This window comes from Candidatus Poriferisodalis sp. (genome assembly GCF_965204195.1).
In the GTDB taxonomy this organism is placed as follows: domain Bacteria; phylum Actinomycetota; class Acidimicrobiia; order Acidimicrobiales; family Poriferisodalaceae; genus Poriferisodalis.
The window spans coordinates 744,471-975,156 of the sequence record NZ_OZ241975.1 but is presented as its reverse complement, the minus strand read 5'-3'; the positions used below and the strand labels follow the sequence as shown (position 1 = coordinate 975,156).

Sequence of the window (230,686 nt, the reverse complement as noted above, 5' to 3'; positions counted from 1 at the left end):
CCTCCGCAATGCCCATCATGCTCGCACGAACGCCCGGGCACGATGCACTGAATTCCTAGGCGGCTTCGTCCAAGGCGTACGGCTCCGCGACATTGCCCGGCGTGGAACGCCCGCTCTCTGATGCTGCTGCGCGTGGCCCTTTGGGGCGGGCGGTAGGAGCGGCGGCATCGTGGCTGCCCTCGATCTCGCGCCACAGCTCATCTCTCACCGCAGCCGCTGCTGAGGCATCCAACTGGTTGCACACCACAATGCCCTCGATGGCGTCGGCCACGACCGCTGCGAAGGGGCGGCCGCGCACGCGCACTGCGACCACGCAATCACCGTGAACGCTGCGCTGGATGGAACGATCGAGCTGATCCGATCGCGGCGGGCTCTGGAAGCTGGGCACATTGAGGCCCATCTCGCGTGAGGCCGCGGCCAAGGCGCGCGCCGTCAGCACGAAGCGGCCCGACGGGTCGGCGCTCGAATCGCTGAGCACGCCGGCGGCTGCCGCCGATGAGCTGCCGGCTCGGTGCGATCGCCCGCGAGCCGGCGAGGCATCAACCAGCCGGAGCGCTGCGGGAGGGTGGGTGCGAGGTGTTGCTGGCATGTGCCCATCATCGCCAGGGGGTGTGACACCAAAGGGCGGGTGCCGCAGCGGGTGCGGGGACGGCAACAATGAGCACGCATGGCTGAGACCGCTCCGGGATTGCTGCCGGCCCAGCAGGCCACGCTGGACGCAATCCGCACGCCCGCAGAGCACCGTCCCACCTACCCGGCCGGCTTCGCCAACGAGTTGCGCAGCGAAGCCGAAGCAGCGCTGAACGGGCTCGTCGATGCGGCTCGCGACATCGACAGCCGTGGGCTGTGGGTCGCCAAGCGGGACCTCGCCGGCGTGTTCGGCTGCGAAGCGCGATACCTCGCCGATGCCGACACCCCGTTCGCATGGTCCGTGCCGACTGCACGCGGCACGGTGCTGCACAAGGCCGTCGAACTGTCCACCCATCGGCGCTTCGAACCTGAAGGCGCGGTCGATGCTGCGCTCGAACGTCTCGTCGCCGACGACGACAACCTCGGCAGCTTCCTGGCCGAGGCATCGGACGGCGAGCGCGCCGATCTGACGGCTAACTGCGTTGCGCTGCTCGCCCGCTTCGGCGAGACGTTCCCGCCGATGCAGCGTGCTTGGCGACCCGCTGCCGAAGTCCGGGCCCGCGCACGGCTCTGCGACGGTGCGTTCGTGCTCAACGGCAAGTACGACCTCACGCTCGGATCACCTACACCGCTGGGCGGACCTGACGGCCTCCAGCGCGCCGGCAAGGTCATCATCGACCTCAAGACAGGCTCACGCACACCGACCGACCCGGAAGACCTGCGGTTCTACGCGCTCGTGGAGACGCTCTCGGTGGGCGTGCCGCCGCTGGGCGTCGGCTCGTTCTACGTCGCCGAAGGACGCATAGAGCACGAGGCAGTGACTGCCGACGTGCTCGACAGCGCGCTGCGTCGAACCGTGGACGGCACCGGTCGACTCATCAGCTTGCGAACGGACAGGCGTGAGCCGCGGCGCGTGCCCGGACCGCCGTGCCGTTGGTGCCCGATCTCGGCCGATTGCGAGCCGGGTCAGGCCTGGCTGTCAGACCCCGACGACTGAGCCGTGCTGCCAAGAGGCTGAGCCGGTAGGCGAAGCCGTGGCCCGAGCGGCCCGTGAGCGACAGCGAACAAGAGCGGGAAACAACAGGTGCAACAGCGAGGAGGTTGGTCTCTCGGCTCGACCCCTGTGGCCGCTACCGGCAGGCTGTATCGCGGCTTCCGCCTACCCGTCCGTAGGCATCGGAGTGCGACCCAGCCGCGCGGCCCGCAGTCGTGCCGCCATCTCTTCTCGGCTGGCCCGCCATTCCTCCAGCGTCAGCCCGAAGCGCTCGTGGTCTTCCCACACGCCGGCGATCTGGATGTAGCCCTGCGCGATTCCCTCCGAGCGCAATCCCAGCTTCTCAACTACCCGCAGGCTGGCAGCGTTGCGCGGCATGATCGACACCTGCACCCGGTGCAAGCCGACCTGATCGAAGGCGAACCCGAACACCGCCAGCAGCCCTTCGGCGACCAGTCCCTTGCCGGCCAGCCGTTCGTCGATCCAGTAGCCCACGTGGGCGCTCTGGAATGCCCCACGTGCCACATGTGAGACATTGATCTCGCCGCAGAACCAGCCTTCGTGCCACAGGCCGAAGTCGAACGCCGTGCCCAATGAGCGCTCGCGTTCACGGACGCGGCAGCGATTGGCGAATGCTTGCGGGTCGCGCGACGGATCGGGCGCGCTCGCGGGCGGGCGAGGCTCCCACTTTGCCAGCCAGTCGCGGCACCGCTCCCGGACTTCGTTCCATTGGGCGAAGTCTGACGGCACGAGCGGGCGAAGCTCGAGCCGCTCGGTGCGCAGACGACTCACGCTGCGAACAGTACTGGCGCGCCGTCGGCGCTCACCGAGCGGCATCGGTGCCTTCGCTGAGCTCAGCCGCTGGACCGGCCTGCGCTTCGCGGAGCTCCGCCGCTGGGCTTGCCTGCGCCTCACGCAGTTCGGCCGCTGGGCTTGCCTGCGCCTCACGCAGTTCGGCCGCTATGCCGTCGAGGAGATCGCGCTCGCGCACGATGCACTCGTCGATGTTCCAATGGCGCATGACCGCAACGAGGATGCAGCAACCGCCCACGATCACGGGCGCCCGATCGACGTGCAAGCCCGGATTGTGGATGCGGTCGGCCAGCCGCTCGGTAGCCAGCGTGCGGAAGACATCCTCGGCAGCGGCCCGACTGAGCACGAACCCGTCAATGACCTCGGGCTCGTAGGGATCGAGGCCGATCTCGACCGCGGCCACAGTCGTGACCGTCCCGGCGACACCCACAAGCCGTGCCGCCGCGGCACCCCGAGCGATGACGGGATGATCACGGTCGATGTCGTCGAGATGCAGGCGCGCGACCGAGATCGCCGAACTCAACTCCTCGGGCCGGGGAGGATCCGATGCCAGGAACCTCTCCGTCCACCGCACCGAACCCATGTCGACGGAGATTGCCGCATCCGGTCGGCCGCCAGCCGATGGCGTGCCGTAGGCGAACTCCGTCGATCCCCCGCCGATGTCGAGCACCAGCGCAGCACGACCCTCCGCAAGAGCAGAAGCTGTGGGCGTGTCGGGACCGGAAGACGTGCCGGTGCCGGAAACACCGGCCAAGCCGGCGGTAGCCCCGGCAAATCCGTACGCAGCCTCGGCATCGCCATCCAGCAGCTCGACGTCGGTGCCGAGCGCGTCGCTCGCCCGCTGCAGGAACTCAGCTCCGTTCGCGGCATCGCGCGCAGCACTGGTCGCGACGGCCCGCACCGCAGTCGCCTGGCGGTCGTCGATGATCTGGCGGTACTCCCCCAGCACGTCGACGACGCGGCCGATGGCGTCGTCTCGAAGCCGACCTCCGGCATCGACGCCCCGTCCGAGCCCGGTGATGCGCAGCAGCCGCTGCCCCAGCCCGGTGCCGTCGTCGATGAGCAGGCGCGTGGTGTTCGTGCCGCAGTCCACGACCGCAACCGGACCCGGCGACGGCTCAGCGCTCATCAAGAACCGGCCGCTAGTTCTGGCCGGACGGATGCGCGTGCCGGTTCGCCGAACGCAGGCGCTGGTTCACCGGACCCCGTCGCGAGCGCATGTTCGTCGGGCGCAGGCGCGGCAGCAGTGCTCTCGACGGCCGATGACACGCCGATGTCGCCAAGCCGTGCCATTACCCAACCGCCGACGGGGTCATCGCCGCCCGCCAGCCGGTACGCCAGATGCGCGTGCAGGCACTTCACGCCTCGCGCCGTCCCCCCGACGCCGCCCGTCGGGCGCGGTCCGCGGTGATCGGGGGGCACCAGCGCATCTCGTTCGGAGGCGTAGCGATCATGCGCCGCGGCAAGCGCCTCGGGATCGACGGCCGCCTCAGCCGCCCGCACCCCGCCGTCGCCCTCGAGCTGGGACACTCGCCGACGCAGGTCGACGTCGACCAGCCAGTAGCGGGTGGGCATCGGGCGCCCGTCATCGAGCAGCGGAGCATTGGCGATCACCACGGGCCGCCCGTCGTCGTGCGCGACGGCCACCTCGAAAGCGCACTGGGGCGGGCGGCCGAGCAAGCCAGCTACTGCTTCGGCTTGAGCGGGCGTCAGGGGCGCGCCGGGGGCGCAACGAACGAGCAACGCCCTAGGGAGTCGCTGCAGCGAGCCCTCAGCCTTGGCGACGCTTGCGCCTGCGGCGACGGTTGAACAGGAAGAAGACCACCACCGCGAGCGGCGCCAAGATGCGCTTGAGCATGGGCCGGCCCGCTGTCTCGAGCAGGTCGACCGGTTCAGGCTCGGCCATCTCGATCTGGCGTGGGCCCGACGAAGCTGGCGCCTCGCCTGTCTCGTCGGACGCCTCGGCGTCATCCGCCGCAGCATCGTCCGCAGCGGCGTCGGCATCACCTTGGTCGCCGAGCTCGGACAGCTTCTGTTCGAGCGAGTCCACGAACTGACCGATGAGCTTCTCGGTGACGTCGGCCATCACGCCACGTCCGAACTGCGCCACCTTGCCGGTGACCTTCAGGTCGGTGGCGATCGACACGACCGTGCCGTCGCCGTCGGGGGTCATCTCGGCGGTCACCTCTGCGGCTGCGTTGCCCGCGCCGCGTGAGTCACGGCCGGACGCCTCGAGCACGATCCGGCGGTTGGCCTCGTCGAGCTCGACAAACTTCGCAGAGCCCTTGTACTGCGCCGTGATCGGACCCACCTTGATCTTCACACCGCCCTTGAATTCGTCGCCGTCGACCTCGGTGAGCTGCGCGCCCGGCATGCACGGCGCGATGAACTCGACATCGGTCAGCGTGCTCCACGCCTGCTCGACGGGTATGCCGACACGGAATTCACTCTTCAGCTCCATCGGCGCAGATCCTCCACGGTGTCGATGTCGTTGGGTGACCCTTCGCAGGCTACCGGCACCACGATTTCCGGAAATCGCCGCATCACCGTCCGGCCGCCGTCGTCGCCGCCGTACGGCAACAGCGGCCAGACCTCGCGTGCCAGCCGGACCGGGTTGCGCCGCCGGGCGCCGTAGGTGCCAACGGCGATGGGCGCCGCGCAGTCGGCGACGGCCTGCCACGACGCCGCCGTCACGAACGGCTGGTCGGCGAGGCCCACCACGATCGCGTCGTGGCCCTGCCGGGCCGCCCACGACGCAGCGCAGCGAACCGATGACGCAATGCCCGATTCCCAGCGATCATTGTCGATTACGGCAATGTCGCCGCCGGTCGCTGCAAGCACCTCCGAGACATCCACCGCGCCGGTGACCACCGCGACGGCATCGAGCGACGCCCCCAGCAGCGACTCCAGAGCCCGGCTCACCACGCTGTGGCCGTCCATGACCGCCAGCAGCTTGTGCTGCGGGCCTGCGAACCGGGTCCCGGCCCCCGCTGCCAGCAGCACTCCCGCCGTGGACACTGGCAAATGACCTCCGTGGCGGCAGTCGGCTAGTACGAGCGGGGCAGGCCGAGCACCTTCGACGACACGAAGTTCATGACCATCTCCTGGCTGACCGGCGCAATCTTCATCAGCCTGGCCTCGCGCCAGTAGCGCTCCACGTCGTATTCCTTGGCGTAGCCGAAGCCGCCGTGGGTCTGCATGGCCCGGTCGGCGCACTCGAACGCTGCCTCCGACGCCAGATACTTGGCCAGATTGGCCTGCTCGCCGCAGCTCAGGCCGTTGTCGTAGCGCCACGACGCATCGCGCACCACCAATTCGGCCGCGTGCAGGCGGGCATGGCTGTCGGCCAAGGGGAAGGCGATGCCCTGGTTCTGGCCGATCGGGCGGCCGAAGATCACCCGGCTCTTCGCATACTCGGCAGCGCGTCGCAGCGCGACCCGGCCGATCCCCAGAGCCTCAGCAGAGATCAGGATCCGCTCGGGATTGAGGCCGTCGAGGATGTAGCGGAACCCCTCGCCCTCCTCGCCGACGCGACGGTCCACCGGCACGCGCAGGCCGTCGTATCGCACCTCGCACGAGACCACCGCGTTACGGCCCACCTTGGGGATCGGGGTGATGTCGACCGCCGGATCCTGCAGGTCGACCAGCAGCAGGGTCATGCCCTGTGTCGGCCCGTCGCACAGCTCCTTGGGCGTCGTGCGCACGAGCAGCAGGCAGACGTCGCAGTAGGGCGCCTTGGTGGTCCACACCTTGGCGCCCGTGATCACGTATTCGTCACCGTCACGCTCGGCCCGGGTACGGATCGACGTGGTGTCGGTGCCGGCATCGGGCTCGGTGACGCCGAACGCGGCATGAATCGAGCCATCGGCGACGCCGGGCAGGATCTCCTTGGCCAGTGCTTCCGAGCCGTACTTGCGCACCGGCTCCATGCCGAAGATCGACAGGTGCAGGGCTGAGCAGCCGTTCATGGCGGCCCCGCTGGCGGCCACCTCCTCCAGCACGATCGATGCTTCGGTGATGCCTTGGCCGCCGCCGCCGTACTCGGTTGGAATGGCGATGCCGACCCAGCCGCCCTCGGCCATGGCGTTGTAGAAGTCCCAGGGGAACTCGTGTTTCTCGTCGCGCTCTCGCCAGTACTCGTCGGGGAAGTCTGCACAGACGCGCCGCACGCCCTCGCGGATCGCCTCGTGGTCCTCGTTTTGGGTGAAGTCCATCGCGCCGACGCTACCGGGCGACCGCTGCCGGGTTCAGTGGATGCGGCCTTCGCCGTCCTTGAGACGGGGGGCTTGGCGGCCGGTGTGCGAGGCGATGATCTCGGCCACGATCGACACGGCCGTTTCCTCGGGGGTACGTCCGCCAATGTCGAGGCCGATCGGGGCCATGACCCGTTCGAGATCTTCGTCGGTGACGCCAGCCTCGCGAAGGCGCTCGGTTCGCTTCTCGTGGGTTGTGCGGGAACCCATCGCCCCGAGGTAGCCGACCCGAGTGGGCAGGGCGCCGACGATGGCGGGCACGTCGAACTTGTGGTCGTGGGTGAGCACGCATACCGCATCGCGGGGACCCAGCTCGTCGCCGATGCGGTCGAGCAGGCGATTGGGCCAGTCGACCACGACATCGTCGGCCATCGGGAAGCGGCGCTTCGTCGCGAAGACCTCTCTTGCGTCGCACACCGTGACGCGGTAGCCGAGCAGCTTGGCCTGGGAGGCGAGCGCCCGGGTGAAGTCGACGGCGCCGAAGATGACCATGTGCGGGCGCCGGGCGTGGCACTCCACGAACACGCTGAGGTCCATCTGGCGGGCTTCGCCGTGCTGGCCGTAGTGGCGCACCTCGCTGATGCCCGCATCCAGCATTCCGAGGGCATCGCGTGCAACCACGCGGTCGAGATCGGGGTCGCCCAGCGTGCCGAGGGCCGCCTCGCCAGGCTGGACGAGCAGTTTCGCGCCAGCGTCAGGGCCGTCAATGATCGTGGCCAGCGCGACTGGCTCCTCGGCCCGGATGGCGTCCCGGAATGCCTCGTAGATGCCGGCACTGCCGCGATTGGACTCGGCACTCACCAGTCGAGTTCCTCCACGAACAGGTGGATCGTGCCACCGCAGGTCAGCCCGACGGCAAATGCCTCATCGTCGCTGTAGCCGAAGGTGGTGATCCCCGGGCCCCGCCGCCCACCGAGCAGCTCGAGAGCCTCGCCGACCACAGCGCCCTCGACACAACCGCCCGAGACCGAGCCGGCGACTTCGCCCTCTTCGTTCACGGCCATCGCGGCGCCTGGGTCGCGTGGCCCCGAACCTTCGATGTCCACCACCCGCGCCACGGCCACTCGTTGGCCAGCTGCCTGCCACCGGTCGATGTCATCCAAGATCTCGTCCATATCCCCAGTCTCCCTATTGACATTGTTGCGGTATCGGAAGGTCGTGCGTCGGGTGATGTCGCGATGCTGCGAGCGTCAAGCCGCGATGGCTGCAGCCAGGTGTTCGAGTGAATCGAAGGAATGGCCTTCGATGAACTCGTCGACGTGCGGCAAGGCAGCAGCCATGCCACGAGCCAGCGGCGCGTAGCCGGGAGTGTGCTTCAGCGGGTTGACCCAGACAAGCCGGTGGGTCACCAAGTGCAGACGGGCCATCTGCTCGGCCAGCTCGTCAGGTGCGCCACGGTCCCAGCCGTCCGAGCAAATCACCACGATGGCCCCCCGCGCATGGCCCCGCACTCCCCATCGATCGTTGAACTCGTGCAGCGTGGCGCCCAGCCGAGTGCCGCCCGACCAGTCCTGTACCGAGTCGGCAGCGGCCGCCAAGCCGGCGTCGGGATCGCGGGATGACAGCTCGCGGGTGACCCGGGTGAGCCGCGTGCCGATCGTGAATGCCTCCACCCGGGTGCGGCCGATCACCGCGGCGTGAGCGAACCGCACCAGCGCCCGGGCGTAGGGCTCCATGGATCCCGACACGTCGAGCAGCAGCACCAAACGGCGCGTCTTGCGATCGCCGACCAAGAACTCGCGCCGTATCGCCTCACCACCCGTGCGCAAGGCGCGGCGGATGGTGCGACGCAGGTCGGGACGCCGGGAGATGCGTTTGGCCCGCACGGCACGCCGCGAGCGGCGGGTGACTGCCTGGAAGCGCAGCTCGCCCATCAGCGAGTGCAGCTCAGACAGCTCGCCGTCGCTGCAATCGGCGAAATCCTTGTGGCGCAGCGTCTCGACATCGCTGTAGCGGACCCGCAGCGTCGGGCCGGCATCGGGTTCATCGCTGTCTCCCGGCGGCGGCGCGCCGCTGTCGTCGTCTGTGTCGGTGGCCAGGGTCACCGAGATCGGCGGCAGCTCCACGACGATCCCGCTGGGCGCACGGCCCTCCCAGAACACCGCGAAGGCCCGGTCGTAGATGCTGATATCGGCAGGACTGCCCACCAGCGTCGCTCGGCCCGCCCAGTACACGTCCTCACGGCCCCCAACCCCCAGCAGTCGCAGCGCTTCGGTGAACGCCATGACACGGCGGATGGTGACGACCAGCCCCGCGCCACGCAGGATCGACGAGAAGGCCGAGGCCAAGCGCTCAGGTTCGTTGACGTGGCCGTCAGGCGTCGGCGTGGGAGCACCGAGGTCCGTGCCGGTGGCGCCACTCATGGCGTCCCGCTCTTGTTCCCTGTGCTGATGCGATTGGGCTCACGGGCCGCTCGGGCCCGGGGCTCAGCCACGCGGCTCTCAGGCCTCGGCGACGGCGGCCATGATCATCTCCATCCCGACCGACGTAACACGTTGCTGGTCCTCGCGATACTTCAGCACCGTTCCCAACGTGGCCTCAAGCATCGGGGTGTCGAGCTCGGCTGCGCCGAGACGCCCCAGCGCCGTGGCCCAGTCGATGGTCTCAGCGACGCCAGGGGGCTTGTACAGCCGCATCTCGCGCATCACCGACACCGCGGACGCCACCTGCCGTGCGAGCGCGCCGTCCACGTCGGGCAGCTTGAGCTTGACGATCTCGACCTCACGGTCGACCGACGGGTGCGAGACCCAGTGGTACAGGCACCGACGCTTGAGCGCGTCATGCACGTCGCGGGTCCGATTGGAGGTGACCACCACGAGCGGCGGCCGGGCCGCAGTGATCGTGCCCAGCTCGGGCACGGTGACCGTGAAGTCGGACAGCACCTCGAGCAGGAAAGCCTCGAACTCGTCGTCGGCCCGATCCACTTCGTCGATCAGCAGCACTGCGGGCGTGGCGTCGTCGTGGTCGATGGCCCGCAGCAGCGGCCGGCGGATCAGGAAGCGTTCCGAGTACAGCTCGTCCTCGATGGCCTCCGCGTCGGCCGCAGCGCGTCCCGCAGCCTCAGCCGTGCGCAGGTGAAGGAGCTGGCGGGTGTAGTCCCATTCGTAGAGCGCCTGAGCGGCGTCGATGCCCTCGTAGCACTGCAGGCGGATGAACTCCCCGCCGATCCAGGCCGCCAGCACCTTGGCCAGCTCGGTCTTGCCCACGCCCGCATCCCCCTCAAGGAACAACGGCCGACCCATCGTGACCGAGAGGTACACCACCGTCGACAGCCCCTCGTCGGGCAGGTAGCCGTGCTCGGTCAGCGCCGCCGAGACATCAGCAGTGGTACTGGGCGCTGTGAACACAGCGATCAAGGCTACGGCTTCGCACGCCGTGCTATGAGGTCGTCTCCAGCCGGCAGAAGCAGGACGCGGTGATGGGCACGTCTGCCCGTGCGATGGCGAGATCGAGGCGCTGGCGGATCAGCGGTTCCTCCACCGTTTCTCCTCGCCGTACGAGGCACTCGTGCAGCCCGTGAAGGCTCCAGACGTTGTCGGGGTGCTGGCAGGGCCGGCGCAGCTGGTCGTCCAAGCCCAAGTCGGACCGGTACAGCGCCTCAGCCTCGTCGAACTGGCCTTGTTCCGACAGCAACGCGGCCAGCGCATGGCGTGTCGGCTGCATCCAGCCCCAGGGCTCGTCGTAGGGCAGGTTGTCGTCGAGCTCCACCGCGTGGCGAAGATGATCGAAGGCGACGTCGAAGTTGCCGCATCGGTACTCCACCTCGCCGTTCAGCATGGCCTCGGCCACGGTCAGGATGTCGAGACCGGTGTTGTTGAACAGCGTGCGGCTGGGCAGCACCTGGGCCTTGGCGGCGAGGAATTCCTCACGTTCGGCCAGCGCATCGTCGACTTGGCTCAGCGAGGCGTAGGCGACCGTGCGGGCGTAGCGCATCATGGCAGTGGTGACGCAATAGAACTGCTGGTCGAAGGGCAGGTGCTGGTCGAGGATCTCGTGCCACTTGCCGAAGCGCACGAACACGTGCTGCTTGATCGCCACGAACCCTTCCAGCCAGTCGGCCATGGGCGGCGAGCCAGTTCGCAGCAGTTCCTCCGGCAGCGTGCGGTTCATCTCTTCGGCCGCCTCGAGGGCTGGGGCGTACTGGCCGGCCAGCAACGCCCCGTACACCTTGAAGTGATAGTCGTGGCAGCGGTAGGCGGAATAGAAGTTCATCGGACCCTTGAGGTCCAGGTACTTCCGATCAGCCACGATCGCGGCCGAGTTGCGGGTGACGACGTTGTGGTAGTGGCCGCACAGCACGTCGATATGGGTCGGCATGTGGACTAGGTGCCCTGCGTCGGGCGCCAGATCGACGAGCCGGTCGCCGGCGGCCAGGGCCCGCTCCGGATGCGGCGACATCTCCATGAGATGGATGTACATGTGCAGCAAGCCGAGGTGGCTGTTGGCGCCCTCGGCATCAAGCGTCTCGAAGGCAGTCTCCAGCACATCGACTGCTTCGAGCGTGCCCGCGCCCTCCGCCGGATGGCCAGTGACCAAGTCCCACAGTTCCCAGGGCGTGCGGTTCATGATCGCCTCGGCGAACAGGGAGCAGACATCCAGGTCGTCGCGGTAGGACTGGTAGACCTCGCGCATCGCGTCTGCGTAGGCGTCGTTCCACCGCCCGAAGTCGCCTTCGTCGGGTACCTCGGGGTGCGAGGAGTAGCGGTACGCCAGCGCCCCAATCAGCGCTCGTTCGAGATCGCCGGTGCCTGTTGAGGCAGACGCGGCTGCCGCAACCTCGGTCCGGGCCCGGTCCAGCGAGGTGCGCAGATCGTCCTCGTCGAACTCTTCCCACGGCTTGTTGTAGTTCGGCCCGATGGCGTACGCGATGCCCCAGTGCGCCATGGCGAAGTTGACGTCGTGCAGCAGCGCTCGTTCGAAGCAGGCGATCGCCTCTTCGTGATGGAAGCCGTAGCACCACGCCATGCCGCGGTCGAACCAGAGCTGGGCCTCAGCGTCGGATGTCGTGACCGGCCACCGGTACGAGCCCAGATCGAAGTACGCCATCGCCGCTTCCCGAGCCCTCCTGGCCGTCTGCCTGCTCCCCAATTGCACAGTATCTCTCACGAAACCGGCGAAAGCCATGAAAGCTGTTCAATTCTGAAATGTGGGCAAGTTCAGGACTCGACCAACCGTTGCGCTCAGCCCACAGCGATCATCGACGTGCCGGCCGCCGTCGTGAATCGCCCGACCTCCTTCGGTCTCAACTGGTGCCGAGCGAGAGCAGGTTCTCGACGGGCTGGTAGAGCTCTTCCAGATAGGCCGTGTCGTCGGCGCTGAGCTCGATGGTCGTGGCCTCGACGAGCTGATCGAGCTGGCTGATCTTGGACACGCCGACCACGGGCGCGGTGATCTCGGGCTTGTTGGTGAGCCATGCCAAGGCGATCTGGGCGGGGCGCACATCGAGTCGCTCGGCCACCTCGGACACCCGCGCAGCGATGTCGAAGTCGCGCTCACCCAAATAAAGACTCTCAGTGCGGGCACGGTCCTGGCCCTTGGAGCGGTCGGTTGTGCCGGCGTCGAGACTGCCCTGGTAGGACCCGGTGAGAATGCCCCGCGCCAGCGGCGACCACGGCGTGAGCGCCACGCCGGTGGCTGCGCAGTACGGGTTCATCTCGCGCTCTTCCTCTCGGTAGATGAGGTTGTAGTGGTTCTGCATCGACACGAACTTGGTGAAGCCACGCATCTCGGCGGTGAGCTGCAGCTCGGCGAATTGCCAGGCGAACATCGACGAACCGCCGAGGTACAGCGCCTTGCCCGCCTTCACGACATCGTGCAGCGCTTCCAACGACTCGGCGATGGGCGTCTGTGCGCTGCCGGGGATGCCGTGCGGGTGGCGGTGGATGATCAGCTGGTCCACGTAGTCGACGCCGAGACGGCGCAGCGAATTGTCGACCCCCTCCATGATGTGCTTGCGGCTCAGGCCGCCCTCGTTGGGGTTGCGCCCCATGGGCATCGAGACCTTGGTGGTCAGCACGTACTTCTCGCGCGGCAGCAGCTCACGCAAGATCTGCCCCACCACCTCTTCGGACGCACCCACCCCGTAGATATCGGCACAGTCGAAGTAGTACAGGCCGCGCTCGATAGCGGCCTCAAAGATGGGACGGGCCTCGGTGACGCCCAGGGTCCAGTCGCCCTGGTGGCCCCGTCCGGGCACGCCGAAGTTCATGGTTCCCAAGCAGAGCTCCGACACCAACAGACCGCAGTTCGAACCGAGCTGGGCGGATTTCAGTCGCGACATGGCCCCGAAACGTATTCGACGACGGCCCCGGCCCGTCGGCCCGTCCCCGCCGACGCCCTAGGACTGCTGCGAAGCGGGCTCGGGTGACCCAGCGGCGAGCGCACGCCAGAGCGAGCGGTAGGTCGGCCACGAGGCGTCGGCTGGCAGGTAACCGTCTTCGATCAGTGCACTGTTCAACCGGCGTAGGTTGCGGGCCGGCACGCCGGAGTCAACATGGTGTGCCAGGTGGTAACCGACGTGATACGGCACGAACAGCACCCGAGCCAGCCAGCTCTGGCGGATGTGGTGGGTGGTGTTGCGACGGTCGGAGGTACGGGTCATGCCCCCATGCTCGGCGATGGCCCGCAGCCGGTTGATGATCTGATACCAGGTGAAGAAAGGCACCGCCCACAAGAACAGGTACAGCCACGGGTGCCCTGCGAGCCAGAACGCTGCGAACACGATCGCCTGACCGGCGAAGAACCGCAGGCTGAGCGGCAGGAACTTGAGCTTGGCCAAGCCGGTGAACCGGGGCTTGACGATGCGCCATGCCGACACGCCCACCACGTCGCGCATGAACTTGCGTCGGAGCGACGGCCACGGCACCGGATAGAACGAATACAGCAGGAAATCTGGCTCGCGGGGGCCGAACTCGTCGCGGTGATGGTGGACGTGGCCCCGCCGGTAGTGGTGGGAGCCAGTGCCGAATGGGAACCAGCCCACCAGATTGATGCCGATCCGGTCGTTCCACCAACGGCTCGAGAACAGCAGCCGGTGCGCCGCCTCGTGGTGCAGCACGAACATGCGCAGCTGCAGCGTGCCGATGATCGGCACAGCAACAACGACAGCCAGCGGATGGCCGATGGCAACCACTGCAGCGATCACCGCCACCGGCGCCGCCAGCGTGGCCATGACCTCGATCGCATTGATGAAGTCGGGAATGCGCCGCAGCTCGGCCCGGAAAGCGGGCTTCGGCCGGCCGTCGGGACGCAGGCGGTCCGACCCCTCGAACCGAGGCAGATCGGGGCGCGTCATGCCACCGGTCATCTTCGCCACAAGCTCGTCGTGCGTCGGCATCACCGCAGTCGCGCTCACGCCATGGATGCTACGACGCTGCGAAGGGAACAGAGGGTCCCCACTCCACGAATCCGATCTTGTCCAAAAAATCGTATCGCGCAAGATACATTTGCAGGATACGTTCGCCCGATGGATATCGAGGTCGGCCAAACCGATGTCTACGCCCGATGGTTCTCCAAACTCAGAGACCGGCAGGCGCGCCTGCGTATCGTCGCTCGCATCAGGCGCTTGGCCTTGGGGCACATCGGCGACGCGAGATCAGTGGGCAAGGGAGTGTCCGAGATCCGCATCGATTACGGACCCGGCTACCGGGTGTACTTCACTCGGCGAGAGCAAACGCTCGTGGTTCTGCTTGCAGGCGGCGACAAAGACAGCCAGAAACGAGACATCGCCGCGGCACAGGCGCTGGCGGCCCGCATCCCGGCAAGGATCGAGGTAGTGGAATGAATGAGGTACAGATCCGTCGATGGGACCCTGTCGAACATGTGGAATCCACAGCGGATGCGATCACCTACCTTGACGCGGCTTTGGAGGACGGCGATCCGCAGTTGGTTGCCGCCGTGCTCGGTGATATCGCGAGGGCTGCTGGTATGACCAAGATCGCCGCTGCGGCTGGACTTGGTCGCGAGAGCCTGTACAAGTCGCTCTCTCCGAATGGCAATCCGGAACTCGCGACTGTGCTCAAGGTGATGCGAGCAGCAGGACTGCGGCTACACGCGTCACTTGCAGACGACGCTGCCGCCGCCTAGCCGTCCGCTCCGATACCCGTTGCGTTTGGCTGCCCACTCCGCCTCTCGGGCATACACACCCCATGAATGCCCCGCCCAAGTGTTGGCCTCAGCACCAGCCTGACAGCGAGATCATGCGATTTCTTGCACCTTGGACTGCACGGCCGCCGAGTCGATTCCACCATTCTCATCGTCCTCGGTGACGATCAACGTCGCCGCGTCACCGCCGCGTTCTACAACCCCGCTGTGTGCGTACCACTCCAGCTTGCGTTCCCAAGCTTGGGCGTATCTCGGGTCGGAGAGCATGCCGAGGTGCTCCCAAATGAAAGTCTCGCCGGTGGCAGCATCTTCAATTGTGAAGTCCGGATACCGAAATGTGCCGTCGTGGCCCCGGAACCGCTTCTCGTAGGCGAATTCAATGCCAGCAGCAGACATCTCGTTCGCAACGATCACCTCACTCTTTGAGCGGACAAGCGTGCCATTGGTCGTTCTGTGAATCAGATGCGCTTCGAGAAAGCGGCCTTCGCCCACGTCCTGCGGCCGTGGGTCGCGGAACAAATTCGTGAGACGCCGGGCAGTTTCCGAGTGGCCATCCGATCCGTAGGCAAGTAGTTCCTCGAGCGGACCCTGATGCAGCACGACGACCTGCTGCGTCTGGCGAGTCAGCGCCGTGTACAGCAACTCTCGTGAGAGCAGTGCACACGGACTCGGAATGACCACGAATGTGGTGCCGAATTCAGAGCCTTGCGACTTGTGAACCGTTATGGCGTACGCAAGCTCCAGAATCGACTCACCGTCTCTCGGCAGCCACTTGCCACTGAACCCGTACTCGAAACCGGGCTGCGTCGAGAATTCAACCTGCAGCTTTCTGGGCTTGAACTTCTGGCCACGCTTCTTGAGCTGGCCAACCACCATGCCGATCTCACCGTTGGCCACGAATCTGGGGGCGCTGATGTGCTCGTTCTCTTGAAGAGACTCGTCCGGCCAAACATCGTCGTGGGGGTGATTGCGGTTGTTCATCACCTTGTCGCCGTAGACGATGCCTTCTGGGCCCATCGGCTTGGGTACTTTTCGACCGAAGCGTGGCACTTCACGAGCCGACCTGATCAGATCGGCTCGAAAGTGCCGATGAACGGATCGATTGATCTCGGCGACACCCGCACCGGTTGCATGGATCGGGCTGAGAATCTGCCAGCTCTCGCAAGCCTTGCCCGCGCCCTCCCTCTCGCGGTAGCTGCTGTTGAAGTACACGTAGTCGCCGCTGACGACGCCGCCCAGTGATTCCCCGAATCCGACTTGGTCGTCGGCGTCTTTGATCGCAGTGATCTCTTGCGTGAGCAGGCCACGGATCCGGTCGAACACTTCCGTCGGCGAGCCCCACTCCTCGAAGCGCACCGTGTCGCTGTCGCTGCCGCTCAATAGCTCGCCCCAGGCCTCCTCTGCCAGCGGACCTGGCGACCCGCCGCCGAACCACTGTCCGAGTGCGAGATCGTGGCGAAATTGCCGACGATTCGACCCCTCGCGCTGGCGCATCTGGATCATGAGTTCGGCGTAGGACGGGCCGACTCTGGGCCACTTCCCGTCGGCTCCGCTCTTGAGGTGCTCGACGATGTCGACGAACGGGCGTCCGGGCCCGATGGGTGGCAGCTGACGCGGATCGCCGACGAGAATGATGCGCTCCAATTGGCGGACATTGTCGAGGACTGCGTCGAGTTGCTCCTCGGTGACCATGGACGCTTCGTCGATGACCAATGTGCCGCCAGTGAGCCTTGGCGGCTCACTCGACCGGCCGTAGCGACCCGTTCGAGGGTCAAATCGGCGCTGTCGGACCAAGAACTGAGCGATCGTGTGCGCGTGTACTCCCGGTATCCCGCGCAATCCTCGCTCCAACTGCACTCTTGCCTTGCCGGTAGGCGCCAGCAGCGTCACCCCGGCACCGCGCTCAGCCAGGTGCGTGCACAACGCTGCCAACAGCGTCGTCTTGCCAGTACCGGCAGGGCCGACGAGCACTGCGAATCGGGCAGCAGCGAGTTCCCGCAGTGCGGCGACCTTCTCTTCGCGTGCGCGGCCCTCCACTTCGTCTGCGGGAATCGCTCCGCCCTGCTGGAGTCCCGCCAACTGCTCATCGAGTAGGTCCGACCAGTTGGCCTCGACCGTGTGTCGCCTCGTCGCTCTCGAACGCCTGAGCACTTCACTTCGAATGTTGTCGCGCGCCATGCGAAGTCGATCAAGCTGGAATCCCGGCGCGCCGTCGTCCAGTTGCGCTTGCTGCACGACTAGCTCGAGATCGTCGCCGATAACGCTGAGCAGATCGCCGTCGATGGGACATGGCGGCGTCACGGCCATCTCGCGAACGGCGCGCACCAAGTCGTCCTGTGGCACCACCGTGTGCCCACCAGCAGCCGCTTCCTCCAAAACGGCAACGGACAGGGCACGTACCCGCCGGGGATCTTGAGGCTCGCTCATTGCGGATGGCTCAGGCAGAGCCAAGCTCGGATTCCCTGACGACGAGAACAAGCCACGGTCCACAGAACTCACCGAAATCGGATTCACGCTCGCACGATCTGCTTCGTAGAGCAGATACGGGTTGCGCAACAAATCGGCATCGTCGATGTCTATTCCGGCCTTGCTGCGCGACTCACGCACGAAGAACCGCTCGGTTTGTTCCGAAGAAACGTCAAGACGAGCGATCAAATGCAGCAGCGCCCTTCGCTCAACGGGGAGATCGGCAAGCTTGCGGGCGATAGTCGGCCCAACGCGGCGGACCCACTCGGGGCCGAGTGACGCCGGATTGTCCAGCGCCGCCTGCACGGCCGGCCACGGATCCTGCGCTGCGGGAAGGCTCTCAGTGATGCGGTAAGCGAGGAGGTCGGAATGGTCGACGCCGAGTGCCGCCAGCGCAGAACCCAGCCCGGGGAACGGACCCCGGAGCTTCCACAGCTCCCCGAGACGTGCTTGCGCCCAACGAATCTGCTCGTCGAAATTGTCTCCCAATGCGGCCCCGGCGCGCTGCAGTCCCTCCACCATGGCGAGCAGCGATGCGATCGCCTGATCGTGCGTGAGATGTTCGGAGGCATAAGAGAACTGTTCGAACGCTTCGTCCTGGGCGAAGACGACGACATCTTCGGGATTGAAGTCGGGATCCTCGGCCGCTCGTTCGAGATCTGCGTGGTACGGAAGCAGGAACCCGCCCCCATAGCTGGTTGGGCGTATCGAATGGCTGACGATCCGTTCCCAGATCATCGACCGCGTCGGGCGCTCTGCGTTTGGCTCGTACTCGTACTCGACTCCGTGGCCGCAGCCAGTCACCCAGCCCACGCCGACGAGCACGCGACCACGCCGCTCAGTGTGCGGAACTTCCTTCGCATAGAAGAATGCGAGCGAGCGTTCTGGTTCGACAGCTGAGAAGAACGCGTCAAGCAGATTGGACTGGTTCTCGCGATCCTGCACCCATGCGGACTCGAAGCCCATCGCCTGCCGAGCCTCCTCCTCGGCCTCGTCGCGATAGACGATGTCGAAGTCGTCGGCCAATGACGCTGCGTCCTCGCGCCGCATCCAGCGAAACGGCACAGCCTCGGCGCTGAACGGCGGGATCTCAACAAGTGTCGGGCGATAGTGCCGGTGCGCGTCAGAGGTCGCTTGGTAGGGGTGCCGGACGTGACGGGTGATCGGAAAGCTCGCCATGAACGATCCTCGTTCTGCGATGCACGGCGGCAGCTGAGCCGACTGGAGTTCGTCAAGACGGCGGCCTCGAAGCTCAATTTCGACGGCGTTCTCGCGCCGGTCGTGGATATTCGGAAGTCGCAGACACGACGCGTTGTTGGCAGGGTCAGTACAGATCGTGCCGTTCCAGCCAGCGTCGTGCCAAGGAACCCGAACCGAGAGGTGGCGCAATGGCAGGTTTGTCGGCATCAGCGACTCCATAGCCAGTCGACATCGGCGAATGCGAGTTGTTCGCCGTAGTTCTCGATGTTGTCCTGGACGTTCAGTATGAGGCAGCGTTCGTCGCCGCCGTTGAGCGGGCCTCTCAGGCCGCGGCCGACCATCTGAAAGTAGAGATTCGGGCTGTACACGGGGCGAGCCACGATGATCGCTCGCGTCTTGGGTGCGTCGAACCCCTCGCGGAACACGCCGTAGTTGACGAGCACGTTGATCTCACCCGAGCGGAAGCCGTCTACGACTCGGCGGCGAGTTGCTGCATCAGTTGACCCGCTCACCGCACGGGCCGTAACTCCACGGAGGGTCAAGAGCGCAGCCAGCGTCTTTGAGTGGTCCACCGAGGTGGCAAAGATCAACGCCGGCCAGTCGCCCCTGACATGGCGCCCGTACGCGTCGAGTATGCGCTCTGTGCGCTCCGCATCCTCGGCGATCCGTTCCTCCACGCTCGTAGGGAGGAAGCCAGGGCGCGGGGCTGCGGCCTCGCCGCCGAACTTTGCGAGTTCATCTTGCTCATCCTGAGTGAGTTGATAGGTGCCGCCGGGGATTAGTTCGTGATCGGCCTTCGCGAGCACGGCGGTGTCCTGCAGGTGCGCGATCACACTGTGCGGATCGTTGCTTTCGAAGGCACCGGTATCGAGGCGGTTCTGGCCGTACCGATTTGCCAGCCAGAGCGTTTCCGCCTCGTTGTGCCCACGGTATGGCGTGGCCGTAAGGCCGAGCAGCGCGGGCTCTTCCTCCGTTTGGCGGGACGTGAGGCCGATCTCAGCCATTGCGGAGGTGTATGTGGGTGCGATTGACCGGTGGGCCTCGTCGAAGACCACTAGCTCCACGCTGTCCAATAGCTCCGGCTGGAGTCGTTGATTGCTCAACCTCGCGTGGAGTGTCTGGATCGATGCCACGATGACGTGCCAGTCGTCTGTCGCTGTGGGCGCGGCATTGCCGCCCCACAACCGCGAAACGCGCAGTCGAGCGTCTTCGATCCCTTCGCTGCGCCACACTTGCCTCCACGCTTGGACGGCCTGCTCGCACAGCTCTCTGCGGTCGGCCACCCACAGCACGTTGCCTCGGAATGACTGATCTCTGCGGGCCTCGACGATGGCTTGCACAGCCACTCGGGTCTTGCCGGCGCCAGTCGGGAGACTGATGAGTCCTCGACGGCCCTGGTCGCCGTGGACGCTGCTGCCCAGTAGCTGCTTGAGGCGATCGGCGATTGCCCTCTGGTAGCGGTGCAGTTCGCCCAGCTTCAGCGGCCCGTCTACCTGCTCGAAGGGGTCATCTGCGTGGCCGGGCTCGCCGGCCCACTCTTCGCTAAAGCCGAGGGCGCGAACGAACTCGACCGCACGTCGAGAGCCAGCCCATTGCTTCGGAGGATCGAGTGGTTTGAGTGCAGCACGAAATTCGCGAAGTGTCCCGGTGTGATAGGTCGCTATGGCCGATTCAGCGATTGCAATTGGCAGCACCGCCGGATCGGCGTGCCCCTGCTCAACGATGCTCACAAGCGAAACCGGCAGGCGAGCGCGCAGAGCGTCAACGCCGACTGCGGCGAGCAGGCGTTCAGCATCGCTGGGGCAGCTCCTGATCGCCTGGCGGCGTTGCTCCACTTCCACCGCAGTCGTGCCGTCAACGATGTCCATGATCTGTCGCCCTGACAGCGGAAGATCGATGGCGCGGCTCACAAGCTGGAGTTCTGAGTATTCGTCATCCCCCTCGCTGCTCGCGAGGAGGACATCGGGGGCTCGATAGGCACATGGGCGCTGTTTGCCCGCCACAAGTATCTGGTCGCACCGGATGAGCTGGATATCCGCGTGGCCAGCGGCTAGGTGGGTGACGATCCCGGGCCACTCATCGATGAGCGGAACCGGCACCTGTTCGCCGAGTGTCCTCGGCACCGGATCAGCGAGATCAAGAGATCCCTTGATCTCGGCTAAGTTCGGATGACGGTACAGCGCTTCAAGCGCTTCGGGGTCCTCGGGGCTTGCTCCGAGCGCCGCCCTCAGCGGCACGCTTCCTGCGGTCGTAGCGATACGCCCCCAACGGCGGATTTCGTTCAGCGCGGGCGATTCGTAGCGGTTGCGTGGATACTCGTGGCCGTTCGTGCCTTGGTGGCCGTACTCGTAACGATCGAAAGTCGAGCCCACGTCCATGAGGCTCGCCGTGTAGAGCGCGCGGCCTTCGTCTGACAGGCCCCGAAGTACCGACAACGGACCAGACCCGTCTGAGCGAGAAAATCTGAGCATTCCGCTTTGTGGGTTGCGGGGAAGCCGTTGTTGACGGTATTGGTCCTCGCAGTCTCTCTCATACCCCCGGAATGCCGGATCGGCGCTGAGATCGTCGACATGCTGGGCCTTATCGCCCACGCCGAGCCACTCGAACAGCGCTGTGTCGGCACGATGAAACTCCATGTCAACGGCTACGTCGCCGTCACGACTTCCGTCATCGGGCACGATGGCACCGGGAACGAGCACGTCGTGGACGGGCCGCCATGATCCCGAGCGGGTCCGAATTCGCACAGTTCGCCTGAAGTCCCTGTAGCCCGAGATGACATCACGAGCACCGTCATTGGAGACTTGGCGCGACAAGGCCCAGAATCTGACCCAGAGTCGCTCGTACACCGAGGCAGCTGACTCTGGAACCTGTCGCGAGCCCAGTACGGACTCTGCCACCAGATTGAATTCCGACTCCGCGGATGGCGGCGCAAAGCCCAAGTGCTTCAGCGCCGTCGCGGTCGCCTCGTCGTGCAACAACTCGGCATGGACACTTGTACGCGGGTCTAGCCTGGTTCCAACAGCGGGGGCAGGATCATGCAGAAACACGCGCTCCGGGTCGAGCGGCAGCCACGCCTCCGCCATGCTGTACACGATCTGGGCATCCGCGATTTCTTGACGGACATCTGCGGGCAGGAGCGCAGCGGTCTGTATGGCGGCCGCAGATGCCGAAACAGCAAAGTCTGCCTCGACGTCTTGAACCAACGCTTCGAGCCAGCCAACCAGTCGCTGCCGGTCCACGAATTCTGAGGCGGCCTCAAACAATCGCCCGACGGCTGAGAATCGCTCGCCTCGATAGACGCTGTGGTGCAGCCAATCATTCGGCCTACTGGCACTGGTTGCCCACTTCTGCAGTGCAGCGCGACTCTGGTTTGTGCTGCGCTCAAGGTCCTGCGGCAGGTAGTAGACCGCGTCAATATTGCGGAGCACACCGGCTTGGTCGGGAACCACAGGCCGGGCGCATAGCTCTCCGTTGACCTCACTGCGCAGCAGATCAGCGTGCTGGTTGTCGCCCCGCTCATGTCGTCGCGGCAGCAAGTCAAGATGGCGGGCCGGATCATCGATGTCGTTCAACGACGGGAGCTCGTCGGCCACCAGCGCAGCAGCCGCTCGTACAAGCTCGTCGTTGTAGCAACCTGGGAGCAGGTTCTGCCTGTCTTCGTTGGTTTTCCACGGTGCATTCAGGATCCCGCTGACGAGACATGAGGTTTCGGTGGGGAAGTGGGCCCAAAACCGGTCGTGACGCTGGACGTGATCGACCGGGGCGGCCCACCAGATTGGGACTTCGTCGGCGTCATCTCCAGGACGGCGGTCGGCGCGAGCTTCCACAGACAGATGGTGCGACCACTGAAACACACGCCAATGGCCCGAAGTGGTTCCATCGTCAAGAACGAGATCATCCCGATCGCGTGTCAGCCTCACGTCACGCTGTTGTGACCCATGGCGAGCCCCACCGTCAATCGCGAGCGTCAGCAACGTGACGTGTGGCACGAAGAGAAGGAACTCGGCGGGAAAATCGACTATCTGCTGCCTGAGGTCCCAAAAGGCCCTCCGCTTGAGCGGCAACCGGACGATGTTCGATGCCCATTCCATCAGGTCGCCCAGGATCGGATCGCTATCGCTCCCGTCCAGCGGGTGGATCGGTTGAGGCAGACGCAGCACGGGGAAGTCGGTCACTACTTCGTCTCTGGGCACGTTGGCCCGTATCTGTTCCGACGATCGCGAACGCTGGAAGCGGAACGAGCCGGATCGACTGAAGAATTCAGGGTCATCGCTGACACCGAGGACCGCTTTGAATCCCAAGCCAAAGGTTCCGATCTGGCCGGTTGCACGCTTGGGTGACATGTGCGAAAACATGAGCGCCGTCATGCCCGGCTGATCGATGGGATCTCCGTCGTCGGCGCAGTAGAGGCAGCGCTCTGTCAACCTGACTTCGATGCGACCTCGATGAGGATCTTGCCCGGCATGCAACCCATCGAAGGGTGCCGACGCTTGCTCGACCCATAGCGCGTCTGCGGCGTTCTGCACCAGTTCGTACATCTGCCGGTGCTGGTACCCGCCGTGAGCGGTGTCTCGCTCCAAGTTGGCGTGCTCAACGACCAGCTTCGGCTGAGCGATGTATGAGTCGAGAGTCCTCTGAGCCTCACGAGAGACGAATTGTCCCAAGTCTCCATCTGGTCCGCACCATCTCTCCGTTGACACGAGCGGCCTCCCTAATGTGGCCCCGTCATGGCGCACCCGCTTGATGGCGGGCCGGCTCGCGTCGACCGGCGTGGCCTGTGGTCCTGCTCTGTTGGGGGCCGGAGCGTATCCGACCGGCCAAACGTGATCTTGGCCGTCACCTACCCGCAACGACTGCGGCCAGCCATTTTCTTTCCACCGCTGTTTCGGCGCAACAGCGGCCGGCTGTTGGCTACGGTTCCGGGCGACCACAAACCAGTCGGGAATTGCCGCGACCAGTTGAGACAGGGGAATCGACGATGGACTTGGGTATTTCAGGACGGACCGCGGCAGTAGCCGCTGGCTCAGCAGGGCTAGGACTCGGATCGGCCAAGGCGCTTGCGGCTGAGGGGGTGCGGGTGGCCATCTGTGGCCGGGACCCAGAGCGGTTGGCGACAGCCGCCGCGCAAATCGACGGCGAGGTGCTCTCCATCACTGCCGATCTGGGCAACCCCGATGAGGGTCGCAGCTTCGTAGAACAGGCCATTGACGGGCTGGGTTCAGTCGACATCCTCGTGACCAACGCGGGCGGCCCGCCACCCGGCATGTTCGAGAGCACCGAGATCGACGCCTACCAGATGGCCTTCGACATGAACTGCAAGGCCATGATCGAGATGTGCCGGGTGGCCGTCCCACCGATGCGCGAGCGCGGCTGGGGCCGGGTGTGCGCCATCACCAGCGTCGGCGTCAAGCAGCCGATCCCGTTCCTGCTCGCCAGCTCCGTTGCACGGGCCGGTCTCACCAGCTTCCTCAAGATCACGGCCCGCGAGGTCGCCGGCGATGGCGTGACCGTGAACTCCGCCCAGCCGGGCACCCATTGGACCGACCGGGTCGCGAAGATGATGGACCGCGAGCAGGCAGGCCAGAGCAACCCGATGGGCATCTGCGGCGAATCCGACGACTTCGGCGCTGCAGTGGCATTCCTCTGCAGCGAGCAAGCCAAGTTCATCACCGGCACTGGTTTGCTCATCGACGGTGGCCAAGCCACCGGCCTGCTGGACTGATCGCTTTTGCCGAGCCGCGTTCGGGCAGCTGCCCGACGGGTTCCCGCCTGAGCGCGGCCTCTTAGGAGACGCCGGCTGCTTCGAGTGCTCGGCGGGTGAGCACCCGGGCGAGGTGGTTGCGGTAGTCAGGCGTGGCGTTCAGATCCGTGGGGGCGTCCGTGCCCTCGGCAGCCTGTTCAGCGGCATCAGCCGCTGACGCCCCGCCTGCCAGCGCCGCCTCGACCGCACTGGCCCGCAGCGGCACTGAGCCCATGTTCACGAGCGCCACGTTCGTGCCGCCGTTGACGGTCACCGCAGCAGCGCCGACGATCGCCCAGTCCTGGGCCCGCCGGTTGAACTTCTGGTAGTTCCAGCCAGCGCCGGGGGCCTTCGGGACCCGGATCTCAGTCAGCATCTCGTCGTCGGCCAGCGCCGATTCGAAGTAGCCGGTGAAGAAATCGCCGGCAGCTATCTCGCGGCTCCCGTTCGGGCCCTGGGCGACGAGTGTGCCGCCCAGCGCCAGTACTGCCGCCGGCAGGTCAGACGCTGGGTCGGAGTGGGCCAGCGAGCCGCCGAGGGTGCCACGATGACGCACCTGCGGGTCGCCCACCTCGCCTGCCACATGGCCCAGCAGCGGGCACTCGGCAGCCAGCAGCTCGCTGGTCTCCAGCGCACGGTGGCGGGTGAGCGCGCCGACAGCGATGTGATCGCCGCCGTCAGTGATGTAGCTGAGATCGCTGACGCGGCCGATGTCCACGAGCACGCTCGGCACGGCCAAGCGGAGCTTCATCATCGGCAGCAGCGAATGGCCGCCGGCCAGCAGCTTGGCCTCGTCGCCATGCTCGCCGAGCAGCGCTATGGCCTCCTCCGCGGAGCCGGCCCGTACGTAGTCGAATGCTGCAGGAATCATTGCTGCGCTCCCCTCAGGCCGCTGTCTCGCCGGCCGCGCAGGCCAGCACCGACTTGACGATGTTGTGGTACCCCGTGCAGCGGCACAGGTTCCCTTCCAATCCCAAGCGGACATCTCGCTCGGACGGGTCGGGGTTCTCCTCGAGCAGCGATACCGCCGCCATGACCATGCCGGGAGTGCAGTAGCCGCACTGCAGGCCGTGGTTCTGGCGGAAGGCCTCCTGCATCGGGTGCAGCTCGTCTTCCGACGGCGCCAAGCCCTCGATGGTCAGGATGTCCTCGCCGTCAGCCTGCACCGCCAGCATCGTGCACGACTTCACCGATTCGCCGTTCACATGCACTGTGCAGGCGCCGCACGAGGACGTATCGCAGCCGATGTTCGTGCCTGTCAGCCGCAGGTCGTCCCGCAGCCAATACACGAGCAGCGTGCGCGGTTCGACATCGCCGGTACGAGTCTCGCCGTTCACCGTGACGCTGATCTCCACTATGACCTCTCCCGTCTCGTCGGCCTCGGGGCCGAGCATATTGTTCCGCGGCCGTGAGGCCGGGCGGCGTTGCACGCGGCCGCGAGGGCCGAGCGCGCACCATCATGCACCATGCGACGGTCACGCGCAGACACGAGGACAAGCGCCCCGCAAGCGCAGCAGTAGTTTGGCGATGTGGCCGGCGAAGGGGCCAGAGCGGGTACTGGCGACACGCCGGAACGCGCAAGCGAACCGGCACCGCCGGACACGCATGACTCGATTCTGCGGCGGGCTCGTGACCTGTTCGCCCGGCAGGGCTACCGCGGTACGTCGATCCGGCAGCTCACCTCGGGACTCGGCCTCACGCCGGCAGCGCTCTACTACCACTTCACCGGGAAAGAAGACGTGCTTGCGGGGGTCTTGGCCCCGATGGAACGCGACGGCGAGACGATCATCGCCAGGATGGCCCAACTGGAGCCGACGCCGAAAGCCCTGCGGGAGGTGCTCGATCGCTACTTCGACCTGTTGGCCCGCGACATCGTGGCGTTCCGGCTCGTTGCCGACGACGTCGATGTGCAGCAGAGCGCGGTCGGTCAACGGTTGCGAGCCCAAGCCAGAGACCTCTTTGCCTGGCTCACCGGACCGTCTCCCGAAGTCGAAGACCGGATCCGTGCGGCAGCCGCTGTAGGCACGATTCGCCTGTCGCTCGAGCAGAGCGGTGTGGAGCCCGACACTCACCGTGATGCGATCATCGGACGGGCCCTGCAGATCATGACCGACTAGCTGCTCACCTCAACCGTCGCCGTCGCCGTCGCCGAGCAGGTGGGCCACGCCGGGCAACGGCCACGACGACGGCAGCGTGATCACGTCGGCAGGATTCACATTGAGGCGGTACAGGGTGTCGCCCTCGCGCACCAGCGAGAGCTGCTCACGCGCGATCCGCTCCACCACGACGGGATCCTTGGCCTCGGCCACTTGGACAGCCAAGTGCGAGGTCTCTGCCTGCAGCCGCTCAAGCGTGTCAGCGGCGTGGTCGATACTGCGCCGCTGAGTCGTCAGCGATTGCCATGGGAACAGCAGCACTGCGAGCAGGCCGACTGCGCTCACCACGATTGCCAAGCTGATGAGCACCGCGAGGGGTCGGGGTCGACCCTCCCGACGGCGGGTCTTCGTCGGCGGATCCGCCGGCGTCGTACTCATGGGCTCGGGAGGTTCATGGGCGCTGTGCCTGTGGGCAACGGGGTCTACGGGTCACGGGCAAGCGAGCTGCCGCCCCGGTACGCGGCAGCTTCGCCGAGCTCTTCCTCGATGCGCAGCAGCCGGTTGTACTTGGCGACCCGATCGGATCGTGCCGGCGCACCGGTCTTGATCTGGCCGCAGTTGGTGGCAACGGCCAGGTCGGCGATGGTGGTGTCCTCGGACTCGCCTGAGCGGTGCGACATGACCGCGGTGTAGCCGGAACGTCCTGCCAACTCGACGGCGTCGAGCGTCTCGGTGAGCGTGCCGATCTGGTTCACCTTCACCAGCACGCTGTTGGCGACGCCGGCAGCAATGCCGCGCCCCAGCCGCTCGATATTGGTGACGAAGAGGTCATCGCCGACGAGCTGGACTCGCTCGCCGACCATGTCGCCGAGCGTCGACCAACCGTCCCAGTCGTCCTCGGCCATGCCGTCCTCGACCGAGAGGATCGGGTAACGCTCGCACAGGTCGGCCAGATATCCCGCAAATGCGGCGGCGTCGAGCCGGCGACCCTCGCCAGCCAGGGTGTACATGCCGTCGGCGTAGAACTCGGTGGATGCCACGTCGAGTGCGAGCGCCATGTCGGCGCCAGGCTCGAAGCCGGCTTCGCTGATCGCTTCGATCAGCAGCGCCAGCGCCGCCTCGTTGGACTCCAGGTCGGGGGCGAACCCGCCCTCGTCGCCCACGGCTGTTGAGAGCCCGCGCGAGCGCAGAACGCCACTCAGCACGTGATAGGTCTCGGTACCCCAACGCAGCGCCTCGGAATATGACGCCGCACCGACCGGGACGATCATGAACTCCTGCAGATCCACGTTGTTGTCCGCGTGCTCACCGCCGTTGATGACATTCATCATCGGCGTGGGCAGCACATGTGCATTGGCACCGCCCACGTGGCGGTAGAGCGGCAGCCCCAGCGTCGCTGCCGCCGCATGTGCGGTGGCCAGAGAGGCGGCCAGCACGGCGTTCGCGCCCAGGCGGGCCTTGTTCATCGTCGCATCGAGCTCGATCAGCGTGTGATCGACCGACCGCTGATCGACGGCATCGAGACCTACCAGCGCCTCGGCGATCTGGCCGTTCACATGCCCCACGGCGACGGCCACCCCTTTGCCGCCATATCGCTGGCCGCCATCCCGCAACTCGACGGCCTCGAATTGTCCCGTCGAGGCACCTGAGGGCACGATGGCGCGGCCCACGGCGCCGCCTGCGGTCCGCACCTCGGCTTCGGTCGTGGGATTGCCACGGGAATCGAGGACTTGGCGGCCGGTCACCTGGACGATCTGCGTGGACGCGCGCGCTGTCACGCATAGCGAGAGTACCGAAGGGCAGCGCCCGCTCAGCCTCTAGCTGGTGCGCGCTTCGCGCTGGCTAGCTCGTGCGCGCTTCGCGGGCGGCAATGCGCTGTGCGCGGGCCTCACGCTCAGCGGCCTTGATCGCCTCCCATTGCGCCGACAGCTCGTCATCAGTGGGCTCGGGCGCGTTCGGGTCGCGCTCGAACACATGGGGATGGCGGCGCAGCATCTTGGCCTCGACGGTCTCGAGCACCTCAGCCAAGGTGAACGTTCCCGCCTGCTCGCCGATCGCGGCATTCATCAGCACCTGCAGCAGCACATCGCCCAATTCTTCGACGAGATCTTCGATCGCCGTGGCCGATTCGGCTGTGTCGCCGGTCAGCGCGTCTTCGGCTGTCTGCAGGGCCTCAGCCAGCTCCGAGGCTTCGTCGAGCGCGTAGGGAGCGAGCGTGGCGTGCGTCTGCACCCGGTCCCAAGGGCACTCCCGGCGCAGCCTGGTGATGACCTGATGAAGCGAGACGAGCCGGCGCCCGAGATCCACAGGGTTGCGCTCAGTGGTCACGATGGCCCCGCACGAGCCTCGACTCACGGCAGGATCGGCAACGACACCCGCAGGTTGTCGGCGTTCCACGCGCCGAGCGCCGGGGCGACGTTCACCTCGTAGGTCGACATGGCCTCCGTCAGCACGTGGCCGGCAAACGGCCCGATCGACGAGAGATCGGTGGCATCGGCGCGCAGCGAGTCCACACGCAGCACCACCCACAGCTCACCAGTCGGGCTTGCTGCAGACGGCAGAAGCAGCGGCGCTGTCAGTTCACCGGGCTCCAGTTCGAGCAGCGCCAGCGCGAGCTCGCCGCCGCCGAACAGATCGAAGGGCTGGCCGCAGCCGATGGTGCCATCGGTCTCGGTGAGGCCCGGCAGATTGACCGCGGCAGCGACATCGCCAAGGGGCTCACCAGCCTGTACGCGGTCGGAAGCTGCGACGGCATCGGCCTCGGATGTCACGGCCAGCGCACTCACACAGTGAGGCGTCGCCAGCCGCTCGATGCTCGGATCGTCTTCGATGGCGCGCTGCTGCGCGAACTCCTCGAAGGGGCCCTCAAGGTGAGCCTGCACCTGCGCATTGATCTCTGCGTCAGGGAGGCTGATGTCGACTGGGAAGCCCAATTCGTCCAGTGCGACGCCGGCGAGGCGCAGCTGGATCATCGACGTGAGCCGGGACACGAATTCCTCGTGCGTCGGGTTCTCCGGGTCGTCCATGAGAGTGACAGGTGACTCGACGATATTGGCTCGCACATCACCGATGAGGAGCTGGCCTCCCGGGAAGCTCGCTGCAACAGCGGCAGCGTCGGCGAGCAGCGCTCGGTATGCGGCATCCTGAGCTGTGCGCGCCGCGTCACGCTCGGCGCGCTCGGCCTCCAGTTGGGCTTCCCGCTCAGCCTCCTCGGCGGCAGCCTGTGCCGCTTCTCGTGACACGACGCCGTCGCCATCGGTGTCGAGCTCGGCAATGAGCTCGGCATCAGGCTCAGGATCGAGCCCGGTGTGGATGGTGACGACGTTGCCATCGTCCGCACATGCAAACGTCAGCAGTGCCACCAGCGCCAGCGGAGCCAGCAGCGCAGCTCGTCGAGACATGGAACTCCCCTTGGCACGCACTGCGGGCAGGCTAGGTGCTGGCCGCGCCGGCGGTGCTTCACCCCGATGCAGCGGGAGGCCGCAACTGCTGGCAGAAGGCGAACAGGTGCCCGACCGTCGCCGGCTTCAGCGCACGGACTGACAGCTGCACCTCCCGGTCATCAGCCTTGTACCGCGCCGCGCTGAACGGCGTGCCAGCACAGATGCGCCGCATGCGCAGCTCCTCGCTCGCCGTGAGCGCTAGCGGCCCAAAGCGCACCCTGCCGCCGTCGTGGCCGGCAGCGAACGCCACGGCTCGCATGCCGAGCCGGTGACACTCGGTGCGCAGCAGCGCGATGTGCAGCAGCGTCTGCGCTGCGTCGGGGACAGGTCCGTAACGGTCGATCCATTCGGCTTCGATGTCTGCCACCTCGACCAGCTCGGTCACGGCCCCGAGACGGCGATACGCCTCGAGGCGGCCCGTAGCGTCAGCCACGTAGTCGTCGGGCAGGTGTGCCGCTAGGGGCAAGTCGATCACGATCTCCGCAGGCTGGGCAGGTGTCTCGCCGTTCAAGGAGGCGACCGCCTCGCTGACCAGCTCGCAGTACAGGTCGTAGCCCACGGCTGCGATGTGCCCCGACTGCACACCGCTGAGCAGGTTGCCCGCGCCGCGCAGCTGGAGGTCGCGCATCGCGATCCGGTATCCCGAGCCCAACTCGGTGGACTCGCCGATCGTGCGGAGGCGCTCATAGGCCTCTTCGGACAGCGAACGGCCCTCGGGGTGGAACAGGTAGGCATACGCACGCTGGCCAGACCGGCCCACACGCCCGCGGATCTGGTGCAGCTGCCCGAGCCCCAGCAGGTCCGCTCGATCCACGACCAGCGTATTGACGCTGGGCATGTCGATGCCCGATTCGATGATGGTCGTACAGACCAGCACGTCGTATGCGCCGGCCCAGAAATCCATGACGATCTGCTCCAGCGTGCCTTCATCCATCTGGCCGTGCGCTACGGCGATGCGCGCCTCTGGCACCAGCTCTGCCAAGCCCGCCGCCACCACAGCGATGTCGGCAACCCGGTTGTGCACGAAGAACACTTGGCCCTCGCGCAGCAGCTCACGGCGGATGGCCTCGCTGACGGCGCGCTCGTCGTACGGGCCGACGTGGGTGAGGATGGGCTGGCGCTCGGCTGGCGGCGTCTGCAGCAGCGACAGGTCCCGGATGCCGGTGAGTGCCATCTCCAACGTGCGCGGGATGGGCGTGGCCGTCAGCGTCAGCACATCCACCTCGGCTCGCAGGTGCTTGATGGACTCCTTGTGGCTCACGCCAAAGCGCTGCTCCTCGTCGACCACCAGCAGACCCAGGTTCTTGAACTTCACGTCATCGGACAGCAGCCGGTGCGTGCCGATCACCACATCGACGGTGCCGTCGGCGACCCCGGCGACCACTGCCCGCTGTTCGATGGGCGTGAGAAAGCGGCTGAGCACCTCGACCCGAACGGGATGGTCGGCATATCGCTCGGCGAATGTCTGGTGGTGCTGCTGGGCCAGCAGAGTGGTTGGCACCAGCACCGCCGCCTGCTTCCCGGCGCTCACCGCGCAGAACGCGGCCCGTACCGCCACCTCCGTCTTGCCGAAGCCGACGTCGCCGCACACCAGTCGATCCATCGGCACTGGCTCGGCCATGTCCGCCAGCACGTCGTCGATCGTGCGGCGCTGATCAGGCGTGGGCGTGTAGAGGAAGCTGTCGGCCAGCTCTGCCATGCCCAAGCCGTGCGGATCGAATGCGTTGCCCGATGTGGTGATGCGTCGCTGGTACAGCACCACCAGCTCCTGGGCGATCTCGGCCACCGCGGCACGCACCTTGGCCTTCTGGCGCTGGAAATCGCTGCCACCCATGCGGCTGAGTCGGGGCGTCTCCCCGCCGATATACGGGCGGATGAAGTCGATCTGCTCGGTGGGCAGGTAGAGACGGTCGGTTCCCCGGAACTCCAGCTCGAGGTAGTCGCGCTCGTCGTCGCCGAAGGCTCGCCGGACGAGCCCTGCATAACGGGCGATGCCGTGATGGTGATGCACGACAAAATCACCGACGCTCAGATCCTCGAACGACGGCACCACGCCGGTCCGACGTCGGGCTGCGCGATGGGCACGGCGGCGTCCGGTGAACTCCGCCTCCGGCAGCACCGCCACTCCGGCTGCAGACGCAATGAAGCCGCCTTCGACGGGCGCCACCACAACATGAGCGCCGGGCGTCGGGGCGAAGCTGCCTGGTTCACGGTGCAGGCGCAGCGGCACCTCCTCCGCGCTCAGCGCATCAGCGAGACGGGCCGCCGAGCTGTCGCCCTCGGCCGCCACGACGACAATGGGTCGCGCCGTACCGCCGCCCTCGTGATGCTGCGCACTGCCGGTCTCGTGGTGCTGCGCTCCGGTCACGAGCCGGCGGAGCTGCCCCACGAGGCGCGTCGGATCGCCCGCGGCGGGCAGCCACGGCTCCGTGGCGATATGCGGCCCGGGCAGGCCGTCCGCCGTGGGTGCCGCCGTGGAGTCGACCGACCACACCGCTGCGGGGCAGTGCGCCAGCAACCGATCGAATGCAACATGCAGCGGCGGGAACGGAGCCGGCGCATCGTCGGGGGCAATATCGCAGCCCTCATGGCCACGGCCAGGACTCCGCAGACCCCACGTCACTGCCAGCGACTGCGTGAGGTCATCGGTCTCTGCCTTGATGTCGGCGGCACGGTCAGCGAGCCGCCGCGGCTCGCAGAGCAACACCAGCGAGTCGGGTCCCAGCAGGTCTGGCAGCACGATCTCATCTGCGGCGAGCCACGGCAGCCACGATTCCATCCCGTCGAAGAGCTCGCCCCTGCTGAGACGCTCCATGTGCTCTCTGCACCACGGTTCGCTGACAGCCAGCGCTGCGGCCCGTTCGCGCATGGCGGCGTCGGGCCGCATTTCTCGTGCCGGGTAGATCTGCGTCTGCGCAAGCTCCGCCACCGAACGCTGATCGGCGACCGAGAACTGGGTGAGACGGTCTACCTCATCGCCCCACAGATCGATGCGCACGGGCGCGTCGGCCGTGGGGCAGAAGACGTCCACGATCCCGCCTCGCACCGCAACCTCGCCGCGATGCTCCACCTGATGCTCCCGCCGGTAGCCCCACGCCACCAGCTGCGACACCACCTCGGTGACGTCGCACCGGTCGCCTCGTGCCACGCGTAGCAGCGACATCGCTGGGGCGCACGCGTCGGGACTGAGCCGCTGCAACAGCGCCCGAATCGGCGCGACTATCACCTCGGGCACCCCGAATTCGGCCACTAGCTCACCAGGGCCGCTGCCCGGCTTCAGCGCCTCCAGCACCGCCAGCCGCCGACCCATCGTCTCGGTTGCGGGGCTCACGCGCTCGAACGGCAGCGTCTCCCACGCCGCAAACAGCGCTACCTGTCCCTCCCCCAGCCAGGTGCGGAGATCGGTGGCATAGCGCTCGGCTTCGTTGGCGGTAGCGGTGACGACAAGGATCGGGATGCGCGATCCCAATGTCGCCAAGCCGGCGACGACAAACGGGCGAGCTCCCTCGGCAACGGCAATCGAGCCGGATGCCCGACCCAGCATCGACACGAAGCCGTGGTCGCGGCCGAGACGTTCGGCCAGCCCCCGCAGCGGTGCGTCGCTCACTGAACTTGCTGCGCTCACTGGGCTTGCCGGGCTCACTGGGCTTGAGGATCCTGTCGCCGCCGGCGAGCATTCGTGACAGTCATCGCCGCCTCCATGCCCTCGCGCACCAGCACCTCAAGCCCCGCTACTGCAAGGTCCACGGCTGTGTCGATCAATGGCTCTTCGTGACCCCTCGGCCGCTGCAGCACCCACTTCTTGCCAGCTTCGGGCCGGGGCGGCTTGCCGATGCCGATGCGCATCCGTGCGAAATCCCGGGTGCCGAGCTGGTTGGCGATCGACGCCAAGCCATTGTGACCGGCGGTCCCGCCGCCCGACTTGAACCGCACCTGGCCGGGCTCGAGGTCGAGCTCATCATGGACGACGACGAGGCGTGACGGCTCGACGATGCCGTGGCGCTTCACCAGCACGCCCACACTGCGGCCGCTCTCGTTCATGAACGTGGTCGGGCATGCGAGCGTGATGCGACGCTCGCCCACCGTGGCCTGTGCCACTCGAGCGTGCTCGCGCCGCTGCACCGCGAAGTCGCACCGGAGCTTCGAGGCCCAGCGTTCGGTGGCCTCGGCTCCCACGTTGTGACGGCTTCCGGCATAGCGCTCGCCAGGATTGCCGAGACCCACCACCAGCCAGTCTGCGGCTGTTCCCCGCCGCGCGGCCGCCCGGCGGAACACGGACACCGGGGCGTTCAGTCCTCGTCGTCGGCTTCGTCAGCGTCGTCGAGGGCGTCAGCGTCGGCCGGCTCGCCTTCCTCGTCGACCTGCTCGGCGGCGACGGCAGCGCGCGTCCGCTGTGCGATCGCTACCAGCGTTTCGTCGTCGAGCAAGCTCTCCATGCCCTCCGGCAGGGTGAGATCGCTGACACGGATCGGGTTGTCCAGCGAGAGCGTCTCCACGTCGACATCGAAGGCCGGGGGGATCACCCCCGCGGGCGATTCGACGTGCAGCGACATGAGCTGCTGCTGCACCACTGCGCCCTCACGGCCCGCCTGCGCCGCCTCGCCGACCAGCCGGATTGGCACATCCACCACCAGGCGCTCGTCGAGCGAGATCAGCAGGAAATCGACATGCGTAACGCGGTTGGCGATCGTGTCGCGTTGCATGTCCTTGACGATCGTGAGATGGTTCTTGCCCTCCACCTCGAGCGTGATGATCGCGTTCGGGCCCGCTGCGTTCAGCGCAGCCCGAAACCGCAGCCGGTCCAGCGTGATCGACACGGGTTCGCTGCCGTGGCCGTACATCACTGCCGGGATCTTGTCTTCGGCGCGCAGACGCCGCGATGGACCCGAGCCGGTGGCATGACGGGTCTCGGCGATGAGCTTCAGCTGTTCCATGCTGGCCCTTTCGAGCACTGGGCGCCTAGTCGATAGCGACGAGACAGCCTACGAGTCTCAGAACAGGTTCTGGCCGTCGAAGATCTCCGACACCGATGCGTCCTCGAACACCGACTCCAGGGCATCGGCGAACACGCCGGCGACGCTCAGCACCACCAGCTTGTCGAACTGCTTTGAGCTGGGGATCGGCACTGTGTTGGTGACGATGACCTGGCTCAGCGAGGAGTTCTTCAAGCGGTCCACCGCCGGCTCGGAGAACAGGCCGTGCGTGCTCGCGCACATCACGTCGGCGGCACCGTTGGCGACCAGCGTCTCGGTGGCCGAGCAGATGGTGCCAGCCGTGTCGATCATGTCGTCGATGATCACGCAGGTGCGGCCCGCCACCTCGCCCATGATGCCGAGCGCCTCCGACTCATTGGCGTTGTCGGTGGCACGACGCTTATAGATCGACGCGACATCACAGCCCAGCCGGGTCGCGTAGCGCTCCGCCACCTTCACACGGCCGGTGTCAGGCGACACGATCACCGAGTCGGGCCCCATGACGCCGGACAAGTAGTCGATGAGCACCGGCGCGGCCGTCAGATGATCCACCGGACCGTCGAAGAAACCCTGGATCTGGCCGCTGTGCAGGTCGATCGACACGAGACGCTCAGCCCCGGCGACGGTGAACAGGTCAGCCAGCAAGCGTGCGGTGATCGGCTCACGGCCGGCTGCCTTGCGATCCTGGCGGGCATACCCATACAAGGGTGCCACGGCGGTGATGCGCTTGGCCGAGGCGCGCCGGGCGGCGTCGACCATGATGAGCTGCTCCATGATCGCGTCGTTGGGGCTCATGGTCTCGCAGGCGGCATGGCTCTGGATGATGAACACGTCGCCGCCGCGGATCGACTCGGCGAACTTGCACTTGATCTCGCCGTTGGCGAAGTCGATGAGCCCGGGGTCGCCGAGTTCCACGCCGAGCTGCTCCGCGATCTCGGTGGCCAACTCCGGATTCGCCCGTCCGCTGAACAGGTGCAGGCGCTTCTTGGTGACCAGCTCCATTGCGTGTTCCTTTCGCAGCAGTCCCCTGAGCGCCGTGCTTGACGCAGACGCGCTCGAAGCAGCACTAGCTGAGGGCTGGGCGGAACGCTCGGCAATGGGTTTTGGCGGCATGTTCAGCAGTCCGGCGACAATTCGAGACTACCCCAACGCACTCTCAGAACCCCAGAGTTTCCGCCGGTAGAGGGGTATGCCGGCGCTTGCACATCCCTGTGCGTCACGCTCGGGCGGCCAGCGCGGCTTCGCAGGCCGCCAGCTGATCGGCATCGTTCACGCCCATCGCCTCGGACACATCGTCGAGGGCCACTGCGGTGATCGGCTCGCCGCTGCGGCCGAGCAGGCCGATGACGTCGGGGAGGTAGTACTCCGAGGCGGCGTTCGCTTGGCGCACCTGCGGCAGCACCCGGCGCAGCTTGGCCACGTCGAAGCAATACACGCCGGCATTGATCTCGTTGATCTGCGCTACCGATGGCGTCGCATCGCGTTGCTCCACCACGGTGAGACCGGTCGCAGTGCGCACGATGCGGCCGTAGCCGGTGGGGTCGCCGACCTGAGCCGTCAGCAAACTGACGGCAGCGTCGACGCGGCGTCGCTCAGCGACCACGTGTCGCAGCGTCCCCGCTCGCAGCAACGGCGTGTCGCCCGGCAACACCAGGACGTCGCTGGCCTCTGGGTGCGGGTCCAGTGCCAATAGACCGACGCGTGCTGCGTCGCCGGTGCCGAGCTGCTCGGGCTGGGTCACGAACACCAGCCGGTCACCTTGGGGGGCCGCCGCCCCAACCGCTTGACGGACTTGGGCCGCGCCGTGCCCAACCACCACCACCACCGGCTCCGCGTCAACGCCGGCCAGCGCGTCCAGCACTCGCAGCACCATGGCGCGGCCACCGATCGGGTGGAGCGGCTTTGGCAGCTCCGAGTCCATGCGGGTGCCGGCCCCGGCCGCCAGCACGATGGCCGCGCACGGCCGCTTCATCGAGCCAGGCGTCATGGCGTCTGGCGCCATCGTGCGATTTCGATATGCGAATGGCGGGGTTCGGGGAGGAGGACTCGAACCTCCATTGCCGGGACCAAAACCCGATGTCCTACCAATTGAACGATCCCCGATAGCGCCTGTCTCTGCAGGCGGGCTGTCTGTGGATCGAGGGTAGCGACCCGCTCCGGCGCCATCGTCACGAATTTCGCTCGTGGCAGAGCGAGCCGGAGACGCTAGGTTCGTGCCTCCATGGGATCGCTGGTCAAGAAGCGCCGCAAGCGGATGCGCAAGAAGAAGCACCGCAAGATGCTGCGGCGGACGCGCTACCAGCGTCGCAACCGCTGACCTCTAGCCATCGGGGCAGCCGCCAGCTAGTGGAGCCGCCCGATGGCCCGGGCCTCGGCGGCGCGCACGCCGTCGCCGGCCATCCGCGGCACGCGTACGCCGAACGGTGCAGGGATGAACCAAGTGCCGCCGCTGCCGGCTAGCTGCGGCCGGCGCCCGAAGATCCGAGCCAACTCATCGCGCCACGCGGCGAGCTCAGGGTGAAGGGCCACTGCGGCTGGCTCTAGGTCGTTGGAACGATCGCCAGCCGGGCCGCCGAGCTCGTCCCATGTCCCGTACACCGCCGCTGTGTCGACCTGAAGCGGCGGCATCCACAACAGGAACGACTGGTCCCGGAACGGGAGCGGCTCGATGTGCTCACCGACGCCGGTGACGCGGGCACGGCCGCCGACGAGGCAGAACGCCACGTCCGCACCCAGCGACGCCGCCTGTTGCGGTGTGACGATGGCGCGCGTCTGGGGACGAGACGTCGAGCCCGTGGCCGCTGCCTCAGCGGTCTCGATGGCAGTCATCCGATTGGCCCAGCGGAGCACTGCGGCTGCGTCGGCCGATCCCCCGCCCAGGCCCGCGCCGGGCGGGATGCGCTTGCGGACCTCGACGTGGGCGGTCCTGCCAGCAAGCTCCAGCGCCCGGATCACCAGATTCGACCTGTCAGCAGGGATGCCCCATTCGGTCGTTGCGCCAGCGGGTCCATTCGCTGCGGGAGCCGGAACAATCTCGACCGACTGCTGCGAGCTGCGGTGCACGATGACCTCGTCGCACAGATCGAGCGTCACCATCTCGGCATCGATGAAGTGATAACCGTCCGCCCGGGTGCCGGTGATGCGCAGCGACAGCGTCAGTTTGGCCGGCGCCAGCATCCGGACCGGAGCGGTGTGTGCAGCCTCCCCGGTCACCAAAGCGGATTCAGCCCCTCGTCCGAGCTGCGAGAGAGACCTCGGCAAGCCTGATCCACTGGTCGAGTCCGAGCCGTTCGGGTCGGTCGGTCGGATCCACGCCGGCTGCTGCGAGCGTGCGGTCGGCGTCATCGACGGCACCTCGCAACGTGCGGCGCAGCATCTGGCGGCGGCGCGCGAACGCGGTCGTGACCAAGCGGTCGATCTCGTTTCGCACGACTGATTCGATGAGCGGTGTCCGCCGTGTGATCCGCACCAGCGCGGATTCCACATCGGGTCGGGGATAGAACACCATGGCCGGCACCGCGCCGGCCAGTTCGGCGTCAGCGTGGATCGCGACCCGAACGGAGACGGCGCCGTACGCACCGCTGCCGGGCGCCGCCGCCAATCGCTCGGCGGCTTCGCGCTGGCACATCACCAGCAGCCGGGTGACGGCCGGCACCTCATCGAGCACGGTCAGCACCAGCGAGGTCGCGATGTTGTACGGCAGGTTCGCGACGACGTGCCACCCGCTGCCCGACAGGAGCGCACTCCAGTCCATGTGCCGCGCATCGGCGTGCACAATCTGCACCGGATGCGGCTTCGAGGCACCAGGTTCCGTGGCGCTCAGCTCGCAGCCCGTCGGGAATGCACTCACCACCTCGCGCAGGAGCGGCACGAGGCGACCGTCAGTCTCGACCGCGACCACCTCGGCACCCGTCTCAGCCAAGGCCAGCGTCAGCGAGCCCAGACCAGCACCGATCTCCACCACGCGGTCGTCCGGGCCGACATCTGCAAGACGTGCGATGCGGCGGACGGTATTCGGATCGACCACAAAGTTCTGACCGAGGCTGCGGCGGGGTGCGATGCCGGCTCGTTCCAGCAGTTCCTTGGTGGCAGGCAGGGTCAGCAGCCGGCCGGTCATGAAGCCGCGGGCTCACCCAGTCCGAAGATGCGCTGAGCGTTGGCCGTAGTTTCAGCAGCGACCTGGGCGGTGGATAGGCCACGGGCGGCCGCGACGGCTTCGCCCACGAAACGCACCCAACTCGGCCGGTTCTGCTTCCCCCGCTTGGGCACCGGCGCCAGGTAGGGCGCGTCGGTTTCGACCAGGTAGCGGTCGGCGGGAACGAGCGCTGCGGCGTCGCGGATCTCGGCCGCGTTGCGGAATGACACGATCCCGCTGAACGACACCGAAGCGCCCCGGTCAAGTGCCGCACGCGCCTCGTCGGGTCCGCCGGTGAAGCAGTGGAACACCGTGCCGGGGGGCACACCTTCAGCGTCGAGCACGTCGAAGGTGTCTTCCCAGGCATCGCGGCTGTGGATTACCAGCGCCAACTCGTAGCGGTGCGCCATCGCGATCTGGGCGGCGAATGCCTCGCGCTGGCTGGCCCGATCCGAGTGCTCGTAGTAGTAGTCGAGTCCGCACTCGCCGACGGCGACGAGCCCTGTGCCGCCCGCGCCAGCCGCTCCTGCGTCGGCGATGAGCTGTTCGAGCACGTCGAGCGCTGCGGGGCCGTCGTCGGCGTCGTGGGGGTGCAGGCCGACGGTGGCTGCGACGCCCGGCAGCGTGCGGGAGCGATCCAACGCCGCGAGGCTGCGCTCGACATCGGTGCCGATGTCGACCACCCAGGCCACGCCGTCCCGATGCGCCTCGGCCACCAGTTCGGCACTGTCTTCCCACAGATGACAGTGACTGTCGACCCACACTTCGGGCTGCGTGTCGCTCATCGCCTGCCCATTCTCGGATCGTCACGAGACAGCAAGGCATTCCCAGCAGTCATGTGCGCAGCCGGTTCATTCCTCGAACGCATAGCCGGTCAGCGAATCCGGGGGTACAGGGGCTCGCCGGTCGACACCGGCAGGCCGCCGGGGTAACCCCCCCAGGCCGCAGCTTCGGGCAGCCGCTGACCGGCAACCGAGCCCTCCATGCCGATGCGCCGCCACACCTCGTCACAGCCCCTCGGCGTCGCCACAGATGCGAGTACCGCCACGATGCGCAGTGCCTCCAGTGCATCGCCCAGCACGGCGTCAGTCTCGGGACCCGGATCGGCCTTCCACGGCTCGGCATCCTCGAGCATCGCGTTGGTCTCGCGGATGATGCGCCAGGTGGCGTCGAGGGCTTCCGACGGCGCCAAGCGCTCCCAAGCGTCGGCCGTCTCGGCTACGCACTCGACTACCGCGCCCGCCAGCGGGCTGTCGGCACGAGGCGCCGGCCCGACGCCGCCGCACTTGCGGCCGACCACGGTGGCCACCCGGCTCATCAGGTTGCCCAGGTTGTTCGCCAGGTCGGCGTTGTAGCGGGCAACCATCCCTTCGTAGGAGAAATCGCCATCGGGGCCGAAGGGCTGATCGTGCAGGAAGTGGTGCCGCACGCCGTCGCTGCCGAAATCGTCCACCAGGTCGCCCGGGGCGATCTGGTTGAGCGCCGACTTCGCCATCTTCTCGCCGCCGACGAGCAGGAAGCCGTGCACATGTACCCGCTCCGGCGGCAGCACGCCAGCGCTCATCAGCATCGCCGGCCAGTACACGCAATGGAAGCGGAGGATGTCCTTGCCGATCAGGTGCACACCCGGCCAGCGATGCGCGAACTGTGCATCGTCGCTGGCGTACCCAGCGGCGGTGATGTAGTTGGTCAGCGCGTCGAACCAGACGTAGGTGACATGGCTCGGATCCCACGGAATCGGGATGCCCCAGTCCAGCGACGTGCGGCTGATGGAGAAGTCCTGCAACCCGCTGCGGATGAACCCCAATGCCTCGTTGCGCTTGGTCGTCGGCACGACGAAGTCGGGATGCGCTTCGTACCAGTCAAGCAGGGGCTTTTCGTAGCGGCTGAGCGAGAAGAAGTAGTTCTCCTCCGAGACGTGCTCGACCGGCCGGCGGTGGATGGGGCACATGCCGTTGTCGAGGTCGTCCTCGGTGTAGTAGGCCTCGCAGCTCACGCAGTACAGGCCTTCATACGTCTGCAGCGTGATGTCGCCGTTGTCGTAGCAGGCCTGCAGCAGCTGCTGGACCGAGTGGTGATGGCGGGGCTCGCTGGTGCGGATGAAGTCGTCGTTGGCGATGTCGAGCTGCTGCCACGCCTCCTGGAAGCGCACCACGGTGCGATCGGCCCATTCGATGGGAGTGCAGCCGTTCTGCTCGGCAGCTCGCTGCACCTTGAGGCCGTGCTCATCGGTGCCGGTCAGGAACATGACGTCGCAACCGCACAGCCGATTCCAGCGAGCGATCGCGTCAGCGGTGATCGTCGTGTACGCGTGCCCGATGTGGGGCGCGTCGTTCACGTAGTAGATCGGCGTCGTGACGTAGTAGGAGGTCACCGGTTCAGGGTACTGACGAGCACCAATGCCGCTCGCAGGAATTCACCGTCCGCCCGCCGCTACGGCATCCGGGGATCGAGGGAGCGGGCTAACTCGGTGGACAAGCGATAGGTGCGATTGCGGGCCACGCCGAGACGCTCTGCGACGATTGCCGCGGCGTCGCGGGCGCTGGAACCGGCTTCCAGCTCAGCAGCCAGTTCGGCGGTTATCTGCTCGTCGGACGGGGGTCGCGAGGTCGCTGGGCCGAGAACCACGACGATCTCACCCTTGGGCGGTTCGGCGAACTGGGCTGCCAGCTCGGCGACAGTGCCGCGCGCCACTTCTTCATGGAGCTTGGTGAGTTCGCGGACGACGACTGCCCGACGGTCCGCGCCGCAGACCGCAGCCAGGTCTTCGAGTGTGGTGCCGAGCCGCCTGGGTGACTCCAGCAGGACCACTGTTCGCTGCTCGGCGGCGATCCCTTCAAGTCGTTGATTGCGGACTGTCCCCTTGCGGGGCAGGAATCCTTCCATGACCCAGCGATCTGTCGGCAGGCCCGAGATGGCCAACGCCGCCACCGGCGCCGACGGCCCCGGGACGGCGCTGACGCCGATGCCTGCCGCCGATGCCGCCGCGACCAGTCGCTGTCCCGGATCGGACACCGTGGGCATGCCAGCATCGGTGACGTACGCCGCTGTCTCCCCCGCCGCCAAACGCTGCACGATCTCTGCGGCGACGGTGGCTTCGTTGTGTTCATGCATTGCCACCAGCCGCCGTCCGGCGATGCCCAGCCGCTGCAGCAGCAGGCCGCTGCGGCGGATGTCCTCGCAGGCCACGAATGACACCGACGACAGCACCTCGACTGCCCGCGGGGCGATGTCATCAAGGTTGCCGATGGGTGTGGCAACCAGCCACAGCCGGGGCTCGTTCTCGCTCATGCGTCGAGCCGGACGTCGAGCGTGTCTCCCACGGCCAGGCCCCAGCGTTCGCTCGCGCCCGCCCGGGCTTCGATGACCGATCGGGCGCTCAGCCTCGGCCGCCCGATGCGTCCCGGCGGCATTCGCACCACGTCCACCACTCGCCGCTGCCGGTCCAAGAACAACACCTCAATGTCGAAGCTCATCCCGATGGTGTGCACACATCGGCACCGCTCGATCAGCAGCGCCCCGGTCACGTCGTCGCGCCCCAGCAGGCCACGCCGGCGTTCAGAACGGGTGCGAGCAACCTCGAGGCTTGCCACCACTCGGTCCCCGCACGCCAGCCAAGGCATGGCTACACGTTGAAGCGGAACTCCACGACGTCGCCATCGCGCATCGGATAGTCCTTCCCCTCGACTCGCAGGCGACCGGCGTCCCGGGCGGCAGACCACGAGCCTAAATCCAGCAGTTCGGCCCAGTCGATCACCTCGGCCCGGATGAAGCCGCGCTCGAAGTCGGTGTGGATCCGCCCGGCGCATTGCGGTGCTCGCCAGCCGGCCCGGAAGGTCCAAGCCCGCGATTCCTTCTCGCCCGTCGTGAGGAACGTGCGCAAACCCAACAGGCCGTGCGCTGCCGCGACGAAGCGCTCCAGCGCGCCCTCGCCCAGACCGAGTCCTTCGAGCAGCTCGGTTCGCTCGGCTCCGGCGAGCTGCGCAGCTTCCGCTTCGAGTTGCACACACAACGGAAGCACGGTCGCACCCGGCAGCTCGGCCTCAATGGGTGCTGCCAGCTCCGTCGCTGCATCGAGCTGATCCTCGCCGAGATTCAGCACTGCCATGACCGGCTTGTCGGTCAGCAGGAAGTGGCTCCGCAGCGCCGCTCGATGCGGGTATTCCTGGGAAGAACGCTGCGGGTGCTGGTCGGCGCAATCGCGTTTGTCGCCAAGCGGCCATGCCCGGTACAGCGGCGTACCAGCCGCCAGGTGTTCAAGCGCGGCGTCGAGCGCTGCAACCTCCTCGGCCAGCGCGGTGTCGGACGGCTGGCTGCGTGCTGCTTTGCGGCGGCGGCCGATCCGCGAGTCCACCGACTCCAGGTCCGCCAGCGTCAGCTCGGTCTCGACGATGCGAAGGTGCTCAAGCGGGTCGGCGGGGCCGGGCACGTCGGGATCACCGAAAGCGCGGAGCACGAAGACGATCGCGTCCACCTCGCGGATCCCCGCCAGGAAACGGTTGCCGAGACCCTCGCCCTTGCTGGCGCCCTCCACGAGCCCGCCGATATCGATGAACTCCGTGGTGGTGGGCACCACCTTGCGGCTGGCACTCATTTCGGCGAGCGCATCGAGCCGGGGGTCTGGCACCCGGGCCACACCGACGTTCGGATCGGTGGTGGCAAAGGCGTACGGCGCCGACAGTGCCCCGCCGCCGGCAAGCGAATTGAACAACGACGACTTCCCCGCATTGGGCAGACCCACGAACCCAAAGCGCTCCATCGCCGGGCGAGGCTAGTGAGTGCACCGACCGTGCCCGTTTTGGGTGCAGAAATGCCGCCTGGAGCGGCAAAAGCACACGCAAAAGCGGCGCATGGAAGGCCAGCGCACGGATCGCCGCGAACGCGCAGTCGCCAGGCCGGGCGGTGCGGAGCGCTGCGTGCAAGACTTCGCCGGGTCGGGTGCGCGCCCGAGACATCCATAGACGGGGAGGAACCCATGGGACCGTTGCAGGGACTCAAGGTGATCGAGCTGGCCGGCATCGGCCCTGGACCGTTCTGCGCCATGCTGCTCGCTGACCTGGGCGCGGACGTGATCCGCATCGACCGCATGACGCCTGAAGACCTCGGCATCGATCGGGGGCGCAGGTTCAACGTGCTCAACAGGGGCCGGCGTTCGGTGGCGGTCGACCTCAAGTCGCCTGACGGTGTCGAGACGATCCTCAAGCTGGTGGAGCAGGCCGATGCGCTCATCGAAGGCTTCCGCCCCGGTGTGACCGAGCGACTGGGTCTCGGACCAGACGAGTGCTTCGCTCGCAACCCGAAACTGGTCTACGGGCGCATGACCGGGTGGGGCCAGGAGGGGCCGATGTCGCACGCCGCGGGCCACGACATCAACTACATCGCCCTGACCGGAGCGCTGCATGCCATCGGTCCGGCTGAGGCACCGAGCCCGCCGCTCAACCTGGTGGGCGACTTCGGCGGCGGCGGCATGTACCTGGCCTTCGGCGTATGCGCTGCACTGCTCGAAGCGCGTGACTCCGGGGAGGGCCAAGTGGTGGATGCCGCCATGACCGAGGGCGCGGCATCGCTGATGGCGGCCATCTACGGCATCTACGGCTCGGGCGGCTGGGCCGACGAGCGGGAGTCCAACTTCCTCGACGGCGGCGCCTACTACTACGGCGTGTACGAGACCTCTGACGGCAAGTTCGTCTCGGTCGGTTCGATCGAGGGCAAGTTCCACGACGAGCTGCTCGAGAAGACCGGCCTGGCCGACGCCCCGACGGTCGACCGCAACGACCGTGATGGGTGGGCCGACAAGCGGGCTCGCCTGGCGGAGGTCATCAAGACCAAGACCCGCGACGAGTGGGACGAGATCATGGCCGGCTCCGATGTCTGTTATGCGCCGGTACTCGACCTGTCGGAAGCTCCGCACCACCCGCACAACGTGGCCCGCGAGAGCTTCGTGGAGGTTGAAGGCGTGATGCAGCCCGCGCCGGCACCTCGCTTCAGCCGCACCCCGGGAGCCGTCGCCCGACCGCCGGCGTCGCCGGGCGAGAACACCGATGAGGTACTGGCCGACTGGGGCTTCGACGCCGACGACATCGAGAAGCTCCACGAGGTCGGTGCCGTCGGCTGAGCCCCAGGGCCCGTGAGCCCAATTGCATGAGCATGGGGAACAAGAGCGGGAAGCAATGGCGATGCGACCGGATACCAGCACGCTGTCGATAGCCTGAAACGCCTATGTCGAAGCGCACCAACAAGCGAAAGCTCCGGGCGCGCCGCAGCAAAGCCAATCACGGCAAGCGCCCCAACTGCGGCCGCGGCTAGGCGGCTGGCATTGGCCGCGACTGCGGCCAGTGTGACTGAGTTGGGCTGCCGCTGCTCGCCTCTCTAGACCGGCCATCATCAAAGGGTGCGCGGACATGGCATCCCTAGCCTGGTCAGGTTGCTGATCTTGACTGCCGTGCTGAGCGGCGCATGCCAGGTTCAACAGGGCCCCAACGCGGCGCCGGCCACAAGTGAACTGGGTGTTGCCGAGCGGCCTGACGCTTCGAGTGACGCGACGTCGGCGGCAGTTCCCTTGCCGACCCTTCCCCCGCCCGCACCCAGCACTCCCGACGAACCGACCTCAAGCGAGCCGGCGTCAGGCGAGCCATCCGGCGATCCCGGGCTGCCGGATGATCCCGAAGCGTCCGGCGAAGGCATCGACGATCAACCCGCCGCTCAGCAGGATCACGAGCCGGACGTCGTGGAATCCGACACGGTCGAGCCAGAGCCATTGCCTGCGGATCTCGATGCCGCGCTGCGCACATCGTTCCCAGACTCCGCGTTTGTGCTTCATCCCGAAGTGGCCCGGGGCGATCTGAACGGCGATGGCGTCGAGGACGTCGTCGTGTACGTCGAGGCCCGATTCGCTGACTTGCCGGAGGGAAATCTGCTGGTACCCGTTGTGGATACCGGAGAGGCATTCGAAGTGCAGCCGCCCGTGGAATTGGGCCGTCACATCATCATCGACACCATCGACATCCGGCACGGCGCGATCGAGGTATCACTCTTCGACCGACCGCCCGGCGAGCCGCTGACCGTGGTCACACGACGCACCACCCTGTCCATCAGCCCCGACAGCGCGGGTGCAGCAGAACCGGCGGCAGCGTGGATCGCCACTGCCACCCGCATCGAGCCGATCAACAATGTGCCCGCGCTGCAGATCACCAGGCCGGCGACGCCGCTGGCGTTCGAGCTCGATGGCATAGGCACCGTCATGTCGGATCGGATCGAGCTGCGTGAGCGGCACCGGTATGTCGTTCACGCCGCCGAACATGACGTCATGGTGGCGACGCTCACCGCGCCGGCCGGAGTCTGGCTGGAGGCCCGTCTCGGCGACGGCGCAGCGCTCGTGCCCATCGCCGAGCAGACCCAGAGATTCGCAACCCACGTGCCGGCGAGCGGAGCCTGGACGGTCAGGGTCGCGTCGTCGCTCCCCGAGCCGGTCGACTACCGGCTTTCCATCGACGTATTCCCAGCTGCACTCGGCGAGGGCATAGCTACCCGCGACCCCACCGGCTTCTGGTCGAGCACGCACGTCTCCCCGCCAGCCTTGCCCGACGACGGGCCAGTCGTCTACCTGACATTCGACGACGGACCGCACCCGACCTACACACCGCAAGTGCTCGACGTGCTGGCACGCCACGGGGCTCGAGCGACCTTCTTCGTCGTCGGCTACCTCGCAGAGCGATATCCACTGCTCATCCAGCGCATCGCGCACGAGGGCCACACGCTCGCCAACCACTCCTGGCAACACGAGTCGCTCGCACGTGTCTCGAAGACGGCCTTCGACCGTTCCGTCGGGCGCACCCAGGAGATCCTGGGGCCGCTCGCCACCCCGTGCCTCAGACCTCCCTACTACGCCATCGGCAAATCCACAGAGGAATGGTCCAACGAGCTGGGCCTGAGACTGGTCGGCTGGAGCTACTCCCCGCGCGATTGGGAACAGCGCCCGGCCCAGGCGATTGCCAACGGCCTCGTCGCCCGGTCCTATCCCGGTGCCATCATTCTGCTGCACGACGGTGGCGGCCCTCGTTCGGCGACGGTGCGAGGACTCGACATGGCGCTCGAACGACTCTCAGACCGCGGATTCGAATTCAAACCGCTGTGCCGCTAATGCGATGCGCCGCGGCTGCGTGCTCTGTGATGTCGCTGCGGCGGGCGGCGCTTCACGACTGAGCGCCAGACGACAGGTCGACGAAGAGTCCAAGTTCGTCCAGCAGCACCTGCGACAGCCAGCGTCCGCCGACGGTGCTGAGATGGACGCCGTCTGTGAGCCGCACATCGGCGAGCTGCCCATCTGCGTCGGCCACATAGCGACTGAAGCCGCCATTGGGCCCCCGGAACAGGTTCCGAGTATCCACGTAGTGCACCCGGTCACGCTTGGCGGCTTCGGCCTCGAAGATCTCGCTGACCCGCTGCATGCGCGAGTCGTACTCCGGATCCTCCATGATCGGCTGACCGACCCAGATCAGCTCCCGGTCGGGATCGGTCGTCACCAGGTCCATGGCATGGCCGACCCGGGCCGAGTACTCCTGCACCCAGGCCTCCGAGAAGGGGCGCTCGATCTGATCGTCCACAACGATTGCCTGCGCGTCATTGCCGCCGAACATCAGCACCACCGCGTCGGGGTTCTCGGCTGCCAGGACTTCCACGATGCGGGTCGGCCAGTCGTAGAAATCGGGTCGGCTCAGGCCGCTAGAAAGCTGATGCTCCGTGGAGGCCTCGATGACGCCCGTGTCGTTGGCCAGGCCCACCATGACGTGGCCGAAGAACTGCACCATCGAATCGCCCATGATGTGCAGCCGCAGCGGATCGGCCGCAGTCGGGAACCACGGCATCGTGGTGGCGGGCGCTCCTGTTGCCACGTCGTCATCGGAACTTCCGGCACCCGCGATCGCCGGAATCGCCGGATCGGCAACCACGACACCAGCACGTGTCGGATCTTCAGCCACGGCGCCGCCGACTTCGTCGACCGCCTCGTCGGCAGCGACGGAACTCAAGGGATCAGTCATCGCGCCGGGATCGAGTACGTCCCGGCCCAGCGCCTCGTCGGCCCACAAGCGCGGCAGGTGCGCACCGACGGCGCTGGCGACGCCCTCGATTGGTTCCCACACTGCCATCGAAGCATCGCGCCCATAGCCGAACGGCTGCTGCTGGGCCTCGCGCAGCAGCTGCTGCGAGTTGAGCACGATCGCCAGCGCTAGCCCGAGCGCTCCTGCCAGCAACACCTTGCCGGCAGGCATGCCGTTGCGGCGGTCAGTGGCATGCAGGCGCGGCTGGGTTCCGGCTGGGGCGGTCGAAGGGTCAGGTGTGGGGGGCATGTCTCAGAACTGGAAGTAGATGAAGGGGGCGACGCCCGTGGGACCGAGAACGTCGATGGCCACCAGCGACACGCCCACCACGGCGCCTTGAGCCACCCAACCGAGGCTGGCAAAGCCATCCCGCAGCGCCTCGAACCAGTCGGCCGGCATGAACTGGAATGCAAGAGCGCCGAACGTCACCGCGATCACCAACGGCGTAGCGGTGCCGGCGTAGTTGTCGAAGTTGGCCATCGCACCGAGCATCTCGACCGCAGCAGACAGCGACTCGGAGCGGAAGAACACCCACGCCAGGCACACCACATGGAAGGTGACGAGCCAGCGCACGACCTCGCCCCAGCTCCCCGGCAGGATCGGCGGTGCACCGCTGCGTTCCCGCTGCTCACGCACCAGCCGCTCCACCGCCAGCACCACACCGTGGATCCCTCCCCAGATGACGAAGTTCCAGGTGCTGCCGTGCCACAGCCCGCCCAGCAGCATGACGATCATGAGGTTGCGGTAGGTGTTGGCGCGGCCCTTTCTGTTGCCGCCTAACGGCACGTACAGGTAGTCGCGCAGCCAGCGCGACAGGGTCATGTGCCAGCGCCGCCAGAAGTCCTGCAGCGTGAGCGCCCGGTAGGGATTGTCGAAGTTCTGTGGGAAGCGGAACCCGAGCAGGAGCGCCACGCCGATGGCGATGTCGGTGTAGCCGGAGAAGTCCGCATAGATCTGGACCGCGTAGGCGTACACCGCCAGCACGACTTCCGGCCCGCTGTGCGCCCCCGGATCGGCGAACACGCCATCCACGATCTCGCTCGCCAGGAAGCTGGAAATGACGACCTTCTTGAACAGGCCGTTCAAGATCAACCCGAACGCCTCGGCGGCCGGCACATGCCGGGGGTCGGGCCGGGCAGCGAGCTGCGGCGCCATCTCCGATGCCCGCACGATCGGTCCGGCCACGAGCTGCGGGAAGAACGACAGGTACACCGCAAAGTCGAGCGGTGCCATCTCGCGGACGTGCCCCCTGCCGATGTCGATGATGTAGCTCATCGCCTGGAACGTGTAGAACGAGATGCCCACCGGCAGCGTGTACTCGAGCACCGGCAAGGCGTTCGAGATGCCGAAGCGCTCCAGCAGGTTGGACATCTCGACGGCGAAGAAATCCCAGTACTTGAAGATGCCGAGGATGGTGAGATTGGCGGCTACGCCGAGCCCCACCCACCAGCGCCTCCCCTGGTCGGAGCCCATGACTGCGTAGTGCCCGACGACCCAGTTGATGACGATGGTGGCGAGCAGCAGGAAGACGAACCGCCAGCTCCACCAGCCGTAGAAGACGATGCTGGCCGCCAGCATGAGTGGCTTCCACAGGGCCGGATGCGGTCGCGTGAGCCAGTTCACGACGAAAACGACGACGAAGAATGCTCCGAAGACGAACGTCGGGAACAACATGCCGGGCCGAACATACTTGCGCGCGCACGGCCACGGGCTGAGCCGTGGTGCCCGGGCGGCCCACGAGTCCGCATCAGATTGGGCATGGGAACCGGAGCGGAAGGCGACATGCTGAGCCAGATGCCGAGCCAGCAGGCGAGACCATGACGACTCCCGCAGAGCTGCTCGATTCCTGGTTGGAGATCGACCCCGATCCGGCAACGCGCCAAGCAATCGAAGCCGAGCGCCATCGCTCCGAGTGGGTGCAGGCGCAGTTCGGCAGCGTGCTTCGCTTCGGCACCGCAGGCATGCGTGCCCCCACGGGGCCGGGACCAGCGCGGATGAACCGCGTCGTGGTCCGCATCGCCGCACGAGCCGTCGGCGCCGAGCTGATCGCAGCCGACTTCGGCAGCAGAGGCGCCGTGGTGGGGTTCGATGCCCGGCCAGGCTCGGCAGACATGGCATTCGACGCCGCCCGGCTGCTCGCCGCCATGGGCATCCCCACCGCGATCATCGACGGCCCTGCACCGACACCGTTGCTGGCCCGCCAACTGCTCGCTCGCTCAGCGGGAGCCGCGTTGATGGTCACGGCAAGCCACAACCCCAGCGACGACAACGGCCTGAAGGTGTACTGGGCCGACGGCACGCAGATCCGGCCGCCTCTCGACCAGCGCATCGAAGCACGCATGGACCTGTCGTCGCTTCCCGCTGACGGTGATCTGGCGGCCCGGCACGAGGTGGAGAGCCTCGACGTGCGGTCGGTGATCGCTGAGTACGTCGGCGCAGCCGTCCGGCGTCCGGTCTTCGACGCACAGGGTCAACCGGTCGATCCGAACGATGTGCCGCCGATCGTCTACACCGCCATGTGCGGGGTCGGCTCGCAGACCTTGGGCCATGCGTTTGCCACGGCTGGTCTGCCGCCGCCGATCTATGTGGAGCACCAGCGGCAACCCGACGGCACGTTTCCGGGTCTGCCGTTCCCGAATCCCGAAGAGCCGGGCACCCTCGACGATGCGATGGCCCTCGCCACCGATCACGATGTCGATCTCGTCCTCGCGAATGATCCCGACGCCGACCGGCTGGCGGTGGCAGTTCGTGATCGGGACGGCGCCTGGCACCGGCTGAGCGGCGATGAACTGGGTGTTCTGCTGTGCGACTGGCTGATCGGTCTGCATGACCGCGGTCGAGCCGGGAAAACGCTCATCTCGGCGTCGTCGGTGGTGTCGGGACGAATGGTCGAAGCCCTGTGCGCCGCCCGCGGTGTGGCCCACCACCGCACCCTCACCGGCTTCAAGTGGATCATGGAGCCCCGGTTGACGCACCCCGGCGCCCGGTGGGTGTTCGGCTACGAAGAAGCGCTCGGCTACTCGGTCACCGACGCCGTGCTGGACAAAGACGGCATCGCGGCAGCAGTGGAGTTCGCGCGCTTGGCGGGGGCGTTAGCGGCTCGCGGCATCGGGCCGCTTGAACGTCTCGACGAGCTGGCCACCGAAGTCGGACTGCACGTCACCGGCGCAGCGTCGATACGCGCCGATACTGAAGACATCGCGGCCGCCATGGCCTCACTGCGGGCCGATCCGCCCCGCACCATCGCCGAATATCCGGTCACGAGGATCACCGACTGGCTGGATCCGGGTGCGCCGCTCCCCGCTGACCTCGTGGAATTGGAGCTGGCTCGGGCCACAGCGGGCAACTCAAGCCACGATCCCGAAACGCAGGTGCGCATCTGCATCCGCCCGAGCGGCACCGAGCCCAAGGCGAAGATCTACCTCGAAGCCGTCAGTCCGAACCCCGATGACATCCGCGCCGAACGACTTCGCCTGCAGACGCTGCTGGACACCATCGCCGGGGAGGTCAGCGTGTTGTTCGAGCCCGCCTAGAGCAGTTCGGCGGCCAACTCGTCGAGCGGCACGAGCGGCCGGGTGCCCACGTGGGAGATGACCTCGGCGGCGGCCACCGAACCCAGGCGGCCGCACATTTCCAAGTCGTAGCCGCGGGCAAGTCCGTAGAGCACGCCGGCTGCATACAGGTCGCCGGCGCCGGTGCGGTCGACCACTTCGTCGACCGGCTCGACAGGTACCTGCACCATTTCATCAGGCGTCACGAGAACAGCGCCTGCGGCCGAGAGCGTCACCGATGCAATGTCCACTTGGCCCTGCACCGCCGCAAGCGCCTCATCGAGATCCTCGGTCTGGTACAGGGCCTTCAGCTCGGCGGCATTCGCGAACAGCACGTCGGTACACCTGTCGACCATCTCGATGAACTCGCTGCGGTGGCGTTCCACGCAGAATGAGTCCGAGAGGCTGAGCGCGACCTGGCAGTCGTTGCCGGGCGTGGCGCAGTGTTCCGCCACCTCGCGCAGTGCAGCCCGGGCGGCCGTGGGATCCCACAGATAGCCCTCCAGCAGCACGGTTCGGGCCCGGCCCACCATGTCCCAGTCGACATCTGCGGGGGCGAAGCCAGCGGACGCGCCCAAGTAGGTGCTCATGGTTCGCTCGCCGTCGGGCGTGATCACCACCGTGCAGCGTCCGGTCGGGTCATCACGCGGCGCCCTCGCAGTTGCCTGAGTGACCCCATGTGCCGCCATGTCGGCCACGAACAGGTCGCCGAGCCCGTCAGCGCAGACACGTCCCATGTACCCGGCACGAGCGCCGAGCGCAGCTATGCCGAGCATGGTGTTGGCGACCGAGCCGCCGGGAGTCATCTCGTCGGCGCCGCCGAGCAGTTCCACCATCGCGGCAAGTTCAGTCGCCCGCTGGGTGTCCACCAGCGTCATCGCCCCTTTCACAATGCCGAGGCCATCCACGACGGCGTCATCGGCGCGCAGCAGCACATCCACCATGGCATTGCCGATGCCAACCACATCCAACTGCTCCCCGGAACTCACGCACGCGGGCTTAGCACCTCAACTCGACCACTCGCATGTTCTGCCGCCTCCGCAGCGGGCGCACCCATCTGTCGCGTCTCGCAGGGCATCGGTAGTGTGCGCGCCGTGACGCTCCTGACAGACGACTCACCGAATGCCAACCCGTACCGGCTGCCACGCGACATACGGCCCGATCGGTATGACATCGTCATCGAGCCTGACCTTGACGCTGCACGATTCGTGGGCGAGGTCCGCATCGAAGCAACCGTGCACGCCCCGATCGACAGCGTCACTCTGAACGCCGCCGAACTCGACTGCTCAAACGCCGTGCTCAGCCAAGGCGGCGCGACGTCGGACGCCGACATCTCCTTTGACCCCGAGACCGAGCGGATGACGCTGCGGCCCGCCGACGGCCGCCGGCTCGAACCCGGCGACCTCCAGATCAGCTGCGCGTTCGCCGGCGAGCTGAACGACCAGCTCCGCGGCTTCTACCGATCCACGTTCGTCGACGAGGCCGGCGAGGCGCACACCATTGCGACAACCCAGTTCGAATCGACGAACGCCCGGCGGGCATTCCCGTGCTTCGACGAGCCCGACTTCAAGGCAGTCTTCGGCGTCACGATGATCGTGCCTGCCGACCTCATGGCCGTCAGTTGCGGCGAGGTGGTGTCGTCGGAGATCGTGGCCGACGGCCGCCGCCGCGACACGTTCGCCGACACCATGCAGATGTCGACCTACCTGATGGCGTTCATCGTCGGCGATCTCGAAGCCACCGAGCCGATCGATGTCGGCGGCGTACCGCTGCGGATCGTTCACGTGCGGGGCAAATCGGCACTGACCGAGTTCGGCTTGGAAGCCGGGGCGTTCGCGCTGGCGTGGCTGGTCGACTACTACGGCGTTCCCTACCCGGGCACCAAGGTGGACCTCATTGCCGTTCCCGACTTCGCGTTCGGCGCGATGGAGAACATGGGTGCCATCACCTTCCGGGAAACGCTGCTGCTGGCCGACACCCAGAAGGCCACCACTGCGGAGCTGCTGCGCATCGTCGACGTGGTAGCGCACGAGCTGGCACACATGTGGTTCGGCAATCTCGTGACGATGGACTGGTGGAACGGCATCTGGCTGAAGGAGGCCTTCGCCACCTTCATGCAAGTGGCCACCACCGATGCCTTCCGACCTGAATGGAAGCGCTGGGACGAGTTCTCGATCGAGCGAGGAGCCGCGTTCGACGTGGACGCGCTGAGCACTACCCGACCCATCGAGTACGAGGTGGTCTCCCCTGATGACGCCGAGGGCATGTACGACGTGCTGACCTACGAGAAGGGCGCAGCGGTCGTGCGCATGCTCGAGCGGTACCTCGGCGGGGACCGGTTCGCGGCGGGTGTGCAGCACTACCTCGAACGCCACAGCTACGCCAACACCACCACGACCGATTTGTGGGACGCCCTGGAAACTTCCAGCGGCGAGCCGGTGCGGTCGGTCATGGACGGCTGGATCTTCGCCGGCGGTTACCCGATCGTGTCGGTTGAGCCGCACTCCTCTGGGCTCACGCTGTCGCAGCACCGCTTCGTGTACGGCAACGCTGGTGCCGGGAGCGCGCACAGCAGCGATGCGCCCGGCGACGCAAACATCGCCGCACCGGCGGCCGGGAGCACGGGCGGCATCTGGAGCGTGCCTGTGATGGTGCGCTCTCGCCTCGCCGATGGCCGCACAGTCACCGAGCGGCTGCTCCTGTCCGATGCCTCGATGAACCTCGACCTGGGCGGTCCCGTCGAGTGGGCGGTGGTGAATGCGGGCGGGCACGGCTACTACCGGGTGCGCTACGGCACTGACCTGCTCGCAGCGGTGGCGCGTCAAGCCCTGGAAGTGCTGGAACCGGTCGAGCGGTACGGGCTCGTCGACGACACCTACGCGGCTGTCGTGGCCGGCGATGCCAGCGCAGCTGAGTTCATCGGGCTCGTCACCGATCTGGGCTCAGAGACCGACCTGCACGTGTGGCAGCGGATGATCGGGGGACTCAAGGGACTGCACGCGATCGCCGATCCGGACGGGCGAGAAGCCCTAGCCGTGCTGATACGGGATCTGGCGACCACGGCGCTGGGCGTGCTGGGATTCGAGCCCCAGCCTGGCGAGCCCGATCTCGACCGCGAGCTGCGTGGCGTGCTGTTCGAGGCGGCAGGCGGCCGGGGACGTGACGCGTTGGTCCGGGCACGTGCACGGGAGCTCTTCGAGACAGCAGCCGACGGCAGCGCTGCTGTCGAACCGAACCTGGCCGCGGCAGCAGTGCAGGTCACGGCGGCGTCGGGCGACGAGACCGACTATGAGCGCATGCTGGAGCTGTACCGGTCGGCTGACACGCCGCAGAGCGAGCTGCGCTACCTGCAATCGCTGCTGCTGTTCGAAGACCCCACACTGTTCAATCGGACGCTCGAGTTGTTCGCGGCCGAAGTCCGCACGCAGAACGCCCCGTACCTGCTCGGCGCCGCGATGACGCATCTCGACCACGGTCCGACGGCATGGGCTTTCGTCCGGGACCGGTGGGACGAGCTGACCGACCGCTTCCCCCAGAATTCCGTTCCTCGCATGGCGGGAGGAATACGAAGCCTGCACACACGTGAGCTGGCTGCCGAAGTGGACGCTTTCTTCTCGGAGCACGAGGTGCCCCAAGGGGCGCTCACTGTCGCACAGCACATCGAGAAGATGTGGGTGAACGTTCGGCTGCGCGAGCGCGAAGGCGCCCGCATCGGCTGATGTTCGGACGTCCGCCTCGACGGCCCCTGCGGCCGGGTGACGAGGTGTGGCTGTCATTGCGCGCACTCGCCGCCGCGGCGGCGCTGATCGCCGTGGTGGTCTACTGGGCGCTGGTCATCGTGGACTAGGGAGCGCGGGGGTGGCCTTTCTCGACTCATCGGCCCATCGCATCATCATCGCGATGATGGTTCCCCACACGATGGGAATGCCGCCCAGTTTCATGATGAGCCCTGCCATCTGCTGGTCGGTTGCGGCATCGAGGCCATAGAAGCGCGGTGCCAGCTCGTAGGTGGCGTAGAGGGGGAAGCCTGCGAACGTCAAGAAACCCGCAGGCACCGCCGGAACTACCCCCAGAGCCAGGAACAGGTACACCATCTTGCCGGGGTAGGCCTGCAGCCGGTGCTCTCTGAGCGGTGAGCAGATCGGCAGCCAGACGAGCACGCCCGACGCCAGCCACACCGCGTCCATCACGAAGGAGCCGAACTGGTTCGCCCGCAGCGTGTCGACCGCCCATGGCGAGTGCGTGGCGACCAGGCAGCCGTTGAACACCAGCCCGGCGGCGACCGGCTTGGTGAGCCGGGCCATGAGGCGGTAGAGCCGCAGCTTCGCCAGGATCCGCCGAGCCATCGGCTCGGGAATGCCGAGCACCAGCAGCGGCGCTGCCACCAGCGTGTACAGCATGAACTGCGCCATGTGCGCAGAGGCCAGGTAGCCGGCACCGAGGACGCCGAGCGGCCAGTCCGATGCCACCCAGAACGCCGCCACCCCGGCCAGGAAGAACCACATCTGCCGGCGCTGTGCCGCTGACTCGGCGGGCTCCAGCGGCAGCGGGCGCATGGTGCGAGCCCGCTTCCGCGCCACCAAGTACGGGACTGCGATGGCAAGTGATGCCGCCCAGACACCCGGATAAGCCCGCCACGACCAACTCCACGGCACCTCGAGCGCCGAGCACCAGAAACGCATCGCTACAAGCCTGCCTCAGCCGGCGCATTGGGCTCGATACCGGCGAGGATCGGCAGGTCGTGATCGAACTGGGTCTGGCGTGTGGGATGCGGGTATTGCGCGTAGCCGTAGCCATTCGGGGCGTAGGCGAACACCCGGGCATCGTGTGCGATGTCGTAGTCGACATCGCCATGACCCATGGCGGTCATGTCATCGTGATCCATGCCGGTCATGTCGTGAACGCCGGTCGTGGTGGTGTCGAAGATCTTGATCGACGCCAGCGCACCCAGCTCGTTCTGCAGATCGGTGAGCTGCTGCTCGGTGTGGGGAATGAGTCCCACGAAGTCCTCGCTGAACTGATCGAGGTAGGCGCGCAGCACGTCTGGTGAGTCCCGGTCGGGGTCGACGGTGACGGCCAGTACGGCCACGTTCTTGGGAGCACCCGGACGGTTGAGCACACTCGCAAGCTGCGCGAGCTGCACACCGCAGATGTCCGGGCAGTTGGTGAACATTTGGTACACGAGCCGGACCTGCCCTTGGGTATCGGTGGCCAAGTGGACATCGTTGCCGTCGGTGTCGGTGAGCACCATGTCGGGCACCTGTCGCAACTGGGATGCGGGCACTGCCAGCCCCTCGTATCGCGACTCGCCCCCGGCGCCCCGGCCGCACGCAGCCGCCATGAGCACAACGGCCACCACAAGGGCGGCTCGGATCCCCAGCCTCACCGTCGGCGGACCGTCGGGATCGATGTCCTGCACAACGCCGGACGCTAGTGCCCTGTCCTTCCTGAGAGACAGTGCTCCCGGCTCCTCACGTGACTTGCCGTCCCGACAGGATTCAGCCACACTCCACCGTGGCAGAGAGGTACCGGGTTGGCTGAGATCGACCGCTTGAGGGCGGAGAACGAGATGCTGCAGACCCGGCTGTCGGGGCTGACCGAGGCGATGCGGCGCATCAGCGAAGATCTCGACCTCGACACGGTGCTGCAGGGCGTGGCGGACAGCGCCCGAGCGCTGACCGGCGCCCGATATGCGGCCATCACCACGCTGGACGACGCCGGGGAACTGCAGGACCTGCTGTTCTCGGGCCTGTCGGCACAGCAGCAGGACACCGTGGTCGGCTATGAGGCCGGCATCGAGCTGTTCAAGTATCTCAGCGGACTGCGGGACCCGTTGAGGATCACCGATTTCGTGGCTCATGTGGACTCTGCGGGGTTCGCGGGATTCCGGCCGCGGATCGGCGCGTTCATCAGCGCACAGATCAGAGGCCGCGACGGCCAAGTGGGCTCGATCTATGTCGGCAAACCGCACGACGACGCCGATTTCACGCACGAGGACGAGGAGATCCTGGAGGTGTTCGCCAGCCAAGCGGCCCTCACGCTCGTCAATGCGCGTCGCTACGGCGATGAGCAGCGGTCCAAGGCTGACCTCGAGGCGTTTGTCAACGCTTCCCCGGTCGGTGTGCTGGTGGTTGACGTGGCTTCGGAGAACTTCGTCATGGCCAACCGGGAAGCGCGTCGCATCATCGGCCTGGATCCGGCGCATGGGCATGTCCCCTTGGCGAGCTTGGAGCAGTTGAGATACAAGCTGCTGGACGGGTCTGGGATCGCCTTCGAGGATCTGCCGTTCGAAACGGCGTTGAACGATGGCGAGACCGTGCACGCAGAAGAGATCGTGATCGTGCGCCCCGACGGCAGCGAGGTGGCGACGTTGATCAGCGCCACGCCGATCCGTTCGGAAGACGGCGAGCTGGTGACCGTTATCGCAACGCTCCAGGACATGTCGCCGCTGGAGGACATGGAGCGGCTCCGGGCCGAGTTCCTGGCGATGGTGAGCCATGAGCTCAGAGCGCCGCTGACGTCGATCAAGGGCTCAGCCGCCACTATGCGCAGCTCGCTGATCCCGCCCGATCCTGCTGAGGTCCGCCAGTTCTTCCGCATCGTCGAAGAGCAGGCCGATCACATGCGTGACCTCATCAACGACCTGCTGGACATGACCCGCATTGAGGCAGGGACGCTGTCGGTATCGCCAGAGCCAATGGACTTGGAGTCGGTTGTCGAGCAGGCCAAGAATGCGTTCTTCAGCGGTGGGCATCGTCACAGCGTCGAGATCGAAGGCACGCCGAACCTGCCCCGCGTTTGGGCCGACAGGCAGAGGATCGTGCAGGTACTGCACAACCTGTTCTCCAACGCTGCCGCGAACTCAAGCGAGTGGTCCACGATCAGCGTTTCCGCGTCGCTGGACGGCACCCATGTGGCAGTCTCGGTCACCGACGAGGGCACAGGGATCGACCCCGAGCGTCTGCCACTGCTGTTCACCAAGTTCTCCCGCGGCGACCCCGGCAGCGCGGAAAGCGGCTACGGGCTGGGCCTCGCCATCTGCAGGGGCATCGTGGAGGCTCACGGTGGCCGTATCTGGGCGCACAGCGCGGGGCACGGCCAGGGCGCCCGGTTCACCTTCACCGTTCCCGCCCTCGACGAGCCAGCCGTAGCGCCAGCTCCCACCGCGCCCAGCGATCAAGATGCGCCTCCAGCGGCGACGAAGGTGGAGCGCATCCTGGTCGTCGACGACGACCTCGGGGCGCTGCGCTTCGTCCGCAGCACGCTGGCCAAAGCCGGCTACACCCCTGTCGTCACCAGCGATCCCAGCGAAGTTGGCCATCTGCTGGAAGCGGAGATGCCGCATCTCGTGCTGCTGGACCTGCTGCTGCCAGGAACGGACGCTTTCGAGGTGATCCGGCGCGTCCCCAAGCTGCTGGAGGTGCCCGTCATATTCGTGTCCGGGCGCGGCGACGACCAGCTCGTCGCCAAGGCCCTCGAGCTGGGCGCCGCCGATTACATGGTGAAGCCCTTCTCACCCACCGAGCTGCTGGCCCGCATCGCCGCCGCGCTGCGCCGGCAGGCCCAAGCCCAGCACGCCGAGCCCTACCGGCTCGGGGATCTCACGGTGGACTTCCTGACCCACACCGCCACGGTGGGCGGGCAAGCGGCGAGCCTGACGCCTACGGAATACAAGCTGCTGTCGGAACTGTGCATCAACGCGGGCCGCGCCCTCAGCTACGAGCAACTGCTCGAGAGCGTCTGGGGCGACGGCGCCGGTGGCGACGCCCAACGCGTTCGCACCTTCATCAAAGACCTGCGGGCCAAGCTCGGCGACGACGCCAGGAACCCCACCTACATCCTCACCGTCCCGAACATCGGCTACCAAGCCGCCACTCCATAGCGAGTGCGCTGATTGGCCGAACCTGTGTCCACAAGCCGGTGCAAGACCTGTGGACAATCTTCACGCTGTCGGCGGAAAGATCTGCCAGCGGTGGTTCAGCGCGCTGGCGGGGCGTAGATCAGGCCGCCCTCGGTCCAGCGCGCATTAGGCGTGCCAGCCCGCTGCAATCCGACAGGTTCGAGGTTGCGGGTGTAGATCTCGTCATAGTTGCCGATCTGGCGGACCACTTCGTAGAACGCATCTGGCGCCAAGCCCATCTTGGACTGCAGCTCGCCCTCACCTCCGAGCAGCCGCACCGCCTCGGCATCGAGTGTGCCGCTGCCCAGCAGGTCATCGACGTTGGCCGAGGTGATGCCCTTCTCGTCGAAGATGATCGTGGCGTAGACCGTCCAGTTGACGATGTCGCCGAACGTCGACTGATTGGGCAGGTACACCGGGGCCAGCGGTTCCTTGGAGAACGGCGCCGCGGGGAAGATCACCCATTCCTGATCGCCCTCCTGCTTGGCTTTGCGGCCCACCAGCCCTGATCCGTCAGTCGTCATCAGATCGCACGAGCCGTTGATGAAGCTGTCGGTGATGATGTCGAGATCCTCGAACGTCGCCAGCTTGATCTCCACGCCGGCTGCGTCGGCAGCGTCAGCAATGTTCTTCTCGGTGGTGGTGCCCGCGGTGGCGCAGACGGTCGCGCCGGCGATGTCAGCCACGGTGGACGCGGCGTTGAACCCGTCGCCGGTGCGCCCCATGAGCTGTTGGCCGTCGTAGAAGGTGACAGGTGCGAAGTCGAACCCCAGGTCGCCGTCGCGGCTCTGTGTCCATGTCGTGTTGCGCACCAGCACATCGATGACGCCGGTCTGCAGTGCCGTGAACCGCTCCGCGGAGGTGAGCGGCACGAAGTTGACTGCATCTGCATCGCCGAGCATCACGATGGCCAGAGCCCGGCAGTAGTCGGCATCGAACCCGGTCGTGCTGCCGTCCGGCTGCGTCTCGGAGAACGCCACCGCAGCGCCGTACACACCGCAGTTGAGAACACCCCGCGACCGCACCGTCTCCAGCAAGTCGACGTCCTGGGTTTCCTGCACCGGCACCGGATCTGCTGGCGGCGCCTCGGTCTCGGAATCGGCAGCGTCTCTGGACGCACAGCTCGCGAGCAGAAGCACTGAGGCGGCGCCAGCGGCAAGGAACCTGGCCAGATGCCTCGTTCCGCGCTTCGGCAGGTTCATGTCAAGATGAGGTTCAACCATCAGACCGACACGCTAGCTGGCCAACAGCCCCGCGTGGAGTTCACCGAGTTGCGGCTGCCGCAGTCTGCTGTATTCCCTCTTCGAGTGCCTTCCGGGGTCGCCAGTGCAGGTCACGTCTGGCCTTGTCGATGCGGAAGTAATGGTGCGTGTTCAGGTACCGGACGGCGAACCTGGACAGCCCGTCCTCTGAGGTTCCGCCGGTCCGCGCAACCGAGTGGAACGCCTCCACCAGGCCGGCACCGGCATATGCGAGCCAGTACGGCACGCGCTTGCGCACGGGTGGGTAGCCCATCGCCGTGAGCAGTCGCTCGACGAACTCGAAGAAGGCGATCGGTTCGCCGTTGGTCACGAAGTACGCCTGGCCGCAGACCGGGGTGCCTGGCTCCAGCTGGGCCTCTGCAGCCACGACGGCGTCCACGACGTTGTCGATGTAGACGAAGTCGGAGAGCTTGCTGCGCGTCCCCACCTCCCGAATGCCGGCGCCGTCGGCCCGCCGCAAGATGTTGGGCAGGAATCGTGTGTCGCCGGGGCCGAACACCAAGTGCGGCCGGAGTGCGCACGCGCTGGTGCTCCCCTCGGCAGCGAATTCCAGGACGTCTTGCTCGGCTGCGATCTTGCTGTCTGCGTATGCACTCAACGACGCCGTGGCATACGGCAGCTCTTCGTCGCCAGCTTCGAGGTCGCGGCCCTCGTACACGACGCTTGCAGAGCTGATGTGAACCAGCTTGCGCACGCGGCCATGCCGGCACGCCTCCAGGACGTTGCGCGTCCCGCCATGGTTCACCTCCCACATCTCGTCCTGGGCCGTATTGCGCGTCTGCACGACCGAGGCGCAGTGGACCACCGTCTCCACCCCGTTGCACGCCTCGGCGAGTCTCGCTGCGTCCCTGATGTCGAGATCCATGAACAGCACATCGTCCCGGAACGGACGGCAACGCGAATTGACCACACGCACTTCCCGGCCGGCATCTGCAAACGCACGCACGACTGCTGAGCCGATGAAGCCGCACCCGCCGGTGACGAGCACGGGACCTGCGGCCGGGTCGGGACGATTCACGCGTGCTGAGTTCGGGCAGAAGTGCCGAACAGCCAATCCCACAGCGGTGTGATGGTGCCAAAGTTGCCGCTGCTGCTGTGGTGCGCATCGTGCCGTGCCGACCAATGATTCGTGAGCCACGCGAGCCGCGCCGGAATGCTCAGGTTTGCGTGCACGAGCACATTGACGATGGAGTGCAAGATCGCCGTCGCCACAAACGCCCCCGCCCCGAGCGGACCGACCGCCGCCATGCTGGCCAGCAGCACCACCAGGCCCGCAACGGTTTCCAGTGGGTGCAGGTACAGCGAATCGACGGCCGTCGGGTGCAACGTTCGATGGTGCACCCAGTGGACCCTGCGCATCAGCGATCGCCAGTGCAGCGCGCGATGGAGCCAGTAGTAGCCGAAGTCGTACAGCAGCAGGACCAGTATCGGCGCGTACCACCGCGAGGTGCGGCCGGCGTCGATCAGGTACCCGCCCAACAGCACGATGCCGGCGACGTATGTAGCGAGAGCAACGCCGCCGTTGACGGCGACATTCCGGTAGCGGCCGCCGATGAAGACTCCGTCGCTGGGTGCCCGCCGCAGACGCGGCAAGCCGGTGTGCATCGACTGGCAGAGCGCAATCGCCATCGACGGCACGGCAATCGCTGCGAGATAGAAGGCCGGATTCATGGGCTCGTTGCTACGGACGTGCGCGGATTGGCGGAACTAGCTGTTGCGCCACGCATTGTCTCCCGCTCTTGTTCGCTTCGCTCACGGGCCGCTCGGGCCACGGCTTCGCCATTCGGCTCAACCTCTGGAGCTGTGGAGGTGAGGGGAATCGAACCCCTGGCCTCTTCGATGCGACCGAAGCGCTCTACCAACTGAGCTACACCCCCGAGGTGGGCGACCGCCGAATATACCGCCGGCGCTGTGCCTACTCGTTAGCCGTGCGGCGCTGTGCCTATTGGTTCGCCTGACGGCGCGGTGCCTATTGGTTCGCCTGACGGCGAACGAGACTCACCGTCGACGTGCTGGCCGGACCACGAAGCGGCAGGTAGTGCACCTCGGCGGTCGGCGCTGCGCGGTGCCGTCGCACTACGAGCATGGCGAATGCCAAGGAAGCCACGAGCATCAGCGCACACGCGGCAAGCGCCCAGCGCGATCCTGTGACGAGTACGCCTGCAAGCGTCACCAGTGTGCACAGCACCAGCAGCGTGCCGATATCGCGCCGACGCGTTGCAGCCTGCGCTGGATTGGCCGGCATCGACGTGGACGGGCTCGTCCACCGTCGCTGAGGATCACCGACGCGTTTGCGTGCGTGCCCCTGGGAGATCTGCGCTGCGGCCGGCGCAGATCGGCCGAGCGAATCGAGCTGCTGGCGGAATTGATCGACCGAAGATGTCACCCTCCGGCGAGGTTGAAACAGGCGAGCGACATCCGGTGCGAGCACCACGATCCAAATGACCGCCAACAGCACCAAGACCAGTTGTGTCACGCATCACCTGCCTCGCCGGCGGGCCTGCTCGCCTAGGTTGCCACGTCGCGGCGGTACGTGCCCGATTTGCCGCCCGTCTTCTCCCACAAGGTGAGATCGCCGATGACCATGGACCGGTCGGCCGATTTGCACATGTCGTAGATCGTGAGCGCGGCGACCGAGCATGCCGTCATCGCCTCCATCTCGACGCCGGTTCGGTCCACTGTCTCGACCTGGGCCTCGATCTCGATCCACGTATCGGCGATCTCGAAGTTCACATACACCGCACCGACGAGCAGGGGGTGACAGAGCGGGATGAGATCCGGCGCGCGCTTGGCCGCCTGGATGCCTGCCACCCGTGCAACCGCGATGACGTCCCCCTTTGCGATCGCACCGCGGGCGACCAGCGACGCTGTCTCTGCTGCCATGTGCACACGGCAGCGAGCGATCGCCCGGCGGTGGGATGCCTCCTTCGGTGTCACATCGACCATGCGTGCCCGGCCGAGCGGGTCCAAGTGGGTGAAGGGTGACTCGGTCATGTCCTAGCCGCCTCTGTGTTTGATGGATCGGCGGCCCCTAGCCGCCTCTGTGTCCGATGGATCGGCGGCTCCCTAGCCGCCCCTGTGTCCGATGGATCGGCGGCTCCCTAGCCGCCGATCTGACTCATCGTCCGTTTGGGTTTGATGAAGTTGACCTGACCGATCGAGTGACCGGCCCACTTCGTGCCGACAGCATCGCGGACTGCGGTGGCCAGCAGATCGTCGAGCTCAGCGCCCGTTGCGCCGCCGCGCAGGATCGACCGCATGTCGAACTCGTCGAGCGCGAACAGACACGTGCGGAACTGGCCCTCGGCGGTGAGCCGCACCCGGTCGCAGTTCCCGCAGAACGGCTTGGTGACGCTGGCGATGACGCCGACCTGACCGCCGCCGTCGAGATAGCGGTAGCGCTCGGCGGGCTCGTTGGCGCGCACGACAGGCTCGGTCGGAAACTCGGCGGAGATTGCCGCCAGGATCTCGTCGGCGGGCACCACCACATCTGAGTTCCAGACATCGCCGGCTTCGAGCGGCATGAACTCGATGAAGCGGACCTCGACGCCCCGCTCACGGCCGAACCGAGCGAAGTCCACCACTTCGTCGTCGTTGATCCCTCGCATCATGACCGTGTTGATCTTCACCGGCGCGAGCCCGGCGTCGATGGCCGCGTCGATGCCGTCGAGCACCCGGTCCAGCTCGTCGCGGCGGGTCAGCTCCAGGAACCGGTCGCGCTGCAGTGAATCGAGGCTGATGTTGATGCGCGACAAACCGGCCGAGGCCAGCGGCTCGGCGTGCAGGCGCAGCGTGGCACCGTTGGTGGTCAGTGCAACGTCGACGCCCAGCCCGGCGAGACGCTCGACCAAACGCGGCAGATGTGCACGCACCAGGGGCTCGCCGCCCGTCAGGCGGATGCTCTCAAAGCCGAAACGCTCCACGCACACCTTGGCGAAGCGCTCGATCTCCTCAAAGCTCAGGATCTCCGAGCGCGGCAGCCACGTCATGCCTTCGGCGGGCATGCAGTACTGGCAGCGGAAGTTGCACCGGTCGGTGACCGAGATGCGCAGATCGCCCACGATGCGGCCGAACGGATCGATGAGATCGGTCGCTTGGGCCGGAGCAACGACACCTGCTGCGCCATTCATTGGCCTGAGCGTACCCAGCAGCGCGGGGGCTGCTCAGTCGAGCAGCAGCACGTCGACCGGGCCGCCGGCGCGCACCCCATCGCCGTCGGGCACCACCGCCAGCGCATTGGCCTTCGCCATCGCCCACAGCATGTGCGAACCCTGCCCGCCGGCGGAGCGCACTTCAACGCCGCCGTCGGTGGGCGTCGCCAGCACTCGCATGAAGTGCGTCTTGCCGTCGGCGCGCCGCGGCAGGTCTTCCGCGGCCGTGGCCGTAACCGTCGGCCGGACGGGATCGGCATGGCCCATCATCGAACGCAGGCCCGGCCGGGCGAACAGCTCGAACGACACCATCGACGAGACAGGATTTCCTGGCAGGCCGAAAACCGGCACATCGCCCACCGTGCCGAACGCCAGCGGTTTCGCCGGCTTGATGGCCACCTGCATCCAGCGCATGTCGCCGACGCGATCGAGCACAGCCTTCACATAGTCGAAGTCGCCCATGCTGACGCCGCCGGAGGTGACCATGGCATCGCAGGTGTCGATACCGGTCGCGATAGCGGCTTCGATCCGGTCGGGGTCGTCGGGAGCCAAGCCCAGGTCGACCGGGACCACATCGGCTCGGTGCGCCAAGGCCAGCAGAGTTCGACGGTTCGAATCGCGGATCTGACCGGGCCGGAGCGGGCTGCCGTCGTCGACGAGCTCATCGCCCGTCGACAACACGCCCACCCGCAGCCGCGGGAACACCTTCACTTCAGTCATCCCGAGGCTGCACAGCACGCCGAGATGTCCCGCGGTGAGTTCCGTGCCGGAGCCGAACACGTGGGCGCCAGCGTGCAGATCGTCGCCCACCGGCCGCACATGATTGCCCGGCGGAACGCTCGCCTCGACACGCACGGTCTCGGCGGCGCTGTCTCCGGAACCGTCCGGCACGATGCTGGTGCGCTCCACCATGACCACCGCATCGGCGCCCGGCGGGATGATCGCGCCCGTCATGATGCGGCTGGCCTCGCCTGGCCCCACCGCCACTTGGGGGGCATGTCCCGCGGCAATCGTCTCGACAACCCGCAGTTCGCATGGCGCATCGACCACGTCGACAGACCGGACAGCGAATCCGTCCATGGCTGTGTTGGCGAATTGCGGTATGGCTTCAGACGAGATGATCTCGCTGGCTGTCACCAAGCCCAGCGCGTCGGCAACCGGCACCGATACCGGCGGGCGCGCGGGGCATCGATCGAGGACGAATTCACGCACGGTCTCCAGCGGCAACATCGGACGCAATGTACTGGGCACGGCGATCTGGGAGCGAGTGCACCTCAGTTGGCGATCTCGATGCCTCGTCCCGAGAGGATCCGGGCGATCTCGGGGCGGCGCGCCTCAAGCTCCGCCGGATCCTTGACCGGCTGGAAGCGTCCGTCGGGCCCATCGCGCTCAACGAGCAGCATCGTGGTGTCCGCAAATGCCGACAGCTCGCCGATCAGTCGCTCGAACTGCACCACCTCGACACCATCGACCTGCTTGCGCACCTCGAACCAGGTGAGCGGCCAATCAGCAGCGAACACCTCGACATCGGCGACGAGGGAGTTCGTATTCACGGCGCCAGGCGCCAGCGGGTCGACGCCAGGTGGCAGGCGAAACGACTCCACGATCTGCAGCCGCCCGTCCACGCGCCACGGAGAACCGCCAGAAGCCCCACCCCCGACAACTTCGCAGGTGAGCGGTCTCGTTCCGGCAAGGTGTGCGCCGATCACCGCCGGGTCCAGTGTTGCTGCAACGTTGTCGACGTTGGTGACGAAGAGGCAGCGCCCGCCGCCTTGGGCGAACCGGCTCAGCAAACCGCTCCGCTGCAGCGCCCATGGCGCGTCCCCATGCCCCGGTGCGTGCAGCGACACGGCGCCGTCGGCGTCGCGGAACACGTCACCGGCGGGTGTAAGGCGCATCGAGACGCCTTGAGGGGCGATTCCGATGGGAACGTCGGGCGTCGCCGCCGCAGCCGCCCAGTCGCGCAGCACGCCATCGGACTGGAAGCTGGTCATCAGCCACAAGGGAACGGTGCACCCCAGCTCACCGGCGACGTGGCGCAGGTCGGCCAGCTTTGCGGCCGCAAAAGTCAGGCCCGGGAGTGCCTCGGCCAGCGCTTTCACTCCGCCCCCGAAGCGAGTGGCCATGCCCCCGGCCAAGAGCAAGACGCCCACCTGCCCACCGCTGATCGCTTCGCGGCCGGCGCGAGCGAGCTGCTCGCGTTCAACGGAGCCCGACGGGGGCAGCGGCACCAGGTCATCGTGCTGCGGGGGCTCAATGCTCCCGCTCACCCAGTTGGCACCGGTGCGGCCCGGTGTTGACGCCTGTCGAGCGGTCAGCCGGTTGCGCAGGCCGTCGAACGTTTCGGGCTCGAAGCCGTATGCCACCAGCGTCTGGGCCGCCGCTATGTCGATGCCGTACCGGTCTGTCAAGTCCGAGGCGAGCACGGTGCCAGAACCTAGGGCGTGAACGGAATGACGACTAACGACCGGGAATTCGAGGCTGCCCGCTGCGGCCCAAGGCTACACTGCTCGGCGGCTCGGGTACTGCGGTGACCAGAGCGACTGGCCCCAGGGGACACCGGACGGGACTTCATGCCGACCTACGAGTATCGCTGCACCGTCTGCGGGCAGATGTTCGAGCGTTACCAGAGCTTCTCCGACGACCCGATCACGGTGTGCCCGCTGCCAGCAGGCGGCGCAGCGCTCAACGGGTCAGTGCCGGTGTGCGGCGGCGAGGTCCGCAAGGTGTTCTCCAACGTCGGGATCAGCTTCAAGGGCAGCGGCTTCTACCGCAACGACAGCAGGTCCGAGGGCCGGAGCACGTCGAAGGCTCCTAGCAACGACTCGTCGGACTCATCGAACTCAAGCACCACAAGCGATTCGGCAAGCAAGGAATCGGCCTCATCGGACAGCAGCTCGTCGAAAGCGTCGAAAGACACGTCGAGCTCCGCCGTCGGGGCCGCCTCGGCGTCAGGCTGACGCCTCCAGCATCGAGACAAGCCCGCAGCGGCCCAGCCGCTGCGATGGCTTCGCGACGGAGGCTCTCATGGCGTTCATCTCACAGCTCAGCGACCTCTGGCGGCGGCGCCCCAACGTGGTGCACTGGGCCGCGGTCGGTGTGGTCGCGCTCGTGGCGCTCCTGTTAGTCGCAGGGACGGCCGGCCGAGCGCGTTCGGCGGCGGTCGCCTGGGGAACCTCGGTGCGAGTGCTGGCCGCGCAGACATCGCTGGCAGTGGGAAGCTCACCGACCGAGCACGTCGATCTCGTCGAGGTACCGGCCCATCTCGTGCCCGCCGGGGCGCTCACCAGCGCGTTCGGCCTCGGTGAGCTGACTAGGGCAGTCCCGCAGGGCGCCTTGCTCACCGAGCTCGATTTCCACCCCGCATCAGGGGTGAGCCCGGGACGCCGGGGCATCGGCATCAGCGTCGTGCCCCATGCGCCCGATGTGAAGCCCGGCACCCCCGTCGAGCTGATGCTGTTCGCCGATATCGATCCGTTCGATCCCGCCGCCAGCGACACAGATGCCGCTCGGGTGCCGGCCTTCGTCCTCGCCGCGTCCCGGGATCGATGGCTTGTCGAGATCGAGCCGATCCACCTCGACTCGGTGGCACGAGCCAGCGCCACAGGCGTCGTGGTGCCCGTGGTGCTCAGCGCAGGCCGCTGATGGCCACCACGGCCACGGCGGCTGCGAGAGCCAGGCGGTAGCCAGCGAACAGCGCGAACGGACTGCGCTGCGGACGACGGCCGATCCGGTCCAGCAGCCACACCATGGCAGCAACGCCCGCCCATGACGACACTGCTGCGGCAAGGCCCCCCACCATGAACAGCTGCAGCTCTGCACCAGTGGGCGCAGCATCACCGAGTGTTGCGAAGCGATACACGCCTGCCCCCGCGATGAGCGGCAGGCTCATGAGAAAGGCCAGCCGCGCCGCTGCAGTTCGGTCGAAGCCAAGCCACCGACCTGCGGTGATGGTCACTCCTGATCGGCTGACGCCCGGAAGCAGCGCTGTTGCTTGTGCGAGGCCCATGCCGAGGGCATCCCGCATCCGGTAGGAATCCTGGGACCGCTGCGCGCCTCGTGCGTGCGCCGCAACGTCGGATCGCCACAGCAGCCAGCCGAAGGCGGCCAGCAGCGCTGCGATCAGCAGCGGCTGCTCGGCGAGATCGAGCAGGCGATCTTCCAGGGCGACGCCTGCCACGGCTGCGGGGATCGCCGAGGTCGCCAAGCTCACCGCGATCAAGGTGTCGCTTTCGGCACGTCCGCGGATGCCGCGCCAGAGCGCGGTGGCATAGCGGGCGATGTCGGCACGCAGGTACAGCGCCGCCCCGGCGAGCGTGCCGACGTGCAACGCGACATCGAAGGCGTTCTCTAGCTCGTTGTCACCGTCGAAGAGATCCCAGCCGGCCAGCCACGGGGCTACCTCAAGATGGGCACTCGACGAGACGGGGAAGAACTCCGTCAGTCCTTGCAGCAGGCCAAGCAGGATCGCGACGGCAGGGTCCGGCACTCGGCTCAGCCTCTCAGTCGTCGCTCCCCACCGAAGGAACGATGCGCGGCTTCCAGCGACGTGGTGGATCGTAGTGATGGCCGACGGCCCAGCCTTGGCGCATCGATGCCAGAAAGCCGGCGGGATCGTCGTCGCTGAAGTCGGGCATCTCCAAGTAGGCGCCGCCGAGCGCCTCGGCGACGTGAGCATCGCTGCCTGCACCCGGCGCCAGGCCGTGCTCACTGGCATAGCGAGATGCACGCGAGTTGAGGCTGGACAGGCTCGTCTTTGAGTTGATCACCTCGATGCCATCGACCAGGCCCTCGCCGACCAGTTCGTCGAGCACGTCGTGACGCAAATTGTTGCGGAGCGGGTCGAACGGGTGCGGGATGTAGACGAGCCCGCCTTGGGACTTCACCGCCTGTGCGGCCGCGACCGGCGCCAAGCCCTGCGGCACGCGTTCGGTCAGGAACAACCCGATGATCTCCCCGGCGTGGGTCTTCATCTCCTCGCCGATCACGACGCGGGCATCCAGCTCGCCTTGCAGCTGCTGGGCACCTCGCACCGCGTTGTGGTCGGTGATGCACACCACGTCGATGCCGCATTCGGACAGGCACTGCGCAAATTCTTCGGGTGTCGTCGTCGAGTCACCGGACCACATGGTGTGGGTGTGGAAGTCGACGCGTACCCAGCCCGCCGGGCAGCTGTCGGCCAGGTGCGGATGCCGTTCGACGGCTGCTGGTGCGGGCGGGCGCGGCATCGCTCACACCCCCGAGAGCGCTATGTCGGCAACAACCAGCGGCGGCATTGACATCCCCCCAGCAAGTGGCTCGGCCGTCGCGCCGATGCCGCAGATCCCGAGCAGCATCCGTTGCAGGGTGGAAGCGATTGTCGCCTCACGGAACGGTTCAGCGAGCTGGCCGCCCGCGATCCGGTGTCCCCAGGCTCCCACCGAGAAGTCTCCGCTGGTGGGGTTGACGCCGCTGTGCAAGCCGCTGACACCGCGCACCAGCACACCGTCACCGACCGACGCGTGCAGGTCGCCGGCGGCGATGTCGCCGGCGGCGACGACGGGTGCGTGGGTGCCGACGCCAGGAATGGACCGCGTACCGCGCACTGCCGAGCCTGTGGACGCCGTGTCTGATCGACGTGCTGTGTACGCGTTGTGCAGGAAACCACTCAGCACACCGGCTGAGATCAGCGCGTTGCGGCGTGCTGCAAGCCCCTCACCGTCGAAATTCGCGGCTCCGAGCGTCGTCGGGTCGGTGGGGTCGTCGACGAGGTGGAGCCGCTCGTCGGCAATCTGCTCGCCGACGCGATCAGCGAACGGCGAGCGACCCTTGAGCACGCTGTCAGCGGCGAGCACACTCGCGACCACACCGATGAACGCTGCAGCGACCGGCGGGGCCAGCACAACGGTGACACGTTCGCTCGGCGGCTTCGTCGCACCGAGCTGACCGGTGGCCTGCGATGTCGACTCTGTGACCACACGGTCGATGTCAAGCTCATCGGGCCGCCATGCGGCGTCGCCGGCGTAGCCGATCTGCGTCTCGTCGCCGTCGGTGGCCAGCGGTTGAGCACCAACCGAGCAGCTCCCGTGCTCGGACTGAACGCTGATGCCGGTGCTCGACGCGAGCGCCGACTGCGACCACCCGTCGCTCCAGGCCGCGACGCGCACGCCCGAGATGCGGGGATCCGCTGCCAGGCAACGGCGTTCGAGGTCGATGGCCGCCGCGATCTTGTCGGCGTCGGACACGCCAAGCACTGCTGGGTCGCTGAGATCGAGGCCCGGCGGGGCCACACCGTCGGGCTCGGCAAGCGCCTGGTGGGGATCAGGCTCGCCGAATCTCACGTTGCTCCGGGCGGCTGCGAGCGTGTCGGCGACCACGTCGGCGTCGAGCGAGCCAGCCGACGCGAAACCCTGACGGCCGTCGTCGATGACGCGCACGCCGATTGCGGCGCTGTGGCCCGAGCGCAACGACTCGACATCCCCGTTGTAGGCGCGCACCGTGGTGGAGCGCCCCGTCGACACGCAGACCTCGATCTGCTCGTTGCCCTGGGCCTGCTCGCACACCTGCCGCGCGAGCTGAGCAAGCTCGTCAGTGTCGTACTGGCGCCGTCCGTTCACGCGCGATCACACCCCGCCGCTCACGCGCAGCCACACCCCGCCGCTCATGCGGCGGTTCCTCCGACCGTGAGTGCCCGTACGCGCAGCGTGGGCTGGCCGTCGCCGACGGGCACGCCTTGGCCATCCTTGCCGCACGTGCCGGGACTCCCCATGGCGAAGTCATTCCCGAGGGCATCGATGTCGAGCAGCACCTGGGGACCGTTGCCGATCAGGTTTCCCTCCCGGAGCGGTTCAGTTATCACGCCGTCCTCAATGAGGTACGACTCGGTCATGCCGAACACGAAGTCGCCGGTGGCGGTGTTGACCTGACCGCCGCCGAGATGGGCCACATACACGCCCCACGGCGTGTCGGCAATGATGTCGGCCGGGTCGATGTCGCCGTTGGTGACGAAGGTGTTGGTCATTCTGACCATCGGCAGGTGCGTGTAGCTCTGACGCCGACCATTGCCCGACGGCACCCGACCGTCATCGCGGCTGCGCAGCCAATCCCACATGTAGTCGGTGAGGACGCCGTCGCTGATCAGCTCGTTGCGCTGGGTGGGATGGCCTTCGTCGTCGATGGCGAGCGCACCCCACTCGGGTCCCATCGTGCCGTCATCGACCAGCGTCACCCCGCCGGCCGCCACCTGGGTGCCGACCCGGCCGGCGAACACCGACGCCCCCTTGCGCACCAGATCGGCTTCGAGCCCGTGACCGCAGGCCTCGTGAAAGAGCACGCCGCCCCCGCCGCGAGCGATCACCACGGGCACTTCGCCGCTCGGCGCGGGGCGAGCCGCGAGCTTCGTTACGGCGCGCTGCGCGGCACGCTCGGCGAGCTCAGCGGGGTCGTGGTCGTCGAACAGTTCCCAGCCCACCGTGTACCCGACGGTCTCGCGGCCGGTCTGCAAACCGCCGTCGCCGCTCGCGACGCATCCCACCGAGAACAGCGTCCGCACCTGGTCGTCGGCGGCGCAGACACCATGCGTGTTGGCCACCATGATCCGGCGGCGACTCTCGCCATAACGGGCAGTCACTTGGGTGATGGCCTCGTGGGTGGACCGGGCGGCATCATCTGCGGCACGCAGCAACGCCACCTTGCGTTCGGCGCCGATGGATGCCGGCAGCACAGCGACCCGTGGCTCAGCGAGAGCGACCCCCCCGAGCGACATCATGTCCACCGTGCCGCCCTGCGACTGACGTGTCGCCACCGCGGCAGCCGTACGAGCGGCATCTGCCAAACCGTGGGCGCTCAGGTCGGACGTGTGCGCGTAGCCCGTGACCTCACCTGCGGTGACCCGGATGCCCACACCGCGGTCGCGGCCCGAGTTCATCTCCTCCACCCGGCCTTCGTCAAAGACCACGCTGGCCGATTCCCGGTCCTCGGCGAACAGCTCTGCCCACTCGCCGCCCGCGTCCAGTGCCGCCCGCAAGGTCGCATCGACGACATCGAGGTCAACGAGCGGCTCTGCTGTCATCTCTGCTGCGGCCGTCGTGTCGGATGTGCGTGTCATAGAGCTGCCAAGAACCTCAGAATTCGGCGCGGAGACGTTTTGCATCCGCGGCACGACCGTATGTGGGTCGCGCCGTCGCCACACTATTGTGCGAAGCCACGTGAAACGCTTCGGAACCGATGTGCGTCGCCGTGCCCCCAAGGGCGACGCGCTGGGCGAGCGCTGCGGAGGGCAGCCTGAGCGTGACTCCCGCTCGGCAGGCTGACGGCGATGCGCGGCGCCACAGCACCAGTCCCGCCTTCGCAGCGGCGGGCTCGCATCCCGCACGGGCTTGTTACGGCCTTGCGCGTCTGCGCGAGCGCAGGGCTCTTGGCCCTGCTGATCATCATCAGTCGCGACGAGTTGTCGGCGCTTGATGTCGGATCCAAGAGCGCTGCGGCCGCCTGGCTGACTGCCGCCGCCCTCGTCATCGCGGCAGCGTTCGTCATGGCCGCGGTGCGTTGGTGGCAGGTGGCCGACACACTCGACGTCCGCGTGTCGGGCCGCTCGACGCTGTCCATCTATCTCGCTGCGCTGTTCGTCGGGAACTTCCTGCCCACCACCATCGGCGGCGACGTGCTGCGCGTCAACCGGCTGGCTCGCATCTGCGGCAGCCAGGCCAACGCCTTCGCCACAGTCATCATCGAACGCCTGACGGGCTGGGTCGTCCTGCCGCTGCTCACCTTGGCGGCGCTGATCTCGCAACCGAGCCTGCTGACACACTCCGGAGGCCAGATCGCGGGCGGGCTCGCGCTGGGGACGCTGGTGGTGCTCGCACTCATCGTCTGGGTGGCAGAACATCCCCGCGGACTTGGCCGACTTGCGGGCGGCACCCGAATCAGGGAAGCGCTCGGCGCGGTGCACACGGGTCTGAGCGTGTTCCGACGACATCCGGGGGCAGCGGGCCGACTGCTCACGGTCGGATTGGCGTATCAATTCCTGCTCGTAGTAGCGACGGCTTTGGCGGGGGCCGCGATCGGTGTGAATCCAGGTCTTCGAGCCTGGCTGGCCTTCGCGCCGATGGTGTTGATCGTTCAGAATCTGAGTGCCATCGGCGGTCTCGGAGTACGTGAGGGAGCGCTCGTGCTGTTCCTCGATGCCCATGGTGTCAACGAGGGAGAAGCTGTGCTGCTGGGCCTGCTGATGTATGCGCTGACGCTGCTTGTCAGCCTGACCGGAGCCCCAGCGCTGGCGTTCGGCGGCCGTCGCAACCGCAGCAAGGTGCCCGCCGAAGTGTCTGCTGGTAGCTGAGTACCCTTGGGCCGCGAATGCACCTCGCCAAGCTCACCAGCCCGGCTGACCTGCGAGCGCTCAGCCCGTCTCAGCTCGATGAGCTCTGTGCGGAGATCCGCGAATTTGTGGTGCAGGCTGTCTCGCAGACCGGCGGGCATCTCGGTTCGAATCTCGGCGCGGTCGAGCTCAGCGTTGCGTTGCACCGGGTATTCGAATCGCCACGCGACGTCATCATCTGGGACACCGGCCATCAGGCCTACGTGCACAAGCTCATCACCGGTCGGCGGGACGGCTTCGAGAAGCTGCGCCAGCGGCACGGCCTGTCGGGGTATCCCAGCACGTCTGAATCGCCCCACGATGTCGTCGAGAACAGTCACGCTTCCACATCACTGAGCTGGGCATCTGGGCTCGCCACCGGATTCCAGCTCACCGGTCACGAGCACCGGCGAGTCGTCGCGGTCATCGGCGACGGCTCCATGACCGGCGGGATGGCGTTCGAAGCACTGAACAACCTCGGCCACTACGCCCAGCGGGCATTGATCGTGCTCAACGACAACGGGCGCTCCTACGCCCCAACCGTCAGCCGGCTGTCCACGGTGATGTCGCGCCTGCGCCAGTCGCCCCATTACGTGCAGGGCCGCCGGGCAGTCGACCACCTGCTCGAGCGAGTGCCGCTGGGCGACGGCGTGCGCCGGAGCCTCGACAGCGCCGCTGCCGCGATGCGCGAGATGTGGGAGCCACCGGCGTTCTTCGAAACGCTCGGCGTGCGCTACGTCGGCCCAGTCGACGGGCACGACATCTCGGCCATGGAATCGGCCTTCCGCGACGCCGCCGCCTACGCAGACGGTCCCATCGTCGTCCACGTCGTGACACAGAAGGGGCGCGGCTACGCCCCGGCCGAGCACGACACCGAGAAGCACCTGCACGACATCGGCCTCTTCGACCCCGCCACGGGCAGTGCCCCAGCGCTCAGCCAAGTCGAGCCGACTGTGCCTAAAGAACCGGCTCGCCAGGTCGCGCCGTCTGTGCCTCAGGAGCGCGACTACACGGCCGTCTTCACCGAGACGCTCATCGCGGCAGCACGACGCGACCGTGACATCGTCGCGATTACGGCCGCCATGCCCGGCTCCACCGGGTTGCTGCCCTTCCAGCGGGAGTTTCCCGATCGTTTCTATGACGTGGGCATCGCCGAGCAGCATGCGCTCACATCGGCCGCCGGCATGGCACGAGCCGGCCTCCGACCAGTCGTGGCGGTGTACTCGACGTTCCTGGCCCGGGCCTTCGATCAGGCGCTCTACGACATCGGCCTGCACCGTCTGCCGGTCATCCTCTGCGTGGACCGCGCCGGCATCACCGGGCCTGACGGCGCATCCCACCACGGCCTGTACGACATTGCCATGTTCACGCGCATCCCCGGCATGACCGTGTTCGCCCCGTCGGGGCCCGACGAGCTGCCAGCAGCGTTCGCCCAAGCCCTCGAGATCACCGACGGCCCCGTAGCAATCCGATGGCCCCGCGGCAAAGGCCCGGTGGCCGGAACGGCTGAGCAACCGGAAGTCTCGACAGACGACATGCGCGCACAGGCCCGCCAACACCGGTCAGGCCCCGACGCCTGCATCCTGGCCGCCGGCCAGACATTCAACGCAGCGATCGAAGCCGCCGAACTGCTCAGTGCCGACGGCGTCGAAGTCTCGCTGTGGGACCCGAGAGTCCTGAAGCCGCTCGATCGCGCCATGCTGCTGGACGCCGCCGCGCACCCGCTGGTGGTGACCGTGGAGGACGGTGTGCGCGTGGGCGGCTTCGGCAGCCTCGTCAACGATGCGCTCCAACAACTCGACGCCCCGGCCGTCCCACGCATCACCCAACTCGGCACCCCCGACGCCTACCTCCCCCACGGAACGGCCGCCGAACTGCACGCCGAACTCGGCCTCGACGCAGTCGGCATCGCTGCCTCGGTCCGCAAGACCCTCGCCCGCATCACGCCCTAGCGACCGAGAGCGCGAGGGGTGTGAGGGGGTGGGGGTACCCACGCGCAGTTCGCAGCGCCACAGCCCATCCACCTCGCAACGGGCGGCGCTGCGCTTGTCTGAGCATGGGTGCGCCCGCCCCCTCGGACCCCGGGCACCCGCGCAACGGCCCGGAGCAGATGCCCCGGGCCGTCAAGCGTTGGATTGTTCCTGCGCCGCAGCAATGCTGCGGGCATCAGATACCGCGAGGGCTAGCCCAGCTCGGAACCAACGACCGAGACGAAGCTCACCGCCGCCCCAGGCTGCCCGCCCAGGTTGTGCGTGAGCCCCAGCGTCTTGCCCTGCTCGGTCACCGAGGGGATCTGCCGCTCCGGCGGGGCCTGACCGCGCAGCTGCAGCCAGCACTCGAAGAGCATCCGCAGGCCGGATGCACCGATCGGGTGGCCGAAGCTCTTCAGACCGCCGTCGGGGTTGACCGGGAGGTCGCCGTCGAGGTCGAACGTGCCGGCCATGGCTTCCTTCCAGCCCAGGCCACGCTCGGCAAAGCCAAGGTCCTCCATCAGGACCAGCTCGGTGGGCGTGAAGCAGTCGTGCACCTCGGCCATCGCGATCTGCGAGCGCGGGTCGGTGATGCCGGCCTGCTTGTAGGCCTCGGTCGCGGACGCTACGACCTCACGGAAGGTCGTGTAGTCGTAGGTGCTGTCCAGCGCCCCGGTCGCAGGACCGGACGCAAAGCTGAGGGCCTTGATGTACAGCGGGTTGTCGCAGTACTTGTGGGCGTCCTCAGCCCGTACCAGGACTGCAGCGGCCGAGCCGTCGCTGACGCCCGAGCAGTCGAAGATGCCCAGCGGACCAGCGATCAGCGGCGAGCCGGCGATGGTCTCCTTGGCGACTTCCTTGCGGAACTGCGCTCGGGGATTCAGCGAACCGTTGCGGTGGTTCTTCCAGGCGATCCGGGTGAGGACTTCCTTCATGGTGTCCTCGTCGAGCCCGTACTTGTGGGCGTAGGCCGGTGCCAGCAGGCTGAATGTGGCCGGTGCAGTGATGGTGGAATCTGTGCCGTCGCTGGGTGGGCGGGCGCCTGTCAGACCCGAGTAGCCGGAGTCCTTCAGCTTCTCCACGCCGATCGCCATGACCATGTCATAGGCGCCCGAAGCCACTGCGTAAGCAGCGTTGCGGAATGCCTCAGAACCGGTGGCGCACATGTTCTCGAGCCGGGTCACCGGCTTGTAGTCGAGCTGCAGCGGCTTCGACAGTGTCAGGCCGGAAACGCCCGAACCCATCGTGCCGAGCCAGAAGGCGTCGATGTCGTCCTGAGTGACGCCCGCCGATGCGTACGCGTCGTGTGCGGCGTCGGTGAGCATGTCATCGACGCTGCGATCCCAGTGCTCGCCGAACTGGGTGCAACCCATTCCGACGATCGCGACCTTGTCGCGAATGCCATGTGAACTCATGTGTGCCTGCCTTGTGGTGGGTTGGGTATTGACATTATGGCCGCTGACCACTGTGCTTGCCTGCCGCTGCTCCCGCAGACTGTGCTTGCCTGCCGCTGCTCCCGCAGACTGTGCTTGCCTGCCGCTGCTGCCGCAGCGCGAGCTTTGCTGCGTCAGCTCGCAGCCGGGCGAGCCTTCCAGAAGTAGTTGTGGATTCCCTCCGCGCTGTACAGGCGACGGAACGTCATCTCGACGCGGTCGCCGATGCGCACCTCGTCGGGGTCGACATCGGTCATCTCGGCCTGGAAGCGCCCGCCGCCGTCATAGTCGATGACTACGGCAACCATGGGCGGCGACAGCGAGAACGCCAGCCGGTCCACCGTGAAGGTGGCGATCGTGGCGGGCACATCGGCCATGCGGACGCGCTCCATGTCGTCGACAGCACCGCCTTCCATCGACACGCGCATCGGCGGCAGATGGATGGCGCCCGAGCTGCGGTCGCGTGAGCCGACGAACGCGTACTTCCAGTCTTCGGAGCGGAATGCGGGCGGCGCACCGGGACGCTCTGGGTCCGGCCGGCGCGGCGGCTCACGGTCGAGGAAGCCGCGCCACGTCAGGAACTTGTTGTAGTCGAGCGCGTCGTTGCCCCGATCGATCTGGGCGCGCACCGGCGCGTATGGCGCGTGGTCGGCAATGGCGTCGGTGGTCCGCAGCACATCGGCCGTGGCGCCGTCGGCGAGATGGACCAGCAGGATCGTCTCGCCCGGCGCCGCCTCGTCGAGCACGGCTGCGAGCACGATCGCCGCATGCGCCGTGCCGGTGTTGCCGATCTCACCGGTCAAGTCCGGGACCAGCTTGTCGCCTGCGACCCGGGACAGGCCGCGCACCGCACGGGCGTGCAGGCCCACGATGGCGATCTTGTCGATGCCGTCGAGGCCGACACCGGCGTCGGCCAGCGCTCGCTCGATGGCGTCGTTCGCAAGGGGCAGGTACACCTGCTCGCCGAACCGCTCCTCCCAGATGCGCGAGTACGCATCGCCCGGCTGGCGGTAGCGGTCGGTGAACTCAGCGGTGGCAACCGCCCCGCCGAGCCACTCGCACAGCACCGGAGACACAGCGTCGTCGCCGAAGACGAAGGCGGCTGCGCCGTCGCCGCCGCCTGCCTCGTCGCCACTGGTCGGGCGACCGGTGCGCAGATCTGAAGCCACCGCCAGGTTGGTGCCCCGGTTGGCCGCAGCGAGTGCCCAAATGGCCTCCGACGAACGCGGCGCTCCTCCGGCATCGACCGCCCAGGACGATTGGGGCAGATCCAGCGCAGCGTGGATGGCAGAAGCGTTCGTCTTGTCCATGTAAGCGGGATTAGCCGTCGAGAACAGCACAGAGTCGGGCACGATGTCGCTTCTGCGCAGCGCATTGCGCGCGGCCTCGACACCCATCGTGGTGGTGTCCTCGTCGTAACTGGCCACGGCTCGGTGACCGCGGCCGCCGCCGGAGCCCATCGCCGCAGTGATCTTGGAGCGGTCCAGCCGCCAATACGGCACGTACGCCCCGTACGCAATGATCCCTCGTCCCATTGTCGGTTCTCCCGTCGCTGCGGTTGCAATCGTCGCCGCCGTCGGCCCTGAAGCGGTCCGGTCGGCTGTCCCCGGCGCACACCGGCCAGCGCAGGAGCCTACGGCGTGGAGCGTCCGTGTCGCCTAGCCCGCGGGCACGACGCGGTAGGCCTCGGCGAGCCGACCGCTGGGAAGGCTGCCCGCGGCCGCGGTATCGGCAGCCCATTCGCGCAGACGGCCTTCGAGATCGTCCATCTCCGCGGTCTGGCTGCGATGTGCACGAAGCGCTTCGACCTTGCGGCCAAAGTTGTCGGTGATGTCGATCCAGCGGTTGGGCTCGGTGCCGATCAGCCAGATCTCGCTGACGTTGTGGGGCTGGTGACCCTCGTCCAGGAGTTCCGGGAATGCCCGCGGATTGCGGGAGTCGGGGTACACAGCGGCCATCGCAGCAGTAGCAGTGGCCAAGTGGTCCGGGTGGGAGATGTAGATGTGGTCCCAGTTGGGGATCGTGGTCTGGCACAGCACGGCATCGGGACGGACGATCCGGATCACGCGCGCGATGTCACGCCGCAATCCCAAGTCGGCCACGACCATGCCATCGGGATGGCCGAGCCAGTGCAACTCGCTCACACCCACCTTCGCTGCCGCAGCAGTCTGCTCGGCCTGCCGCATTGCGGCCAGCTCCTCGGGGGTGTGCGACATGTCGTCGTCGCCGGCTTCCCCGCTCGTCGCCAGGCAGTACGCCACGTGGCACCCGGCAGATGTCAGCGCGGCAACCGTGCCCGCCATGCCGAAGTCGATATCGTCGGGATGGGCCACGATGATCAGCGCCCGTGCGGGTGCTTCGATCTCGCCCTGATCGGTGAGGATCACGCCCACAGCCAGAACCTCCGACGCTCGGGCCAGGGCTTCGCCGTTCGGCTCAGCCGCTAAGTGAAGTAGGGGTTCTCGCCCGAGGCGTGGTCGGTGAGGTCGACGACCCGCTCGACTTCAGGGATCAGCTCTCGCAGCGTGCGCTCGATGCCGGCGGTGACGGTGGCGTTCGCCATGCCGCAGCCCTGGCAGCCGCCGCCCAGCTTGACGACAACCGTGTCGCCCTCCACCGACACCAGCTCGGCGAACCCGCCGTGAGCGGCAATCGAGGGGTTGATCCGCTTGGTGAGCACCTCGCGGACGTTGTCCTCCACCGACCCGTCGAGGTCGAGCTGGGCATTGGGGCCGAGGTCGGGGCGGTTCGGGTTGCGCAGCACCAGGCCCGGCTGGTTCGGGTTGGACGGCAGGTCCAGCGAGGCGCCGTCGAGCTTTCCGACGTCGCGATCGGGAATCAGCACGGTCAGGCCGCCTCCGACTGCGAACGGCACGTCGGCAGCGTCGGCCTCGGCCAGCAGCTCGAAGGCGAGGTCGTAGGTGTAGTCGACGCCTTGGGCGCCCGTCACCTCAATGCGAAGCGCCAGCTGGTCGCCGTCGACTTCGCTGTCGCGCAGTTCAACCACCTTCTCGAGTGCGGCCGGCGTGACGTCAAAGGTCTCGCGCCGCGTCTCCATCATCGATTCGCGCACTGCGTCAGCGGGAGCCATCGGGTCGCTCAGGGCCATATCGGCAGCCTACTGACGACGCCCTGCGGGTCCGTGGGCGGCTGCGAAAGGCGTTGCCCCGCAGCCTGGCGGTAGTGTCCCGCGCGCTCGCTGGACCTCTCAGGTCGAGGGCAGCCCGCAACAAAGGGGATCTTCATGGCCTTCCGCGCATTGATGCTGCACGAACAGGACCGAGCCGTATCGGCCGAGCTGGCCGACATCGACGACAGCCAGCTGCCGGACGGCAATGTCACCGTGGCCGTGGAGTACAGCACGCTCAACTACAAGGACGGGATGATCCTGGGCGGGATCGGGCGCCTTGTGCGCACGTACCCGCACGTAGGAGGCATCGACTTCGCAGGCGTCGTCGAGTCATCCGACGACAGCCGCTTCGCTCCAGGCGATCGGGTCGTGCTGACCGGCTGGCGAGTCGGCGAGACCCACTGGGGCGGCTACGCGGAGCGGGCACGCGTGAGCGGCGACTGGCTGGTGCGACTGCCCGACGGGCTGTCGACGTTCGACGCGATGACCATCGGCACGGCAGGGTTCACCTCGATGCTGGCGGCCCAAGCGCTGGAAGACCACGGCATCGGATCGGGTCCGGTACTGGTGACCGGTGCCGCCGGTGGGGTCGGCAGCGTGGCAGTGCACCTGCTGTCAGCAGCTGGTCACGAGGTTGCTGCCTCCACTGGCAGGCCGCAGACCGCCGACTACCTGCGCAACCTCGGCGCTTCGGAGATCATCGACCGGGCGGAGTTGTCTGAGCCGCCGGGGCGGCCGCTCGGCAGTGAACGATTCGGCGGCTGCGTGGACGCCGTCGGGGGGACCACGCTGGCGAACGTACTGACCCAGATGTCATACGGGTCGAGCGTGGCGGCGTGTGGCCTCGCCGGGGGCAACGGGCTCGACACGACGGTCATTCCCTTCCTGCTGCGCGGTGTGAACCTGCTCGGCATCGATTCGGTGATGTGCCCCTACGAGCCGCGCGCAGCGGCATGGCAACGGCTGGACGAGCTGGTGGATCGGGATCTGCTGGCATCGATGGCCACAACGGTCGGTCTCGGCGATCTGGCTGCACTGGGGCCGAAGATCCTGGCGGGCGAAGTGCAAGGGCGCACTGTGGTCGATGTGCGCGCCTAACGGCGCGTCTGTCGATGCGCACAGGTGACTAGAGCACGGAAGCGATTGCAGCGAAACCAGTCAGCAGCATCGCAGCAACCACAAGGACTGCGGTCCACCACAGCCCCGGCTGGCGCTGGCGCAGCGGGCGCAGGTTGCCCATCGCGTCATAACGGTGACGTGGCATGCGCTGGGCCTAGCCCTTCAGCCTCCACTCGATGGCACCGATCTCGTTCTGGACCTCGACCTCGATGTCCTGTGTCGCCCCGGTATCGGAGCGTTCGAGCGTGCATAGGAACGTGTGGCCGACCGACACCACCAGGTACTGGTCGTCGCCGCAATTGGCTTGGACACCGAATCCCAATGCAGCTGCCGCTTCGGCGCCAAGCGCGGTCTCGGTGGCATTGGTCTGCATTACGGCCTGGCGCGGTCGGATCTCGCGCCGGCCCTGTTCGTCGATGATCGTCACCTGCGCCTCATAGAACGCCCCCTCCACGAGGCCGTCGCACAGGAAGGTCGAACCCGGCCTGATCGGCGCATCCTCGGGGCAGTCGATGTCGGCGATCTCGGCGGGTGCGACCACGCTCTGCAAGTAATCCTGCACTTCGCGCTCCACCTGCGACTGGTCTGTACCGCCGCCGCAGGCCGCGAGCACCGTCGCCGTCAGCAACGCCGAAACAGTGATCCAGCCCCATCGGACAATGCGATGCATACCTGTCCACCGCCCCCGCGCACAGGCTGTCTCCGGCGCGAGCGGTCTGGTCAAGTTGAGGGCCTCCGGCTAGGAATGACGGGACAATAGCCCAACGGCATACCGCAACCTGTACTTCTCACAGCCGGCAAAATCACAGGTCATCCGTGTCCTCTGCAGAGCCTTGCGCTGCACGCGAATTCGGATGCCGATCAGATGAAGGGCCGCTCGGTGTATCGCCCGAAAACGTCGGCCAAGGCGTTGGTCACCTCGCCCACGGTGGCCCGGGTTCGCACGGTGTCAATGAGGTGCGGCATGAGGTTGGCGTCGGTCTCCGCCGCCCGGCGAAGCGACATCAGCGCTTCGTCGACGGCGGCCTGGCTCCGGTCGGCCCGCACCTGGGCCAGGCGCTTGATCTGGCGCTGCTCGTCGTCGTTGGTGATCTTCAGCAAGTCGATCTCGTCGTCTTCGCTGCCCTCGGTGAAGGCACTGGCGCCCACCACCACCCGGCGGCCCGCATTCACCTTCTTCTCGAACTCATATGCCGCATCGGCGATGCCGGACTGGTACCAGCCCTCGTCGATCAAGCGGAATGCTCCCTCAAGCATCGAGCCGTCACCGGCCGCGTCGATGTGAGCGAACATCTCCTCAGCTTCAGCTTCGAGCTTGTCGGTGAGTTCCTCGATGAACCAGCTGCCGCCGAGGGGATCGATGACGTTCGCCGCGCCGGTCTCGTGGGCGATGATCTGCTGTGTCCGCAGGGCGATCCGAGCGGCCTTGTCGGTCGGCAGCGCCAAGGCCTCGTCCATCGAGTTGGTGTGCAGGCTCTGCGTGCCTCCGAGCACACCGGCGAGCGCTTCGATGGCCGTGCGAGCGATGTTGATCTCAGGCTGCTGGGCCGTCAGCGAGACGCCCGCTGTCTGGGTGTGGAACCGCAGCATCATCGAGCGCTCGTTGGTAGCGCCGTAGCGGTCACGCATCCAGCGAGCCCAGATGCGGCGGGCTGCCCGGTACTTGGCGATCTCTTCAAAGAAGTCGATGTGGGCGTTGAAGAAGAAGCTCAGGCGGGGCGCGAATTCGTCGGTGGACAGTCCCCGCTGGGCAGCAGCCTCGACGTACGCGAATCCGTTGGCCAGGGTGAAGGCGAGCTCCTGTGCCGCTGTCGAACCTGCCTCGCGGATGTGGTAGCCGCTGATGGATACCGAGTTCCACCGGGGCATCTCCTCGGTGGCGAACTCGATGGTGTCGGCGACGAGGCGCATCGATGGCCGCGGCGGGTACACCCATTCCTTCTGGGCTTGGTACTCCTTGAGGATGTCGTTCTGCAGGGTGCCGCCGAGGTTGCGGCGGTCCGCGCCGTGCTCTTCGGCGTTCGCGACGAACATCGCCCAGATCGTGGCCGCCGGTGCGTTGATGGTCATGGACGTGGTGGTCGCTTCGAGGTCGATGCCGTCGTACAGCGTCGCCATGTCCTCGATCGAGTCGACGGCGACACCGCAGCGGCCGACCTCGCCCAACGACATGACATCATCGGAGTCGAGGCCCATGAGCGTGGGCATGTCGAACGCAGTCGACAACCCGCCCCCGCCTGCTTCGAGGATCTCGTGGAAGCGCTTGTTGGTGTCTTCGGGCGTTCCGAAGCCTGCGAACATGCGCATCGTCCACAAACGGCCGCGATAGCCGCTGGCGTGCACGCCGCGCGTATAGGGATACTGGCCGGGCCAGCCGACTTCGGCGCCGGGTTCGCCGTCGTCGGGCGCGTAGAGCGGCTCCAGCTCAAGGCCGCTCATCGTCTCGAAGTCGGCGTCGCGCGCCGGGGTGGCCTCGAACTCTGCTTGCCAGCGCTCGCGTGTCACCCGGGGCCTCCTGAGATTCGCAGTCTCATCAGTGCCGAGGTGCGTTCAGCGCCAACGTCACCTGCGGCGCTTGAAGTGTATGCAGCAGCCCGCAGGCCGGCCCAGCCTCTGGTCTCAGAGGGCGAGCGGGTCGACCGGTCCGCGGCCGCTGCCCAGCAGGCGATCTGCGCCGGCCGAGATGGCGCGTGCCGTGAGATCGTGGGCTCGGTCAATCGCTGAGTCCACGTCCGCGCCCTTTGCCAGCTCGGCACAGATGGCTGCCGAGAAGATGTCGCCTGACCCCCGGACGTTGCGGGTCTCGATGCGCAGCGCCGAGAGCAGCCGGACGCTGCCGCCCCGGACCACCACGTCGGTGATCGTCTCACCGGCTTGAAGCCGGCCGCCGGTGATAATCACGGCCTCCGGACCCGTGGCTGCGATCTCGTGGGCCGCTTCGATCCACGCTTCGACCTCGTCGCCCAAGTCTCTCCCCACCAGGCGACCTGCCTCGAGGTGGTTGGGTGTCACGACTCGGGCGCTCGGCAGCAGACGCGTCGCAACGGATCGCTCGGCCTCTGCGCTGAGCATGGGCTCGCCAGCGCCGTCGACCAGCACTGGATCCACCACCAACTGGGGGAGCCGGCGACCGGCTATCGATGCCACGGCCGCGACGGTCTCTGCGGTGAGCAGCAGGCCCGTCTTGGAAGCGGCAATGGGCATGTCGTCGAGCACTGCGTGAATCTGTTCTGTCACCAACTCGGCGTCCACGGGCTGCGCGGCCCGGAATTCGGCTGTGTTCTGTGCCGACACCAGCGTCAGTGCGAATGCCCCGTGCACGCCGGATGCCGCGAATGCCCGCAAGTCCGCCGCGAGTCCGGCTCCACCGGAGGAATCCGCACCCGCGATGGTCAACGCCGCGGGCGACCAAGCGTGCTGCGCTGGTGAAGGAGGCTTCTCGCTCGCGATCCCACCTGCCATGTCCCAAGTACAACAGTTGGGCGCGCCACGCGACAGTCACCCCCGCCTGTGGTTAGCGTCGGCGGGCGATGGCCGGATCCGCGTCGAGACCGAGCGACTCCCGCACCGGCCGCAACTCCCCCGACGGCACCGTCGGGATTATCGCCAACCCGGTCTCGGGGCGCGATGTGCGCCGGGTGGCGGCGCGAGGCGCGGTGTCCACCACCGAGGACAAACGCAACAGGATCGCCCGAGCCGTCATCGGCGCAGTCACCGCGGGGGCCACGCGGATCGTGGCCATGGCTGAACCGTTCGGCATCGCCACGGGGGCGCTCACCGACCTTCGCATCGACGCGGAGATCGAGATCGTGGACGTGGGGGCGACCGTGTCACCCGCCGACACGGTCCGGGCGGTCGAGGCCATGCGGGCCCGGGATGTCAGCGTGCTCGTGACGCTGGGCGGCGACGGAACCAACCGCACGATCTCCGGGGTTTGGCCCGAAGCGACACTCGTGCCCATGTCCACCGGCACCAACAACGTGTTCCCCAGCCTCACCGAGCCCACCGTGGCCGGTGCTGCGGCGGGGCTGGTGGCAACCGGTGTGGTGGACCCTGAAGCGTGTGCCCCCCAGTCGAAGCTGATCACTGTCACATCAGGAAGCGGCACATCACAAGATGGGGAGCCGGCAAGGGGCTGGACCGATATCGCACTGGTCGATGCGGTCACGCTGGCCGATGACTTCGTCGGCAATCGCATGCCAGCGGACGGGGCGCGGCTACGGCAGGTGCTCGTGTCGCGCGCCCATCCGGCCAGCATCGGGCTGAGTTCGCTCGCGGGCCTGCTGCGACCCTGCTCGTTCGACGACGATGCGGGCGTGCTGGTGGAGTGCGGACCGGGCGGACGCCCGATGCGCGTGGCGCTCGCACCCGGGCTGTACCGCACGGTGCCGGTGATCGATCACCGCAGCGTTGAGCTGGGAGAAGCCATCGAACTCCAGGGACCGACGGTGCTGTCGCTCGACGGCGACCGGGAGCGCACAATCAGTCCCGACGAAGCCGCAATTGCCGATGTGCAGCGCAGCGGACCCCGGGTGGTGGACGTGCATCGGGCACTGGAATTGGGCGCTGCCGCCGGGGTGTTCGAGACCTCTCGGGCGCCAACCGGCGACCGTCCGCTCAACGCAGCCGCCAAGGTCCACTACCACCACGCCGACGGCACCCCGATCCGTGATTGCTGCTAGGCGACTGAGTCGCCAGTCAATTCCTGACTAATCCGGTCGGATTTATCGTCTAATGCGGCTATCCTCCGCGGCACGGGCTGCGCCGACTTGCGCAGCGCCGCACTTGCCGCATCGCAAGGAGTACGACCATGGCACTGCGTCTCAATGACACCGCTCCCGATTTCACTGCCGACACCACCGAGGGCGAGATCAGCTTCCACGATTGGATCGGCGACGGCTGGGCGCTGCTCTTCTCTCATCCGAAGGATTTCACGCCGGTCTGCACTACCGAGTTGGGCGCCGTTGCCGCGCTGGCCGATGACTTCGCCGCACGCAACTGCAAGATCATCGGCATCAGCGTCGACGGCGTGAGCGACCACGTGAGCTGGAAGGCCGACATCGCCTCTGCGACCGGGCACGAGGCCAACTACCCGCTCATCGGCGACCCGGAGCTGGCAGTGGTGAAGCTCTACGACATGCTTCCGGCCGACGCAGGCGACACATCGCAGGGCCGCACCGCGGCCGACAACGCCACGGCCCGGACGGTGTTCATCATCGGCCCGGACAAGAAGATCAAGGCGTCGCTCACCTACCCGATGACCACCGGCCGCAACTTCGCCGAGATCCTGCGCCTGCTCGACTCGTGCCAGCTCACCGCTGCCGAGCAGGTCGCCACGCCGGCCAACTGGCAGCAGGGCGAGAACGTCATCATCGTGCCCGCAGTCTCGAACGAGGCCGCCGCCGAGAAGTACCCCGACGGCTGGGAATCACCGCTGCCCTACCTGCGCCTGGTGCCGCAGCCGGGCAAGTAAACGCGGGCCGCGGCTCGACACAAGGCTGCGCACCCTCAGCAGCACAGGCCGCAGCCAGGCGCTTAGCTCAGGCTGGATTCGCCAACGACTTCAGCCTCGAATGCCGGGGCGCCGTCGAGGCGGCGCATCGATTCGGGCAGTTCGGCGCGGACGCGCTGGTGGAAGACCCGATCCTGGGCCAGCGTGTAGGGATAGGCGTTCTGGCCGGATCGCAGCAGCGGAACGTGCAGCGGCCGGCTGTTGGTGGGCCCGGGGCGGTCCTGCTCGACGAGCGTTTCCGAGGTGGCCTTGCCATCGCGCACGACCCTGTAGGGCCGCACCACGCCGCCGCGAGTGGCCTTGCCTTCTGATTCTTTGTAGACGGGCACCACCGGCTCGAACGTGCCGGAGTGCCGCGCGATGGCAACCGCCTTGTACACCATGCCGGCGGTCGCATGGCCGGAGCCCACCACGAGCTGGGTGCCCACGCCGTAGCCATCCACCGGCAGGTCCGCCAGGTCGGCGATGCGGTACTCGTCGAGATCGCCAGATACCACGATGCGGGTCGCCTCAGCGCCCGCGTCGTCCAGCCATTGACGGACACGGGGAACTTCGACCGTGAGATCTCCTGAGTCGATGCGCACGGCGCCGGGCACGCCGCCGAGACGCTTCGCCGCGGCGAGACCCCGTTCGAGCCCGGTTCTCAGATCGAAGGTGTCGATGAGCAGCGTGGTCTCGAGGCCGTGCGCACGCATCTGCGCCTCGAAGGCTGCTTCCTCGTCGTGGTGCGCCAGCGTGAAGGCGTGGGCAGCCGTGCCGGCAGTAGGGATGCCGTACTGCTCACCGGCCAGCAGGTTCGACGTCGCGTCGAAACCCACCAGCCACGCGGCACGCGCAGCGGCAACAGCAGCGAGCTCGTGAGTACGGCGGCCCCCCATCTCGATGAGATGACGCCCCTCGGCGACATCGTGCATCCGTGCGGCTGCCGACGCGACAGCGCAATCGTGGTTCAGCACCGAGAGCACCAGCGTCTCCACGAGCAGCGCGGTGCCGACCGAGGCATCGACCCGCAGCACCGGGCTGCCGGGCACGTAGAAATCGCCCTCGCGGTAGCTCCATGCATCGCCGTCGAATCGGAACATCGCCAGATGATCGAGCAAGCCGTCGCTGAAGCGGCCGAGCCCTGCCAGGTAGTCGAGATCGTCGGCCTCGAACCGGTAGTCAGCCAGCAGCCCGGCCAGCCGGCCTGGACCGGCCACCACGCCGTAGCCCCGTCTCGGCGGCAACCGCCGGGCAAACACCTCAAAGCACGAGCGCCGCGACGCCACTCCCGACTGCAGGGCCGCATCGAGCATGGTCAGCTCGTACAGGTCGGTCATCATGGCCGTGCCCACACCACAAGTCTGCCCGCGCAGCAAGCCATACGCCGCGTCCAGGATGCCCATGGCAATTCCGACCCGCCGAAACTGCGGGTTGCGACCGTGCCAGGACATGCAGAGATAGCGTGAGCGGCAATGGCACTTGTCGGGCTGGCGCGGCTCATGGCCGCGTCGCATCTGGCCTACATCGTGTTCCTGCTGGTCGGCGGGTTTGTCGCGAAGCGCCGACCGAAGCTGATGAAGTGGCACCTCGCCGCATTCGGCGCAGCCGGATTGGTGAACATCACCGGTTCCGACTGCCCGCTGACCACCTGGGAGAAGTGGTTCCTCCTTCGAGCAGGGCGGGAACCGTATGAGACAGGTTTCGCCTCTCACTACCTCGTAGAGCCCTTCTATTCGAAAGGCATCACCGGCCGCGTGAATTCGGTGATCCTGCTTGCACTCGTGATACCGGTCTTGGTGAGCTACTGGCGGCTGATTCGCAGCTCGGCGGCCGACTCGGGCGGGTCCGCTTCGTTGTAGCGCTTCGCCTCCCGGCCACGCCATAGACTCACACCCGGTTGTCGTGAGCGAAGCCGGTGAGATCCCGGCGCTGTCCCGCAACGGTGATGCCCCTTCGGGGGACGAGTCCGGTCGCCTCCCGGCCGCCATCACGCGAACCGATTCCTCGAGGTAAGGAGCGGCTCGTGCGGTGGGTGCTCCCGCTGCTCGGCCCTGAACTCGAGCAGAAGGGAGAACACCATGAACCGCACTGTGACAAGGCGAGCGGCCCTGCCACTGCGACTGCTGTGGGCACTGCTGACGCTTGCCATTGTGGCGTCGGCCTGCACGGGCAGCGACGCCGAGCCGGCAGAAGAACACGAATTCGGCAGGATCGTGTCGATCTCCCCCACCGGCACCGAGATCCTCTTCGCCATCGGTGCAGGCGACCGTGTGGTGGCTGTCGACCAGTTCTCGTACTACCCGCCCGAGGCCCCCGTGACCGACCTCGACGGCTGGAACCCGAACCTCGAGGCGATCGCGTCGTACGAGCCCGACCTCGTGGTGCTGCAGACCAACGGAGACCTCATCGCCGGGCTCGAGGCACTGGGCATCGCCTTTCTCGCCCACGACGCGCCGTCCGTGTTCGACGACGTCTACGCCCAGATCGCCCATTTCGGCGACGTCACCGGCCAAGTCGACGAGGCGGCTCAGCTCGCCGCCGACATGCAGGCCGACATCGCCGACCTGGTCGCGGCTGCCCCCGATGCCTCGGGGCTGACCTACTACCACGAGCTCGACAACACGCTGTACAGCGTCACGAGCGGCACCTTCATCGGACAGGTGTACGGGCTGTTCGGGCTCGACAACGTCGCCGATCCCGCCGACGCCGACGGCAGTCACTTCGGCTATCCCCAGCTCAGCGACGAATACCTGGTGGACGCAGACCCCGACCTGATCTTCCTCGCCGACACGCTGTGCTGCGGCCAGAACGCCGAGACCGTGGCGGCGCGCCCGGGCTGGAATCAGCTCAGCGCGGTTCAGGAGGGCAGGGTCGTCGAACTCAGCGACGACATCGTGTCCAGGTGGGGACCCCGCTTGGTGGACTTCATTGCTGCCATTTCCGGTGTGCTGGTCGACACCGGCGCTGCGGGCTGATCGAACGCTGCCGTGACCGACGCGCGCACGACCAGTTCCCGCATGTCGGCCGGCGCTGACCCGACGCTGCAGGCTGCGGATCTGAGACTGCGGCAGCTCGCCTTCGGCGCTGCTGCGGTGGTCGTCGCCGTCATCGCGGGGCTGACCATCGGGCCAGTCGGCATCGGCGCACATCGTGTGGTGCTCGAGCTGGCGGATGCGTTGCCCGGCTTGGCATTCGACTCCGGTCTCAGCGATGCCCACGCCGCGATCGTGCGGGAAATCCGCCTGCCCCGCGTCGCGCTCGGGCTGCTCGTGGGGGCCACGCTGTCCATGAGCGGTGCCACCTACCAGGCCGCCTTCCGCAACCCGCTTGCAGACCCGTACCTGCTGGGCATCGCCGCGGGTGCGGGTCTCGGTGCCACTATCGCCATCACCGCCAACGTGGGCGATGGTGCCGGCGCACTCGACCCGGTGCCCTTGGCTGCATTTGCCGGGGGGCTCGTAGCGGTGACGGTGTCGTATGCCGCGGGCCATCTCGGCGGGCGTTCGACGGCATCGCTGATCCTCGCCGGCATCGCCGTCGCCAGCTTCCTGACTGCATGCCAGACCTACGTGCTGCAGGCCAACAGCGATGCGTTTCGCAGGATCATCGCCTGGATCCTCGGCCGGATCGCGACATCGGGTTGGTCAGAGCCTGCACTGATGCTCCCCTACTTCGTGCTCACCGCAGCCATCGTGATGCGCTACCGCCGGGCGCTGGACGTGCTGGCAGTGGGCGACGAAGAAGCCGCCGCCCTCGGGCTGAACCCGCGGCGAGTGCGCCTGGTCGTGGTGCTGGCGGCATCCCTCGCTGCGGCTGCGGCGGTCTCGGTCAGCGGGCTCATCGGCTTCGTCGGCATCATCGTGCCGCACACGGTGCGGCTTGCGTTCGGGGCCAGCAACCGGGTCGTGCTGCCGCTGTCGGTGCTGTTCGGAGGCGCATTCATGGTGCTCGCCGACTTGGCGGCGCGCACGGTGCTCTCGCCGGCAGAGCTGCCGATCGGCGTCGTCACGGCCTTCCTGGGCGCACCGTTCTTCGTGCTCGTGCTCCGTACCAGCCGTCGGGAGATCTGGTGAGCGGCGTCACTGCGCCGAGGGTGGCCCCCGGACGCCGCGAGCGGCCCGTCGAGCCCGGCTGCGACGGACTCGCGCCCGTCGTGAGCGTGAACTCGCTTGATGTCCGGCTCGACGGCACCCGCGTGTTGCGCGGGGTGGACTTGGCAGTCTCCGAAGGCGAGTGGATCAACATCATCGGTCCGAATGGAGCCGGCAAGACCACACTGTTGAGGGCAGTTCTGGGCCTTGTGGCCTACGACGGCGAGGTCAGCATCGAAGGACTCACGAAACTGCGGCGTGTCGAACGGGCTCGCAAAGTCGCCTACGTGCCGCAGACGCCGGTGATCCCCCCGGGGATGCTCGTGGCCGACTACGTGCTGCTTGGTCGAACGCCCCACCGGAGCATCTTCGCCAGCGAGACACCTGCGGACCGCAGGATCGCCGCTGAGGTACTGGATCGTCTCGACCTGCGCGGGTTCGGCGAACGCACCGTGCAGTCGCTGTCGGGCGGTGAGCGCCAGCGCACGGTGCTCGCACGAGCGCTCGCGCAGCAAGCTGATGTCCTGTTGCTGGACGAGCCGACGACGGCACTTGACCTTGGACATCAACAAGACGTGCTCGAACTGGTCGATGCGCTGCGCCGCGAGCGAGGCCTGACGGTTGTTGCCACACTCCACGATCTGACCCTCGCCGCCCGCTACGGCGACCAAGTGGCCATACTGGCGGGCGGCGTCATCGTTCAACGCGGCACACCCGCGCAGGTGCTCACCGTTGCCAACATCGCCGAACACTTCGACGCCGAGGTCCGGGTGATAGACGACCCTGAAGGTCCGGTGATCGTGCCGACGACTGCTCCGCCCGACTCGACCCCGGCTGCCGATCAGAGGATGAGCCCCCGGGCCCGAGCGGCCCGTGAGCCCAATCGCATGAGCATGGGGAACAAGAGCGGGAAACCATCGGCGATACCGTCGGAGGCCAACGATGACTGAGCACGCAGCAGACACGCCGGATCTCGAATCGCCGCCGACCGAGGATCCCCGGCCGAGTGGCTTGCGGACCGCCCGCAGCCTCGTCGTGGTGAACACCGGCGACGGCAAGGGCAAGTCGTCGGCAGCATTCGGCACAGCAATCAGAGCGCGCGCCCGTGGCTGGCCGGTCGCAGTCGTGCAGTTCCTGAAGTCTGACGACTGGGTGACCGGCGAGCAGCTGATGGCTGAACCCCTCGGCATCGACTTCTGGTCACTGGGAGAAGGCTTCACCTGGGACAGCGAGGACCTGACGCGCGACGAGGCCGAAGCTCGCGAGGCCTGGCGGCACGGCAAGGAACTGGTGTCGGCGGGTGAGCACCGGCTGGTGGTGTTCGACGAGATCACCTACCCGCTCAACTGGGGCTGGATCGACGCCGCAGACGTGGAGGCCACCTTCAGGGATCGGCCCTCCCATGTCTCCTTGGTGCTGACCGGGCGTGACGCGCCGGAGTGGATGACGGACCTCGCCGACACCGTGACCGAGATGCGCAAGGCCAAGCACGCCTACGACTCGGGGATTGCTGCCAAGAAGGGCATCGACTACTGACCGACGTTCGTTACGCAGGCGGGCGTCGCTCATAGCCTCTCTCGCGATGCCGATGCGAAGCGGACGATGAGCGGCTTGAAGGTCTCAGAGCGTGCGGACATCGCGCCGTTCTTCGTGATGGAGATGATGCGGGCCGCTGCGGAGCGGGAGGCAGCAGGCGGCGACGTGGTGCACATGGAGGTCGGCCAGCCGTCCACGCCCGCGCCGGCCGGAGCGCGCGCTGCTGCCAAGGCCGCCATCGACAGCGATCTGCTGGGCTACACGTCTGCTGTGGGCATCGAACCGTTGCGTTCGAGGCTGGTCCAGCACTACGCCGACTGGTACGGACACGACACCGATGCCGACCGCATCGTCGTCACCCAGGGTGCCAGCGGGGCGTTCACGCTCGCGTTCCTGGCGTGCTTCGAGGCCGGCGACCGGGTGGCGGTGACTGCGCCCGGCTATCCCTGCTACCGCAACACGCTCGAAGCGTTGGACATCGAGGTCATCGAGATCGCCGTCACACCCGAGTCGGGCTTCCGGCTGACCGCAGACATGGTCACCAGCGTCGGCCCGCTCGATGGGCTGGTCGTCGCCAGTCCTGCCAACCCCACCGGCACGATGCTTATGGCCGACGAGCTGGGGCGGCTTGCTCGCTGGTGCCATGGCGCCGGCGTGCGGCTGATCTCCGACGAGATCTATCACGGCATCACCTACGGAACCGAGGCCGCTACTGCCGCGGCGCACAGCCCGAGCGCGGTCGTGGTGAACAGCTTCTCCAAGTACTTCTCGATGACCGGTTGGCGCCTGGGCTGGCTGCTGCTGCCGCCCGATCTGGTCTCACCGGTCGAACGTCTCGCCCAGAACGCCACCATTGCTGCCGCCACGGTGAGCCAGCACGCCGCGCTCGGCGCGTTCGACAGCATTGACGAACTCGAGGCCAACGTGGCCCGCTACCGGACGAACCGCCAGATCCTGCTCGACGGCCTGCCCGCTGCAGGGATCGACCGCATCGCCCCGCCCGACGGGGCGTTCTACATCTACGCCAACGTCGATCACCTCACCGACGACAGCGCCGATCTGGCCGCGACCTGGCTCGCAGAACTCGGCATCGCCACTACGCCCGGCATCGACTTCGACCCTGCTGAGGGTCATCGCTACATCCGGTTCTCGTTCGCGGGCAGCAACGACGACATGATCCAGACCGTCGAACGCCTCACCACGTGGGCTGAGAGGCCGCGCCGTTAGGTGAACCTTCTCGCTGTCGCACCTGTCGTTTCCCGCTCTTGTTCGCTATCGCTCACGGGCCGCTCGGGCCACGGCTTCGCCTCTCGGCACCGGCGCTGAGCCCTCCGGCGCAGCGGGAGTCCCACCACTAGCGTCGCTGCTCATGGAATCGGCAGAACTCGAAACGCTCATCATCGACGCGGCGGACAACGGCGTCGTCACCATCACCATGAACCGGCCCAAGCGCCTCAACGCGGCGAGCCCCCAGATGTTCACCGAGCTGCGCGAGACGTGGAACGAGATCGGCGGTGATCCCACGGTGCGCTGCGTGGTGATGACCGGCGCCGGCGACGCCTTCTGCAGCGGCGCCGACCTGGCCGCCGACGGCGGCGACGGCCCACGTCGGCATGCGCTGCAGGGGCTCAACGTGATCCACCAGACCGTGTCGGCGCTCTACTCGATCATGGTGCCGGTCATCGCCAAGGTGAACGGGGTGGCAGCCGGTGCCGGCATGAACCTCGCCCTCGCCTGCGACCTGATCGTCGCCTCCGACCAGGCTCGCTTCAGCGAGATCTTCGCCCGCCGCGGCCTGTCGGTGGACTTCGGCGGCACCTGGATCCTGCCCCGGCTCATCGGCTTGCACCGCGCCAAGGAGCTGGCGTTCTTCGCCGACGTCATCGATGCCAAGCAGGCCGAGGACTTCGGCATCGTCAACAAGGTGGTGCCCCACGGCGAGCTCGACGCATTCGTCGACGACTGGGCCGATCGTCTCGCGGCCGGGCCGCCCATCGCCGTCGCGATGACCAAGCGCCTGCTCACCCTCAACGCGTCGGCCGACTTCGCCACTGCGCTCGAAGGCGAGGGCATGGCTCAGTCGCTCAACTTCACCACCGAGGACACCAAGGAAGCCGTCAAGGCATTCCTCGAAAAGCGCCCGCCCACCTTCACCGGCCGCTAACCAGGGCCGATCCCGATCTGATCAGCGAGGATCAGGCGAGGGCGGATCGGGCCTCTGACCAGGACTTGCCGGACCCTACGTCGACTTCGTGGGGCAGGCCGAGGACTCGCGCAGCGACGGTGTTGCACTGCACTTCCGAAGAGCCGCCACCGATCGTCAGCGAGCGCCTCGCGCACGCTGGCCTCGGGCCCGGGCTGGCGGCCGTGCATGCAGGCGCTCAGCGTCCGCTGCCGCTTGGGAACAGGCCCTCGTGCTCAGTGCTCGAATATGTCTTCTAGCTCGGCTCGAAGGCTCTCCTCGAACCTCGAGACACGAGGCCGCTTGCCATCGCCCCGTTGGGGAGCGCTGTCCTGCCAGAGGCGGAGAACTTCCTTCTTGCGACGCTGTATTGCTTCCGCAAGAGGATCTGGAGTCAAGTCCTGCATGTTTGCTCCCGTCGTTTCCATTTTCTCAACGCAGCCCATGCAGGCCGCGGAAATACCGAGGGTTGAGTTCTGCGGGAAAATAGTGCTTCCGCTTGATCCACGTGAGACCATCGCCCTTCGACAGCACGGCAACGTCGACCGGACCGCCAACGGAGTGCTCATCCAAGGTTACGCGCCTTCTGAACGACGTCAGATTCACCAGAGTCTCGGCGACCTCGGCTAGCTCGTCCTTGCCGAGATCCTTGACGATCCCGACTATCGGACCCCACATTTCCTCGCTCTCGAATTCGGCGAGCTCCTGCTGCACGTTGTCCGCCAGGGAATCCACAACTGCATCGAGAAGGCCCGACAACTGAGGGGGTACGGCGTCCCCGAGAGCCCCTACGACAGCATCCTTGAATCCACCAAGAGCGCCATACACGCACGAGATCACGGCCCCGCGGTATCTGGGGTGGATGCCGTCCATGAAGGTATAGACCATGTCCCCCTGCGCAAACGGTTTGATCAGGGCAGCCGTCTCCTGAGCCGATACCGCCTCTCGTGTGCGGACTCGGACTTGCCCGGAGATCGGAGGCTCGACGCGCAACTCCTGCAGCGCTGGGAACATCTCCTCGGCACCGAAGCCAGCGATGACCAAGCCTGTAGCACCGGGCGAGTCGTAGATGCAACCCCAACTTGCGAACGCGAGCGCACGCAGATCCTCAAGGATCGTGCTGGCTTCGCTCTCGTCTAGACCGAGGCGTGCCGCGAGGAAACCGCCGACAGTGCCGCCGACGCTCTCGAACCTTTGTGTCGCCATGGTCCACAGTCGCTCAAAGACCTCGCTCTCTTCCTCGGAGCCCTCATCCTCAAGGAGTTCGACCCGCCGCCGTATCGCCTGCCCGATGTGTCGCAGAATGGCGCCGCTCTCGCGTGCGTCCTGGGATCGGAAATCGTCGACCTCGCGCCTCATGCGTTCAAGCTCATAGTCGATCTTCGCCAGAGCGAAGCTCCGCTGCGCATCTTCACGCACGTAGCCGGCCCAGTCCGCCAGGTAGTCGACGAAGCTCCCCGCATACTCGGCGATAGTTGCGTAGGTCTCCTCCCCGAGCTTGGAGCGAAACGTCTTGACGATCGTTTCCCACGGTGCCGTTCCATAGCTGGCACTCCCGAAGATCATTGCCGCCACGGGCTCGGTTTCAGAGAGCGCAAACAGCTTCGGAGCTGTGTTGAACACCTTCGGCCTGTTCGACGCGCCGCGCACCGTGGCTGCGCTGTCGGTCGCTAGGGCGACCGCCAGCCGGTTCAGGACGGCAACCTCAGCAGTCATGCGACGCTCTCACCCTCGGCGAAACGTCACGCCGCCTCATCACAGCCAGCGCGTCACTCGTCAGCGACGAAGGAAAGCTCTTCATGAATCGGTCCTTTCCCTCAGCGCGGCGCGTGACAGTAGCGACGCTACTCATGTGACGCCAGCTAATTTCCTTGCCTTCCCATCAGGCGCTCTCAGCCCACCGTGCCCTTGTCCGGGCGAGGCTCGTTGAACTCGCCGCGGCGGCAGTGCCAGCTAGGCGAGGGAGGCTCGGGCCTCTGACCAGGACTTGCCGGACTCGACGTCGACGTCGTGGGGCAGGCCCAGCACCCGCTCAGCGATGATGTTGCGCTGCACCTCCGAGGTGCCGCCGCCGATCGTCAACGCCGGGCTGAACAGGTAGCCACCGTGCCAGCCGTTCCAACCCTCCACCACGGCCTGGGTCTTGGGGAACTCCGGCGATGTGCCCAGCGGCCCCGTATTGGCGAGCAGTCCGTGAGCGCCGGCCAGATCCTTGGCCAGCCCCATGACGTGCTGGCCGTGATCGTCAGCCAGCGCCTTGCGCACGCTGGCCTCGGGCCCGGGCTGGCGACCGTGCAGGCGGGCGCTCAGCGTTCGCAGCCGGATGAGCCGCAGCACTTCGCCTTCGATGTGCAGGCGCGCGGCCCGGTCGCGCATCACGGGATCTGACACGCCCCCGGCCGACCGCACTACGTCGAGCAGGTCGGCGGCGCTGGGGCCGCTGCCCCACAGCGCCCCTTCGCCCGACAGCGACACCCGCTCGTTGCCCAGCGTGATCTTGGCGAGCCGCCAGCCGTCGTTCTCGTCGCCGATTCGGTTCTCCACCGGCAGCTCCATGTCGGTGAAGAACGTCTGGTTGAACGAATAGGCCGTGGTCATGTCGATGATCGGGCGCAGTTCCAGGCCGGGCGAGTCCATCGGGCAGATGAAGTAGGACACGCCGCGGTGCTTGGGCACATCGGGATCGGTGCGGGCGATGAGAATGCCGAACTTGCTGCGATGCGCACCTGAGGACCAGATCTTCGAGCCGTTCACGATGTAGCGCTCGCCGTCGCGCACGGCCCGTGTGGCCAGGTTCGCCAAGTCCGAGCCGCTGTCGGGTTCGGAGAACAGCTGGCACCACACTTCCTCGCCGGTGAGGATCGGCCACAGGTAGCGCTTCTTCTGAGCGTCCGTGCCGCCGTAGATGATCGTCGGGCCGGCCCAGCCCAGCCCGATACCGCCCGCAAGGCGCTTCACGCCGGCGGCAGCCAGCTCCTCGTCGATCAGCAACTGGGTGATGGGATCGGCTTCCAGCCCGTAGGGCTTCGGCCAGTGCGGTGCCACGTATCCCGCGTGTGCCAGCGCCTCTTGGCTCGGATTGCCGTCGTGATCGTCGAGCCAGTCGCGCACTGCGACGCGGCGAGGATCGTCATCGTCCGGCCAGTCGAAATCCATGTGCGGACCCTAGTGGTACGCCCTCAGACGCGAACAGGCCCCCGCTCGACTGAGCAGGGGCCTGCTGCTACCCGAAGATCGTGTTCGCGCCTCCGCCGGTTGGGGGGCAGCGGCCGCGTGAGGACCAGCACGCGGATCTTGTGGGGTTCGGTGGTCCGGGTTGGAGTCGCCACCTGATGGAGACGTCCCCTTCTCGGAAGCGGGTCGCCTCAGCGCCCGGCCACCTCCAGAGTCCTGTTGCGTTTCGGCATTGCTTGGACCACCCCCTTTCTCTGGTGGCACCAGATTGCCACAGTCGCCACCGGATTAGGAAACGATTTCCGATCGGATCGCTCGGGCGACCGCAGCGGCCCCCAGCAAGGCCACCAGGTCCGGCTGCGTGTCGACCTCGCCGGTGGCGAGCAAGAACAGCGCGTCACCGTCGAAATTCGTGTGCGGGGGTTCGATTGCCCGGGCGATCCCGGTGTGCGCAAGATCGACCGCTCGGCAGGCCTCTGGCTTGGTGAGCCGGGCATTGGTCACGAGGCAGCCGATCGTCGTGTTGCCACGCTCGGGCGACTCGGGCTCTTCGGTGCCGCGCCCGGTGAAGCCGGGTATCGCCTCGACCGGGTCATGCGGATAGCGCTCAGTCCCCGGCGGTGCCGTGCAGCCGGCCAGCACGGTTCCGTCAGCGTCGATCACGTCGCCGAGGGCATTGACTGCCACCAGCGCGCCGACGACCACATCGCCCGAGCGCTCCACCGCAGCGCCCAGCCAGCCGGGCACAGAGAAATCCCGACCAGCCACCTTGCCGATCGTGCAGCCCCGCCCCACGCCGACCCGCCCCGTGGCAGGCTCATCTGCGCTGGCCGCCTCACAGGCAGCCCATCCCGCTGCCGCGGTCGGACGCTCACTGTCCGGAGACTGGATGTCGTACACGACAGCCGCGCCCACGACCGGCACGATGCTGTCGCGAATGTCGAGCCCGCGGCCCTGGCTGGCGCACCAGCGAACAACGCCGTCCGCCGCAGAGAGTCCGAAGACGCTGTTGCCGCACAGCACGACTCCGTGGCACTCGACGCCAGCGCCTGTCGAACTGAGCGCAGCGGCCTCGCGAGTCCCCGGTGCACCGCCGCGCACGGCCATAGCACCCAGTGTGCCTAGCGGCGGGAGCACCACGGTCACGCCGGTGGCTGCGTCGTCGTCGGTCCATGAGCCGACCAGCACCGACGGCAATCCCAACGCCATGGCCGCGCACCCTACGCGTTGGACTGCCGGTTCGGAGGCGGAGCTTGGCCGCCGGGAGCAACGGCGGGCTACTCCTCGGCGGCCCCATTCGGGGAAGCGGCGTCGGCCGTGCGCTCGCGGAACATTTCGCCCATTGCGGCGACGGCTCCGAGCACGCCGCTGGTGTCGAGCGGCAGGAAGATCTTGGTGGCTTGGCCGTCCGCCACGCCCTGCAGTGCTTCGAGGTACTTGATGGCGATCAGGTCGTCGGTGGGATCGCCATTGTGGATCGCCAAGAACACCCGCTCGATGGCCTGGCCCTCGCCCTCGGCCACGGTGAGCTTCTGGTACTTGTCGGCATCGGCCACCCGCTTGATGGCCTCGGCCTCACCCTCGGCCCGCAGGATCTGGGACTGCTTCACGCCCTCCGCCTGCAGGATCGCCGCACGCTTCTCACCCTCGGCCTCGGTGACTGCGGCACGCCGGTCGCGCTCGGCCTTCATCTGGCGGTGCATCGCGGTGGTCACATCGGCAGGCGGCTCGATCCGCTGGATCTCTACACGCACCACGCGGGTGCCCCACTTGTCGGTGGCGTCGTCGAGGATCTGCCGCAGCTTGGAGTTGATGACCTCGCGTGACACGAGCGCATCGTCGAGCTGCAGGTCGCCGACCACGTTGCGGAGATTGGTCTGAGCCAGCTTCGTCACGGCGATGATGAAGTTGCCCACCGCGTACTTCAGCTTCACCGGATCGGTGGGCTCGTAGTAGATGACGGCGTCGACGGTGACCGCCACGTTGTCCTTGGTGATGACCTCCTGGGGAGGCACGTCCACGACCTGCTCACGCATGTCCACCTTCAAGATGCGCTGCACGAACGGGATTACGAAGCGCAGGCCCGGTTCGACGGTCATGCGGTACTTGCCCAGGAACTCGATGAGGCCCTGCTCGAAGGGGCGCACGATGCGCAGGCCCTTCGCCGCGATCACGAAGATCGCGAGCGCGATGATTGCCAGGAGAATCACTCCGGGGCTGATGCTGTCCATCAGTCGCTCCTCGATGGTTCGGGTTCGGCCGCTTGCTGGCTCTGACCGACGTCGGACTCGGACTCGGCTGCTGCATCTTCGGCGGCGTCGTCGGCTGGGACCGCCTCGGAGGCTGCCGCGCCGGCGGCGTCGCGACGCACGTAGTCGGGCGGTGGCGGTTCGAGGACTTCGACGTCGAGCTTGGTGCCGTGCAATGCCGTGACGCGCACCAACGAGCCCTCGGCAACCGGCCCGCTCTCGGCAACGGCCCGCCACTCGTCCGACTCGACGCGCACCCGTCCAGTGTTGGCGACGAGATCGATGTCTTCGATGACCCGGGCCTCCATGCCGATGTAGCGGTTAGCGCCCACCGGCAGGTCGTCGGGGCGGTCTTGGCGGCCCATGAACCGGCGCAGGATGACCATGGACACCGCCGTGCCGCCAAAGAACAGCAGCCATTGGACAGCCCCGTGCAGGTCGAGCCATGCCGCCGCTGCTGCGAGCGCGGCGCCGAGCGCGAACGGCAGGAGGAAGAAGCCGGCGGTGAAGATCTCGCCGATGCCCATCACCATGGTCACGGCGACCCACACCCACCGCCACAGTTCGTTGTCCACACCGACCCCCGATCGCGCGTTGGACCCGCTGCCAGTATGCCCCGCCCCGGCGAGGCCGTTGCCGCGTCAGCGGGCGCGCTGCTGCTTCAACGGCGCTGCCGTGCTTGCTGATGCTGCTCGCGGGGTGTCAGCGGGCGCGCTGCTCCCTCAGCGCTTCTGGCACTGGGGGCACCAGGTGCTGGAGCGCTGGTCGAGCACGCGGCGGCGCAGTTCGGTGCCGCAACGTACGCATGGCTCGCCCGCGCGGCCATAGCAGACGAAGTACTTCTGATTGTCGCCTGCACCTTCGAGGCTGTAGTAGTCGCGCAGCGTGCTGCCGCCCCGTTCGATGCTGGCAACCAGCACTCCCCGCAGCGCTGCCAGCAGCCGTTCGGCTCGCGGTTTCGAGATCACCCGGGCCGACGGGTTGATGCGCGCCAAGAACAACGCTTCGTCCGCGTAGATGTTGCCGATGCCCGCAACTAGCCGCTGGTTCAGCAGCTGGGTCTTGATGCGCTGGCTGGACTGTTGGCTCGCCCGCCAGAACGTGGCCGCGTCCAGGCCCTCCTCCAGCGGCTCGGGGCCCATGGCGGCAAGCGTGGGCAGGTCGCGGTAGTCGCCCGGGTCGCAGACGGCGATGCGGCCGAACCGGCGCACGTCGTGGAAGCAGAGCGTCTCGCCGTTGTCGAGGCGCCACCACGCCCGCACGTACGGGTCGGTCGCGCCGACCGCTCTGGGCGCCATGACCTCTGCCGCCGATCCGTCGGCAGGTCGCGGCGGTGGCAGGCCACGGCGCGCTGGGCCGGTTGCCTCGGCGACCTCGCTGAAGCACAGCCGGCCGGTCATGCCCAGATGCACGATCAGCTCACGCCTGCAGTCCAGCTCTGCGATCAAGTACTTGCCGCGCCGGCGCAGCGCCTCGATCTCGCTGCCCACCGCATCCGCCCCAGATGCGAACTTATGCGACGGGTGAGCCCACGCATCGGTGATACGACGTCCAACCAGCGGCCCGGCCAACTGGCGGCGCACCACCTCGACCTCCGGCAGCTCAGGCATCACTTGGCTGCCGGCTACCAAGGGGCACGGTGCGCATCCGCCGCGGGAAGCTCGGGGCTGCGCGGATCGGGCCTACCGGAACTTCGGCGGGCGCTTCTCCAAGAATGCGGCAACGGCCTCTCGATGATCGTCCGAGGCACGAGCGACGTTCAGCGCCTCAAGTTCACGACGCTGCACCGCACCCAGATCGGTGTCGGAGCCGTTGGCGGACAGCAACTGCTTGGTGAGCTGCAGCATGGTGGGCGGGTTCTCCGCGTAGCTGCTCGCCCGTGCAAGGGCCGCTTCCAGCACGTCGCCGTCGGTGACCTCGTCGACGAGGCCCATCTCGCCTGCTTCAGCCCCGGTGACAATCCGGCCGGACAGCGCGAGATCTGACGCCGCGCCCCAGCCGCAGCGCTGGATGAGGATGTGCGACGACGCCAGTTCGGGCGTGACGCCCATCTTCACGAAACGGCACGACAGCTTGGCCTCGCTGTGGGCGATGAGGAAATCCATCGACAGGATCATGGTGAGGCCGACGCCGATCGATGCGCCGTTGATTGCCGCCACCATGGGCTTGGAGCTGCGCACGAGCTCGACCCAGTCGTCTGCGGCGGAGTCGTCGTGGGCAGCCGCTTCGCCCACGCTGCTGCCCGCCTCGTCGGCCGCGTCGATGCGGGCCGCGAAGACCTCGGCGATGTCGGCACCGGCGCAGAAGCCGCGACCCGCACCGGTTACGACGAACGCGCCGACTGACGGGTCGGCATTGCCGGCCTTCACAGCGTGCGTGAGCTCGATGTGCATGCGCGGCGTCCACGCGTTCAGCTTCTCCGGCCGGTTCAGCGTCACCACCCGTACGTCGTCGCGGTCAGTGACGGTGATCTGCTCGTAGTCCATCTCGATGCTCCCAAGTTCGCAGGATCGGGCTACAGCATGGCCGCTGTGCGCGCAGCATTGCTCACGCAGCGAGCTGTGTCTGATGCGGGCTGGCTCACGCAGCCAGCCCGTTCCTCCGCTGGTGCTCGAGCTGGCCTTCGGGACAGTCGTGGCGGTAGGGACACCAACTGCACAGCGGGCCCGGGGTGGGTTCGAAGCAGTCGGTGGCAGCGGCCTCCGTGATCCGACCCCACGTGTCGCGATGTTCGCCGACCGCCGCCGAGACGGCGTCGGCATCGAACGGGCGAGCGATCTCGGTGGGCCGACGTTCATCGCGGCCTGCGCCCGTCTCGCCTAGGTACAGCAGCCGCACTTCGCTCACGTTGTCGCCAACCGATTCCAGCGCGGCGGCATACAGCCAGACCTGTGACAGGCGGCTGTCGACGAAGCGCTGTGAGGGCGGCCGGCCCGTCTTGTAGTCGGTGACGCGCACGCCTTCAGGCACCCGATCGACGAGATCCACGATGCCCCGGAACGGCACACCCTCCAGCGACGTGTGGACATCGCGCTCGCGATCCACAACGTCGACCTCGACCGGATCAACCAGCTGGAAGTAGCCCTCAATGTCGGTCCACGCGTTCCAGCGGAAGGCTCGTTCTTGGGCTTCGGGCAGTTCCAGCGCCACAAAATCGGGGTTCTCGGCGAGCTGCGGCCACAGATCCCGGCAGATGGCACGAGCTCGTTCGAGCGTGCGCTGCGCAGGCGCAACCGCGAGCAGCTCCTCCAGCACGTGATGCACGAACGTGCCGCGCAGCGCCGGCTCGCCGGGCGGGTCCGACAACTTGTCGACGTAGCGGAACTTCCAGCGCCGGGCGCACTGCCGGAACGTCGACGCGCCTGAAGGACTCAGGCTCCGCGGAAGCTCGACCTCGGGCGCATCCGCGGCAGCGACGCTTCCGGTGCGGGACTCCACCTTCACAGCGTGGCCCATCCGATCATCAAGCGCGTGGATGGGTTAGGGACGTCGGCGCCAGCGCCGCCACAGCCACCACGCCACGACTGCGGCGATCAGCCAACCGACGGCGACAGCCCCGCCGAACGCCGCTAGCAAGCGCCGGTCGACTGGCTCAGCGTGGCGCGGCAGGAGGTGCGATGCAGGTGCGGGAGCCGGATCGGCGTCGGATTCGGCGACCGGAGCACTTGCAGCGGGCGGTGCGGCTGGTGTTTCGGAGCCCTCATCCGCAGGCAGGTCGCCTGGAAGCGCGGCCGTCCCGTCGACACTCGGCCGTGGTCGGTTCGGGTCGTAGTTGGCCATGGTCACACTCTGCCGTGACAAGCAATCCGAGCGTACCGCCGGCCCGTCAGGCCAATCGGCTGTGCAGGTCGGCCCAGAGCTCGTCGAATGCCTGCACCGCTTCGGGCGCGCCGGGCCGCCGGCCGAGCGCGCGCAGCGGCAGCGACTGCCCGGACGCCTCTGCGATGGCAGCCCGCTGCGGGACGGGTGGCAACAACTCTGTGCCGAAGCGTTCAGCGAGCTGCTGGGCCCAATAGGCGTTGTCGCGCGTGCGTCCCACACGGTTCAGCACCACTCCGGCAATGGTGGGCGTGCCTTGGCGTTGCGCAACTCGGCTGACGGTGGATCGCATGAGGTCGACGCCATCGGCTGCCCACGCGGCCGGCTCGGTCACGACCAGCGCACGGTCGGCTGCGAAGAGCCCGTTGATGCAGAGCAGGCCCAGCGACGGCGGGCAGTCGATGAGAACGAGATCGTGATTCGCGCCGGCGAGCGCGATACGCAGCCGGTCCTGCGCACCCACCAGGTCGGCAGCCATCTGCGGTTCCCGGCTCGCCAGCGCATAGCTGCCCGGGACGAGTTGCGGAAGCGGCCCGTCTGGCGGCCAGCGAGCGTCGGTGACCGCGGCCAGCACCGCACCCGGCGTGGGATCGGCGAGAGCGTCGTCTACGTTCGGCGAGCCGTTCCACACGCCGAGGCCAGCCGACGCATTGGATTGCGGGTCGAGATCCACGACGAGAACGCTCAGCCCGCAGGCGCTCGCAGCCTCAGCGATGCCGAGCGCGACCGTCGTCTTGCCCACGCCGCCCTTCTGGTTGACCACAGCCAGCGTCGTCATCGCGAGTGCCCTACTCCAGCGTGGGCCAGCACCATGTCACGGCGCTGCGGTCGCTGGCGGTGAGGACAAGTCGATGCCGCACAGGGCCGCCGCGGCCACCAGCTCGCCTCGCAGCGTGGCACCGGCGGCGCCGCTCTCCACGGCAGCAGCGGCGTCAAGCAGCGCAGTACGAGCCATCGGCGCATTGAGATCGTCATCCAGCACAGCCTGCACCTCGGCGAGCAGGCCCGATGACCCGTCTCCCCATCCGGTCGTGGGCGAGGCCCCGCCGGCGGCTGCTACCAGCGTGTCCAAGTCGCGCTGGGCAGTAAGTCCCTCCGAATCGAACCACTCCCATTCAGTGCGGTAATGGTGCGCCATCAGCGCCAGCCGGATGGCCCTGGGATCGATGCGGGCACGCAGATCGGAGATGAAGACCAGGTTGCCGAGCGATTTCGACATCTTGTGCCCCTGGTAGGAGACCAAGGCCGCATGCACCCAGTAACGGGCCAGCGGAGCACCGTTCACGGCCTCGCTCTGGGCGATCTCGCACTCGTGGTGCGGGAACACCAAGTCGCCGCCCCCGCCGTGGATGTCGATGGTCTCGCCGAGTGCGGCGTAGCCCATGGCCGAGCACTCGATATGCCAGCCAGGCCGCCCCGGGCCGAATGGCGACGGCCACGAGGGCTCACCGTCTGCGCTGGCCTGCCACAGCACGAAGTCGAGCGGGTTGCGCTGGCGGGGGTCGTCGGGAGTGCCGCCGCGCTCGGCGGCCAGCTCGGTCATGCGGTCGGCGCTGTAGCCGGACAGCTTCCCGAATTCCGGAAAGGTCGTGACGTCGAAGAAAACTCGGTCGTCCGAGACGTAGGCATGGCCGGTATCGAGCAGTCGGGAGATCATGCTGATCATGGCGTCAATGGACTGGGTGGCCCGCGGCTCGTACGCCGCGGGCCGTGTTCGAAGTGCGGCCATGTCAGCTTCGAAGCGTTCAATTTCCCGTTCGGCCAGCGACAGGTAGTGCTCACCCAGCTCGGCCGCCTTGGGCAGGATGCTGTCGTCGACGTCGGTGTAGTTGCGCACCAGCGTGACCGTGTGGCCCATGTCTTCGAGCCGGCGGATCAGCAGGTCATAGGTCAGATAGGTGGCGGCGTGCCCCAGGTGGGTGGCGTCATAGGGCGTGATGCCGCAGACATACATGCCGACGTGATCGTCGAGTTCCATCTCGACGATGGAGCGCTGCGCGGTGTCGTAGATGCGCATTCCCACGGCCCGACACGGTACTGTCGGAGCGGGTGGACAAGCGTGGCGGCGATCGTGCGCTGCTCGAGCGAATAGCCCTGTACCGGCATCGCCGTGAGCTGCCACTGCTGCAACCCGCGGTCATCGATGAGCTTGCCGAATGGCTGAAGATCCACGGCGCCGACCCGCTCACGTACGTGTGCGATCTGTTCGAGCGTCATCAGGTGGTCTTCGTGGGCCACCACACCCCCACGCGCCGTGCCGGGCTGTTCTTGCAGGATCTCGTGGCAGCGGCGTACCGGTCCGGCGTGGGCATCGTGGCCATGGAGTATGCGTGCGTCGATGACCAGGCCCGGCTTGACGCGGTGGTCACCGGCGCGACCTTCGACGAGCAGCTCGCGCGAGACGCACTGCTCCGCTGGGGCATACGCCACAACTTCGCCTACCGCGAATACCTCCACGTGCTGAGCGCGGTCTGGGAGGTGAACCGTCGCTTCGCAGGCAGCGGGCCGCCCATGCGTGTCCTGGCGCTCGACTACGACCTCGACCTCGATGCCGTCACCGACACGGCCGACCTGCGCACGTCTTACGCGTGGCCGCACCTGCGCAGCCGCGGCCCGGTGTCGGCGCACATGTGCGACGTGCTGCTGGCCGAGGTCATCGAGCCGGGGCATCGGGCGCTCGTGCTTGCACGCACCGCTCATGCACTCACGAGGGCGAGGCGTTTGCCGCACCGGGTTTGGGACGCCATCGATGCCGAGATCGTCGGCGGTCACGTGGTGGGTGCTGCGAACCGCGTGTACGAAGTGGTGGCCGACCGTGCCGTCACCGTGCTGATCCACGAACCATTGCCGGCCGACGGCGAGCTGTGCGACTACGCGCTAGTTGCCGACGGCGTGCTCGACGCGGCGTTTGCCATGCACGACGACTTGGCCGTGCCGCTCGCCTTCGACGTCGATCAGGGGCCCGCAGCCCGGCTCGGTTGCACGACGAGCCTCGATCGCGGGCCGCTCGGCAGCCTCGCCACCGGCTGGATCTACCTCGAACCCGACTACGAGCGCCGGGCGCCGACCCCGCTGGCCGAGCCGGTGCCTGCTGTGTACGTGGACTACGCCCGACGGTATGCCCTCGATCCGGCGTTGCGAGACGAGAAATCGACCCCTGGCGACTTCGCAGCTGCCGTGTCCGAATCGGCCGCGGCAGCAGAGCTGGCCTGGACGCAGGTGCTCTAGCTTGGCTCCGGGTCGGCGCGCTGTCAGATTCCGGGCCGCCAGCGGGCAGACTCATGGGCGGTGCCGCCCGAAGACCCCACCGACGACGAGCGGCCCACGTCCGCGCTCCAGTCGCCTGAGGAGTACTTGGGTGACCTCTGCGGTCGCCACCAGATCGTCCTGCTCGGCGATCAGGTCGGGGTCGGCCAGCACCTGGGTTTCCTAGCGGGCGCGCTCGCCGAGCTGGCCGACAACGGCGTGGAGAATCTCGCTTGGGAATTCACCAACTCGCGCCGCCAAGCCGAGCTCGACGTCCTGGTCGAAGCGCCCGAGTGGGACAGCCGAGCCTGCGCCGACCTGTTCGTCGATCTGCTCGGTGCCGGGTTCGGCTACCAGGAATACGCCGACGTGCTGCACGCGGTCTGGAAGCACAACGAAGCAGAGCGCCGCCGGGACGACGACCGGCGGCCCATCCGCGTGATCGCGCTCGGCCTGCCCACTTATGTGGAAGACCCCGATCTGCTGGACGGTCGCTCTGCCGCCGAGCTGGGGCTGCGGAACTGGTCGCTCGGCGGGCACTACCGGGACATGTCCGCGTTTCACGCCGCCAGCGTGCTCACCGCCGAGGTACTCCGCCAGGGACAACGTGCGCTCGTGTACATGAATGTCGCCGCCACCACCACCGGCCTCGTGGAATGGGTCGACGGCTCGCCGACAACCTCGGCGGGCAACCTCTTGTGGCGTTGGATGAGCGACGGATGCCGACGTGTCGTGTTCCACGGCGCGGTGGCCGACACCGCCGCCACCGAACGCGTCGAGGAGCTGATCTCACGCTCGCCCGAGGGACGTGGCGGCACCGACATCCGCTTCGGCCTAGACCTGGCAGCCTCGACGCTCGGCAGTGTCGCGATGACAGAAGTGCACGGCTCGCTCGACGGTGCCGATACCTCGCTGCGACTGCGCGATGTGGCCGACGGCTACGTCTATCTGGGGCCGCGGGCTCACTGGGAACCCTGCACGCTGATCGACGACCTGATCACCGACGAGAACTTCGCGAGTGCCGAGGCCCGCTACCGGGCGCTCGATCCCCGTCCGGAGCCCTACACCCGTGACGAGCTCGACGAGGTGCGCCGTACCGGGCAGCAGGAGCTGTCGGAGGCCTGGCCATCCCTGCCGGAACCGCCCGAGGAGCCCAAGCGGCGTTTCGCGCGGTTCCGCAAGGGCGACCAGTAGCCGAGACCGTGCTGCACCGCATCGATGAGATCCCGCTTCGGGCCGCTGAAGCAGCCGGTCGCCTGTTCGTGACCAACTTCTCGGCGGTCGGTCCCGATCCGGGGGGCGCGCTGGATCGCGTGAACGCATCGGTCGTGGCGTGCATGCTGACGCCGCACGAAATTGAGCTGCGCTATCCCGACTACCGCGAGTGGCTCGAATCCCACAGCAACGCCGCCAGCAGCCCCCGTGCGCTGTGGCTGCCTACGCCTGACGGCGGTGTCACGACGGACGGGTCGGTGCTCGAACTCGTGGAGGCTGTCGTTTCAGCGCTGGATCGCGGCGACAGCGTGCTCGTGCACTGCGGTGCAGGAATGGCGCGCACTGCGGTGATCGGGATCCTGACCATGGTGGCCTTCGGCGCTGACCCGCTGGTGGCCGCTATCGACTTCCGAGCTGCCCGTCCCGGCGGCGGTCCCGACGGTCCGCCCCAAGAACAGCAGATCGCCCGCCTCGTCCCCAAGGCTAGGCAGCTGCGCCTCGCCAGCTGACACGGCTCAACCCGCGGCGGTGTGGGTGCCGTCGTGTTCTTCCCAGCGCCAGCCGGAGCGGACCATGATGCAGCGGCGTCGAGGGCCCGGTGCATCCAGATCGCCGTCGGGGAAGGCAGCGTCGCCGACATATACGGCGATGTGGCCGGGGTCGGTTTCCGGCGACTTGATGATCTGGGTGTGGAAGCAGGTATGGCCGTCGATCGAGGCCAACACATCGGCAGAGCGCGTGAAACCTGACAGCCAGGTGAGCGTCACGAACGTGGGCGTGACGAACTCGATCTCACCGGCTGATCGACGCTCCAACGCCGCCGCAGGTGACACCCAGGCATGGTCGAGGATCTCGCTTCCGTCGACGCGTACCGCATCGAGGTCGGCTGGTGCCTCGCACACGAAGAAATGCGTCGAGAATCGCTTGGGGCGAATCGGCGGCGGCAGCCAGTGGGCGAAATGGGTCAGCTCGGCGCCCGACAAGTCGATGCCGGCCTCTTCGTGGGCTTCCCGAACTGCTGCGGTGCGAAAGCCGCGCCGGTCGCCGTCATGCAGGTCATCTGCGCCGGCGGTGCGTGGGTCGCACGGGGCCACCACATCGCCGGGCATGTCACGATCGGGCGGGTCCACCCGACCACCGGGGAATACCCACATGCCGCCGAAGAAGCCACGCGAGTTGCGCCGCAGCATGAGCACCTCGATATGCGCTCCTGCGTCGCTCGCTGCAGGATCGAAGCCGTGACCCGGCACCGCTGCCGGCTCGGCATTGCGCAGCACGACGACGGTCGCCGCGTCGATCGGTGCCGGCGGTGTTGTGGGGGAATCGTTCATGCGCCCGGCCTACGCGGTATCCCGGGTTCGCAACTCCAGGCGATCGGAGCCGGCGTCCATGCCGGGCAGCGGGCGCGAGACGTAGCCGCTGTGCTTCGCCAGCAGCTCCACCACCATCTCTTCAGCCTCGGCCCAGTCGTGGGCCCGTGGTCCGTCCACTTGGGCGTTGTAGGGCTGGTCGAAGGTGATCGCATACCCGCCCGCGGCGCGGATGTCGATCACGTTGTGGGGAGCGTCTTCGATGTAGGCGTCGGCGTTCACCATCGCCTTGTCGGCCACAAAGCAGATGTCGCGGTAGGGAATGCGCTCGCGGTCGAGCCACTCGACCGTGTCGCTCACCGTGACACGGTGGCCCCAGCTCACATACAGACGGTGGGTGACGATCCGTATCCACACGCCTGCGTCAGACAGCCGCCACAGCGCTTCAGAGCAACCCTCCATCGGCTTCATCTCACGGAACATGCGGTGGTCGATGACGGCGATGCGATGGAGCTCTTCGAACTCGCCGTCGGCGAGACCCCATTCGGTGAAGTTCCAACCACGCACCAGCGGCAGCGAGTCTTCCGGAACGCCGCGCTCGGCCGCCACCACGCGACGGAAGGCCTCGGTGTGCATCCCGCACACACCGTCGAGGTCCACTGCAAGCACGAACGCGGGCACTCCCGCAACCTAACAACCGCCGCCTGATCGGCCCGGTTGCGATAGACGGTCACCTCGGCCGTCATCGCGGCAGCAGCCCCGCATACGGATGTCGTTCCTCGAAGTGCAATGCTGGTCGGCGATGCCGCCTGATGCCGACAAGTCCACGCCGGCGACGCGTGGTGTGCATGATCTCGGGGGCGCTCACGGATGGGGTCGTGTCCCCTACGAGCCGGATGAGCCGCCATTCCATGCCGACTGGGAACGGCGCGTCTTCGGCCTGCTTGGCGCCGTGACGTCGGCGACGGCCCGGCGACCCGGCGAGTTCCGGTATGCGCTGGAGCGCCTGCACCCCGACGACTACTTCGACAACGGCTACTACGGACGCTGGCTGGCTGGTTTCGAAGTGCTGCTTGCGGAATACAAGGTCTTCGACTCCGTTGACTATCACGCACGGGTGGAGTTGCGCACTGGACCGATTCCCATCGAGGTCAGGCGCATGTCACCCGAGAGGCGGGTTGCCCCGGTCGCCGACCGCATCCCGTCGATGCTGCCCCCCGATCGCCCGGTGCCGGTGCCCCAACGCCGCACGGTGCGGCGCGATCTCGCCGAACCGCCCTTGTTCAGCGTCGGCGACCGAGTAGTCGCTGCCGCGCCCGCCCAGCCCGGGCACACACGCTTGCCGGGTTATGCAGCGGGCAAGCCCGGCACGGTCACCAAGCTGCATCCGGCTGAGGTCCTGCCCGACAGCACGGCACACAACAGGGGCGAACGGCCACAGCACGTGTACTGCGTGGGCTACGACGCCCAAACGCTGTGGGGCGGGGACGCCGAGCCGAATGCGACGGTCTATGTCGACCTGTACGAGTGCTACCTGACTGCGGTGAAGGCTGACAGTTGAGGCGCGGCCGACGGAGGAGAGCATGAACGACGACCATGCCGACGGCAGCAGCCACGGCGATCACGACCACCGCAGCCGTCACGACGCATCATCGCCGGTAATCCGCGTTGAGGCGCTGGAAGACCTGCTGGTGGAGCGCGGCATCGCCGACCGGGGACGGATCGACGCCATCATCGAGCGGTTCGAGCACGACATCAGCCCGATGATCGGCGCCAGATTGGTGGCCCAAGCGTGGATTGATCCTGGCTTGCGACAGCAGCTGCTGACCGACGCTGATGCCGTCTTGGCCGACATGGACATCCGCGGCGCTGAGATCGAGCACATCGAGGTGAAGTTCAACGAGCCGGGCGTTCACAACGTGGTCGTCTGCACCCTGTGCTCGTGCTACCCGTGGGCGCTGCTTGGGCTGCCGCCGAACTGGTACAAGAGCCCCGAATACCGGGCTCGCGTGGTGCGTGAACCTCGGGCGGTGCTGGCCGAGATGGGCCTGGAACTCGACCCGGGCACCGAGGTACGCGTCTGGGACTCCAGCTCCGAAACCCGCTTCCTGGTACTGCCCGAGCGGCCCGCGGACACCGAGGGATGGCCCGTCGAACGCTTGGCCGAGCTGGTGACGAGGGATTCGATGATCGGCGTGGACCGCGCTGCCGATCCCGGCAGTGGGTAAAGGTGAGACCGCACAGCACGCGCGCCTGCGGCGCGGGTGTCAGACTGGACCCATGAGCACCCTCACCTTCCACGATCCGCGAGGCGAGGCCAAGACTGCGCCTGAGCCCTACACGCTCAGCACACCACTCGATCAGCCGATCACGATCGGCCTGGTCGCCAATGGCTTCCCCGACAGTGTCCGCTTCCTCGACCACGTCGAGAAAGCGCTGGCCGAACGGCTGCCGTCGGCGTCGTTCAACCGTTACGACAAGGGCGACGCTTCGTCGGTCGTCGGCAAAGGGATGCTCAGCGACATCAGCGCCGAGTGCGGTGCGGTGATCGCCGCGTACGGCCATTGAGGCAGCTGCACATCTGGCACCGTGCGTGACAGCATCACCACCGCCCGAGCGGGCATCCCGTCCATCGCACTCGTCACTGATGCGTTCTGGCCCCAGGGCGACTTCGTGGCCAACGCCACCGGCATGCCGACCGTTCCCCGTGTCCGCCTGCCGCACCCGGTAGCGGGCAGCGGCGAGGACAACATGGCCAAGGTTGCCGCCGACATCGCGCCGCAGATCATCGCGATCCTGACCGGCGCCGCTGCCAACTAGACCAGCCGTGACACTGCTGGAGGCCCGCAGCGAGGCCGACGCGCTCGAGCAGCTTCACGCGCTCGGGCTCACCGACGGCCTGCCGGTCGTGATCCCCACGCCGGAGCGGGTGGCGATGATGGCGCTCGCCACCGGGCTCGACCCCGATCTCGAACTGGGCGTCATGGGACCCGCGCACGGCGTGGCGAGCGTGGAGAAGGTGGCCACCGCTGCGGTGATGGCCGGCTGCCTGCCCGACCACATTCCCGTCGTGGTGGCCGCCGTGCGGGCGGTGTGCCGGCCCGAGTTCGACCTCACCGAGATGCAGAGCACCACCCACTGCACCGCGCCGCTCATCGTGGTGTGCGGGCCGGCACGGCACCAGTGCGGCGGGGTGGCGTCGGGATTCGGGGCGCTCGGGCCCGGCCATCGTGCCAACGCTTCGATCGGCCGGGCGCTGCGGCTGGCGATGATGAACATCGGCGGAGCCCGGCCCGGCGTGTCGGACATGGCGCTGCACGGCCATCCCGGCAAGTTCACCTACTGCCTCGCCGAGGACACCGAGAACAGCCCGTTCGCGCCGCTGCACACCGCCTACGGCTACGCCGAAGATGACAGCGCCGTGGTGGTGGTCGGTGCCGAGGCGCCGCATTCGACGATCTTCACCGGCGATGCCGACGATCCCGAATCGGCCAGCCGGCTGCTGAACGTGATTGCTGCCGTCATGGCCAACCCGGGCAGCAACAACGCCCACCTGCGACACGGTGCCGTCACCGTGATCATGAATCCCGATCACACGACGGTGTTGGCTCGCGCCGGGCTGACCCGCGAAGACATTCAGGCCGAGTTGGCTGCCCGCGCAACCAATACCGCGGCCACGCTCGCCCATGTCGGGTCGGCCTTCTACCTCGACCGGGACGGCCCGCCCGATGAGCTGGTCCCGATCCTGAAAGACCCCAGCAGGATCGTGGTATTCCAGGCGGGCGGCTCGGGTCTGTACACGATGGTGATGCCCTCGTGGTGCGCCGGCCCGCACCAGAACCCGGTGGTCCACGCCGAGATCGATCTCGACCAAGCGTGCGAGGTGCCTTGGGCCGATGCTCTCGGCATCGGCCAATCAGACGCCGCCGACACCCTTGGAGTCGGCCAATCAGACACTGCCGAAGTTGCAGGAGGAGCAGCCTGATGAGCGATGCACCCCGCCCGCACGGCGGACGGTGGTTCGAAGAGCTGACACCGGGTCTGGTGATCCACCACCGGCTGCGCCGCACGATCACCGAGGCCGACAACGTCATGTTCACCACCATGACCATGAACCCGGCGGCCCTGCATCTCGACTTCGAGTACGCCCGCACCGAGACCCAGTTCGGCAAGCCGCTCGTGAACTCGATGTTCACGGCCGCTGTCGTAGTCGGCATATCGGTCCACGAGACCACCCACGGCACCACCGTGGCGAACCTCGGTTTTGAGCGGATGGATTTCCCTGCACCCGTCTTCCACGGCGACACGCTGCGAGTGGAGAGCGAAGTGGTCTCGGCCCGCGGATCGAAGAGCAAACCCGACCAGGGCATCATCCTGTTCGAGCACCGCGCCTACAACCAGGACGACACGCTGGTCGCCATCATGCGCCGCAACGCCCTCATGTGGCGCCAACCGGCGGAGCCCGACACCGGCGCCTGAACGCCTTGGGGCGCGGCGACATCACCGCGCGTGCATCCTTGACCGCCGTGAGCCCCGGTCCCCCGCCCGATCCCATCGCACTGCAGCGAGACGCGCAGCAGCTCGCGGATGAGGTGCTGTTCGAGCGCGCCTTGGACGTGGACACAGCGGGCGAGGTTCCCGAGCGCAATTTGGACCTGTTCCGTGACGCCGGCTTGTATGGGCTGTGGACGCCGACCGACGTGGGCGGCTGCGGATTCGACGAGCTTGAGCGGCTGTCAATTCTCGAAGCGCTGGCCGGCGGCTGCCTCACGACTGCGTTCGTGTGGGCGCAGCACGGGGGCGGCTCGGCCAATGCCGCTCGGATGCCGGCCGGGTCACCGCTGCATGAACAGTGGGCCCGCGCGCTTGCCACCGGCGAGCGCCGCAGCGGTGTGGCGTTCGCACATGTGCTGCGTCCCGAGCCGTGCCTGTTCGCCGAGCGTTCCGGCGCCGGCTGGGTACTGCGTGGCGTCGCGCCGTTCGTCACCGGTTGGGGTCACATCGACGCAGTGCTGGTTGCCGCTCACGAGGCCGACCGGCTGGTGTGGATGCTGATTCCGGCCGCCGAGGCGCCCACGCTGACGTCCCGCCGGCTGCGGCTCGCCGCAGTGGACTCGTCGGTGACGGTGGAGCTGCACTTCGATGGGCACGCCGTCGGCGATGACGAGGTGGTGGAAGTCATCGACTACAGCGACTGGCTGACGTTCTACCGCCAAGGTCTGCGAACCAACGGCGCCCTCATGCTGGGCGTTGCATCCCGTGCACTCGCGTTGCTCGGACCCTCGCCGCTGGACGCAGAGCTGGACGCAGCTCGCAGCGCGCTCTACGCGGCCTCGGTCGACGAGATGCCCGAACGCCGTGCCCAGGTCGGACATGTGGGCATCCGGGCAACCAGCGCGCTTGTCTCATCGGTAGGCGGCAGAGCCATCACGCTCGCCCATCACACGCAGCGTCTCGCTCGCGAAGCGCTGTTCCTGCTGGTCCAAGGCCAGACCGCCGAGATCCGCGCCGGCCACCTGCGCCGCCTCGGCGCCACCGACCCGGAGGGCTGAGAGTTAGGGCAGGCCGGCGCCGCCGATGTCGACCCGGACGGTCTCGATGCGACCGAGGGCGGGGGCGTCGTCGGGCGGGCGCGACGTGGGAGCAGTGACCATGTAGAGGGTGCGGCGATCGTCATCGCCGAGCATGCAGGCGAAGCAGTTCAGCTCCAGCTCGATGACATCGGTGACCTCGCCGCCATCGACCACCCGGAAACAGCTCGCGTTGAGCGGGTCGGCAACCCAGATGCCGCCGGCTTCGTCCAGACAGATGCCGTCGGGCACCCGCTCGCCCAGATCGGCAAACGTCCGCCGGCCGCTCAAGGAGCCGTCGGGGTCGATGTCGAACGCGGTCATCCGGCGTCCGTAGCTCTCCGCCACCACCATGTGGCGCCCGCTGGGGTCGATGACGGTGCCGTTGGGGAAGTCGAATCCGTCGGGCCCAGGCCGTGCCACGCCGTCGGGGCTCACGATGGCCAGCGTCGCCTGGGCGAACGTCTCCCCTGCGCTGTCGTCGAACCCGAAGTTGCCGACGTACGCCGTGCCGTCGGCGGCAACCACCATGTCGTTGCACGGACCGCCGGCGATGCCAGACAGGTCGGCGTGCAGCGACTCGTTGCCGTCTGCGTCGAGCCGTCGGAGCTGCCGGTCAAGCATCGACACGAACAGCAAGTCGCCGTTGGGCAGCCAGCCCAGCCCCGACGGCTGCGTCGGAACCGTGTGCATGAGCTCTTCGTTGCCATCGGGAGTCACGGTGTAGATGCCGTGCCGGTAGAAGTCGGAGTACCAGAGCCGGTCGCCGCGCCAGCGCGGTCCCTCCCCGAATCGCAACCCCGTCACCACCACATCAGTCGTCGTCATGGCCGCCGACGCTAGTCCTGCACGCAGATCGCACTTGAGGGCACCAGTCGTTTCCAGATACCCGACGCTGCGGGTGGATCACGCGCGGGGTGCCACCATCTGGTGCTTGATGGGACCGACGTGCAAGTGGCCGATGCGCGACTGCTCGCCGTCGAGCTGCAGCCCGTCGAGCAAGGGCGCCACCACACGGAAGAACGCGCGCAGCTCCCAGCGGGCCAGGTGCACTCCCAGGCAGAAGTGGGCGCCGTGGCCGAAGGCGAGGTGGTCGTTGGGCGTGCGCCCGATGTCGAAGCGGTAGGGCTCGGGGAACTGGCGCTCGTCGCGGTTGGCCGAGGGGTACCACACCCCCACGTGCTCCCCGGCCTTGATCGTTTGGCCTCGCAGCTCGGTGTCTTTGGTGCAGGTGCGCGCGAACTGAATGACCGGCGAGGTCCAGCGCAGGATCTCCTCCACGGCCGATTCCACGGCATCGGGGTCGTCGATGCGCTCGTTGAGCAGTTCGAGCTGATCACGGTGCTCCAGCAGGGCGATCACCCCGCCGCTCGCGGCGTTGCGAGTTGTCTCGTTGCCCGCAGCGATCATCAAGCGCAGGTAGCCCACGAGCTGCTGCGGCGTCAGTGGGCCTGATTCGATCTCGGACCGCAGCAGGATGCTCACCAGGTCCCGGCCGTCGGTGCCGTCGCTCCGGCGCTGGGTGATCAGCTCGCCGATCCATGTGTCGAACTCACGGATCATGCGCGCCCGCATCTCGTCACGGGGCTCGCCGGGCCGGCAGAACCTCTCCAGGTCGGGGTCGTCGAACAGCACCGATGTCCAGGCGTGCACCTGCTCCCAGTCGTCGGCCGACACGCCGACCATCTCGCAGATGGCGGCCAGCGGCAGCTTCACCGCCAGGTCTTCCACCACGTCCGCCGTGCCTTCGTCGGCCACCCTGGCGATGAACTCGTCGGCGAAGCGCTGGGCATGCGATTCGAGCGACTCTGACCTGCTGCGCATCGCCTTCGGGGTGAACTCCGGCACCACCAGCCGGCGCAGGTCCCAATGGTCGGGACGGTCCTTGAAGATGAAGTCCGGCGGTTCGTCGGGGTCCCAGCCGATCTCGATGGCGCGCTGGCGGTACTTCGTCCAGAAGCGAGCATCCCGGTCGGCATCAGCCAGACGCAGGCGACCGCCACCGTTGATGAACGTCTTGTTCTGGCCCGAGATCCACTTCACGTCCTCGTAGCGGGTGATGGCCCAGAACGGGACGATGTTGTCGCGCACATACCAGTAGACGGGCGCCTCGTCGCGCAGCAGATCCCATTCGGCCCACGGGTAGCCCTCGGCGGCGTACCGCTCGGTGTCGTGGATGACCGCCTCGTCGACCTGCATCAATCCGTACTCCTGCCCGCCGGTGGACGTCGTCGTCAACGGTAGCGACGCGCTCGGTGCCGGTGCCGGGCGAGGTGGACCGGGTGCACGTCGGACGGCGAAGCAATACTGGCGCGATGACCGAACAGTCCGCAGCACTGCCCGTCGTGTGGTTCGATCGGCCTGCCGGCCGGCTGCAGCGCGAGCTGCTGGACGGCCGGGCCGAGATCGTCGATGTGCGCGGCGATGATCCCCTCGAAGGCATCGAACGGGCGCACGGCGCCATCGTGGGCGCCGCCATCCGCTACGACCGCACCGCGTATGAGCGTGCCCCGCTGCTGAAGGTGATCGCCCGGGCCGGCATCGGGTTCGACAATCTCGACCTCGACGACGCCACAGCGTTCGGCATTGCCGCCTGCAACACGCCCGACGGCCCGACGGTCTCCACCGCCGAGCAGGCCGTCGCGCTCATCTTCGCCATCACGAAGGGTCTCAAGGAATCGGCCGTCCGGCTCGAAGCCGCCGAGGGCGACTACTGGGCGCGCCACGGGCATCTCGAACTGGCCGGCTCGACGCTCGCATTGGTGGGACTCGGACGCATCGGCGGCTACGTGGCCCGGGTGATGTCGGCCGTCGGCATGGAGATCGTGGCGTATGACCCGTATGCGGGCGACGAGCGATTTGCGGAACTAGGGGCGCAGCGGGCGGCGACGCCCAATGACGCAGTGGCTGACGCGCATGTCGTGTCGGTGCACGCGCCGCTCAGCGACGCCACGCACCATCTGGTGAACGCCGAACTCCTCGCTGCGATGCGCGACGGCGTGTATCTGGTCAACACGTCTCGTGGTGGACTTGTCGACCAGGACGCCTTGCTGGCGGCGCTCGACGCAGGCAAGGTGCGCGGCGCCGGTTTGGACGTGACCGAGCCGGAGCCGCTGCCGCCAGGCCACCCGTTGCTGGGTCGCCCTGACGTGGTGGTGACCCCGCACGTGGCCTCGGCCACGGTCGCCGGCCGCCGCCGCATCTTCACCCATGCAGTGTCGGAGGTCATGACCGCACTCGACGGCAACCAGCCACCCAACATGCTTAACCCCCAAGCTTGGCCCGGCCGCAACGCCTGACTCCTAACCTCCGATGACGATGGCAGTTGAGCGATCGGCGGCGGGGCGGCTGACGGCTTTCCTGCCTCGCGAGCCGGATGCCGACTCGCTGCTGGAGGGTTTCCTGAACTACACGGCCGACATCGGCCTGGAGCTCTACCCCGCCCAAGAAGACGCCATCTTGGAGATCTTCGGGGGCAACCACGTCATCATCACCACGCCGACCGGTTCGGGCAAGTCGCTGGTGGGTCTCGCGGCGCATTTCGAGGCTGTGGCTCGGGGGCAGCGCAGCTACTACACCGCGCCGGTCAAAGCCCTCGTGTCGGAGAAGTTCTTCGCGCTCTGCGAGGAACTGGGTGCTGCCAACGTCGGCATGGTGACCGGCGACGGCGCCGTCAACCCCGATGCGCCGGTGGTGTGCTGCACGCAGGAGATCTTGGCCAACCTGGCGCTGCGCTCAGGTGCCGGCGCCCCGGTCGACAGCGTCGTCATGGATGAGTTCCATTTCTATTCCGACCGCGACCGGGGTTGGGCATGGCAGGTGCCGCTGCTCGAGCTAACCCGCACCCAGATGATCCTGATGAGCGCCACGCTCGGCCCCACCCAGCGCTTCGCCGACGACCTGCAGCGGCGCTCTGGCCGCGAGGTCGCCACCGTGACCGGAGCCGAACGGCCGGTGCCGCTCACCTTCACCTACCGCGCGACCACGCTGCACCAGTCGCTCGAAGAGCTGCTGGAGCTGCGACGGGTGCCCGCCTACATCGTCCACTTCACCCAGAGGGCTGCCACCGAGCGGGCCCAAGCGCTCACGAGCCTCAACGTGCTCTCCAAGGTCGAGAAAGCACAGGTGGCCGCAGAGATCGTCGACTTCCGCTTCGACTCGCCGTTCGGCCGCGACATCTCGCGCTTTGTCAAGGCGGGCGTCGGCGTGCACCACGCCGGGATGCTGCCCAAGTACCGGCTGCTCGTGGAGCGGCTGGCCGGGGCGGGCCTGCTCAAGCTCATCTGCGGCACCGACACGCTCGGCGTGGGCGTGAACGTGCCCATCCGCACGGTGGTGTTCACCCAGCTCTGCAAGTACGACGGGCGCGACACTCGGGTGCTGTCGGTGCGCGATTTCCAGCAGATCGCCGGGCGGGCGGGGCGCCGCGGCTTCGACCACGAGGGCTTCGTGTGGTGCCAGGCGCCCGAGCACGAAGTCGAGTACGCGATGGCGCTCGAGAAGGCCCGCGAGAAGTTCGGCGACGACCCGGCGAAGCTCCGCAAGGTGCGACGCCCGTCCCCGCCCAAGCGGGGCTACGCGCCGTGGAACGCCGACACCTTCGAACGCCTGGCGTCAGGCGAACCCGAGCTGCTGCGCTCGCAGTTCGATGTGTCGCACTCGATGCTGATGAACGTGCTCGACCGCCCCGGCGACGGCTGCGCGGCGATGCGCCGGCTGCTCACCGACAACCACGAGACCCGGGCCGCCAACCGCACCCACATCCGCCGCGCCATCGCCATCTACCGCTCGCTGACCGAGACGCAGGTGGTGGAACAGCTCGCGGAACCCGATGAGCTCGACCGCCTCGTGCGGGTCAACGTGGACCTGCAGGCCGAGTTCGACCTGACCCAGCCGCTGTCGCCGTTCGCGCTCGACGCCATCGAATTCCTGGACGCCGACGAGCCGACCTACCCGCTCGACGTGCTCAGCGTGCTGGAGGCAACGCTGGAGAACCCGACCGTGGTGCTGGAACGGCAGCGAGACCTGGCCCGCACCGACCTGCTGGCCGAGATGAAGGCCGAGGGCGTGGAGTACGAGGAGCGCATGGAGCGCCTCGAAGAAGTCGAGTGGCCCAAGCCGCTGCGCGACTGGCTGTACGACAGCTTCAACGCTTGGTCCACCCATCATCCCTGGCTGCGCAGCGAGAACATCCGCCCCAAGTCAGTGGCACGCGACCTGCGAGAACGGGCCATGACGTTCCGCGAGTACGTCAACCACTACGGCATCAAGGGCTCGGAGGGAGTGCTGCTGCGCTACCTCAGCGATGCCTACAAGGCACTCGTGCGCAACGTGCCCGAGGACCGCCGCACCGACGACATCGTGGAGTTGACGCGGTGGCTCGGCGAGCTCGTGCGCGACACCGACAGCAGCCTCATCGACGAATGGGAACGGCTGGAGCAGCTCAGCAAGGAAGAGGGAGCTGATCAGGACGGCGCCCGGTAGTTGGGCGCCTCCTTGGTGATCATGATGTCGTGGGGGTGGCTCTCGCGCAGGGCGGCTGCAGTGACACGCACGAACCGGGTGCGCAGCCGCATGTCGTCGATGCTGGTGGCGCCGCAGTAGCCCATCGCCTGGCGCAGCCCGCCGACGAGCTGGTGCAGCACACCTGCCAGCGGGCCCTTGTAGGCAACCCGTCCCTCGATGCCCTCGGGCACCAGCTCTTCCACCTCGCGCCCATCCTGGAAGTAGCGATCCTTGGAGTAGCTGCGGCCCTTCATGGCGCCCACCGAGCCCATGCCGCGGTACTCCTTGAAGCGTTCGCCCTGATACAGCACCACCTCGCCGGGCGACTCGTCGGTGCCCGCCAGCAGGCTGCCCACCATGGCGCTGTGCGCCCCCGCGGCGACCGCCTTGGCGAGATCGCCCGAGAACTGCATGCCGCCGTCCGCGATCACCGGCACCCCGGCCGCTGCGGCCTCCGAGGCGCAGTCGAACACCGCCGAGATCTGCGGCACCCCCACCCCGGCCACCACCCGGGTCGTGCAGATCGAGCCCGGCCCGATGCCGACCTTGATCGCATCGGCGCCGGCATCGATGAGCGCACGAGCCGCATCGGCGGTGGCCACGTTGCCCGCCACCACCTCGGCAGGGTGATTGGCCTTGATCTTCGCGACGGTCTCGATGACGTCGCGGCTGTGGCCGTGCGCCGTGTCGACCACGATGGCATCCACGTCGCGCTCCACCAGCGCCGCCGCACGCTCCATCGTGTCGGGACCGGTGCCGACCGCAGCGGCCACTAGCAGCCGGCCGTGCTCGTCCTTGGAGGCGTTCGGGAACTGGATGCGCTTCTGAATGTCCTTGACCGTGATCAGGCCGACGAGCCGGAAGTTGTCATCCACGATCGGCAGCTTCTCGATGCGGTGTCGGGCCAGCACCACTTGAGCCTCTTCCAGAGTGGTCGGGGCGCTCGCAGTCACCAGCCCTTCCGACGTCATCACCTCGTGGATCGGACGGCTCCAATCGGTCTCGAAGCGCAGGTCGCGGTTGGTGAGGATCCCGACCAGCCGACCCGCCGGGTCGGTGATCGGCACGCCGCTGATCTTGAAGCGAGCCATCAGGTCCTCGGCTTCGGACACCAGGTTGTCGGGGCCGAGCGTGAAGGGCTCGTTGATCATCCCCGACTCGGAGCGCTTCACCTTGTCGACCTCGGCGGCCTGATCGGCGACCGACAGGTTCCGGTGGATCACGCCGATGCCGCCGTGGCGGGCCATGGCGATGGCCAGACGCGCCTCGGTGACGGTGTCCATGGCGGCGCTCACGAGCGGAACGGCGAGCGTGATGCCCCGCGTGAACCGCGACGACGTGTCGACCGCATCGGGCAGCACGTCGGATGCGTCGGGCACCAGCAGCACGTCGTCGAAGGTGAGCCCGTCGGTCGTGAATTTGCTGTCCAGCGAGGGGAATCGGCCCCGCTCAGGGGGTTGAGATCGGGCCATGGCGCACCCTACCGCGCGACCTCTCGCGAGCCGATGAACCCGATGGCAGTAGCTTCACCATCAGCAAGCAAGCCAAGCGAGTCATCGTGGCCGATTTCCAGCAGCACGAGTCGATCGCAACGCTCCACCGCCTCGCCGACCGTTCCATCGAGAGCCTCGCCGACGAGCTGTTCGACTACTCGCGCCGCAGGCCCATCGCGCTGATCATCCCGGCGCTGTACAGCGAGCTGCAGGGACCCGCGCTCGGCAACATCGTCGACGAGATAGCCAAGGTCAACTACATCGACGAGATCATCGTGGGCATCGACCGGGCCGACGAGGCCCAGTTCGCCGACGCCAGGCAGTTCTTCTCCCGCCTGCCGCAGCGCACCCGCCTGCTATGGAACGACGGCCCCCGGCTGCGCAAGATCGACGAAGTGCTCGCAGACCGGGTGCTCGCACCGACCGAGTCGGGCAAGGGCCGCAATGTCTGGTACTGCCTGGGCTATTTCCTGGCCTCGGGACGCTGCGAGAACGTGGCCCTGCACGATGCCGACATCCTCACCTACGACCAGGGCCTGCTGGCCCGGCTGCTGTACCCGATCCTGCATCCCACCTTCGGGTACTCGTTCTCGAAGGGTTACTACTACCGAGCGGGCGAGGGACCCTCCGGTCGGCTCAACGGCCGGGTGGTGCGCCTGCTGGTCACTCCGCTGCTGCGGGCGCTGCGGGCCACGATCGGCGAGCACGACTACCTGCGCTACCTCGGCGCCTTCCGCTACCCGCTCGCCGGCGAGTTCGCGATGAAGCTGGACATGACTCGCAGCATCCGCATCCCCAGCGACTGGGGCCTCGAGATCGGAGTGCTGTCGGAGGTGTACCGCATCTACCAGGGGCGCCGGATCTGCCAGGTCGATCTCTGCGGGCGCTACGACCACAAGCACCAAGACCTGTCGCTCGAAGACGCCAACGCGGGCCTGCACAAGATGAGCCGCGACATCGCCAAGGCCATCTACCGCAAGCTGGCCATCGACGGCACCACGCTGGGAACCGAGATCTTCCGCACCGTCAAGGCCGTCTATTACCGTAACGCGCTCGACCTGGTCAGCCACTACCGCAACGACGCCACGTTCAACGGCTTCGACTTCGACCTGCACGCCGAGGAGACCGCCGTGGAACTGTTCGCCTCAGCGATCATGGAAGCCGGCGACGAGTTCCTGAACGACCCGATGGGCACGCCGTTCATCCCGAACTGGTCACGCGTGCAGAGCGCTGTGCCCGACGTGCTCGGCCAGCTCTACGACGCCGTCGAGCTCGATAACGCCTGAGCCTCGCAGCGGCGAGCCCTGCCGGGCGGCTCGATGGCGAAGAGCTACAGGTTCGTCGGCCGGTGCGCGTGCGCGGGCTCCCGACGCTCGGATTCCAGGCACAGCCACATCGTCTGTCCGGCCGCCAGATCCACACGGTCCGACGGACCGTGCAGCGCACCGTCCAGCAGGTCCACGCAGCCAGCCTCGCCGAAGCGCCTGCCTGCGCTACCCGCCGGGCAGAGCGACGACAGCGCCTCGAGATCAACGGTGAGATGGGTGTGACCGACATTGGTCACCGACACCACCGTCTGGCCGCTCTGTGCGTCGCCGCGCATCACGCCCAGTGCCTGCGGCCCCAGGTCCAGCGACACCTGCGGGCTGTCGGGGTGAAAGGCCGGTTGCGCACGACGGATGAGCATGCGGTGCACGAGCTCCACCAGGGTTCTGCGCCGGATCCCGTCCTGCGCGCCGAGCAAGTCGACGGCCTCGTCCAGGGTGACCTTGCGCCGGTTGATCGTGCGCTTGTTCTGCTCCACCGGGGGCAGGCCGTGTTCGGTGACGATGCGCGGCGGCTCGCTGATCGGCGTCCAGTAGCTGGGGGTGCCCAGCAGTGCGTGCACATACAGGGCGGGAACGCCGGCGAGGCTCAGCATGATCGTGTGCGCGGCAAGGAATTGCGCCACGCCCAGCGGGTCTCCATCGCCGGCAAAAAGGTCCCACAGCGAGACGTTCAGTTCGTACGCCTTGGGTCCCGCAGGCGTGTCGAACTCCGAATGCGTGCCGCCCGCGCTGTGCGCCGCGGCGATGAGCCGGTTGATCTCGGCGACGCTCAGCAGCCCCTCCACCGGGCGCAGCCCGATGCCGTCGTGGCTGGCGATGAAGTTGAAGAACGACGTTCCCGCAGGCGGCGTCTCGAGCTTGCCCAGCCATTGCTGCATCGCCACTGACGAGCCCGACAGCATCGTGTGAGCCACCAGCGGCGGCAGGCTGAAGTTGTAGACGAGGTGGGCTTCGTCGCCCTCGCCCCAATACGCCACGTTCTGGTCGTGCGGCACGTTGGTCTCGGTAATGATGACCGAGTCGGGACAGCGTGCGTCCAGCAGCGTCCGCAGCAGCTTCACGAACTCGTGGGTCTGCGGCAGATTCACACACGAGGTGCCGAGCTCCTTCCACAGGTAGGCGATGGCATCGAGCCGGAACCACCGCACGCCCGCATCCACGAGGCGGGCCACCGTGCGCAGCAAATCAAGCAGGACCTCAGGCTCAGCGAAGTCCAGATCGATCTGGTCGAAGCTGAATGTGCACCACAGCAGCCGAGGGCCGTCAGGGGTCTCGATCTCGCGCAGCAGCGGCGTCGTGCGGGGACGCACCACGCTCGACAGGTCGTCTTCGGGTTCGGCGGTGAGCAGGAAGCGGCTGCCCGGCTCGTGCCCGTTGCAGAACTGGGACATCCACGGGTGATCGGCGCTGACGTGGTTCACGACCAGATCGGCCATGACCGTGTAGGTCTCGGCGAGGCCGGTGATGTCGTCCCAGGAGCCCAGCCGCGGGTCCACCGCACGGTGGTCGGTGATGGCGAAGCCGCCGTCAGAGCTCGCCGGGTAGAAGGGCAGCACATGCACGACCGACACGACGTCGCCCGTCAGGTCGTCGAGCAGGTCGTGCATCGTCTGCATCGGCACCTTGCCCGCTTCGGTGATCGAGTCTGCGTAGGTGATCACCGCCACGTCGTGCTCATCCCAGCGCGGGCCGCCCGCGGCAGCGCCCTCAGTGCCGTCGATCCCGAGCGTCGAGAGCACCTCGTCGACGAGGCGATCAGTGCTCAACCTCGGGTAGATGAACTGGAGGTGCTGCTCGACCCGGCTGCGGAGATCCCCCTCGGTCACGACGTGCGGACCCCAATCATCAGACCGGTCACTGGCCAATCGGGTGCGAAACCGTACTGAGCGAGATTAGTGACGAACATCGCGCCGACCGCGTATACGCGGCGAACCGCGTAGCGTGAGGCCATGGCCGACACATTGCTGGAAACACCGGTCGAGGGAGCGGACACGCCCTCGGTTCACCCGCTGTCGATGATGACCGAAGCGGAGGCCCACGCCGCCATCGAGGTGTTGCGTCGCAGCGGGCGCATCGGCGCGGATGCGCGCTTTCACGGCTTCTGCATCTGGGAACCGCCCAAGGCCGAAGTGGCGGGGTGGACGCCCGGCACTGCCACCGACCGGCGATTCGAGGTGGTGATACACGAGCACGGCGAAGTGCACGTCGCCGTGGTGTCGGTGACCCGCGGCGAGGTGGACTCGTGGACGCATCATCCCGGCGTAGTGCCTCGGGTGGGCATGGCGGAGCTGTTCGCCGTGATGGACGCCTGCCGGAAGGACCCGGGGTTTGCCGCTGCGCTGGCCAAGCGCGGCATCACGGATCCATCGCAGGTGCAGATCGACCCCTGGCCCACCGGCGACTACGACTTCGACTTCGAGATCGGCCGGCGCGTGCAGCGCTGCATCGCCTTCTGGCGCCCCAACCCCGCCGACAACGGCTACGCCTACCCGCTCGACGGCTTGATGGTGCATATCGACGTCGACACCCTCGAAGTGCTGCACGTCACCGATTTCGACCAATGGCCGGTGGCCTCCGAGCGCGGCAACTACGACGTCGACGCCGTCACCGAGGACTTCGGGCCGATGCGCACCGATCTGCGGCCGATCGAGATCACCCAGCCCGAGGGCACCAGCTTCACGCTCGACGACAACGAGCTGTGCTGGCAGAAGTGGTCGATGCGTGTCGTCATGGACGACACCGAGGGCCTGGTGCTGCACCAGATCGCCTACAACGACGGGGGCCGGGTGCGGCCGATCATCGACCGGGCATCGCTGGCCGAGATGGTCGTTCCCTACGGCGACACCCGGCCGTCGCAGACGTTCAAGCACGCGCTCGACTCGGGCGAGTTCGGCCTCGGCCTCATGAACAACTCGCTGCAGCTCGGCTGCGACTGCCTAGGCGAGATCGTCTACCTCGACTCGACGCAGGTGTTCGACGACGGCTCGGTGGTGACGACGCCGAACGCCATCTGCATCCACGAGGAGGACTTCGGCATCGGCTGGAAGCACTTCGACTGGCATGCCGACACCAGCGAGGTGCGCCGCTCCCGCCGCCTGGTGGTGAGCGCCATCCACACCGTCGGCAACTACGAGTACGGGTTCTTCTGGTACTTCTACCTCGACGGCACGATCCGCTACGAGGTGAAGCTGACCGGCATCCTCACGACGCGGTCCCACCGCGAGGGCGACGACCTGACGTTCGCCCGCCAGGTGGCGCCGCACGTGTCAGCCCCGATCCACCAGCACATCTTCTGCGTGCGGCTGGACATGGCTATCGACGGCCATGCCAACAGCGTCGTGGAGGTCAACACCGAGGCACTGCCGCCGGGACCAGACAACCCGTATGGCACCGCATTCGCTGCCCGAGAAACCGTGCTCGGGAGCGAGCTGGCAGCCCGCCGCAACACCAACTCGGCGTCGAGCCGGTACTGGCGGATCCAGAGCTCCGATCACATCAACCGGTTGGGGCATCCGACCGCCTTCCGGTTGCTGCCGCCGCCCACCGCCACCATGTTTGCTGCAAACGACAGCCCGCATTCGCAGCGTGCCACGTTTGCGCGACACAACTTGTGGGTGTCGCCGACCCGGCCCGACGAGCGCTACGGCGCCGGACGGTTCCCCACACAGCGCAATGCCGGCGACGGCCTGGAGCGCTACACGGCCGGCGATCGGCCGGTGGTCGACACCGACATCACGGTGTGGCACACGTTCGGCATCACCCACGATGCGCGGCCCGAGGATTTCCCGGTGATGCCCACCGAGTACGTCGGCTTCGGGCTGGTGCCCGACGGCTTCTTCGACCGCAACCCGATGCTGGACGTGCCGCCGTCATCCAACGGCCACTGCGCCTGAGGTCACCGCGGCCTACTGTGGCCGGATGGCGGGAGCACCCGAAGCCGACGAGCCCACTCCGACATCCGCAGCGAGCGAACCCGATGATCTCGGGCTGACCGGCCTCGAGCTCGTCGAGCACTTCTCCCCGGCGCCGGCCGAGGGCCTGCGGATAGCACCGTTCCTCGACGCAATCGAGGCGCAGGCGGAAACGGCAGACCAGACCCGGTCGGTGTCGTCGGAAGTCATCGAGGCCATCCGCGGCACCGACTTCATGCGCATGTCGGCCACACGCAACATCGGCGGCGTCGAGGAGTCCATGCTGCACATGGGCCGCGAGCTCGAAGCAGTGGCAGCCCGCTGCCCGAGCCTGGCATGGTGCCTGTGGAACCACCTGTGCGTCTTCCACCTGTTCGTCGGCTCGGTGGGCCCCGAACAGCAGGACTTCCTCACCCACGTCGTGACCAACGGCCAGTGGGTGTCGTTCCCCGGCGGTGCCCGCAGTTCCGTCTACGGCCGGGTGGAGGGCGACCAGGCCATCCTGAACGGCACCGGCCGCTGGGGCACCGGTGCCCGTTACGCCGACTACTGCGGGGTGGCCTTCGCTATCACCGGCGACGACGGCAAGCCGGTGAGGCCGATGGACATCCGCTTCACCATCCTGCCCACCACCACCGAAGGCATGAAGATCGACGCGTCGTGGGACGGCGCTGGGCTGCGGGCATCGGCTACCGACGACGTCCACTACACCGACGTGCCCGTCAACCTCAGCGACTGCGTGGCCTGGTTCGGCGCCAACCGTGCGGAGTCGCTGCGCACCGTGCCGGTGGTGCATCACCGCTACCGCGAGGACTGGGTGGGCATCTCCGACCTGTGGCTCTCGTTCATGGCGGTGGGCCTCGTGCGCCGGGCGCTGGCCGAAGCTGCCGACGCGGCCGGGGGCCGGCGGGTGATCATCGGAGGCAAGATGGTCGATCGGCCCACTGTGCAGGTCAATTTCGGTCGGGCGGCATCGCTGCTGGCAGCCGCCGCCGCGGCAACCGAAGCCGCCTGCAATGAGGTCGACCGCCGCATCGCCGCCGGTGTCGTGCCCGACGAGGCCGACTACCTGCGCCAGATGGCAGTGACGACGATGGCCGTGGAGCAGCTCGACGAGGCCATGTCACTGCTGCACCGCACCCAGGGCGGCACGGCGCTGCGTGAAGGCGGAGCGTTCGACCGCCGCTACCGCGACTTCCGGGCCATGCCGGTGCACATCAACGTGCATCAAGACCGGGTGACCCACCAGCTCGGCCGCCACCTCCTCGGTCTCGAACTCAACCCCTTCTGAACTGGCCAGGGGCGCCTGCGGGCGGTGGCTGCGGGCCCAGATGGGCAAGATTAGGCTCGATAGTTGCCGCTCCGAGATTTGCCTCGCGGGCGTCAACGGAGAGGGAGATCATGCGTTCGAGGACTCTGACACGACTTGCCATTGCGGTGGCCGGCGTCGCTCTGCTGGGAGCGGCGTGCGGCGGCGACAGCAGCGACCCCGAGGACGTCACGGCGGCATTCGTGCTGGTCGGCCCGGTCGGCGACGCCGGCTGGAACTGGGCACACGACCAAGGCCGCCTGTACGCGGAGGACCAGACGGGGGCCGCAACGCTGTTCGTCGAGAGCGTTCCGGAGAACGCCGAGGACTTCAAGGCAGTCGCTGTCGACTTCATCGAGAACGAGGATGCCGACGTCATCTTCGGCACATCGTTCGGCTACATGGACCCGATGCTCGAGCTCGCCGACGAGTACCCCGATGTCGTGTTCGAGCACGCCTCGGGCTTCAAGATGAACGACACCAACTTCGGCAACTTCTTCGGCCGCATGTACCAGCCCCGCTACCTGTCGGGCATGGCGGCCGGCGCGATGACCGAGACCGGGCAACTGGGCTATGTGGCTGCGTTCCCGATCCCCGAGGTGATCCGGGGCATCAACGCCTTCACCCTCGGCGTGCGCGAGACCAACCCGACTGCCGAGGTCCACGTCATCTGGACCTTTACCTGGTTCGACCCGGCGGTTGAGGGCGACTCGGCCAAGGCCTTGCTCGAAGCCGGCGCCGACGTCATCGCCATGCACCAGGACTCGACGGCTGCAGGCGTGGCCGCACAGGACGCCGGTGCCCGCTGGGTTGCCTACAACTCAGACATGCGAGATTTCGCACCTGACGCATTCATCACTGCTCCCGTGTGGAACTGGGGCCCGCGCTACGCCGAGATCATCGAGGCGGTCGCTGCAGGCACCTACGCACCGGGTGCGTACTGGGGCGGCATGGACGACGGCATCGTCGACCTGGCGCCGCTGGCCGATGACGTGCCGGGCGATGTCGCCAGCCAGATCAGCGACGTAGCCGAACAGATCCGAGAAGGCGAGTGGGACGTCTTCACTGGCCCGATCAACGATCAAGACGGCACCGAGCGTGTCGCCGCGGGCGAGACCATGGAGGACGGGCCGATGCTCGGCATGGACTGGTTCGTCGAAGGCGTCGTGGGTGACGCCAGCCCCTGATCCGACTGGCCGATCCGAACTGAAACCGATGCCGGAGCCGGGGGACGCCGCGGTGTCCCCCGGCTCCGGCGACGGTCGCGCCGTCGTCGACCTGCGGGGCATCCGCAAGGAGTTCCCCGGCGTCGTCGCGTGCGATGGCGCGAACCTCACCGTCCGGGCGGGCACGATCCACGCGCTGCTCGGCGAGAACGGTGCCGGCAAGACCTCGCTGGTGAACGTGCTCGGCGGCGTGTACCTGCCCGACGCCGGCGAGATCTGGGTGCACGGTCAGCAGCGTCAATTCCATTCCCCCGCCGATGCGATCGCCGCGGGCATCGGCATGGTCCACCAGGAATTCCGCCTGGTGCCCACGCTCACGGTTTTTGAGAACGTGGTGCTGGGCTCGGCGCCTCGCTATCTGGACACGGGTCAGATCACCGAGCGGGTCGCCCACCTGGCGGCTACCTACTCGCTCCAGACCGACCCGTCCCGGCCGGTGTGGCAGCTGTCGGTCGGCGAGCGCCAGCGAGTCGAGATTCTGAAGGCGCTGTGGCGCGACGCCGACGTGCTGGTGCTGGATGAGCCGACGGCGGTGCTGACTCCTGCCGAGGCAGCCGATCTGGGCCTGACACTGCGCTCCATGGCCGATCAGGGCCGATCGGTGGTCTATATCAGCCACAAGCTGGACGAAGTGCTGTCGGTGTGCGACGAGGCGACCGTGCTGCGCAACGGGGTCACGGTGGCGCGGCCGCGGAGCCTCGCGGGCATCGATCGCTCCGATCTCGCACAGATGATGGTGGGCGAGGCGGCAACCCAGATCCAGCGGCCTGCCGAGAGGCCCAGCGGCGACATTGTGCTGGAGTTGGCCGGCGTCTCGGCTCTGAGCGACCGTGGGCTGCCCGCGCTGCACTCAGTGGACATCGACGTACGCGCCGGCGAGATCGTCGGCGTCGCAGGCGTCTCGGGCAATGGGCAGCGGGAGCTGGCCGAAGCCATCGCCGGCCTGCGCTCGACCACCGCGGGCACCATGCTGCTCGCAGGAGTCGACATCACCGGCTCGTCGCCCCGCGGTCGTTCCCGCGCCGGCCTGGCGTACGTGCCAGAGGATCGGCTCGGCATGGGGCTGGCGCCCACGATGTCGGTCGTCGACAACGCGGTCGTGCGGTCGTACCGGTCGATGCGGCGCCGGATGATGCTCGACCTGCGCCGCTGCGAGGACTTCTGCCGGCGCCTCATCGAGCGCTTCGGCGTGCAGGTAGGACGCATTCACGAACCGGTGAGCGCCCTGTCGGGCGGCAATCTCCAGCGCCTGCTGCTCGGGCGCGAACTGACCGGCGAGCCCAAGATGCTCGTGGCGGCTCAGCCCACCCGCGGCCTCGACGTGGCCGGCATCGCTGCCATCCAGGAGCAGATCGTTGCCCAGCGGGCGGCGGGCGTGGGCGTGCTGCTGATCTCCGAAGACCTCGATGAGCTGCTCGCCCTGTCAGATCGGCTGATCGTTATGTACGAAGGTCAGGTCGCCGCGCTCATGGATCCGACGCAGGTCACCCGGACCGAAGTGGGCGCTGCAATGGCCGGGAGCACCGCCACGGCTTCAGGCGGCACCTCGTGAGCGATCCAGACGCAGCGCCGGAACCGACGCACGCCCCGCTGCACACCGTGTCGCGTGGCCGGGCCCGCTGGCATCGCGGCCTCGTGCGGCCCGTCCTGCAGCGGCGTGCCGATGTCGTGCCTGCCGCCCAGGCTGTCGCCTTCGTCATCGGCATCGCTGTGGCGCTGATCGCAGGGGCACTCCTGCTGCTCGCCGCCGGCAACGACCCAGCCCAGGTGTACGGCCGGATGATCGACTCATCGCTCGGCGGCATCAATTCGATCTCGCGGACTCTGCTGCGGGCGACGCCGCTGGCGCTGGCCGGTCTGGCCGTTGCCGTGGCTGGCTCGATGGGCCTCTGGAACATCGGGGCCGAAGGCCAGATGATGGCCGGCGCAACCGTCGCAGCGGGCTTTGCCATGTCGGCCGGCGACCTGCCGGGGCCCCTCCTCATCTTGCTGATGCTGATCGCAGGTGCAGTGGGCGGCGTCATTCTCATGGTGGGACCGGCGCTGGCGCGTGCCTACCTCGGCGTCAGCGAGATCATCACGACGTTGATGCTCGTCGAGGTCTCGATCCGGGTGGTGGAGTGGCTCGAAACCGGCCCCTGGAAAGACCCCGAGTCACAGGGCTTCGCGCTCATCGAGCCGTTGCCCGACCAAGCGTCGCTGCCGGGCCTGTTCGGTCGCGCCCACGTCGGCGCACTGTTCGCCGTCGCGCTGCTGGTCGCGTTCTGGCTGGCGGTCTCGCGCACGGCCTGGGGATACGAGTTGCGGATGGCGGGTTCGTCGCCGGCCACAGCTCGCTACGCCGGCATCTCGCTGCAACGCAAGGTGCTCGCTGCCCTGCTGCTGTCGGGTGGGCTGGCCGGGCTCGCCGGCGCCATCGAGCTCACCGGAACGGCGACGAGGCTCGATCCTGGCTTGTCCAACGGATATGGCTTCGCCGGGATCATCGTGGCCGCGCTCGCCCTGATGCGACCGTCGGGCGTGGCAGCGGTTGCCTTCGTGTTCGGTGCGGTGCAGGTGGGCGGCCAGTCCATCCAGACGCTCGGTGTCACGAGCTCCATCGCGACGATCCTGCAGGCCATGATTCTCATCGGAGCGCTGGTGGCGGCCGTGCTGCTCAACTACCGCGTCCGCTGGGTACGGCCGGTCGGCCACCCCTCCGACGAAGCCGCACTGCCGGCCGGGCCGGCACCGGGCGGCGCTCCCCCTTCGGGTGGCTCTTCGAATCCGGAGGCATCGGGTGTCTGAGGCGGCCGTTGTCGGGCTGCTCGTGGCGACCGTTCAGTTCGCCACGCTCGTATACCTGGCCGGCCTCGGCGAACTCATCGCCGAGCGCTCCGGCGTGCTGAACCTCGGTGTCGAGGGAATGATGGCGATGGGCGCTGTGAGCGGGTTCATGATGGCGCTCGCCACCGACCGGCCTTGGATCGGATTCGCATTCGCGGCACTCGTCGGCATGGCCGTCGCAGGCGTTCACGCCCTGGTGAGCGTGGTCATGGGCGCCGGTCAGGTGGTGTCCGGCCTGGCGATCACCATCGGCGGGCTCGGGTTCGCCGCCTTCATCGGTCAGGATGCGGTCCGCGAGCGTGCCGACGCCGTGTTCACCGATCTCGGCATCGCCGGACTCGCCGACATCCGCTGGGTCGGCCCGATCCTGTTCAACCAGCCGCCGGTGGTCTATCTGGCGGGCTTGTTGGGCATTGCTGCTTGGTTCGTCCTGAACCGCACCCGGCTGGGTCTCGCGTTGCGAGCGGTCGGCGAATCTGCCTCCACGACAGACTCAGTGGGCCACTCGGTGACCCTCCTGCGCTCCGGGGCGGTGCTGATCGGAGGTGCCTTCGCCGGCGCCGCCGGCGCCTTCCTGTCGCTCTACATGGCCGCCGGTTGGACCGAAGGCCTCATCGCCGGCCGCGGCTGGATCGCGGTGGCGCTGGTCATCTTCGGAGCGTGGCGACCCGGACGCCTGGCCGCCGGCTCATTGCTGTTCGGCTTCACGCTGGCCTTGCAGCCCCGAGTCCAGACGTTCGATCTGTCGATCTTCGGGTTGGAGGTCAACACGATCTCGCCGGCGTTGCTCGGCATCCTGCCGTTCCTGCTGACCGTCGTGGTGCTGATCGCGATCAGCTTCCGGGCCCGGCACCGGCCGAGCCCCGCACCCGCAGCGCTGACTCTGCCCTACCGCCGCGAGGAGCGCTGAAGTCGTCGCTCGGTGAGTCCGGCCACGACGCCGAGGGGTGAGCGGCCCTAGAGGGGCTTGACGTTCTGAGCTTCGTCGCCCTTGCGGCCTGGTCCGATATCGAACTCGACCTCCTGCCCTGCATCCAACGTCCGGTAGTTCTCACCGACGATGTTGGAGAAGTGGACGAAGACGTCATCGGCGCCTTCACGGGAGATAAAGCCGAAGCCCTTCTCGTTGTTGAAGAACTTGACTGTTCCGCGCATGTTGTGCCTCTCGATGCTCGGCCTGGCCGGCTAAGGGCCGCAAGGCTACGGCGGGAAGGCTGCGATCAGGCCGCTGCGTGAGCGCCGGGCACGAATTCGGCCAAGAACTTGAGCGTCGCCTCCACGAAGATGTCGTTGCGGTCGCCGGCCACCATGTGCGCCGCACCGCCCACGTTGGCGTAGTGGGCATGCGGCACCGTCTCGAGGAATGACTGGGCGCCTTCCTCTGACAGCACGTCGCTCATGCCGCCCCGCACCAGCAGGGTTGGCAGCGTCAGCTTCTCGGCGGCGGCCTGCTGGCGGGGGATGCGTTCGGCGAAGCTGCGCGGGCGGTGCATGAAGGCGGGATCCCAGTGCCAGCGGTACCGGCCGTCGGGCCAGAGGCGCACATTCTTGGCGAGCCCGTCCAGGTTCCTGGGGCGCTTGCGGTGCGGCTGGTAGTTCGCAATGGCTTCGGCCACCTCGTCGAGCGATGCGAACCCGTCGGCGCCTTGGGCCATGAAGTCTCGGATCTTGCGCACGCCGGCAGCTTCGATCTGTGGCGCCGTGTCGACGAGCACGAGCGCAAGTGCGTCCACCGCACCCTCGCCGACTGCGGTCAGCGAGGTTCCCCCGCCCATCGAGGCGCCGACCAGCACCGGCCGATCACCGAAGTGCTCCACGACCGCCACCAGGTCGGCCACCGATGCCTCTGTGGTGTAGTCACCGTCGGGTGCCCAGTCCGAGTCGCCATGTCCCCGGGCATCGAGGCACACAGCCCGGTAGCCGCCGTCGGCGAGGGCTTGGCCCGCTCCCTTCCACGCATGGCGTGTCTGGCCGCCGCCATGCTGCAGCAATACCAGCGGCCCGTCGTCGCCGTAGAGGTCGGCGGCGACCGTCACGCCTCCCGACGCTTCGATCATGAGGTCTGGAACGAGCGTGTCGGTGATGCGCTCACCGTGCTCGGAAGGGTGCGAATAGACATCGGCGCCGGCTGGCTCTGACGGCACGAAGTCGGGCGCGTCGGCGTCTGCGGGATCGAACAGCGGCTTGCGCGGTTGGTCAGTCATCTGCGGCCTTTCGTCCGTTCGGGCACCACGCGCGGCATCGCTGGCTGGCCCCGACGCCGGTGCCCGGGTTGCTCAGGTGGTCCGGGCGCGTCCGTCAGCCTTGGCGGCCGCTTGATCGCGCCGGCGTGCCTCACCGGCCGCGGCCAGCGCGGCCCGGTTCGAGTCGTCGACGCGCATGAAGTGATCACGCCAACCGTCGTTGTCGTCGGCGTCCCAGACGAAGGGCGTCTGCACGGTCGTGCGCGGCAGCCACGCGCGCTCCAGCAGGTCGAGCGCGGTGCCCACGATGGCGCGTTGCATGTCGACATCGCCGGGCTTGCCAGTCGGATTCCCCAAGGGGAAGTCGGTGAACACGAAGCGAGCGACGCCGCATTCCTCGACGATGTCGCGGGCGCTTCCGGCAACCACCGTGGGAATGCCGGCTTCTTCCAGATGTCGAGCGATCAGACCGATCGTCTGGTGGCACACCGGTCAGAGCGGTACCAGAAAGGCCACATCCACGCCGTCTTCACGCATCCACTCCTCGATGCGGGGCGAGTCGTTGCGCTGGGTACGGCGATGGCTGTAGTCGGTGGGGATCCCGTAGAAGCGTTCAGACAGGGCACCGATGCGTCCCTCGGCCTCAAACTCGCGCAGCCGGTTGATGGGCAGGTAGGTGTCGAGGTCCTCGGTGTGGGTGTTGTCCTTATCCCAGAAGAGATCGCTGTTGTACAGGCCGTCGAGGGCGTCGTCGCAGCGAGCCGCGTAGGGCTGCTTGGGCCGGGCCACCGGCACTCCCGCGGGCTCGCGGCCCTTCTCAAAGAACGACGTGGTGACCAGCCCGACGGTGCACTCCGACAGCGGCTTCGGCAGCGGAGCGAAGGCCACGTCGTGGCTGTACGCCCATTGGTACGGCTGCGGGTAGCCGTGCGCCGCGTAGTACTCGCGCGACTTGTCGATGTAGCTGAGGTACGACCGGTGCGCCCGCCGCCCATCCGGCTTTCGCCCATTGGTCGTCCGCTGGGGCCGTTCTGTCAACGCCATCGTGTCTCCCGTGCTGGTCGCGCCCCACGACTGTACGCGCCCCGCCCTGCGGGATGCCGGGTGCCACTTGGCTCACGGTTTCACCCCGTGCTTCCCGTTCTTGTTCGCTGTCGCTCGCGGGCCGCTTCGGGCACGGCTTCGCCTCTTAGCCTGAGCGCCGTGACCGAGGACGATGCCGCCACAGCGAGCGAGCCCTCCGTCCCACGCGAAGAAGCCGCTTGGGGTGCCGGTGGCCTGACGCTGGGCGGCAGCCTGGCCGAGGCCGTCGAGCAGCCGCCGACGGTGTTCGCAGCCGTGGGCGGGCAACAATTCTTCGACGATCTGGTGGATCGCTTCTACGACGCAGTCGAGCAGGACGAACTGCTCCGACCGATGTACCCCGCCGACATGGGACCGTCCCGGCACCGACTGGCGGGCTTTCTGGCCCAGTACTGGGGCGGGCCCGCCGACTACAGCGCCGAGCGCGGCCACCCGCGCCTGCGCATGCGACACATGCCCTTCGCCATCGGGCCAGCCGAACGCAATGCCTGGATGCGTCACATGGTTGCCTCGCTCGAAACGGCACGGCTGCCAGACGGGTCGCCGCTCGATCCCGACATCGCTCAGGCCATGTTCGCCCACTTCGACAACGCCGCCACCCACCTCATCAACCAGCCCGGCTGAGTCAGGGAAGGTCGAACAACAGCGCGATGATCTCGCGGATTTGGGCAAGTGCGACGTTGCCTATGTTGCCGCTGCGTTCTTGCACCCGGGACACGGCCACGGACCGCACATGCTGGCATTGGGCAGCCGATCGAGACTCAAGTCCATTGGCAGAGCCCGGATCCAGCTCCACCTCGAGGCTCAAGCCCCGAAGGCGCGTCGTCAGGGGCACGAGTTGAAGCACGCTCGGCGTTGCATCAAGAACGGCTTGGGCGGTGACGACAACCGCAGGTCGGCGAAAGCCCGATTCGTGCCCTGCTGGAACGCCGAGATCTACCTCGACGACATCACCCGAAACGAACGTCATCCGAGATCAGCCTCAAGCCAATCCCGCTCATTGTCAGTGAGTTCCGCACGCAATTCGAGACCCATCCGCTCTTGACGGAGTCGCCTCACCGCCAGCGCCACCGTTTCCCCGATCGTCAAGGACAACGATTGGGCAAGCTGGCAAATGTTCTGGTGCGTGTTCGTGTCGATCCGGACGCTGGTGCTTGCCACGATGGCAGCCTAGTGATGTAGGAGTGCATGCATACAGATGTGCATACACACTCAAGAACGCCACGCTCGACGAGGTCCGCTTCGCGGGAATCGCCGCTTCCAGAAGGCGAACAGCTAGAACGTCTGACGATGGCTGAAACGACCATGCAACGGGCGCGGCAGATGTGGGAGTGCGTGGAGCGGTATCACCAGCTCTGCTACTGGGCGCCGGAGGTCCGAGAGACCGGCACGGCAGCGGGGTTGAAGGGCTTCTGGATGAATTACTTCGCGACCCGCTCGGCGCCGTTGGGACCCGTGCCGGCGAGCGTCGTGGAGTCGTTGTTCTTCTACTACGCACCTGCGCGGGTCAGGCGGGCCATCCCCGATGCTTGGACGTTCTCGACGCCGGCCCAGGCGCTGGACGCGCGCTACGAGGGTATGGACGCCGCCTTGAGGCGCGAGCTGGGTGACTCGGTCGACAGCGATCCGGTTCGCCGCAGCGCCGAAGCCGTGCGGGCTGCCTGCGATGCCGCCGACCCTGTCGGGCGGGCGCTGTTCGCTGGCTGGTCATCGCTGGACTGGCCGGACGAGCCGCATCTGGCGCTATGGCACGGCTGCACGCTGCTGCGCGAGTACCGAAGCGGATGCCACCTGGTCGCCTTGGCAGCGGCCGGTCTGGACGGCTGCGAGTCGGTGGTGTCCCAAGTCGCCGTCGATGAGGCACCCCGCGAGTGGATTCAAGAAGAAGCCGGCTGGACCGAGACAGAGGCGGCGGACGCCTACGAGCGCCTCCGCAGCCGCGGCTGGGTGGAAGCCGACGGGCAGGCCACCGAAGCGGGCTTGGCCGGGAGAGCTCAGGTCGAGGCCACGACCGACCGGCTCGACGGCGCTCACTGGGCCGCCATCGGCGACGACGCTGCCGACGCTCTGCTGGCCGACATGGCGCCGCTCAACGCCGCGCTGCCGAAAGACGACCAGATCGACTGGCGAGAGCTCTATCCCGCCAACGACAGCGCGGGTCCCGAGTAGACGCTGACTCGCTGGCGCACATCCGGAATGACCGTCATGGCCATGAATCAACTGCTTGATGGGTTTTGCGACCGGGACCGCGTTCCTGCAGTCGCCGCGGCTGTCATTGCGGCCGATGGCTCCGTCGAGGCTGCTGTGGCCGGAGTGCTGCGGCGCGGCACAGCCGACCGCGTGACGGTGTCGGATGCGTGGCACATCGGATCCTGCGGCAAGACGATGACCGCAGTCCTGTGGGCGAGGCTGGTCGAGAACGATGTAGCGCAATGGGACATGCCGCTGGCCGACGCGCTCGGCTGCCCTCGCGGTCACCTGCACGCCGACTGGGCGAGCCAGACGGTTGATGACGCATTGCGGTGGCATGCAGGCGTCCAACCGAATCTCACGCCGTCGGCGATGCGGCAGGCGTGGGCCGACTCCCGTCCGCTCGAAGAACAACGTTTCGACGTGGCCACACGTGTGATGGCATCGCCGCCGCGACGACCTGGCCGCTTTGCCTACTCGAATCTGAGCTATGTGCTTGTCGGGGCCGCTGTGGACCGTCTGGCGTCGATGCCATTCGAGCGGGCCTTGGACGTCTACGTGCACCAGCCTCTCAGCATCAGCAGTGCCGGATTCGGCGCTCCGGCACGCGTGGCGGGTCACGGTCCACGATTCCGATTCGGCCCCCTGCGTGCGCTGCCCGGCAGACCAGTCGAGCCGTCACATCCCTTGAGCGACAACCCGCCGGTCATGTCGGCCGCGGGGACCCTGCATATCGCCATCGAGGACTGGGCGCGGTTCGTTCATGCATTTCTCCACGATGAAGCAGCAGGACCGCCGAGCGGCGACGATCCACTCCTCCGGCCGGAGTCGATCACCAAACTCCTGGCACCGGTTGGCGCAGGGCGCAGCTGCGCTGCAATGGGTTGGATGCCTGCCAACCGTGTTCCTGCCCTTTCATACGCCATGCAGGGATCCAACACCCTGTGGTCCGCATCCGCCGCGCTCGACAGCGACCGACATCGGGGTGTGGTCGTGGTGGCCAACGACGGCCGCACGAGCACGCTGCGGGCCACATTTCGACTCGCGCTGCAGCTGCTGTCATGACCCTCAGGCCAAGATTCGACCCCGACACTGTCCGGCAGCGTCTGCAAGGCTGCGGGCTATGAGTGAGCAGCTTCCCGGGCACGTTGATGATCCGGTGATGTCCCATAGCGAGTCGATCGAAATCGATGCCCCGCCGGAGAAGGTGTGGGACATGGTGACGGCGCTGGACCGCTACGGCGAGTGGAGCAACGAGAACACGGGCGGGTACTGGCGCAAGGGGCCTGATGGCGTACCGGGCACCGGGCAGGTCGGCGACATGTTCGTCGGCATCAACCGTCTCGACGGCGAGGAATGGAAGGCTCCCGTCGAGATCATCCGCCGGGTCGACAACGAGGATTTCGCCTTCGTGACAGGCGGCCTCGAATACAACATCGTCCTGTGGCGCTACCAACTAGCGCCCAAGGGTGCGGGCACCACGTTGACCGAGACCTGGACGCTCCGCAAGCTCTCGCCGCGCATGGTCGAGTTCGGACAGAAAGAACTCGACTACCGGGCCGGCAACGCCCGCGCCGGCATCCGCGCCACGCTCGCAGCGATGAAGGCGGCCGCAGAGGCTTGACGCCTCGTAGTGAGGCAGCCGATCAGCCGGGGATGCCGATCATCTGCGCGGTTGCGTGCATGTTCACCAGGCGGTCGAAGTCGACGAATTCGCTGAAGCCGTCTTCGGTGATGGTGGCCCGGTAGTCGTCCCAGCCCTGCGGATCACGGAAGTACAGCTCCGCCATGCCCAGGTAGGACTCATTTGCGGGGTCCTGGCTGTGGTTCACCACGTAGCGCAGGCCGCCGATCTCGCCCATGACGCCTCGCACGTTGGGCGCATGCGCTTCCAGCCAATGGCGGAACGCCTCGTCGTAGTCGATCCCGTCCCGGGCGGGCACCAGGAACGACACCTTGAAGAAGCCCGACCGCGTCGCCGGGAACGGCTCGTTGAGGGTGTTCGGCACGACGGGCAGCTCGCCGTCGATCACCACGTACTCGGTGGTTGCCCACCCCACGTACGGCTCGGCCTTCTGCTGGAACGTGTCCCGGGGCACCGTGCCGTGCGGCTCGGGCGGGTTCGGGATCGCCCGGTCGAACCAGAGCTGCGCCATGCCGTCCCAGGGCACGACCTTGCCGGGCCGCTGATCGAACAGCGTCGCGATGTACTTCGTGGCGTGGACTTTGCCGTCGGCGGCGGCGCGCTCCTGGCCGGCGATCACGTCGGGCATGTGATTCTTGAACCAGTTCGCGACCAATTCGTCGCGGGTGGCGTCCGGCCGGCGCTTGATGAGAAAGATCATCTTGGCGCCGGGTGTTGCTGCGATGGCCGATGACATCGGTGCCTCCTGGGCTGGGAACCTCGGGCGGAAGCCGCCCTGCCTGCCGCGATCCTGCCACCTGGCCCCAGGCCGCCGCAGCGCTGCGCCGCCCCGACGCAGCCATCAGCCGATCCGGCAGCCCTTAGCCAGCCAGTTCCGTGGTGAGCGCCTTGGCGAGCAGGTCGTAGTCGTCGGGCCGGTTGTAGAGGTGCGCCGAGATGCGCAGCACGCGGTCGGGTGGTGCCGGCCAGGTGAACACCGGCACCTCGATGCGATGCCGATCGCGCAGCGCCGCCATCAGCGGGTCGAAGATCGCCGAGCCCGAGTTGTCGGCCGGCGGCAGCGGAACGCTGGCAATGGCACCGATCATGTCCGACGGCGCCGGTGGTGCGATGCCGAGTGCTTCGATGAGCACGTCGCGACCGGTCAGGCAGAGTTCGCGGATTGCCGCCTTCACCCCCGGCCAGCCGCCGGGATGCATGGCCTCGACCGTGGCCAGAGCATCGGCGATGGTCAGCCACGCCGTCGGATCATGGGTGCCCGTCCAGTCGAACTGGGCATGCAGACGCCCGCCTTCGGACGGCCAGCCGCCGTTGTACCCATGGCTGATGACCGCATGGTGCATGCCATCGCGCCGATCGGGTCGCACCCACAGGAACGCTGCACCCTTGGCCGAGCACATCCACTTGTGGCAGTTGGCCGTGACGTACGAGGCGCCCAGCTCGGTCACATCGAAGTCGATCATGCCGGGGGCGTGTGCCGCGTCCACGAGCACCCGCACATCGGGCTCGAGCCGCGCCACCAGCTCGTCCACCGGCATCACGAGGCCCGTCGCCGAGGTGACCGCATCGATCAGCAGGATGCGTGTGCGGTCAGTGACCGCTCTGAGCACGGCGTCGACCACCTCGCTGCGGTCGTCGAGCGGGAACGGCACTGCTGCGGTAGTGACCACAGCGCCGGCACGCGACGCCGACACGACCGCAGCGTTGGTGCAGGCGTTGTACTCGTGGTCGGTGACCAGAATCTCGTCGCCGGGCGACAGGCTCGGCTCCAACGAACGCAGCACCGAGTTCACGCCCGCCGTTGCGTTCGTGACGAAAACGAGTCCCGCCGGGTCGCCACCGACGAACTCCGCCACCGCCTGCCGCGTCGAGTCCAGCCGCCGCTGGTACTCGCCCTCGAGGAAGAACCGGGTCGGGTTGGCTTCGATGTGGGTGCGGATGGCCTGCTGCGCGTCGAGCACGCTCGCAGGCGTCGCGCCGAACGAGCCGTGATTGAGATGCAGCACTTCTGGGTCCAACAGCCATGCAGTCACGCAGGGCACGCTACGGCAGCGGCTCGCCGCAGCGAAGTGATGTAGGAACCGAGTCAGGCGCGAACATGTTGACCGGACACGGGAGACGTCCACGGGAGATGTCCGCGGGAGATGTGATGAAGAAGCTGCTCGTAGCGAACCGGGGCGAGATCGCCATCCGTGCCTTTCGCGCTGCGACCCAGCTCGGTATCCGGACGGTTGCGATCCTTCCCGTCGAGGAGGAACGCAGCGGGGCGCTGCACCGGATCAAGGCCGACGAGGCGTACGTCATCGGCACCGAGGGCCGGCCCGTGCGCGCCTACCTCGACCACGAGGCCATCGTGGCCAAGGCGGTCGAGGTCGGCGCCGACGCCATCTACCCGGGTTACGGATTCCTGTCCGAGAGCCCAGATCTCGCCGATGCGTGCGCGGCGGCCGGCATCACCTTCGTGGGGCCCAGCGCTGGAGCGCTGCGGCTGACCGGCAACAAGATGCGGGCCCGTGAGGCGGCCGACGCAGCCGGCTTGCCGGTGCTGCGACAGTCACCGCCCGTCGACGATGACGCTGCCGAATCCGACATCGCGAGTGCTGCATCAGCGATCGGCTTCCCGCTGTTCGTGAAGGCCGCATCAGGCGGCGGCGGGCGCGGCATGCGCCGCGTGGAGCGCCCCGAGAACTTGGCCGAGGCAGTCGAGGCCGCTCGCCGGGAAGCCCACAGCGCCTTCGGCGACGGCACGGTGTTTCTGGAAGAGGCCATGACCGATGTGCGCCACATCGAGGCGCAGGTGCTGGCCGACGCCAGCGGCCGCGTCGTGCATCTCTACGAGCGGGACTGCTCAGTTCAGCGGCGCTTCCAGAAAGTGGTCGAGATGGCGCCCGCCCGCGACCTCGACCCAGCGGTGCGGCAGCAGCTGCTGGCAGATGCGGTTCGCTTCGCGGAGGCCATCGGCTACGTCAACGCGGGCACGGTGGAGTTCTTGGTGGAGCCCAGCGGTCGGCACGTCTTCATCGAGATGAACCCGCGCATCCAGGTGGAGCACACGGTGACCGAAGAAGTCACCGACATCGACCTCGTCGAGTCGCAGCTGCGCATCGCCGCCGGTGCCACGCTCGACGATCTGGGGCTGTCCCAGGACCGCATCAGCGTGCGCGGCTTCGCCATGCAGTGCCGCGTGACCGCCGAGAACCCCGCCAACGACTTCCGGCCCGACACCGGGCGCATCGTGGCCTACCGACCCGCCAGCGGCGCAGGCGTGCGGCTCGACGGCTGCGTGTACCAGGGCGTGGAGATCACCCCGCACTTCGACTCGATGATCGAGAAGATCACCTGCCGCGGCCCCGATTTCGACACCGTGGTCCGGCGCATGCAGCGCACGCTGGCCGAATACCGCGTGCGGGGCGTATCAACCAATCAGCCGTACCTGCAAGCGATCCTAGCCGACGCCCAGTTCCAATCCGAACCCGTCACCACCACCTTCATCGACGATCGGCCCGAGCTGACCGCAGCGTCGGTGGGCGCCGACCGGGCCACACGGCTGCTGCGCTACCTGGCCGACGTGACCGTCCACCAGCCCCACGGCCCGGCTCCGACCCATGTCGATCCCGTCACCAAGCTCGCACCGACGCCGCGTACGCCGCCGGACGGTTCCAAGCAGCGGCTCGACCGGCTCGGGCCTGCGGGCTTCGCAGCCGACCTGCGGGCCGCCGGCACCGTGGCCGTCACCGACACCACGCTGCGCGATGCCCACCAGTCCATCCTGGCCACCCGGCTGCGCACCATCGACCTGGTGGCCGGCGCCCGCCAGATGGCCCATCACATGCCGCAGCTGCTCAGCATGGAGTGCTGGGGCGGCGCCACCTTCGACGTGGCGCTGCGGTTCCTGCACGAGGACCCGTGGGAACGGCTGCGGCGCATACGTGCGGCGGCACCCAACATCTGCACCCAGATGCTGCTGCGGGGGCGCAACACGGTGGGCTACTCGCCCTATCCCGACACGGTCGCCCACGAGTTCGTGGCCGAGGCGGCTGCATGCGGGATGGACATCTTCCGGGTCTTCGACGCGTTCAACTCCATCGACCAGATGCGGCCCGCCATCGAAGCCGTCATCGAGGCCGGCGCGGTGGCCGAGGGCACCATCTGCTACTCGGGCAACCTGTCCAGCCCCAATGAGGACCTCTACACCCTCGACTACTACCTCGGGGTCGCCGAACAGCTCGACGCCGCCGGGGTGCACGTCCTGTGCATCAAGGACATGGCGGGACTGCTGCGCCCTCCGGCTGCGGAGGTGCTCGTCAGTGCGCTGCGGGATCGATTCGCCCAGCCAGTGCACCTGCACACCCACGACACCGGCGGCGGGCAGCTCGCCACCTACCTTGCAGCTATCGACGCCGGGGTGGATGCCATCGACGGTGCTGCCCCGCCCCTGTCGGGGATGACCTCCCAGCCGTCCATCGCCTCGATCGTGGCGATGACCGACGACACCGACCGGGCCACCGGGCTCAGTCTCGACGCGATCGGCGACATGGAGCCCTACTGGGAAGCCGTGCGGCACGTGTACGCGCCGTTCGAAGCAGGCCTGCCGTCGCCCACGGGCACCGTCTACCGCCACGAGATACCCGGCGGGCAGCTCTCGAACCTGCGGGCGCAAGCACGGGCGCTGGGCCTGGGGCACCGTTTCGAGGAAGTCGAGCGTCTGTATGCGGCGTGCAGCGACCTGCTCGGCCGCCCCATCAAGGTCACCCCGTCGTCGAAGGTCGTCGGCGATCTCGCCCTGCACCTCGTGGCCTCGGGCGTCTCGCCTGCCGAGCTGGCTGGCAATCCGGCCGGGGCAGACCTGCCCGACAGCGTCATCGGCTTCCTGCACGGCGAGCTCGGCACCCCGCCCGGCGGCTTCCCCGAACCTTTCCGGACCCACGCCACCGAGGGCCGTGATTGGACGCCCAAGACCAAGGACCTCACCGAGGACGACGTGGTGGGTTTGGCGGCCGACCGCGCCGCCACGCTGAATCGGCTGCTGTTCCCCACGCCCTCAGCGGCCCAGGACGAGAACACCCACCGCTACGGCGACCTGTCGGTGCTGCCATCGCTGCTGTTCTGGTACGGGCTGGACCCTCACGACGACGACACCGCCGTGGTGCTCGGCCCGGGCGTGCGGCTGCTGCTGGGCCTGCGGTCCATCGGCGAGCCGAACGACGAGGGCATTCGCCTGGTGAGCTTCCGGGTGAACGGCCAGCCCCGTGACATCGACACGCTGGATCGCACTGTGGCCGTCGATCGACCCGAACATGCCAGGGCTGACCCCAGCGTCCCGGGTCACGTGGCGGCACCGTTCCGGGGCTCGGTGAACGTGTCGGTGTCCGAAGGCGATCAAGTGGAAGCGGGCGACACGGTCGCGGTCATCGAGGCCATGAAGATGGAGTCGTCGATTTCTGCGCCCGTCACCGGCACGGTCATCTCGGTCGCCGCAGCCTCGGGGTCGCTGCTCGAGCCCGGCGACCTGATTGCGGAGATCCGACCGGCCGGCCGGTCGGGCAGCCCGGAAAGCGAGCACGACGGCTAGCCGGGGGAGGCGCTCCCTTCCGCGCACTAGTGTTCGGAGCAGGAGCCCAAGGGGTAGAACTGCGACATGGCAGCAGACGGGATACAGCCGGTAGCTGACTGGACACAAGCGGAGGCAGAGTGGACACAGCCGGAGGCTGAGTTCTGGGCTCCCCAACGCAACGGCGTCGACGCGTCCTTCGCCATGCAGCCGGCGGTATACGCCGATGATGGCTTCTTCGCCGCCGAGCAGGAGCGCCTGTTCGGCCGGGCGTGGGTTGCGGTGGCCCTTGCTGGGGAGGTCGCGCGGCCGGGGCGGCTGCTGGTGCGCTCAGTGGGCGGACGCTCGGTGCTGCTGACCCGATCCGACGCAGGGCTGCACGGCTTTCTGAACTCATGCCGGCACCGCGGCACCGAGCTGGCCGAACGCGATTGCGATATCGCGAACACGATTCGCTGCCCGTACCACCGGTGGCACTACAGCGCCGACGGACGGCTCGTGGCAGCACCCTTGTTCGACGAGGTGCCCAGAGACGATTTCGACATGGCCAACTACGGGTTGATTCGGGTGCGCACTGAGGCCTGGGGCCCGCTCGTGTTCGTCTGTCTCAACGACGACACCCCGCCGCTCGAGGAGTGGCTCGGCGATCTGCCGGACAGGTTCGCTGCCTACGGATTCTCCGAGTGGCGCTCAACCGGGCTGGATGGGGCAGCACGCACGTTCGACGTGGCGGCCAACTGGAAGCTCATCGTGGAGAACTTCGCGGAGTACTACCACCTTCCCTGGGTGCACCCGGAGCTGGCCAAGGTGTCCCGAGTGCCCGACCACTACCGCTACCAGGGTCCGGGGATGTACTGCGGCCAGACCACCACACCGGTGTCGGGCGACGAGCGTGACGACTGGCTGACGCTGCCTGCCGCAGCTGGACTCGACGATTCTGATGCCGCCAGCGGCAGGTTCGTGGCGCTGTTCCCCAATGTGACGCTCGCCGTGCTGCCGAGCCACATGTTCCTGATGGTGCTGGAGCCGCTCGCCGCGGGCCGCACTCTCGAGCACTGCACATTCCTGTTCCCGCCGGGCCCGATGACCGCGGGCGAGCCGTCGGCCGAGTTGCGCACGTCGTTCGAGATCACGCGCCGCTTCTGGATCGAGGTGAACGACGAGTACATCGACATCTGCGAGCGAGCCCAGCGCGGCATCTCGCTGGGCGGCGCGCCTCCGGGGCCGCTGGCCCCCCGCTTCGAGGAACCGCTCAACCGGTTCCACAAGATGACCGCCGACCTGATGACGCTCCCCTCCGCTGCCGACCTGACAGTGCCGGCCGGCGACCGACCCGGTGGCGTCGATCTCTACGGCAGCGAGCCGAATCCCCTGCCGCCGGCCATAGAGTCCGCCGAAGCTGCATTGACGGGCAAGACTTCGCATTCGTGACTGAACGGGTGCAGGTCGTCGTGATCGGCGGCGGCGTCGTGGGCGCCTCGGTGCTGTTTCACCTGACTCGCGCCGGCTGGACCGATGTGGTGCTGCTCGAACGCTCGGAGCTCACTGCGGGCTCGACGTGGCATGCCGCCGGCGGCATGCATCCCATCAACTCCGACCCCACGGTGGCCAAGCTGCAGAAGTACACGATCGAGCTGTATCGCGAGATCGAGGAACTCTCGGGCCAGGACTGCGGCATCCACCTCACCGGCGCGGTCTTCCTGGCCGACACGGCCGAGCGCCTGGACTGGCTGCGGATGACCGACGCACGCGGCAAGTACCTCGGCATTACGTCCGAGATGATCTCGGCCGAAGAAGCCGCCCGGCTGATGCCGATCATCGACTCCAGTCAATTCGCCGGAGCGATGTACGACTACGAGCACGGTCACGTCGATCCGACCGGCGTGACCTACGCGTACGCCAGGGCGGCGATGGCAGCAGGCGCACAGGTCCGGCGCCACACGTGGGCACGACGCATCGAGCGGACGCCGCACGGCACCTGGCGTGTCGGGTTGTACGACACCGCCGGGGGCGATCTCGCCGGTGCATCAGACCTATCCGCCGAGTGCGACGACTGGCTGGAAGCAACCCACGTCGTCAACGCAGGAGGGCTGTGGGCACGCGAGGTGGGCCGCATGGTCGGCCTCGAGCTGCCGGTGCTCGCCATGGAGCACACCTACGTCATCACCGAGCCCATCGACGAGATCGTCGCCCACAACGAGCGCTCCGGCACCGAGCTGATGGGTTCCATCGACTTCGGCGGCGAGATCTACACGCGCCAGGAGGGTCAAGGTCTGCTGGTGGGCACCTACGAGCAGGCGGCCGTGGCGTGGCAGCACCAGCAGACGCCGTGGGACTTCGACAAGCGCCTGCTGACGCCAGACCTGGAGCGGATCGCACCGTCGCTGGACACGGCCTTCAGGCACTTCCCGGTGCTCGCCGACGCCGGCATCGCCCGGGTGGTCAATGGGCCCTTCACGTTCGCACCCGACGGGAACCCCCTCGTCGGCCCGATCCGCGGCTTGCCGGGTCTCTGGTCGGCCTGCGGCGTGATGGCGGGATTGTCCCAAGGCGGGGGTGTCGGGCTCGCACTGTCCAACTGGATGACCGCGGGAGACCCCGGATTCGACGTGTGGGCCATGGACATCGCCAGATTCGGCGACTGGGCAACTCGCGCCTACACCGCCACCAAGGTGCGAGAGAACTACCGGCGGCGCTTCAGCATCAGCTTCCCCAACGAGTTCCTGCCCGAAGGCCGACCTCTGGCCACGACCTCCATCTACGAACCGCAGCGGGCGGCAGGGGCCGTCTTCGGGGATGCCTACGGCCTCGAGGTGCCGCTCTGGTTTGCTCCAGAACCCGGGACCGTCGAGGACGTCACGTTCGGTCGCTCCAACGCATGGCCCCATGTCCGCGAGGAGGTGCTCGCCGTTCGCAACAGCGTCGGCCTCATGGAGACGTCGGGCTTCGCCAAGTTCCTGGTGGAAGGACCGGGAGCGCGGGCGTGGCTCACGCACCTCACCGCGGGCAGGCTGCCGGGGCCGGGGCGGATCGCGCTCGCACCGATGTGCAACGAGCAGGGCAACCTCACCGGCGACCTCACCGTCGCCTGCCTGCCGACGGCCGGAGGAACTCCTGACGGTCCGGTCGAATCAGTGACCGGCGGTGCCACCGCCAACGCTGCAGCACGTGAGCGCTTCATCGTGTTCGGTTCGGGCATCGCCGAGCGCTACTACGAGCGCTGGTTCGACGCACATATCGCGCGTTGGGATGGCGGGCCGGTGGGGTACCGAACGCTCGGTACACAGATGTGCGGCGTGGCCATAGCCGGGCCGAACTCGAGAGCACTGCTGTCGGAGGTGACCGACGCAGACATCTCGAACGAGACGATGCGCTTCGGCAGCTTCACCGGCATCGACGTCGGCTGGTCGCGGGTGTGGTGCGGACGGCTGAGCTATACCGGCGATCTCGGTTATGAGTTGTGGATGGACGCAGGTCAGCTTCGCTACGTGTTCGACCTGCTCGTCACCCACGGCGCGGATCACGGACTGCGGCTGTTCGGTCTGCATGCGTTGGACTCGCTGCGCTTGGACAAGAGCTTCGGCAGCTGGGCGCGTGAGTACCGGCCCGTCTACGACCCGTTCGAGGCGAATCTGGGCCGTTTCGTGAGAATGACCAGAGCAAGTGACGACGGGACGGACTTTGTGGGGCGCGCAGCTCTGGTTGCCAAGTACGGGCCTCGGGGGCCCCAACCGGAGCAGGACCTGCCACCCGGTTCGATGACGCTGCGCACGTGGACGGTGCCCGGACCGGCTGATCGGACAGGTTTCGATGCCTTCGCGGATGAACCGATCTTCTGCAATGGCGAACCGGTCGGCTGGGTGACTTCGGGCGGTTATGCCCACTTCAGCGGAGTGTCCGTCGCCTTGGGTTACGTGCCGAGCGTATTGGCGCACGAAGGCGTCGACTTTGGAATCGAAATCGTGGGCAAGCGACGTACAGTTGACCTCATCGATGACTGCCTCTGGGATCCGGAAGGCATGGCGCTGCGCCGCTAAGCCCAGCCTGCCGTGTTTTCCAGCCCGGATGCACACGATTCCAAGTGCTGAACTAGGTCGAATAACTCAGCAACAGTATGAATTTCTCCAAATAGTACGGCGAAGAATATAGAGAGCTGCACTTCAAAATACCGGCGACTTTTGGCCGCATTTCATGAGCAATCCGGGTTGATTGTCTCCGGCTTGAAGTACGCTTACGCTCTTCCACTTCTTGTAAGCACCGGGAAGAGATACCGATCAAATGTCGGTGATGTCATAGATATGTCCTCACGTTTGGAAATGCATCACTACGAGACCATCGTGGCGGTCTCGGAAACCGGATCAGTGACCGCTGCGGCCGGTCGACTTCATGTCAGCCAGTCTGCGGTGAGTCATCGGCTGGCCGAAGCTGAGCGGCGCCTCGGTGGACGCCTGTTCGAACGCCGGCCATCTCGCGGCATGCAGCCCACACCTGCGGCGCTGGCGCTGTGCCAAGCCGCTCATCGTGCGATGCCGGATCTGGCACGGGCGGAGCAGGACTTCATGCGCAGCGTCGGCGGTACGACGGCCACGGTCCGGATCGGCGTCGGGTCCTACGACTGCTACCACTGGCTGGCGCCGTTTGCGGCAGCGTGCAGCGACCGGCTGGAAGGACTGCTCCTCGAACTGGTGGTCGTGGGCGACATGCCGGTGCCACGACTCGCCGACGGGACGGCCGACCTCGTGCTTGCTCCGGGGCCGGCGCCAGGGGCGCGTGAGGCACTCCACCTGTTCACCGATGAGCTGGTACTGGTCACACACCCAGAGCACCGACTCGCCGGCCGGACTTGGATCGGGCCCGAGGCGATCGCGGAAGAGAACTACTTCACGTACAACCGGCAGCCGTCGCCTGGATTCGAGTACGAGCGCTTCGTCCGCCCTGCGGGACTGTCGCCCCGAACGATCACCGTGCTCGAGCAGACCGGCGCCATCGCCGAGATGATCGCGGCTGACTTCGGAGTGTCCATTCTCAGCCGGTGGGCGATGTCGCAGTGGCTCGACTCCGGGCGGCTCGTCGCTGTGCGCTGCGGTCGTTCTGGGCTCGACCTGGAATGGTCGGCCCTCACCCGAGTCGAGACAGACGACGACGCACCCGAGCGGCAGGTTGCCAACGCCATCGTCGACTGGCTCGGTGATCCGAGCAACAGCTGAGCCCGACCGGTTTGTCTGACCGCCTGGCTCAGTCGAGCAGCGACCTGCTGATCACGACGTCCTGGATCTCGGTGGCACCGTCGACGTAGTGCGTCAGGCGTGAGGCGGCGAGGTGCCGGGGCAGCGGATGGTCGCGCCGGCCGCCCGCCGCGCCCATCACCTGCATGCAGTCGGCCAAGCCTCGCTCGGCGACGCGAGTGGCGAACTTCTTGGCGTGTGCTGCGTGGACAGCCGCTGGTCGGCCTTCGGCCACCGCCAGCGCTGCCCGATAGGCGAGCAGGCGGGCAGCCTCCAGGTCGGTTGCCACGTCGGCCAGCTTGAAGCGCACGCCCTGCAGGTCGGCGATGCGGCCGCCGAACGCCTGCCGCTTGCGGACGTAGTCGATGGCGGTCGCGAGGCCGGTGCGCATCATGCCGCAGCACATGGCTGCTACCAGCACTCGAGCGATGTCGATGCCTTCCATCGCGGCAACGAACCCTTCGCCGAGGGGCACCATGACATCAGCGTCAGGCACCCGGCACTCGTCGAAGCGCACCTCATTGGTGCCGATGCCGTGGGCGCCGATGAGCTCGTAGCCGTCGGTCCGCTCGATGCCGTCAGTGCTGCTGTCGACGAGGAACGTCATGATGCCCCGGTGTCCCGCTGCGGGATCGGCCTGCGCGTACACCGACATCACGTCGGCCGCCGTGCCATTGCTGACCCACGCCTTGCGACCGTCGATGACCCACTCGTCGCCGTCTCGACGCGCGGCCGTGGTGATCTTGGCGGCATCGCTGCCGACGCCCGGTTCCGTCAGCAGGAACGCGCCGAGCCGCTCGCCCGAGACCAGCGGCCCCAGTGCTCGCTCCCGCATCTCGGCCGGAGCACGCCTGCTCACCGCACCCGCCAGATTGTTGTGACAAACGAGCACGAATGCGATCGCGAAGTCGGCCGCGGCCACCTCTTCGAGCACGCGTGCCAGCCCGACCTGGCTCAGCCCCGAGCCACCATCGGCAACGGGCACGAGCAGCCCGCACAGCCGCTCGTCGCCGGCGCTCGCAAACGCCTCAGCCGCGAAGCGGCGATCACGCTCCCAGGACTCGGCGTGCGGCGCGACCGCAGAGCTGGCCCATGCCGCCGCCCGATCCACCACCGCCTGGTCCGCCGCTCCCACCGCAGCGTCCGCCACCTCCGGCATGAGTTCATCGGCCAGTTCCGATGGGGGCATGACGTCGAGATCGATCGCAGCAGATGTCATGGCCCGCATCTTGCCATCCTCACGTCCCGCCCATCTGCGAGAGGATCGCGGATCCCTGGAGTGAGGCCGATGGCCCGCGACGCCATGCCAGCCCGCCGTACAGTTCGCCAACCGGTCGCGCACCGGGCCGCCGAGTGCCGAGAAGGGCTGCCGCGATGAATCCAGACCGCCCCTCCGCACGCCAAGGCAGTCGTTCCGGGGTTCAGCTCGGCGTCGATGAGGCGATCAGACGCCTCGGGCGCAGGGCACGGGTCTATGTCGCTCAGGGCTCGGCCACGCCGTTCGGCTTGCTCGCGGCCATCGACGACGCTCACGACCGATTCGATCATCTTGAGTTCGTCAGCGCATTCCTGCTGGAAAGGCCGCAGCCGCTGGATCACCTCGGCAACCCGTTCGCTTGGACCTCGCTGCAGCCCAGCGGGGCATTGCGCGACGCCCTCGACAGCCCGCACTTCGGCGTGGTCCCGGCCCGCTATTCGGACATCACCGGCCTCGTGGGACCCGGGGGCGGGCTGGAGGCCGATGTCCTGCTGTGCCAGGCCAGCCCGCCTGACGCCGACGGTCGCATGAGCCTCGGCACCGGCGTCGGAGGCCACGTCGAGCTCTTGCGATCCACGCCGCAGGTGATTGCGCAGGTGAACCCCCAGATGCCCTACGTGCACGGCGAGGGCGAATGCCACCGCACCGATTTCGACGTGCTCGTCGAGATTGACGAGCCGCTCGCGACCTTGGCTCCAGCCGTCGTCGATGAGACCGCGGAGGCGATCGCAGCGCACGTCGGCCAGTTCATCGGTGACGGCACGACGCTGCAGTTCGGGATCGGCTCGGTTCCCGACGCAGTGCTCTCAAGCCTCAGCGACCGCCGGCACCTCGGCCTGCACGGCGGCATGATCAACGATGCCTGCATCGACCTCATCGACAGCGGCGCAGTGGACAACCGCCACAAGGGATCCCTGGGCGACGGTGTCAGCGTCGCCGCAGAGGTGATGGGCACACGCCGCCTGTATGACTGGGTCGATCGCAACCCGGCGGTGCATCTCGCGAACGGTTCGCTGAGCCACGGCATCGAGGGCATCGCGCAGATCCGCAACTTCGTCGCGCTGCAGTCGACCGTGCAGATGGCGCTCGACGGCTCAGCCAACTCTGAGGTGATCGGCGGCCGCCACATATCCGGGCCCGGCGGAGCACCCGACTTCGCATTCGGCGCCTGCGTGGCGACCGGCGGCCGGGCCATCGTGGCCATGCCGTCGACCGCCGCGCGCGGGCGCATCTCGCGCATCGTGACCCGACTCGAGCCCGGTGCCCCCACGACGCTGCCGTCGTACACCGCAGACATCGTGGCGACCGAGTTCGGCGCCGTGGAACTGCGAGGCCGCACGCTGGCCGAGCGAGCCGAGCTGCTCATCTCGATCGCCCACCCCGACTTCCGCGACGAGCTCAGCGACAACGCTTCCGGCTAGTCACCGCGTCGGCCGGTGCGCCCGCTGCGCAAGCGGCAGGACTCTCCGTCGGGGCTAGAGGCGACGGACCGTGGCGGCCTTGCCGGTGGTGCCGTAGGCCATGCCGGACATGCGGTGGATGTTGCGGGTGTTGTGCATCCTGCCGTGGACGCGAGGCCCGGCCGCCAGTATCGCCCCGTCCACCACCAGCTCTTGGCCGCTCACGAACTTGCTGTCGTCGCTCGCCAAGAAGAGCGCCATGCCGGCGATGTCAGTGCCTTCGCCGCGGTCGGGCCACGGCTGCAGTTCCGACATGATCTCTTCGGCCTGATCCTCGTTGCCGCTGTGCATCAATGGAGTGAAGATGAGGCCCGGGCAGATGGCGTTCACCCGAATGCGGTGCGGCGCCAGCTCCAGCGCCGTGGTCTTGGCCAGGCTGATGACCGCGGCCTTGGCCGCTGAGTACGCCTGCGGGCCGGCGCCCCCGCCCATCCCCGCAATCGACCCGGTGTTGATGATCGAGCCGCCGGTGCCCTGAGGGATCATCACCCGCGCCGCGTGCTTGGTGCCGAGCATCACCGACCGCACCAAGATGGCGAACGTCTCGTCCCAAGCATCCACCTCCAGCTCGGTAATCGGGCCGAACGCCCCGCCGATGCCGGCGTTGTTGAACACCACATCCAGCTGTCCGAACGCCTCCACCGCCAGCTCGGTCATGGCGGCCACGTCGTCCTCCACCGCCACATCGGTGCGGGTGAAGCGCACACGCTCCCCCAGGCCCGCTGCCTCCAGCTCGTCCATGAACGCCCGCCCGGTGTCGGCGTTCAGGTCGCCGATCACCACCGACGCCCCCTCAGCCAGGAATCGCTCGACGGTCGACCGCCCCATGCCGCTGGCGCCGCCCGTGATCACGGCCACCTTGCCGGCCAGCCGCCCCCCGGAGTTGCCGCTGCTCTCACTCATCGTGCTGTCCTCCCGTGCTGTCGAATGTGACGCCCGTGATTCTCGCCTATGTGGCGCTGCCGTGCCCCGGCACTGCCACGCAGCCGCGGTTGGGCGCTGTTCCGCTGACGCCCGGCCCGCGACGTGAAAGAATCCGAACGGGCACCAGGGTTCACGGGGGAATCATGACCACGACCGTTCAGCGACAGCTCACCGCCGAGGGCGGGCAGCGCCACATGCACGAAGTCCACAAGATCGCGCACGCCGGCGCAGTCGACGCCGACGGGCACATTCTCGAGCCGCCCGACCTGTGGGAGGAGTATCTCGAGGATCGCTACAAGGACCGGGCGCTGCGCATCGAGATCGAGCCTGAGCGCGGTCTTGAAGTGCTCATGATCGACAACCAGCGGAGCAAGCTGGCCCGGCCCGGCATGGTCTCAACGCTGGGCGCCATGGGCGCACCCGACCTGCCCGACATCATGTTCAACCCAGATCGCACCTACGTGGGCGAGATCCCCTTCGGGGCCATGGATCCTCACCAGCGAATCGTGCTGCTCGATGCCGAAGGCCTCGACATCGCGGTACTGCTGCCGACGATGGGACTGCTCTGGGAAGCCGAGCTCGAGGACGCCGAGCTGAGCCAGGCGTACACCCGGGCCTACAACCGCTGGATCTGCGAGTTCTGCCGGGATCACTCCGACCGTCTCATTCCCATTGCCCACATCTCGATGACCGATCCGGTTGCCGCGGCAGCCGAGCTGCGGCGCTCGGTGGCTGACGGTGCGCGCGGCTGCTTCGTGGCGCCGTTCACCCATTCGACGCGTCCGCTCGGCCATGCCGACCACGACCCCGTGTTCGAAGCGGCGCAGGATCTCGGCGTCCCGTTCGCCATCCACCCCACGTTCGAGCCGCAGTGGACCAAGGGCACGCGCATGGGCACGTGGGAGCACGTGCGCGAATTGCGTCTCACGGCATCGATGACCGCATCGGACGGGGTGCGCCACCAGTTCGTGTCGCTGTTCGACTACGGCGTCTTCGAGCGGTTCCCGGAGCTGAAGGTGCTCGTGCTCGAGTCGGGCGGCGGCTGGCTCGGCTACTGCCTCGACCGCATCGATGCCGTCTTCGGGCATACCTACACCGGTACCCGCGTGCCGCTGCAGATGAAGCCCAGCGAGTACTTCATGCGGCAGGTGTGGATCTCCTGCGACCCCGACGAGCGCTCCATTCCCGCGCTGGCAGAGCGCTACGGGTACGACCGGTTCATCTGGGCCAGCGACTTCCCCCACGCCGACCACACACCGGAATACGTGCTCGACCTCGACGAACTGGTCGACATGTTCCCCGCAGAGTGGCGGCGGGCCTTCATCGGAGACAACGCCCGCGCCGTGTTCGACCTGTAACCCGCCAAGCAAGCACGCTTGTGGGCCGCCGCGGTCTGGGCGGAAACGCAGGCTTGTCCGCACGCTCGCGGGCTTCGGTGAACTACGGCGATTCGACGGTGACCGTCTTGGGCGGGAAGTACAGGCCGTCTTGAATGGCGCGGTCGCCGAGCCGTTCGGACAGCGTGATCGTCACTGAGGTCGGCGGGTTGCCGGGGCAGTTCGCACCGCCGGAAACGGGCACGACCGCGAACGCCACCACTACCGCTTCGTCGGTCTCGACCACTTGCGGACCTCGCAACGCATCACCCATGGTGCGGCCGCTGGCGCAACCCTGCTCGGTGACGAGCAGCGTGAACTCGGTGTCGCCGGGGCCGGGAAGGCTGTCGGGGTCGAGGTGCACGTCGACTCGGCCGAGGCCTTCGGGCAGGACGACGTAGGGCTCGCAGCGCGGGCCTGAGGCCTCCCCTGCCCACAGCCAGCGGTTGCCACGGCGCTCGATCGCAGCTTCTTCTTGCCAGTCGCCTCCGTCCAGCACGAAGCGCACCAGGTCAGGGGCAATGTGCACGACGGCCCAGTCACCTTCGGGCAGCGGGCGCGGCGTCGGGTCGGTCTGGCGTGCTGCGAGCTCGTCCCGGAACGCATCCACCGCCGGGTGATCGACCTCGTCGATCGGCTGCCACGCCATCAGCTCCGAGTAGGGCTTGGGCGGCACTCCCCAGCACGTGACGACGGGGTCGGGATCGGTCAGGTCGGGCAGCACGAGCAGCGGGCCTTCGGGAGGTGCCGCAGTACCGGTCAGCTCGATGCACACGACATCGAACCCCAGCGTCGGCGGCACCGAACGGGCGATCTGGTTCAGCGCGCCGGGCGGCGGGTTCTCCACATAGACAACGACCCTGTTACGGCGAGGGTCGATTCCATACCCGTAGATGCCCAGCTCCTGATCCCATGTCGCGCCGCTGATCCGGCTCTCAGCAGCGATGAGGTCACGCTCCGTGAATCTCACCTGCACTGCCTCGATGGCAACGTCGTCGCGTTGCCCCAGCGGACGCATATCGCCATCGGCGATACCGTCGACCGTCGAAGGTCGCAGTGCTGCGAGCGCCGCTTCGTGCATCTCGGGGTCGTCGGTAAACCCGACCATGATCGTGGCGCCGTTGTCGCGGTCAAGCCAGTAGCCGCCGTAGGTATCGAATTGGCTGCCGTATCTCAGCACCGCCCCGACGAACCCCGGCGGATAGTTCGGGGTCGTGCGCAGGGGCCCCTGGATGCTCGCCGTGATCTTGGCGACATCTTCACAGTCCAAGAGACCGGACCCATTGATGCCCGTGGGAACCGCTTCGGAACTGTCCGGCGCGGTGCTGGCGGGTTCAGCGACCGCGGGTTCGTGCGTCGTCGCCCCGGCCTGCACCGAGACTGATTGGCCGCTTTCGCCGGTGGGCGCAGCCCCGCCGCATGAGATCATCGCCGCCGCGAGCAAGACGACGGCCAGCGGCCGAAGCGCACGCGGCGCGCGGCGGCGGTCGATCCGCTGCGTCATGCTCACCGACAGTACGGCAGCGGCCGGTCCCGAAGAACGCGGCATAGTGCGTACCGCGGCCATCGTGGGGTCCGGGCGCGAGACCTCAGAAAACCGCTTCTGCCGTTGGCGCGAGCGAAGTTAGGCTTGCTGCATGACACAGCCGTCGGACGGTTCCTCAGATGAAGTCATGTCCTACATGCGGGGCATGGAGGACCGACTCACCGCGCGGCTCGACGGGGTCGATGACAGCCTGGCCGAGACCAAGGCCGATGTGTCGCAAGTCAAGACTGACATCGCTCAGGTCAAGACCGACGTCGCTCAACAAGGCGCCGACCTCGCCCAGGTCAAGACCGACGTAGCCGAGATCAAGGACGATGTGAGCCAAGTCAAGAGAGTCATCGGCGAGACGCGAATCGAAACCCAAATCGCCGTAGATGCCGTTGCCGACCTCTACGGCCGGCTGGACGGTACCTAGCGCCGACGGCACCAGAGACATCCGACACATGGCCAACGAAGACTCGCTCAGACAGACAATCGAACGGAGCTGGCGGGAAGTCAAGGACCGCTCCGCAGCGCCTGATGAAGAGCGATGGGCTGGCGAGCTGCTCAGGGCGCTGCTCGGCGCCCAAGCATGGAAGGCACGAGACGTGCCCGGCGGTCCACCGAGCATGCACGACCTCGACGTGGAGTTCCGCGACGGTCGTCGCATCGCGGTCGAAGTCAAGACTCACACATCACCCCGGCGCGCTGCCTTCGACGCAGAACGCGCCAAGAGAAACCCGTTGAATGCGCCTTCGTTGCGACACGGATGGGCAGTTGACTTCGATGTGCCAGATGATGAGGCCGCAGATGCCGCCGCTTCCGACGTGTTGCTCAAGGACGTTACCCGCAAGCTGGAGCCGATTCTCGCTCGAATCGAACGCGAGGAGTTGCAGGACGAGGTGCGGCGCATTAGCCGCGGAGTGACCTCGCAAGAACACCCGGTGTGTAGCGAACTGCGGGAACTCCGCATCAGACGCGCGTACCCCGCTTCGTGGGAATCAGACGGGACCATCCGGCTGTGCCGGGCCGAGGCGATCTCGTCGTTCGCGCCCAGCAGCATCGCCAACGTCGTCAAGGGCTACGTCTCTCGCGGCTATACGAACCTCACCCGTGCCAGGCAGCACGGCGCTGATGAAATCCATCTGTTCCTCTGGGTTCCGCTCGGCGTGAGTCGCAGTGATCAGGCCGGGATGGCAACAGCGGCCATCGTTCCAGGCGACAAGTGGCTGCCGCCAGATACGGAACTTGGCGATCTGGACTCAGTTTGGGTAGCCAAGTTTGGCGTTCCAGACAACTTCCCCGAAGTTCACGGTTTCTCATCCCCGATCTGGCAACTCACGGATTCTGGGTGGCACTGCTGGACTCGCGACTGGCGACCGCTGGAACGCTGACAACCGAATTCATGAGCTCGACATCGTCGGATCCGCGAGCCTCAGCGAAGCCCTGATCCACGATGCGCTGTAGGGCAAGTCAGCGTTCTTCGTCGATTGCTTCCATGGCCTCGTAGACATCGAACTCGACAAGGCGGTCAACGATGTCGAGGCACCGGGTTCTGACAGGAGCGGTTCCCTCACGGTAGAGACGAAGAACAAGTGCAACAAGGTCGCGCCCCATCAAGGAACTCGAAGTCCTGATGTCACCGATGTCCGTGCCGGTGGTCTCGACCACGCGTTCACACATGTCCAGCGAGCTTGCTGGCAGTTGCCCTTCCCGTCGTGCGAGCGAGTGCAGCAGACCAAAGCCGGCCTGCGAGAGCACCGGACTGCCCAACAGCGCTTCAATGAGGCGCTGCGCATCGAGATGGTCGAGTTTGTCGAGATACTGGACAGCTTCGGCAGCGGCACTTCGGACAGCAGACTCGTCATCAGCGAGAGCTGCTGTCAGATCGTCCAGGCAGTCGGAAACGCTGTGGGCATATACCGCGGCCGCCCCACGTCTGGCATCCGACGAGAGTTCTCCAAAGTCGTCGGCGGAGCCTGTGGGCATTCGGTCATGCCAGCGGGCGATGGCCCAAATGCGGCCGGCCTGGCTTGAAATCTCACCGCCGTGCGCAAGCGCAGCAGCGAGGTACGGCCCAAATCGGTCGGGGTCTTTCAGGACAGCGAACTGGAGCAGCCGTTGGACGGTCGGTGCGTCCAGGAGCTCGACATCTTCGCCCAGGAGCCGGTGTGCAATGTCTAGCGCCAGCTGCGGAAGGTGACGAGCTAACGCGTTGACAGCTTCTGCAGCGCATGCCCGCACGGCCATGATGGGATCTTCGGCGAGTGCTTCGACCGTGTCCGTCACGTCATCGACATGGTCTGATCCCAGAAAGAGAACTCGGGCGATGGCACGCCCAGCTTCGCCGCGTGTGGAGTTCATCCCGGCGGTGAATAGCTCCCCGCCGTAGTAGAAGTCGCCTGAGCGTGCGATTGTTTGCGCCACTTCATGATCAGGGTCAGCGTCGACGGCGCAGTCCCGCAACATCTTGACGAGCCGTGGGTTGACGGTGGGCGCATCGCAGATCGCCCGACAGATCGACAGACCGCATTCCTCTCCGTAGACATCGCGTGCATGCCGGCACAGATCGGCCAACTTGTCGGCACCGAGGTACTTCGCGACATTGGTCAGGACGTCGTCCATGGCGACGGCAGGAATGTCATCATCGAACTGCATAGCGAGCTCAGCGAAACGTTCCGGTGCTTCTTGGGCGTGCCCGCCGAGTTGCTGAGCGAGCTGTCGAGCACCGCCGATCGACCGCTCGGAGCGTGAATCCCATACGGGCTCGGAACTGGTGTGTTTTCGGAGCGCCCGAAGCCAGTTCTCGTCAGTCATGACGGTCGCCGCATCGTCTTCGATAGGCGAGCCGATCATGTAGGCCTCGACTGGTCTCGGAGGCGCTGGCGGTGACTCGGGAAAGCGCCGCTGAAGTTCTCCCAGTAGCCCGCGTGCCTGTGGCGACAGCCGGTCTGGATCGAACGCAGAAAGCAGGTCGTATTTCTCTCGGCCCCTCCACCGGCGATGTCGCTTCTCGAATTCTGGGGCGTGGCCGAGCACGGATTCTTCAAGCCGGGCGAACAGTTCGGCAGGACAACGCGGCGAGTGCTTCTCGATGAGACTGCGAGATGCCCAGCAGTTGCTGCCCTCCCACCCGAGCCTGAGGTTGCGGGGATCGGATACCAGCCACTCGACAGCGCTTTCGTGATCGTCGCCAGCCTCAAGCGCCCGGCAGGCCAGAAATCGCAGCTCAGCGCTCTCGGTGGCCAGTATCGGTTCGAGTGCCACTGCACAAGCCGCAGGATTCTCAACGGCAAGGTGCCTCAACGCTGCGTCGGTGGCATTGAACACGATTTGGCCAACGGCGTAGTTGGATGACACGAGCCGATGCCCCCAACGACGGCCGACGGGCAGAAACTCGTCGTGCTGTTGCTGTCCGACCATGGCGACTTCGATCACGAACGGCAAAACGGCGGTCACGAACACCCCCGGGGCGTCTTTCGCGACATCGGCGATGCAAGAAACCAATTGCGAGTTGTCCGGCAGGTATCGGGTCTCGAAGGGGTCGCCACCGCCCTCGGCCCGGGCCCGAGCGAGACCACGCTGGAGGATCGCTCCGACGAGCCGAGTTGCACCGACGGGGTCTTCCGCCTTCATCGAGTAGACGCTCCACCAGATGTCCTGGCGGCCGCTGAGCGGCATGCCGAATTTGTCGAGATATCCGAGTTCGACGAGTTCCAATGTGAACTCCACGAGTTCGCTGCGAAGCGAGAACGAGACCAATGACGCGAGGCGGGCACACCATTCATCGGTCCGTTCGATGCGGGGTTTCAGGAGGCTCACAACCCGCAATGGCCGTGTTCGTGCAGCGATTACGAGTTGACTGAACGCCATCTCGACTTTCCCCGCATCGTCGAGCCATCGTTCCCATCGGCCGAGATCGTCCGCAGCGTCGAACCAACCTGGTTGGCGGAGCAGGCCCACGATCCTGTGAGATAGCCAAGAATCGGACCAGGCCAGCGGATCGAGCGGTGCCCAGTCCGCCGATTCAGCAGGGACTTGTCGCAGCAGATTGACGACCAGCGCCTTGATGTGGGAGCGAATCTGAACGTCTCCCAAGAGGTCCACGACGGCCCTGTAGAAGGCGGGTTGATCAGTCGCCAAGAGATGCTCCAGCACTTGGCGGGTCTGGGCCCGGCGGAACAGGGCCTGCCCATCGCTCAACAGGAACGAGCGCAGATCGTTCCCTCTCGTGACGAACGAGCGCGCGAAGAGAAAATCGAAGTACGACTCGTGGAAGAACGCGTAACGCGTCTCATCGCGCACCAACACGGACTCCGACTCAAGAGCCCGGATCTGCCGTCGGTTCACCCCATCCAGAACCGTCACAGGGACCGCGAGAACCTCGCGTTCGTTCATGTACTCGACGATCGGCGCGGTGATGGCGACCCAGTCCAGTTCACCTGCGCGTTGCTCGGCCCCGAACCGCGCTTCCTCGGTGTACTGCTCGTACAACTGCTGCAGTGTCGAATATTCGCGACTTCGGGCACTCTCGGACAAGCGGCTGAACACCGAGAGGTGCAACGGGGTACACAGCAACCGGAGTGTCGTCTCCGACGACGGCACCGGCACTCCTGCCTGCTCCAGCACGGCTGTCACGTCCTCGATTCCGAGGTCGCCGACGGTATGCCTGCCGAAGCTTGGCTGCGCATCGAGCAGGGCGCGCAAGCGCGGATCCGCCTCAAGGTCCACCGTCCGAGTCACAAGCAGTACCTTGATGTTCGGGGCGCGCTTGACTTCAGTAATGACCTCGGCGACAGCGTCGAAGTTGTCAGACATTCGGCCGCTGTAGGTGCTGACGGCGTCGAGTTGGTCGATGAAGAGCAGTGAGGGCTCGCCGTCCGCAACACCGGCGAGTAACACTGTCGGAGATTCGTCCAGCTCGATCATTCGCCCCAGTTGAGCTGCTGTGGAGATTCGACCATCCATATCCATGCGGGCGGCAGCCACATGCCAACCGCGGCCCTCGAGCAACGTTGCTGCCTCGCAAGCGACCGTTGACTTGCCCGAGCCGGCTCGCCCGTCGATGACGACGACCTGACCGCTCTGCGGATCGCACAGCTTGTCGACAACGGTGTTCGCGTCTTCGCGGCTGACGAGACCGAAGGCTGGTACTGAGAACTCGATGCGGCGCTGGTGCCGTGCCAGCGACTCGTGGAGAGCCTCGCTGACGTTGTGGTCTCCCCGGATCAGGCGGCGGGTGAAGTTCTGCGATTCGAGACGATCACGAACGACTTGGGCCGTGAGTTCCCGATGCATGTGCTCGTCGCACAGGTTTCGTAGCTCACCTCGGACCAGATCAGGATCGTCGGTGTAGAGCAACCGCAAACTCAGGTTCGCAATCCTGCGCAGATCGTCGATCGTGTGATGATCCACATGGATCCCGCGAAGCAAGCGCCAAGCCTCATCATGCGTGGTTTTCCACGAATCGACGATGACGCCCAAGTCGGATTTGTCGTCCTGAGAGAGCGACGCAACGAATTCGTCGACACTCTCCGACTGTCGGGAACGGCTTGTCAGCGTGTCGAGATCCACGGCACCCGCACCCAGCGCAACGAAGCGAAAACGGCGCCCGCGTTCTACCTGCAGTTTCGCGGCCGCGAGCACTCCCTTCGCCCGGAGCCTCCGGGGAGTCCAGGTCGCGGTTCCGCTCTTGACCTGCTCAACCCAGACGACGCCCTCATCGTCGACAAGTTCGAACTCGATGCCGGTCCCTGCCTCGCCGATCGGCTCAAGGCGGACCCGACGGGCCTTCCCTTGGAGCATCTCGGCGAGGCGCAGCGCCGTCCACAGATGCTCATTCAGATTGCCCGCCTTGTCAGCCGCCCCGCCGGGCATCGGTTTCGCCATCGCTGCTTCGGCTCCAAACGACAGTGCCCGTTGACCTGCATGCACTCGTCACCGGCCAGTCTGCCGCGCAGGTGTGACATTGCCGAGAGCCAAGCTGCGGAGCTTGGCCCGTACTGCGAGTGGATCAACCTGAGGCGGCGGGCACCCGGAACACCTTCATGACCTCGTCGCCTAGGTGGTTGATGACTTTGACGGCGATGTGGCCGGTCTCGGGGGCGGGGAAGGGACGGGAGAGGTCGCTGTGGAGGGAGGACCAGGCGTCTTCGTCGATTTCGGCCTTGAGGGTGGTCTTGAGCGACTTGTAGGGGTCGTTGGCGCCGAGGAAGTAGGCGTGGCGCACGAAGAAGCTCTCGTGGTCGTAGTTGGTGTCGACGAACCAGCAGGCGATGGAGTCGGGCTCGTCACTGCGGATGTCGCCGGTGGTCGGGTCGAACACGTCGATCCCTCGCAGCTTCACGCAGAACTGCTCAGCGCCGTCGCTGGTGGGATGCGCTGTCAGCAGCTCGATGTCGGGTTCGCCGAAGATCACGAACAGGTTGCCGCTGCCGGTGCTCTTGAGTTCGCTTGCCATGTGCAGGTCGGCGTTCATCCTGGCTTGCAGCACCTGTAGCGGTCCTGACTTGGTGAACTCCGACGCGTGAGCGTCGTAGTTGAAGGCGCAGGCAATGAGCACGTCGAAGCCAGCTTCGGTCGCCTCACGCGAGGCAGCCACGAGGTCAGGGCGAGTGACCGTGCCGAACTCGGGGCCAACGAAGATTGCTGCCCTGCGTGTCGCTGCGGATGCGGCAGTCTCGTCGTCTGCGGGCGGTACGGCCTCGTCCGGCTCTCCTACCGAAGCAGCCGCCCCTTCGATGTAGGCGCCTTCCGCGCATACGTATTCGCCGGGCCAGGGCTGGAGCGAGACGAAGTCGATGCGGTCGGCCTTGTGTACCTGCTGTACGCCTGCGGCTCGCAGGTTGTCGAGGATGAGCGAGACGAAGTCCTGCGGCGCCTCGCCGTTGCGCCGGGCTTCGGCGACTGGGTCCATCAACTGGTCATCGGCATCGAGGGCCAGGTACCGGTGCGGCGAGATGCTCTCGACGGTGAACGGCCCGGCCACGCGCACCTTCGAGTTATCTTCGAATGGCTTGTCGTAGAGGTACTCGAAGTCGGCCTTGGCGGCGATGGATTCGTCGATTGCCTGCTGGCGTTCGAGGCGGGCTTGCCAGAAGCGTTCGTGCGGCTCAACGGCATCGGCCGGCCAGTCGCCGGGGCGCTCGCGGGGAACCTCCCATTCCAGCAGGCAGCTCGCAGGTGCCTCCTCGCCCGACGGCAACGGCACAGTCGCCTCGAGTGGCTGGGTGAAGTCGACCCGTCCGCCCTTGCGGCCCCCAACCGAGACCTCAAACGGTTCCGGCCGGTCTGTACGGAGCGTCGAGTTGAGATCGGCGAGCGCCGCCTCCACAGCGGGTTGACGTTGTTCGTAGATGACGTCGATCTCGGCGTTGTTGGCAATCGACCGCAGCGTGATGTGCGGGACGCGCTCGTAGACGAATCCCTGCCTCACATCGCCGTACGTCGGCGCATCGGACGGCTCGGCATGGCTGAGCTCCGCCTCCTTCTGCTGTCCTTCTTCGCTGTCGGACAAGAGGTAGTACGGATGGCGAGCCCCCATGAGCCGCGCCCGCGCCAAAGCCAAGGCCACCCGCGAAGTGTCAATAGTGATCCACCGTCTGCCCCATTGCTCTGCCACGAATGCAGTCGTCCCAGATCCGCAGGTCGGATCGAGCACTAAATCGCCCGGATCACTCGCCATAAGGAGGCACCGTTCAATGATCTTGGCATTCGTCTGAACGACGTACACCTTGTCATCGGTAAAGTTGCCAGTGCCAGTGTCCGTCCACACGTTTCCGTGAACAGCTACCTCGGAGTCGCTGTGGAAACGAACATACTGGATTGAATTGGCTGCTACATGCAACCGGCCCCCTCGACCGAGTCGCAACATCCCAGCAGGGTAGTTCGCCTTCCAATGGGAGTTCTTCGACCAGCTATCATATGTTATTCCTTGCCAAGAGAAGGGTTGCGGTTCGCGGGACCTATCCTGCGAAATGAGATTATCTGGCTTATACGGCACTGCGTTGTCAGGCACTTCGATTTCGCCACGCTTTTCCGCTGCCTTTACACCGCGATAGCTGAAGTCAGGAAAGCGCAACCACTTTGCATTTCCCTCACCAAGTTCGAATTCTTTGCGATATCGCAGGGACTTAGCGCGACCTGCGCCCTTGTCCTTAGAAAACCAAATGATGTAGTCGCAGACGTTTCCGATCCAACTGGTTTCAAACCCACTTGTTGTCTGTATCGAAATAATGCTGACGAAGTTGTCCGCGCCGAATACCTCATCCATGAGCGACCGGACACGGTGGACATTCTCATCGCCAATCTGGACGAAAACCGAACCGGTATCGGTCAACAGATCACGAGCCGCTGTCAAGCGATCTCGCAGATAGGTCAGATAGCTGTGTATGCCGTCCCGCCATGTATCTCTGAAGGCGCGAACCTGCTCAGGCTCACGTGTAATGTGCTCGGCTCTGCCATCTTTGACATCGCGACTTGTAGTAGACCATTGAAAGTTGGACTTGAATTTAATGCCGTACGGTGGATCGATGTAGATGCACTGCACCTGGCCGCGCAGGCCTTCTCGCTCGGCCAAGCTCGCCATCACCTGCAGGCTGTCCCCGAGAATCATGCGGTTCGACCAGTTCACCTGGTGCTGGTAGAACTCCGTTCTCGCGTCACCAGTAGGTAGCCCGTTGAAGTCGGAAAACAACTCGATCTGAAAGCCAGCGTCAACTGCCGCCTGTTCGACGCTGTGCCGACGGCTCAGCCGTCGCAGGTCTTCCACCAGCGCTTTGGGATGCACCATTTCCTGGATGTACAGCGGTGGAGCCGACACAACGAGGTCGGCCCAGTCGGCGACATCCTTGCCGCGCCACACCAACTGTGGGTCGAGGTCTCGATTGAGACGCTCGTATTCCACACGGATCGCAGCCGCGGCATCTTCCGAAGACTGCGTCTGGTATTCGGCCGTGGGGATATTCAGCCGCGCCGATTCGTCGTGCGTGAGGTTCTCTACCTGCTTAGATTTCGCAGTGCGTCTTGCCACCGGCTACTGCTCCTCGTGTTCTGCCAAGACATGGCGAAGAATCGTTACGAGTTGAGGCACCGATATCGTCACGGTGTCCCAGAATGACTCTTCGCTCACGCGGTCGTACTCGTGAACAACGCGATTTCGCATTCCTCGAATCTGGTGCCAGGGAACCTCCGGGAATTGATCCCGTGCCCCGTCGGTCAGCCGACCTGCTGCTTCAGCAATGATGATGATCTCAAACTTGGTTGCATCGTACGTCACGTCACTCGAATAGAATTCGACTTCGCTGAGGTCGCCGACGTACTTGATGACCTTCTCGGCCGCTTCCAACATATGTCGAATATGCGGCAGCCAATCTTCAGGCTGAGCACAGCTATACATCGATCGCTTCTCTCTCAGCGTTCGGTCGCACATGGTCATGCAGATGTTCTGCGATTGACAAATCGACACTGCGGCCGAGCGTGTCGGCCAGATACACCTCAGCACCGAGAGAGTCCCACCCCACCGGTCGTGACTCGTACTCGACAATGAGATCAACGTCGCTCGTGAGTTGCGCCTCGTCACGGGCGAATGAGCCGAAGAGCTTGAGACTGGAGACTCCGTATTCCGTCTTGAGGTGTGGCATCATGTCTCTGAGTGAAGCAAGCACCCATGCTCGACTGTTGCGGGTTTGTTCACCAGAGCGGAACGCCTGTGCCTCACGGCGAGCTTGGGTGATTGCTGTCTGCAATTCTTCGGCAAAGACCCAGCTGTTCCTGAATTCGGCGAACTGCCAGTAGCCGAACGTACCGAGACGGTTGACGCCGGGAACCCAATAGTTGCGCATGGTGGCGGCCTTGTCCTTGGCGTCCTCACCGCGGAAGCCCTTGACCTCCGCCACGAGATACAGCGGTTCGCCGCCACCATCGGCGTCGCCCACCCGCAGGATGAAGTCGGGCACGTAGGTGCGGTTCTGGCCGCCTGTCCGGTACGGCACCTCAAAGCCCATGCCGGCGTTCTTAACGTACGCCAGCACATCGGGATTGGCTTCGGCCACTTGGCAGAACTCCAGCTCCCAATCGCTGTCGCCGACCGCCCAGTTGACGTGGCTGCGGTCGGCGCGGGTGCGCCAGCGCCGCATCTTCGAGGTGGTGAAGTTGACGTCGCGCGTCGTTCCGACGGGCGAGAACGGGTCGAGCGATGCCGTCACGGCCCCACCCACGCTCCGCTCGGCTTCGACGATGGCCGTGGTGATGCGCTCGCAGGCTTGGTCTGCGAGCGACAGGTAGACCAATTGGGAGAGTGATGTCCCGCCCTCACATATCAGGTGCTCATCGAGCCAGCGTTCGGTGATGCGCTTGAGTTGGCCGAACAGGTGCAGGCGGGGTTGGCCGTCGTGACCACACCATTTCGTCCGAAGCAGATAGTTCGTCAGGTGGTAGACGATGGTGGATCGACGCGTGTCGCCGGTGTCGGTGAGATCGAGGTCGATGCCCTCGCCGATGATCCCCTCATTGCGGACATGCGTCGGACCTGTCATCTCCGGCGTCAGCCGCAGCGTCGAGTCTTCGGTGAAGTGGGCGTCGAGCCGGTCGTCGGGGAGTTCCACCCGGTAGCCGGCGACCCGCGGGAAGCGGATCTCACAGGCGTCGCGCTCGGGGCTGACGGCATGCACCTGCACCGTCGGCTTGGGCGGCTTCGGCTTCACGATCACCGGCTCTGCGGTGAAGTCGAACGGCACGCCGAACACATCGGCGTACTCGGTCTCGAACAGGCCATGCTCGTTGAGGTCGTACGACTGGCGACGCAGCGCACGGCCCACCACCTGCTCGCACAGGAGTTGCGTGCCGAAAGCCCGCACGCCCAAGACATGCGTGACGGTGTTGGCGTCCCAGCCTTCGGTCAGCATCGCCACGGACACCACGCACCTGGTGTTGCCGCCAAGGCGGCCCGGCTTGCCGACCGTGTTCATCACCTCGCGCAGTAGGTCTTCGTCGCTGAGGCTCTGAGCGTCGTGGCTGGTACCTCCGCGTTCGATGATCTCGCGCCGGAACCGCTCGATCTCATCGGATGCCGCGGCGCGGAAATTGGGGTCGAGCGAATCGCCCGACTCGAGCTGGCGACTGTCGATCAGTAGCGTGCGTGGACGGGCCAGCGCCTCGCCGTCGTCGCCGAAGTTGCGGAACAGGCGCAGCCTGCCGTTGTGGAACGACGGGGTGCCGTCCGGCAGTTCCCGCTCATAGCCGGAGATGTAGTCGTAGACGACCTTCGATGTGGCCGTGTTGTTGCAGACCACGATGAAGCAAGGCGGCACATCGATGTCGTCTTGGGCTTCCCACTGCTGGAAGACCTGCTCGTAGTGGCCGTAGAGCGCCTCGAGCGCCGATTTCAGCTCAACCGGGAGCGCCGCTTCGGGGTCGAGTTGGCCGACGGCCTTCAAGCCCTGCTTTGGCATCTTGGGGCCGATGTGCTTCCACAGCTCGCGGTAGGTGGGCATCTCGTTGCCGGGGATGTTGTCGGCCACCGGCACTCTCGGCAGCTTGACGATGCCGCATTCGATGGCGTCCATCAGCGAGAAGTCGCTGGCGACCCAGCCGAACAGGGTGCCTTCGGCGTAACCCGAGCCGCTGAGGAAGAACGGCGTGGCCGACAGGTCGATCACCCGCTTGAGCCCCAGCTTGCGCTGCACTGCTTCGATGCCGGTGAGCCACACACGGGCGGCCTCAGAGTTGTCCTCGGCCTCCTTACGGGCATCGCCCTTCAAGTCTGGTTCATCCGACTCGTCGGCCGAGCCCGGCTTCTCCCGGTAGCAGTGGTGCGCCTCGTCGTTCAGCACCATCACGCCCTTGGTGCCCATCAGCTCGGGCATCACCCGCTGGAGCATCTGGCCGTCGGTCTCACGCGTCTCGATCTCAGGCCCGTGGCCTTGCAGCAGTGCCCGACTGCCCTTCGCCAGGCTCATCGTCTCGCGCCGGATGAACGCGTGATAGTTGGTGATGACGATCCTCGCCTTGCCCAGCTCGCTCGCCATGTCGGCGGGGACGAGGTGACGGCTGCGGTAGTAGCTGTCTGGGTCGTTGGGCTGCAGCACGCGGAGTCGGTCGCGGATCGGGATGCCGGGAGTGACCACGAGGAAGCCGCGAGTGAATCTCTGGCTCTGGGGGTGCCGCACGGCGTTGACGGTCTGCCATGCAATGAGCATCGCCATCACCGTTGTCTTGCCCGAGCCGGTCGCCATCTTCAGTGCAAGGCGAGCGATGCCGGGGTTGGCCTGCTCGCTGGCGGCCGCGATCTGGTCGCGCAAGCGACGCCCGACAACGGAGTTCGGGGCGACTTCGGTGAGCCAGATGACCGTCTCCACCGCTTCGACCTGACAGAAGAATGGGCGGATGCCGGGAAACTCGAAGTGCCGCCAGTGCTTGAGCAAGCGTGCCGTCTCTGCGGTGACATGCCAGCGCCGCTCGTCGGGCTCGGCCCGCCACTTGGCGACCTCGCCGCGGATCGTGTTGATGAGTTGCGACAGGTCGTACTGCTGACCTGTGTCAGCCAGCGACTCCGCCTGCTCGTCGAATACGAGCGCCTGCTGTGTCGACTTGTCGGCCTTGGCACCCTTCTTTCCACGCTTGCGAGGGGCGGGAATCGGCGAGATGAACGACGCTGGGCGGCGGCCATCGCGCACGGTGCCGGTGGGCTGGCGTTCTTCGTCGAGCTCCCAGTGACTCGTCGGTGCCTCATAGGGCGAGTTGAGGATCGGCTGCTCGTAGAAGTCCGGCATCTTGCCGTCACGCTACGCGTCAGGTGTACGCGATTGCGCAACCGCATACGGCTCGTTGGGAGTGAAGGAGTCGCGGACAGTTGCCCGTCAGGCTCACGCTGACCGGGATGTTTCCAGCGCGGCCAGCGCTCGGGTCGCAGCGTTCAGGCCGCAGAGGCCGTGTGCTCCCGCCCCTGGCGGCGTCGACGCTGAGCACAGGTAGATGCCCGGAATGCCGGTGAAATAGGGATCCCGGGCGAGTCGGGGCCTGAACAGCAGTTGGCCGGGTGACGACGCGCCGCTCAGGATGTCGCCGCCGATGTAGTTCGGGTTGTAGACGGACATCTCGGTGGTGGAGCGCACGGCCGTGCCCACCACCCGCTCGGAGAATCCGGGAGCGAAACGCTCGACCTGGGCGATGATTGCCTCGGTGGCGTCGCCGGTGTAGCCGTGGGGGACGTGGGCGTAGGTCCACAGTGGGTGAACATTCCCGACTGAGCGGCCAGGGTCGGCGCGGTACTGCTGGCCGACGAGCACGAAGGGCCGCTCGGGCATCTGGCCGCGATGCACTGCGAGTTCGTTGGCGATCACTTCGGCTGCGTCGCCGCCGAGATGCACCGTGCCGGCGTCAGCCGCTCCCGGCGCTTGCCAAGGCACGTCGCCCTCAATGGCGAAATCGACCTTGAACGCGCCGGGACCGTGACGGAAGCGGCGGTAGGCGCGGGCGACGCGGCCGGGCAACTGGTCGCCCAAGATGTCGGCGGCGATCGACGGTGACACGTCGAGCAGCAGCAGGTCGGTCGGCGGCAACTCGGTGGTCGAGTGAACCCGCACGCCGGTCTCGACCCGTCCGCCGTGTGCCATCAGATCGGCAACCAGCGCGTCAGCTATCGCCTGCGACCCGCCTTCGGCGACGACCCATCCGTACCGATGGCCTGCGGCAAGGATCATCAGACCCACTGCGCTGGTCATGGGGCGGTCCAGGCGCCAGAACGCATGGGCAGCGACGCCCGCCCACAGAGCCCGAGCGGGCTCGTCACGCCACAGGCGGCCCATGACGGTGGCGGGGGTCATCGCGGCTGCGCCGAACCGCGCCGTCAGCACCGGGTGACGGGGCAGCCGCAACAACGGCTGGGTGATGTCTTCGAACAAGCTGTCGAGATCAGCAGTCAGCGCAGTGAACAGCCGGCGCCAGCGCGCTCCGTCGCGGCCGAGCCCGTCGGCCGTGCCGTCGATGGACTGGTAGAGGAGGCTGGCAGAACCGTCGTCGAGGGGATGCGCGCAATCGACGAGCGGCGCTCGCCATCGCAGGCCGAGCTTTTGGAGGTCAAGCGAGCGCAGGAACGGCGACGCCGCGGCCACCGGGTGCACGGCAGAGCACTGGTCATGCACCAGGCCCGGCACGATCATCTCCGCGCTGCGAGTGCCGCCGCCAATGGTCTCGGCGGCTTCGAGCACCGTCACCTCGACACCGGCCCGGGCCAAGTGAACAGCAGCAGCCAATCCATTCGGCCCGCTGCCGACGACAATCGCCGTCGTCACCGCATTAGCCGGTGTCGGCGGGGGGCATCACGACGCCGTCGGCCGTCTGGCGGGGGATCAGCCAGTTTCCGTCGTGATCGATCGACGGCACTTTGCGGGCATTGCCGGGATGCGGCACGCCCTGAGGCTCATAGCCCTCCTTCCGCCACGTCACCGTGTGCGGAATCGGACCGTCAGGCAGCCACGGCTGGCTGTTGTAGGCGTCGTCGTGGCGATACCAGCCCTTCTCGACGGTCCCCAATGCTGCGTCGATCACCCGGTACTGCACGCGGTTGGTGTATGCCGGCCGCGACTCGGTGAACACCGCAATCACATCGCCGGGCTCGTACTGGCACCGCTCCTGCCACGCCGCGATCAGCCGCTCGTCCAAACAGTGCCCGTCGCCGAAATTCCACCCCGTCAGCACGTTGCTCAAGAACTCGCCCTCGCGCTGGATGCGCTTGTCGAGATCGTCCACGTGACACATGAGGCCCGAGATGTGCATGCGGCCCATCGGGTGCATCATGCGGAACGCCACCGCCTTCTGAATGAAGATCTCAGAGATCTCAGGGCCGAACAGCGGCTCGAGCTGGTCAATCTGGTTGTCGGCGGACTTCACGATCTTGTCGTTGATCCGGTCTTCGATCTCTTTGTTGCGGAGCGAGAACGTCGCCGCCGCCCAGTTGCCGGCGTACTGCTTCATGCCCACCAAGAAGCTCACGTACTGCGGCCGGAAGGCTCCGAGCACGATGGGCGACAGCGCCGCAACCAGCACTATGACCAGCAGCACCGGCTCCATGTCCCACACCGCGTAGCCGTTGCCGGCGTGGAAGTTCGAGAACAGGAACGCTGAGCAGAAGATGAAGAACACGTTCCACTCGAGCGGAACCGCCAGCGGGAACGTCGAGATGATGAAGGTGTGCAGCATCCAGATGGACACGATGGCGATCCACGTCGCCCATCCCCACGGAGAGAACAGCAGCACCAACGGCATGATGAGCTCGCAAGTGGTGCCGCCGATATGGGCCAGCAGGTGCGTCGTTCGAGCCGGCCGGATGTCGCGGGGATAGTCCTTGACGGTCGCTTTGCGAAATCGGTCCCACACCACCCACGGCGTGTTCTGCACCATGATCGAAACCGTCGAAGAGAACCCGTGCTGCAGCTTCGAGAAACCGGCGCCCATCCAGATGATGACGATGAAGACCTTGGCGGCGATGATCATGTCGACGAAGTTGCTGAACAGCGAGAAGCACAGCAGCGTGGGCACGTACTGCTCGGCCCGTGACGACAGGAAGATGATCTTGTCGCGCATGGCCATCAGCAAGATCAATCCGCAGTAGATCAGCGTCGCCCACTGCGGCAGGATGCCGGTGCGGCCGTCGGGCAGCCCGTCCACCTGCTCCGGCGACAGCACCAGCAGCAGGATCAGGCTGGCCAGGATCAGCTTGTACAGCCCGGTGTCCCACGGTGTGCGCCGATTGCCCTTGGTGAACGGCACATGGTTGGGGTAGGGCGGCACACGCAGGGTGTCGTTCTGCCACCAGTAGAGGATCCCGCCGATGGGCGGGTCGAAGTGGAACGCCAGCGGGCCGCAGGTGGCCGCCAGACCCGTGATCTCGAGCAGGATCGTCCAGATCATCAGCTTCTGGTAAAGGATCGGCTCGTCCCACCAGCCGCCGATGTCGTTGAACTCGAGTCCGGCAGTGAACGCTCCGGCCACGATGAGCCCGAACAGCGCATACAGGAAGATCTTCCACGCATAAAACGTGCCGGTCTGCTTGGGCGTCCCGAACCCGTGCTCCACCCAGTGCAGCTGCAGTAGCTTCATCCGCTCGAAGAACGGGATCTTCGCAAACTCGTCGAGATCGACGTCGGGCAGCTCAGCTGTTCGATACCCCATGGTGATTACCTCTTTCGGCGGACCATCGCCGCGTGTCGTCGTTGTCGTTCGCGTTCGAAATAGAAGTCGTCTTCGGCGGCGGTGCGGGTCGAGGCGAGCTTGCCCGACAGCCGTGTCAGCTCACGCTCGCGCACCCGCAGGCGCCTCCAAGCCTTCCTCTTGTTCTTGCGCCGCAAACGCTCGATGTGGTCTTCCTCGGTCTCGGACGTGCCGGTCAGGTACGTCTCTTCGATTTCGTCGAGGCGGTTGAGGGCTTCGGCAGCCGGCAGTTCCAGCAGGATCTGGCCGCGGGCCATCAGGTACATCCGATCAGACACGGCCAGCGCCTTGCGGGCATGCTGCTCGACGATCAAGGCGCCGGTGCCCGTGGTGTCGGCCACCTTGCGGACCGCTCCCAGCAGCCGATCGACGATGATCGGCGCCAGTCCGAGCGACAGCTCATCGGCCAGCAGAATCGACGGCTGACGGCTGAGCGCCCGTGCCAGCGCAAGCATCTGCTGCTCGCCGCCCGAGAGCATGCCGCCGCGCACTCCCAGCCGAGGCTCGAGCTCGGGGAACAGTTCCAGAGCTGCCTCCACCGAACCGCCGCCCACTCGCAGATTGTCGCGAGCCGACAGCTTGGTGAACACCAAGCGCTCCTCAGTCACCAGCCCGATTCCCCCTCGCCGGATGCGCTGGTACATGGGCGTGAAGGTAGGCGTGTTGCCGAACATCACGATGCCGTCGACGGGCGTCAGCTCACCGGCGATGGTCAGCAGCGTGGTGGTCTTTCCGGCGCCATTGGGCCCGAGCAGGCAGACCACCTCGCCCTGGTGGACCTTCAGGTTCACTCCTTGGACGACCGCCCGGTTGAGGTACCCGCACTTGAGGCTTCGCGTCTGCAGCAGCGGCCTCATGCGCCGCCTCCCGCAGCTTGCGTCGTACGGCGTTCAAGTTCGCTGTCGTGCTCGTCAGCCTCGGTTCCCAGGTAGGCGGCCACAACCGCTGGGTCGAGACGGATTTGCTCGGGGCTCCCGACTGCGATCTTGTTGCCGAAGTCCAGCACCACCACCTCGTCGCACACCTCGTTGACGAAGTTCATGTCGTGCTCGACAACCAGCACTGCCATGCCCCAGTCCTGGGCCAGGCGCCGGACCACCTCGGCCAGCTCTTCGCTCTCGGCGGTGCTCAGGCCAGCGGCCGGCTCGTCGAGCAACAGCACGCTCGGGTGCATCGCAACCGCCCGGGCAATCGCCAGCAGCCGGTGCTTTCCGTAGGAGAGATCCTTCACGTCGCGGTGCAGGTCGCCGTCGAGCTGGAACTCGATGATCGCCCGCACGACCTCAGGTGGGAACGGAGGGCTCGACGGCGCCACCAGATCGCGCAGGTACGACCGCATGTCCTGGGGGTCCGCGGCCACGCTGATGTTCTCGAACACCGTCGCATCCTCGAACAGCTCGAGCGTCTGGAACGAACGTGCGATGCCGATGCGAGCACGTTTGGAGGGCGGCACGCGCGAGATGTCCTCGCCGTCGAGCACCACGCGACCTTCCGCCGGCGCGAAGCCGCACACGGCGTCGATCAGCGACGTCTTGCCGGCGCCGTTCGGGCCGATCAGCCCCGTGATGGTGCCCGGAGTGAGGTTGAAGCTGACATCGTTGACCGCCACGACGGCCCCGTAGCGCACGGTCATGTTCTCGATGCTCAGCACGCGAGCCGGGACCTTCGACTGTTCGCCCTCAGAGGCGTTCGGATCGGAGACGTCTTCCAGCTCGATGAAATATGAGCGGCCCCACTTGCGCGCCCGTTTCACCAGCCGGAAGATCTTCACCCACTCGGCGGCGACACCGTCCTTGTACCCGAGGACCATGAGCAAGATGGCGATGCCGCTGATGAGCTGGGTCCAGCGGCCCACCCCATCCCACGTCGATTCGAGCACTTCCTGGCTGAAGGCTGCGGTGGCCATGGTGGCGCCCACGAACGCACCGAGCAGGTGACCGACGCCGCCCACGATTGCGAGGCCCACGAACAGGATCGAGGTGAGGTTGGTGAACGACGTGTAGCTGACCGAGGTCAGCCGGAATGCCAGCACGATCCCGCCCAGCGCCGCGATTGCAGAGCTGAGCGAGAAGGCGAACAGCTTCGCCTTGGGCACGTCGATGCCGAGCGCAGTCGCGGCCCGCTCGTTGGTTCGGATGGCGAGCAGACGCCGGCCGCTGCGCCCACGACGCACGTTCGACACCACCCACACCGCAAGCAGCGCCATCGCCAGCACGAAGAGGCCGTATCGCTCCGGGTAGCGAATGGAGCCGATGTCGAGGCCGAACAGCTCAGGGCTGCCGACCTGGGTGCCTTGCACGCCGCCGGTGTATTGGCGGTTGCGGAACAGCATCAGCTCGATGGTGGTGCCGAGTCCTAACGTGACAATTGCCAGATTGATCCCGCGGGTTCGTGCAGCCGGCAAGGCGAAGATGAAACCCAGCGGCACGGCGGCCAGCACGCCCACGACCAGCGCCAACAGGAACGGGATGTCGAACACCGCAACGAGTCGTCCTGATATGTACGCGCCGAACCCCGCGATGGTGTACTGCGCCAGCGACAGTTGGCCCGCGTAGCCGGTCAGCAGCACAATCGACAGCAGCACAATCGAAACGCCCATGGTGACGGTCAGGGCGTCGATCCACTTGGCCTGCTTGGTGAGCATCAGGAACGCCACCGTGCCGATGCCGAAGATCGTCCAGTCCCACGACATGCGTCCGTTGCCGATCATCGGCAGCTCGCGCAAGAAGTAATCCCGAGGCGGCAGCGACCGGCCCTTGAACACCAGCACAGCCACAATCACCAGGAACGGCAGCGATGGCCCGAGACCTTGCTGGTCGACGTAGCGGCCCACAAGGGTCTGACCGACGCCCAATGCCAGGCCGGCGGCGGTGGCGATGGGGAACGACCGGAAGTCGCCCACCAGCGCCGCCGCCAAGGCTGCGAGCACCAGCGATGTCATGGCCGTGACCTGCAACGTGATGATGGGAACCACCAAGATGCCCGCAACCGCAGCGATGGCCGAGCCCAGCGCCCAGTTCTGGATGGCGATCGCGTTCGGCGACAAGCCGATGGCCGAAGCGGCTCGCTCGCTCTCGGATACTGCCTCTGTGGCGAGGCCGAAGTGGCTCCGTCGGTACATCGACCACAGCAGCACGGCGAACACGCATGCCACTCCGAACAGGATTAGCCGGTCGACGGTGATCGCAACCTCGCCCCACAGCGTCACCCGGTTCGTGGGCAGCCAACTGGACACCTGACGTGCGTTGGAGCCGTACCGGATGACCACGCCGGCCTGGATCAAGATGAGCACGCCGAGAGTCGCGATGACGCGGATCAGCGTGCTGGCGCGCCGCAGCGGCCGCATGATCACCCAGTGCGTCAGGGCGCCGAGCAGCGCTGACAGCGCGACGCCCGCCAGCGCCGAGAGCAAGAACGGCCAGTTGGCCCGGTTCTGGAGTTCCCACTGCAGGAACACGCCCGCGATTGCGGTTGCGCCAAGGGAGAAGTTGAGTACGCCGGTGCCGCGGTAGACGACGATCAAGCCTTGAGAGGCCAGCGCGTACAAGGCACCGACCCCGAATCCCAGCAGAGCGAAGCGGATGACCTCGTCCAATGGTGCTCCCGTCGCAGCGGCGCTAGGCCGGCTCGCGCCTGCGCCGGGATGGCTGGTGATCGCTCACTCGGGCCACCCCGGCACGGGCGCCAGTACTCAGATGACGGTCAGCCGGCGTTGCCGGTGGCCAAGTCGCCGACGTCTTCGAACTCGGTGGTCAGCGGCACGACCTTGCCGTTCTCCAGCTTGCTGAACACGACGCTGCGGTTGAACAGGCGCTGGTAGCCCTCGAGGCCATCGGTCCACTCCTGTGTGAAGTCCAGAACGGGGACCATGCCGCCGAGATCGAGGTTGTTCGTGTTCGAAGCAGCCTCGAAGAACGAGGTCGCGTTGATCTCACCGTCGATGGTCTCGGCGATCTGCGTGAAGGCAGCGAACGCCGCCCACGTGCCCATGCCGCCCAAGCTGTTGTAGTCGTGCTCGGTGGTGTCCCAGCCGCCTTCCTCGAGGGCAAGCCGGTACTCATCCCACGGAGCGGTGGAGATGTCGGGGTACATGCCGCCGATGATGTCGCCGTCGGTCGACTCCTCATTGCCCGCGGCGGAGATCTCGTTCAGATTGCCCTGCGGGCCGTACTGGCGAGCGTCGGTGCCCGACTGGGTCCACGCGGTGTTCCAGGTGATGTACGGCGTCTCTGAGACGATGCCGATCACGCAGTCGGCATCGGTCGTCGCCTGGGCGACTTCGGAGGAATAGTCCTGCGCTGTCGGCGGCAGGATGATGATGTCGCCGAAGCTCTGGCCGAGGGCTGAGATCGCGTTCTCCATCGGTGGGAGGAAGATCTGGGCGCCGTCGATGATCACGGCGTTGATTGAACGGCAGCCGTCGTCGATGGCTCGCTTGATGATGCCGACTGCGTACATCGGCTGGTTGCCGATGGGGAACGAGTGCGGGCTGGTCAGCTCAGACGGCGTGATCGGGCAGCACGGCCCGAACCAGGTGATGTCGGACTCGGCGATCACGGGCACGATGCTCTCCGCGAAGAACGTGAACGAGCCGACAACCGACACCATGCCTTCCTCGACTGCCTCGCGGGCACACGCCGCAGCCACTGCGGGGTCGAACATCTCGTCGCAGACGGTGACCTCCAGCGGCCGGCCGCCGATGCCGCCCCGTGCGTTGATGTAGTCGGCGTAAGCCATCGCCGTGTTCGCGATGTTGTGATACGTCGGACCCGCTGCGTTGAGGGTGGTCACGGTCATGACTTTGATGGGCTCGCCGCTCGGGGCCATCGGCTCGTCGGCAGGCGCTTCCGTGGTCGCGGGGGCTGCCGCCTCGGTGGTTGTGGGCGCGGGTTCGGTTGCACTCGCTCCGTCGTCCTCACCGTCGTCGCCGCCACATGCGGCGGCAATCAGGGCGAAGACGGCGAGAAGTGCCGCCACCGTCCGCCACGTTCGGCGCCTCGACTGGCGCGTCACAGCACGTTCACTGGTCGTCATGTAGTTCCCCTCCCTGAGGACTCGGCAGGCCCGATGGCGGGCTGATGCGACCGCCGCCTGCCAAGTCGGTCATTCAAGCACAGCCGTCGACCGGCTGCCGGGGGTTCAAGCGCCCGACATGGGAGCCAATCTGTGCCGCAGCTCGCCACTTCGCGCGGCGTATCGGCTTGGCGCTAGGCAATCGCGAACACAATGATCGCGACGATGAACACGATGGTCATGGCCAAGATGGCCATCGCAGCGAATCCGTCGCGATTCGTTCTGTCCTCTGCTGATGGTTCGGTCGGTTCGCGCATCCGCAGTCTGCTCATTCGGACCGGAGGGCGGGCTGTTCGGTCAGGACTCTACGTCCACAACCAGCCGGAGTCGTCGAGCAGCCGCGACACCGCCACCAGCGCGGCCATCTGGCTGACTTGGGCGATGGCGCCCAGAACGTCACCGGTCATGCCGCCGAACCGGCGGTAGGCGATGAGCCCGACGACCAATGCTGCGCCTGTGGCCGCGCCGACGGCGAATACACCCACGGGCCCGAGTGCGAACGCGGCGCCGTAGCTGACCAGCAGCGAGAGCGCGCATGGCAGGCCCCGCAGATGGGCGGTGTAGGAATGACCCAAGCCGGAGCCCGCAGCGGCCATCGCCGCAACCGCGAGCACACGGCCGACCCCGTGCGCAAGCACCATGGCGATGATCGCATCTCGTGCAGCCAGTGGCATGACAGCGAAGACCTGCACCAGCGTTGCTAGCACCAGCGCCAGCGTTCCGAACGTCCCGAGGCGGGAATCCTTCATGATCTCGCGGCGCTCCTCGGGCGTCGTGCCGCCGAGGGCGTCTGCCGTGTCGGCCAGGCCGTCCTCGTGGAAGGCGCCGGTGATGACGGCACCGGTGGCGACGGCCAGGATCGCCGCGAGCGGAGCGCCCAGCGGCTGCCACACAGCCCAGAAGACCACTCCGCTCAAGGCGCCCACGATTGCTCCGACGAGCGGGAACCACGGGACGCTACGCCCCAAGTCGCGCTCGGTCGGAGGGTGCGCTCCGCCGGGGAGCCGGGTCAGGAAGGCCCACGCGTAACGCAGGCTCACGCCGAGACCCCTACGTTTCGCAAGCTCACGCTGTATCCCCTACGTTTCGCAAGCTCACGCCAGGCCCCACTCGGCGAAGGTGGCGACGTCGGTGACTGCCGCTGCGGCGATCTGCACGATCGGCACAGCGACGAGCGCACCCGTGCCCTCTCCCAGCCGCAGATCCAAGCGCACGAGCGGCTCCAGCCCGAGCTCGTCTAGGAGCGCTCCATGGCCTGGCTCAGCGGAGCAATGCCCGGCAATGCAGTGGTCGAGGCTGCCCGGCGCAGCCAGTGCCAAAGGTGCCGCGGCGGCCGTTCCGATGAAGCCGTCGAGGATGACCGGAATCGAGCGATGCCGCGCCGCCGCCACCGCCCCGGCGATAGCTGTTAGCTCACGCCCGCCTGCTCGGCGCAGCGCCTCCAGCGGGGCAACGCTGCCCACCCGTTCCAGCACATCGCGCACCACAGCCAGCTTGTGATCGAGCGCTTTTGCGTGCACTCCGGTACCCGGCCCCGTCCATCGGGCTGCGGCCTCGGCCGAGGACATCGAGTCGTCGGCGAAGAGCAGCCCGCAGACGGCAGCCGCGGCTGTGGTGTTGCCGATCCCCAACTCTCCCAGCACCAACAGGTCGGCCTGGTCGTCGGTGACGGCGCCTTCAACAGCGAGAACGCCCGCCTCGACGGCTGCGTCGAATTCGTCGGCGCTCATCGCATCGTGCGTGCGGATGTTGCCCGTCGGCATGCCGACGCCAACGTCGTCGCATCGCACGACCGCACCCACCTGGCGGGCGACAGCAGTCACCGTGGCGACACCGCTGTCGACGGCGGCCACCATGGCAGCAGTCACGTCGGCGGGGTAGGCGCTCACGCCCTCTGTGGTCACTCCGTGGTCAGCTGCAAAAATGAGCACCGCCGGCTGTTCGACGGCAGGCTCCGGTGTGCGCTGCCAGCCGGCGAGCCATGCGGCAACCCGATCGAGCCGTTCGAACGCACCAGCGGGACGCAGCACCTGCGACGCCCGTTCAGCCACCGCCCGCTGCGCAGCCTCATCGGGACCTGGCAAATCGTCGAGCATCCGTTCCAGCGCGCTGCCGTCACCTGAGCGAGCACGTGAACGAGGCAGGGTCTCAGGCGCCATCGCTGGGGCCCTGCAGTTCCAGCAGGCGGCCGGCCACCACCAGATACGCCCGGTCGGCCGCCGCGAAGATGGCTTGGTTCACCGACCCGAGCACATCCCTGTATGCCCTTCCCAGCGGCGTGGCCGGAACGACGCCCGAGCCGACCTCGTTGGTGACCACGATGGCCGTGCCACTGCGCTCTCGAAGGCGCTCGCCCAAGTCGCCGGCCTCTGCGACGACCGCACGAGCGCTGTCGGTGCTGAGCCGTTCGCCGGTGCCCGACTCCGAACCGGGTTCAGTTTCGACTGCCGCGCGCTCAGCCAGCATCCGGTTCGAGACCCACATGGACAGGCAATCGACGACGATGGTCGCCTCGGCGTCAACCTGCTCCACAGCTTGCGCCAGGTGGATCGGGGCCTCGATCGTCGCCCACACCGCAGGCCGATCGGCCCGATGCCTCTCGATGCGTTCAGTCATCTCATCGTCACCGGCTTCGGCCGTGGCGATGAACGTCACCGGTGCACCGGTCGACGTCGCGGCGCTCAGCGCGGCAGTGGATTTCCCGCTGCGAGCACCTCCGGTGAACGCGATCAGCATGAGCGAAACAGCATCTGCAGCGGATCAGCAGCGAACCAGCAGCAACCCAGAGCGAGCCTTCGGCAGGAAGTAGGTGGTCTTCGGCGGCATGACACCGCCGAAGTCGGCAACTTCGAACACCGAACCGAGCGGCACCGGTGCCAGCAGGATCGTGACCGGCGCTGGGACGGCGGCCACCGTCGTGGGACGGTAGGTGAGCCTCGGATCCGAAGCGCTCGCGATGCCAAAGACTTCCCCCAGCATGAAGTCGTGCACGAATGCGGCATCCAGCCGGGTGGCCGGGTTCTGAACCGGCGACGGGTCGTCGGCGGGACCAGCGTGGCGCAGGCGTGCGCGGAACCAGTGGCCTGCCACGCCGACGCCGACCCATCCCGGCGCCCCCGGGCGCGCGGCGACTGCGTCGGGCACCTCTTCGACATCGCACCGAGTCCTCATCAACTCCATGACACGCCGGGGCATCATGTCGAGTTCGCTCAGTTCGCGGTCAAAGCTGCCGAGGTGCAGCTCGTCGGTGGGTGCGCATGCCACGAGCACATGCGAGAAGCCGGCCTGCCTGGCAGCTGCGACGCGATGGTGCCCGTCCACGATGTACAGCGGGCCATCGAGTCCGACGCTGGCACCCTCGCCACCCCCGACAACGGCCGGCCACAGCGTGACCCGCGCACCGTCGGCGGTCTTGGTGTCGAGCAGCGGCTCCAGCGGTGTGGACGCCCCGGCTGCGGCAAGGGTGGCTTCGATGACGTCGGCGACCATTGTCAGTCGCGGCGCGGTGACAACCACGGGGCTCGACATGCGGCCGACCTCGGTGAAGTGCACGGCCAGGCCGTGCACCCGGCCTGGCTGTGTGTCCTCGTGCGGGCGCAGCTCATGGGAGGCCAGGCGCACGCCGCCCAGCAATGCGTGCTGCGCGTGACCGTCAGCCTCCACGCATTGCACGTACAGGCTCGGTTCCCGGGTGGCGCCGAACACGCCCAAGCCGATGAGCCGTTCGAGTGCCTGCGTGCTGCGCGTGGCGTGCTGCCGGTGCTCGCTGGGGTGGCCGAAGCTCTCCGGCGGCAACCCGGCCACATGGGCGAAGGAGTCGGGATTGTCGGCGAGGTGCTGCGCGTGCTCGTCGGGGGTGAGCGAGTCATACGGCGCGGGGATCACCGTCGGCGCCCATTCGGGCGTCAACACACGAGCGCTGACCGGCTCGATCATCCGCTCTCCCTCCCCGCCGCCCCATCTCGCGCACCCGGGTTGTCGAGCCCCACCCTGATGAGCTCTGGGCGCACGGCGACGCGGCGGATCGAAGTTATCTCACGCCCAGCAGCAGGTTCGACGCGCGATGCTCACGTGGCTGGCGTCAGGGGATCACGCCTGCCTGCTTCAGCTGCTCGATGTCATCCCAGTCGTAGCCGTGCTCGAGCAGGATCAGCTCGGTGTGCTGGCCGAGCTCGGGCGGCGGACCGCCGGGAGCCCATGCGCTCTCGGAGAAATCCACCGGTGTCGCGACCATCTCGGTCGTGCTGCCGTCGGGCGTCGGCACCTTCACCCAGCAGCCCGCCGCGTGGGCCTGCGGGTCAGACCGCATCTCCAGCGTGGACTGCACGGGGGCCCACCAGACGTTGTTTGCATCGAAGATCTCGCCCCACTCGGCGCGTGTGCGGGTGGCCATGACGGCGTCCATCTCCGCAGTGAGGGCAGCCGTGTTCTCCAGGCGGAGCACGATGTCGGCGAAACGGGGGTCGTCCTCCCACTCCGGCCGTTCCAGCGCGCTCACGACATACGGCCAATGTCGATCGCCTTCGAGGCCCAGCATCCAGAGCCATTCGCCGTCTCCGCAGCGGTAGCAGTTGATGAGCGGGTTAGGCGGGCTGTCGCGGCCCCAGGCCTCGGTCTCGTCACCCGTCATGGCAGTGATGTTGTGGTCCCAGCCCAGCAGGTAGGTGCCCAGGCGCAGCAGCGACGACTCCACGAGCTGTCCCTTGCCGGTGCTGGTGCGGTGGAACAGCGCGGCCGCAACCCCGGCCGCCGCCGCAAGCCCGGTCATGTGATCGCCCATGCCGCCGCGCTGATAAGGCAGGTCGGCATCTTCGGGGGTCAACGACCGGACGATCCCCGCCCGCGACCAGAACGCACCCACGTCGTAGGTCTGGCGGTCGCGCTCGTCGCCCCGCAGCGAGAGCCCCGTGACGCTGGCGTAGATCAGGCGCGGGTAGCGCTGCGCGAGCGACGGGTAGTCGAGGCCCATGCGTTCGAGCCCGCCGGGCCGGATGTTGGACAGGAAGACATCGGCGTCGGCCAGCAGGGAGTGCAGCGCGGCGAGCCCTTCCGGTTGCCGCAGGTCGAGAGCGATACTGCGCTTGCCGCGGTTGTCCAGATCGAACGGCGGGTTGCCATCGCCCTGAAACAGCCAGCCCAGCGAACGGAACGGGTCGCCGTCCGGCGTCTCCACCTTGAGTACGTCGGCACCCCAGTCGGCCAGGATCCCGCCGCAGGCAGGTCCGGCGATCCACACGCCCAGCTCGACGACGCGGATGCCTTCCATCGGCCCGGCCATGGGTCCTCCCCCTGCTCGCAGCGGCGATGCGGCAGGGTACTCAACGGTCTGCGTCGGCTTCCATACACAGTCGGCGTGCGGTTTGGGCGTCGATGCGTTCATCGGGCGCGATGTCTCGACCCGTGGCCGCTGCTATCCACTCGGCGGGATCGGGGGGAACCGTGGGAGCGTCGGAGGACAGCGTGACGCGGATGCCGCGACTCAGCAGGCTGGCCAGTGGCCAGAGCCATGCCTGCTCGGTCGGCGAGAGCTGTTCTCGGTACTTCTGCGCACGCCGGGTCACGAAGCTGGGCTGGGTCACTACTGCGACGCCGAGCCGGGCGATGCGGTCGAGCTGTTCGGGCAGTGCGAGCGCGCAATGTTCAATGCGGTCGGGCGCTGTGCAGTCGGCCGCTGGGCGACGGGTTTCGCTCGTCGCCATCCCGGACGGCAGCGGCGGGTGCGCCTCCAAGGCATCCAAGGTCGCTTGCAGTGTGTCGATGTCCATGACGTGGACGGCGACCGGAAATCGATGAGCGCGCGCCGCCGCTACCAAGTCGGCGATAGCACTGTCGTCATCGTGAGGCGGCATGACCTTGGCGTGTCCGACCCGCACCGCGCCCGCATCGGCCGCGCCCCCAGACGACAGAACCGTCTCGCCAAAATCAAGATCTCCCAACGAGTCGAGTCGGTCGGCACCCACCATCGCCGTGACGTTCACGGAGGGCACCCCAGCGGCGGCTTCTGCCAGCAGCTCCAGCGCACCGATGTCGTTGGTGTGCGTCGCGTCCGTACATGCGGTGATGCCCGCAGCAACCAGGTCGGCCAGAACCTCCGTGACGCCCGCCACCGTCGCGCTGTGATCGTCCCGTGGCACCGCTGCCAGCAGATCCTGACGCTCGACAAGCACCTCGCCTGACGTCAGGCCCAAGGCGCGGCCCGCGGCCGTGTTCACCACCGCCACATGACCGGTGACGTGATGCAGCACGGTCGGAACACCGTGCGTGACAGCGTCGACTTCAGCGGCGGTCGGGTGGCGACGCTCATCGAGCAGTGAATCGTCGTAACCCCAAACCCGGAGCCACTGACGCGAATCGCCCCCGTTGCCTTCAGCGCTGTCCTGGCAGTCTTGGCGCGTCCTCGGTGAGGCAAAACTGCGCGCGGCATGTCCGACGATGTCAAGCAGCTCCCCCACCGACGCCGCCGCCTGGACATTCACCGATCGGCGCGCAGCGGCGCATGCCAAGAGATGAAGATGATCGTCGCAGTACCCCAGCGTCTGGGTGGTGCTCACGGCTGCGCTCGCGATCCTGGCGAGCCCAGCCGCGCCGAGCCCCGGGACCGGCCTCAGATGCCCAGATCGTCGAGCATGGGGATGAGGTCGCGGCGCAGCAGCTTGCCGGTGGAGGTCCGCGGCAACTCGTCCATCAGATGCACGAACTCGGGGCGCTTGAACGGGGCAAGGCGCTCACGGGCATGCGCAACCAGATCGTCGCCGGACGTGGCACCGCCGGGTCGCACGACGGCCGCTGCTGCCACGCGCTCGCCCCATTCCTCGCTGGGGAGGCCCACCACGGCAGCCTCGAGTACATCGGGATGGTCGTACAGCACGGCCTCGACCTCATCGGGCAGCACGTTCTCGCCGCCCCTGATGATCATGTCGCCGGTGCGACCGTGGAGGAACAGGTAGTCGCCATCGTCGAGGTAGCCGAGGTCGCCGGTGTGCACCCAGCCTTCGTCGTCGATGGTCACGCGGGTCTTCTCGTCCTGGCCCCAGTAGCCGTCCATGGCCCGGTCGGTCCACAGCTGCACCTCGCCGATCACGCCCGGCTCGACCGGTTCGCCGCTGTCGGCGTCGACGATCCGCACCTGCACGTCTTCGAGCACCTGTCCAACCGACGACAGCCGGTGCATCTTGCGTTCCTTCTCTTCGTCAGTTCCCTCGATGCGGTGGTCGTCGGGGTCGAGGACCGCCACCGTGGACGTGGTCTCGGTCTGGCCGTAGGCCCCTGCGAACGACACATTCGGCGGGAACTCGTCGATTGCGTGGCGGATCACCGAGGGCGGCATGGGCGCCGCGCCGTAGGTGACCGCCTCGAGGCTGCCGAACGCATCAACCGAGAAGTTCGGTGCGTGCAGCACCCGGGCCAGCATGGTGGGCACCAGGAACGCGTGGGTGACGCTGTGCCGCTGGATGCACTCGATCCATGAATCGGCCTGGAATTGCGGCAGCAGCACCACCACTCGCCCGCTGTAGAGCGCGTTCAGCATCGAGGTCAGCCCGGCGATGTGGTATAGCGGCGCTGCCACCGCCATCCGGCCCATGTCCTCGCCCGTGGCGGCATCGTTGGCGCCCATCACGTACCCGGTGATCGCGCCGTTCGTCAGCTTGACGCCCTTGGGCATGGCCGTGGTGCCGCTGGTGTACAGCAGGGTGCACAGCCCGTCGAACTCCACATCCTCGGGGACCGGCAGCTCGAACGACTCGTCTCTGGCAGCGCCGTAGGAGTCGGCGTCGTCCAGCACGTAGATGTGCTCAAGATCGTCCGGCTTGTTCTCGTTGATGAGGTCCAGGTAGCGCGACTCGGTGAACAGCACGCTGATGCCGCTGTCGCTGAGCAGGTGCGCTGTCTCTTCTTGGCCGGCTCGGAAGTTCATCGGCACGACCGAGGCGCCGACGAACGCTGCGCCAAAGATCGCCTCCACGCATTCCACGCTGTTGGTGGCGAAGATGCCGACCCGGTCGCCGACGCCGACCCCGAGCGTGGTCAGCATCCCGGCCGTGCGGGACACGTGGTCCAGCAGTTCCTGGTAGGTGACCTCGCGTGCGGTGCCGCCGCCGGCCTCCGTCGAGGTGTCGATCAGGATGACCTGTTCGCCGGCAATCGTCGCCGGCATAAAGAGCAGCATTCCGAGATTCACATCGACCCCCTATGGCCCGCTTGAGCAGATGTCGCCGCAGATACTCGCGAAAGTCACTGCCCGCGCGCCAACGAAGCAGCGACACAGTCTGCCCACCGAGGCGGCCATTGACTCGCCTGCCATCTCGCATCTCATGGCTTCGCCTCTCGATTCGGCCTCTTACGCTGCCTGCATGAAGCGACTCGCATCGGCCTTGCTGAGCCTGGTTCTGCTGGCGGCGGCCTGCAGCGGTGCCGGCGAAGACGCGCAGGAGCCCCCGGCCAGCACTGTCGCTTCGCCCACGACGACCGAAGCGTCAGCGCCGGCCACCACTGCCACGCCCACGACAACCACAGCTGCGCCGCCGGTCACCATCGCTGCGCCGCCCACGACTGCCGCGCCGCAGGATGAGCCGGACGCCGAGATCAACGACGACGAGCAGATCGATCCGCTCGACGCCGCTATCGGGGACTGGATGGAGCGCACTGGCGCCCCCGGCATTGTGCTGGCCATCACACAAGGCGGCGCTGCGCCTGTGACCTTCGCTTGGGGTGTGAGCGATATTGCGACTGGCGCTCCCCTGACCGTCGACCACCACGTGCGCATCGGTTCGGTCACCAAGTCGGTCACTGCTGCCGTCGTGCTGCAGCTCGTCGCCGAAGGCCTGGTCGAGCTCGAAGCGCCGGTCGCGCAGTACCTGGGCGACGACTGGGCACCGGGATACGAACACGCCGCCGCGGTCACCGTGCGTGACCTGCTGGGGCACACCTCGGGCTTCGTCGAGTACGCGTTCGACGTCAGCTTCTACCAACTCGCAGCGTCTCGGCTGGCCGAGCAGATCTCACCAGAGGAGATTTTGGAATTCGCGGCCGAGTACGGACCCGTGGCGGAGCTGGGGACCGAATTCCACTACAACACCACCGGCTACGTCGCTGCGGGCCTGCTCATCGAGGCGGTCACCGGCAACACGGCAGCCGCGGAGCTTCGGTCCCGCGTGTTCGAGCCGCTCGCTCTGGAGCACACCTACCTCACGCCTGAAGAGTTCCCACCCGAGCCCACCGCGAACGGGTACGTCGGCGGGACGATCGGCTACCTGATGGGGCCGCTGCTGGGACTCACCACCGACAACCAGATCACTCACAACGACGCCATCTTCGTCGACATCGGCACCGTGCCGAGCGACTTCGCCCGTTCCGCAGGATGGACCGGCGGCGGCATCGAAGCGCAGATCGGCGACGTGGCGCTGCTGATCCGGGGCCTCTTCGCGGGCGACATCCTCGATGAAGACCAGGTCGCTCTCATGACGGCAGGTCACCCGGATCCCGCCAACAGCTACGGCCTGGGCATCTCGACTGACGAGATTCTCGGTCTGACCATCTACACCCACGGCGGCGGCGTGCCGGGCTTTCGCACCATCGCTGCCTACGCACCCGCGTTCGACCTCGGCGTCGCGCTGACGACCAACCTGCTGGGTCTCGAGGGTGACGACGATGTTGGGGGTCTGCTGGAAGCGCTGGCCCCGATCCTGGTTGTAATGAACTGAAGGGGGACGGCGGGCCAGCGAGCTTCTCGAGGCGATCGGCCATACTTTCCCCGTCCGACCGGTCCTCGGAGCCGGGCAAGGGGGCAGCAGTGAGTCAGTTGTTGGCCGGCATCCGGGTGCTGGAGCTCGCATCGGGAATCTCGGGCCCGTACCTGGGGAAGCTCTTCGCCGACCACGGCGCCGACGTCATCAAGGTGGAGCCGCCCGGCGGCGACCCGTCCCGCCGTCATGGCCCGTGGGGCGAGGCTGCGACCTCGCCGCAGGGTGCCGGCAGCTTGGAGCAGTCGCCGCTCTTCCTGCACCTGAACACCAACAAGCGCAGCGTGATCGCCGATATCGGCAGGGATGCGCCCAGCGCCGGCGACGTCGAGTTGGTCCGGGCCCTGGCAGCGAGCTCAGACATCGTGATCGAAGCCTTCCCGCCAGGCCATCTGGACCACGTCGGCCTTGGCTATGAGGTCCTGCGCAGTCTGCGGCCGGGCATCGTGCTCACGTCGATCACACCGTTCGGACAGACCGGTCCCTATGCCGAGGCTGGCTATCGCGGCAGCGACATCGTCACCTATGCCATGGGCGGCCCCATGTGGGGCACCGGCATCAACGAACGCGAGCCAGTCAAGCTGAGCGGGGACGTCACGACCTATCAGGTCGGCAATCTGGCGGCGGTGCCGACACTGGCGGCGCTCATGATGAGCCAGCGGACGGGACGGTCCACGCACATCGACATCTCAGCCTTCGAAGCCCAGGCAGGCACGATTGACCGCCGCGCCTCATACCTGCTCTATGAGGCATATACCGGCTCGGATGTCGGGCGCGAGGCTCGACAGCCTCAGCGGGCGTCTCCGGTTGGCTTCTATCCCACCGCAAACGGATGGGCGTTGGTATTCACGTTGCCGTCGTGGGCGCCGCGCATGGTGAAGACGCTCACTGGCGCCGGTCTGGGAGGCAACGAAGGCGACGGCGACTCGCTGGCCGAGCGTTTCGCCAACCCTGCGTGGATCGCTGATCCGGACCTGCCCGACATCGTCGAGACCTCGCTGTTCATGTGGCTGGCGGGGCACACCCAGGACACGGTGGCAGCCGCGGCACAAGTCAACAAGTGGGGCGTCACACCGCTGAACGCACCTCTCGATCTGCTCGATGACCCGCACTTCGCAGCTCGCGGCTTCTTCGTGCCGGTCGAGCACGCGGCTGCCGGCACCGTCACGCAGCTCGACGCACCGTTTCGGGTCCATGCGGCACCCCAAGCCGATCCTGCGGTGTCCGAACGTGTCGCTCCGCGCCCGGCGCCGCTGCTGGGCGAACACGATGCCGACGTTCGGGCCGGCATCGCCGAATCGATGCCCCCCGAAACCGCCGGCGGCGACGATCGGACAGCGGACGCTGCGATGGCGAAGCCGCCCGCTCGACTGCCGCTCGAGGGCATACGCGTCCTGGACCTCACGGTGGTCTGGGCGGGACCCGCCTGCACCATGTATCTGGGGGATCTCGGCGCACAGGTCATCAGGGTGGACAACCCGTTCGTGTTCCCGACGGCCACCCGGGGTCTGATGCCCCGCCCGCCCCGGGAGATCAACCCCGAGTTGGGTCCCCTGTCTGGTTACCCCGATCACGACCCGGGGCGCCGGCCGTGGAACCGCCAGAACCTGTTCAGCGCCCATGCCCGAGGCAAGCTCAGCTGCACCCTCGATCCTCGGACCGAGCTCGGGCGCGCCACGCTGCATCGCCTGCTGCGCGAGTGCGACGTGATCGTTGAGAACAATTCGCTGGGCGTGCTGCCGAAGCTGGGTCTCGACTGGGAGACGGTGCACGCCGTCAACCCGCGCACCATCGTGCTGCGGATGCCGCCGATGGGACTCGAAGGTCCGTACGCCGACTGGGTCGGATTCGGAGCCAACTTCGAGGCACTGTGCGGGTTGACCGGGCTGCGCGGGTACGCCGACGAGGATCCCACCAGCCTCACCTCGGTCTTCCACATGGATCCCGCGAGTGCTGCGACCGCGGCGTTCGCCTTGCTCGCGGTGCTTCGACGCCGCGACGGCATCGACGGAACTGGCGGCACCGGCAGAGGCGAACTGATCGAGTTCTCCCAGTCGGAGAACGTCATGCAGCACATCGGCGAGTACTTCATCGACGCCGCGGCCTCCCGAACCCGCCATCAACCCGTCGGCAACCGCTCGATCGCTCGTGCCCCGCAAGGCTGCTACCGCTGCGCTGTGGACCCCGCCCGGCCTGATCACGACGACGAGTGGGCGGTCATCGCGTGCGAGACAGATGACGACTGGCAGTCGTTGGCCCAGCTGATCGATCAGGACCTCGCCGACACGGCTGCACCGCTGGCCGACGACGACCGGCTCGCGACGCTGAGCGGGCGCTTGGAACACCATGCCGACATCGACACACGCATCAGCGCCTGGACCGCAACCCGCACCTCCGCTGAAGTGTTCCACCGGTGCCAGCAGGCAGGTGTGCCCGCCGGCCCGGTGCTGCGAGAGTCGCAGCTGCGAGCCGACCCGCAGATGGGCGATCGCTGCTGGTTCCGCCAGAACGGATCGGTCGAGCAGGGCTGGCACAGCTTTCCCGGACGGCAATGGCGCTGGGACGGCCCCGAGATGCCGTGGCGACCCATCGGCGTGCTCGGCGACGCCAACGAGTACGTGTACCGCGACCTGCTGGGCCTCGACGAGGCCGAATGGCAGGCGCTGTGCGACGAGGGCCACATCACCCGCGACTACCGGAACCCCGACGGCACCTCGATGTAGCCGCGGCGCCCCTGATGGGGACTGCGCTGCACAGATAGATTGCCCGCATGGCAACTGATACGGGAACCGAAGCCGCCGAGATCGAGTTCTGGGTAGACCCCATCTGACCTTGGTGCTGGGTGACGGCCAGGTGGGTCGTCGATGACGTTGCTTCCGAACGCAACCTGAAGGTGAAGTGGCAGCCGATCAGCCTGCTCTTCAAGAACGAGCCCCCGACTGACAGCCCCTACTACGACGCCGTCGTGGTAACGCACGGCCAGCTGCGGGTGATGGAGTCGATCCGGGCCGCCGAAGGCGATGACGCCGTATTCGGTGTCTACTGGGACTTTGCCAGCCGCATCCACCACGACGGCGACCGAGACTTCGACATCGCGCAAGCGCTGGAGGCGCTGGGCATCGACCCCGAACACGCCAAGGCTGCCACGGACGAGAAGTGGGATGCCGAGATCCGCACCCGCATGGACGAAGGCTTGGCGCTCGTGGGCACCGACGTCGGCACGCCGATCATCGCCCTCAACCGCAGCGACGGAGAGCGCGTGGGCATCTTCGGCCCGGTCATCACGCGGGCACCCAAGGGTGAAGACGCCCTGAAGCTGTGGGACGGCATGGTGGCCATGATGGACATCGACGGCTTCTGGGAGCTGAAGAAGACCCGCACCGAGAGGCCCGAGTTCGGCGAGCGCCCGGTCACCGTGCCGGCCGTCGGCTGAGGATCCCTGCAGAGGTTCTAGGTCGATGAGCGGCACCATTCTCGACGACCTCAAGATCATCGATACCGACAGCCACTGGTCCGAGCCGTACGACCTGTGGACGTCGCGGGCACCCGCGAAGTACCGGGACCGCGTGCCGCGCATGGCCGAACGCGACGGCAAGCGCCGCTGGTGGTTCGATGACTCCATCCCGATCGGTCTGCCGATCGCCTCATCGGTCGTCGATCCCGACGGTCAGAAGGTCACCGGCACGGTCTTCTTCGACTTCGACAACGAGATGGTGCACCGCGCCAGCTATGACGCCGAGGCCCGGGTCGCCATGCTCGACGAGCTCGGTCTCGACGCGCAGATCATGTACCCGAACGTGGCCGGCTTCGGCAACCAGAACTTCCTGAAGTCGCCTGACGATGCGCTGCGGCTCATCTCGGTCGAGATCTACAACGACGCCCTCGCCGAGTTCCAGGAAACCAGCGGCCAGCGGGTGTTCGGCATGGCGCTTCTGCCGTGGTGGGACCTCGATGCCGCCGTGCGCGAGATCGAGCGCTGCCACGCCAATGGCCTGCGCGGCATCGTGACCTGCTCCAACCCTGAGGAGGCCGGGCTGCCCGACATGGCGATGCCTCACTGGGATCCGGTGTGGCAGGTGTGCTCAGACCTTGCGATGCCGGTCAACTTCCACATCGGCTCGTCCAAGGGGAACCTCGACTACTACGGCAAGGCGCCGTGGCCGTCGTTCGGGCCCGAGCGGAGGCTGGCGGTGGGCTCGGCGAACCTGTTCATGGGCAACGCCCGGGTGGTCGGCAACATGATCTACTCCGGCGTGCCCGAGCGCTTCCCGGACGTGAAGTTCGTCTCTGTCGAGAGTGGAGTCGGCTGGCTGCCGTTCTTCCTGGAAGTGCTCGACCACCAGATGGCTGAGACAGCGCCGAACGAGCTGGCGGAGCTCTCGATGCTGCCCTCGGACTACTTCCGCCGCCAGTTCTACGGCTGCTTCTGGTTCGAGCGCTCAACGGTGCGCCCCACCCTCGAGTACGTGGGAGCGCAGTCGCTGATGTTCGAGACCGACTTCCCCCACCCAACCTGCCTCTACCCCCGCGACGACCACGACCTCGCCCGGGCCCTAGAAGGCATCCCCCACGCCGACATCGAGCGAATCATGTCCCTCAACGCCGCCGAGCTCTACCGCATCGACATCTGACCCCGCCGAAGTCACGAAGGTGACTGGCCTAGTGGAGCACCCCGGCATTGCGGATGGCTCACACAGGGACCTACCAGGAGTTGGGGCTACAAGCGCCTCCGATTACAGGGGCAGCGGTGCAGCGCTCGATGCCCATGGGCATGCTGAAGCCAGACGGCTCGATAATGCTCATTGTCCCATCCCTTGCATCGCCTCACGGAACGTGCGCGCCGCATTCAGCCGCTTCATCGCCGCAGCGCCAAATGGATCCACCTGCTCAGCGAACTCGCCAGCCCGAGCAACCGGGTCAAGTGACGCCCCAGTCAAGCCAGCACGCTGCGCCGCGTGAATCTCGTTCACGAACGACTGCTGCTCCCGCGACGACGCTTTCCTGCCAACACGCAACTGAAACTGCTGATCCAACACGGATCGCAAGTAGGCTGAATCAATCAAGTTGATCTGCGGGCCATTGAGCTGAGGACCCTCAGAGCGCGCCTCCAAGCTCTCGATTAGCGACGACACAGCCTGCGCATCCGCGCCCGTTACCTTCCCAAGCTGCGACGGCGCAAAGGACCCGCTGGTATCCCCCAGCTGCATCGACAAGCGGGCAGCTTGGAACAATTCCCGTATCAGTTGCTCATCCAGTTTGGACTGCAAGGCCATCTCACGAGTCCCCGGCTGCCGAGCTGTCAAGGCCTCCATGAAGTCCTGGTAAGTCCAGTCGTCTATGACATCCTCGCCAACCAATGCGAGCATCCTGTACCTCAGACGGGCTCTTGCCCCCCAGTCCAGTGACCGAATGTACGCGCGCTCTTCTGCTTCTTTGAACTCGTACTGCTCAGGAGCGTCGCGAGTCGCGGCAGGTGCAGAGGTGCCTTCGGTGTTGCTCAGGCATGCAACTTTGTCGTCGTCGTAGTGGACATAGGAGTCCGTAGGCGCCGGGCACTGGTCCGGATCCGATGTGATCGCGATGACATGGCCCTTCACCCGATCCGACGCACAGTCAACGGGTTCGACCAGATCACCTTCAAACGTCACACAAGCGCCGACTTGCCAAGCGTCCTCCACTTCGTAGCTCCAGTCGTCAATACAAGCAAAGCGGCCCGCTCCGATCTCAAGCCCCAGATCAGCGACCAGAGGGCAATGATCGATGTCTGCTACCACTGCGACCACATCACCACCGGCAATCATGGAAGAGCACTGCACCTTTCTGACCGTGTCAACGTGAGGAGCGATTGCAACGCAATCGCTTACAGACCACGAGTTGTCTTGGGGTGCATCGGGATTGGCGCTTGTTGGTCCCCCGGCTGTTACCTCAGTAACTGTTGTCGTTGCCGATGCACTGGGCGCGCGGTCGCCGAGTCCGCTGAACCCAGTAATGATGCTCCAAACAAGCAACATGACCAGAATAAGCCCGAGATATGCGAGTCCGATCAGTTTTGCTAGCCGCAACAGGCGTGGTCGTCGCTGGAGTATCGCGCCGTGCCAAGAACGCTCACGGTTTCGCGGATCATGCATATTCGATATGGCGCGAATTACTACGAACGTCAGCACTGAAATTACACAAAGCAGGAGCGCGCCTGCGGCACTCAATGCGTCGCTACGAATAGCGGATTCGACCTCTGCGACAGTCCAGTCAGGCACGTAGGGGCTTGGCCACCATTGCTCTGCCAAGCTGAGTGCTGCCAACGCGATCCAAAATCCAAAGAAGCAGACAGTCCACATGATGCTGAGGGACTTCTGACTCCGCTTCCGGGGCAAATCTTGCGGAGCTTGTCGAAAGGCGGCTCGTACGACGAGATATGGAACGAAGAACCACATTATTGGGGCGAACCAACCCCACGCGGCCCATCCCGGCCCCCATGTGGTTGTTTGTCCCCAAGATCGCAGATTCTTGGTTGCGCGACGTGACCAAACCGCCAGCAGAATGGACCCGGAGAGCCATGAGACGAATGTCAGGACACGGCCGAGGTTCAGAATTCTCTCTGCCGAATCCAGCATGGATAAATCAGGATCCAGGCCAGCCCAGTAATCACGAAACCATTGGGCGCGACCGAGGTGTGCTGCAGAGCGGCCGAAGCTCCACATGGCGCCAATTACGAGCAGCACAATGGTCCATGTCGACAGCCTGCGCAGGCGTGCAGCTGGCAATCTTGCCGAATCTGTCAGCGTCGGCTCGGAATCCGAGGAAGTGTGAGCCACGGAATCCTCCCCGTCGTCTCGGCGTACCGTATATCGGCTAGCTCATCATGTCATGAGACTGCCGGTGCATGAGCCGACGCCTACTACCAGAAACTGCCCGCTCCCCACACGCATCCTCACTGTTTCGCGCGGGTCCGTTGATGGGTTCTGTTGGCATGCGCCGTGACGAGGTTCTATGGCATCGAGGGGATACGCCGCGGGGTTCCGGCGGCTTATGGTCGGTTTGATCGAGTCCAGCCGGCTGGTGGCAACGGCTTGCGCCTCAACGGTCTTGGCTCAGGTCGCCCAGGGTCGTTTCGAGATCTTGCGCATAGACGAGGAGGCGAACCACATCTACGTGATCGCACCGCTCGAAGCGGAACCAGATGCACGGAAGGCGTCCCAGCCGGCGGGACCGCAGGCCGTCGATGCCTGCCATCTCTTCGATCCGCGGAGTGCCTGCGCGAGGCGTGCGCCCGACGTCTCGCGATGCCCCGATCGCAGCGTCGAAGAAACGTAGACCGTCGATCTCGCTGCCCTCGGACCGGCAGTACCCGCTTCGTTCGACCAAATCGGCACCTCCCAGTAGGCGCTGCCGGATGTCGTTCACCCGGCTCGGTCGAACGCTTGGAAGCGGAGTTCGTCGACGATCTTGGACGTGAGCGGACGACCCTCACCCGACTCGAGCCCGTCAGCGATCAACGTGCGGAAGCGGCGTGCTTGCTCGGCCTGCTGATCGCGCCGGATGAGGTCACGCAGGTACTCGCTGGTGTTGCCGTACTCGCCACCCCGCACTCGCTCGTCGATGTAGTTCCGCATCGAGGGGGGAAGCGCAAAGCTCATGGTGTTCTGGCGCACCTCGCCAGTCTGCCTAGGTGGACAATCGTTGTCGATACACGGCGGCCACAACATCGCCGGGATAATGCAGCGCGCCAATCCTCTGCGGCGACGTTCGTCAGTGACAATTTCGACAGTTATCCTGCAATTGTCTGACGGGTTTCTACTTGAGAATGCAGAAATCAGCAAGGAGCGTGGCGTGCTCATCAATGTTGAGGTTTCCAATCACCGTTCCATCTTGGAGCCAGTCGAACTCTCGATGATCGCCATTGACGAGGATCGGCCTGGGGCACGCTGGTGTGAGCGGCTCGGCAGGCACGTCTTGACGACCGCAGGGATCTACGGCGCCAACGCGTCTGGGAAGTCGAACGTTCTGTCTGCCATTGCGTGGCTGGTCGACTCAATCGGGCGTGTCTGGTGGGAGTGGGGCCCGGGCGTGCCGCGGGATGCGCACCGATACGGGCAAGGCCCCGATTTGCCCTCGGAGTTCCGTATCGATGTGCTGGCGGAGGGTGTGCGCTACCAGTACCACCTGGCCGTCGGCGATGACCGGGTGGAGTTCGAGGCCTTGTACAGCTTTCCGGAACGTCGCCGCCGCCGCATCTTCGAACGCGAGGACATGGCGACGACGTTTCGGCGTGGCACCGAGCGTGTGCGCGGCATCCGCGAACTGCTGACGCCGACCACGCTCGTGCTCTCGGCTGGCTGGAGACTGGGTGCCGCTGACTTCCGAGCCGCATGCGGCGCAATTCACAGGATCAATGCCGGGACTCTGGCGGCTGATGTCAAAGGTCGCCAGCTTGCCCTATTGGGATATTCCGCGACAGACCTCTTCGGTGACGACTATGAGATCGGAGTCCAAGCCGACCAGCGGGAGGCCATGTGGCCATCCGAGGCGGGCCAGCCTGATCCTGAGCCACCGCAACGTGATCCCAACCTCCAGGCGACCGCATTGCACCTGATGCAACTCGCTGACCCATCCATCTGCGCGGCGACATGGCATCAGTCACGGCACAACACAGCTGAGGGTGCCAGCGGACGCCAGTTGCGCTTTCGGCATCGCTCAGGCGACAGCACCGCCGAGTTCGGCCTCGGAGAAGAATCGCAGGGCACGCAGCGCTGGTTCGAAACTCTCGGTGCCGTTCTGTGGCAGCTGCGCTTCGGCGGAACACTCCTCGTCGACGAGCTCGACGCCAGCCTGCATCCACGTATCACCAAGCGCGTACTGGAAGCCTTCCGAGACCCAGTGACCAACCCGTTGGGCGCGCAGCTCATCTTCACCACCCACGACACGTCGCTGCTCGGCACGCTCAACCGCGACGAGGTCTGGCTGACCGACAAGGACGCTGGCGGGGCAACCACGCTGTACGCGCTCGCAGACTTCGAAGGCGAACGGGTCCGCAAGTCGCTCAACCTCGAGCGTGCCTACCTTCAGGGCCGCTTCGGCGCGGTGCCGAGCGCCGATCAGGCGGCGCTCTATCGGATGCTCGATGTGCCCGAGATCGACGATGACCCCGACGGCACGCCCGCAGATGAGCGCGTGGCCTCGTGACAGCGCCGCCCCGCGGACCTGCGGGACGAACCAGCGGCCTCGATCGCCGCAAGCGCACTACACGACGGCCGAAGTCGTCGGTGCTCATCATGACCGAAGGCCGTCGCACCGAGCCCGACTACCTCGCCGCGATCGCCGAACTGCCCCATGTGCGTCAGCGCTTCGACATTCAGATCGACCCTTCCATGGCCGGGCGGCCGCCCATCGAGATGGTCGCCAGCGCCGCACGGGCACCGAGGCGGAACCAGCCCGGCGGCGATGGCTTCGACTCCGTCTGGTGCCTCTTCGACGTGGAGCAGCCGCAACCTCACCCTTCACTCATGCGCGCGGTGAGCCTCGCGAGAAACAGCGACATCGACGTGGCCATCTCGAATCCGTGCTTCGAAGCGTGGCTCATCTTCCACAGGCAGCGAATGTCTCAGCCCATGACCACCGCCGAAGCTGTCAGTCTGCGACAGCTGCTTGACGGGACAAGCAACAAGCGGGTGGACGGCAGCCTCTACCTGCCAATGCGCCAAGATGCTGCAGACCATGCTCGTCGCCTCGCCGAACGTCACAGCACCAACGGGCGCGTGCTTCCCGACGACAACCCCTCCTCCGGCATGTTCACGCTGCTAGATGCCCTGAGCGCCTGATTGGCCGTGGAACCGCCTGTTCAGACTGGGACGATGGCGAGTCCGTCGCGTTAGACCGCCTCAGTGAGGCGTTAGTCCAGGCTCACGAACTGCAGGGGGTGGGCCGATGGGATCAGGCGGTGACCGTGTCGGCGACGGCCTCCGGCGAGATCACGATCTCGGGTTCTGCGCCGGCTAGGTCGGCGGCCTCTCGAATCATGGCCTCGAGTTCAGCGAGCGTGGCGGCGTTGGCGAAGTAGGCGCACTCGCCGATGGTGCCCTCGGCCAGCCAGTCCCCGCTGCCGCCGTCCTCCCTGGCGATTACGACCTGTGCCATGTCATGCCCTCCGTCGGGAACGCAACCGGCCGTGAGTGCTACGCGAGCGCGTGATCTGTCGGTGCAGCGGGTATGGCGTCCATGCTGTCGCGGACGTCAACGATCCGCAATCCGGAGACCGCGCTCACTTCTCGAATTGCCTGCTGGATGGCATCCCAACGAGTCGGGGCTTCGCGGTCGAACTCGACAGTGCGGTGGCCGATGCTGGCATCGGTGCAACCCGCCTCGTAGAGCGTTTCGAGATTGTCGTCGTCAAGCAGGTCAAGCCCATCGGTGACCAGCACAAAGTGGTGGACCGGGTTGCGTTCCGTCGAAGGTCGCTCAGTCATGGCCCCTCGCCGATTCTCTGGCAGCGCCGGATGCGCCCTCGCACCCTACGCGCCTCGTTGCCACCACTTCGAGGCGCGCCAAGCGGCCGACGAACTGGAGATCCACTGCCTTCGGACCGTGGAACACCGTTTCCTCCAGCCGTACTCGTACTGCCCGCGCCCGCCGCCGCAAGTATGTGCGGGTTCAGGGGCCGAGAGTGGTGATGGGCACTACGGCTACTCCGTCGGGACGGTCGTAGGCGTAGCCGAATGCCGTCAGCACCACGAGCTTTGTCGGCTGCCCGACGAGGGAGGTGTCCACTCGATCACGCAGCTTGAGCAGATTGCCGGCGGCTTCGTCGATCGCGGCCGTTCCGCCGAGCTTGACTTCGGCTGCGAGCCACTCTCCCGCGCCGTTCTCGACGATGGCGTCCACCTCCAGCCCTGTGTTGTCTCGATAGTGCAGCACTTCGCCGTCGTGTACCGATGCGTAGACCCGCAGGTCGCGCACGACGAGTGACTCAAAGAGCAGCCCGAAGAAGCCGAGATCGGCAAGCAGCCGTTCGGGTCCGGCGCGCAGCGCCGCCACCGCCAGCGACGGGTCGACGAAGTGCCGCTTGGGCGCCGAGCGCAGCCGCGACCGCGACCGCAGCCGCACCGACCATGCCGGCTGGTCCTCGACGACGAAAATGCGCTCAAGATCGTCCAGGTAAGCCCGCACGGTGTTCGTGTCCAACGGATTCTCGCCGCCCGCATCGGCTGCCAGCGTTGCCATCGCCACCTCGGAGGCCACATTGCGCGCGAGCGACCGGAGCAGTTGCCGAAGCCGGGCTGGGTCGCGTCGCCTGCCGCCACCGTTGGCGATCTCAACCCGTCTTGTCTCGTCGAGATGATCACGAACGAACCTCAGCGCCTCCGTAAGTTCGGCACCGAGCATTCCGGGCCAGCCTCCACGGCACACTGCATCGACGATGTGATCGAGCGTCAGGCCCACAGATGATCCCACCGCGTCCTCGGTGCGCAGCAGCCCGCTCAACGACACCTCCCCGGTTGACAGCCCCGTTTCGAACAGCGACATCGGCCGCATGTGGATGCGAGACACCCGGCCTGCGCCGGTGTGCCGCGAGACGTCGTCGGCGGGCACCGCGGAACCGGTGAGGATGAATCTGCCCGGCCGGCCGCCGTCGTCGCTCGCCCGTCGAAGATGGTTCCAGATCTCGGGGGCGACCTGCCATTCGTCGAACAGGCGTGGCTCGGGGCCCACGATCAGGCGCCTGGGTTCGACACGCGCGAGTTCAACTGCATCGGGGTCGGTGTCGAACAGCACTTCGCTCGCGGCTTGTTGCCGGGCAGAGGCCGTCTTGCCGCATGCGCGCACCCCTTCCACGACCACGCAAGGCGCCGAGCGAAGCCGCTGTGCCAGCAGAGTGTCCACAATCCGCGGCCGGTACCCAGCGGAATCTGCAGCGGGTTCGGCATCAGGCATGCTGCCTCCCCTGCTGCACGGCCCTTCCAAGCAACCAGTCGATCCGTCTGGGCATTCCTCCACCCATCCGATTCAGTGATTTACAACAATTATGTTCAGTGATTTGCAACAATACTAACCAGCTATTCGCAACACGCCCAAGCCATGAATTGCAGCATGTCTGATCCAAGAACTGCAATCCCGGACGCTTCGACGGGGACGAGGCGTGCCAGCGTTGCCGGCCGGCCCCTCTTCGTTTGGTGCCGTCTCGACCGTCATGGTTGGGCGGCGCTGGGCTAGAACAGCGTGATGAAGTTCGGGATCTTCTATGAGCTGTCGGTGCCGCGGCCGTTCAGCCGAGCCAACGAATGGCTGACGTACCACAACGCGCTCGAACAGTGCCGGGTGGCCGACGAGCTGGGGTTCGACCACGTCTGGGCGGTGGAGCATCACTTCCTCGAGGAGTACTCGCACTGCCCCGCGCCCGAGGTGTTCCTCACGGCCGTCGCGGCGCAGACTCAGCGCATCCGGGTGGGCCACGGTGCCGTGGTGTGCGTGCCCGAGATGAACAATCCGATCCGGGTTGCGGAGCGGGCGGCCGCGCTCGACATCATCTCGAACGGCCGCCTGGAGCTGGGAACGGCCCGGTCGAGCACGTGGACCGAGCTCGGCGGGTTCTGCGCCGATCCCGACGACACGAAGAAGACGTGGGACGAGTTCTGTCGGGTGATCCCGCAGATGTGGACCGACGACGACTTCGGCTGGGAGGGCGCCCGCTTCGAGATGCCCGCACGCAACGTCATCCCCAAGCCGTTCCAGGAGCCGCACCCGCCGATGTGGGTGACCGTGACCACGCCGGGCACCGAACTGGATGCTGCGGAGCGAGGGCTGGGGTGCCTAGGGGTGAGCGCTGCCCCGTTCGCCGAGCAGGAGCGCCGTACGAAGGAGTACTACCGCCGGGTGGCGAATTGTGATCCGGTCGGCAGCTTCGTGAACGACCAGGTCCACACGCTCAACTTCTTGTACTGCCACGAGGACTACCGCCAGGCGGCGGCGCTGGGCCTGCCGATGGTGGGCGCATTCAGCATGTCGAACGCGCACCTGTACTTCACCCGCGAGGCGTACCCGACCCGGGCGTACCAGACGCTCGGCAATGCGGGCGCCGCATTGCGCAGCCGCGGGACCCCGAATGGCAGCGCGCCCGCTGATGACCCGAGCGTGGCCAAGGGCTTGCCCGAAGGCGTCGGCATCGGCGACCCCGACCATCTCGTGCGGACCATCCGCAAGTGGGAGGACGTCGGCGTGACCGGCATCAACTTCCTGCTCAACGCCATGGAGATGATCCCCCAGCAGCAGGTGCTCGACAGCCTGCGGCTGTTCGCGACCGAGGTGATCCCGCAGTTCCAGACACCGGACGAGCGGGCTGCCCGGGTGCAGGCGCCCACCACGGTGCCCAATGTCGGCCAAGCGCAGGCCGCGCCGGTCGAGACGCCAACGACGGGGCCCGCTGTCAGCGAGACGCAGGCCGAACCGGTCGAGGCAGGCCGATGATCTCAGGCACGGCATCGGTCGACGAGCTGGCCGCACACGTCCCCGAGATCGCTGAGTTTGGCGCCGAGCCCATCCAGCTCGGCGGTGTCACTGGGCTGTCGCTGGTGGCCGAGCTGCGGCGCCCGGCGCGTGAAGCAGTGCTGCCGCCGGGGCTGCACCCCATCGTGCCGCCTGCCATGTCGCTGCTCGCATGGGACATCGGCGAATCGCCGTGGGGTCCGTTCGCTGCCGCTTTCGTCAGAGTGGTATGCCGCAGCGGTGCCCGTGCCCGGACGTTCTGCGTGGGCGCCGCCGCATCCACGAAGAGCGCCGTCGAGGGCTTGCGGGCGCAGTTCGGCTTCCCGGCCCGCCAAGCCGATGTCTCGCTGCGACGGCACTACGACGAGGTCGACCTACGGGTGTCAGCGGAAGCCGACGACGGCGAGGGCCACAGGGGCGAGGGCGGCAGCGGCGGCAACGGCAGCGGCAGCGGCAATGGGCCGATGCTGGCGGTCAGCGCACTCGACCCCGATCCGCTATCGGTGGGCGATCTCCAGCACGTTGGCTCGATGAACCTGGCGCACACGCCAATGGGGCTCCGGCTCGTTCAGATCGAGACGCATCACGAGCCCTCGCGCGTCGAACGGCTGGCGGCCCGGATCGACGCATTCGATGCAGCCGCCTGGGGGCAGCCGCTGCTGGATCCGTACTGGGTCGTGAGCTGCTCGGTGTCGCTGGAGGACGTCGAGATACCCGCCATCCGCTTCGTCTGCGATCCTGCGTTGCCCGCCGCGGAGGGCACCGAACGGGTGCAGTAATTTTCACTGCCATGAGCGAGACGGCCGCAGCGACATCTGACACGACCGATGACATGGCCGGCGCACCGCAATTGCGGGCCATAGGCGTGACGATCGACTGCTCCGACCCCGAGCGGATCGCCGACTTCTGGCAGGCCGCCATCGGCTTCAACACCCGGGTCGGCAACGGCCGCCCGTACATCACGCTGTCGGAAGCCGACGGCGGCCGGATGCTCAACCACCTGACGATCCAGCGAGTGCCCGAGGCCAAGACGGCCAAGCTGCGTGCACACCTCGATCTGTTCACCCGCGACATGGACACCGAGGTCGCTCGGCTCGTGGCGCTCGGCGCATCGGTGCTGGTGCCGGCCGCAGAAGAGGTCGCCGGTCACCTCGGCTTCCGGGCCACCGTCATGGCCGATCCCGAGGGCTCGGAGTTCTGCGTCGTCTCTCGCTGACAGGCCGTCCGAAAGGCGCGCCCGCAGCTATGGCGCCTGTGTCTCGCCTGCGGCGACGAGGCGGGCGGAGCGGCGCTCGACAGCCAATCCGTCGTTGAGCGGGAGGTCGTTCGCGGCGCGCAGGCAGCGGCGCAGTGCCCGCGCCACGGGCCGGTCGATCCGGGCGAGCTGACCCGCTAATTCCGCCGTACGGCTGTCGAGTTCGTCGGTCGGCACGACCTCGGCGACGATGCCGAGCCGGTGTGCTTCCGCGGCGTCGATGTTGCTGCCGCTCAGCACCAGCGGCAGGGCAGCCACCGGTCCGATTGCCGCAGTGAGGCTCTGAGTGCCGCCAGCGGCGGGAAGCATGCCGAGCTTGGTCTCGGGCAGGCCCATCACCGAGTCTTCGCTGGCGATGCGCAGGTCGCACAGCAGCGACATCTCCAGGCCAGAGCCGAGCGCGTAGCCGTGCAGGGCGCACAGCGTGGGCACCGGCAGGTTCACCAGCGGCAGCCATGGATCGCGGTCCCAGCGGATTCGCCGGGCGTCGAAGATCGAGTCGGCCGTGCCGAACTCGGACAGGTCGGCGCCAGCGCTGAAGTGCTTGCCCTCGGCGGCGAGCACGACGCAGCGCACGTCAGGTACGTCGCGAACAGCCGTGATCGCCTCGATGAGCCCGTCGCGCATGTCCAGGTCGTAGATGTTGAGCGGCGGGTGGCACAGCGTGATCGTGGCCACGCCGTCATGGCCGAACACCAGCCGTACCCGCTCAGCCATGCCGAACACCGCCCGACTCGGCAAAGGAAGCCTGAGCGTTAGCGCCATTGCTACAGGAGGCCCGGCAAACCAGCGGCGTCACTGCGCCCGCCAGCGACACACGCGTGTGCTGGGGTGCGACGCCCGCAAGCTGATCCACCGCGGCGCCTGCCGCCAGCAGTCCGGCAAGCGGATCGGGGTAGGAGTACGCGGGCGCCTGCGGCTCGTCGCCCAGCCAGCCCAGGCCCGAGGCGGCGTGCACGCCGGTGCCGTAGGCGATCCAGTCGCACTCCGGTGAATCCGGTTCGAACGCGGTGATCGCCAAGGTGCGCAGCCGCGGATGGCGGGCACACAGTTGCGAGGGCAGCAGGTCCAGGTTGCCGAGCGCCCGTGGAGAGAGGGAGGTGACCAGAAGGTCTGCCGTCGCCAAGAGCTCGTCGAGGCTCTGGCGCCCGGCCGGGTGCCGGGGGTCGAGCTCGACCGCGGTCTTGTGTGCGTTCAGTTCGTCGTACATCGCCGTGCCCGCCAGGCCGTCAGGCCGCGCCGCAGAGCTGACCTTGCGCACCTCTGCGCCCGCGCGGCCCAGCAGCTCAGTGCACAACGGCCCGGCCCACATCGAGGTCAGGTCCAGCACGTTGACACCGCCGATGCCGGATGCGGTCCGTGCCGCGCCGGACTCGCCGAGGTCGATGTCGGACGTTGTCAGCGTCGTGCCGGATGCTGAGATCGGATCCCGCTGGGTGGACGCAACGGGAATCCGGCGGTACGGCGTCACCGGCAAGCGCCACTCCTGGGCCGCAACCGCGACGGCTTCTGGATTGGACTCGCCGCGGTGCGCATGGGCGAAACGTTCCCAGGTCTCCGCGTCGTCGGGTCCGAGGTCGACGCACAGCGCGCCATCACCCCACGCAACTGGTCGGCTCGGCACGTCGGTAGTCCCGACCCGGCGGGGCATCTCGATCCAGCGCTGGGAGTCGCCCACCACATCGGTGCCCAGTCGTCGATCAACGGCGGCCGCCAGCTCGGCGCCGTAGTCGAACAGACCCAGCGGCAGCCAATCGCTCATGGCTCACGCCCTGCGCTGTGTCTGATGCTCCTCATGGCTAACGCCCTGAGCTGTGTCTGATGCTTCTCATGGCTAACGCCCTGAGAAGTCAGGCGGGCGCTTGTCGAAGAAGGCGGCGAGGCCCTCGGCGCGGTCTTCGGTTGCTGCGAGCTGGTGGTTGAGGTCGCCTTCGAGGCGCAGGCCGTCGGCAAGCGGCAGCTCAGAGCCCCGGTGGACTGCTTCCTTGGCGAACTCCAGCGCCAACGGACCTGCACCGGCCAGCTCGTCCAGCCAGCGATCCACTGCCTCGTCCAGGTCGGCCTCGACGGCGTGGGCCAGCCCCCACTCCAGCGCGGTCGCTGCGTCGACTTCGGTTCCCAGCAGCAGCATCGAACTCGCCCGCGACGCACCGATCGCACGAGGCAGGCGCTGGGTGCCGCCCCACGCGGGGAGCCGACCTTCCAGCGCTTCGCGCATCGCGAACCGGGCGCTCCCATCGCACAGGCGCACATCGCAGGCCAGCGCGATCTCGAGTCCCGCACCAGCGCATTCGCCCGAAATCGCGCAGACCACTGGGCTCCGAACGGCGGCCAATGCCGACGCCGGGTCAGGCTGCAGCGCCAGTGGGTCGAAGCCGATGCCCGAGCAGAAGTCGCTGCCGGGCTCGTTGCGCAGCACAAGTACCACCGGCTCGCGCGCCTCGCGCACCGACGTGCACAGATCAGTCAGTACACGCGCTGCGGCGCGATCCAGCGCGCCGCCTCGCAGTGTGTGCTCGATGCGTTTCAGGGTGCCACCACCCCCTCGGGTGGCCGGCGCAGGTTTCCCCTAATCGGCCGACTTGGTTTTCTTGGGCTCCTGCAGCGCCATGTCCTTGCCGTTGCACTGCAAGGTCACCGCGCCCGGCTTGGTGACGAGCACCTCGATACCGGAATCCTCGTCCTGGTAGCGCTTGCCGACCTTCAGTCCCTCGCCGCCGGACGACGCGGAGATGTCCGCCTCACCGCCCTTGGTGACGATGACCTGTACGCCGCCGTCGAAATCCAGACGCTCTCCAGCCTTGGTCGCCACAGCATCCCCCTGGTCTCATCATGTCAATGCGAAATGTGGTCCGTATGAAGCTACACGCCGCGCCGCGGCATTACCTCACCGTGAGCGCACTCAGCTCTGGTGGCATCAAGGCGGCACAATGAACCGGTGACGTCGCGCCACACAGCACTCGTCATCGGGGGCACCGGCCCGACAGGGCCGCTGGTCGTCAACGGGCTGATCGAGCGCGGCTACGACGTGACCATCCTGCACACCGGACGGCACCAGAGCGACCTGATCGGCCCTGAGGTCCGCCGCATCTACACCGACCCCTTCGACGGCGAGGCCACCACCGCAGCGCTCGGCGGTGAGTCGTTCGATCTGGTCGTGGCCATGTACGGGCGACTGCGGATGCTGGCGCCGCTGCTGGCGGGACGCTGCGGCCATTTCGTGTCGATCGGCGGTGTCGGCGTGTACCGGGGCTTCGGCAGCCCCGACGACCTGTTCCCGCTCGGCATGCCGGTGCCACTGCCGTACAGCGCGCCGCTGGTCGGCGACGGCGAAGAGTTCCGCAAGCTGCGGATGATCCGGGTTACTGAGGAGGCCGTCTTCGAGCACCACCCCAGCGCGATCCACCTGCGCTACCCGCAGCTCTACGGGCCACGCCAGCCGTTGCCGCGTGAGTGGCCGCTGGTGCGCAGGGCGCTCGACCGGCGGACTCACCTCGTGGTGGCCGACGGCGGCCTGACGCTGAAGAGCCAGGGATGGATCGGCAACGCAGCTCACGCCACGCTGCTGGCGTGCGATGCGCCTGCCGCCGCGCTCGGCGGCATCTACAACGTGGCCGATTCGGCTGCACTGTCGATCGCCCAGATCGCCGAGGTCATCGCGGACGAGCTTGGCCATAGCTGGGAGCTGGTGTCGCTCCCCTACGAGCTGGCAGCGCCGGCACGGCCGCTGGTGGGCAGCTGGTCCACCATGCACCGGGTGCTCGACATCGGTCCGACCGTGCGGGATCTCGGCTACCGAGACGTGCTGGCGCCCGTCGATGCGTGGCGGGCCGCCGCCCGATGGCTGGCTGAGAACCCACTCGAACGCGGCGGAGCGCTCGAACAGCGGCTGGGCGACCCCTTCGACTACGACGCTGAAGACCGGCTGGTAGCGGCATGGAATGACGCCCGTCGCGGGCTTGAGACAGCGCTGGACAGCGTCGACTGGTCCAGCGAGCCCAACTACGGCAGCGCATACGTCGGCAACCGCCCGAACCCGGGCGTCACCGAGAAACGCGAGAACCTGAACGCAGCCGAGTCCTAGGCAAGTCCAGTCGCCAGCTCGCCCAATCGGCGAGAACGCCCAGCAGGGCTGCTCAGCGGGCCAGCGGACCTCGCAGGAGCTGACCCGGCACGGCACCGGTCACCTTGCCGTGCTCGGTGATGACTTCGCCATTCACAATGGTGGCCGCGAAGCCCGTGGCCGTTTGGCGCAGGCGCGGAGCACCCGCCGGCAGGTCGTGCACCAGCACAGGCATGTCTGGTGACACCGTGTCGGGATCGAACACGTTCAGGTCAGCCGCCTTGCCCACTTCGAGCACGCCACGATCGTCGAAACCCCATGCCGTCGCGGGCAGCTGCGTGATGCGGTGCACGGCGTCTTCCAGCGTGAACTCCTGACGATCGCGTACCCAGTGGCCCAGCAGGTGCGTCTGCAGCGACGAGTCCATGATCTGTGTGACATGCGCACCGCTGTCGGAAAACGTCGGGATCGCCCGGGGGTGCTTCAACAAGTGCAGCACCAGATCCTGGTCCTGATTGGCGAGGGCCTGGACGAAGAACATCTCCAAATCGCTGTCGAGCGCAAGATCGACGAACGCTTCCATCGGCGTCGTACCACGCTCGGCAGCGATCACGTCCATCGTGCGGAACGGCGGCAGCGGCTGCGTCAACGGGTAGATGTGCGACCAGATCGGCTTGCGGGCTTCGGGCCCGAGGGCCCTGCCGTAGTCGCCATTCTCAGCCTCGTCCACCAGCCGAGCCCGGATCTCGGGGTCTCGGAGCGCCGACCACTGCTCGCCACGAGAGTCGGCGCGCACCTCGCGCCACAGCGGCAGAGCATCGAACGGCAATGAGGTCTTGAACGACAGCAGCGTGCCCAGGCAGCGGGAATGCGCCTGCCCCCACGAAGTGCCGCCGGCGGCATTGATGCCGTCGAGCAGCTTGATCACCGGCTTCCAGTGGTGGTCCTCGCTGGAGGGGGCGAGCATGCCGTAGGTGATCGGCACCCGGGTACGGGCGCCCAGCTCGACGATCTTGGCGACATAGGCGTCGTTCCGTTCGGTGTCGCGTGAGCGCAGATCGCCGTGATTGGCCAGCTCGAAGATGCCAGCGCCCATGACGCCCATCTCGCTGACCAACGCATCGATCTCCGACCATTCCGCCAGGCGCGAGGCCACCGGGCGGTCATCGGCGGTCTCATGGTTGTACGAGATGGAAGTGGTGAAGCCGATGGCGCCGGCACGCAGCGAGTCGCGCAGCTGCTGCAGCATCAGCGCGAGCTCGTCGTCGTTGGCGCCGCGGTCGAACGCAGCTTCGCCCATAGCCCACGTGCGCAGCGCCGAGTGCCCGAGGTAGCCGGCGTAGTTGATGCCCTTGGGAGTTGCATCCACGAAGTCGAGGTATTCGGGGAACGTCTCCCACGTCCAGTCGATGCCTGCAGCCATCGCTTCGGCGGAGATGTCCTCGGCCCGCTCGAGATTGCGCACCACCAGGTGGCGGGCGTCGGGTCGGGCAGGGGCCAGCGTGAAGCCGCAGTTGCCCATCACGGCGGTGGTCACACCGTGGAAGCACGAGCTCTCGCCCATCGGGTCCCAGGCGATCTGTGCGTCCATATGGGTGTGCACGTCGATGAACCCGGGCGTGACCGCATGGCCCTCGGCGTCGATGGTGCGGTCGACCCGGCAGCCCGCGAGATCGCCGGGCGACTCGCCGATCTCAGCAATCACGCCGTCGGAGATGAGCACATCGGCCCGGCGCGGCTCAGCGCCCGTGCCGTCGATCAAACTCCCGCCTGAGATCAGCAGATCACCCATGTCGTGCCCCCGTCATTGCCGCCGCTTCCGCACGCCACCGTGCCCGCATCAGCGTACGGCAGCGGGAGGTCGGGCACCGGCGGACGCTCGGCTCCCAACGGCCCCGCGAGGCTCCCACCCCGCCTCATATGCTGCGCGCCGTGACACTTGAAGCAGAAGCATCCCAAGTCATCGACCAGCTGAACGCTCTGGGCCGACCGTCATTCGAGGATGTCGGTTATGAACGTGCCCGGGCGGGCTTCGAGGAGATGCCGCCTTCCGGCGAGTTCGTTGAGGTTGCCACCACCGAGGACCGAACGATTCCCGGCCCCGACGGCAACGAGATCGGCGTGCGCATCTACCGCCCAGGCGACGGCGCAGCCACGGCCGACGCAAGCGGCACACTCGGCTGCCTCGTGTATTTCCACGGCGGCGGCTGGGTGGTCGGCAGCATCGAGACCCACGACCGCACATGCCGGGCGCTGACGATGCTGGCCGGAGTCGTGACGGTGTCGGTGGATTACCGGCTCGCACCCGAGGATCCGTTCCCAGCGCCGGCAGACGACTGCTGCGCCGCCACGCAGTGGGTGATCGACAATGCTCCCTCGTTGGGCATCGATCCGGCTCGTGTGGCGATCGGCGGCGACAGCGCCGGCGGCAATCTCGCCGCCGGCGTGGCACTGATGTGCCGCGACAGCGCAGCGAATGGCGACGCTTGCGGCCAGCCAGCCCTGCAGGTGCTCATCTACCCCGTGACTGACTTCGACCGCGACACCCACTCGATGGTCGCCAACGCCGAGGGCTACCTGCTGACCCGCGACACGATGGCCTGGTTCGACGATCACTACTGCGCGCCATCGGAGCGGGCCAATCCCTATGCAGCCCCGCTCGCAGTCGACGATCCGTCGGGTGCCGCGCCCGCCTTCGTCATCGTGGCCGGTCACGACCCGCTGCGCGACGAGGGCGTCGAGTACGCACAGAAGCTCTCCGATGCAGGCGTGCCCACGACGCTCATCGAGTATCCGGGCCAGTTCCACGGCTTCTTCGGCATGACCCGCTTCCTGGATCAAGCACACGAAGCTCAAGAACTCACCGCCATTGCGATGCGGCGTGCCCTCGCAGCCCCCGAGGCCGACTGACGGAAACCGACGGACGAAACCCACGCAGGGCGATCAGCGAGGAGAAACGGAAGACATGCCATTGCGAGAGAGCCATCGGGCCGGGACACCCTCGTGGGTCGACTTGGCGACCACCGACGTGGAGGGTGCGCTCGACTTCTACCGAGCAGTCATGGGCTGGGACTACGAGCGCGACCCCACCGGCGAGATCAACTACGTCATGGCCGTTGTGGACGGGCACCCGGCCGCCGGAGTATTCGACATGCCGCCCGAGATGCTCAGCGAAGGCGTGCCGCCGTGCTGGAACGTCTACATCACCGTGGACGATGCCGACGAGTTCGCCGGCCAAGTCGCCGCGGGCGGCGGAGCGGTCATGCGACCCGCCATCGATGTGCCCGAACCGGGTCCGGATGCCGCTGGCCGCATGGTCATCGCTGCCGACCCGACAGGAGCCGTGTTCTGCACCTGGGCGCCGATCACGGCCATCGGCGCGGGGATCGTGAACGCCCCCGGTGCGTTCACCTGGGCCGAGGTCGCCACGCACGACAACGGGGCCGCCGAAGCCTTCTACTGCGAGCTGTTCGGCTGGGAAGCAGGAACGATGGAAGGCGTGCCCGACTCGCCGACAGTGTTCACGCTCGACGGGGACCCGGTGGCGAGCACGTCAGTGGCACCGCCGCCCGGTGTGCCGCCGCACTGGCGGGTGAGCTTCGGGGTGAACGACGTCGACGCCGCCTGCGCTGCAGCGACGGCCAACGGCGGCGACGTGATCGTGCCGCCCTTCGACTGGGGCCCGGGCCGCATGGCCACGGTGGCCGACCCTGTCGGCGCAACCTTCGACGTGGTCACCCTCACCGACTGGCCGGAGTAGGGCTCAGCGGAGAGCGTCGGCCGCTTCGAGCGCTGCGATCTCGTCGGGGTTGAGCCCGAGCAGGCCGGTGAGCACCTCGTGCGTGTGCTGGCCGAGCGTGGGAGCCGGCGAGCGCACGCCATTGGTGCCGTCGGAGAGGAGCCACGGGATGCCGACGTGGCTCATCTGGCCCACGACCGGGTGATCCAGGCGCTCGATCAGCCCGCGCTCGGCGAGGTGCGGGTTGACTTCGAGTGAGCGTGAGCTGAGCGAGGGGAAGGCGGGCACGCCGGCAGCTTGCAGCAGCTCGGTGATGTCCCACTGGTCACGCTCACGGGTCCACGCGCCGATGAGCTTGTCGAGCTCGGCCTCATTGGCCTTGCGGTCGGCGGCTGTGGCGAATCGCTCATCATCGGGATCGATGCCGGTGATCCTCGCCAGCGCAGCCCACTCGGCTTCGTCGACGCAGCAGACGGCTATCCAGTCATCGTTGCCGGCACAGCGATACAGGTTGTGCGGAGACCACAGGGGGTCGAGGTTGCCCATCGGATCCGGCTGCGTGCCCCGCATCACCCATTCCATCCAACCCTCAACGGTGCACGCCGTGGTGGCCTCCCACATCGACGTGTCGATGAACTGACCCTCGCCGGTGCGTCGCCGCGCCACGAGCGCGGCGACCAGCGCGTACGCCGTTGCAATCCCGGCCGCCGGGTCGCCGAGCGACACACCGAGCTCGTCTGCGTCTGCTCCGGGGTAGCCGGTCATCGATGCGAGGCCCGACAGCGGCCCGGTGGTGGGTCCGTAGCCCATGTAGGACTGGTACGGCCCATGGTGGCCGTAGCCGCTGATGGCGCCCACGATCACGTCGGGACGCTCTGCGGCCAGGGCCTCGTAGCCGAGACCCCATCCGTCCATGACGCCGGTGGCGTAGTTGGACACCACCAGGTCGCACGACAGCGCCAAGCGCTTCGCCAGTGCACGCCCTTCGGGAATGCCCAGGTCGATGGTGATGCTCTGCTTGCCTTGGCCGTATTGGTTGAAGTAACCGTTGGTGTCGAGCGTCGGCGTGTGACGGCCCGACTGCGTCGGCAGACGGCGGCCGAGATCGGGCCGGGCCGACGATTCCACCTTGATCACCGTGGCGCCGAGGTGCGCCAGGTGCAGCGTGCAGTAGGGACCCGCCCAGACCCAGGTGAAGTCCGCCACCGTGACGCCGTCGAGCGGGCGGCTCGACGGTGTGTTCGAAGATGCAGGCGACGGTGCTGGCCGTGATGCCGTCGCTGTGTCGGTCGCGGCAAATGAAGCGCCGCTGTGCTCGCCCAGCGACGGTGCCGGTCGGCGGATGGACCACCACGAATTCGTGAGCCGCGACGGCGCGCCCGGCACGGTGATGTCTCCCAGCCCCGGCTGTTCGTAGGTGACGAGGAAGTCGCGGGCTGCCAGGTGCGGGTCGGCGGCCATCTGCGCCACCGTGTTCACCGGGGCAAACGCCAGCCGCTCTGCCTGGCCCCGATGAAACAGCTCCGTCACCGGCTGCGCAGCGATCCACTCGCCGAGCCACATGCGCAGCAGGTCTTCGTTCTCGAAGCGACCCTCGAGCGTGTCGAAGATGTCCATATCGGCCCACTCCGGCCGGCCCATGAAGTCCTTCAGCCGCTCCCACTGATCGGCCTCGACGCACACCAGGAAGATGTGCCCGTCGCTGGTCGGGAAGATCCCCCACGGGTTGAGAATGCGAGCACCGAGGCGGCTGGGGTTCTCGCCCCGGTACGACCAGCTGATGAACGCTGCTTCCAGCATCCCGACCACGTAGGACATCTGGGCGAAGTCGATGTGCTCGCCCCGTCCGGTGCGCTGTGCACGGTCGACGGCGGCGAGCGATGCGCATGCAGCCGCGAAGCCCGACTGGAAGGCAGCTTGGTGGCCGTGGGGCTTCAGCGGGGGCAGCTCGGGATCGGCCACGCAGCCGGGGGTAAGCCAGCCCCAGCCGCCGCCGTGAACGACCTGCAGCTCGGTCGCTCGCCAGTCCGCATACGGACCGGTCTGCCCGAATGGCGTGATCGACATCGTGACCAGCGACGGATGCTGCGCCCGCAGCGGTTCTGCTGTGAGGCCGTGCGCAGCCGCTGTTGCCGGCGCCAGATCGTGGATGAACAGGTCTGCGTCGGCGAGCAGCTGTTGCAATGTTGCGCGGCCGTCTGGCCGGGCGAGGTCCACCACGATGCCGCGCTTGTTCGTGTTGATGGCAGCGAACAGTCCACCCGTCAGCCCAGAGCCGGCATCGGGGACGATCTGGGAATCAGGACGCTCACGGTCAGCAGCGAATGGCCCGCGACGGCGCGCAGCGTCGCCCTGCGGCGGCTCGACCTTGATGACGTCGGCGCCAAGGTCGGCGAGCAGCTTGGCCGTCCACGGAGCCGCCACCATCTGTCCCAGCTCGACGACACGGATGCCGTCAAGACCGCGCGCGGTCATCGAAGCGTGCGGCCTTCGCGGGCTCGGTTCCCGGGCGTGCCTGATGACCGCCCGCTAGCGCTGCGGCGGCTCAAGGCGACTCGTGCTTGAACGACAGCCGCACCTTGGTGCGAAAGGCTGCGATCGCGCCGCCCTCGATCACGACGTCCTGCTCGACCACCTCGGCTACCCGCAGATCTCGCAGAGTCTTCGAGGCCTCGGTGATGGCGTTCTGCGTCGCCTTCTCCCACGACTCCTCGCTGGTGCCGATCAGCTCGATCACGTTGTAGACGCTGCTCATTGGATTCTCCCCCGGCGGCGCGCTGTGTGCCGCACGAACGTGGTGTGCCCTACAGTCTGCCCCACCGGAGCACACTGGATCGCTCGCAGGAACGAGCCCCACACCGAACAGGTCGGCACCTTGAACGAATCACCTCAGCGCAACCGCAACGCTGTCGAGAAGGTCATCACGCTGGTCGCGGCAAGCCGGATTTCTTGGGAGGATGCGGCACGTCGAGGAGTTGCCGAGGCCACCAAGACGATCCGCGATCTGTCGGTGGCCCACGTCGAAGAGCGTGACGTGATGATCGTGGAAGGCGAGATCGCCCTCTACCGCATCAAGCTGCGAGTGGCGTTCCGCGTCGACCGGATGCGGCCTGGCCTGACGCCCGGCGCGCCCGATGTGGAGGTGACGCGCTGGCTCATCGTGGCCAACCAGACGTTGGGCACCGGCGAGGTCGTTGCCGAGATCGACCGGCTGAATTCCCACGGCCCGTGCGAGTTCCACCTGCTGGTGCCGATGACGCATTCGAAGAGCTATGCGCGGGCGCGCCGGCTCTCGATGCTCGCAGCCGACCCCGTGACGGGGATCCCGTCCGAGCACGTGCCCGCCGCGGACTACCTGGGACCCGACACGCTGGGCATGGAGCAGGCGCAGAAGCGTCTCGACGCCCAGCTCGCCAAGATCGCAGCCGCGTCCTACGCCGCGACCGGTGAGCTCGGCGACCCTGATCCGCTGCGGGCGATCCAGGCGGTGCTGTCACGCTCCAGCTTCGACGGCATCATCCTGTCGACCCTGCCGGCAGGGGCCTCACGACTGGTCGGCGCCGACCTGCCGTCACGGGTGCGGCGCCTCACGAACCTGCCGGTGACGTACCTGCCCGGTAAAGAGCCCGGCGAGCTGTAGTCGGACTCTGGGTGCTGCCGCGCGTCGAGAACATCAGGCGCTGTCGAGCGGCACAGCCACGAGCGTCCGAATTCACAATTGGCGGCGACCGGCGTGACGACGGTACGGCAGGCCTCTCCACTTGGCATTCGTTGGCACCGCGTGGCGCGACCTGCGTATTCGCGGCGATGATGGCGCATGACAGGCCTCGGCCGAGGAGGAGCGCCATGACCGACACCACACCACGCACACACGCCGAGCGGCGGGCCGCGGCATTCGAGGTATACGAGCGATTCACCAACGGGGAAGTCGATCCCGAGCGGGCGCAGCGGTCGATGACCCGGCGTCTCGGCGCTTTGGGCACGTTCGCCTTCGACGTGGTGATGGGCGACGTGTGGGCACGACCCGAGCTGTCGCGCCGCGACCGCAGCCTGATCGTGATCACGGTGCTGGCCACCATCGGCTCAAGCGAGGAGCTGTCGTTGCACACCGAAGTCGGGCTGAATCACGGCCTGACGCGCACCGAGATCGAAGAGGTCCTGATCCAGGTGGCCGCCTACGCCGGCTTCCCGATGGCGATGGCGGCATCCCGGGTGGTCGACGAACGGTTCCGCACACTCGACGGGGTCGAACGGCTGCCCGAGCGTTCGGGTGCCGATGAGCTGGACGACGACGAGCGGGAGCGACGTGCAGCGGAGGTGCGGGGAACCCTCACGGCAGGCCGGGCGTCGAGCGACCCCTCCGAGGACATGGCTCGCCTGGTCGAGCACCTCGGCGAGGTCGGGCGCATCGCCTATCACTGGGCGTTCGGCGACCTCTGGTCACGCGAGGAGCTGTCCCGGCGTGATCGCAGCATCGTGGTCATTGCGATCCTGACCGTGCTGAGCCGCACCGACGAGCTGGCGTTCCATGTGCCGGCGGGCCTCAACCACGGGCTGACGCGCACCGAGATCGAAGAGATCATGGTGCAGATGACCATCTACGGCGGCATCCCCCGAGCCGTCGAGGGCTACCAAGCGATGAAGAAGGCCTACGACAAGATCGACACCCGCAGCTGAGGCTGCGGCGAGATCGACAGAGTCCGATTTGGTAGATCAAATCGTCGAAATTGGTAGACCGACAGTCCCGCTGGACCGGTCAGAAGGTGCCGAAGCGGGCCTGGGCGTCCTCGCTGGTGATTGAGCGGGCTGAGGCGTCGCCATCGAATTCGGACAGGTCGCCGAGCCGGGTGATCTGGGCGTAGCCGCGCAGCTGGTGCTTGGCCATCTGCACCGACAGCGACGGCAGGTCGAGCAAGCGCGCCACCCACCGGTCCACGGCCGCATCGAGTTCGTCTTCGCCTTCACACACTTCGTGTGCCAATCCCCACTCAGCGGCCCGGAGCCCGTCAATGCGCTCGCTCGTCATTACGAACTGGCGCGCACGCGACATGCCGAGCTCCGCGATCAGCCGGGGCGTCGCGCCCCACGGCAGCGGCACCCCCAACTCCACCTCGGGCACGTACCACATCGCATCGGCCTCGCTGATGCGAAAGTCGCAGCTCGTGGCGAAGCAGCACCCGCCGCCGATGGCATGCCCGTGCACCCGAGCGATCGTGACCGCTTCGCAGTCCTCGATGGCCCGGGCCGCCCGCCGCCCCAGTTGGTTGATGTAGCGAGCCTCGCGATCGCTCGCAGCAGTCGGCGGCTGCTCCTTGCGATCAGCACCGGCGCAGAACGACTTCCCTCGCCCACCAAACACCACCACCCGGTACTGCGTCTGCCCGTTCAACGCCAAGAACAAGTCCCCCACCTCGCGGATCATCAGCTGGTTGTGCGCATTGCGCGACTCCGGCCGGTTCAACCACACCCGAAGCGTTTCCCCATCAGGTTCCAGCTCGATCGTCTCCAAAGAAGGCATCTCAAACGACAACAAACTCATCCCGCCATCCTTGCCGAAGGGGATGAGCCTCGCAGCGGCATCAGCCCGGACCGGCCACAGGCTCGGCGGTTCGACCAGGTGCTCCTGCATCTTCGCGTTCCGAAAGTTCACGGCCCGATCAGTAGCGAGCCTTTCCGGCCAGCTAGCACCAGTGTGAGGACGGCCACCGACGCAGGTGGCTAGGCCATCTCGACCACGATGTCGCGGACTCGCTTGACCTGAGCCGTAGCCGAATCGAGCGTGTCCTCGTATTCGACACCCAATGGCAATTCGATCGGCACCCACAGCCAATTGGGTTCGCTCCACGCTGGCAGCCAGCCAGGTTCCGCGAGGCCGTGCTTCAGATCTTCAAGATCGATCGCTTGCTTATGCCAGATCCGCAGCCAGAGCGGCGTAGTACCGAGATCAGCCCAACGCTTCAAACTGACGTACAACGCGAGCTCAATCAACCGTTCGCCGTCGGCGTCGCAGAAGCCGATGTACCGCAGATAGCCGTCGCGCCCCGGCACCGCTTTCAGACCCTTGTTCGTCATCCAGCCTTCGCCAGCACCCCGGCTCGCAACGCCGTCGACGAGCCGATTGAAGGCCATGAGCCGCCGGGGAACTGTCGCATTGAGATCCTCGGCATGCAGTGGCGCAAAGGCCGCCTCGTCCTGAGCGAGTGCCAAGCCATGCAACTGCTGAAGATTCGCATCCATCGAGGAGTCAGCGTTCGTCAGACCGGCAAGCAGCGTGTCCCAACCCATCAACGCGATTCGCTTGCCGCCGTCGAGGACATCAGCGACGATCATGTTTCTTACTTGGCGGGTCGAGCCGAGCTTCAACTCCGATGGATGCTCGAACTGTCGTGCGATCTTGACCCAGAGCGTCTCATGGCGGACCTCGGGGGCCACGAACAGCAGTACGGCGAGACCATCGTCGGCTAGGTGCCCGACATAGCGTCTCGCTTGCCCGTCCTGTAACGGCGCCCAGAACTTCGACTCGATAATGAGTCGGTTCGAGCCGGCCGTGTCGTACGCGACGAGATCTAGCCGCTCGCCCTCCGAGGCGACCACTTGCGTCCTAGCGCTCGCAACCGACGCCAGCCGACGTTCGCCGTCGCACACCATCTCCACGAGTGCCTCTCGACACGCCTCCGACTTGTTGAGTATGAAGGCGAGGGCATCGGTTGCGGCGTCCTCAACGCCGCGTGTCAGCTTCGGCACCAGGTGGGCCAGCAGTGAGTGATCGTCTTCCACGGTGATGCTCTTTCTCAGTTGATGAACCGTGCCGCAGAATCTATTTCTCGCAAGTATTCATTAGCGCAGTGCAGCACGACGTTCATTCTCAGTCCATGGGTTACGCGGCAGGGTGCGCCGGGTAGTCGTCGTGGTGGCCGGTGTCGCCGGGCTGGATCACGAAGTCTCGCCGGTCGCGGTACAGGCGGGCTCGGTTGATGACGTAGTTGTCTTCGCCGGCGAGCGGGCTGATCTTGCGATAGTCGGTCATCAGCCAGTACTTGTGATCGCCGACGAACAGGTACGTATTCGACATGCGGAAGAAGCGCCCCGTGACGCCCTCGCCGGCGTGGAACCGGGCGCAGACCGCCGCGAGCAGCTCCCGCTGGTCGTCCTTCTCGCTCAACACGTACTCGTGCGGCCACGTGTCCCGATAGGTCACGGCCTCGCGCCACGGCGCGGCCTCGATGAGTTCAGTCAGTTGCCTGCCCATGGTCGCCAGCCTCGCGCTGGAGTGTGACAAGTCGCGAACGCGCTACGCCCGGGTCGTGCGAGCCGGTTGGAATCGGGGCCGCCCAGCTTCCGCTGTCAGGCAGCCGGTTCGGGCCACGGCGGGACCCGGAATTCGCAGCGCGATCCGCTGGCTCTTGCTGCCTTGCGGTCGAGCGTGACAAGCGGCCAGTCAAGCCTCTCAGCGAGGGCGACGTACCACGCGTCGTAGGCGGTGAAATTGAAGCGAAGCTCCCAGATGCGATCGGCGAACGGGCCGAACGGGTAGAGCTCGATGCCGAATCGAGTGAGATCACGCTGGGATGCCGTCGCTTCGAGTCGTGATATCTCGCGCGACAGCTCCAGACGCCGCAGGATGTTCGACGTCTCGGCGGGCAGCAGTTCGGGTGCGGCCATCGGCTTCTGTGCGAGCTGCTCAAGCGCCCACCGGCCGTCATCGCCGTCATCGATGAGCGCAGCCAACAGAGTCGAAGCATCAATGACTGCGCTCACTCCGCTCACTTCCTGTCTGCGTCGCGTGCCTCGAGGATCGTGGCCGCTGAGACCCGAGTGCCCGCAGCTTCCTTGCGTCGTCGAATCTCCTCCAGCAACGAGGCCACAGACGGCTTCGCAACGAGGTGCTCGAGTTCCCCCCGCAGGTATTCCTGCATCGACTGGCGCTGCTCGGCAGCCCTGGCAGCGAGCTCGTCGCAAACTTCATCAGGCACGTTCCGGATGGTGATCTGCTTAGCCATGCCCGCATTCTGCCTGCGTTGCCAGCATTCTGCAAGCACAGCTCTTTGGCCAGCGCACATCTGCCGAACTTCGCGCGGTGCGTCGATCTCATGCAACTCAATTTCGAATACCACCCGCCGACAAACGCAATTGGGGGCCAGAATGGCGGGCATGAGTGAGAGCGATGGCATGGCAGCACCTGATCTTTCGGGTGTGAAGCACTACGACGTGGATGCTCTGGGTACGCGGATTCATGTGGCGGAGGTGGGCGAGGGGCCGATGGTGCTGTTCGTTCATGGCTTCCCCGAGTCGTGGTACTCGTGGCGCCACCAGCTGCCTGCGGTGGCTGCGGCTGGGTATCGGGCGGTGGCGATCGACGTGCGCGGCTACGGCCGCTCCTCCGCGCCCGCAGTGGTCGACGACTACCGCATGGTCCGTCACGTTGCCGACAACGTGGGCGTCGTACGGGCGCTCGGCGAGGACACTGCCGTCATCGTGGGCCACGACTGGGGCGCACCCATCGCGTGGAGCTCGGCCCTGCTGCGGCCCGACATCTTCACAGCACTCGGACTGGTGAGCGTGCCCTACAACGCCCGCAGCGACTTCAAGCCCAGCGCCGCCTTCCGCATGATGGGCGGCGACAAGGAGTTCTACATCGAGTACTTCCAAGAGCCGGGCCGTGCCGAAGCTGAAATGGAGGTCGACCTTCCCCGCTGGCTGCTGGGCATGTACTTCTCCGCCTCGGGAGACGGCGTGCGGGCCCGGCTGGCTTCGGGCGACTCGTCAGGCGGGGGCTTCGGCGTGGCGCCGGGCGGCAAGCTCTCTGACAACTTCGTCTGGCCCGAGAAGGGATCCTGGCCCCACTGGATGTCGGAGGCCGACTTCGCCTACTACACCTCGGAGTTCACCCGCACGGGCATGTCCGGCGGGCTGAACCGCTACCGCAACGTGGACCGCGACTGGGAGGACATGGCCGCCTTCGACGGAGCGGCCATCACCCAGCCGAGCCTGTTCGTCGGCGGCGAAGTCGACGGGCCGACCGTGTGGGGCGCCGGCTCCATCGCCAAGTTCGGCGAGACCATGCCCAACCTGCACAAGTCAGTGATCCTCGACGGCATCGGCCACTGGGTGCAGCAGGAAGCCGCCGACGAGCTCAACGCCGAACTGCTCGACTTCCTCGCAGCCCTCTAGGTATGAGTTTTAGCCTTCCGTACAGTTTTCCCAAGGCTAAAACTCTGGAAAATTAGGGCTAAAACTCCTGACAATTCCCGACGCACGAGCACGCGCGGACGAGCGGGTGCTCAGGCCAGGCGGGTGGCGCGGCGGGTGGCGAACAGGGGTGCCACGTAGCCGATCGCCGCCACTGCAGCGCCGAACAGGAACGTTGCTCGCAGGCGGCCCAGCGAGGGATCCTCGCCGGTGAAGGCCAGCATCGACTGGATCCCCAGGATGATGCCCATCCACATGACCGTCTGGTTCATGCCGTTGGCCATGCCGAGGTCCTTGTCTTCCACCGAGTTGGCGACCAGCACCTGGTAAGCGGGTGAGCCGACGCCTGCGGAGACCCCCGACAGCACCAGCCCCACCATGATCGCTGCGAGGCCCCAGCCCACCGGCTTGGCGCCCAGGGCGAAGGCGATCATCGAGCCGATCATCGCGGAGGTGCCAAAGAACATCGGGATCCGGGCGCCGATCTTGGTCACCAGCGTGCCGCCCAGCGGCGACGCCACGGCGAATGCGCCTGGCCGGGGCACCATGAGCATCGCCGCCACGCCCACCGAGAAGCCGTACCGCTCCTGCAGCACCCAGGGCACCACCATGAAGCCGCCCATGTACGCGAACTGGTTGGCCGGCGCCGACAGCAGCGGCAACGTGAAACTGGCTCGGCGGAACAGACGCAGATCCAAGAAGGGGGCGGGGGCGCGGCGCTCCCACAGCACGAACAGCACGAAGCAGGCCACCGCACCGCCCAGCATCAGCATCAGCGTCTGATCTGAGAGCAGCGCGTCGCCCGCCCGCAGGATCATCGGCAGCCGAGTGATCGCCCACAGCACCAGCAGCGTTCCGCCCGCGAGCAGCAGCGCCCCCAGGATGTCGATCGGCACCCGCTCGCCCCGGGGAATCGGCTTCACGACGACGGCTGCGAAGATCAGCGACACGAGGCTGATCACGCCGAACAGCAAGAAGATGCCCCGCCACCCGAACACGTTCAGCAACGGTCCGCCGACGACCACGCCGATCGTCGGAGCACCAGTCATGGCGAACTGGAACCAGCCGACAGCCCGCGCCCGCTCGGCCGGACCGAACGCATGCATGAGCAACGCCATACCCGAGGGCATCAGCAGCCCGCCGCACAGCCCGAACATCACTCTCACGGCGATGAAGGCGCCGATGTCGGGCACCCAGTAGTTGGCGATCATGGTGACGGTCATCCCGACGATGCCGATGAGGAACATGCGGCGATGCCCGAAGCGGTCGGCCAGCTTGCCGCCGGCGGGGGTCGAGACGGCCATGGCCAGCATGAGGCCGGTGATGACCCAGCCGGCGGTGGGCAGCGTGGTATCGAGGTCTTCCGCGATGGGGGTGAGCGAGACGCCCACCAGCGTCATCAGCGAGCCGAACCCGAGCACGGCCAGCCCGATCACGCCGAGCAGTCGCCACCGGTAGCTGTCTGAGGGCGGTGCTTCGACGGCCTGAGCCGGGTGGTCGGTGGGCGCAGCGCCCGACGGCGCCGGGCGCGGGGCAGGGGGCGCCACCGATGGGGCGAGTGGCCGGCCGGCGGCATCGAGAATCTGCGGGACGACCGTGAACACCGACGGCCGTGCGGACAGCCGCGCTCGCGCGCGCACGTTGGGTCCTGCGGGCTTCACGTGCTCAGGACCGACGGAGCCGCGCTCGGGTCAAGCGTCTCGCTCGTAGCAACTCGGTCGGCGTCACGGGTTCAGTAAACGCCGTGCCGCTCCGTTTGCCTCAGCGTCGCCGTGCGAGCAGACCGAACGTGCTGCTTCGCGGCTGGCCCATCTCCCGCAGCGGACGCTGCATGGCCGCGTCAAGCGGCCGACGCTCAACAGGCGCTCAGCGCGTGAGGTGACCGTCGTCGAGCATGGCATCGGCTTGGTAGCGGGCGATCTTGCCCATCTCGGGATGCGTCAGCACCCAGAATCGGTCGGTGCGCACGGCATTCAGCACCATCGGCCCCACATCGGCCGGGTCCATGCCCTCGGCTAGATAGCCCTTGAGCATGTCCCAGAACTTGTCGCCCTGATCGGTACGCACGTGGTGGGCGGCATCTTCAGGGTCACGATTGCGCTGGCTGTACACGATGTTGGTGTTGATCGGTCCCGGGCACAGCACCGAGGCATGCACCGGCGAGTTACGCAACCGCAGATCCCGCTCCAGCGTGGCCATCAACGCCACCACACCGTGCTTGGACACGTTGTACGCACCCAGCGAGGCGCCGCCGTACAGCCCGGCCACCGAAGCAGTCGAGTTGATGTGGCCCTCGCCGGTCGCTTCGATGATCGGCAGGAACACGTGGCAGCCGTAGATCGGCCCCCACAGGTTGATGTCGAGCGTCCAGCGCCAGTCCTCGAGCGACATGTCCCCCACCGGACCGGGAATGCCGACGCCGGCGTTGTTGCAGAGCACATGCACCGCTCCGAACTGCTCCACGGCAGCCTCGGCGAGCGCCTCGATCTGTGCCAGCTGCGATACGTCCGTGCGCACCGCGATGGCCTCTGCACCGGCCTCGCGCACCTCGGCGGCGGCATCGTTCAGCGGGGCTTCCTCGATATCGGCCAGCACTACCTTCATGCCTGCCGCCGCGAACGTGTCGGCCATGGCGCGGCCCATGCCGCTCGCCGCGCCTGTTACTACAGCAACTCTGCCCTCGACCTCCATGGCCCCTCTCTTGCTGGTTGTTGGATTGATGCGGCCCGTCCCCGTACCGGGCAGACCGGCTAGTCGAAGTCGATGACGGTGCGGGTGCCCACGCGCTGGCGCATCTGCTCGTAGCCGACGTTGATGTCATCCAGCGGCATGTGCGCTGAGATCATCTCGTCGAGCATCAGGCGGCCGTCGAGATACATGTCGACGTAGCGGGGCATGTCCACCCGGAAGGCGTTCGAGCCCATCATCGAGCCCTGCAGCCGCTTCTCGAGCATGAACACCTCATAGCCCGGGATCTCGATCTTCTCGCCGAACGGCATCATGCCCACGATGACGGTGGTGCCGCCGGGCCGCGACGACGACCACGCCTGCTCGCAGGTTTGCTTCAGCCCGATGCACTCGAAGGCGTAATCGACACCGCCGCTCGTCAATTCCTTGATGGCTTCGACTGGATCGCCCTCGGAAGCGTTGACCGTGTCGGTGGCGCCCACCTGGCGAGCCGTCTCCAGCTTGTCGTTCTCGACATCCACCGAGATGACCCGGCCGGCCCCGGCGATACGTGCGCCCTGTACGGCGGAGAGGCCGATCCCGCCAGCGCCGTATACGGCCACCGTGGAACCGGGCTCGACGCGGGCTGTCTTGAACACCGCACCCAGCCCCGTGGTGACACCGCAGCCGATGAGCGCCGCACGGTCGAGCGGCATGTCGTCGCGGATCTTCACGACAGCGTTCTGGTGGATCAGCATCTCCTCGGCGAACCCGCCCAGGCGGGCGAACTGGCCCACCTCGGTGCCGTCTTTCTTGGCCAGCCGCGGTGCGGCTCCGGAAGGCCGAGCGACAGCAGCGGGATTGGCGCAGATGTTCGGGCGACCGGTCAGGCAGCGCTCACAGTGGCCGCAGAAAACCGACAGGCAGGAAATGACATGGTCGCCGGGCTTCACGTAGGCCACGTTCTCGCCGACTGCTTGGACCACGCCGGCGCTCTCATGGCCCATGACAGCGGGGAGCTGGTACGGCCAGTGGGCATCCATGAAGTGCAGGTCGCTGTGACACAGGCCCGCGTGCACCACCCGCAACAGGACCTCGTCGGGGGTCGGCGCGTCGACCGAGATGTCCTCAATGTCGAGTTCGCCCGGAATCTCGTTGAGCACTGCGGCTTTCATGATCGGCTCCCCCTCTCGTCACGCACATCGGCTGCGCGACTCAGCCACGCGGCAGCGTACTCACCCCCAAGATGCTGCTGGAAACCTCAGGGCGTGGGACCCGAACGCTGGAGCACCTGCGGCCGGATCAGCAGCCACAGCGTCATCCCGGCGAGTCCCAATGAGGCCATCAAGATGACTGCGGCGCGAGCGCCGAGCTGCTGCGCTACCTCGCCGAGCACGTAGGTGCCCACCGGCAGCGCGCCGATCGCCATGCTCAGCAAGCCCATCGCGCGGCCCCGCATCTCCTCCGACACGGTGGTGAGCACCAGGGTCGACTGCGTGGCAGCGAAGAGCCCGCTGCCGCAGCTGGCGACGTACAGCGTGATCACGGCGATCAGGACGCTCGGCGACAGCGCCCACACGATGAGCATCGCCATCGCCACGAACACGCCGAACGAGTAGGCGATCCCCCAACGACCGTCGCCCCACCTCGCTGTGACCAACGATCCGGTGATCATGCCGAAGCCGGTCATCGAGCCGATGATCCCGATCTGCGACGCCGTGGCGTTGACCTGGTCGCCGATGAGCTGGACGGCCGGGAAGTAGGCGAACATGAAGAAGTTCGCCATCACGGTGACACCCAGGATGCTGAGCAGGCTGCGATTGGTCCGCGCCAGGCGCAACCCGTCACGCAATTCGGTCAGCGGCGAGGTTCGCTGGGGCTGACCGGAGGCCGTCGCTCCTGGCGAGGCGTCATCGATCATCTCGTGCGGCGCAGAGCTTGAGGGCACCAGTTCGAACACCCGCTCGGCCATGGACCGTGCCCAGCGCGGGTGAGCCAGTCGCAATCCGGCCAGCCCACGGTCGGCACGGTTGCGCTCGGTCATGCGTTGCGGCTGGGCGGGCATCGAAGGCGGCACGTGCGGTACCCACATGAGGAGCACCAAGCCGAGGCCCAGCATGGCGGCCACCCCCAGGAAGGCAGCCCCTACGCCAGCCCGGTCAGCAACTGCGCCACCCAGCAGCTGCCCCGCCGCTACGCCTGAGGCGAGCGCCATCGTCTCCCACGCCATTGCCTTGTGCAGCCGATGCGGCCCCACGATGTCGAGCACCAGCGCTCGACGGCTGGTCATGTCCACCACCCAGCCGATGCCAGCGAACAACAAGAACGGATACAGCAGTGCAATGCCCAGTTGCCCAGCCCGCTCGGCCAGCCCTACCACGGCCACGAACGGCACCAGAAGCGCTGTCTGCAATCGCACGGTGCGCCGACGGTCGAAGCGATCCGAGATCACCCCGCCGATGGCCCCGCCGAGCAGCAGAGGCGCCCACATGATGGCCCCAGTCAGCTGCACCATCCGTGGCGAGCCGGTGATCTGGTTGACGTGATAGCTGGCCAGGAACGCGATCGCCCAGCGTCCCCAGTGCCAGCACAATCCGCTGAACCACAGCGGGGCGAAGCCGCGGGCCGAGAATGCACCGCCGCCGCGGACCTCGGGCTCGAGGCGCGGCGCCTCAGTGGCCACCGCCCCCCTGCGCATCAGCGCGGCATCCTACGAGGATGCGCGAGTCGGCGTATCTGCCCGTTCCGGCTGCTGGATCAGGCGGGAACGCCGGAGGCCGGGGCGACGGTCACCGGCACGCCGTTGACGGCGGCGTTGCCCGAGGGGGCGTCCACGAAATCGGGCGGGACGAGCACGTTGTAGTTGACACCGGCATACCTGCTGGCCACTGACTGGCGGGTGCCGGGCTTGTCGTGGCCCCAGCCGTGAGGCAGTGATACCACCCCCGGGTACATCTGGTCGCTGATTTCCACTGGCACCTCGACGGCACCGTTCGACGATGACACCCGGGCCAGTTCGCCGTCGGCCACACCTGCGTCCGCGGCATCGTCGGGATGGATGAGCAGCGTGCAGCGATCCTTGCCGCGCACCAAGACCTCCACGTTGTGCATCCACGAGTTGTTCGAGCGCACGTGGCGCCGGCTGGTGAGCACCAGCGAGGCATCGGGCCGGTCGAGGCTCGCCTCGAGACGCCCGATGTCGGAGGTGATGCGCTCGGGCGCCAGGTCGATCTTGCCGTCGGCATTCACCACGATGTCATCGACCTGCGGGACCATCGGGCCCATGTCGAGCCCGTCAGGCATTTCCTTCAGCTTGTCGAGGTTCAAGCCGTCGGGGTTCTCGCCGTAGCGATCGCCCCACGGACCGGTCCGGATGGCCAGATCATTCAGCCGCTCGGGCCCGGGTAGGGGCGATGCCTCCAGCGCCATCGCCGGATCCGCGCCGGCCAGCTCAGCAAGCGCCGAGAAGTACAGATCGTCGAACTCTGCGACGTTCACCTCTCCGAGGCCTGCGCACATCGCACCGAGTCGCGTCAGGATCTCCCATTCGTCGGGCCGATCATCGGAGGGCGGGAACAGCGGGGGCGCATACTTCGCTGCGGAGCGCTTGGCCCAGCCCCACAGCATCTCGGAGTAGAAGTGCTGCTCGAGCGCTGCCAACCCCGGCAAGACCACGTGAGCGTGGCGGGAGGTCTCGTTCAGCGCATTGTCCACCGAGATCATCGCCTCCAGCAGCGGCAATGCCTTGTCGAGACGGTCGGAATTGGGGGCAGACAGCACCGGGTTGCCGCCCACCACCACCAGCCCCTTGAGCTGACCCTCGCCGGGTGTGTCGATCTCCTCGGCGAGGCATCCCATCGGGAACTGCCCCAGCACTTCGGGGATGTCGCGAACCCTGCTCCGCCAGCGGTCGAACCCGCCCTCGAAGCCCCAGTCCTGCTGCAGCATCGACCACGCCACCGGCTTCGCCCACATCATCCCGCCTACCGCGTCCAGGTTGCCGGTGAGCGCGCAGATGACGTCAGGCAGCCACGACGCCAGCGTGCCGAACTCCTGGTTGCAGGTGCCGATGCGGGCGTACCACGCGGCCCGCTCAGCCGCAGCGAACTCGCGGGCCAAGGTGCGGATCGCCCCTGCGTCAGCACCGCACGCCTCGGCCACCCGCTCCGGCGGGAACCCAGCAGCGATGGCCCGCACGTCGTCCACGCCCTTGAGCCGATCCGCCAGGTGCCCGAGCCGCACGAGCTCTTCGTCGAACAGCACGTTCAACACGGCGAGCTGCAGCAGCGCATCTGTGCCGGGCCGCACCGGCAGCCACTGGTCGGCGTGCGCGCAGGTCTCGCTGCGGCGCGGGTCGATCACTACCACCTTGCCTCGCTCGCGCACGAGGTCCAGAGCACCTGAGACATCGGGGCAGCCCATGAAGCTGCCTTGGCTGGCGGACGGGTTGGCGCCCTGGACCACCATGAAGTCAGTGTGGTCGATGTCGGGCACCGGGATGCGCCAGGAGTGCCCGTACATCAGCTGGCAGGCCACGTTCTTCGACCAGGTGTCGATGGTGCCAGACGTGTACACCGTGGGCATCCCGGCGAGCTGCAGGAACATGCCCGCGTATCGGCTGATCGAGTAGTTGAAGCCAGTGGCATTGCCGAAGTAGGCGGTGATCGCTTCGACGCCGTAGGTGTCGCGGACACCGCCGAGCAGCTCGGCGCAGCGCTCGAAGGCGGCATCCCAACTGGCCTCCGTCAGATTGCCGGCTGCGTCGCGGACCAGCGGCCTGCGCACTCGATCGGGATCGGCGTACATGTGCCCGAGCACGGTGCCCTTAGGGCAGATGTAGCCCTTCGACCACACATCGTTGCGGTTCGGCCTGATCAGCTTCACTTCGCCGTCGGCGTGGTGCACCTCGAGCCCGCACATCGCTTCGCACAATGAGCAGCTTCGGATATGAATCTGGCGATCGGTCATGCGAGCCCTTTCTTGCGGCATGCCCGAGGTACCCCGGGGTCCCCCGAGATTACGACCCGAACACGGGCAACCGCCCGCTCTAGCTGCTGACTGCGACGCCGGCCGGCGGCGGCGCTCGGCGGAGGCGCTGATCGGGATTTTGCGCCTGCGGCTATTATCGGGGCGGTGACATCGACTGATCCGGCGCCTGCACAGGCAGACGCCGGCACCGAGCCGCAGCCCGTGCTGACAGACGTCTGGCAGGGAGTTGACGGTGCCGGCTTCGACGCCGAGCACAGCAACGTCAAGATCTGCCGCAACGCGCGCCATTTCACCTTCGACGGCTTTGCTGAAGGCGACGAGGACATCGCCACGTCGTGGCGGAAGCTGCTCGAACGCGAGGGCAAGTCATCCCCCGACGGCGGCTCGTTGCGCGATCTGGTCCTCGGTCCCACATCTGGGGACTGAGGCCGGCGGCGTCCCGGGCTCGAACGGTGAGCGAACAGCCCCGCAACGAGACACCGGCGAGCGTTGCCGACCTCCAGGCACAGTTTCGAGCAGCCGGCTACCTCGCGAGCCGCGGCCTGGCCACCGCAACGCTCATCGGGATGCGGTTGGGCCGGCCGATCCTGCTCGAAGGCGAGGTCGGCGTCGGCAAGACCGAGATGGCCAAGTGCCTCGCGGAGATCGGCGGGCGGGAGCTGATCCGCCTGCAGTGCTACGAGGGCATCGACACCTACCAAGCGCTCTACGAGTGGGACTACGCGCGGCAGATGCTGCACGTCAGGGCGCTGTCGGAGAGCGAGCTGACCGACGCCGAGGCCGTCAGCGGGCTGTACGGCCCTAACTTCCTTATCGAGCGGCCGCTGCTGTCGGCGATCAAGGCCGGCAGCAGCGCGGTGCTGCTCATCGACGAGATCGACCGTGCCGACGACGAATTCGAGGCCTTCCTGCTGGAGCTGCTGTCGGACTTCCAGATCACGATCCCCGAGATCGGCACCGTCACCGCGGCCAGCCGACCGATGGTGGTGCTGACCTCGAATCGAACACGGGAACTGCACGACGCCCTCAAGCGCCGATGTCTGTATCACTGGATCGGCTACCCCAGTTTCGAGGAGGAAATCGAGATCGTCCGCTTGCGTGCCCCCGATGCCGTCATGACCCTCGCCCACAAGGTGGTTGCCGCCGTCCAGCGCCTGCGTGACATGGATCTCGCCAAGCCGCCGGGGGTCGCCGAGACGCTCGACTGGGTCGACGCGCTAGGCGTGCTGGGTACCGACGATCTCGATGCTGCGGCCGCAGCCGACACGATCGGTGCGGTCATCAAGGACCGCGACGACCTCGAACTGGTCGAAGCCGAACTCGGCAGGGTTGTCGCCGATGCCTGAGCCGGATGGCGGGTCCGAACCCGACATGGCGGCGGCCAATTCCTGCGGCCGGCGCTGCTTCGTGGCCGCCCGTGGCTGAGTCGGGTCCCGAAACCGGCGAAGAACTGGACCCGTCGGCTACGGAACTGGTGGAACGGCTGGTCGGCTTCGGTCATGCGTTGCGAAACGAGGGCCTGCCGGTGGGTGCTGACGACGTGGTCACGTTCTGCTGTGCGGTCTCGGAACTCACACCAAGCGATCTCGAAGACGTCTACTGGAGCGGGCGAACGACGCTGGTCCATCGCCGGGACCACCTGCCGCTCTACGACGAGGTATTCCGCCGGTACTTCCTGGGGCACGCTGCCCCAACCGGTGCCGAGCCGTCCGCCGCCGAGCAAATCGCGCAGGGCCAGAGCGGCATGCTGAACGTGCCCGACAGTGAGCCCGGCACCGAATCGGGCGACGATCGGCCGATGGTGCTCGGGCGTCAGGCCTCCGGGGTCGAGATCCGGCGCGACAAGCGCTTTGCCGAGTGCACGCCCGTCGAACTGGCTGCGTTGCGGCGGATCATGGCGCAAGTCCGGCTCGAACCGCCCCGGCGTCGCACCCGGCGCCGGCGGCGGGATCCGTCGGGGGCGCGCCTCGACATCCGCCGGATGGCTCGCGACGCCATGCGTCTCAGCCATGCGGCCCCAGTTCTGCATCGCTTGACGCGAGCGGAGCGGGCCCGCCCGCTGGTGCTGATTCTCGACGTCTCGGGATCGATGGCGGATCACTCCCGCAACCTGCTGCAGTTCGCGTACTCGATGCGCCGGGCAGCCCAGAAGGTGGAGGTGTTCTGCTTCGGCACCCGGCTGACGCGCATCACCCCAGCGCTCGACCGACGTAAGCCCGACGACGCTATGAAGCTGGCTGCCGAGCGCGTGCTGGACTGGGACGGCGGCACCCAGATCGGCGCTTCGCTGCACAGCTTCATCCGCAGGTGGGGTCGCAAGGGGCTCAGCCGGGGGGCCACCGTCATCATCTGCTCCGACGGGCTGGACCGGGGCGAGCCTGCAGCCCTGGCAAGCGCAATGGAACGCCTGAGCCGGCTCTGCCATCGGATCGTCTGGATGAACCCGCTCGCCAGCGACGATGTCGAGACACTGCCGAACACGCTCGGCATGATGGCCGCCGGTCCGTTCATCGACAGCCTCGAGTCGGGCCATGATCTGGCCAGCTTGGAGCGCTTCGCCCGCAGGCTGCCTCACGTCGGCTGAAGCGGTT

The 230,686-nt window shown here is 67.0% G+C and carries 202 protein-coding genes, 2 tRNA genes, 1 pseudogene and 1 riboswitch; of the genes and pseudogenes, 75 read left to right on the top strand and 130 right to left on the bottom strand.

Annotated features, from left to right (window positions below):
* Nucleotides 1-55 precede the first annotated feature (55 nt).
* Entirely contained in the window at nt 56-589 is a 534-nt protein-coding gene (locus ACOGI8_RS04345; protein WP_419855666.1) for a hypothetical protein, read from the bottom strand.
* Between the two features lie 78 nt (nt 590-667).
* Between ACOGI8_RS04345 and ACOGI8_RS04340 the strand changes: the two genes are divergently transcribed.
* The gene (locus ACOGI8_RS04340; RefSeq protein ID WP_419855665.1) at nt 668-1,627 is read left to right on the top strand and encodes a PD-(D/E)XK nuclease family protein; all 960 of its coding nucleotides are present in this window, start codon (nt 668-670) and stop codon (nt 1,625-1,627) included.
* A 162-nt stretch (nt 1,628-1,789) separates the two neighbouring features.
* Here ACOGI8_RS04340 and ACOGI8_RS04335 read toward each other — a convergent pair whose 3' ends face one another.
* The 13 genes from ACOGI8_RS04335 to ACOGI8_RS04275 form a co-directional block, all read right to left on the bottom strand.
* Complete coding sequence (locus tag ACOGI8_RS04335) at nt 1,790-2,416, bottom strand: GNAT family N-acetyltransferase (RefSeq protein ID WP_419855664.1); 627 nt, start codon at nt 2,414-2,416, stop codon at nt 1,790-1,792.
* Nucleotides 2,417-2,447: 31 nt separating this feature from the next.
* Nucleotides 2,448-3,566 carry an exopolyphosphatase gene (locus ACOGI8_RS04330; protein ID WP_419855663.1) on the bottom strand — a complete coding sequence of 373 codons (1,119 nt, stop codon included), beginning with the start codon at nt 3,564-3,566 and terminating at the stop codon, nt 2,448-2,450.
* Nucleotides 3,566-4,084 (bottom strand): DUF501 domain-containing protein, encoded by a 519-nt coding sequence (locus ACOGI8_RS04325; RefSeq protein ID WP_419855662.1) that lies wholly within the window; start codon nt 4,082-4,084, stop codon nt 3,566-3,568. The genes ACOGI8_RS04330 and ACOGI8_RS04325 overlap by 1 nt, the downstream gene beginning before the upstream one ends.
* Nucleotides 4,085-4,208: 124 nt before the next feature.
* Entirely contained in the window at nt 4,209-4,898 is a 690-nt protein-coding gene (locus tag ACOGI8_RS04320; protein WP_419855661.1) for an SRPBCC family protein, read from the bottom strand.
* Entirely contained in the window at nt 4,889-5,455 is a 567-nt protein-coding gene (locus ACOGI8_RS04315) for a nucleotidyltransferase family protein (protein WP_419855660.1), read from the bottom strand. Before ACOGI8_RS04315 ends, ACOGI8_RS04320 begins: the two co-directional genes overlap by 10 nt.
* A gap of 29 nt (nt 5,456-5,484) precedes the next feature.
* Entirely contained in the window at nt 5,485-6,651 is a 1,167-nt protein-coding gene (locus tag ACOGI8_RS04310) for an acyl-CoA dehydrogenase family protein (RefSeq protein WP_419855659.1), read from the bottom strand.
* 33 nt (nt 6,652-6,684) lie between these two features.
* On the bottom strand, nt 6,685-7,491 hold the full coding sequence (locus tag ACOGI8_RS04305; protein ID WP_419855658.1) for an XdhC family protein: 807 nt from the start codon (nt 7,489-7,491) through the stop codon (nt 6,685-6,687).
* Nucleotides 7,488-7,805 carry an XdhC family protein gene (locus ACOGI8_RS04300; protein WP_419855657.1) on the bottom strand — a complete coding sequence of 106 codons (318 nt, stop codon included), beginning with the start codon at nt 7,803-7,805 and terminating at the stop codon, nt 7,488-7,490. Before ACOGI8_RS04300 ends, ACOGI8_RS04305 begins: the two co-directional genes overlap by 4 nt.
* A gap of 75 nt (nt 7,806-7,880) precedes the next feature.
* The gene (locus ACOGI8_RS04295) at nt 7,881-9,053 is read right to left on the bottom strand and encodes a vWA domain-containing protein (protein ID WP_419855656.1); all 1,173 of its coding nucleotides are present in this window, start codon (nt 9,051-9,053) and stop codon (nt 7,881-7,883) included.
* A 78-nt stretch (nt 9,054-9,131) separates the two neighbouring features.
* Nucleotides 9,132-10,043 carry an AAA family ATPase gene (locus ACOGI8_RS04290; protein WP_419856361.1) on the bottom strand — a complete coding sequence of 304 codons (912 nt, stop codon included), beginning with the start codon at nt 10,041-10,043 and terminating at the stop codon, nt 9,132-9,134.
* Between the two features lie 25 nt (nt 10,044-10,068).
* Complete coding sequence (locus ACOGI8_RS04285) at nt 10,069-11,736, bottom strand: hypothetical protein (RefSeq protein WP_419855655.1); 1,668 nt, start codon at nt 11,734-11,736, stop codon at nt 10,069-10,071.
* A 196-nt stretch (nt 11,737-11,932) separates the two neighbouring features.
* Nucleotides 11,933-12,970 (bottom strand): aldo/keto reductase, encoded by a 1,038-nt coding sequence (locus tag ACOGI8_RS04280; protein ID WP_419855654.1) that lies wholly within the window; start codon nt 12,968-12,970, stop codon nt 11,933-11,935.
* Between the two features lie 57 nt (nt 12,971-13,027).
* Complete coding sequence (locus ACOGI8_RS04275) at nt 13,028-14,044, bottom strand: fatty acid desaturase (protein WP_419855653.1); 1,017 nt, start codon at nt 14,042-14,044, stop codon at nt 13,028-13,030.
* A gap of 111 nt (nt 14,045-14,155) precedes the next feature.
* Between ACOGI8_RS04275 and ACOGI8_RS04270 the strand changes: the two genes are divergently transcribed.
* Both ACOGI8_RS04270 and ACOGI8_RS04265 read left to right on the top strand, forming a co-directional pair.
* On the top strand, nt 14,156-14,473 hold the full coding sequence (locus ACOGI8_RS04270) for a type II toxin-antitoxin system RelE/ParE family toxin (RefSeq protein ID WP_419855652.1): 318 nt from the start codon (nt 14,156-14,158) through the stop codon (nt 14,471-14,473).
* Nucleotides 14,470-14,775 carry an addiction module antidote protein gene (locus tag ACOGI8_RS04265; RefSeq protein WP_419855651.1) on the top strand — a complete coding sequence of 102 codons (306 nt, stop codon included), beginning with the start codon at nt 14,470-14,472 and terminating at the stop codon, nt 14,773-14,775. Before ACOGI8_RS04270 ends, ACOGI8_RS04265 begins: the two co-directional genes overlap by 4 nt.
* A 111-nt stretch (nt 14,776-14,886) precedes the next feature.
* Here the strand turns inward: ACOGI8_RS04265 and ACOGI8_RS04260 are convergent, their stop codons facing one another.
* Together ACOGI8_RS04260 and ACOGI8_RS04255 are read right to left on the bottom strand one after the other, a co-directional pair.
* A complete protein-coding gene (locus ACOGI8_RS04260) occupies nt 14,887-18,438 on the bottom strand; it encodes an ATP-dependent DNA helicase (protein ID WP_419855650.1) in 3,552 nt (1,183 codons plus the stop codon).
* Nucleotides 18,439-18,665: 227 nt separating this feature from the next.
* Nucleotides 18,666-22,997 carry a DEAD/DEAH box helicase family protein gene (locus ACOGI8_RS04255; RefSeq protein ID WP_419855649.1) on the bottom strand — a complete coding sequence of 1,444 codons (4,332 nt, stop codon included), beginning with the start codon at nt 22,995-22,997 and terminating at the stop codon, nt 18,666-18,668.
* A gap of 440 nt (nt 22,998-23,437) precedes the next feature.
* Between ACOGI8_RS04255 and ACOGI8_RS04250 the strand changes: the two genes are divergently transcribed.
* Complete coding sequence (locus ACOGI8_RS04250) at nt 23,438-24,181, top strand: SDR family oxidoreductase (protein ID WP_419855648.1); 744 nt, start codon at nt 23,438-23,440, stop codon at nt 24,179-24,181.
* 61 nt (nt 24,182-24,242) lie between these two features.
* Here the strand turns inward: ACOGI8_RS04250 and ACOGI8_RS04245 are convergent, their stop codons facing one another.
* Complete coding sequence (locus tag ACOGI8_RS04245; protein WP_419855647.1) at nt 24,243-25,070, bottom strand: FAD binding domain-containing protein; 828 nt, start codon at nt 25,068-25,070, stop codon at nt 24,243-24,245.
* 13 nt (nt 25,071-25,083) lie between these two features.
* On the bottom strand, nt 25,084-25,593 hold the full coding sequence (locus ACOGI8_RS04240) for a (2Fe-2S)-binding protein (RefSeq protein ID WP_419855646.1): 510 nt from the start codon (nt 25,591-25,593) through the stop codon (nt 25,084-25,086).
* A gap of 135 nt (nt 25,594-25,728) precedes the next feature.
* Here ACOGI8_RS04240 and ACOGI8_RS04235 point away from each other — a divergent pair, with 135 nt between their 5' ends.
* Complete coding sequence (locus ACOGI8_RS04235; protein ID WP_419855645.1) at nt 25,729-26,316, top strand: TetR/AcrR family transcriptional regulator; 588 nt, start codon at nt 25,729-25,731, stop codon at nt 26,314-26,316.
* Nucleotides 26,317-26,325: 9 nt separating this feature from the next.
* Here ACOGI8_RS04235 and ACOGI8_RS04230 read toward each other — a convergent pair whose 3' ends face one another.
* From ACOGI8_RS04230 to ACOGI8_RS04185, 10 genes are all read right to left on the bottom strand, one after another.
* Entirely contained in the window at nt 26,326-26,643 is a 318-nt protein-coding gene (locus ACOGI8_RS04230; protein ID WP_419855644.1) for an FtsB family cell division protein, read from the bottom strand.
* Nucleotides 26,644-26,777: 134 nt separating this feature from the next.
* Nucleotides 26,778-28,073, bottom strand: a complete 1,296-nt coding sequence (gene eno, locus ACOGI8_RS04225) for a phosphopyruvate hydratase (RefSeq protein ID WP_419855643.1) — start codon at nt 28,071-28,073, stop codon at nt 26,778-26,780.
* Between the two features lie 64 nt (nt 28,074-28,137).
* Nucleotides 28,138-28,623 (bottom strand): MazG nucleotide pyrophosphohydrolase domain-containing protein, encoded by a 486-nt coding sequence (locus tag ACOGI8_RS04220; protein ID WP_419855642.1) that lies wholly within the window; start codon nt 28,621-28,623, stop codon nt 28,138-28,140.
* A gap of 23 nt (nt 28,624-28,646) precedes the next feature.
* On the bottom strand, nt 28,647-29,696 hold the full coding sequence (locus tag ACOGI8_RS04215) for a hypothetical protein (protein WP_419855641.1): 1,050 nt from the start codon (nt 29,694-29,696) through the stop codon (nt 28,647-28,649).
* A gap of 58 nt (nt 29,697-29,754) precedes the next feature.
* Nucleotides 29,755-33,345 carry a transcription-repair coupling factor gene (gene mfd / locus ACOGI8_RS04210; protein ID WP_419855640.1) on the bottom strand — a complete coding sequence of 1,197 codons (3,591 nt, stop codon included), beginning with the start codon at nt 33,343-33,345 and terminating at the stop codon, nt 29,755-29,757.
* Nucleotides 33,346-33,377: 32 nt separating this feature from the next.
* Nucleotides 33,378-34,019 (bottom strand): aminoacyl-tRNA hydrolase, encoded by a 642-nt coding sequence (gene pth / locus ACOGI8_RS04205; protein WP_419855639.1) that lies wholly within the window; start codon nt 34,017-34,019, stop codon nt 33,378-33,380.
* An 8-nt stretch (nt 34,020-34,027) separates the two neighbouring features.
* Nucleotides 34,028-34,672, bottom strand: a complete 645-nt coding sequence (locus tag ACOGI8_RS04200) for a 50S ribosomal protein L25 (RefSeq protein ID WP_419855638.1) — start codon at nt 34,670-34,672, stop codon at nt 34,028-34,030.
* A gap of 57 nt (nt 34,673-34,729) precedes the next feature.
* Nucleotides 34,730-35,713 carry a ribose-phosphate diphosphokinase gene (locus ACOGI8_RS04195; RefSeq protein WP_419855637.1) on the bottom strand — a complete coding sequence of 328 codons (984 nt, stop codon included), beginning with the start codon at nt 35,711-35,713 and terminating at the stop codon, nt 34,730-34,732.
* A gap of 214 nt (nt 35,714-35,927) precedes the next feature.
* Nucleotides 35,928-36,713: an NTP transferase domain-containing protein gene (locus tag ACOGI8_RS04190; protein WP_419855636.1), complete on the bottom strand. Its 786-nt coding sequence runs from the start codon at nt 36,711-36,713 to the stop codon at nt 35,928-35,930.
* A 29-nt stretch (nt 36,714-36,742) separates the two neighbouring features.
* Nucleotides 36,743-36,814, bottom strand: a tRNA-Gln gene (locus ACOGI8_RS04185).
* A 118-nt stretch (nt 36,815-36,932) separates the two neighbouring features.
* On the opposite strand from ACOGI8_RS04185, the gene ACOGI8_RS04180 reads away from it, so the two are divergent.
* A complete protein-coding gene (locus ACOGI8_RS04180) occupies nt 36,933-37,028 on the top strand; it encodes a 30S ribosomal protein bS22 (RefSeq protein ID WP_323671112.1) in 96 nt (31 codons plus the stop codon).
* A 26-nt stretch (nt 37,029-37,054) separates the two neighbouring features.
* On the opposite strand, the gene ACOGI8_RS04175 is transcribed toward ACOGI8_RS04180, so the two are convergent.
* The 7 genes from ACOGI8_RS04175 to ychF all read right to left on the bottom strand — a co-directional run bounded on the left by ACOGI8_RS04175 (nt 37,055) and on the right by ychF (nt 43,605).
* Entirely contained in the window at nt 37,055-37,924 is an 870-nt protein-coding gene (locus tag ACOGI8_RS04175; RefSeq protein WP_419855635.1) for a 4-(cytidine 5'-diphospho)-2-C-methyl-D-erythritol kinase, read from the bottom strand.
* Nucleotides 37,925-37,934: 10 nt separating this feature from the next.
* Nucleotides 37,935-38,828: a 16S rRNA (adenine(1518)-N(6)/adenine(1519)-N(6))-dimethyltransferase RsmA gene (rsmA, locus tag ACOGI8_RS04170; protein WP_419855634.1), complete on the bottom strand. Its 894-nt coding sequence runs from the start codon at nt 38,826-38,828 to the stop codon at nt 37,935-37,937.
* Nucleotides 38,825-39,631 carry a TatD family hydrolase gene (locus ACOGI8_RS04165; RefSeq protein ID WP_419855633.1) on the bottom strand — a complete coding sequence of 269 codons (807 nt, stop codon included), beginning with the start codon at nt 39,629-39,631 and terminating at the stop codon, nt 38,825-38,827. The genes rsmA and ACOGI8_RS04165 overlap by 4 nt, the downstream gene beginning before the upstream one ends.
* A gap of 89 nt (nt 39,632-39,720) precedes the next feature.
* Nucleotides 39,721-41,220, bottom strand: coding sequence for a class I tRNA ligase family protein (locus ACOGI8_RS04160; protein ID WP_419855632.1), 1,500 nt, complete (start codon nt 41,218-41,220; stop codon nt 39,721-39,723).
* Between the two features lie 59 nt (nt 41,221-41,279).
* Complete coding sequence (gene rsmI, locus ACOGI8_RS04155) at nt 41,280-42,137, bottom strand: 16S rRNA (cytidine(1402)-2'-O)-methyltransferase (RefSeq protein WP_419855631.1); 858 nt, start codon at nt 42,135-42,137, stop codon at nt 41,280-41,282.
* Nucleotides 42,134-42,439 (bottom strand): DUF192 domain-containing protein, encoded by a 306-nt coding sequence (locus ACOGI8_RS04150; RefSeq protein WP_419855630.1) that lies wholly within the window; start codon nt 42,437-42,439, stop codon nt 42,134-42,136. The genes rsmI and ACOGI8_RS04150 overlap by 4 nt, the downstream gene beginning before the upstream one ends.
* Before the next feature lie 32 nt (nt 42,440-42,471).
* Complete coding sequence (gene ychF, locus ACOGI8_RS04145; protein ID WP_419855629.1) at nt 42,472-43,605, bottom strand: redox-regulated ATPase YchF; 1,134 nt, start codon at nt 43,603-43,605, stop codon at nt 42,472-42,474.
* Between the two features lie 216 nt (nt 43,606-43,821).
* On the opposite strand from ychF, the gene ACOGI8_RS04140 reads away from it, so the two are divergent.
* From ACOGI8_RS04140 to ACOGI8_RS04130, 3 genes are all read left to right on the top strand, one after another.
* Nucleotides 43,822-44,961: a CaiB/BaiF CoA transferase family protein gene (locus tag ACOGI8_RS04140; protein WP_419855628.1), complete on the top strand. Its 1,140-nt coding sequence runs from the start codon at nt 43,822-43,824 to the stop codon at nt 44,959-44,961.
* Nucleotides 44,962-45,065: 104 nt separating this feature from the next.
* Nucleotides 45,066-45,152 (top strand): 50S ribosomal protein bL37, encoded by an 87-nt coding sequence (locus tag ACOGI8_RS04135; RefSeq protein WP_416246623.1) that lies wholly within the window; start codon nt 45,066-45,068, stop codon nt 45,150-45,152.
* 118 nt (nt 45,153-45,270) lie between these two features.
* The gene (locus ACOGI8_RS04130; protein WP_419855627.1) at nt 45,271-46,986 is read left to right on the top strand and encodes a polysaccharide deacetylase family protein; all 1,716 of its coding nucleotides are present in this window, start codon (nt 45,271-45,273) and stop codon (nt 46,984-46,986) included.
* A gap of 52 nt (nt 46,987-47,038) precedes the next feature.
* Here ACOGI8_RS04130 and ACOGI8_RS04125 read toward each other — a convergent pair whose 3' ends face one another.
* Nucleotides 47,039-48,193: a DUF459 domain-containing protein gene (locus ACOGI8_RS04125; RefSeq protein WP_419855626.1), complete on the bottom strand. Its 1,155-nt coding sequence runs from the start codon at nt 48,191-48,193 to the stop codon at nt 47,039-47,041.
* Nucleotides 48,194-48,196: 3 nt separating this feature from the next.
* Nucleotides 48,197-49,618, bottom strand: a complete 1,422-nt coding sequence (locus tag ACOGI8_RS04120) for an MBOAT family O-acyltransferase (protein WP_419855625.1) — start codon at nt 49,616-49,618, stop codon at nt 48,197-48,199.
* Between the two features lie 143 nt (nt 49,619-49,761).
* On the opposite strand from ACOGI8_RS04120, the gene ACOGI8_RS04115 reads away from it, so the two are divergent.
* Complete coding sequence (locus tag ACOGI8_RS04115) at nt 49,762-51,477, top strand: phospho-sugar mutase (protein WP_419855624.1); 1,716 nt, start codon at nt 49,762-49,764, stop codon at nt 51,475-51,477.
* Here the strand turns inward: ACOGI8_RS04115 and ACOGI8_RS04110 are convergent.
* The gene (locus tag ACOGI8_RS04110) at nt 51,474-52,484 is read right to left on the bottom strand and encodes an adenosine kinase (protein WP_419855623.1); all 1,011 of its coding nucleotides are present in this window, start codon (nt 52,482-52,484) and stop codon (nt 51,474-51,476) included. The two genes, ACOGI8_RS04115 and ACOGI8_RS04110, sit on opposite strands and share 4 nt — an antisense overlap.
* A 105-nt stretch (nt 52,485-52,589) precedes the next feature.
* Between ACOGI8_RS04110 and ACOGI8_RS04105 the strand changes: the two genes are divergently transcribed.
* Nucleotides 52,590-55,214: a M1 family metallopeptidase gene (locus ACOGI8_RS04105; RefSeq protein WP_419855622.1), complete on the top strand. Its 2,625-nt coding sequence runs from the start codon at nt 52,590-52,592 to the stop codon at nt 55,212-55,214.
* Nucleotides 55,214-55,342, top strand: a complete 129-nt coding sequence (locus ACOGI8_RS04100; protein ID WP_419855621.1) for a hypothetical protein — start codon at nt 55,214-55,216, stop codon at nt 55,340-55,342. Before ACOGI8_RS04105 ends, ACOGI8_RS04100 begins: the two co-directional genes overlap by 1 nt.
* On the opposite strand, the gene ACOGI8_RS04095 is transcribed toward ACOGI8_RS04100, so the two are convergent.
* Both ACOGI8_RS04095 and ACOGI8_RS04090 read right to left on the bottom strand, forming a co-directional pair.
* Nucleotides 55,329-56,177 (bottom strand): cytochrome c oxidase assembly protein, encoded by an 849-nt coding sequence (locus ACOGI8_RS04095; protein WP_419855620.1) that lies wholly within the window; start codon nt 56,175-56,177, stop codon nt 55,329-55,331. The two genes, ACOGI8_RS04100 and ACOGI8_RS04095, sit on opposite strands and share 14 nt — an antisense overlap.
* 2 nt (nt 56,178-56,179) lie before the next feature.
* A complete protein-coding gene (locus ACOGI8_RS04090) occupies nt 56,180-56,914 on the bottom strand; it encodes an SCO family protein (protein ID WP_419855619.1) in 735 nt (244 codons plus the stop codon).
* Between the two features lie 114 nt (nt 56,915-57,028).
* Between ACOGI8_RS04090 and ACOGI8_RS04085 the strand changes: the two genes are divergently transcribed.
* Complete coding sequence (locus ACOGI8_RS04085) at nt 57,029-59,377, top strand: ATP-binding protein (RefSeq protein WP_419855618.1); 2,349 nt, start codon at nt 57,029-57,031, stop codon at nt 59,375-59,377.
* 95 nt (nt 59,378-59,472) lie between these two features.
* Here ACOGI8_RS04085 and ACOGI8_RS04080 read toward each other — a convergent pair whose 3' ends face one another.
* From ACOGI8_RS04080 to ACOGI8_RS04040, 9 genes are all read right to left on the bottom strand, one after another.
* Complete coding sequence (locus ACOGI8_RS04080; RefSeq protein WP_419855617.1) at nt 59,473-60,618, bottom strand: amino acid ABC transporter substrate-binding protein; 1,146 nt, start codon at nt 60,616-60,618, stop codon at nt 59,473-59,475.
* Between the two features lie 40 nt (nt 60,619-60,658).
* A complete protein-coding gene (locus tag ACOGI8_RS04075) occupies nt 60,659-61,675 on the bottom strand; it encodes an NAD-dependent epimerase/dehydratase family protein (RefSeq protein ID WP_419855616.1) in 1,017 nt (338 codons plus the stop codon).
* Nucleotides 61,672-62,328: a sterol desaturase family protein gene (locus tag ACOGI8_RS04070; protein ID WP_419855615.1), complete on the bottom strand. Its 657-nt coding sequence runs from the start codon at nt 62,326-62,328 to the stop codon at nt 61,672-61,674. Before ACOGI8_RS04070 ends, ACOGI8_RS04075 begins: the two co-directional genes overlap by 4 nt.
* A gap of 133 nt (nt 62,329-62,461) precedes the next feature.
* A tRNA-Ala gene (locus ACOGI8_RS04065) sits at nt 62,462-62,534 on the bottom strand.
* Between the two features lie 92 nt (nt 62,535-62,626).
* Complete coding sequence (locus ACOGI8_RS04060) at nt 62,627-63,133, bottom strand: hypothetical protein (protein ID WP_419855614.1); 507 nt, start codon at nt 63,131-63,133, stop codon at nt 62,627-62,629.
* Between the two features lie 32 nt (nt 63,134-63,165).
* Nucleotides 63,166-63,651 (bottom strand): cyclic pyranopterin monophosphate synthase MoaC, encoded by a 486-nt coding sequence (moaC, locus tag ACOGI8_RS04055; protein ID WP_419855613.1) that lies wholly within the window; start codon nt 63,649-63,651, stop codon nt 63,166-63,168.
* A gap of 107 nt (nt 63,652-63,758) precedes the next feature.
* Nucleotides 63,759-64,787, bottom strand: a complete 1,029-nt coding sequence (gene moaA, locus ACOGI8_RS04050) for a GTP 3',8-cyclase MoaA (RefSeq protein WP_419855612.1) — start codon at nt 64,785-64,787, stop codon at nt 63,759-63,761.
* A 33-nt stretch (nt 64,788-64,820) separates the two neighbouring features.
* Complete coding sequence (gene glp, locus ACOGI8_RS04045) at nt 64,821-66,038, bottom strand: gephyrin-like molybdotransferase Glp (RefSeq protein WP_419855611.1); 1,218 nt, start codon at nt 66,036-66,038, stop codon at nt 64,821-64,823.
* Nucleotides 66,039-66,082: 44 nt separating this feature from the next.
* On the bottom strand, nt 66,083-67,234 hold the full coding sequence (locus tag ACOGI8_RS04040) for a UTP--glucose-1-phosphate uridylyltransferase (protein ID WP_419855610.1): 1,152 nt from the start codon (nt 67,232-67,234) through the stop codon (nt 66,083-66,085).
* Nucleotides 67,235-67,381: 147 nt separating this feature from the next.
* On the opposite strand from ACOGI8_RS04040, the gene ACOGI8_RS04035 reads away from it, so the two are divergent.
* Together ACOGI8_RS04035 and ACOGI8_RS04030 are read left to right on the top strand one after the other, a co-directional pair.
* Complete coding sequence (locus ACOGI8_RS04035) at nt 67,382-67,768, top strand: FmdB family zinc ribbon protein (RefSeq protein WP_419855609.1); 387 nt, start codon at nt 67,382-67,384, stop codon at nt 67,766-67,768.
* A 67-nt stretch (nt 67,769-67,835) separates the two neighbouring features.
* A complete protein-coding gene (locus tag ACOGI8_RS04030) occupies nt 67,836-68,453 on the top strand; it encodes a hypothetical protein (protein ID WP_419855608.1) in 618 nt (205 codons plus the stop codon).
* On the opposite strand, the gene ACOGI8_RS04025 is transcribed toward ACOGI8_RS04030, so the two are convergent.
* The 4 genes from ACOGI8_RS04025 to ACOGI8_RS04010 are packed head-to-tail and all read right to left on the bottom strand — an operon-like array spanning nt 68,437 to nt 72,894.
* Complete coding sequence (locus ACOGI8_RS04025; protein WP_419855607.1) at nt 68,437-69,297, bottom strand: undecaprenyl-diphosphate phosphatase; 861 nt, start codon at nt 69,295-69,297, stop codon at nt 68,437-68,439. The two genes, ACOGI8_RS04030 and ACOGI8_RS04025, sit on opposite strands and share 17 nt — an antisense overlap.
* Nucleotides 69,298-69,310: 13 nt before the next feature.
* Nucleotides 69,311-70,036 (bottom strand): PHP-associated domain-containing protein, encoded by a 726-nt coding sequence (locus ACOGI8_RS04020; protein ID WP_419855606.1) that lies wholly within the window; start codon nt 70,034-70,036, stop codon nt 69,311-69,313.
* Nucleotides 70,037-70,039: 3 nt separating this feature from the next.
* Entirely contained in the window at nt 70,040-71,404 is a 1,365-nt protein-coding gene (locus tag ACOGI8_RS04015) for a TldD/PmbA family protein (protein ID WP_419855605.1), read from the bottom strand.
* Between the two features lie 44 nt (nt 71,405-71,448).
* A complete protein-coding gene (locus tag ACOGI8_RS04010) occupies nt 71,449-72,894 on the bottom strand; it encodes a TldD/PmbA family protein (protein ID WP_419855604.1) in 1,446 nt (481 codons plus the stop codon).
* Nucleotides 72,895-73,104: 210 nt separating this feature from the next.
* Here ACOGI8_RS04010 and ACOGI8_RS04005 point away from each other — a divergent pair, with 210 nt between their 5' ends.
* Together ACOGI8_RS04005 and dxs are read left to right on the top strand one after the other, a co-directional pair.
* Nucleotides 73,105-74,124 (top strand): lysylphosphatidylglycerol synthase transmembrane domain-containing protein, encoded by a 1,020-nt coding sequence (locus tag ACOGI8_RS04005; protein WP_419855603.1) that lies wholly within the window; start codon nt 73,105-73,107, stop codon nt 74,122-74,124.
* A 17-nt stretch (nt 74,125-74,141) separates the two neighbouring features.
* The gene (dxs, locus tag ACOGI8_RS04000) at nt 74,142-76,094 is read left to right on the top strand and encodes a 1-deoxy-D-xylulose-5-phosphate synthase (RefSeq protein ID WP_419855602.1); all 1,953 of its coding nucleotides are present in this window, start codon (nt 74,142-74,144) and stop codon (nt 76,092-76,094) included.
* Nucleotides 76,095-76,324: 230 nt separating this feature from the next.
* On the opposite strand, the gene ACOGI8_RS03995 is transcribed toward dxs, so the two are convergent.
* The 4 genes from ACOGI8_RS03995 to ACOGI8_RS03980 form a co-directional block, all read right to left on the bottom strand.
* The gene (locus ACOGI8_RS03995) at nt 76,325-77,527 is read right to left on the bottom strand and encodes an acetyl-CoA acetyltransferase (protein WP_323671987.1); all 1,203 of its coding nucleotides are present in this window, start codon (nt 77,525-77,527) and stop codon (nt 76,325-76,327) included.
* Between the two features lie 152 nt (nt 77,528-77,679).
* A complete protein-coding gene (locus ACOGI8_RS03990; RefSeq protein ID WP_419855601.1) occupies nt 77,680-79,080 on the bottom strand; it encodes an OB-fold domain-containing protein in 1,401 nt (466 codons plus the stop codon).
* A 123-nt stretch (nt 79,081-79,203) separates the two neighbouring features.
* Nucleotides 79,204-79,938, bottom strand: a complete 735-nt coding sequence (locus ACOGI8_RS03985) for a PIG-L deacetylase family protein (protein WP_419855600.1) — start codon at nt 79,936-79,938, stop codon at nt 79,204-79,206.
* A gap of 50 nt (nt 79,939-79,988) precedes the next feature.
* Nucleotides 79,989-80,654, bottom strand: a complete 666-nt coding sequence (locus tag ACOGI8_RS03980) for a NifU family protein (RefSeq protein WP_419855599.1) — start codon at nt 80,652-80,654, stop codon at nt 79,989-79,991.
* A 135-nt stretch (nt 80,655-80,789) separates the two neighbouring features.
* Here ACOGI8_RS03980 and ACOGI8_RS03975 point away from each other — a divergent pair, with 135 nt between their 5' ends.
* On the top strand, nt 80,790-81,773 hold the full coding sequence (locus ACOGI8_RS03975; RefSeq protein ID WP_419855598.1) for an MDR family oxidoreductase: 984 nt from the start codon (nt 80,790-80,792) through the stop codon (nt 81,771-81,773).
* A 28-nt stretch (nt 81,774-81,801) separates the two neighbouring features.
* Here ACOGI8_RS03975 and ACOGI8_RS03970 read toward each other — a convergent pair whose 3' ends face one another.
* The 4 genes from ACOGI8_RS03970 to thiD form a co-directional block, all read right to left on the bottom strand.
* Nucleotides 81,802-81,939 (bottom strand): hypothetical protein, encoded by a 138-nt coding sequence (locus ACOGI8_RS03970; protein ID WP_419855597.1) that lies wholly within the window; start codon nt 81,937-81,939, stop codon nt 81,802-81,804.
* Nucleotides 81,940-81,948: 9 nt separating this feature from the next.
* Nucleotides 81,949-82,464, bottom strand: a complete 516-nt coding sequence (locus ACOGI8_RS03965; RefSeq protein ID WP_419855596.1) for a DUF4333 domain-containing protein — start codon at nt 82,462-82,464, stop codon at nt 81,949-81,951.
* A 191-nt stretch (nt 82,465-82,655) separates the two neighbouring features.
* On the bottom strand, nt 82,656-84,299 hold the full coding sequence (locus ACOGI8_RS03960) for an acyl-CoA mutase large subunit family protein (RefSeq protein ID WP_419855595.1): 1,644 nt from the start codon (nt 84,297-84,299) through the stop codon (nt 82,656-82,658).
* Nucleotides 84,300-84,413: 114 nt separating this feature from the next.
* Nucleotides 84,414-85,256 carry a bifunctional hydroxymethylpyrimidine kinase/phosphomethylpyrimidine kinase gene (gene thiD, locus ACOGI8_RS03955; RefSeq protein ID WP_419855594.1) on the bottom strand — a complete coding sequence of 281 codons (843 nt, stop codon included), beginning with the start codon at nt 85,254-85,256 and terminating at the stop codon, nt 84,414-84,416.
* Nucleotides 85,257-85,324: 68 nt separating this feature from the next.
* Here thiD and ACOGI8_RS03950 point away from each other — a divergent pair, with 68 nt between their 5' ends.
* Both ACOGI8_RS03950 and ACOGI8_RS03945 read left to right on the top strand, forming a co-directional pair.
* Entirely contained in the window at nt 85,325-86,476 is a 1,152-nt protein-coding gene (locus ACOGI8_RS03950; RefSeq protein ID WP_419855593.1) for an NAD(+)/NADH kinase, read from the top strand.
* Between the two features lie 128 nt (nt 86,477-86,604).
* Nucleotides 86,605-87,267 carry a peroxiredoxin gene (locus ACOGI8_RS03945; RefSeq protein WP_419855592.1) on the top strand — a complete coding sequence of 221 codons (663 nt, stop codon included), beginning with the start codon at nt 86,605-86,607 and terminating at the stop codon, nt 87,265-87,267.
* Nucleotides 87,268-87,329: 62 nt separating this feature from the next.
* Here ACOGI8_RS03945 and pncB read toward each other — a convergent pair whose 3' ends face one another.
* Entirely contained in the window at nt 87,330-88,691 is a 1,362-nt protein-coding gene (gene pncB / locus ACOGI8_RS03940) for a nicotinate phosphoribosyltransferase (protein ID WP_419855591.1), read from the bottom strand.
* A 69-nt stretch (nt 88,692-88,760) separates the two neighbouring features.
* On the opposite strand from pncB, the gene ACOGI8_RS03935 reads away from it, so the two are divergent.
* The 7 genes from ACOGI8_RS03935 (at nt 88,761) to ACOGI8_RS03905 (ending at nt 95,079) form a co-directional block, all read left to right on the top strand.
* Complete coding sequence (locus ACOGI8_RS03935) at nt 88,761-89,147, top strand: DUF2784 domain-containing protein (protein WP_419855590.1); 387 nt, start codon at nt 88,761-88,763, stop codon at nt 89,145-89,147.
* Nucleotides 89,148-89,169: 22 nt separating this feature from the next.
* Nucleotides 89,170-89,314, top strand: a riboswitch (adenosylcobalamin (AdoCbl) riboswitch).
* 52 nt (nt 89,315-89,366) lie between these two features.
* Nucleotides 89,367-90,263: an ABC transporter substrate-binding protein gene (locus tag ACOGI8_RS03930; RefSeq protein ID WP_419855589.1), complete on the top strand. Its 897-nt coding sequence runs from the start codon at nt 89,367-89,369 to the stop codon at nt 90,261-90,263.
* A 42-nt stretch (nt 90,264-90,305) separates the two neighbouring features.
* Nucleotides 90,306-91,361, top strand: a complete 1,056-nt coding sequence (locus tag ACOGI8_RS03925; protein ID WP_419855588.1) for a FecCD family ABC transporter permease — start codon at nt 90,306-90,308, stop codon at nt 91,359-91,361.
* An 80-nt stretch (nt 91,362-91,441) separates the two neighbouring features.
* Entirely contained in the window at nt 91,442-92,329 is an 888-nt protein-coding gene (locus ACOGI8_RS03920; protein ID WP_419856360.1) for an ABC transporter ATP-binding protein, read from the top strand.
* Nucleotides 92,322-92,915, top strand: a complete 594-nt coding sequence (gene cobO / locus ACOGI8_RS03915) for a cob(I)yrinic acid a,c-diamide adenosyltransferase (RefSeq protein ID WP_419855587.1) — start codon at nt 92,322-92,324, stop codon at nt 92,913-92,915. The genes ACOGI8_RS03920 and cobO overlap by 8 nt, the downstream gene beginning before the upstream one ends.
* A 66-nt stretch (nt 92,916-92,981) precedes the next feature.
* On the top strand, nt 92,982-94,142 hold the full coding sequence (locus ACOGI8_RS03910) for a pyridoxal phosphate-dependent aminotransferase (protein ID WP_419855586.1): 1,161 nt from the start codon (nt 92,982-92,984) through the stop codon (nt 94,140-94,142).
* Between the two features lie 142 nt (nt 94,143-94,284).
* Nucleotides 94,285-95,079 (top strand): enoyl-CoA hydratase/isomerase family protein, encoded by a 795-nt coding sequence (locus ACOGI8_RS03905; RefSeq protein WP_419855585.1) that lies wholly within the window; start codon nt 94,285-94,287, stop codon nt 95,077-95,079.
* Nucleotides 95,080-95,529: 450 nt separating this feature from the next.
* Here ACOGI8_RS03905 and ACOGI8_RS03900 read toward each other — a convergent pair whose 3' ends face one another.
* From ACOGI8_RS03900 to cysS, 11 genes are all read right to left on the bottom strand, one after another.
* Nucleotides 95,530-96,747, bottom strand: a complete 1,218-nt coding sequence (locus ACOGI8_RS03900; protein ID WP_419855584.1) for a hypothetical protein — start codon at nt 96,745-96,747, stop codon at nt 95,530-95,532.
* Nucleotides 96,748-97,050: 303 nt separating this feature from the next.
* The gene (locus tag ACOGI8_RS03895; RefSeq protein ID WP_419855583.1) at nt 97,051-98,253 is read right to left on the bottom strand and encodes an acyl-CoA dehydrogenase family protein; all 1,203 of its coding nucleotides are present in this window, start codon (nt 98,251-98,253) and stop codon (nt 97,051-97,053) included.
* 306 nt (nt 98,254-98,559) lie between these two features.
* Nucleotides 98,560-99,480, bottom strand: a complete 921-nt coding sequence (locus ACOGI8_RS03890; RefSeq protein ID WP_419855582.1) for a P1 family peptidase — start codon at nt 99,478-99,480, stop codon at nt 98,560-98,562.
* A gap of 68 nt (nt 99,481-99,548) precedes the next feature.
* On the bottom strand, nt 99,549-100,502 hold the full coding sequence (locus ACOGI8_RS03885) for an SPFH domain-containing protein (RefSeq protein WP_419855581.1): 954 nt from the start codon (nt 100,500-100,502) through the stop codon (nt 99,549-99,551).
* Complete coding sequence (locus ACOGI8_RS03880; RefSeq protein WP_419855580.1) at nt 100,502-101,095, bottom strand: NfeD family protein; 594 nt, start codon at nt 101,093-101,095, stop codon at nt 100,502-100,504. The genes ACOGI8_RS03885 and ACOGI8_RS03880 overlap by 1 nt, the downstream gene beginning before the upstream one ends.
* Nucleotides 101,096-101,242: 147 nt before the next feature.
* Entirely contained in the window at nt 101,243-102,130 is an 888-nt protein-coding gene (gene mutM / locus ACOGI8_RS03875; RefSeq protein WP_419855579.1) for a bifunctional DNA-formamidopyrimidine glycosylase/DNA-(apurinic or apyrimidinic site) lyase, read from the bottom strand.
* Nucleotides 102,131-102,202: 72 nt separating this feature from the next.
* Complete coding sequence (locus ACOGI8_RS03870) at nt 102,203-103,006, bottom strand: enoyl-CoA hydratase/isomerase family protein (protein WP_419855578.1); 804 nt, start codon at nt 103,004-103,006, stop codon at nt 102,203-102,205.
* A 94-nt stretch (nt 103,007-103,100) separates the two neighbouring features.
* Nucleotides 103,101-103,958, bottom strand: coding sequence for a RecB family exonuclease (locus ACOGI8_RS03865; RefSeq protein ID WP_419855577.1), 858 nt, complete (start codon nt 103,956-103,958; stop codon nt 103,101-103,103).
* 42 nt (nt 103,959-104,000) lie between these two features.
* On the bottom strand, nt 104,001-104,300 hold the full coding sequence (locus ACOGI8_RS03860; RefSeq protein WP_419855576.1) for a hypothetical protein: 300 nt from the start codon (nt 104,298-104,300) through the stop codon (nt 104,001-104,003).
* A gap of 46 nt (nt 104,301-104,346) precedes the next feature.
* Entirely contained in the window at nt 104,347-105,117 is a 771-nt protein-coding gene (locus ACOGI8_RS03855) for a ParA family protein (protein WP_419855575.1), read from the bottom strand.
* 36 nt (nt 105,118-105,153) lie between these two features.
* Nucleotides 105,154-106,356, bottom strand: coding sequence for a cysteine--tRNA ligase (gene cysS, locus ACOGI8_RS03850; RefSeq protein WP_419856359.1), 1,203 nt, complete (start codon nt 106,354-106,356; stop codon nt 105,154-105,156).
* A 32-nt stretch (nt 106,357-106,388) separates the two neighbouring features.
* On the opposite strand from cysS, the gene ACOGI8_RS03845 reads away from it, so the two are divergent.
* Genes ACOGI8_RS03845 through ACOGI8_RS03835 form a run of 3 tightly spaced genes read left to right on the top strand, consistent with a single transcriptional unit; the run spans nt 106,389 to nt 109,309 of the window.
* Entirely contained in the window at nt 106,389-107,567 is a 1,179-nt protein-coding gene (locus tag ACOGI8_RS03845; RefSeq protein WP_419855574.1) for a hypothetical protein, read from the top strand.
* Between the two features lie 60 nt (nt 107,568-107,627).
* Complete coding sequence (locus tag ACOGI8_RS03840) at nt 107,628-108,779, top strand: hypothetical protein (protein ID WP_419855573.1); 1,152 nt, start codon at nt 107,628-107,630, stop codon at nt 108,777-108,779.
* 8 nt (nt 108,780-108,787) lie between these two features.
* Entirely contained in the window at nt 108,788-109,309 is a 522-nt protein-coding gene (locus tag ACOGI8_RS03835) for a hypothetical protein (protein WP_419855572.1), read from the top strand.
* Between the two features lie 6 nt (nt 109,310-109,315).
* Here ACOGI8_RS03835 and ACOGI8_RS03830 read toward each other — a convergent pair whose 3' ends face one another.
* Together ACOGI8_RS03830 and ACOGI8_RS03825 are read right to left on the bottom strand one after the other, a co-directional pair.
* On the bottom strand, nt 109,316-110,131 hold the full coding sequence (locus tag ACOGI8_RS03830) for an NUDIX hydrolase (protein WP_419855571.1): 816 nt from the start codon (nt 110,129-110,131) through the stop codon (nt 109,316-109,318).
* 9 nt (nt 110,132-110,140) lie between these two features.
* Complete coding sequence (locus ACOGI8_RS03825; protein ID WP_419855570.1) at nt 110,141-110,791, bottom strand: 5' nucleotidase, NT5C type; 651 nt, start codon at nt 110,789-110,791, stop codon at nt 110,141-110,143.
* A 121-nt stretch (nt 110,792-110,912) separates the two neighbouring features.
* Here ACOGI8_RS03825 and nthB point away from each other — a divergent pair, with 121 nt between their 5' ends.
* The 6 genes from nthB to ACOGI8_RS03795 are packed head-to-tail and all read left to right on the top strand — an operon-like array spanning nt 110,913 to nt 115,662.
* A complete protein-coding gene (gene nthB / locus ACOGI8_RS03820; protein WP_419855569.1) occupies nt 110,913-111,671 on the top strand; it encodes a nitrile hydratase subunit beta in 759 nt (252 codons plus the stop codon).
* A 22-nt stretch (nt 111,672-111,693) separates the two neighbouring features.
* Nucleotides 111,694-112,338: a nitrile hydratase subunit alpha gene (gene nthA, locus ACOGI8_RS03815; RefSeq protein WP_419855568.1), complete on the top strand. Its 645-nt coding sequence runs from the start codon at nt 111,694-111,696 to the stop codon at nt 112,336-112,338.
* A gap of 52 nt (nt 112,339-112,390) precedes the next feature.
* Entirely contained in the window at nt 112,391-112,930 is a 540-nt protein-coding gene (locus tag ACOGI8_RS03810) for a UGSC family (seleno)protein (protein ID WP_419855567.1), read from the top strand.
* 7 nt (nt 112,931-112,937) lie between these two features.
* Nucleotides 112,938-114,095: a hypothetical protein gene (locus tag ACOGI8_RS03805; protein ID WP_419855566.1), complete on the top strand. Its 1,158-nt coding sequence runs from the start codon at nt 112,938-112,940 to the stop codon at nt 114,093-114,095.
* A complete protein-coding gene (locus tag ACOGI8_RS03800) occupies nt 114,095-114,589 on the top strand; it encodes a MaoC family dehydratase (protein WP_419855565.1) in 495 nt (164 codons plus the stop codon). The genes ACOGI8_RS03805 and ACOGI8_RS03800 overlap by 1 nt, the downstream gene beginning before the upstream one ends.
* Nucleotides 114,590-114,636: 47 nt before the next feature.
* Nucleotides 114,637-115,662, top strand: coding sequence for an acyl-CoA dehydrogenase family protein (locus ACOGI8_RS03795; RefSeq protein ID WP_419855564.1), 1,026 nt, complete (start codon nt 114,637-114,639; stop codon nt 115,660-115,662).
* A 3-nt stretch (nt 115,663-115,665) separates the two neighbouring features.
* Here ACOGI8_RS03795 and ACOGI8_RS03790 read toward each other — a convergent pair whose 3' ends face one another.
* Nucleotides 115,666-116,508, bottom strand: coding sequence for an SMP-30/gluconolactonase/LRE family protein (locus tag ACOGI8_RS03790; protein ID WP_419855563.1), 843 nt, complete (start codon nt 116,506-116,508; stop codon nt 115,666-115,668).
* Between the two features lie 78 nt (nt 116,509-116,586).
* Complete coding sequence (locus ACOGI8_RS03785; protein ID WP_419855562.1) at nt 116,587-117,918, bottom strand: cytochrome P450; 1,332 nt, start codon at nt 117,916-117,918, stop codon at nt 116,587-116,589.
* Between the two features lie 77 nt (nt 117,919-117,995).
* Between ACOGI8_RS03785 and ACOGI8_RS03780 the strand changes: the two genes are divergently transcribed.
* Nucleotides 117,996-118,979 (top strand): NAD(P)-dependent oxidoreductase, encoded by a 984-nt coding sequence (locus ACOGI8_RS03780; RefSeq protein WP_419855561.1) that lies wholly within the window; start codon nt 117,996-117,998, stop codon nt 118,977-118,979.
* Between the two features lie 19 nt (nt 118,980-118,998).
* Nucleotides 118,999-121,137 (top strand): annotated as a pseudogene (locus tag ACOGI8_RS03775) (DEAD/DEAH box helicase); the annotation flags it as partial.
* An 8-nt stretch (nt 121,138-121,145) separates the two neighbouring features.
* On the opposite strand, the gene guaB reads toward ACOGI8_RS03775, so the two are convergent.
* Nucleotides 121,146-122,657: an IMP dehydrogenase gene (gene guaB, locus ACOGI8_RS03770; protein ID WP_419855560.1), complete on the bottom strand. Its 1,512-nt coding sequence runs from the start codon at nt 122,655-122,657 to the stop codon at nt 121,146-121,148.
* Between the two features lie 86 nt (nt 122,658-122,743).
* Here guaB and ACOGI8_RS03765 point away from each other — a divergent pair, with 86 nt between their 5' ends.
* Nucleotides 122,744-123,964, top strand: coding sequence for a glycosyl transferase (locus tag ACOGI8_RS03765; protein ID WP_419855559.1), 1,221 nt, complete (start codon nt 122,744-122,746; stop codon nt 123,962-123,964).
* Nucleotides 123,965-124,008: 44 nt separating this feature from the next.
* Here the strand turns inward: ACOGI8_RS03765 and ACOGI8_RS03760 are convergent, their stop codons facing one another.
* Nucleotides 124,009-125,832 (bottom strand): alpha-amylase family glycosyl hydrolase, encoded by a 1,824-nt coding sequence (locus tag ACOGI8_RS03760; RefSeq protein WP_419855558.1) that lies wholly within the window; start codon nt 125,830-125,832, stop codon nt 124,009-124,011.
* A gap of 123 nt (nt 125,833-125,955) precedes the next feature.
* On the opposite strand from ACOGI8_RS03760, the gene ACOGI8_RS03755 reads away from it, so the two are divergent.
* The 6 genes from ACOGI8_RS03755 to ACOGI8_RS03730 all read left to right on the top strand — a co-directional run bounded on the left by ACOGI8_RS03755 (nt 125,956) and on the right by ACOGI8_RS03730 (nt 134,188).
* Nucleotides 125,956-127,899, top strand: a complete 1,944-nt coding sequence (locus tag ACOGI8_RS03755; protein ID WP_419855557.1) for a primary-amine oxidase — start codon at nt 125,956-125,958, stop codon at nt 127,897-127,899.
* Nucleotides 127,900-127,924: 25 nt separating this feature from the next.
* Nucleotides 127,925-129,208 (top strand): acyl-CoA dehydrogenase family protein, encoded by a 1,284-nt coding sequence (locus ACOGI8_RS03750; protein WP_419855556.1) that lies wholly within the window; start codon nt 127,925-127,927, stop codon nt 129,206-129,208.
* A gap of 110 nt (nt 129,209-129,318) precedes the next feature.
* Nucleotides 129,319-130,413 (top strand): BMP family ABC transporter substrate-binding protein, encoded by a 1,095-nt coding sequence (locus tag ACOGI8_RS03745; protein WP_419855555.1) that lies wholly within the window; start codon nt 129,319-129,321, stop codon nt 130,411-130,413.
* Between the two features lie 28 nt (nt 130,414-130,441).
* Nucleotides 130,442-132,004 carry an ABC transporter ATP-binding protein gene (locus tag ACOGI8_RS03740; protein ID WP_419855554.1) on the top strand — a complete coding sequence of 521 codons (1,563 nt, stop codon included), beginning with the start codon at nt 130,442-130,444 and terminating at the stop codon, nt 132,002-132,004.
* On the top strand, nt 132,001-133,239 hold the full coding sequence (locus ACOGI8_RS03735) for an ABC transporter permease (RefSeq protein WP_419855553.1): 1,239 nt from the start codon (nt 132,001-132,003) through the stop codon (nt 133,237-133,239). Before ACOGI8_RS03740 ends, ACOGI8_RS03735 begins: the two co-directional genes overlap by 4 nt.
* Nucleotides 133,232-134,188 carry an ABC transporter permease gene (locus tag ACOGI8_RS03730; RefSeq protein WP_419855552.1) on the top strand — a complete coding sequence of 319 codons (957 nt, stop codon included), beginning with the start codon at nt 133,232-133,234 and terminating at the stop codon, nt 134,186-134,188. The genes ACOGI8_RS03735 and ACOGI8_RS03730 overlap by 8 nt, the downstream gene beginning before the upstream one ends.
* A gap of 47 nt (nt 134,189-134,235) precedes the next feature.
* Here the strand turns inward: ACOGI8_RS03730 and ACOGI8_RS03725 are convergent, their stop codons facing one another.
* The 4 genes from ACOGI8_RS03725 to ACOGI8_RS03710 all read right to left on the bottom strand — a co-directional run bounded on the left by ACOGI8_RS03725 (nt 134,236) and on the right by ACOGI8_RS03710 (nt 136,505).
* The gene (locus ACOGI8_RS03725) at nt 134,236-134,433 is read right to left on the bottom strand and encodes a cold shock domain-containing protein (RefSeq protein WP_419855551.1); all 198 of its coding nucleotides are present in this window, start codon (nt 134,431-134,433) and stop codon (nt 134,236-134,238) included.
* Nucleotides 134,434-134,498: 65 nt separating this feature from the next.
* Entirely contained in the window at nt 134,499-135,482 is a 984-nt protein-coding gene (locus ACOGI8_RS03720; protein WP_419855550.1) for an alpha/beta fold hydrolase, read from the bottom strand.
* A 72-nt stretch (nt 135,483-135,554) separates the two neighbouring features.
* A complete protein-coding gene (locus ACOGI8_RS03715) occupies nt 135,555-135,950 on the bottom strand; it encodes a hypothetical protein (protein WP_419855549.1) in 396 nt (131 codons plus the stop codon).
* Between the two features lie 3 nt (nt 135,951-135,953).
* A complete protein-coding gene (locus ACOGI8_RS03710; RefSeq protein WP_419855548.1) occupies nt 135,954-136,505 on the bottom strand; it encodes a hypothetical protein in 552 nt (183 codons plus the stop codon).
* 240 nt (nt 136,506-136,745) lie between these two features.
* Between ACOGI8_RS03710 and ACOGI8_RS03705 the strand changes: the two genes are divergently transcribed.
* Nucleotides 136,746-137,168, top strand: coding sequence for a globin (locus tag ACOGI8_RS03705; RefSeq protein WP_419856358.1), 423 nt, complete (start codon nt 136,746-136,748; stop codon nt 137,166-137,168).
* A 1-nt stretch (nt 137,169) separates the two neighbouring features.
* Here ACOGI8_RS03705 and ACOGI8_RS03700 read toward each other — a convergent pair whose 3' ends face one another.
* Together ACOGI8_RS03700 and ACOGI8_RS03695 are read right to left on the bottom strand one after the other, a co-directional pair.
* Nucleotides 137,170-137,514 (bottom strand): type II toxin-antitoxin system PemK/MazF family toxin, encoded by a 345-nt coding sequence (locus tag ACOGI8_RS03700; RefSeq protein ID WP_419855547.1) that lies wholly within the window; start codon nt 137,512-137,514, stop codon nt 137,170-137,172.
* Entirely contained in the window at nt 137,511-137,705 is a 195-nt protein-coding gene (locus ACOGI8_RS03695; protein WP_419855546.1) for a hypothetical protein, read from the bottom strand. Before ACOGI8_RS03695 ends, ACOGI8_RS03700 begins: the two co-directional genes overlap by 4 nt.
* 129 nt (nt 137,706-137,834) lie before the next feature.
* Here ACOGI8_RS03695 and ACOGI8_RS03690 point away from each other — a divergent pair, with 129 nt between their 5' ends.
* From ACOGI8_RS03690 to ACOGI8_RS03680, 3 genes are read left to right on the top strand one after another with little or no spacing between them, the layout of a single operon-like run.
* Nucleotides 137,835-138,713, top strand: a complete 879-nt coding sequence (locus tag ACOGI8_RS03690) for an SCO6745 family protein (protein WP_419855545.1) — start codon at nt 137,835-137,837, stop codon at nt 138,711-138,713.
* Nucleotides 138,714-138,755: 42 nt separating this feature from the next.
* Nucleotides 138,756-139,799, top strand: coding sequence for a serine hydrolase domain-containing protein (locus ACOGI8_RS03685; protein ID WP_419855544.1), 1,044 nt, complete (start codon nt 138,756-138,758; stop codon nt 139,797-139,799).
* 58 nt (nt 139,800-139,857) lie between these two features.
* A complete protein-coding gene (locus ACOGI8_RS03680) occupies nt 139,858-140,358 on the top strand; it encodes an SRPBCC family protein (protein ID WP_419855543.1) in 501 nt (166 codons plus the stop codon).
* 22 nt (nt 140,359-140,380) lie between these two features.
* Here ACOGI8_RS03680 and ACOGI8_RS03675 read toward each other — a convergent pair whose 3' ends face one another.
* Together ACOGI8_RS03675 and ACOGI8_RS03670 are read right to left on the bottom strand one after the other, a co-directional pair.
* Nucleotides 140,381-141,115: an EthD domain-containing protein gene (locus ACOGI8_RS03675; RefSeq protein WP_419855542.1), complete on the bottom strand. Its 735-nt coding sequence runs from the start codon at nt 141,113-141,115 to the stop codon at nt 140,381-140,383.
* A gap of 124 nt (nt 141,116-141,239) precedes the next feature.
* The gene (locus ACOGI8_RS03670) at nt 141,240-142,412 is read right to left on the bottom strand and encodes an aminotransferase class V-fold PLP-dependent enzyme (protein ID WP_419855541.1); all 1,173 of its coding nucleotides are present in this window, start codon (nt 142,410-142,412) and stop codon (nt 141,240-141,242) included.
* A gap of 113 nt (nt 142,413-142,525) precedes the next feature.
* Between ACOGI8_RS03670 and ACOGI8_RS03665 the strand changes: the two genes are divergently transcribed.
* The 4 genes from ACOGI8_RS03665 to ACOGI8_RS03650 all read left to right on the top strand — a co-directional run bounded on the left by ACOGI8_RS03665 (nt 142,526) and on the right by ACOGI8_RS03650 (nt 151,137).
* Nucleotides 142,526-145,951, top strand: a complete 3,426-nt coding sequence (locus tag ACOGI8_RS03665) for a pyruvate carboxylase (RefSeq protein WP_419856357.1) — start codon at nt 142,526-142,528, stop codon at nt 145,949-145,951.
* A 66-nt stretch (nt 145,952-146,017) separates the two neighbouring features.
* Nucleotides 146,018-147,361, top strand: coding sequence for an aromatic ring-hydroxylating oxygenase subunit alpha (locus ACOGI8_RS03660; protein WP_419855540.1), 1,344 nt, complete (start codon nt 146,018-146,020; stop codon nt 147,359-147,361).
* Nucleotides 147,358-149,967 carry a GcvT family protein gene (locus ACOGI8_RS03655; protein ID WP_419855539.1) on the top strand — a complete coding sequence of 870 codons (2,610 nt, stop codon included), beginning with the start codon at nt 147,358-147,360 and terminating at the stop codon, nt 149,965-149,967. The genes ACOGI8_RS03660 and ACOGI8_RS03655 overlap by 4 nt, the downstream gene beginning before the upstream one ends.
* A gap of 261 nt (nt 149,968-150,228) precedes the next feature.
* Complete coding sequence (locus ACOGI8_RS03650) at nt 150,229-151,137, top strand: LysR family transcriptional regulator (RefSeq protein ID WP_419855538.1); 909 nt, start codon at nt 150,229-150,231, stop codon at nt 151,135-151,137.
* A gap of 28 nt (nt 151,138-151,165) precedes the next feature.
* Here the strand turns inward: ACOGI8_RS03650 and ACOGI8_RS03645 are convergent, their stop codons facing one another.
* Nucleotides 151,166-152,374: an acyl-CoA dehydrogenase family protein gene (locus ACOGI8_RS03645; RefSeq protein ID WP_419855537.1), complete on the bottom strand. Its 1,209-nt coding sequence runs from the start codon at nt 152,372-152,374 to the stop codon at nt 151,166-151,168.
* A 155-nt stretch (nt 152,375-152,529) separates the two neighbouring features.
* On the opposite strand from ACOGI8_RS03645, the gene ACOGI8_RS03640 reads away from it, so the two are divergent.
* Nucleotides 152,530-153,834 carry an acetyl-CoA hydrolase/transferase family protein gene (locus ACOGI8_RS03640; protein WP_419855536.1) on the top strand — a complete coding sequence of 435 codons (1,305 nt, stop codon included), beginning with the start codon at nt 152,530-152,532 and terminating at the stop codon, nt 153,832-153,834.
* Between the two features lie 54 nt (nt 153,835-153,888).
* Here the strand turns inward: ACOGI8_RS03640 and ACOGI8_RS03635 are convergent, their stop codons facing one another.
* Entirely contained in the window at nt 153,889-154,776 is an 888-nt protein-coding gene (locus ACOGI8_RS03635; protein ID WP_419855535.1) for an SDR family NAD(P)-dependent oxidoreductase, read from the bottom strand.
* Nucleotides 154,777-154,940: 164 nt separating this feature from the next.
* On the opposite strand from ACOGI8_RS03635, the gene ACOGI8_RS03630 reads away from it, so the two are divergent.
* A complete protein-coding gene (locus ACOGI8_RS03630; RefSeq protein ID WP_419855534.1) occupies nt 154,941-156,155 on the top strand; it encodes an amidohydrolase family protein in 1,215 nt (404 codons plus the stop codon).
* Nucleotides 156,156-156,237: 82 nt separating this feature from the next.
* Here the strand turns inward: ACOGI8_RS03630 and ACOGI8_RS03625 are convergent, their stop codons facing one another.
* Complete coding sequence (locus ACOGI8_RS03625) at nt 156,238-157,677, bottom strand: hypothetical protein (protein ID WP_419855533.1); 1,440 nt, start codon at nt 157,675-157,677, stop codon at nt 156,238-156,240.
* 133 nt (nt 157,678-157,810) lie between these two features.
* Here ACOGI8_RS03625 and ACOGI8_RS03620 point away from each other — a divergent pair, with 133 nt between their 5' ends.
* Nucleotides 157,811-158,134 (top strand): hypothetical protein, encoded by a 324-nt coding sequence (locus ACOGI8_RS03620; RefSeq protein WP_419855532.1) that lies wholly within the window; start codon nt 157,811-157,813, stop codon nt 158,132-158,134.
* A 193-nt stretch (nt 158,135-158,327) separates the two neighbouring features.
* Nucleotides 158,328-159,092, top strand: coding sequence for a hypothetical protein (locus tag ACOGI8_RS03615; RefSeq protein ID WP_419855531.1), 765 nt, complete (start codon nt 158,328-158,330; stop codon nt 159,090-159,092).
* 79 nt (nt 159,093-159,171) lie between these two features.
* On the opposite strand, the gene ACOGI8_RS03610 is transcribed toward ACOGI8_RS03615, so the two are convergent.
* From ACOGI8_RS03610 to ACOGI8_RS03530, 17 genes are all read right to left on the bottom strand, one after another.
* Nucleotides 159,172-163,587 (bottom strand): hypothetical protein, encoded by a 4,416-nt coding sequence (locus tag ACOGI8_RS03610; protein WP_419855530.1) that lies wholly within the window; start codon nt 163,585-163,587, stop codon nt 159,172-159,174.
* Between the two features lie 124 nt (nt 163,588-163,711).
* The gene (locus ACOGI8_RS03605) at nt 163,712-166,729 is read right to left on the bottom strand and encodes a site-specific DNA-methyltransferase (RefSeq protein ID WP_419855529.1); all 3,018 of its coding nucleotides are present in this window, start codon (nt 166,727-166,729) and stop codon (nt 163,712-163,714) included.
* Between the two features lie 3 nt (nt 166,730-166,732).
* Nucleotides 166,733-167,095: a DUF86 domain-containing protein gene (locus ACOGI8_RS03600; RefSeq protein WP_419855528.1), complete on the bottom strand. Its 363-nt coding sequence runs from the start codon at nt 167,093-167,095 to the stop codon at nt 166,733-166,735.
* Nucleotides 167,088-170,468 carry a BPTD_3080 family restriction endonuclease gene (locus ACOGI8_RS03595; protein ID WP_419855527.1) on the bottom strand — a complete coding sequence of 1,127 codons (3,381 nt, stop codon included), beginning with the start codon at nt 170,466-170,468 and terminating at the stop codon, nt 167,088-167,090. Before ACOGI8_RS03595 ends, ACOGI8_RS03600 begins: the two co-directional genes overlap by 8 nt.
* Nucleotides 170,469-170,561: 93 nt before the next feature.
* Entirely contained in the window at nt 170,562-171,989 is a 1,428-nt protein-coding gene (locus tag ACOGI8_RS03590; protein WP_419855526.1) for a phytoene desaturase family protein, read from the bottom strand.
* Nucleotides 171,990-171,993: 4 nt separating this feature from the next.
* Nucleotides 171,994-173,868, bottom strand: coding sequence for a DUF3556 domain-containing protein (locus tag ACOGI8_RS03585; protein WP_419855525.1), 1,875 nt, complete (start codon nt 173,866-173,868; stop codon nt 171,994-171,996).
* A gap of 5 nt (nt 173,869-173,873) precedes the next feature.
* Nucleotides 173,874-174,764, bottom strand: coding sequence for an ABC transporter ATP-binding protein (locus ACOGI8_RS03580; RefSeq protein WP_419855524.1), 891 nt, complete (start codon nt 174,762-174,764; stop codon nt 173,874-173,876).
* Nucleotides 174,761-177,502 carry an ABC transporter permease subunit gene (locus tag ACOGI8_RS03575; RefSeq protein WP_419855523.1) on the bottom strand — a complete coding sequence of 914 codons (2,742 nt, stop codon included), beginning with the start codon at nt 177,500-177,502 and terminating at the stop codon, nt 174,761-174,763. The genes ACOGI8_RS03580 and ACOGI8_RS03575 overlap by 4 nt, the downstream gene beginning before the upstream one ends.
* 107 nt (nt 177,503-177,609) lie before the next feature.
* The gene (locus tag ACOGI8_RS03570) at nt 177,610-178,941 is read right to left on the bottom strand and encodes an ABC transporter substrate-binding protein (protein ID WP_419855522.1); all 1,332 of its coding nucleotides are present in this window, start codon (nt 178,939-178,941) and stop codon (nt 177,610-177,612) included.
* A 173-nt stretch (nt 178,942-179,114) separates the two neighbouring features.
* A complete protein-coding gene (locus ACOGI8_RS03565) occupies nt 179,115-179,237 on the bottom strand; it encodes a hypothetical protein (RefSeq protein ID WP_419855521.1) in 123 nt (40 codons plus the stop codon).
* A 48-nt stretch (nt 179,238-179,285) separates the two neighbouring features.
* Nucleotides 179,286-180,020: an adenosylcobinamide-GDP ribazoletransferase gene (cobS, locus tag ACOGI8_RS03560; protein WP_419855520.1), complete on the bottom strand. Its 735-nt coding sequence runs from the start codon at nt 180,018-180,020 to the stop codon at nt 179,286-179,288.
* A gap of 54 nt (nt 180,021-180,074) precedes the next feature.
* Nucleotides 180,075-181,139 carry a nicotinate-nucleotide--dimethylbenzimidazole phosphoribosyltransferase gene (locus ACOGI8_RS03555; RefSeq protein ID WP_419855519.1) on the bottom strand — a complete coding sequence of 355 codons (1,065 nt, stop codon included), beginning with the start codon at nt 181,137-181,139 and terminating at the stop codon, nt 180,075-180,077.
* Complete coding sequence (gene cobU, locus ACOGI8_RS03550; protein WP_419855518.1) at nt 181,129-181,716, bottom strand: bifunctional adenosylcobinamide kinase/adenosylcobinamide-phosphate guanylyltransferase; 588 nt, start codon at nt 181,714-181,716, stop codon at nt 181,129-181,131. The genes ACOGI8_RS03555 and cobU overlap by 11 nt, the downstream gene beginning before the upstream one ends.
* Nucleotides 181,717-181,740: 24 nt before the next feature.
* Nucleotides 181,741-182,916, bottom strand: coding sequence for a DUF1015 family protein (locus ACOGI8_RS03545; RefSeq protein ID WP_419855517.1), 1,176 nt, complete (start codon nt 182,914-182,916; stop codon nt 181,741-181,743).
* A 145-nt stretch (nt 182,917-183,061) separates the two neighbouring features.
* On the bottom strand, nt 183,062-184,258 hold the full coding sequence (locus ACOGI8_RS03540; protein ID WP_419855516.1) for a CaiB/BaiF CoA transferase family protein: 1,197 nt from the start codon (nt 184,256-184,258) through the stop codon (nt 183,062-183,064).
* Between the two features lie 40 nt (nt 184,259-184,298).
* Nucleotides 184,299-185,531 carry an amidohydrolase family protein gene (locus ACOGI8_RS03535; RefSeq protein WP_419855515.1) on the bottom strand — a complete coding sequence of 411 codons (1,233 nt, stop codon included), beginning with the start codon at nt 185,529-185,531 and terminating at the stop codon, nt 184,299-184,301.
* Between the two features lie 53 nt (nt 185,532-185,584).
* A complete protein-coding gene (locus tag ACOGI8_RS03530) occupies nt 185,585-187,159 on the bottom strand; it encodes a class I adenylate-forming enzyme family protein (protein WP_419855514.1) in 1,575 nt (524 codons plus the stop codon).
* Between the two features lie 172 nt (nt 187,160-187,331).
* Here ACOGI8_RS03530 and ACOGI8_RS03525 point away from each other — a divergent pair, with 172 nt between their 5' ends.
* The 4 genes from ACOGI8_RS03525 (at nt 187,332) to ACOGI8_RS03510 (ending at nt 193,351) form a co-directional block, all read left to right on the top strand.
* Nucleotides 187,332-188,681 (top strand): serine hydrolase domain-containing protein, encoded by a 1,350-nt coding sequence (locus tag ACOGI8_RS03525; protein ID WP_419855513.1) that lies wholly within the window; start codon nt 187,332-187,334, stop codon nt 188,679-188,681.
* An 89-nt stretch (nt 188,682-188,770) separates the two neighbouring features.
* On the top strand, nt 188,771-191,443 hold the full coding sequence (locus tag ACOGI8_RS03520) for a CaiB/BaiF CoA transferase family protein (protein ID WP_419855512.1): 2,673 nt from the start codon (nt 188,771-188,773) through the stop codon (nt 191,441-191,443).
* Between the two features lie 119 nt (nt 191,444-191,562).
* Nucleotides 191,563-192,153, top strand: coding sequence for a disulfide bond formation protein DsbA (locus tag ACOGI8_RS03515; RefSeq protein ID WP_419855511.1), 591 nt, complete (start codon nt 191,563-191,565; stop codon nt 192,151-192,153).
* Nucleotides 192,154-192,178: 25 nt separating this feature from the next.
* Nucleotides 192,179-193,351 (top strand): amidohydrolase family protein, encoded by a 1,173-nt coding sequence (locus tag ACOGI8_RS03510; protein WP_419855510.1) that lies wholly within the window; start codon nt 192,179-192,181, stop codon nt 193,349-193,351.
* 168 nt (nt 193,352-193,519) lie between these two features.
* Here the strand turns inward: ACOGI8_RS03510 and ACOGI8_RS03505 are convergent, their stop codons facing one another.
* The 3 genes from ACOGI8_RS03505 to ACOGI8_RS03495 form a co-directional block, all read right to left on the bottom strand.
* Entirely contained in the window at nt 193,520-195,532 is a 2,013-nt protein-coding gene (locus ACOGI8_RS03505; RefSeq protein ID WP_419855509.1) for a DUF4328 domain-containing protein, read from the bottom strand.
* 262 nt (nt 195,533-195,794) lie between these two features.
* Nucleotides 195,795-196,082, bottom strand: coding sequence for a type II toxin-antitoxin system RelE/ParE family toxin (locus ACOGI8_RS03500; RefSeq protein ID WP_419855508.1), 288 nt, complete (start codon nt 196,080-196,082; stop codon nt 195,795-195,797).
* A gap of 35 nt (nt 196,083-196,117) precedes the next feature.
* Nucleotides 196,118-196,369 (bottom strand): type II toxin-antitoxin system ParD family antitoxin, encoded by a 252-nt coding sequence (locus ACOGI8_RS03495; RefSeq protein WP_419855507.1) that lies wholly within the window; start codon nt 196,367-196,369, stop codon nt 196,118-196,120.
* On the opposite strand from ACOGI8_RS03495, the gene ACOGI8_RS03490 reads away from it, so the two are divergent.
* On the top strand, nt 196,353-197,900 hold the full coding sequence (locus ACOGI8_RS03490) for an AAA family ATPase (RefSeq protein WP_419855506.1): 1,548 nt from the start codon (nt 196,353-196,355) through the stop codon (nt 197,898-197,900). The genes ACOGI8_RS03495 and ACOGI8_RS03490 overlap by 17 nt on opposite strands.
* A gap of 89 nt (nt 197,901-197,989) precedes the next feature.
* The gene (locus ACOGI8_RS03485; RefSeq protein WP_419855505.1) at nt 197,990-198,535 is read left to right on the top strand and encodes an RloB family protein; all 546 of its coding nucleotides are present in this window, start codon (nt 197,990-197,992) and stop codon (nt 198,533-198,535) included.
* 112 nt (nt 198,536-198,647) lie between these two features.
* On the opposite strand, the gene ACOGI8_RS03480 is transcribed toward ACOGI8_RS03485, so the two are convergent.
* The 3 genes from ACOGI8_RS03480 to ACOGI8_RS03470 all read right to left on the bottom strand — a co-directional run bounded on the left by ACOGI8_RS03480 (nt 198,648) and on the right by ACOGI8_RS03470 (nt 200,645).
* A complete protein-coding gene (locus ACOGI8_RS03480; protein ID WP_419855504.1) occupies nt 198,648-198,851 on the bottom strand; it encodes a hypothetical protein in 204 nt (67 codons plus the stop codon).
* Nucleotides 198,852-198,889: 38 nt separating this feature from the next.
* Nucleotides 198,890-199,180, bottom strand: a complete 291-nt coding sequence (locus tag ACOGI8_RS03475; protein ID WP_419855503.1) for a hypothetical protein — start codon at nt 199,178-199,180, stop codon at nt 198,890-198,892.
* Between the two features lie 184 nt (nt 199,181-199,364).
* On the bottom strand, nt 199,365-200,645 hold the full coding sequence (locus ACOGI8_RS03470) for an ATP-binding protein (protein WP_419855502.1): 1,281 nt from the start codon (nt 200,643-200,645) through the stop codon (nt 199,365-199,367).
* A gap of 288 nt (nt 200,646-200,933) precedes the next feature.
* On the opposite strand from ACOGI8_RS03470, the gene ACOGI8_RS03465 reads away from it, so the two are divergent.
* From ACOGI8_RS03465 to ACOGI8_RS03455, 3 genes are read left to right on the top strand one after another with little or no spacing between them, the layout of a single operon-like run.
* Entirely contained in the window at nt 200,934-202,175 is a 1,242-nt protein-coding gene (locus tag ACOGI8_RS03465; RefSeq protein WP_419855501.1) for an LLM class flavin-dependent oxidoreductase, read from the top strand.
* Nucleotides 202,172-202,972 carry a hypothetical protein gene (locus ACOGI8_RS03460; protein WP_419855500.1) on the top strand — a complete coding sequence of 267 codons (801 nt, stop codon included), beginning with the start codon at nt 202,172-202,174 and terminating at the stop codon, nt 202,970-202,972. The genes ACOGI8_RS03465 and ACOGI8_RS03460 overlap by 4 nt, the downstream gene beginning before the upstream one ends.
* 11 nt (nt 202,973-202,983) lie before the next feature.
* The gene (locus ACOGI8_RS03455) at nt 202,984-203,409 is read left to right on the top strand and encodes a VOC family protein (RefSeq protein ID WP_419855499.1); all 426 of its coding nucleotides are present in this window, start codon (nt 202,984-202,986) and stop codon (nt 203,407-203,409) included.
* Nucleotides 203,410-203,436: 27 nt separating this feature from the next.
* On the opposite strand, the gene ACOGI8_RS03450 is transcribed toward ACOGI8_RS03455, so the two are convergent.
* The 4 genes from ACOGI8_RS03450 to ACOGI8_RS03435 all read right to left on the bottom strand — a co-directional run bounded on the left by ACOGI8_RS03450 (nt 203,437) and on the right by ACOGI8_RS03435 (nt 206,260).
* Nucleotides 203,437-204,165: an enoyl-CoA hydratase/isomerase family protein gene (locus ACOGI8_RS03450; RefSeq protein WP_419855498.1), complete on the bottom strand. Its 729-nt coding sequence runs from the start codon at nt 204,163-204,165 to the stop codon at nt 203,437-203,439.
* Nucleotides 204,158-205,210, bottom strand: coding sequence for a CoA transferase (locus ACOGI8_RS03445; protein WP_419855497.1), 1,053 nt, complete (start codon nt 205,208-205,210; stop codon nt 204,158-204,160). The genes ACOGI8_RS03450 and ACOGI8_RS03445 overlap by 8 nt, the downstream gene beginning before the upstream one ends.
* Nucleotides 205,211-205,282: 72 nt before the next feature.
* Nucleotides 205,283-205,876 carry an enoyl-CoA hydratase/isomerase family protein gene (locus tag ACOGI8_RS03440; protein WP_419855496.1) on the bottom strand — a complete coding sequence of 198 codons (594 nt, stop codon included), beginning with the start codon at nt 205,874-205,876 and terminating at the stop codon, nt 205,283-205,285.
* A gap of 141 nt (nt 205,877-206,017) precedes the next feature.
* Nucleotides 206,018-206,260 (bottom strand): hypothetical protein, encoded by a 243-nt coding sequence (locus ACOGI8_RS03435; RefSeq protein WP_419855495.1) that lies wholly within the window; start codon nt 206,258-206,260, stop codon nt 206,018-206,020.
* A gap of 126 nt (nt 206,261-206,386) precedes the next feature.
* Between ACOGI8_RS03435 and ACOGI8_RS03430 the strand changes: the two genes are divergently transcribed.
* On the top strand, nt 206,387-207,532 hold the full coding sequence (locus ACOGI8_RS03430) for a hypothetical protein (protein ID WP_419855494.1): 1,146 nt from the start codon (nt 206,387-206,389) through the stop codon (nt 207,530-207,532).
* Nucleotides 207,533-207,584: 52 nt separating this feature from the next.
* Here ACOGI8_RS03430 and ACOGI8_RS03425 read toward each other — a convergent pair whose 3' ends face one another.
* Complete coding sequence (locus ACOGI8_RS03425) at nt 207,585-209,303, bottom strand: N-acyl-D-amino-acid deacylase family protein (protein ID WP_419855493.1); 1,719 nt, start codon at nt 209,301-209,303, stop codon at nt 207,585-207,587.
* Between the two features lie 140 nt (nt 209,304-209,443).
* On the opposite strand from ACOGI8_RS03425, the gene ACOGI8_RS03420 reads away from it, so the two are divergent.
* Both ACOGI8_RS03420 and ACOGI8_RS03415 read left to right on the top strand, forming a co-directional pair.
* Nucleotides 209,444-210,421 carry an alpha/beta hydrolase gene (locus ACOGI8_RS03420; protein WP_419855492.1) on the top strand — a complete coding sequence of 326 codons (978 nt, stop codon included), beginning with the start codon at nt 209,444-209,446 and terminating at the stop codon, nt 210,419-210,421.
* A gap of 55 nt (nt 210,422-210,476) precedes the next feature.
* Complete coding sequence (locus tag ACOGI8_RS03415; protein WP_419855491.1) at nt 210,477-211,271, top strand: VOC family protein; 795 nt, start codon at nt 210,477-210,479, stop codon at nt 211,269-211,271.
* Between the two features lie 3 nt (nt 211,272-211,274).
* On the opposite strand, the gene ACOGI8_RS03410 is transcribed toward ACOGI8_RS03415, so the two are convergent.
* Both ACOGI8_RS03410 and ACOGI8_RS03405 read right to left on the bottom strand, forming a co-directional pair.
* Nucleotides 211,275-213,725 (bottom strand): CaiB/BaiF CoA transferase family protein, encoded by a 2,451-nt coding sequence (locus ACOGI8_RS03410; protein ID WP_419855490.1) that lies wholly within the window; start codon nt 213,723-213,725, stop codon nt 211,275-211,277.
* A gap of 70 nt (nt 213,726-213,795) precedes the next feature.
* Nucleotides 213,796-214,005, bottom strand: coding sequence for a dodecin family protein (locus ACOGI8_RS03405; protein ID WP_419855489.1), 210 nt, complete (start codon nt 214,003-214,005; stop codon nt 213,796-213,798).
* 120 nt (nt 214,006-214,125) lie between these two features.
* Here ACOGI8_RS03405 and ACOGI8_RS03400 point away from each other — a divergent pair, with 120 nt between their 5' ends.
* Together ACOGI8_RS03400 and ACOGI8_RS03395 are read left to right on the top strand one after the other, a co-directional pair.
* Nucleotides 214,126-214,890 (top strand): dodecin family protein, encoded by a 765-nt coding sequence (locus ACOGI8_RS03400; RefSeq protein WP_419855488.1) that lies wholly within the window; start codon nt 214,126-214,128, stop codon nt 214,888-214,890.
* 206 nt (nt 214,891-215,096) lie between these two features.
* Nucleotides 215,097-215,927 carry a carboxymuconolactone decarboxylase family protein gene (locus ACOGI8_RS03395; protein WP_419855487.1) on the top strand — a complete coding sequence of 277 codons (831 nt, stop codon included), beginning with the start codon at nt 215,097-215,099 and terminating at the stop codon, nt 215,925-215,927.
* A gap of 79 nt (nt 215,928-216,006) precedes the next feature.
* Here the strand turns inward: ACOGI8_RS03395 and ACOGI8_RS03390 are convergent, their stop codons facing one another.
* From ACOGI8_RS03390 to ACOGI8_RS03370, 5 genes are all read right to left on the bottom strand, one after another.
* Nucleotides 216,007-216,900: an enoyl-CoA hydratase/isomerase family protein gene (locus ACOGI8_RS03390; protein ID WP_419855486.1), complete on the bottom strand. Its 894-nt coding sequence runs from the start codon at nt 216,898-216,900 to the stop codon at nt 216,007-216,009.
* Between the two features lie 68 nt (nt 216,901-216,968).
* Nucleotides 216,969-218,027, bottom strand: coding sequence for a PD-(D/E)XK nuclease family protein (locus tag ACOGI8_RS03385; RefSeq protein ID WP_419855485.1), 1,059 nt, complete (start codon nt 218,025-218,027; stop codon nt 216,969-216,971).
* A gap of 100 nt (nt 218,028-218,127) precedes the next feature.
* A complete protein-coding gene (locus tag ACOGI8_RS03380; RefSeq protein WP_419855484.1) occupies nt 218,128-218,499 on the bottom strand; it encodes a hypothetical protein in 372 nt (123 codons plus the stop codon).
* A gap of 95 nt (nt 218,500-218,594) precedes the next feature.
* The gene (locus ACOGI8_RS03375) at nt 218,595-219,008 is read right to left on the bottom strand and encodes a type II toxin-antitoxin system VapC family toxin (protein WP_419855483.1); all 414 of its coding nucleotides are present in this window, start codon (nt 219,006-219,008) and stop codon (nt 218,595-218,597) included.
* 5 nt (nt 219,009-219,013) lie between these two features.
* Complete coding sequence (locus ACOGI8_RS03370; protein ID WP_419855482.1) at nt 219,014-219,250, bottom strand: FitA-like ribbon-helix-helix domain-containing protein; 237 nt, start codon at nt 219,248-219,250, stop codon at nt 219,014-219,016.
* 151 nt (nt 219,251-219,401) lie between these two features.
* On the opposite strand from ACOGI8_RS03370, the gene ACOGI8_RS03365 reads away from it, so the two are divergent.
* Complete coding sequence (locus tag ACOGI8_RS03365; protein ID WP_419855481.1) at nt 219,402-220,421, top strand: alpha/beta fold hydrolase; 1,020 nt, start codon at nt 219,402-219,404, stop codon at nt 220,419-220,421.
* 110 nt (nt 220,422-220,531) lie between these two features.
* Here the strand turns inward: ACOGI8_RS03365 and ACOGI8_RS03360 are convergent, their stop codons facing one another.
* From ACOGI8_RS03360 to ACOGI8_RS03340, 5 genes are all read right to left on the bottom strand, one after another.
* Nucleotides 220,532-222,079 carry an MFS transporter gene (locus ACOGI8_RS03360; RefSeq protein ID WP_419855480.1) on the bottom strand — a complete coding sequence of 516 codons (1,548 nt, stop codon included), beginning with the start codon at nt 222,077-222,079 and terminating at the stop codon, nt 220,532-220,534.
* A gap of 226 nt (nt 222,080-222,305) precedes the next feature.
* The gene (locus ACOGI8_RS03355; RefSeq protein ID WP_419855479.1) at nt 222,306-223,130 is read right to left on the bottom strand and encodes an SDR family NAD(P)-dependent oxidoreductase; all 825 of its coding nucleotides are present in this window, start codon (nt 223,128-223,130) and stop codon (nt 222,306-222,308) included.
* A gap of 59 nt (nt 223,131-223,189) precedes the next feature.
* Nucleotides 223,190-224,281, bottom strand: coding sequence for a Zn-dependent alcohol dehydrogenase (locus ACOGI8_RS03350; RefSeq protein WP_419855478.1), 1,092 nt, complete (start codon nt 224,279-224,281; stop codon nt 223,190-223,192).
* Between the two features lie 86 nt (nt 224,282-224,367).
* Nucleotides 224,368-225,804: an MFS transporter gene (locus tag ACOGI8_RS03345; RefSeq protein ID WP_419855477.1), complete on the bottom strand. Its 1,437-nt coding sequence runs from the start codon at nt 225,802-225,804 to the stop codon at nt 224,368-224,370.
* Nucleotides 225,805-225,863: 59 nt separating this feature from the next.
* Nucleotides 225,864-228,074 carry a molybdopterin-dependent oxidoreductase gene (locus tag ACOGI8_RS03340; RefSeq protein ID WP_419855476.1) on the bottom strand — a complete coding sequence of 737 codons (2,211 nt, stop codon included), beginning with the start codon at nt 228,072-228,074 and terminating at the stop codon, nt 225,864-225,866.
* A gap of 165 nt (nt 228,075-228,239) precedes the next feature.
* Here ACOGI8_RS03340 and ACOGI8_RS03335 point away from each other — a divergent pair, with 165 nt between their 5' ends.
* The 3 genes from ACOGI8_RS03335 (at nt 228,240) to ACOGI8_RS03325 (ending at nt 230,679) form a co-directional block, all read left to right on the top strand.
* On the top strand, nt 228,240-228,521 hold the full coding sequence (locus ACOGI8_RS03335; protein ID WP_419855475.1) for a hypothetical protein: 282 nt from the start codon (nt 228,240-228,242) through the stop codon (nt 228,519-228,521).
* 26 nt (nt 228,522-228,547) lie between these two features.
* Nucleotides 228,548-229,441, top strand: a complete 894-nt coding sequence (locus ACOGI8_RS03330; protein WP_419855474.1) for an AAA family ATPase — start codon at nt 228,548-228,550, stop codon at nt 229,439-229,441.
* Between the two features lie 71 nt (nt 229,442-229,512).
* Nucleotides 229,513-230,679, top strand: coding sequence for a vWA domain-containing protein (locus ACOGI8_RS03325; RefSeq protein ID WP_419855473.1), 1,167 nt, complete (start codon nt 229,513-229,515; stop codon nt 230,677-230,679).
* Nucleotides 230,680-230,686 lie beyond the last annotated feature (7 nt).

Excerpts from the sequence above, each read along its gene's own strand:
- ACOGI8_RS04345 (WP_419855666.1), bottom strand. The coding sequence starts at position 589 with ATGCCAGCAACACCTCGCACCCACCCTCCCGCAGCGCTCCGGCTGGTT.
- ACOGI8_RS04340 (WP_419855665.1), top strand. The coding sequence starts at position 668 with ATGGCTGAGACCGCTCCGGGATTGCTGCCGGCCCAGCAGGCCACGCTG.
- ACOGI8_RS04330 (WP_419855663.1), bottom strand. The coding sequence starts at position 3,566 with ATGAGCGCTGAGCCGTCGCCGGGTCCGGTTGCGGTCGTGGACTGCGGC.
- ACOGI8_RS04320 (WP_419855661.1), bottom strand. The coding sequence starts at position 4,898 with ATGGAGCTGAAGAGTGAATTCCGTGTCGGCATACCCGTCGAGCAGGCG.
- ACOGI8_RS04310 (WP_419855659.1), bottom strand. The coding sequence starts at position 6,651 with ATGGACTTCACCCAAAACGAGGACCACGAGGCGATCCGCGAGGGCGTG.
- ACOGI8_RS04300 (WP_419855657.1), bottom strand. The coding sequence starts at position 7,805 with ATGGACGAGATCTTGGATGACATCGACCGGTGGCAGGCAGCTGGCCAA.
- ACOGI8_RS04295 (WP_419855656.1), bottom strand. The coding sequence starts at position 9,053 with ATGAGTGGCGCCACCGGCACGGACCTCGGTGCTCCCACGCCGACGCCT.
- ACOGI8_RS04285 (WP_419855655.1), bottom strand. The coding sequence starts at position 11,736 with ATGGCGTACTTCGATCTGGGCTCGTACCGGTGGCCGGTCACGACATCC.
- ACOGI8_RS04280 (WP_419855654.1), bottom strand. The coding sequence starts at position 12,970 with ATGTCGCGACTGAAATCCGCCCAGCTCGGTTCGAACTGCGGTCTGTTG.
- ACOGI8_RS04270 (WP_419855652.1), top strand. The coding sequence starts at position 14,156 with ATGGATATCGAGGTCGGCCAAACCGATGTCTACGCCCGATGGTTCTCC.
- ACOGI8_RS04265 (WP_419855651.1), top strand. The coding sequence starts at position 14,470 with ATGAATGAGGTACAGATCCGTCGATGGGACCCTGTCGAACATGTGGAA.
- ACOGI8_RS04260 (WP_419855650.1), bottom strand. The coding sequence starts at position 18,438 with ATGGCGAGCTTTCCGATCACCCGTCACGTCCGGCACCCCTACCAAGCG.
- ACOGI8_RS04255 (WP_419855649.1), bottom strand. The coding sequence starts at position 22,997 with ATGTACGAACTGGTGCAGAACGCCGCAGACGCGCTATGGGTCGAGCAA.
- ACOGI8_RS04250 (WP_419855648.1), top strand. The coding sequence starts at position 23,438 with ATGGACTTGGGTATTTCAGGACGGACCGCGGCAGTAGCCGCTGGCTCA.
- ACOGI8_RS04245 (WP_419855647.1), bottom strand. The coding sequence starts at position 25,070 with ATGATTCCTGCAGCATTCGACTACGTACGGGCCGGCTCCGCGGAGGAG.
- ACOGI8_RS04240 (WP_419855646.1), bottom strand. The coding sequence starts at position 25,593 with ATGCTCGGCCCCGAGGCCGACGAGACGGGAGAGGTCATAGTGGAGATC.
- ACOGI8_RS04215 (WP_419855641.1), bottom strand. The coding sequence starts at position 29,696 with ATGTCTCGACGAGCTGCGCTGCTGGCTCCGCTGGCGCTGGTGGCACTG.
- ACOGI8_RS04200 (WP_419855638.1), bottom strand. The coding sequence starts at position 34,672 with ATGGAACAGCTGAAGCTCATCGCCGAGACCCGTCATGCCACCGGCTCG.
- ACOGI8_RS04195 (WP_419855637.1), bottom strand. The coding sequence starts at position 35,713 with ATGGAGCTGGTCACCAAGAAGCGCCTGCACCTGTTCAGCGGACGGGCG.
- ACOGI8_RS04190 (WP_419855636.1), bottom strand. The coding sequence starts at position 36,713 with ATGGCGCCAGACGCCATGACGCCTGGCTCGATGAAGCGGCCGTGCGCG.
- ACOGI8_RS04180 (WP_323671112.1), top strand. The coding sequence starts at position 36,933 with ATGGGATCGCTGGTCAAGAAGCGCCGCAAGCGGATGCGCAAGAAGAAG.
- rsmA (WP_419855634.1), bottom strand. The coding sequence starts at position 38,828 with ATGACCGGCCGGCTGCTGACCCTGCCTGCCACCAAGGAACTGCTGGAA.
- ACOGI8_RS04165 (WP_419855633.1), bottom strand. The coding sequence starts at position 39,631 with ATGAGCGACACGCAGCCCGAAGTGTGGGTCGACAGTCACTGTCATCTG.
- rsmI (WP_419855631.1), bottom strand. The coding sequence starts at position 42,137 with ATGAGCGAGAACGAGCCCCGGCTGTGGCTGGTTGCCACACCCATCGGC.
- ychF (WP_419855629.1), bottom strand. The coding sequence starts at position 43,605 with ATGGAGCGCTTTGGGTTCGTGGGTCTGCCCAATGCGGGGAAGTCGTCG.
- ACOGI8_RS04140 (WP_419855628.1), top strand. The coding sequence starts at position 43,822 with ATGGGACCGTTGCAGGGACTCAAGGTGATCGAGCTGGCCGGCATCGGC.
- ACOGI8_RS04135 (WP_416246623.1), top strand. The coding sequence starts at position 45,066 with ATGTCGAAGCGCACCAACAAGCGAAAGCTCCGGGCGCGCCGCAGCAAA.
- ACOGI8_RS04125 (WP_419855626.1), bottom strand. The coding sequence starts at position 48,193 with ATGCCCCCCACACCTGACCCTTCGACCGCCCCAGCCGGAACCCAGCCG.
- ACOGI8_RS04120 (WP_419855625.1), bottom strand. The coding sequence starts at position 49,618 with ATGTTGTTCCCGACGTTCGTCTTCGGAGCATTCTTCGTCGTCGTTTTC.
- ACOGI8_RS04115 (WP_419855624.1), top strand. The coding sequence starts at position 49,762 with ATGACGACTCCCGCAGAGCTGCTCGATTCCTGGTTGGAGATCGACCCC.
- ACOGI8_RS04100 (WP_419855621.1), top strand. The coding sequence starts at position 55,214 with ATGTTCGGACGTCCGCCTCGACGGCCCCTGCGGCCGGGTGACGAGGTG.
- ACOGI8_RS04095 (WP_419855620.1), bottom strand. The coding sequence starts at position 56,177 with ATGCGTTTCTGGTGCTCGGCGCTCGAGGTGCCGTGGAGTTGGTCGTGG.
- ACOGI8_RS04080 (WP_419855617.1), bottom strand. The coding sequence starts at position 60,618 with ATGGTTGAACCTCATCTTGACATGAACCTGCCGAAGCGCGGAACGAGG.
- ACOGI8_RS04070 (WP_419855615.1), bottom strand. The coding sequence starts at position 62,328 with ATGAATCCGGCCTTCTATCTCGCAGCGATTGCCGTGCCGTCGATGGCG.
- moaC (WP_419855613.1), bottom strand. The coding sequence starts at position 63,651 with ATGACCGAGTCACCCTTCACCCACTTGGACCCGCTCGGCCGGGCACGC.
- moaA (WP_419855612.1), bottom strand. The coding sequence starts at position 64,787 with ATGAATGGCGCAGCAGGTGTCGTTGCTCCGGCCCAAGCGACCGATCTC.
- glp (WP_419855611.1), bottom strand. The coding sequence starts at position 66,038 with ATGTTGCCGCTGGAGACCGTGCGTGAATTCGTCCTCGATCGATGCCCC.
- ACOGI8_RS04035 (WP_419855609.1), top strand. The coding sequence starts at position 67,382 with ATGCCGACCTACGAGTATCGCTGCACCGTCTGCGGGCAGATGTTCGAG.
- ACOGI8_RS04030 (WP_419855608.1), top strand. The coding sequence starts at position 67,836 with ATGGCGTTCATCTCACAGCTCAGCGACCTCTGGCGGCGGCGCCCCAAC.
- ACOGI8_RS04020 (WP_419855606.1), bottom strand. The coding sequence starts at position 70,036 with ATGCCGCGCCCGCCCGCACCAGCAGCCGTCGAACGGCATCCGCACCTG.
- ACOGI8_RS04010 (WP_419855604.1), bottom strand. The coding sequence starts at position 72,894 with ATGACACGCACATCCGACACGACGGCCGCAGCAGAGATGACAGCAGAG.
- ACOGI8_RS04005 (WP_419855603.1), top strand. The coding sequence starts at position 73,105 with ATGCGCGGCGCCACAGCACCAGTCCCGCCTTCGCAGCGGCGGGCTCGC.
- dxs (WP_419855602.1), top strand. The coding sequence starts at position 74,142 with ATGCACCTCGCCAAGCTCACCAGCCCGGCTGACCTGCGAGCGCTCAGC.
- ACOGI8_RS03995 (WP_323671987.1), bottom strand. The coding sequence starts at position 77,527 with ATGAGTTCACATGGCATTCGCGACAAGGTCGCGATCGTCGGAATGGGT.
- ACOGI8_RS03990 (WP_419855601.1), bottom strand. The coding sequence starts at position 79,080 with ATGGGACGAGGGATCATTGCGTACGGGGCGTACGTGCCGTATTGGCGG.
- ACOGI8_RS03980 (WP_419855599.1), bottom strand. The coding sequence starts at position 80,654 with ATGGCCCTGAGCGACCCGATGGCTCCCGCTGACGCAGTGCGCGAATCG.
- ACOGI8_RS03975 (WP_419855598.1), top strand. The coding sequence starts at position 80,790 with ATGGCCTTCCGCGCATTGATGCTGCACGAACAGGACCGAGCCGTATCG.
- ACOGI8_RS03970 (WP_419855597.1), bottom strand. The coding sequence starts at position 81,939 with ATGCCACGTCACCGTTATGACGCGATGGGCAACCTGCGCCCGCTGCGC.
- ACOGI8_RS03965 (WP_419855596.1), bottom strand. The coding sequence starts at position 82,464 with ATGCATCGCATTGTCCGATGGGGCTGGATCACTGTTTCGGCGTTGCTG.
- thiD (WP_419855594.1), bottom strand. The coding sequence starts at position 85,256 with ATGGCAGGTGGGATCGCGAGCGAGAAGCCTCCTTCACCAGCGCAGCAC.
- ACOGI8_RS03950 (WP_419855593.1), top strand. The coding sequence starts at position 85,325 with ATGGCCGGATCCGCGTCGAGACCGAGCGACTCCCGCACCGGCCGCAAC.
- ACOGI8_RS03945 (WP_419855592.1), top strand. The coding sequence starts at position 86,605 with ATGGCACTGCGTCTCAATGACACCGCTCCCGATTTCACTGCCGACACC.
- pncB (WP_419855591.1), bottom strand. The coding sequence starts at position 88,691 with ATGGGCATCCTGGACGCGGCGTATGGCTTGCTGCGCGGGCAGACTTGT.
- ACOGI8_RS03935 (WP_419855590.1), top strand. The coding sequence starts at position 88,761 with ATGGCACTTGTCGGGCTGGCGCGGCTCATGGCCGCGTCGCATCTGGCC.
- ACOGI8_RS03930 (WP_419855589.1), top strand. The coding sequence starts at position 89,367 with ATGAACCGCACTGTGACAAGGCGAGCGGCCCTGCCACTGCGACTGCTG.
- ACOGI8_RS03925 (WP_419855588.1), top strand. The coding sequence starts at position 90,306 with ATGTCGGCCGGCGCTGACCCGACGCTGCAGGCTGCGGATCTGAGACTG.
- cobO (WP_419855587.1), top strand. The coding sequence starts at position 92,322 with ATGACTGAGCACGCAGCAGACACGCCGGATCTCGAATCGCCGCCGACC.
- ACOGI8_RS03910 (WP_419855586.1), top strand. The coding sequence starts at position 92,982 with ATGAGCGGCTTGAAGGTCTCAGAGCGTGCGGACATCGCGCCGTTCTTC.
- ACOGI8_RS03905 (WP_419855585.1), top strand. The coding sequence starts at position 94,285 with ATGGAATCGGCAGAACTCGAAACGCTCATCATCGACGCGGCGGACAAC.
- ACOGI8_RS03895 (WP_419855583.1), bottom strand. The coding sequence starts at position 98,253 with ATGGATTTCGACTGGCCGGACGATGACGATCCTCGCCGCGTCGCAGTG.
- ACOGI8_RS03890 (WP_419855582.1), bottom strand. The coding sequence starts at position 99,480 with ATGGCGTTGGGATTGCCGTCGGTGCTGGTCGGCTCATGGACCGACGAC.
- ACOGI8_RS03885 (WP_419855581.1), bottom strand. The coding sequence starts at position 100,502 with ATGGACAGCATCAGCCCCGGAGTGATTCTCCTGGCAATCATCGCGCTC.
- mutM (WP_419855579.1), bottom strand. The coding sequence starts at position 102,130 with ATGCCTGAGCTGCCGGAGGTCGAGGTGGTGCGCCGCCAGTTGGCCGGG.
- ACOGI8_RS03870 (WP_419855578.1), bottom strand. The coding sequence starts at position 103,006 with ATGGACTACGAGCAGATCACCGTCACTGACCGCGACGACGTACGGGTG.
- ACOGI8_RS03860 (WP_419855576.1), bottom strand. The coding sequence starts at position 104,300 with ATGGCCAACTACGACCCGAACCGACCACGGCCGAGTGTCGACGGGACG.
- ACOGI8_RS03855 (WP_419855575.1), bottom strand. The coding sequence starts at position 105,117 with ATGACGACGCTGGCTGTGGTCAACCAGAAGGGCGGCGTGGGCAAGACG.
- cysS (WP_419856359.1), bottom strand. The coding sequence starts at position 106,356 with ATGCGCATCTACGACACCGCGCAGCGCTCCATCGTCGAGATGGAACTC.
- ACOGI8_RS03830 (WP_419855571.1), bottom strand. The coding sequence starts at position 110,131 with ATGAACGATTCCCCCACAACACCGCCGGCACCGATCGACGCGGCGACC.
- nthB (WP_419855569.1), top strand. The coding sequence starts at position 110,913 with ATGCCGCCTGATGCCGACAAGTCCACGCCGGCGACGCGTGGTGTGCAT.
- nthA (WP_419855568.1), top strand. The coding sequence starts at position 111,694 with ATGAACGACGACCATGCCGACGGCAGCAGCCACGGCGATCACGACCAC.
- ACOGI8_RS03800 (WP_419855565.1), top strand. The coding sequence starts at position 114,095 with ATGAGCGATGCACCCCGCCCGCACGGCGGACGGTGGTTCGAAGAGCTG.
- ACOGI8_RS03790 (WP_419855563.1), bottom strand. The coding sequence starts at position 116,508 with ATGACGACGACTGATGTGGTGGTGACGGGGTTGCGATTCGGGGAGGGA.
- ACOGI8_RS03780 (WP_419855561.1), top strand. The coding sequence starts at position 117,996 with ATGACCGAACAGTCCGCAGCACTGCCCGTCGTGTGGTTCGATCGGCCT.
- guaB (WP_419855560.1), bottom strand. The coding sequence starts at position 122,657 with ATGGCCCGATCTCAACCCCCTGAGCGGGGCCGATTCCCCTCGCTGGAC.
- ACOGI8_RS03755 (WP_419855557.1), top strand. The coding sequence starts at position 125,956 with ATGGCCGACACATTGCTGGAAACACCGGTCGAGGGAGCGGACACGCCC.
- ACOGI8_RS03750 (WP_419855556.1), top strand. The coding sequence starts at position 127,925 with ATGGCGGGAGCACCCGAAGCCGACGAGCCCACTCCGACATCCGCAGCG.
- ACOGI8_RS03745 (WP_419855555.1), top strand. The coding sequence starts at position 129,319 with ATGCGTTCGAGGACTCTGACACGACTTGCCATTGCGGTGGCCGGCGTC.
- ACOGI8_RS03740 (WP_419855554.1), top strand. The coding sequence starts at position 130,442 with ATGCCGGAGCCGGGGGACGCCGCGGTGTCCCCCGGCTCCGGCGACGGT.
- ACOGI8_RS03725 (WP_419855551.1), bottom strand. The coding sequence starts at position 134,433 with ATGCGCGGAACAGTCAAGTTCTTCAACAACGAGAAGGGCTTCGGCTTT.
- ACOGI8_RS03720 (WP_419855550.1), bottom strand. The coding sequence starts at position 135,482 with ATGACTGACCAACCGCGCAAGCCGCTGTTCGATCCCGCAGACGCCGAC.
- ACOGI8_RS03710 (WP_419855548.1), bottom strand. The coding sequence starts at position 136,505 with ATGGCGTTGACAGAACGGCCCCAGCGGACGACCAATGGGCGAAAGCCG.
- ACOGI8_RS03700 (WP_419855547.1), bottom strand. The coding sequence starts at position 137,514 with ATGACGTTCGTTTCGGGTGATGTCGTCGAGGTAGATCTCGGCGTTCCA.
- ACOGI8_RS03690 (WP_419855545.1), top strand. The coding sequence starts at position 137,835 with ATGGCTGAAACGACCATGCAACGGGCGCGGCAGATGTGGGAGTGCGTG.
- ACOGI8_RS03685 (WP_419855544.1), top strand. The coding sequence starts at position 138,756 with ATGAATCAACTGCTTGATGGGTTTTGCGACCGGGACCGCGTTCCTGCA.
- ACOGI8_RS03680 (WP_419855543.1), top strand. The coding sequence starts at position 139,858 with ATGAGTGAGCAGCTTCCCGGGCACGTTGATGATCCGGTGATGTCCCAT.
- ACOGI8_RS03675 (WP_419855542.1), bottom strand. The coding sequence starts at position 141,115 with ATGTCATCGGCCATCGCAGCAACACCCGGCGCCAAGATGATCTTTCTC.
- ACOGI8_RS03660 (WP_419855540.1), top strand. The coding sequence starts at position 146,018 with ATGGCAGCAGACGGGATACAGCCGGTAGCTGACTGGACACAAGCGGAG.
- ACOGI8_RS03650 (WP_419855538.1), top strand. The coding sequence starts at position 150,229 with ATGTCCTCACGTTTGGAAATGCATCACTACGAGACCATCGTGGCGGTC.
- ACOGI8_RS03645 (WP_419855537.1), bottom strand. The coding sequence starts at position 152,374 with ATGACATCTGCTGCGATCGATCTCGACGTCATGCCCCCATCGGAACTG.
- ACOGI8_RS03640 (WP_419855536.1), top strand. The coding sequence starts at position 152,530 with ATGAATCCAGACCGCCCCTCCGCACGCCAAGGCAGTCGTTCCGGGGTT.
- ACOGI8_RS03635 (WP_419855535.1), bottom strand. The coding sequence starts at position 154,776 with ATGAGTGAGAGCAGCGGCAACTCCGGGGGGCGGCTGGCCGGCAAGGTG.
- ACOGI8_RS03630 (WP_419855534.1), top strand. The coding sequence starts at position 154,941 with ATGACCACGACCGTTCAGCGACAGCTCACCGCCGAGGGCGGGCAGCGC.
- ACOGI8_RS03625 (WP_419855533.1), bottom strand. The coding sequence starts at position 157,677 with ATGACGCAGCGGATCGACCGCCGCCGCGCGCCGCGTGCGCTTCGGCCG.
- ACOGI8_RS03620 (WP_419855532.1), top strand. The coding sequence starts at position 157,811 with ATGACACAGCCGTCGGACGGTTCCTCAGATGAAGTCATGTCCTACATG.
- ACOGI8_RS03615 (WP_419855531.1), top strand. The coding sequence starts at position 158,328 with ATGCACGACCTCGACGTGGAGTTCCGCGACGGTCGTCGCATCGCGGTC.
- ACOGI8_RS03610 (WP_419855530.1), bottom strand. The coding sequence starts at position 163,587 with ATGGCGAAACCGATGCCCGGCGGGGCGGCTGACAAGGCGGGCAATCTG.
- ACOGI8_RS03600 (WP_419855528.1), bottom strand. The coding sequence starts at position 167,095 with ATGTATAGCTGTGCTCAGCCTGAAGATTGGCTGCCGCATATTCGACAT.
- ACOGI8_RS03595 (WP_419855527.1), bottom strand. The coding sequence starts at position 170,468 with ATGCCGGACTTCTACGAGCAGCCGATCCTCAACTCGCCCTATGAGGCA.
- ACOGI8_RS03585 (WP_419855525.1), bottom strand. The coding sequence starts at position 173,868 with ATGGGGTATCGAACAGCTGAGCTGCCCGACGTCGATCTCGACGAGTTT.
- ACOGI8_RS03580 (WP_419855524.1), bottom strand. The coding sequence starts at position 174,764 with ATGAGGCCGCTGCTGCAGACGCGAAGCCTCAAGTGCGGGTACCTCAAC.
- ACOGI8_RS03570 (WP_419855522.1), bottom strand. The coding sequence starts at position 178,941 with ATGACGACCAGTGAACGTGCTGTGACGCGCCAGTCGAGGCGCCGAACG.
- ACOGI8_RS03565 (WP_419855521.1), bottom strand. The coding sequence starts at position 179,237 with ATGCGCGAACCGACCGAACCATCAGCAGAGGACAGAACGAATCGCGAC.
- ACOGI8_RS03555 (WP_419855519.1), bottom strand. The coding sequence starts at position 181,139 with ATGGCGCCTGAGACCCTGCCTCGTTCACGTGCTCGCTCAGGTGACGGC.
- cobU (WP_419855518.1), bottom strand. The coding sequence starts at position 181,716 with ATGCTGATCGCGTTCACCGGAGGTGCTCGCAGCGGGAAATCCACTGCC.
- ACOGI8_RS03545 (WP_419855517.1), bottom strand. The coding sequence starts at position 182,916 with ATGATCGAGCCGGTCAGCGCTCGTGTGTTGACGCCCGAATGGGCGCCG.
- ACOGI8_RS03540 (WP_419855516.1), bottom strand. The coding sequence starts at position 184,258 with ATGGCCGGGCCGATGGAAGGCATCCGCGTCGTCGAGCTGGGCGTGTGG.
- ACOGI8_RS03525 (WP_419855513.1), top strand. The coding sequence starts at position 187,332 with ATGAAGCGACTCGCATCGGCCTTGCTGAGCCTGGTTCTGCTGGCGGCG.
- ACOGI8_RS03510 (WP_419855510.1), top strand. The coding sequence starts at position 192,179 with ATGAGCGGCACCATTCTCGACGACCTCAAGATCATCGATACCGACAGC.
- ACOGI8_RS03490 (WP_419855506.1), top strand. The coding sequence starts at position 196,353 with ATGGTGTTCTGGCGCACCTCGCCAGTCTGCCTAGGTGGACAATCGTTG.
- ACOGI8_RS03485 (WP_419855505.1), top strand. The coding sequence starts at position 197,990 with ATGACCGAAGGCCGTCGCACCGAGCCCGACTACCTCGCCGCGATCGCC.
- ACOGI8_RS03480 (WP_419855504.1), bottom strand. The coding sequence starts at position 198,851 with ATGGCACAGGTCGTAATCGCCAGGGAGGACGGCGGCAGCGGGGACTGG.
- ACOGI8_RS03475 (WP_419855503.1), bottom strand. The coding sequence starts at position 199,180 with ATGACTGAGCGACCTTCGACGGAACGCAACCCGGTCCACCACTTTGTG.
- ACOGI8_RS03470 (WP_419855502.1), bottom strand. The coding sequence starts at position 200,645 with ATGCCTGATGCCGAACCCGCTGCAGATTCCGCTGGGTACCGGCCGCGG.
- ACOGI8_RS03465 (WP_419855501.1), top strand. The coding sequence starts at position 200,934 with ATGAAGTTCGGGATCTTCTATGAGCTGTCGGTGCCGCGGCCGTTCAGC.
- ACOGI8_RS03460 (WP_419855500.1), top strand. The coding sequence starts at position 202,172 with ATGATCTCAGGCACGGCATCGGTCGACGAGCTGGCCGCACACGTCCCC.
- ACOGI8_RS03455 (WP_419855499.1), top strand. The coding sequence starts at position 202,984 with ATGAGCGAGACGGCCGCAGCGACATCTGACACGACCGATGACATGGCC.
- ACOGI8_RS03450 (WP_419855498.1), bottom strand. The coding sequence starts at position 204,165 with ATGGCTGAGCGGGTACGGCTGGTGTTCGGCCATGACGGCGTGGCCACG.
- ACOGI8_RS03445 (WP_419855497.1), bottom strand. The coding sequence starts at position 205,210 with ATGAGCGATTGGCTGCCGCTGGGTCTGTTCGACTACGGCGCCGAGCTG.
- ACOGI8_RS03425 (WP_419855493.1), bottom strand. The coding sequence starts at position 209,303 with ATGGGTGATCTGCTGATCTCAGGCGGGAGTTTGATCGACGGCACGGGC.
- ACOGI8_RS03415 (WP_419855491.1), top strand. The coding sequence starts at position 210,477 with ATGCCATTGCGAGAGAGCCATCGGGCCGGGACACCCTCGTGGGTCGAC.
- ACOGI8_RS03410 (WP_419855490.1), bottom strand. The coding sequence starts at position 213,725 with ATGACCGCGCGCGGTCTTGACGGCATCCGTGTCGTCGAGCTGGGACAG.
- ACOGI8_RS03405 (WP_419855489.1), bottom strand. The coding sequence starts at position 214,005 with ATGAGCAGCGTCTACAACGTGATCGAGCTGATCGGCACCAGCGAGGAG.
- ACOGI8_RS03395 (WP_419855487.1), top strand. The coding sequence starts at position 215,097 with ATGACCGACACCACACCACGCACACACGCCGAGCGGCGGGCCGCGGCA.
- ACOGI8_RS03380 (WP_419855484.1), bottom strand. The coding sequence starts at position 218,499 with ATGGGCAGGCAACTGACTGAACTCATCGAGGCCGCGCCGTGGCGCGAG.
- ACOGI8_RS03370 (WP_419855482.1), bottom strand. The coding sequence starts at position 219,250 with ATGGCTAAGCAGATCACCATCCGGAACGTGCCTGATGAAGTTTGCGAC.
- ACOGI8_RS03365 (WP_419855481.1), top strand. The coding sequence starts at position 219,402 with ATGAGTGAGAGCGATGGCATGGCAGCACCTGATCTTTCGGGTGTGAAG.
- ACOGI8_RS03355 (WP_419855479.1), bottom strand. The coding sequence starts at position 223,130 with ATGGAGGTCGAGGGCAGAGTTGCTGTAGTAACAGGCGCGGCGAGCGGC.
- ACOGI8_RS03350 (WP_419855478.1), bottom strand. The coding sequence starts at position 224,281 with ATGAAAGCCGCAGTGCTCAACGAGATTCCGGGCGAACTCGACATTGAG.
- ACOGI8_RS03345 (WP_419855477.1), bottom strand. The coding sequence starts at position 225,804 with ATGCGCAGGGGGGCGGTGGCCACTGAGGCGCCGCGCCTCGAGCCCGAG.
- ACOGI8_RS03340 (WP_419855476.1), bottom strand. The coding sequence starts at position 228,074 with ATGACCGATCGCCAGATTCATATCCGAAGCTGCTCATTGTGCGAAGCG.